The sequence below is a fragment of the Brevibacillus centrosporus genome, assembly GCF_003710815.1.
GTDB classification, from domain to species: Bacteria; Bacillota; Bacilli; order Brevibacillales; family Brevibacillaceae; genus Brevibacillus; species Brevibacillus centrosporus.
This window is the reverse complement of sequence record NZ_RHHP01000001.1, coordinates 286133-516818: the sequence shown is the minus strand read 5'-3', so window position 1 is coordinate 516818 and position 230686 is coordinate 286133. Positions and strand designations below refer to the sequence as shown.

General features: G+C 49.8%; 240 protein-coding genes, 1 other RNA gene, 5 pseudogenes and 1 riboswitch (2 of these 247 cut by a window edge). Of the genes and pseudogenes, 205 read left to right on the top strand and 41 right to left on the bottom strand.

The features are described from left to right. From EDM55_RS02635 to EDM55_RS02625, 3 genes are all read left to right on the top strand, one after another. On the top strand, nucleotides 1–67 hold the 3' end of the coding sequence (locus EDM55_RS02635) for a YfcC family protein (protein ID WP_092267845.1). It extends 1340 nt beyond the left edge of the window; the window shows 67 of its 1407 coding nt (coding positions 1341–1407); its start codon lies beyond the left edge, outside the window; its stop codon occupies nucleotides 65–67. Nucleotides 68–82: 15 nt separating this feature from the next. Continuing rightward, nucleotides 83–1237 carry a M20 metallopeptidase family protein gene (locus EDM55_RS02630; RefSeq protein WP_122959529.1) on the top strand — a complete coding sequence of 385 codons (1155 nt, stop codon included), beginning with the start codon at nucleotides 83–85 and terminating at the stop codon, nucleotides 1235–1237. A gap of 74 nt (nucleotides 1238–1311) precedes the next feature. Then, nucleotides 1312–2277 carry a threonine ammonia-lyase gene (locus EDM55_RS02625; RefSeq protein WP_122959528.1) on the top strand — a complete coding sequence of 322 codons (966 nt, stop codon included), beginning with the start codon at nucleotides 1312–1314 and terminating at the stop codon, nucleotides 2275–2277. Nucleotides 2278–2285: 8 nt separating this feature from the next. On the opposite strand, the gene EDM55_RS30705 is transcribed toward EDM55_RS02625, so the two are convergent. Both EDM55_RS30705 and EDM55_RS02620 read right to left on the bottom strand, forming a co-directional pair. Then, entirely contained in the window at nucleotides 2286–2417 is a 132-nt protein-coding gene (locus EDM55_RS30705) for a hypothetical protein (RefSeq protein ID WP_258957656.1), read from the bottom strand. 57 nt (nucleotides 2418–2474) lie between these two features. After that, nucleotides 2475–3623 carry a CapA family protein gene (locus tag EDM55_RS02620; RefSeq protein WP_122959589.1) on the bottom strand — a complete coding sequence of 383 codons (1149 nt, stop codon included), beginning with the start codon at nucleotides 3621–3623 and terminating at the stop codon, nucleotides 2475–2477. A 137-nt stretch (nucleotides 3624–3760) separates the two neighbouring features. Between EDM55_RS02620 and EDM55_RS02615 the strand changes: the two genes are divergently transcribed. The 3 genes and pseudogenes from EDM55_RS02615 to EDM55_RS02605 form a co-directional block, all read left to right on the top strand. Next, nucleotides 3761–4573 carry a VOC family protein gene (locus EDM55_RS02615; RefSeq protein ID WP_122959527.1) on the top strand — a complete coding sequence of 271 codons (813 nt, stop codon included), beginning with the start codon at nucleotides 3761–3763 and terminating at the stop codon, nucleotides 4571–4573. Between the two features lie 67 nt (nucleotides 4574–4640). Then, a pseudogene (locus tag EDM55_RS02610) lies at nucleotides 4641–4805 on the top strand (iron chelate uptake ABC transporter family permease subunit); the annotation flags it as partial. A 30-nt stretch (nucleotides 4806–4835) separates the two neighbouring features. Then, nucleotides 4836–5108, top strand: a pseudogene (locus EDM55_RS02605) (iron chelate uptake ABC transporter family permease subunit); the annotation flags it as partial. Between the two features lie 60 nt (nucleotides 5109–5168). On the opposite strand, the gene EDM55_RS02600 reads toward EDM55_RS02605, so the two are convergent. Further along, a complete protein-coding gene (locus EDM55_RS02600) occupies nucleotides 5169–5648 on the bottom strand; it encodes a CcdC family protein (protein ID WP_092267849.1) in 480 nt (159 codons plus the stop codon). A gap of 100 nt (nucleotides 5649–5748) precedes the next feature. Next, nucleotides 5749–6948 (bottom strand): MFS transporter, encoded by a 1200-nt coding sequence (locus tag EDM55_RS02595; protein ID WP_092267850.1) that lies wholly within the window; start codon nucleotides 6946–6948, stop codon nucleotides 5749–5751. 193 nt (nucleotides 6949–7141) lie between these two features. Between EDM55_RS02595 and EDM55_RS02590 the strand changes: the two genes are divergently transcribed. Further along, on the top strand, nucleotides 7142–7822 hold the full coding sequence (locus tag EDM55_RS02590) for a CPBP family intramembrane glutamic endopeptidase (protein WP_092267851.1): 681 nt from the start codon (nucleotides 7142–7144) through the stop codon (nucleotides 7820–7822). A gap of 23 nt (nucleotides 7823–7845) precedes the next feature. Further along, complete coding sequence (locus EDM55_RS02585; RefSeq protein ID WP_092267852.1) at nucleotides 7846–8409, top strand: RNA 2'-phosphotransferase; 564 nt, start codon at nucleotides 7846–7848, stop codon at nucleotides 8407–8409. Between the two features lie 4 nt (nucleotides 8410–8413). Here the strand turns inward: EDM55_RS02585 and EDM55_RS02580 are convergent, their stop codons facing one another. Continuing rightward, nucleotides 8414–8950, bottom strand: a complete 537-nt coding sequence (locus tag EDM55_RS02580; protein ID WP_122959526.1) for a DUF309 domain-containing protein — start codon at nucleotides 8948–8950, stop codon at nucleotides 8414–8416. 88 nt (nucleotides 8951–9038) lie between these two features. Between EDM55_RS02580 and EDM55_RS02575 the strand changes: the two genes are divergently transcribed. Beyond that, complete coding sequence (locus EDM55_RS02575) at nucleotides 9039–9287, top strand: hypothetical protein (RefSeq protein WP_092267854.1); 249 nt, start codon at nucleotides 9039–9041, stop codon at nucleotides 9285–9287. A gap of 55 nt (nucleotides 9288–9342) precedes the next feature. Here EDM55_RS02575 and EDM55_RS02570 read toward each other — a convergent pair whose 3' ends face one another. Next, on the bottom strand, nucleotides 9343–9513 hold the full coding sequence (locus EDM55_RS02570; RefSeq protein ID WP_092267855.1) for a YjzC family protein: 171 nt from the start codon (nucleotides 9511–9513) through the stop codon (nucleotides 9343–9345). Between the two features lie 141 nt (nucleotides 9514–9654). Between EDM55_RS02570 and EDM55_RS02565 the strand changes: the two genes are divergently transcribed. The 7 genes from EDM55_RS02565 to ssrS all read left to right on the top strand — a co-directional run bounded on the left by EDM55_RS02565 (nucleotide 9655) and on the right by ssrS (nucleotide 14700). Next, nucleotides 9655–10602 (top strand): GntR family transcriptional regulator, encoded by a 948-nt coding sequence (locus tag EDM55_RS02565; protein WP_092267856.1) that lies wholly within the window; start codon nucleotides 9655–9657, stop codon nucleotides 10600–10602. Nucleotides 10603–10669: 67 nt separating this feature from the next. Then, entirely contained in the window at nucleotides 10670–11566 is an 897-nt protein-coding gene (locus EDM55_RS02560; protein WP_122959588.1) for a DMT family transporter, read from the top strand. Nucleotides 11567–11813: 247 nt separating this feature from the next. Then, nucleotides 11814–11972 carry a hypothetical protein gene (locus tag EDM55_RS30120; RefSeq protein ID WP_170184354.1) on the top strand — a complete coding sequence of 53 codons (159 nt, stop codon included), beginning with the start codon at nucleotides 11814–11816 and terminating at the stop codon, nucleotides 11970–11972. Nucleotides 11973–11995: 23 nt separating this feature from the next. Then, nucleotides 11996–12349: a DUF4870 domain-containing protein gene (locus EDM55_RS02555; protein WP_259676064.1), complete on the top strand. Its 354-nt coding sequence runs from the start codon at nucleotides 11996–11998 to the stop codon at nucleotides 12347–12349. Nucleotides 12350–12488: 139 nt separating this feature from the next. Then, the gene (locus EDM55_RS02550) at nucleotides 12489–13637 is read left to right on the top strand and encodes a CaiB/BaiF CoA transferase family protein (RefSeq protein ID WP_122959525.1); all 1149 of its coding nucleotides are present in this window, start codon (nucleotides 12489–12491) and stop codon (nucleotides 13635–13637) included. Between the two features lie 20 nt (nucleotides 13638–13657). Then, entirely contained in the window at nucleotides 13658–14425 is a 768-nt protein-coding gene (locus tag EDM55_RS02545) for an enoyl-CoA hydratase/isomerase family protein (RefSeq protein ID WP_122959524.1), read from the top strand. Nucleotides 14426–14508: 83 nt separating this feature from the next. After that, a non-coding RNA gene (gene ssrS / locus EDM55_RS02540) (6S RNA) lies at nucleotides 14509–14700 on the top strand. Nucleotides 14701–14825: 125 nt separating this feature from the next. Here ssrS and EDM55_RS02535 read toward each other — a convergent pair. The 3 genes from EDM55_RS02535 to EDM55_RS02525 are packed head-to-tail and all read right to left on the bottom strand — an operon-like array spanning nucleotide 14826 to nucleotide 17488. Beyond that, nucleotides 14826–15332, bottom strand: a complete 507-nt coding sequence (locus EDM55_RS02535) for a hypothetical protein (RefSeq protein WP_092267860.1) — start codon at nucleotides 15330–15332, stop codon at nucleotides 14826–14828. Between the two features lie 32 nt (nucleotides 15333–15364). Beyond that, nucleotides 15365–15709: a DUF2512 family protein gene (locus tag EDM55_RS02530; RefSeq protein WP_122959523.1), complete on the bottom strand. Its 345-nt coding sequence runs from the start codon at nucleotides 15707–15709 to the stop codon at nucleotides 15365–15367. 48 nt (nucleotides 15710–15757) lie between these two features. After that, nucleotides 15758–17488: an Rqc2 family fibronectin-binding protein gene (locus EDM55_RS02525; RefSeq protein WP_092267862.1), complete on the bottom strand. Its 1731-nt coding sequence runs from the start codon at nucleotides 17486–17488 to the stop codon at nucleotides 15758–15760. Nucleotides 17489–17689: 201 nt separating this feature from the next. Between EDM55_RS02525 and EDM55_RS02520 the strand changes: the two genes are divergently transcribed. The 14 genes from EDM55_RS02520 to rpe all read left to right on the top strand — a co-directional run bounded on the left by EDM55_RS02520 (nucleotide 17690) and on the right by rpe (nucleotide 31827). Continuing rightward, a complete protein-coding gene (locus EDM55_RS02520) occupies nucleotides 17690–18577 on the top strand; it encodes a YicC/YloC family endoribonuclease (RefSeq protein WP_092267863.1) in 888 nt (295 codons plus the stop codon). Between the two features lie 24 nt (nucleotides 18578–18601). After that, nucleotides 18602–18862, top strand: a complete 261-nt coding sequence (remA, locus tag EDM55_RS02515) for an extracellular matrix/biofilm regulator RemA (protein ID WP_015891999.1) — start codon at nucleotides 18602–18604, stop codon at nucleotides 18860–18862. A gap of 16 nt (nucleotides 18863–18878) precedes the next feature. Beyond that, nucleotides 18879–19499, top strand: a complete 621-nt coding sequence (gene gmk, locus EDM55_RS02510; protein WP_122959522.1) for a guanylate kinase — start codon at nucleotides 18879–18881, stop codon at nucleotides 19497–19499. Between the two features lie 3 nt (nucleotides 19500–19502). Then, nucleotides 19503–19709, top strand: coding sequence for a DNA-directed RNA polymerase subunit omega (rpoZ, locus tag EDM55_RS02505; protein ID WP_092267865.1), 207 nt, complete (start codon nucleotides 19503–19505; stop codon nucleotides 19707–19709). A gap of 68 nt (nucleotides 19710–19777) precedes the next feature. Next, a complete protein-coding gene (gene coaBC / locus EDM55_RS02500; protein WP_092267866.1) occupies nucleotides 19778–21016 on the top strand; it encodes a bifunctional phosphopantothenoylcysteine decarboxylase/phosphopantothenate--cysteine ligase CoaBC in 1239 nt (412 codons plus the stop codon). Then, nucleotides 21013–23448 (top strand): primosomal protein N', encoded by a 2436-nt coding sequence (gene priA, locus EDM55_RS02495; RefSeq protein ID WP_092267867.1) that lies wholly within the window; start codon nucleotides 21013–21015, stop codon nucleotides 23446–23448. The genes coaBC and priA overlap by 4 nt, the downstream gene beginning before the upstream one ends. A gap of 16 nt (nucleotides 23449–23464) precedes the next feature. Beyond that, entirely contained in the window at nucleotides 23465–23941 is a 477-nt protein-coding gene (def, locus tag EDM55_RS02490) for a peptide deformylase (protein WP_092267868.1), read from the top strand. Between the two features lie 6 nt (nucleotides 23942–23947). Further along, nucleotides 23948–24898 carry a methionyl-tRNA formyltransferase gene (gene fmt, locus EDM55_RS02485; protein ID WP_092267869.1) on the top strand — a complete coding sequence of 317 codons (951 nt, stop codon included), beginning with the start codon at nucleotides 23948–23950 and terminating at the stop codon, nucleotides 24896–24898. Between the two features lie 3 nt (nucleotides 24899–24901). Next, nucleotides 24902–26248, top strand: coding sequence for a 16S rRNA (cytosine(967)-C(5))-methyltransferase RsmB (rsmB, locus tag EDM55_RS02480; protein WP_092267870.1), 1347 nt, complete (start codon nucleotides 24902–24904; stop codon nucleotides 26246–26248). Between the two features lie 201 nt (nucleotides 26249–26449). Next, nucleotides 26450–27520 (top strand): dual-specificity RNA methyltransferase RlmN, encoded by a 1071-nt coding sequence (gene rlmN, locus EDM55_RS02475; protein WP_122922138.1) that lies wholly within the window; start codon nucleotides 26450–26452, stop codon nucleotides 27518–27520. Between the two features lie 4 nt (nucleotides 27521–27524). Beyond that, nucleotides 27525–28280 (top strand): Stp1/IreP family PP2C-type Ser/Thr phosphatase, encoded by a 756-nt coding sequence (locus tag EDM55_RS02470; RefSeq protein WP_092267872.1) that lies wholly within the window; start codon nucleotides 27525–27527, stop codon nucleotides 28278–28280. 5 nt (nucleotides 28281–28285) lie between these two features. Then, on the top strand, nucleotides 28286–30274 hold the full coding sequence (pknB, locus tag EDM55_RS02465) for a Stk1 family PASTA domain-containing Ser/Thr kinase (protein WP_092267873.1): 1989 nt from the start codon (nucleotides 28286–28288) through the stop codon (nucleotides 30272–30274). 18 nt (nucleotides 30275–30292) lie between these two features. Continuing rightward, on the top strand, nucleotides 30293–31186 hold the full coding sequence (gene rsgA / locus EDM55_RS02460) for a ribosome small subunit-dependent GTPase A (RefSeq protein WP_092267874.1): 894 nt from the start codon (nucleotides 30293–30295) through the stop codon (nucleotides 31184–31186). Next, on the top strand, nucleotides 31180–31827 hold the full coding sequence (rpe, locus tag EDM55_RS02455; RefSeq protein WP_092267875.1) for a ribulose-phosphate 3-epimerase: 648 nt from the start codon (nucleotides 31180–31182) through the stop codon (nucleotides 31825–31827). Before rsgA ends, rpe begins: the two co-directional genes overlap by 7 nt. Nucleotides 31828–31889: 62 nt before the next feature. Here rpe and EDM55_RS02450 read toward each other — a convergent pair. Then, nucleotides 31890–32319 (bottom strand): annotated as a pseudogene (locus EDM55_RS02450) (RDD family protein). Nucleotides 32320–32427: 108 nt separating this feature from the next. Next, complete coding sequence (locus EDM55_RS02445) at nucleotides 32428–33558, bottom strand: M20 family metallopeptidase (protein WP_122959521.1); 1131 nt, start codon at nucleotides 33556–33558, stop codon at nucleotides 32428–32430. A gap of 327 nt (nucleotides 33559–33885) precedes the next feature. Here EDM55_RS02445 and EDM55_RS02440 point away from each other — a divergent pair, with 327 nt between their 5' ends. The 5 genes from EDM55_RS02440 to spoVM all read left to right on the top strand — a co-directional run bounded on the left by EDM55_RS02440 (nucleotide 33886) and on the right by spoVM (nucleotide 36818). After that, nucleotides 33886–34704 carry a transporter substrate-binding domain-containing protein gene (locus EDM55_RS02440; protein ID WP_122959520.1) on the top strand — a complete coding sequence of 273 codons (819 nt, stop codon included), beginning with the start codon at nucleotides 33886–33888 and terminating at the stop codon, nucleotides 34702–34704. Between the two features lie 64 nt (nucleotides 34705–34768). Then, a complete protein-coding gene (locus EDM55_RS02435; RefSeq protein WP_092267878.1) occupies nucleotides 34769–35428 on the top strand; it encodes an amino acid ABC transporter permease in 660 nt (219 codons plus the stop codon). Next, nucleotides 35421–36143: an amino acid ABC transporter ATP-binding protein gene (locus EDM55_RS02430; protein ID WP_092267879.1), complete on the top strand. Its 723-nt coding sequence runs from the start codon at nucleotides 35421–35423 to the stop codon at nucleotides 36141–36143. The genes EDM55_RS02435 and EDM55_RS02430 overlap by 8 nt, the downstream gene beginning before the upstream one ends. A gap of 394 nt (nucleotides 36144–36537) precedes the next feature. Then, a complete protein-coding gene (locus tag EDM55_RS30115; RefSeq protein WP_170184276.1) occupies nucleotides 36538–36714 on the top strand; it encodes a hypothetical protein in 177 nt (58 codons plus the stop codon). A gap of 20 nt (nucleotides 36715–36734) precedes the next feature. Beyond that, complete coding sequence (gene spoVM / locus EDM55_RS02425; RefSeq protein WP_055746831.1) at nucleotides 36735–36818, top strand: stage V sporulation protein SpoVM; 84 nt, start codon at nucleotides 36735–36737, stop codon at nucleotides 36816–36818. A gap of 144 nt (nucleotides 36819–36962) precedes the next feature. On the opposite strand, the gene rpmB is transcribed toward spoVM, so the two are convergent. After that, on the bottom strand, nucleotides 36963–37151 hold the full coding sequence (gene rpmB / locus EDM55_RS02420; RefSeq protein WP_005831020.1) for a 50S ribosomal protein L28: 189 nt from the start codon (nucleotides 37149–37151) through the stop codon (nucleotides 36963–36965). Nucleotides 37152–37395: 244 nt separating this feature from the next. Between rpmB and EDM55_RS02415 the strand changes: the two genes are divergently transcribed. The 8 genes from EDM55_RS02415 (at nucleotide 37396) to EDM55_RS02380 (ending at nucleotide 46216) form a co-directional block, all read left to right on the top strand. Continuing rightward, the gene (locus tag EDM55_RS02415) at nucleotides 37396–37761 is read left to right on the top strand and encodes an Asp23/Gls24 family envelope stress response protein (protein WP_092267880.1); all 366 of its coding nucleotides are present in this window, start codon (nucleotides 37396–37398) and stop codon (nucleotides 37759–37761) included. Nucleotides 37762–37778: 17 nt separating this feature from the next. Further along, nucleotides 37779–39476, top strand: a complete 1698-nt coding sequence (gene fakA, locus EDM55_RS02410) for a fatty acid kinase ATP-binding subunit FakA (RefSeq protein WP_122959519.1) — start codon at nucleotides 37779–37781, stop codon at nucleotides 39474–39476. A gap of 21 nt (nucleotides 39477–39497) precedes the next feature. Continuing rightward, the gene (gene fakB, locus EDM55_RS02405; protein WP_092267882.1) at nucleotides 39498–40352 is read left to right on the top strand and encodes a fatty acid kinase binding subunit FakB; all 855 of its coding nucleotides are present in this window, start codon (nucleotides 39498–39500) and stop codon (nucleotides 40350–40352) included. A gap of 31 nt (nucleotides 40353–40383) precedes the next feature. Next, nucleotides 40384–40686, top strand: coding sequence for a DUF3238 domain-containing protein (locus EDM55_RS30110; protein WP_122959518.1), 303 nt, complete (start codon nucleotides 40384–40386; stop codon nucleotides 40684–40686). A gap of 132 nt (nucleotides 40687–40818) precedes the next feature. Next, complete coding sequence (gene sdaAB, locus EDM55_RS02395; protein WP_122922150.1) at nucleotides 40819–41484, top strand: L-serine ammonia-lyase, iron-sulfur-dependent subunit beta; 666 nt, start codon at nucleotides 40819–40821, stop codon at nucleotides 41482–41484. 53 nt (nucleotides 41485–41537) lie between these two features. Beyond that, nucleotides 41538–42422 carry an L-serine ammonia-lyase, iron-sulfur-dependent, subunit alpha gene (gene sdaAA, locus EDM55_RS02390; protein WP_092267885.1) on the top strand — a complete coding sequence of 295 codons (885 nt, stop codon included), beginning with the start codon at nucleotides 41538–41540 and terminating at the stop codon, nucleotides 42420–42422. Continuing rightward, nucleotides 42422–44476 carry an ATP-dependent DNA helicase RecG gene (gene recG, locus EDM55_RS02385; RefSeq protein WP_092267886.1) on the top strand — a complete coding sequence of 685 codons (2055 nt, stop codon included), beginning with the start codon at nucleotides 42422–42424 and terminating at the stop codon, nucleotides 44474–44476. Before sdaAA ends, recG begins: the two co-directional genes overlap by 1 nt. A gap of 183 nt (nucleotides 44477–44659) precedes the next feature. Next, a complete protein-coding gene (locus EDM55_RS02380; RefSeq protein ID WP_122959517.1) occupies nucleotides 44660–46216 on the top strand; it encodes a hypothetical protein in 1557 nt (518 codons plus the stop codon). Between the two features lie 171 nt (nucleotides 46217–46387). Here EDM55_RS02380 and EDM55_RS02375 read toward each other — a convergent pair whose 3' ends face one another. Beyond that, complete coding sequence (locus tag EDM55_RS02375; protein ID WP_092267888.1) at nucleotides 46388–46747, bottom strand: VOC family protein; 360 nt, start codon at nucleotides 46745–46747, stop codon at nucleotides 46388–46390. 203 nt (nucleotides 46748–46950) lie between these two features. Between EDM55_RS02375 and EDM55_RS02370 the strand changes: the two genes are divergently transcribed. The 8 genes and pseudogenes from EDM55_RS02370 to EDM55_RS02330 all read left to right on the top strand — a co-directional run. Next, nucleotides 46951–48192 carry a DNA polymerase IV gene (locus tag EDM55_RS02370; protein ID WP_092267889.1) on the top strand — a complete coding sequence of 414 codons (1242 nt, stop codon included), beginning with the start codon at nucleotides 46951–46953 and terminating at the stop codon, nucleotides 48190–48192. Continuing rightward, nucleotides 48189–48581 carry a YhjD family protein gene (locus EDM55_RS02365; protein WP_307723905.1) on the top strand — a complete coding sequence of 131 codons (393 nt, stop codon included), beginning with the start codon at nucleotides 48189–48191 and terminating at the stop codon, nucleotides 48579–48581. The genes EDM55_RS02370 and EDM55_RS02365 overlap by 4 nt, the downstream gene beginning before the upstream one ends. Continuing rightward, nucleotides 48578–48928, top strand: coding sequence for a YolD-like family protein (locus EDM55_RS02360; protein WP_092267890.1), 351 nt, complete (start codon nucleotides 48578–48580; stop codon nucleotides 48926–48928). The genes EDM55_RS02365 and EDM55_RS02360 overlap by 4 nt, the downstream gene beginning before the upstream one ends. Nucleotides 48929–49177: 249 nt before the next feature. Then, a complete protein-coding gene (locus tag EDM55_RS02355; protein ID WP_092267891.1) occupies nucleotides 49178–49462 on the top strand; it encodes a hypothetical protein in 285 nt (94 codons plus the stop codon). Between the two features lie 195 nt (nucleotides 49463–49657). Continuing rightward, nucleotides 49658–49909 (top strand): spore coat protein CotJB, encoded by a 252-nt coding sequence (locus tag EDM55_RS02350; RefSeq protein WP_092267892.1) that lies wholly within the window; start codon nucleotides 49658–49660, stop codon nucleotides 49907–49909. Between the two features lie 18 nt (nucleotides 49910–49927). Next, nucleotides 49928–50518 carry a manganese catalase family protein gene (locus EDM55_RS02345; RefSeq protein WP_092267893.1) on the top strand — a complete coding sequence of 197 codons (591 nt, stop codon included), beginning with the start codon at nucleotides 49928–49930 and terminating at the stop codon, nucleotides 50516–50518. Next, nucleotides 50515–50853: a hypothetical protein gene (locus EDM55_RS02340; RefSeq protein ID WP_122959516.1), complete on the top strand. Its 339-nt coding sequence runs from the start codon at nucleotides 50515–50517 to the stop codon at nucleotides 50851–50853. Before EDM55_RS02345 ends, EDM55_RS02340 begins: the two co-directional genes overlap by 4 nt. 211 nt (nucleotides 50854–51064) lie before the next feature. Beyond that, nucleotides 51065–51439 (top strand): annotated as a pseudogene (locus tag EDM55_RS02330) (TetR/AcrR family transcriptional regulator); the annotation flags it as partial. A gap of 57 nt (nucleotides 51440–51496) precedes the next feature. Here the strand turns inward: EDM55_RS02330 and lgt (EDM55_RS02325) are convergent. The 4 genes from lgt (EDM55_RS02325) to EDM55_RS02310 form a co-directional block, all read right to left on the bottom strand. After that, nucleotides 51497–52288: a prolipoprotein diacylglyceryl transferase gene (lgt, locus tag EDM55_RS02325; protein ID WP_092266547.1), complete on the bottom strand. Its 792-nt coding sequence runs from the start codon at nucleotides 52286–52288 to the stop codon at nucleotides 51497–51499. 29 nt (nucleotides 52289–52317) lie between these two features. Continuing rightward, nucleotides 52318–53721 carry an MDR family MFS transporter gene (locus tag EDM55_RS02320; protein ID WP_122959514.1) on the bottom strand — a complete coding sequence of 468 codons (1404 nt, stop codon included), beginning with the start codon at nucleotides 53719–53721 and terminating at the stop codon, nucleotides 52318–52320. Between the two features lie 6 nt (nucleotides 53722–53727). Continuing rightward, nucleotides 53728–54171: a MarR family winged helix-turn-helix transcriptional regulator gene (locus EDM55_RS02315; protein ID WP_122959513.1), complete on the bottom strand. Its 444-nt coding sequence runs from the start codon at nucleotides 54169–54171 to the stop codon at nucleotides 53728–53730. A 147-nt stretch (nucleotides 54172–54318) separates the two neighbouring features. Next, nucleotides 54319–55038, bottom strand: coding sequence for a 3-ketoacyl-ACP reductase (locus EDM55_RS02310; RefSeq protein WP_122959512.1), 720 nt, complete (start codon nucleotides 55036–55038; stop codon nucleotides 54319–54321). Nucleotides 55039–55498: 460 nt separating this feature from the next. On the opposite strand from EDM55_RS02310, the gene EDM55_RS02300 reads away from it, so the two are divergent. After that, a complete protein-coding gene (locus tag EDM55_RS02300) occupies nucleotides 55499–56110 on the top strand; it encodes a TetR/AcrR family transcriptional regulator (protein WP_170184278.1) in 612 nt (203 codons plus the stop codon). 93 nt (nucleotides 56111–56203) lie between these two features. On the opposite strand, the gene EDM55_RS02295 is transcribed toward EDM55_RS02300, so the two are convergent. Beyond that, complete coding sequence (locus EDM55_RS02295; protein WP_092266552.1) at nucleotides 56204–56629, bottom strand: NucA/NucB deoxyribonuclease domain-containing protein; 426 nt, start codon at nucleotides 56627–56629, stop codon at nucleotides 56204–56206. 337 nt (nucleotides 56630–56966) lie between these two features. Between EDM55_RS02295 and EDM55_RS02290 the strand changes: the two genes are divergently transcribed. The 4 genes from EDM55_RS02290 to EDM55_RS02275 all read left to right on the top strand — a co-directional run bounded on the left by EDM55_RS02290 (nucleotide 56967) and on the right by EDM55_RS02275 (nucleotide 59135). After that, a complete protein-coding gene (locus tag EDM55_RS02290) occupies nucleotides 56967–57359 on the top strand; it encodes a hypothetical protein (RefSeq protein WP_148040073.1) in 393 nt (130 codons plus the stop codon). A gap of 18 nt (nucleotides 57360–57377) precedes the next feature. Further along, nucleotides 57378–58076 carry a M48 family metalloprotease gene (locus tag EDM55_RS02285; RefSeq protein WP_170184279.1) on the top strand — a complete coding sequence of 233 codons (699 nt, stop codon included), beginning with the start codon at nucleotides 57378–57380 and terminating at the stop codon, nucleotides 58074–58076. Between the two features lie 119 nt (nucleotides 58077–58195). Then, nucleotides 58196–58717: an NUDIX hydrolase gene (locus EDM55_RS02280; RefSeq protein ID WP_122959509.1), complete on the top strand. Its 522-nt coding sequence runs from the start codon at nucleotides 58196–58198 to the stop codon at nucleotides 58715–58717. Continuing rightward, complete coding sequence (locus tag EDM55_RS02275) at nucleotides 58704–59135, top strand: nucleoside/nucleotide kinase family protein (RefSeq protein WP_246070788.1); 432 nt, start codon at nucleotides 58704–58706, stop codon at nucleotides 59133–59135. Before EDM55_RS02280 ends, EDM55_RS02275 begins: the two co-directional genes overlap by 14 nt. A 412-nt stretch (nucleotides 59136–59547) precedes the next feature. Here EDM55_RS02275 and EDM55_RS02270 read toward each other — a convergent pair whose 3' ends face one another. Further along, complete coding sequence (locus tag EDM55_RS02270) at nucleotides 59548–60855, bottom strand: MFS transporter (RefSeq protein ID WP_092266556.1); 1308 nt, start codon at nucleotides 60853–60855, stop codon at nucleotides 59548–59550. 214 nt (nucleotides 60856–61069) lie between these two features. On the opposite strand from EDM55_RS02270, the gene EDM55_RS02265 reads away from it, so the two are divergent. Then, nucleotides 61070–62668: an amidohydrolase gene (locus EDM55_RS02265; protein ID WP_122959508.1), complete on the top strand. Its 1599-nt coding sequence runs from the start codon at nucleotides 61070–61072 to the stop codon at nucleotides 62666–62668. A gap of 127 nt (nucleotides 62669–62795) precedes the next feature. Here the strand turns inward: EDM55_RS02265 and EDM55_RS02260 are convergent, their stop codons facing one another. Beyond that, nucleotides 62796–65507, bottom strand: coding sequence for a phosphoenolpyruvate synthase (locus tag EDM55_RS02260; protein WP_122959507.1), 2712 nt, complete (start codon nucleotides 65505–65507; stop codon nucleotides 62796–62798). Between the two features lie 125 nt (nucleotides 65508–65632). Continuing rightward, on the bottom strand, nucleotides 65633–66532 hold the full coding sequence (locus EDM55_RS02255; RefSeq protein ID WP_122959506.1) for a DMT family transporter: 900 nt from the start codon (nucleotides 66530–66532) through the stop codon (nucleotides 65633–65635). Nucleotides 66533–66680: 148 nt separating this feature from the next. Here EDM55_RS02255 and EDM55_RS02250 point away from each other — a divergent pair, with 148 nt between their 5' ends. Then, complete coding sequence (locus EDM55_RS02250) at nucleotides 66681–67562, top strand: LysR family transcriptional regulator (RefSeq protein ID WP_122959505.1); 882 nt, start codon at nucleotides 66681–66683, stop codon at nucleotides 67560–67562. Nucleotides 67563–67714: 152 nt separating this feature from the next. Here EDM55_RS02250 and EDM55_RS02245 read toward each other — a convergent pair. Together EDM55_RS02245 and EDM55_RS02240 are read right to left on the bottom strand one after the other, a co-directional pair. Further along, a pseudogene (locus EDM55_RS02245) lies at nucleotides 67715–67951 on the bottom strand (NAD(P)-dependent oxidoreductase); the annotation flags it as partial. 67 nt (nucleotides 67952–68018) lie between these two features. Then, a complete protein-coding gene (locus EDM55_RS02240; protein WP_122959504.1) occupies nucleotides 68019–68759 on the bottom strand; it encodes a YwaF family protein in 741 nt (246 codons plus the stop codon). Nucleotides 68760–68882: 123 nt separating this feature from the next. On the opposite strand from EDM55_RS02240, the gene EDM55_RS30700 reads away from it, so the two are divergent. Together EDM55_RS30700 and EDM55_RS02235 are read left to right on the top strand one after the other, a co-directional pair. Continuing rightward, the gene (locus tag EDM55_RS30700) at nucleotides 68883–69008 is read left to right on the top strand and encodes a hypothetical protein (protein WP_258957551.1); all 126 of its coding nucleotides are present in this window, start codon (nucleotides 68883–68885) and stop codon (nucleotides 69006–69008) included. A 269-nt stretch (nucleotides 69009–69277) separates the two neighbouring features. Further along, complete coding sequence (locus EDM55_RS02235) at nucleotides 69278–70861, top strand: PTS sugar transporter (protein ID WP_092266562.1); 1584 nt, start codon at nucleotides 69278–69280, stop codon at nucleotides 70859–70861. 58 nt (nucleotides 70862–70919) lie between these two features. On the opposite strand, the gene EDM55_RS02230 is transcribed toward EDM55_RS02235, so the two are convergent. Continuing rightward, nucleotides 70920–71435: a Gmad2 immunoglobulin-like domain-containing protein gene (locus EDM55_RS02230; RefSeq protein WP_122959503.1), complete on the bottom strand. Its 516-nt coding sequence runs from the start codon at nucleotides 71433–71435 to the stop codon at nucleotides 70920–70922. Between the two features lie 159 nt (nucleotides 71436–71594). Between EDM55_RS02230 and aspA the strand changes: the two genes are divergently transcribed. Next, entirely contained in the window at nucleotides 71595–73019 is a 1425-nt protein-coding gene (aspA, locus tag EDM55_RS02225) for an aspartate ammonia-lyase (RefSeq protein ID WP_092266564.1), read from the top strand. Between the two features lie 66 nt (nucleotides 73020–73085). Here aspA and pdaA read toward each other — a convergent pair whose 3' ends face one another. Further along, on the bottom strand, nucleotides 73086–73820 hold the full coding sequence (gene pdaA, locus EDM55_RS02220; RefSeq protein WP_122959587.1) for a delta-lactam-biosynthetic de-N-acetylase: 735 nt from the start codon (nucleotides 73818–73820) through the stop codon (nucleotides 73086–73088). Between the two features lie 323 nt (nucleotides 73821–74143). Between pdaA and EDM55_RS02215 the strand changes: the two genes are divergently transcribed. The 4 genes from EDM55_RS02215 (at nucleotide 74144) to EDM55_RS02200 (ending at nucleotide 81095) form a co-directional block, all read left to right on the top strand. Then, the gene (locus tag EDM55_RS02215) at nucleotides 74144–74350 is read left to right on the top strand and encodes a hypothetical protein (protein WP_092266565.1); all 207 of its coding nucleotides are present in this window, start codon (nucleotides 74144–74146) and stop codon (nucleotides 74348–74350) included. A 143-nt stretch (nucleotides 74351–74493) separates the two neighbouring features. Next, a complete protein-coding gene (locus EDM55_RS02210) occupies nucleotides 74494–77775 on the top strand; it encodes a DEAD/DEAH box helicase (protein ID WP_122959502.1) in 3282 nt (1093 codons plus the stop codon). A 214-nt stretch (nucleotides 77776–77989) separates the two neighbouring features. Then, the gene (locus EDM55_RS02205; RefSeq protein WP_122959501.1) at nucleotides 77990–79918 is read left to right on the top strand and encodes a CotS family spore coat protein; all 1929 of its coding nucleotides are present in this window, start codon (nucleotides 77990–77992) and stop codon (nucleotides 79916–79918) included. A gap of 25 nt (nucleotides 79919–79943) precedes the next feature. Continuing rightward, nucleotides 79944–81095 (top strand): glycosyltransferase family 4 protein, encoded by a 1152-nt coding sequence (locus EDM55_RS02200; RefSeq protein ID WP_122959500.1) that lies wholly within the window; start codon nucleotides 79944–79946, stop codon nucleotides 81093–81095. Nucleotides 81096–81361: 266 nt separating this feature from the next. On the opposite strand, the gene EDM55_RS02195 is transcribed toward EDM55_RS02200, so the two are convergent. Next, complete coding sequence (locus EDM55_RS02195) at nucleotides 81362–81946, bottom strand: hypothetical protein (RefSeq protein WP_122959499.1); 585 nt, start codon at nucleotides 81944–81946, stop codon at nucleotides 81362–81364. A 226-nt stretch (nucleotides 81947–82172) separates the two neighbouring features. Between EDM55_RS02195 and EDM55_RS02190 the strand changes: the two genes are divergently transcribed. The 6 genes from EDM55_RS02190 to EDM55_RS02165 all read left to right on the top strand — a co-directional run bounded on the left by EDM55_RS02190 (nucleotide 82173) and on the right by EDM55_RS02165 (nucleotide 89031). Further along, entirely contained in the window at nucleotides 82173–83273 is a 1101-nt protein-coding gene (locus tag EDM55_RS02190) for a threonine aldolase family protein (RefSeq protein WP_092266570.1), read from the top strand. A gap of 182 nt (nucleotides 83274–83455) precedes the next feature. Further along, nucleotides 83456–83974, top strand: coding sequence for a hypothetical protein (locus tag EDM55_RS02185; RefSeq protein ID WP_122959498.1), 519 nt, complete (start codon nucleotides 83456–83458; stop codon nucleotides 83972–83974). Beyond that, entirely contained in the window at nucleotides 83964–85034 is a 1071-nt protein-coding gene (locus EDM55_RS02180; protein ID WP_122959497.1) for a phosphodiester glycosidase family protein, read from the top strand. Before EDM55_RS02185 ends, EDM55_RS02180 begins: the two co-directional genes overlap by 11 nt. 155 nt (nucleotides 85035–85189) lie before the next feature. After that, complete coding sequence (ggt, locus tag EDM55_RS02175) at nucleotides 85190–87220, top strand: gamma-glutamyltransferase (RefSeq protein ID WP_122959496.1); 2031 nt, start codon at nucleotides 85190–85192, stop codon at nucleotides 87218–87220. Between the two features lie 18 nt (nucleotides 87221–87238). Further along, on the top strand, nucleotides 87239–88129 hold the full coding sequence (locus EDM55_RS02170) for a Rossmann-fold NAD(P)-binding domain-containing protein (RefSeq protein ID WP_092266574.1): 891 nt from the start codon (nucleotides 87239–87241) through the stop codon (nucleotides 88127–88129). Between the two features lie 80 nt (nucleotides 88130–88209). Then, on the top strand, nucleotides 88210–89031 hold the full coding sequence (locus tag EDM55_RS02165; protein ID WP_092266575.1) for a M15 family metallopeptidase: 822 nt from the start codon (nucleotides 88210–88212) through the stop codon (nucleotides 89029–89031). A 63-nt stretch (nucleotides 89032–89094) separates the two neighbouring features. Here the strand turns inward: EDM55_RS02165 and lepB (EDM55_RS02160) are convergent, their stop codons facing one another. Continuing rightward, complete coding sequence (gene lepB / locus EDM55_RS02160; protein WP_092266576.1) at nucleotides 89095–89655, bottom strand: signal peptidase I; 561 nt, start codon at nucleotides 89653–89655, stop codon at nucleotides 89095–89097. 402 nt (nucleotides 89656–90057) lie between these two features. Between lepB (EDM55_RS02160) and EDM55_RS02150 the strand changes: the two genes are divergently transcribed. The 4 genes from EDM55_RS02150 to EDM55_RS02135 all read left to right on the top strand — a co-directional run bounded on the left by EDM55_RS02150 (nucleotide 90058) and on the right by EDM55_RS02135 (nucleotide 92616). After that, nucleotides 90058–90486, top strand: a complete 429-nt coding sequence (locus EDM55_RS02150; protein WP_092266578.1) for a MarR family winged helix-turn-helix transcriptional regulator — start codon at nucleotides 90058–90060, stop codon at nucleotides 90484–90486. Between the two features lie 77 nt (nucleotides 90487–90563). Beyond that, nucleotides 90564–91052 (top strand): hypothetical protein, encoded by a 489-nt coding sequence (locus tag EDM55_RS02145; RefSeq protein WP_122959494.1) that lies wholly within the window; start codon nucleotides 90564–90566, stop codon nucleotides 91050–91052. A 133-nt stretch (nucleotides 91053–91185) separates the two neighbouring features. After that, complete coding sequence (locus tag EDM55_RS02140) at nucleotides 91186–91341, top strand: DUF4025 domain-containing protein (RefSeq protein WP_122959493.1); 156 nt, start codon at nucleotides 91186–91188, stop codon at nucleotides 91339–91341. Between the two features lie 159 nt (nucleotides 91342–91500). Continuing rightward, on the top strand, nucleotides 91501–92616 hold the full coding sequence (locus tag EDM55_RS02135) for an aminopeptidase (RefSeq protein ID WP_122922203.1): 1116 nt from the start codon (nucleotides 91501–91503) through the stop codon (nucleotides 92614–92616). Between the two features lie 18 nt (nucleotides 92617–92634). On the opposite strand, the gene EDM55_RS02130 is transcribed toward EDM55_RS02135, so the two are convergent. From EDM55_RS02130 to EDM55_RS02120, 3 genes are all read right to left on the bottom strand, one after another. Beyond that, the gene (locus tag EDM55_RS02130; RefSeq protein ID WP_246070789.1) at nucleotides 92635–92916 is read right to left on the bottom strand and encodes a hypothetical protein; all 282 of its coding nucleotides are present in this window, start codon (nucleotides 92914–92916) and stop codon (nucleotides 92635–92637) included. 273 nt (nucleotides 92917–93189) lie between these two features. Then, the gene (locus EDM55_RS02125) at nucleotides 93190–93708 is read right to left on the bottom strand and encodes an isoprenylcysteine carboxyl methyltransferase family protein (RefSeq protein WP_122959492.1); all 519 of its coding nucleotides are present in this window, start codon (nucleotides 93706–93708) and stop codon (nucleotides 93190–93192) included. Nucleotides 93709–93712: 4 nt separating this feature from the next. Beyond that, the gene (locus EDM55_RS02120) at nucleotides 93713–94780 is read right to left on the bottom strand and encodes a type III polyketide synthase (protein WP_122959491.1); all 1068 of its coding nucleotides are present in this window, start codon (nucleotides 94778–94780) and stop codon (nucleotides 93713–93715) included. Between the two features lie 328 nt (nucleotides 94781–95108). Here EDM55_RS02120 and EDM55_RS02115 point away from each other — a divergent pair, with 328 nt between their 5' ends. From EDM55_RS02115 to EDM55_RS02105, 3 genes are all read left to right on the top strand, one after another. Continuing rightward, a complete protein-coding gene (locus EDM55_RS02115; protein ID WP_092266583.1) occupies nucleotides 95109–95753 on the top strand; it encodes a GGDEF domain-containing protein in 645 nt (214 codons plus the stop codon). A gap of 209 nt (nucleotides 95754–95962) precedes the next feature. Then, on the top strand, nucleotides 95963–96580 hold the full coding sequence (locus EDM55_RS02110; protein WP_092266584.1) for a DUF47 domain-containing protein: 618 nt from the start codon (nucleotides 95963–95965) through the stop codon (nucleotides 96578–96580). Further along, the gene (locus tag EDM55_RS02105; protein WP_092266585.1) at nucleotides 96573–97592 is read left to right on the top strand and encodes an inorganic phosphate transporter; all 1020 of its coding nucleotides are present in this window, start codon (nucleotides 96573–96575) and stop codon (nucleotides 97590–97592) included. Before EDM55_RS02110 ends, EDM55_RS02105 begins: the two co-directional genes overlap by 8 nt. 109 nt (nucleotides 97593–97701) lie before the next feature. Here the strand turns inward: EDM55_RS02105 and EDM55_RS02100 are convergent, their stop codons facing one another. The 3 genes from EDM55_RS02100 to ligD form a co-directional block, all read right to left on the bottom strand. Continuing rightward, entirely contained in the window at nucleotides 97702–97941 is a 240-nt protein-coding gene (locus tag EDM55_RS02100) for a hypothetical protein (protein ID WP_122922208.1), read from the bottom strand. Nucleotides 97942–98058: 117 nt separating this feature from the next. Further along, nucleotides 98059–98856, bottom strand: coding sequence for a prolipoprotein diacylglyceryl transferase (gene lgt, locus EDM55_RS02095; protein WP_122959490.1), 798 nt, complete (start codon nucleotides 98854–98856; stop codon nucleotides 98059–98061). A 74-nt stretch (nucleotides 98857–98930) separates the two neighbouring features. Next, a complete protein-coding gene (gene ligD / locus EDM55_RS02090) occupies nucleotides 98931–99833 on the bottom strand; it encodes a non-homologous end-joining DNA ligase (protein WP_122959489.1) in 903 nt (300 codons plus the stop codon). Nucleotides 99834–99973: 140 nt separating this feature from the next. On the opposite strand from ligD, the gene EDM55_RS02085 reads away from it, so the two are divergent. The 6 genes from EDM55_RS02085 (at nucleotide 99974) to EDM55_RS02060 (ending at nucleotide 106236) form a co-directional block, all read left to right on the top strand. Next, entirely contained in the window at nucleotides 99974–101584 is a 1611-nt protein-coding gene (locus EDM55_RS02085) for a spore germination protein (protein ID WP_092266589.1), read from the top strand. Between the two features lie 5 nt (nucleotides 101585–101589). Next, a complete protein-coding gene (locus EDM55_RS02080) occupies nucleotides 101590–102738 on the top strand; it encodes a Ger(x)C family spore germination protein (RefSeq protein WP_092266960.1) in 1149 nt (382 codons plus the stop codon). Continuing rightward, entirely contained in the window at nucleotides 102738–102974 is a 237-nt protein-coding gene (locus tag EDM55_RS02075; RefSeq protein ID WP_092266590.1) for a hypothetical protein, read from the top strand. Before EDM55_RS02080 ends, EDM55_RS02075 begins: the two co-directional genes overlap by 1 nt. 13 nt (nucleotides 102975–102987) lie before the next feature. Continuing rightward, complete coding sequence (locus EDM55_RS02070) at nucleotides 102988–104346, top strand: GerAB/ArcD/ProY family transporter (protein ID WP_092266591.1); 1359 nt, start codon at nucleotides 102988–102990, stop codon at nucleotides 104344–104346. A 179-nt stretch (nucleotides 104347–104525) separates the two neighbouring features. Beyond that, a complete protein-coding gene (locus tag EDM55_RS02065; protein ID WP_122959488.1) occupies nucleotides 104526–105371 on the top strand; it encodes a lipase family protein in 846 nt (281 codons plus the stop codon). A 46-nt stretch (nucleotides 105372–105417) separates the two neighbouring features. Continuing rightward, on the top strand, nucleotides 105418–106236 hold the full coding sequence (locus EDM55_RS02060) for a lipase family protein (RefSeq protein ID WP_122959586.1): 819 nt from the start codon (nucleotides 105418–105420) through the stop codon (nucleotides 106234–106236). Between the two features lie 17 nt (nucleotides 106237–106253). Here EDM55_RS02060 and EDM55_RS02055 read toward each other — a convergent pair whose 3' ends face one another. Then, the gene (locus tag EDM55_RS02055; protein ID WP_092266593.1) at nucleotides 106254–107201 is read right to left on the bottom strand and encodes an ATP-dependent DNA ligase; all 948 of its coding nucleotides are present in this window, start codon (nucleotides 107199–107201) and stop codon (nucleotides 106254–106256) included. Nucleotides 107202–107373: 172 nt separating this feature from the next. Here EDM55_RS02055 and spoIIP point away from each other — a divergent pair, with 172 nt between their 5' ends. From spoIIP to EDM55_RS02020, 8 genes are all read left to right on the top strand, one after another. Further along, on the top strand, nucleotides 107374–108516 hold the full coding sequence (gene spoIIP / locus EDM55_RS02050) for a stage II sporulation protein P (RefSeq protein ID WP_122959487.1): 1143 nt from the start codon (nucleotides 107374–107376) through the stop codon (nucleotides 108514–108516). Between the two features lie 53 nt (nucleotides 108517–108569). Then, on the top strand, nucleotides 108570–108728 hold the full coding sequence (locus tag EDM55_RS30105) for a hypothetical protein (protein ID WP_170184280.1): 159 nt from the start codon (nucleotides 108570–108572) through the stop codon (nucleotides 108726–108728). Between the two features lie 299 nt (nucleotides 108729–109027). Further along, nucleotides 109028–109357, top strand: a complete 330-nt coding sequence (locus EDM55_RS02045) for a DUF1904 family protein (RefSeq protein ID WP_092266595.1) — start codon at nucleotides 109028–109030, stop codon at nucleotides 109355–109357. Between the two features lie 298 nt (nucleotides 109358–109655). Next, nucleotides 109656–111104 carry a polysaccharide deacetylase family protein gene (locus EDM55_RS02040; protein ID WP_122959486.1) on the top strand — a complete coding sequence of 483 codons (1449 nt, stop codon included), beginning with the start codon at nucleotides 109656–109658 and terminating at the stop codon, nucleotides 111102–111104. 28 nt (nucleotides 111105–111132) lie between these two features. After that, entirely contained in the window at nucleotides 111133–112446 is a 1314-nt protein-coding gene (locus tag EDM55_RS02035; protein WP_122959485.1) for a nucleotide sugar dehydrogenase, read from the top strand. Between the two features lie 21 nt (nucleotides 112447–112467). Then, entirely contained in the window at nucleotides 112468–114342 is a 1875-nt protein-coding gene (locus EDM55_RS02030) for a glycosyltransferase (protein WP_170184281.1), read from the top strand. Nucleotides 114343–114384: 42 nt separating this feature from the next. After that, the gene (locus EDM55_RS02025; RefSeq protein WP_122959484.1) at nucleotides 114385–116151 is read left to right on the top strand and encodes a polysaccharide deacetylase family protein; all 1767 of its coding nucleotides are present in this window, start codon (nucleotides 114385–114387) and stop codon (nucleotides 116149–116151) included. Between the two features lie 26 nt (nucleotides 116152–116177). Then, nucleotides 116178–117245: a glycosyl hydrolase family 18 protein gene (locus tag EDM55_RS02020; protein ID WP_122959483.1), complete on the top strand. Its 1068-nt coding sequence runs from the start codon at nucleotides 116178–116180 to the stop codon at nucleotides 117243–117245. A 73-nt stretch (nucleotides 117246–117318) separates the two neighbouring features. Here EDM55_RS02020 and EDM55_RS30100 read toward each other — a convergent pair whose 3' ends face one another. Both EDM55_RS30100 and thiC read right to left on the bottom strand, forming a co-directional pair. Then, nucleotides 117319–117489 carry a hypothetical protein gene (locus tag EDM55_RS30100; RefSeq protein ID WP_170184282.1) on the bottom strand — a complete coding sequence of 57 codons (171 nt, stop codon included), beginning with the start codon at nucleotides 117487–117489 and terminating at the stop codon, nucleotides 117319–117321. Between the two features lie 23 nt (nucleotides 117490–117512). Then, on the bottom strand, nucleotides 117513–119273 hold the full coding sequence (gene thiC, locus EDM55_RS02015) for a phosphomethylpyrimidine synthase ThiC (protein WP_174769236.1): 1761 nt from the start codon (nucleotides 119271–119273) through the stop codon (nucleotides 117513–117515). A 151-nt stretch (nucleotides 119274–119424) separates the two neighbouring features. Beyond that, nucleotides 119425–119536: riboswitch (TPP riboswitch) on the bottom strand. Between the two features lie 254 nt (nucleotides 119537–119790). On the opposite strand from thiC, the gene EDM55_RS02010 reads away from it, so the two are divergent. Next, nucleotides 119791–120678, top strand: coding sequence for a cation diffusion facilitator family transporter (locus EDM55_RS02010; RefSeq protein WP_092266602.1), 888 nt, complete (start codon nucleotides 119791–119793; stop codon nucleotides 120676–120678). A gap of 47 nt (nucleotides 120679–120725) precedes the next feature. Here the strand turns inward: EDM55_RS02010 and ku are convergent, their stop codons facing one another. Then, nucleotides 120726–121682, bottom strand: a complete 957-nt coding sequence (ku, locus tag EDM55_RS02005; RefSeq protein ID WP_092266603.1) for a non-homologous end joining protein Ku — start codon at nucleotides 121680–121682, stop codon at nucleotides 120726–120728. 131 nt (nucleotides 121683–121813) lie between these two features. Continuing rightward, the gene (locus EDM55_RS30095; RefSeq protein ID WP_170184283.1) at nucleotides 121814–121957 is read right to left on the bottom strand and encodes a hypothetical protein; all 144 of its coding nucleotides are present in this window, start codon (nucleotides 121955–121957) and stop codon (nucleotides 121814–121816) included. 436 nt (nucleotides 121958–122393) lie between these two features. Between EDM55_RS30095 and rsmD the strand changes: the two genes are divergently transcribed. Next, entirely contained in the window at nucleotides 122394–123002 is a 609-nt protein-coding gene (rsmD, locus tag EDM55_RS02000) for a 16S rRNA (guanine(966)-N(2))-methyltransferase RsmD (protein ID WP_092266604.1), read from the top strand. Between the two features lie 6 nt (nucleotides 123003–123008). Then, entirely contained in the window at nucleotides 123009–123488 is a 480-nt protein-coding gene (gene coaD, locus EDM55_RS01995) for a pantetheine-phosphate adenylyltransferase (RefSeq protein ID WP_092266605.1), read from the top strand. A gap of 3 nt (nucleotides 123489–123491) precedes the next feature. On the opposite strand, the gene spoVV is transcribed toward coaD, so the two are convergent. After that, nucleotides 123492–124721, bottom strand: a complete 1230-nt coding sequence (gene spoVV, locus EDM55_RS01990; RefSeq protein WP_092266606.1) for a dipicolinic acid transporter SpoVV — start codon at nucleotides 124719–124721, stop codon at nucleotides 123492–123494. Nucleotides 124722–124856: 135 nt separating this feature from the next. On the opposite strand from spoVV, the gene EDM55_RS01985 reads away from it, so the two are divergent. The 29 genes from EDM55_RS01985 to EDM55_RS01845 all read left to right on the top strand — a co-directional run bounded on the left by EDM55_RS01985 (nucleotide 124857) and on the right by EDM55_RS01845 (nucleotide 150546). Beyond that, the gene (locus EDM55_RS01985; protein ID WP_092266607.1) at nucleotides 124857–125651 is read left to right on the top strand and encodes a patatin-like phospholipase family protein; all 795 of its coding nucleotides are present in this window, start codon (nucleotides 124857–124859) and stop codon (nucleotides 125649–125651) included. Further along, a complete protein-coding gene (locus EDM55_RS01980; protein WP_092266608.1) occupies nucleotides 125648–126715 on the top strand; it encodes a SepM family pheromone-processing serine protease in 1068 nt (355 codons plus the stop codon). Before EDM55_RS01985 ends, EDM55_RS01980 begins: the two co-directional genes overlap by 4 nt. A gap of 83 nt (nucleotides 126716–126798) precedes the next feature. After that, nucleotides 126799–127320, top strand: a complete 522-nt coding sequence (locus tag EDM55_RS01975) for a YceD family protein (protein ID WP_092266609.1) — start codon at nucleotides 126799–126801, stop codon at nucleotides 127318–127320. A 143-nt stretch (nucleotides 127321–127463) separates the two neighbouring features. Next, nucleotides 127464–127634, top strand: a complete 171-nt coding sequence (gene rpmF, locus EDM55_RS01970) for a 50S ribosomal protein L32 (protein ID WP_005834357.1) — start codon at nucleotides 127464–127466, stop codon at nucleotides 127632–127634. A 184-nt stretch (nucleotides 127635–127818) separates the two neighbouring features. Next, complete coding sequence (locus EDM55_RS01965) at nucleotides 127819–128589, top strand: DeoR/GlpR family DNA-binding transcription regulator (RefSeq protein ID WP_122959482.1); 771 nt, start codon at nucleotides 127819–127821, stop codon at nucleotides 128587–128589. 256 nt (nucleotides 128590–128845) lie between these two features. After that, nucleotides 128846–129418 (top strand): transcription factor FapR, encoded by a 573-nt coding sequence (gene fapR, locus EDM55_RS01960; protein WP_122959585.1) that lies wholly within the window; start codon nucleotides 128846–128848, stop codon nucleotides 129416–129418. Between the two features lie 33 nt (nucleotides 129419–129451). Continuing rightward, nucleotides 129452–130459 (top strand): phosphate acyltransferase PlsX, encoded by a 1008-nt coding sequence (gene plsX / locus EDM55_RS01955; protein WP_122959481.1) that lies wholly within the window; start codon nucleotides 129452–129454, stop codon nucleotides 130457–130459. Between the two features lie 5 nt (nucleotides 130460–130464). Further along, nucleotides 130465–131484 (top strand): beta-ketoacyl-ACP synthase III, encoded by a 1020-nt coding sequence (locus EDM55_RS01950; RefSeq protein ID WP_092266963.1) that lies wholly within the window; start codon nucleotides 130465–130467, stop codon nucleotides 131482–131484. Continuing rightward, nucleotides 131484–132428 (top strand): ACP S-malonyltransferase, encoded by a 945-nt coding sequence (gene fabD, locus EDM55_RS01945; protein WP_122959480.1) that lies wholly within the window; start codon nucleotides 131484–131486, stop codon nucleotides 132426–132428. Before EDM55_RS01950 ends, fabD begins: the two co-directional genes overlap by 1 nt. Beyond that, nucleotides 132428–133168 (top strand): 3-oxoacyl-[acyl-carrier-protein] reductase, encoded by a 741-nt coding sequence (fabG, locus tag EDM55_RS01940; protein WP_122959479.1) that lies wholly within the window; start codon nucleotides 132428–132430, stop codon nucleotides 133166–133168. The genes fabD and fabG overlap by 1 nt, the downstream gene beginning before the upstream one ends. Nucleotides 133169–133283: 115 nt before the next feature. Then, nucleotides 133284–133517: an acyl carrier protein gene (gene acpP, locus EDM55_RS01935; RefSeq protein ID WP_005834336.1), complete on the top strand. Its 234-nt coding sequence runs from the start codon at nucleotides 133284–133286 to the stop codon at nucleotides 133515–133517. Nucleotides 133518–133664: 147 nt separating this feature from the next. Then, complete coding sequence (gene fabF / locus EDM55_RS01930; RefSeq protein ID WP_122959478.1) at nucleotides 133665–134906, top strand: beta-ketoacyl-ACP synthase II; 1242 nt, start codon at nucleotides 133665–133667, stop codon at nucleotides 134904–134906. Between the two features lie 54 nt (nucleotides 134907–134960). Next, nucleotides 134961–135647, top strand: a complete 687-nt coding sequence (gene rnc, locus EDM55_RS01925; protein ID WP_281285141.1) for a ribonuclease III — start codon at nucleotides 134961–134963, stop codon at nucleotides 135645–135647. Between the two features lie 258 nt (nucleotides 135648–135905). Further along, nucleotides 135906–139478, top strand: coding sequence for a chromosome segregation protein SMC (smc, locus tag EDM55_RS01920; RefSeq protein ID WP_122959476.1), 3573 nt, complete (start codon nucleotides 135906–135908; stop codon nucleotides 139476–139478). Between the two features lie 42 nt (nucleotides 139479–139520). Continuing rightward, complete coding sequence (ftsY, locus tag EDM55_RS01915) at nucleotides 139521–140528, top strand: signal recognition particle-docking protein FtsY (protein ID WP_092266617.1); 1008 nt, start codon at nucleotides 139521–139523, stop codon at nucleotides 140526–140528. A 143-nt stretch (nucleotides 140529–140671) separates the two neighbouring features. Then, the gene (locus tag EDM55_RS01910; protein ID WP_092266618.1) at nucleotides 140672–141010 is read left to right on the top strand and encodes a putative DNA-binding protein; all 339 of its coding nucleotides are present in this window, start codon (nucleotides 140672–140674) and stop codon (nucleotides 141008–141010) included. Between the two features lie 10 nt (nucleotides 141011–141020). Next, on the top strand, nucleotides 141021–142436 hold the full coding sequence (ffh, locus tag EDM55_RS01905) for a signal recognition particle protein (protein WP_092266619.1): 1416 nt from the start codon (nucleotides 141021–141023) through the stop codon (nucleotides 142434–142436). A 112-nt stretch (nucleotides 142437–142548) separates the two neighbouring features. Then, nucleotides 142549–142821 (top strand): 30S ribosomal protein S16, encoded by a 273-nt coding sequence (rpsP, locus tag EDM55_RS01900; RefSeq protein ID WP_092266620.1) that lies wholly within the window; start codon nucleotides 142549–142551, stop codon nucleotides 142819–142821. A 23-nt stretch (nucleotides 142822–142844) separates the two neighbouring features. Then, nucleotides 142845–143072, top strand: a complete 228-nt coding sequence (locus EDM55_RS01895; protein ID WP_055746934.1) for a KH domain-containing protein — start codon at nucleotides 142845–142847, stop codon at nucleotides 143070–143072. Between the two features lie 83 nt (nucleotides 143073–143155). Then, nucleotides 143156–143578, top strand: a complete 423-nt coding sequence (locus EDM55_RS01890; RefSeq protein WP_092266621.1) for a YlqD family protein — start codon at nucleotides 143156–143158, stop codon at nucleotides 143576–143578. A 24-nt stretch (nucleotides 143579–143602) separates the two neighbouring features. Continuing rightward, nucleotides 143603–144118, top strand: a complete 516-nt coding sequence (gene rimM, locus EDM55_RS01885) for a ribosome maturation factor RimM (protein ID WP_092266622.1) — start codon at nucleotides 143603–143605, stop codon at nucleotides 144116–144118. A gap of 17 nt (nucleotides 144119–144135) precedes the next feature. Next, nucleotides 144136–144882 carry a tRNA (guanosine(37)-N1)-methyltransferase TrmD gene (gene trmD / locus EDM55_RS01880; RefSeq protein WP_092266623.1) on the top strand — a complete coding sequence of 249 codons (747 nt, stop codon included), beginning with the start codon at nucleotides 144136–144138 and terminating at the stop codon, nucleotides 144880–144882. Nucleotides 144883–145039: 157 nt separating this feature from the next. After that, entirely contained in the window at nucleotides 145040–145387 is a 348-nt protein-coding gene (gene rplS, locus EDM55_RS01875; RefSeq protein WP_055746938.1) for a 50S ribosomal protein L19, read from the top strand. 138 nt (nucleotides 145388–145525) lie between these two features. Further along, a complete protein-coding gene (lepB, locus tag EDM55_RS01870) occupies nucleotides 145526–146089 on the top strand; it encodes a signal peptidase I (RefSeq protein ID WP_122959475.1) in 564 nt (187 codons plus the stop codon). Between the two features lie 43 nt (nucleotides 146090–146132). Further along, nucleotides 146133–147026, top strand: a complete 894-nt coding sequence (gene ylqF, locus EDM55_RS01865) for a ribosome biogenesis GTPase YlqF (RefSeq protein ID WP_092266625.1) — start codon at nucleotides 146133–146135, stop codon at nucleotides 147024–147026. Nucleotides 147027–147169: 143 nt separating this feature from the next. Then, nucleotides 147170–147946: a ribonuclease HII gene (gene rnhB / locus EDM55_RS01860; protein ID WP_092266626.1), complete on the top strand. Its 777-nt coding sequence runs from the start codon at nucleotides 147170–147172 to the stop codon at nucleotides 147944–147946. 40 nt (nucleotides 147947–147986) lie between these two features. After that, complete coding sequence (locus EDM55_RS01855; protein ID WP_122959474.1) at nucleotides 147987–149888, top strand: TP0910 N-terminal domain-containing protein; 1902 nt, start codon at nucleotides 147987–147989, stop codon at nucleotides 149886–149888. Beyond that, entirely contained in the window at nucleotides 149885–150178 is a 294-nt protein-coding gene (locus EDM55_RS01850) for an EscU/YscU/HrcU family type III secretion system export apparatus switch protein (protein WP_092266628.1), read from the top strand. The genes EDM55_RS01855 and EDM55_RS01850 overlap by 4 nt, the downstream gene beginning before the upstream one ends. After that, nucleotides 150175–150546: a YraN family protein gene (locus tag EDM55_RS01845; protein ID WP_092266629.1), complete on the top strand. Its 372-nt coding sequence runs from the start codon at nucleotides 150175–150177 to the stop codon at nucleotides 150544–150546. The genes EDM55_RS01850 and EDM55_RS01845 overlap by 4 nt, the downstream gene beginning before the upstream one ends. A 205-nt stretch (nucleotides 150547–150751) precedes the next feature. Here EDM55_RS01845 and EDM55_RS01840 read toward each other — a convergent pair whose 3' ends face one another. Beyond that, on the bottom strand, nucleotides 150752–151570 hold the full coding sequence (locus tag EDM55_RS01840) for a methyl-accepting chemotaxis protein (RefSeq protein WP_170184284.1): 819 nt from the start codon (nucleotides 151568–151570) through the stop codon (nucleotides 150752–150754). A 224-nt stretch (nucleotides 151571–151794) separates the two neighbouring features. On the opposite strand from EDM55_RS01840, the gene EDM55_RS01835 reads away from it, so the two are divergent. The 6 genes from EDM55_RS01835 (at nucleotide 151795) to EDM55_RS01810 (ending at nucleotide 158130) form a co-directional block, all read left to right on the top strand. Then, nucleotides 151795–153108, top strand: a complete 1314-nt coding sequence (locus EDM55_RS01835) for an Ig-like domain-containing protein (protein WP_122959472.1) — start codon at nucleotides 151795–151797, stop codon at nucleotides 153106–153108. A gap of 148 nt (nucleotides 153109–153256) precedes the next feature. Beyond that, nucleotides 153257–153958, top strand: coding sequence for a hypothetical protein (locus EDM55_RS01830; protein ID WP_092266632.1), 702 nt, complete (start codon nucleotides 153257–153259; stop codon nucleotides 153956–153958). A 92-nt stretch (nucleotides 153959–154050) separates the two neighbouring features. Then, on the top strand, nucleotides 154051–154524 hold the full coding sequence (gene lspA / locus EDM55_RS01825; RefSeq protein WP_092266633.1) for a signal peptidase II: 474 nt from the start codon (nucleotides 154051–154053) through the stop codon (nucleotides 154522–154524). 104 nt (nucleotides 154525–154628) lie between these two features. Next, nucleotides 154629–154784 carry a hypothetical protein gene (locus tag EDM55_RS30090; RefSeq protein WP_175530479.1) on the top strand — a complete coding sequence of 52 codons (156 nt, stop codon included), beginning with the start codon at nucleotides 154629–154631 and terminating at the stop codon, nucleotides 154782–154784. A 334-nt stretch (nucleotides 154785–155118) separates the two neighbouring features. Next, nucleotides 155119–156516 (top strand): aldehyde dehydrogenase, encoded by a 1398-nt coding sequence (locus EDM55_RS01815; RefSeq protein WP_092266635.1) that lies wholly within the window; start codon nucleotides 155119–155121, stop codon nucleotides 156514–156516. Nucleotides 156517–156582: 66 nt separating this feature from the next. Then, a complete protein-coding gene (locus tag EDM55_RS01810; protein WP_122959471.1) occupies nucleotides 156583–158130 on the top strand; it encodes a YifB family Mg chelatase-like AAA ATPase in 1548 nt (515 codons plus the stop codon). 15 nt (nucleotides 158131–158145) lie between these two features. Here EDM55_RS01810 and EDM55_RS01805 read toward each other — a convergent pair whose 3' ends face one another. Then, complete coding sequence (locus EDM55_RS01805; RefSeq protein WP_122959470.1) at nucleotides 158146–158457, bottom strand: protease inhibitor I42 family protein; 312 nt, start codon at nucleotides 158455–158457, stop codon at nucleotides 158146–158148. A gap of 553 nt (nucleotides 158458–159010) precedes the next feature. Between EDM55_RS01805 and EDM55_RS01800 the strand changes: the two genes are divergently transcribed. From EDM55_RS01800 to pnp, 75 genes are all read left to right on the top strand, one after another. Further along, nucleotides 159011–159733 (top strand): EAL domain-containing protein, encoded by a 723-nt coding sequence (locus EDM55_RS01800; RefSeq protein ID WP_122959469.1) that lies wholly within the window; start codon nucleotides 159011–159013, stop codon nucleotides 159731–159733. A 30-nt stretch (nucleotides 159734–159763) separates the two neighbouring features. Further along, entirely contained in the window at nucleotides 159764–160120 is a 357-nt protein-coding gene (locus EDM55_RS01795; RefSeq protein ID WP_092266639.1) for a hypothetical protein, read from the top strand. After that, the gene (locus EDM55_RS01790; protein WP_092266640.1) at nucleotides 160117–160923 is read left to right on the top strand and encodes a GGDEF domain-containing protein; all 807 of its coding nucleotides are present in this window, start codon (nucleotides 160117–160119) and stop codon (nucleotides 160921–160923) included. Before EDM55_RS01795 ends, EDM55_RS01790 begins: the two co-directional genes overlap by 4 nt. A 146-nt stretch (nucleotides 160924–161069) precedes the next feature. After that, nucleotides 161070–161384: a YbjQ family protein gene (locus tag EDM55_RS01785; RefSeq protein ID WP_092266641.1), complete on the top strand. Its 315-nt coding sequence runs from the start codon at nucleotides 161070–161072 to the stop codon at nucleotides 161382–161384. Nucleotides 161385–161479: 95 nt separating this feature from the next. Continuing rightward, nucleotides 161480–161812: an SCP2 sterol-binding domain-containing protein gene (locus tag EDM55_RS01780; RefSeq protein ID WP_092266642.1), complete on the top strand. Its 333-nt coding sequence runs from the start codon at nucleotides 161480–161482 to the stop codon at nucleotides 161810–161812. Nucleotides 161813–161896: 84 nt separating this feature from the next. Beyond that, nucleotides 161897–162790 (top strand): AlbA family DNA-binding domain-containing protein, encoded by an 894-nt coding sequence (locus tag EDM55_RS01775; protein ID WP_092266643.1) that lies wholly within the window; start codon nucleotides 161897–161899, stop codon nucleotides 162788–162790. 39 nt (nucleotides 162791–162829) lie between these two features. Continuing rightward, nucleotides 162830–163888, top strand: a complete 1059-nt coding sequence (locus tag EDM55_RS01770; protein WP_092266644.1) for a hypothetical protein — start codon at nucleotides 162830–162832, stop codon at nucleotides 163886–163888. Between the two features lie 186 nt (nucleotides 163889–164074). Beyond that, a complete protein-coding gene (gene sucC / locus EDM55_RS01765; RefSeq protein ID WP_092266645.1) occupies nucleotides 164075–165235 on the top strand; it encodes an ADP-forming succinate--CoA ligase subunit beta in 1161 nt (386 codons plus the stop codon). A gap of 48 nt (nucleotides 165236–165283) precedes the next feature. Next, nucleotides 165284–166186: a succinate--CoA ligase subunit alpha gene (gene sucD, locus EDM55_RS01760; protein ID WP_092266646.1), complete on the top strand. Its 903-nt coding sequence runs from the start codon at nucleotides 165284–165286 to the stop codon at nucleotides 166184–166186. A gap of 236 nt (nucleotides 166187–166422) precedes the next feature. Beyond that, nucleotides 166423–167415 (top strand): DNA-processing protein DprA, encoded by a 993-nt coding sequence (gene dprA, locus EDM55_RS01755; protein WP_259676063.1) that lies wholly within the window; start codon nucleotides 166423–166425, stop codon nucleotides 167413–167415. A gap of 108 nt (nucleotides 167416–167523) precedes the next feature. Further along, nucleotides 167524–169602, top strand: a complete 2079-nt coding sequence (gene topA, locus EDM55_RS01750; protein WP_092266647.1) for a type I DNA topoisomerase — start codon at nucleotides 167524–167526, stop codon at nucleotides 169600–169602. Nucleotides 169603–169632: 30 nt separating this feature from the next. Continuing rightward, complete coding sequence (gene trmFO, locus EDM55_RS01745; protein WP_122959468.1) at nucleotides 169633–170946, top strand: FADH(2)-oxidizing methylenetetrahydrofolate--tRNA-(uracil(54)-C(5))-methyltransferase TrmFO; 1314 nt, start codon at nucleotides 169633–169635, stop codon at nucleotides 170944–170946. Nucleotides 170947–171007: 61 nt separating this feature from the next. Beyond that, the gene (gene xerC / locus EDM55_RS01740; RefSeq protein WP_122959467.1) at nucleotides 171008–171949 is read left to right on the top strand and encodes a tyrosine recombinase XerC; all 942 of its coding nucleotides are present in this window, start codon (nucleotides 171008–171010) and stop codon (nucleotides 171947–171949) included. A 17-nt stretch (nucleotides 171950–171966) separates the two neighbouring features. Further along, nucleotides 171967–172509 carry an ATP-dependent protease subunit HslV gene (gene hslV, locus EDM55_RS01735; protein ID WP_092266650.1) on the top strand — a complete coding sequence of 181 codons (543 nt, stop codon included), beginning with the start codon at nucleotides 171967–171969 and terminating at the stop codon, nucleotides 172507–172509. 20 nt (nucleotides 172510–172529) lie between these two features. Further along, nucleotides 172530–173927, top strand: coding sequence for an ATP-dependent protease ATPase subunit HslU (gene hslU, locus EDM55_RS01730; RefSeq protein ID WP_281285142.1), 1398 nt, complete (start codon nucleotides 172530–172532; stop codon nucleotides 173925–173927). Between the two features lie 40 nt (nucleotides 173928–173967). Further along, on the top strand, nucleotides 173968–174747 hold the full coding sequence (codY, locus tag EDM55_RS01725) for a GTP-sensing pleiotropic transcriptional regulator CodY (RefSeq protein ID WP_092266652.1): 780 nt from the start codon (nucleotides 173968–173970) through the stop codon (nucleotides 174745–174747). A gap of 374 nt (nucleotides 174748–175121) precedes the next feature. Further along, nucleotides 175122–175535 (top strand): flagellar basal body rod protein FlgB, encoded by a 414-nt coding sequence (gene flgB / locus EDM55_RS01720; protein ID WP_092266653.1) that lies wholly within the window; start codon nucleotides 175122–175124, stop codon nucleotides 175533–175535. A gap of 3 nt (nucleotides 175536–175538) precedes the next feature. Further along, nucleotides 175539–175997 carry a flagellar basal body rod protein FlgC gene (gene flgC, locus EDM55_RS01715; RefSeq protein WP_092266654.1) on the top strand — a complete coding sequence of 153 codons (459 nt, stop codon included), beginning with the start codon at nucleotides 175539–175541 and terminating at the stop codon, nucleotides 175995–175997. Nucleotides 175998–176015: 18 nt separating this feature from the next. Continuing rightward, nucleotides 176016–176315 (top strand): flagellar hook-basal body complex protein FliE, encoded by a 300-nt coding sequence (gene fliE / locus EDM55_RS01710; protein WP_092266655.1) that lies wholly within the window; start codon nucleotides 176016–176018, stop codon nucleotides 176313–176315. A gap of 31 nt (nucleotides 176316–176346) precedes the next feature. Continuing rightward, nucleotides 176347–177930, top strand: coding sequence for a flagellar basal-body MS-ring/collar protein FliF (gene fliF, locus EDM55_RS01705; RefSeq protein ID WP_092266656.1), 1584 nt, complete (start codon nucleotides 176347–176349; stop codon nucleotides 177928–177930). A 12-nt stretch (nucleotides 177931–177942) separates the two neighbouring features. Next, nucleotides 177943–178956: a flagellar motor switch protein FliG gene (gene fliG / locus EDM55_RS01700; protein ID WP_092266657.1), complete on the top strand. Its 1014-nt coding sequence runs from the start codon at nucleotides 177943–177945 to the stop codon at nucleotides 178954–178956. After that, nucleotides 178940–179758, top strand: coding sequence for a FliH/SctL family protein (locus EDM55_RS01695; RefSeq protein WP_092266658.1), 819 nt, complete (start codon nucleotides 178940–178942; stop codon nucleotides 179756–179758). Before fliG ends, EDM55_RS01695 begins: the two co-directional genes overlap by 17 nt. Beyond that, on the top strand, nucleotides 179755–181074 hold the full coding sequence (gene fliI, locus EDM55_RS01690) for a flagellar protein export ATPase FliI (RefSeq protein ID WP_122959465.1): 1320 nt from the start codon (nucleotides 179755–179757) through the stop codon (nucleotides 181072–181074). The genes EDM55_RS01695 and fliI overlap by 4 nt, the downstream gene beginning before the upstream one ends. Nucleotide 181075: 1 nt before the next feature. Then, the gene (gene fliJ / locus EDM55_RS01685; protein ID WP_092266660.1) at nucleotides 181076–181522 is read left to right on the top strand and encodes a flagellar export protein FliJ; all 447 of its coding nucleotides are present in this window, start codon (nucleotides 181076–181078) and stop codon (nucleotides 181520–181522) included. Between the two features lie 12 nt (nucleotides 181523–181534). Beyond that, nucleotides 181535–182446, top strand: a complete 912-nt coding sequence (locus tag EDM55_RS01680; protein WP_092266661.1) for a MotE family protein — start codon at nucleotides 181535–181537, stop codon at nucleotides 182444–182446. A gap of 66 nt (nucleotides 182447–182512) precedes the next feature. Next, nucleotides 182513–183733, top strand: coding sequence for a flagellar hook-length control protein FliK (locus EDM55_RS01675; protein WP_122959464.1), 1221 nt, complete (start codon nucleotides 182513–182515; stop codon nucleotides 183731–183733). A gap of 24 nt (nucleotides 183734–183757) precedes the next feature. Beyond that, nucleotides 183758–184153 carry a TIGR02530 family flagellar biosynthesis protein gene (locus EDM55_RS01670; RefSeq protein ID WP_092266663.1) on the top strand — a complete coding sequence of 132 codons (396 nt, stop codon included), beginning with the start codon at nucleotides 183758–183760 and terminating at the stop codon, nucleotides 184151–184153. Between the two features lie 93 nt (nucleotides 184154–184246). After that, nucleotides 184247–185065: a flagellar basal body rod protein FlgG gene (flgG, locus tag EDM55_RS01665; protein ID WP_092266664.1), complete on the top strand. Its 819-nt coding sequence runs from the start codon at nucleotides 184247–184249 to the stop codon at nucleotides 185063–185065. A 68-nt stretch (nucleotides 185066–185133) separates the two neighbouring features. Continuing rightward, complete coding sequence (locus tag EDM55_RS01660) at nucleotides 185134–185355, top strand: flagellar FlbD family protein (protein WP_092266665.1); 222 nt, start codon at nucleotides 185134–185136, stop codon at nucleotides 185353–185355. A 14-nt stretch (nucleotides 185356–185369) separates the two neighbouring features. Beyond that, nucleotides 185370–185825 carry a flagellar basal body-associated FliL family protein gene (locus tag EDM55_RS01655; RefSeq protein ID WP_092266666.1) on the top strand — a complete coding sequence of 152 codons (456 nt, stop codon included), beginning with the start codon at nucleotides 185370–185372 and terminating at the stop codon, nucleotides 185823–185825. A 40-nt stretch (nucleotides 185826–185865) separates the two neighbouring features. Then, complete coding sequence (gene fliM, locus EDM55_RS01650) at nucleotides 185866–186861, top strand: flagellar motor switch protein FliM (RefSeq protein ID WP_092266667.1); 996 nt, start codon at nucleotides 185866–185868, stop codon at nucleotides 186859–186861. Beyond that, complete coding sequence (gene fliY, locus EDM55_RS01645) at nucleotides 186854–188215, top strand: flagellar motor switch phosphatase FliY (RefSeq protein ID WP_122959463.1); 1362 nt, start codon at nucleotides 186854–186856, stop codon at nucleotides 188213–188215. The genes fliM and fliY overlap by 8 nt, the downstream gene beginning before the upstream one ends. A gap of 35 nt (nucleotides 188216–188250) precedes the next feature. After that, complete coding sequence (locus EDM55_RS01640) at nucleotides 188251–188613, top strand: response regulator (protein WP_055746983.1); 363 nt, start codon at nucleotides 188251–188253, stop codon at nucleotides 188611–188613. Nucleotides 188614–188666: 53 nt separating this feature from the next. Then, nucleotides 188667–189290, top strand: a complete 624-nt coding sequence (locus tag EDM55_RS01635; RefSeq protein WP_246070790.1) for a flagellar biosynthetic protein FliO — start codon at nucleotides 188667–188669, stop codon at nucleotides 189288–189290. Next, the gene (gene fliP / locus EDM55_RS01630; RefSeq protein ID WP_122959462.1) at nucleotides 189287–190048 is read left to right on the top strand and encodes a flagellar type III secretion system pore protein FliP; all 762 of its coding nucleotides are present in this window, start codon (nucleotides 189287–189289) and stop codon (nucleotides 190046–190048) included. The genes EDM55_RS01635 and fliP overlap by 4 nt, the downstream gene beginning before the upstream one ends. A gap of 30 nt (nucleotides 190049–190078) precedes the next feature. Then, nucleotides 190079–190348, top strand: a complete 270-nt coding sequence (gene fliQ, locus EDM55_RS01625; RefSeq protein ID WP_092266671.1) for a flagellar biosynthesis protein FliQ — start codon at nucleotides 190079–190081, stop codon at nucleotides 190346–190348. A 3-nt stretch (nucleotides 190349–190351) separates the two neighbouring features. Continuing rightward, a complete protein-coding gene (gene fliR, locus EDM55_RS01620) occupies nucleotides 190352–191137 on the top strand; it encodes a flagellar biosynthetic protein FliR (RefSeq protein WP_092266672.1) in 786 nt (261 codons plus the stop codon). Continuing rightward, nucleotides 191134–192231 (top strand): flagellar biosynthesis protein FlhB, encoded by a 1098-nt coding sequence (gene flhB / locus EDM55_RS01615; RefSeq protein ID WP_092266673.1) that lies wholly within the window; start codon nucleotides 191134–191136, stop codon nucleotides 192229–192231. The genes fliR and flhB overlap by 4 nt, the downstream gene beginning before the upstream one ends. 18 nt (nucleotides 192232–192249) lie before the next feature. Further along, the gene (gene flhA, locus EDM55_RS01610) at nucleotides 192250–194292 is read left to right on the top strand and encodes a flagellar biosynthesis protein FlhA (RefSeq protein WP_092266674.1); all 2043 of its coding nucleotides are present in this window, start codon (nucleotides 192250–192252) and stop codon (nucleotides 194290–194292) included. Continuing rightward, nucleotides 194289–195626 (top strand): flagellar biosynthesis GTPase FlhF, encoded by a 1338-nt coding sequence (gene flhF, locus EDM55_RS01605; protein WP_122959461.1) that lies wholly within the window; start codon nucleotides 194289–194291, stop codon nucleotides 195624–195626. Before flhA ends, flhF begins: the two co-directional genes overlap by 4 nt. A 4-nt stretch (nucleotides 195627–195630) precedes the next feature. Beyond that, nucleotides 195631–196494: a MinD/ParA family protein gene (locus tag EDM55_RS01600; protein ID WP_092266676.1), complete on the top strand. Its 864-nt coding sequence runs from the start codon at nucleotides 195631–195633 to the stop codon at nucleotides 196492–196494. A gap of 33 nt (nucleotides 196495–196527) precedes the next feature. Beyond that, nucleotides 196528–197670: a protein-glutamate methylesterase/protein-glutamine glutaminase gene (locus EDM55_RS01595; RefSeq protein ID WP_122959460.1), complete on the top strand. Its 1143-nt coding sequence runs from the start codon at nucleotides 196528–196530 to the stop codon at nucleotides 197668–197670. A 21-nt stretch (nucleotides 197671–197691) separates the two neighbouring features. Then, nucleotides 197692–199734 carry a chemotaxis protein CheA gene (locus EDM55_RS01590; RefSeq protein ID WP_122959459.1) on the top strand — a complete coding sequence of 681 codons (2043 nt, stop codon included), beginning with the start codon at nucleotides 197692–197694 and terminating at the stop codon, nucleotides 199732–199734. A 39-nt stretch (nucleotides 199735–199773) separates the two neighbouring features. Continuing rightward, a complete protein-coding gene (locus tag EDM55_RS01585) occupies nucleotides 199774–200250 on the top strand; it encodes a chemotaxis protein CheW (RefSeq protein ID WP_092266679.1) in 477 nt (158 codons plus the stop codon). A 5-nt stretch (nucleotides 200251–200255) separates the two neighbouring features. Then, nucleotides 200256–200882 (top strand): chemotaxis protein CheC, encoded by a 627-nt coding sequence (locus EDM55_RS01580; protein WP_092266680.1) that lies wholly within the window; start codon nucleotides 200256–200258, stop codon nucleotides 200880–200882. Beyond that, on the top strand, nucleotides 200869–201354 hold the full coding sequence (locus EDM55_RS01575) for a chemotaxis protein CheD (protein ID WP_092266681.1): 486 nt from the start codon (nucleotides 200869–200871) through the stop codon (nucleotides 201352–201354). Before EDM55_RS01580 ends, EDM55_RS01575 begins: the two co-directional genes overlap by 14 nt. Nucleotides 201355–201356: 2 nt before the next feature. After that, nucleotides 201357–201734, top strand: a complete 378-nt coding sequence (locus EDM55_RS01570) for a hypothetical protein (RefSeq protein WP_092266682.1) — start codon at nucleotides 201357–201359, stop codon at nucleotides 201732–201734. A gap of 17 nt (nucleotides 201735–201751) precedes the next feature. Then, the gene (locus EDM55_RS01565) at nucleotides 201752–202540 is read left to right on the top strand and encodes a FliA/WhiG family RNA polymerase sigma factor (RefSeq protein ID WP_122959458.1); all 789 of its coding nucleotides are present in this window, start codon (nucleotides 201752–201754) and stop codon (nucleotides 202538–202540) included. A 37-nt stretch (nucleotides 202541–202577) separates the two neighbouring features. Then, complete coding sequence (locus tag EDM55_RS01560; protein WP_092266684.1) at nucleotides 202578–203993, top strand: flagellar assembly protein A; 1416 nt, start codon at nucleotides 202578–202580, stop codon at nucleotides 203991–203993. Between the two features lie 45 nt (nucleotides 203994–204038). Next, complete coding sequence (locus EDM55_RS01555) at nucleotides 204039–204377, top strand: hypothetical protein (protein ID WP_092266685.1); 339 nt, start codon at nucleotides 204039–204041, stop codon at nucleotides 204375–204377. Between the two features lie 39 nt (nucleotides 204378–204416). Further along, nucleotides 204417–204941, top strand: a complete 525-nt coding sequence (locus EDM55_RS01550) for an RNA polymerase sigma factor (protein ID WP_122959457.1) — start codon at nucleotides 204417–204419, stop codon at nucleotides 204939–204941. Next, nucleotides 204934–205578 carry a DNA polymerase III subunit gamma/tau gene (locus EDM55_RS01545; protein ID WP_092266687.1) on the top strand — a complete coding sequence of 215 codons (645 nt, stop codon included), beginning with the start codon at nucleotides 204934–204936 and terminating at the stop codon, nucleotides 205576–205578. Before EDM55_RS01550 ends, EDM55_RS01545 begins: the two co-directional genes overlap by 8 nt. 278 nt (nucleotides 205579–205856) lie before the next feature. After that, nucleotides 205857–206564, top strand: a complete 708-nt coding sequence (gene rpsB / locus EDM55_RS01540) for a 30S ribosomal protein S2 (protein WP_092266688.1) — start codon at nucleotides 205857–205859, stop codon at nucleotides 206562–206564. A gap of 116 nt (nucleotides 206565–206680) precedes the next feature. Further along, entirely contained in the window at nucleotides 206681–207568 is an 888-nt protein-coding gene (gene tsf, locus EDM55_RS01535; protein WP_092266689.1) for a translation elongation factor Ts, read from the top strand. 158 nt (nucleotides 207569–207726) lie between these two features. Further along, nucleotides 207727–208449: a UMP kinase gene (gene pyrH, locus EDM55_RS01530; protein WP_092266690.1), complete on the top strand. Its 723-nt coding sequence runs from the start codon at nucleotides 207727–207729 to the stop codon at nucleotides 208447–208449. A gap of 2 nt (nucleotides 208450–208451) precedes the next feature. Beyond that, nucleotides 208452–209009 carry a ribosome recycling factor gene (frr, locus tag EDM55_RS01525; RefSeq protein ID WP_092266691.1) on the top strand — a complete coding sequence of 186 codons (558 nt, stop codon included), beginning with the start codon at nucleotides 208452–208454 and terminating at the stop codon, nucleotides 209007–209009. A 68-nt stretch (nucleotides 209010–209077) separates the two neighbouring features. Next, nucleotides 209078–209848 carry an undecaprenyl pyrophosphate synthase gene (uppS, locus tag EDM55_RS01520; protein ID WP_092266692.1) on the top strand — a complete coding sequence of 257 codons (771 nt, stop codon included), beginning with the start codon at nucleotides 209078–209080 and terminating at the stop codon, nucleotides 209846–209848. Between the two features lie 17 nt (nucleotides 209849–209865). Next, on the top strand, nucleotides 209866–210651 hold the full coding sequence (locus EDM55_RS01515; RefSeq protein WP_092266693.1) for a phosphatidate cytidylyltransferase: 786 nt from the start codon (nucleotides 209866–209868) through the stop codon (nucleotides 210649–210651). Between the two features lie 37 nt (nucleotides 210652–210688). Next, nucleotides 210689–211849 carry a 1-deoxy-D-xylulose-5-phosphate reductoisomerase gene (locus EDM55_RS01510; RefSeq protein WP_092266694.1) on the top strand — a complete coding sequence of 387 codons (1161 nt, stop codon included), beginning with the start codon at nucleotides 210689–210691 and terminating at the stop codon, nucleotides 211847–211849. Nucleotides 211850–211875: 26 nt separating this feature from the next. Beyond that, nucleotides 211876–213147 (top strand): RIP metalloprotease RseP, encoded by a 1272-nt coding sequence (gene rseP / locus EDM55_RS01505; RefSeq protein ID WP_092266695.1) that lies wholly within the window; start codon nucleotides 211876–211878, stop codon nucleotides 213145–213147. A gap of 49 nt (nucleotides 213148–213196) precedes the next feature. Next, a complete protein-coding gene (gene ispG, locus EDM55_RS01500) occupies nucleotides 213197–214279 on the top strand; it encodes a flavodoxin-dependent (E)-4-hydroxy-3-methylbut-2-enyl-diphosphate synthase (protein WP_092266696.1) in 1083 nt (360 codons plus the stop codon). Nucleotides 214280–214389: 110 nt separating this feature from the next. Continuing rightward, on the top strand, nucleotides 214390–216135 hold the full coding sequence (locus EDM55_RS01495) for a proline--tRNA ligase (protein ID WP_170184291.1): 1746 nt from the start codon (nucleotides 214390–214392) through the stop codon (nucleotides 216133–216135). A 100-nt stretch (nucleotides 216136–216235) separates the two neighbouring features. Beyond that, nucleotides 216236–220540 carry a PolC-type DNA polymerase III gene (locus tag EDM55_RS01490; protein ID WP_122959455.1) on the top strand — a complete coding sequence of 1435 codons (4305 nt, stop codon included), beginning with the start codon at nucleotides 216236–216238 and terminating at the stop codon, nucleotides 220538–220540. Between the two features lie 167 nt (nucleotides 220541–220707). Beyond that, the gene (rimP, locus tag EDM55_RS01485) at nucleotides 220708–221166 is read left to right on the top strand and encodes a ribosome maturation factor RimP (RefSeq protein ID WP_092266699.1); all 459 of its coding nucleotides are present in this window, start codon (nucleotides 220708–220710) and stop codon (nucleotides 221164–221166) included. 42 nt (nucleotides 221167–221208) lie between these two features. Then, on the top strand, nucleotides 221209–222300 hold the full coding sequence (nusA, locus tag EDM55_RS01480) for a transcription termination factor NusA (RefSeq protein ID WP_092266700.1): 1092 nt from the start codon (nucleotides 221209–221211) through the stop codon (nucleotides 222298–222300). A 2-nt stretch (nucleotides 222301–222302) separates the two neighbouring features. Next, nucleotides 222303–222593, top strand: coding sequence for an RNase P modulator RnpM (rnpM, locus tag EDM55_RS01475; RefSeq protein WP_055747015.1), 291 nt, complete (start codon nucleotides 222303–222305; stop codon nucleotides 222591–222593). Beyond that, entirely contained in the window at nucleotides 222590–222889 is a 300-nt protein-coding gene (locus tag EDM55_RS01470; protein ID WP_092266701.1) for a YlxQ family RNA-binding protein, read from the top strand. Before rnpM ends, EDM55_RS01470 begins: the two co-directional genes overlap by 4 nt. Nucleotides 222890–222911: 22 nt before the next feature. Beyond that, entirely contained in the window at nucleotides 222912–225455 is a 2544-nt protein-coding gene (infB, locus tag EDM55_RS01465; protein WP_122959454.1) for a translation initiation factor IF-2, read from the top strand. Next, nucleotides 225455–225736: a DUF503 domain-containing protein gene (locus tag EDM55_RS01460; protein WP_092266703.1), complete on the top strand. Its 282-nt coding sequence runs from the start codon at nucleotides 225455–225457 to the stop codon at nucleotides 225734–225736. The genes infB and EDM55_RS01460 overlap by 1 nt, the downstream gene beginning before the upstream one ends. 23 nt (nucleotides 225737–225759) lie before the next feature. Continuing rightward, complete coding sequence (rbfA, locus tag EDM55_RS01455; RefSeq protein ID WP_092266704.1) at nucleotides 225760–226131, top strand: 30S ribosome-binding factor RbfA; 372 nt, start codon at nucleotides 225760–225762, stop codon at nucleotides 226129–226131. Beyond that, entirely contained in the window at nucleotides 226115–227110 is a 996-nt protein-coding gene (locus EDM55_RS01450) for a DHH family phosphoesterase (protein WP_092266705.1), read from the top strand. The genes rbfA and EDM55_RS01450 overlap by 17 nt, the downstream gene beginning before the upstream one ends. After that, nucleotides 227103–228029: a tRNA pseudouridine(55) synthase TruB gene (gene truB, locus EDM55_RS01445; RefSeq protein WP_122959453.1), complete on the top strand. Its 927-nt coding sequence runs from the start codon at nucleotides 227103–227105 to the stop codon at nucleotides 228027–228029. Before EDM55_RS01450 ends, truB begins: the two co-directional genes overlap by 8 nt. A 2-nt stretch (nucleotides 228030–228031) precedes the next feature. Further along, on the top strand, nucleotides 228032–228976 hold the full coding sequence (locus EDM55_RS01440; RefSeq protein ID WP_092266707.1) for a bifunctional riboflavin kinase/FAD synthetase: 945 nt from the start codon (nucleotides 228032–228034) through the stop codon (nucleotides 228974–228976). Nucleotides 228977–229109: 133 nt separating this feature from the next. Next, nucleotides 229110–229379, top strand: coding sequence for a 30S ribosomal protein S15 (gene rpsO, locus EDM55_RS01435; RefSeq protein ID WP_092266965.1), 270 nt, complete (start codon nucleotides 229110–229112; stop codon nucleotides 229377–229379). 311 nt (nucleotides 229380–229690) lie between these two features. Next, nucleotides 229691–230686: the 5' end (the start) of a polyribonucleotide nucleotidyltransferase gene (gene pnp, locus EDM55_RS01430; protein ID WP_122959452.1), read on the top strand. The gene runs 1152 nt beyond the window's last position; 996 of the gene's 2148 nt are visible here — the first part of the coding sequence; it begins with the start codon at nucleotides 229691–229693; the stop codon falls past the right edge of the window.

Below are 230686 nucleotides of genomic sequence, written 5' to 3'. Positions count from 1 at the left end.
GACGCAGTACGCCATCGGTTTGGTAGCCGTTATCGTCGCACAGCTCATTGGCTACGGACCGTTTTAAAGGAGGGCACCGTTCATGCAAGCATTGGTTTCTACGGCACTTGGCGAATGGGCCGTACAGCATCGTCGACATTTGCATCAGTATCCAGAGCTGTCAGGGGAAGAGCATCTGACCCATGCCTATATCAAGAGACAGCTGGAAGAGCTGAGTATTCCCATTTTGGACTTTGCCGCACCGAGTGTCGTAGGGCTGGTGCGAGGGACGGAAGGAAGCAAAACCATTGCACTGCGTGCCGACATTGATGCACTGCCTGTGATGGAGGAAGGACAGAAAGTCTATCAATCGAAAGTTCCAGGGGTGTCACACGCCTGCGGACATGATGGACATACAGCTGTCTTGCTGGCAGTCGCGAAATGGCTCGCGGAAAACAGGAGTGACCTGAAAGCGAACGTCCTGTTGATTTTTCAATCCTCGGAAGAGCGCGATCCAAGCGGGGCGACCGCTTTAATCAATCAAGGCGTACTCGATGGCGTCGATGCGATTTTCGGGATTCACCTCTGGCAGCCGTTGGAAAAGGGGAAGATCGGTGTCTGCCACGGCTCGATGATGGGGGCTTGCGATGAGTTCACGATCACGATAGAAGGAAAAGGGGGACATGGTGCCATGCCACATGATGCCGTCGACCCCATCTTCATCGCGGGTCAAATCGTCAGTGGACTGCAATCCGTCGTCAGCAGAGCGATCAGCCCTTTGCAGCCAGCTGTCCTGACAGTCGGCAAGGTTGAAGCTGGCAGTACGTACAACATCATTCCCAACGAGGCTGTCATGCTGGGTACGACGCGCAGCCTAACCCAAGAGACCAGACAGCGAATCTTTACGCAAATGCAAAGCATCGTGGAAGGTGTCTCTGCGAGCTTTGGCGCGGTGGGCACAATCGAGTACAGCTGGGGACCGCCTCCCTTGGTCAATGACCGGGTGCAAAGTCGCTATGTAGAGCGAGTCGTCGTTGAGGCATTCGGTGAATCCTTCTACGCGGCTGACATGGAGCCGACTATGGCTGCCGAAGACTTTGCCTATTATTTGGAGCATTGTCCAGGAGCGTTTGTCTTTGTGGGCATGGGCGGGGAGAGAAGTGCATATCCTCACCATCATCCGCGCTTTGATATCGACGAAGATGCGATTCCGACCGCGATCGAGCTGTTTATCCAGCTCATCCGTCGCTTTTCCTGAAAAATGGGTCAGGGATCGGCACGGTGCACAGCTTCACAGACAGAATAGAAAAAAGCTTCAGGAGGTACGAAAGAATGCTGAATGTTTCCATGCTAAGTGTATTGCAAGCAAAAAAACGTATCGAGCACGAAATCGTAAAGACGCCTTTGATGAAATCAGATGCGCTTTCCTTGCATGTGGGTTCTGAAGTATGGCTCAAGCTGGAGAACCTGCAGAAGACGGGTTCGTTCAAGCTGCGCGGCGCTTTGAACAAAATCTCTTCTTTATCCAAAGAGGAACTGGGACGAGGGGTCATTACGGCATCGGCAGGAAATCACGCACAGGGCGTGGCGTACGCGGCATCGCTCACAGGGGTATCAGCCTTGATCGTCGTACCAAAGACGGCTCCGGAAACGAAGCGGGCTGGCATTCAGCGGTATGGGGCTGAACTGGTGGTGCACGGTGACAATTACGATGAAGCAGAGGCGTACGCGTATCGGCTAGCAGAAGAAACTGGGCGGACCTTCGTCCATGCGTTCGAGGATAACGAGATCATCGCAGGACAAGGGACAGTCGCACTGGAAGCGCTGCTCGAGCAGCCTGACTTTGATGCGATTGTGGTTCCAGCAGGTGGCGGAGGACTTATTTGCGGAATCGCCGTCGCTGCCAAGGCGCTCAATCCAGCCATCGAAGTGATCGGGATTCAGACGCACGCGTCGCCACCTTGGTACTATTCGTTCAAGGAGCGCAGACTGGCTGATGTGACGTACAGCGACTCGCTTGCTGACGGCTTGCATGGAGGGATTTCCCAAGGCAATCTTGATCTGGCGCTTACCATTGTCGACAAATTTGTGCTGGTCGAGGAAGAGCAAGTTGCCCATGCGATGTACTGGCTGGCGAAAGAGCATCACTACATGGTGGAAGGCTCCGGTGCAGTCGGCGTTGCCGCTTTGTTGCACGGGCATTTGCCCCATTTGAAAGGCAAAAAAGTATTGAACATCGTCAGCGGCAGCAATGTAGATGCAGCCAAGCTGGGTAAGATTATCAACAGCTATACCTAAGCGCAAGTTTATTTCTGATTGGGCTTTGACTCTCCGTTTTGCTGGTTGCCTGGGAAGACGACCTTTTCCCACTTCGTCAGGAAATACCCGGAGACAGCAAAGATCCCAAATGCGCCCAGGGCGATGAGCAATCCTGTCATAGCAGACCCTCCTTTCGCATGCTTCTCTAGGTATTACGTGACGCGGAAGAAAATGTTTCATTCCAAACGACCATTTGGGTGAATGGTAACGGAATTGGACAGCGATTGGATCCGCTCCAGCAAAAGCCTGCCGTCTGCCTCATTCATCGGGACAGCCTGACCTAGCTTTGCGTGGTAGGGAAGCATCGTCAGTTCACAGCTGCCTTGCTTGGTACACTCGGCTTGAAGCACCATGCTCTCCCATGTCTTGGGCTCGGAAGCTCGTGTGAAAATAAAGTTGCCCAAGCTGTATGCAATCCATTTGTCCTGGTATTTTTCAAAGCCTTGCAAAACATGTGGATGTCCTCCGATCACCAGATCTGCCCCTGCATCGATGAATGTGCGGGCAAGAGTCGTTTGGTGCTCGATCGGGTCATCCACTTTTTCTTTTCCCCAATGGGCGATAACTATGACCACATCTGCCCCAGCTTGTGCCTCCTGGATCGCTTGGACGGCGAGGGCAGGGTTGTAGGTGGCGGCTAACCCCGGCTTGTTTTTTCCGGCGTACCAGCTGTATTCGGGAATGACTCGACTAAAGCCGAGCAGGGCCACGCGAATCCCGTTTTTTTCGATGTACACAGGAGCATAGGCCCGGGCATCATCTTTTCCTGCACCTACGTAATCAATCTGATGGTTTTCGAGTGCAGCCAGCGTGTCGAGCAACCCTTCTGTTCCTTGATCGAGAGTATGATTGTTTGCCAGATTGACGGCATCAATCCCCGCCTGCTTCATGGCTGGCACCGCGAGCGGAGAGGATTTGTACACGAAGGCTTTATTGTCAGAGGGAGTCCCTCGTTCGGTGATCGGCGTCTCCAGATTGACGATCGTGTAGTCATCCGCGAGAAAGAGAGGGGACACGTGCGAAAAAGCATAGTCATACCCTTTTTCCTGCAAAGTTTTCTCGACGTTCCCTGACATCATGACATCGCCAGCAAAGCTAAGTGAAATCGTGGGCTCTTTTTCAGGAGCTGCTTCGCTCTCTTGGTGGGATGGAGGAGTTGGTTGTGCAGATCCTTCCTGTCCCGTGCTTGAAATCCGCTCATACAAGACGTAACCACCGACCGCGAGAATGGCGAACAAACTGAAAAGCAGTGTTCGTTGCCCGGCCTGGCGCCACTTGGTGATCGTTTTTCTGCGTCTTGTTACGGTTCGACTCGTTCGGCTCATGATTCCTCCTGTCGAATAAGACATCGTTTGTCGAAACATTCGTCCATTATACCATGCTTCCTCCTGTCTTTCCTTTTCATGGGAGAAGAAGTACAATGAACAAAATGTTTTTCAGGAGAGGACAGAGGTGAGAGCGCGTGGATTTAGCTTTGGATCACATTGTTCATTTTGTGCATCGCGCCCCTGCGGAGGCAACAGAACAATTTCGGACAAAAGGGTACCATGCCGTAGCGGGAGGCAGGCATGCAATGTGGGGCACCTGGAATAGCTTGAGCTACTTTGGGCTGACGTATGTGGAGTTTTTAGCTGTCGAGCGGCAAGCCTTGGCGAAGGAGTCCGAGAATCCGCTGATTCGGCAGCTGGTAGCTGATCAGAAGCGGGGAGAGGGGCTTGGGCAGATTGCGCTTCGCACACGGCAAATGGATGAATGGGCGAACCGGCTGCGTCAAACAGGATTGAAAGTCACTGGACCAGTGGCAGGAAGCCGAATGCGGGAAGATGGTTCTACGATTCGCTGGAGAATGCTGTTCCTCGACGATCCCGATAGCGCTCTGCAGCCGCCGTTTCTCATCGAGTGGGAAGAGTCGGATGAGGAACGGGTGAAAGACTTGACGAGTCGAGGGGTCATAGCCCCGCATGCCAACGGAGCCAAGTCGATCCAGTCCGTTTGCTATGCCGTATCTGATCTGGAGGAAGCTGTGGGCAGGTGGCAGCTTTGGTTTGGCTGGGAGAGCAGCGAGGTTTTTACAGATGAACAACTGGGAGCAAAATGCCGGCAGCTGGAGATACTCGGAAGCTCGATTACGCTATGTCAGCCGGTCGGTTCAGGGCAGGCGAGCAACGCTCTGCAAGCTAGAGGGGAGCGGCCATTTGCCGTGAAGGTATGCACAGAGAGCAAGGAAGCCCAAGATGTCGTACTTGGCGGAATGTACACGCTTCTTCCATGCTAGGCAAGTAGTCAAGGCGAGTATGGACCAGGTCCGTCTATTTGGGACGAGCTGGGCCATACCCGCCTTGGTCATTCCGTGCTCGGCTGTATTGGGCAGCTTGCTGGTCGTTTTTGCTGACTTGGCGGCACGGATGGTAAATCCGCCGTTCGAAACTCCGATGGGGGCGCTGATTGCGCTGATCGGGGTTCCGTTTTTCCTCTGCCTTGCGCGCAAACAGGGAAGGGGGTTGTAAGCGATGCAGCAAACGACAGCATGAATTCCGGCTGCCGCTGTAGGCTTGGCGGCTTCGTGCGTGGCTGTCAGCGGAGGCATCGGGTTTGTAGGTCTGATTGGGCCGCATTTGGCACGTCGTTTGGTTGGCCCTCGTCACGAGGTTTTGTTGCCGGCAGCAGCCCTTTGTGGAGCCTTGCTGGAGATTACGGCAGATACGCTTGGGCGCTGGATTTTACAGCCTTCCGAGATTCCTACGGGGATCGTCGTCGCGATTATCGGTGCTCCGTATTTCTTGTATTTGCTGGCCAAGGCCAAAGATTAATAGAAAAAAGCGAGAGTTCCCAGATGTGGAGACCTCGCTTTTTGTCTTCTCGTTCAGTTGTTACGTACCATATGTTTTCTTCGTCAATTGGCGGTACATGTACAGCATCGCGATTCGCCACGGCACCAGCATTCCAAAAGCGAGCAGGAAGAACAGGCCGCCTGTTTGGATGGGAGTAAACGAATCGTTAATCACCAGCTTGATGATCAGGCGGATGATCAGAAGCCCCATCAAGATAATAAAAAACGCTTTAGAGCGCTTCAGATAAACATCCTGCCCGACGATCTCGAAGCGGGAGGTCATGATCAGGGGAACGGAAAATACTACACCCACGAGAAAGGCGGTAAAGTCGTACATCGGGGGAGTTGCCGCTTCTGGAAAGAAAAACATTGCAAAGCCAGTAGCCATAAAAAAGGGCGGCAAGATGATGCTTTTTGCGGACACGGGCTTTTTCTGCCGGCGCATGCGCAAAAAGATGACCACCGTGGCCATGATGAGAGGCACCAGGATACCCAGTGCCGTCGATGACAGTATTTGCATGGAAGAATCCCTCCAACAATTTTCGAGCTGATACTCATATCATACACTATTGTCGGAATGTAGGTAAAGGATCTTACATGCTTTCCCTTTTTCTAGGTTTTCAAGCTGCGGCTTCATCATGTGCGCGTACATCCAGCTTGTGCTTTTTGCTGTACCAATACGTACCTACTCCGAAGAGAATGGTCAGTGTGCCGATGCAAAGCAAGTAGCCAGATATGCCCATGAGGTCGAGGCCAACGCCGGTGACGCCGAGGGCGATCAGGAAAAAGCTGCGGTCGAGCATGCTTTTAAAGGAAAAGAATCGACCCTGCTGATGCTCGGGCAGCCGCTTTTGAAAGATCGTAGCGGTAACAGGGAAAAAGAATGCGACGATGAAGCCGAATACGGCGAACGAAGCGAGGATCATGACTTTTTGTGAAGCAAAAGACATACCGTACTGCGAGATTCCGAAAAAGATGAGCATCAAAGTCGAGGATGCCATCAGATTTTTGTTGCCGATCCAACGCTTGGCGAGCAAGCCGCCGACAAAAATGCTAAACCCTTCTGCCATGTAGATCCATCCCATGAGCTGTGGTTCATTCTGAAGGGTACTTAGATTCAGAATCATCAGGTTGACTCCACCAAGGAACAGAGTGACAAGTCCATTATTGATCAGCCCGACGAAGAGAGCGGGATCTTGCCGGGAGATGGTCAGAACCTCGCGAAATTCCACCTTTTCTTTCATACGGCGGGAAGTGATCGGAGGAATGCGCAAAAACAGGGTCACCACAGCCAGGACAGCATACGCGATGATCGAACAGACATAGAGCATGGACAGATCCATCGAAACGACCAGAACACCCCCGATTGCGGTACCTCCGATCCGGGACAGGGTAGAGATGTTCAGATAGATACTGTTTGCTTTCAGAAGCTCGTCTTTAGACAGGATGGCGGGCAGTGACGCTTGCACGGTGGGAAAATAAAAGGCAGCGGAGCACTGCATGACGATGAGGGAGACGATCATCCAGACGAGCGAATCATTCGCGAGCGCTGGAAACATAAAGACCGGGCTGAGACAGCGAATCAGACTGGCCAGCATCATGATCTTGCCTTTGTCGTACATGTCGATGATCACGCCAGCTTTTGGTGAGAGCAAGATGCTGACGACCAATCCACACATCAGAACCAGGGCCTTTACCGTCTCGGAAGGGATCAAGCTCTGCATGAACTGCAGATTGGCGATGATGGAAATCCACATACCTGCGCCAGCGACTACCTCACCTGTCATTAGCAATAGGAAAGTTCGGTTTCGCCACAACATGAGGGCCTCCATTTTAAAAAAATTTTGCCAAACGGGCATCCCACAGTATAGCATTTACGGAATCATTTGTATATTCACGGTGATGAGTGGTATGCAGGCAGCGGGTGAGGGGAAAACTAAACCGATTACAGACGGCAGGTGTGATGAACCCGGCATGCGTTTTCTTCCACTCGGGATAAGGGGGCTAGGCTTTTTGGCGTATAAACGGTCGTTACTGCTACTGATCGGTTACGGATTTACTGCCACCTTGACGATTTTTTACGGCTTAGTGGAAAAACAAAGCTTGTTTGTTACTTTTGTCTGCTTTCATTTGGTCGTGTGCATGTGCATTCCAGTCCTGCATGGCTGGTGGGAGGGCAGTTTGCAAGAAAGCTGGCAATTTGCCTGGGGGCAGATGGAACACAGAGGCGTTCTTTTCGGAGTGACCAGCGGGATCGTACTGTTTCTGGGAGCTTCTATAGGCATCTGGGTGCTGCTGCGAACCGAGGGGCGAACGGAAACAGTACGCCAGGTATTGGAGCTATGGGGCCTCAACAGCCGCTGGATCTGGTGGTTTTCACTGTATCTTGTGGTCGTGAATTCTTTATTGGAGGAACTCTTTTGGCGTGGATTTGTCCTGCAGCGCTTCCTGGTCGTCATGTCGAGGGTCGTAGGGATCCTGCTGTCGAGCTTTTTTTATTGTCTGTACCATCTCGTGGTTTTGACGGTCCTGTTCGGTTTCCGGTGGGGATGCTTGATGACTCTGCTGGTTTTTGGGGTTGGGTGCTTTTGGGGGTGGATGAAGGGGAGGTTTCCCTCTGCCTATCCAACTTGGTTCAGCCATTTACTGGCAGATCTGGGACTTGTCATTCCGGTATTGTGGTGGATATTTTGAGAGGCTTGCGAGGGGGACCGGATATGCTTACGAGTCACGAACATACGCGTCTTCGGAAACGGCTGCTGAGTATACTGCGGCAGAACAGCGATTATCACCAGCTTTATTATGATACATACGGGTATACTCCGGTCGGGGCATTGCTTGGTTACTTGCAAACGCTGAAAGGAATGGAGACGGTGACACGAGCAGATATCAGAGAGGTCGTGGAAAACGACCCTGCTCGTCAATTGGAGTGGGATCAAGGAGTGCTGATCCGGGCTACACATGGATTTATGCCAACGAAGACGAAAGGCAGGCTGGCGGAAGTAGCCCCACCAAAGATCCTCTACTACGGTACCCATCGCAGGCTGATTCATCAAGTAAAGGCCAGCGGGCTTTTGCCGATCGCCAGTGAATACGTCCAACTGGCAGACACAGGGGAGGCGATCGGAGCACCGGGTGATACTTTGTCACTTTTCGAAGTGCAAGCCGAAGCGGCGTATCGAGCAGGCGTTCACTTCTTCCGACTTTGCGTGCCGTATTCTCATTCCGATCCCTTTTACTTTTCCGAAGCCATACCGCCTGATTATCTTCAGCTTCTGTAGCCAGTTAGCTGCCAGGCTCGCTACGCTGACGTTCACGCAGCTGAAGCTGGCGCGCTCTCTCAGCAAATACTTCGCTGCGATCGCGAAGAGTGTGTTTGTTTAACAGATAGTGATCGTTCAAATCGCTTTCTCGGGTCACAGGAACATCTCGAAGCGCGCAGGCACGCTCATAGGCTTCACGCAGGTCAGCTGCAAGAATGGGCAGAGACATACTGTGGTAAGAAAGCCCGTTGTTCAATTCTTCCAGGCGCTTTTCCAGCAGAAGCATGAGCGCAGCATGATCTAGGCCTAGTCGCAGGACGTCTTCTGGATGATGCTCTAGAATAGAGTGCGCACTCGTGAGCATTTTCTTCGCTCCGTTCAGGTTGCCGCGGCGTTGATGGTAGAGGCCTACTGCAATCTGAATGAGGCCGACCCAGACGATTTGCCGCTGCTCCTGTGGCACGCTTTTCCAATATTCTTCAAGGATTTCATGGCATTCAAAATAGTCACGCTCGACGTGAAATTGAACCAGGTAATCCAGATAAGGTTGGGGGTACATCGGTGAACCACCTCGCTGCTTGGTTTTCAACTGTTTGGTTATGTACTATTATATAGGAAAGTGAGTAGAAAACGAGGTGCGAACATATATGACAGCAGAAGAATTGATGGCAGTCTTGGAAAAAAAGAAGATGACGGACATTATAGAGTTGATTGAAGATGCGCAAACAGGTGATCTGGAGGAGCTGGAGCTGGTAGAAAGCCTCGGCTTGCTCATGGATCAGGAGCTGAATCGGGAAGTCTTGCAGCTTTTAGAAAGTCTGGGTGTCGCTATTATTTACGTGAGTGCCGAGGATGACGAAGAAGAGGAAGACGACGAGGAAGACGAACAAGTGTGAAACACAAGAACCAACCGATCCTTGGGGAAAGGTTGGTTCTTTCCATTTCACTAGTTTATTTCTGTGTCCATACCCGGTTTTTGTTGCGCGTAGCCGGGAACTTTTCGCCACGGCTTAATTCGATAATCATCGGGTCCTGAACACTGGAACCAGATTCACCGATTTCCATGTAAACGGCATTTTTGGGTGATTTTTCACCTTCACGAAAACGACTGTGTTCTCCCATGAGGTCACCTTCCTTATGGTGTAGTTATATCTTCACGTGCCTTAGTATTTCCGCAGTCAGTGCCTTCATCCTGCGGGATCTATTGACGTTACAATCTGAATTCATATACGATTATTTCAGTAGCTAAGGAGAGGTGAATTCATGATCAAATTGATACTCCAAAAGGATTCCAATGTTTCGTACCACGAACAATTGTTTCAACAGATTGCTGCTTTGATTCGGAGTGGCGAATTGCCGCCGAACGAACAGCTCCCGACCGTACGAGAACTGGCTGCGCAGCTGAAAATCAACTACAATACCGTACGGAGTGTGTACCTGCGTCTCCAGCAGGAAGGCATGGTCGATTCCAGGCAAGGTCGGGGAACGATTGTGAGCAATGTGGTAAATGATCCTCTCCTGACCCGGAATCCTGCCCACTTGGCGCTTTTAGCCAAAGAAACGTTGCACAAAGTAAAGGCCATGGGTTATTCCATGGACGAGTTTACCCGTGTGCTGTCTTCCGTCATGCAAGAGATCAATCAGTTTCCCGTTCTCTTTCTCCGGTTTACCGAGCTGGAGCTGGCAGAATACCTGCGTCTCGTGCAATACCATCTGCCAAGCGCGATGGTGGAAGGACGTACATTTGAAGACTTTATCGAAAGGCTGGAGCGGGATCCGAGCTTCCTGCAGCAGTATAAAGCGATTGTGACGCACCCTTCTGTAAACCTGCGCATGATGAAGCAGACGCTGCCAAAAGAGTCGCCTCCTCTCGTCAGTCTCGATTTTATCCCGGATCCAACGACGGTGATTCCAGCGATGGAAGCTTATCCGCGGCATACGAAAGTCGGCTTGATCTGTGCCACAATCCGAGGTGCAGCAGGAATGATCAATGATTTGTATAACGCGGGTATTACCCATTTGGATTTGCGGACAATCGAAGCGAATCACCCAGATGTGTTTGAGTTGATCTCGAATTGTGATGTCGTATATATTTCCAAGCCAGGCTATATGACCAGACCGCATTTGCTGACACTTCCAAAGGTAAAAGAGTATCAGGAAATCCCCGATCATCATGGGATTAACGAGCTGCGCAAGATTGTCACACAGTAAGACGAGTCCTTATTTTTTCTTTTAACCGGTTATTAGGAGAAGGATTATTTTGAATCGAGCTTACCTGATGCTGATCAGTGCTGTCTTTTTATGGGGCCTCACTGTTGTTCCGATGAAATGGACCTTAGATACGGTTCAGCCCTTTACCTTGATGTTTTTTCGGCTTTTACTCGCGGGTCTGCTGCTTTTACCGCTGGTCTGGTTGCGCAGAGGCAGAGTGTCAGGAAAGGCTGTGGCGATCCCGTGGATGCGCCTTGCGATGCTTTCCTTTACCGGTGTTGCCGGTTATTTTTTGATGAATACATATGGCATTTCGCTGACCAGTGGAGTCAATGCCAGCATTATATCAGCTACACTGCCGTTGTTTACTCTCTTGCTGGCTGCTTTGTACTTAAAAGAACAGATCCTGCTCACGCAATGGGTCGGTCTGGTGCTCGGGATCGGCGGTGTCTTGATGGTGACGATTCAGCCGCAATCTTTGCAGCAGGCGCATTCCTTGTGGGGAGATTTCTTGGTACTGGCTTCGCAATTTATTTGGACGGTGTACGTCGTCCAGCTGAAGCGCCCCAAAGGGGAAGAAAAGCTTTCCAGTGAGCTGTTCACCGCGTTGACCTTCTTGCTCGGCAGTGCGATGCTCCTGCCTTTTGCCGCATGGGAGACATGGCATTTCGGGCTGCCTTCTGCATCAGGGAAATCCGTGATGAGCTTTTTGTTCTTGGTTCTCTGCTGCACGATGCTCGCTTACCTGATGTGGAATAAGGCTTTAGAGCGTATACCTGCCGCCAAAGCGGGCATTTATTTAAACGCCATACCACTACTGAATGTGCTGACATCCATCCTGCTCTTAAGCGAGCAAATGAGCTGGAGAACCATCGTGGGAGGGCTCCTGGTACTCGTGGGAGTGGCGTGGGCGGAAAGGCGTAAACATGCCCGAGGCTTAGTCAGGGCTAAGCTGGATGCGTAGTTTGCCTGCTGCTGCCAAGACGGGACAAAAGCTGATTTTCTAAACGCACTAGACAGGTGTCCATGCCAATGCCTCATTACCTACATACCTTGTAGATGTACCGATTAAGAGGGGGTGAAGGTAATGGGTTGCGGATGCAGAAGGTCTTCTCATTGTAAATGTCACGTTCGGAAATGCTGCAAGAAGAAATACTACAAGAAACACTGCTACTATAAGCCTGTTTACAAAACGGAGTGCAGAAGTAGCTATGGTAGCTGTGGCCACCATGGTGGAAGCTGCGGGCACGACGGTTATGGTTCCTCTTCGGGTTATGGCCACGGCGGCAAATATTAATCAAAAACGAAAAGCGCCTTTTGGGCGCTTTTTCGTTTTTTCGCAAGTTTGGGCGGAATCCATCGTAGACTAAACTATCCGAAAATAGGAGGAGTCATGATGAATCAGCAGTATGGCAAAGATGAACGGATGTGGGCCATGATTGTCCACCTATCCGCACTGGTCGGGTTTATCATTCCGCTCGGAAACGTTCTAGGGCCCCTGATTATCTGGTTAATTAAAAAAGACACCAGTCCGTTCATTAACACGCATGGAAAGGAAGCACTTAATTTCAGCATCACCGTTACGATCTACGCGGCTATTTCTTATTTATTGCTCATTGTCTTTATCGGTGCACTGCTCTTAATCGCACTGTTTTTGTTCTGGGCTATATTCCTGATCATGGCTGCAGTCAAAGCAAACGAGGGCAACGATTTCCGTTACCCGCTCACCTTTCGTTTTGTCAAATAGGGTGGCACGACGTGGGGCTGTTCCGAGAGGGAGCAGCCCTTTTGTTGAGGTGATTTTGAATTTTCTCAATAAAGAAGGAGGGGATATAACCTTTCGCGAAAAATTAAAGAGTGTATATCGCGGAAAGGGGTGTCCAGGTATGCTGACAGGGGTTACGGTTATCGATTTTTCACGCCATCTTCCCGGACCGGTCTGCACGATGCGGCTGGCTGATCTGGGTGCTGAGGTTATCGAGATCAATTCGTTTCCTGCCCATGATCCCGGACCCTCGACGCATGCTGTCAACTGGGAAGCCAGGGAGACGGGAGCATTTTACCTGCGTTCCCATCGCAATCACAAAAGTATTTCACTGAATCTGCGTACGGAAGACGGGAAGGCGCTCGCGTTTGCTCTGGCGAGTCAGGCAGACGTCGTAGTGGAGAGCTACCGCGCTGGGGTGCTCCGGCATCTGGGGCTCGATTACGACAGTCTGTGGGCAGTTCATTCCTCCCTCATCTATTGCTCGGTCACAGGCTACGGCCAGAGCGGGGAGATGAATCAGCTCGGCGGGAATGACCTGAATATTCAGGCGGTTAGCGGGTTTTTATCGGCGCTGCGCGATGGAGAAGGAAAGCCGGTCATTGCGGATATACCCATCGCTGACTATGCGGTGGGCTTGTATGCGAGCGAACAGATCTGCGCAGCGCTTGTCCAGCGTGCACGTACGGGACGAGGAGCCTATTTGGACGTGGCGTCCGGAGATCTTCTTTCCTCCTGGATGGGGCTGCATGCGATCCTCGGGAGATGCCGATCGTCACAGGAGTACAGCTCAGCGCGCCATGAGCGCCTCGCCTATCAGGTGTATGAGACCTCAGATGGTCAGTATGTTGCTCTTGCCGCAGTAGAGGAGAAGTTCTGGCTGAATTTTTGCCGCGCGGTTGGCCGCGACGATTGGGAGAGCGCATACCAGGCCACTGTTTCAGAACAGCCCGAGGTTTACGAGGACTTGAAAGCGCTCTTCTCTTCCCGAACACAGGCGGAATGGAGCGAGCTCGGCATGGAAGTGGACTGCTGCCTGACCGCTGTCGAAGATATGGAAAACTGGGCAAACAGCTTGTATGTTACGAGCAGGGAGATCGCGTATACGCTGCCTTATCTAGAAAAGAGAACATCATCCGCCGGTGGCAGCAAGTGGGCTGCCTGGTACACCGATCATACACACGAGCTGCTGAGAAAAAAGCTGCGCTTAGCTGAAAGCGAACTTGGCCGGCTGCAAAAGCTCGGAGTCATCCCCGCTATCCCCACCTAAGAGAGGAGAATCACTCAAGCATGGAACAAGGACAAAAGCCGGATGTTTGGTCAGCATGCGAAAATGGCGTGTGGACGATCACTCTCAACCGTCCACAGGTATTGAACGCTTTGACCATCGAGATGTTTTATCAGCTTCGCGAAGAGATCGAGCAAGCGGAAAGGGCTGAAAATGCAGATGTAGTCGTGCTGAGGGGGGCAGGGGGAAACTTTTGCTCGGGGGCTGACTTGAGTGTCCTTGCCGTTTTACGGGAAGATACGCAAGCAGACGAAGCCCTCAGCGTGATCAACGAGTTTTTAACCAGGCTGCACCGAATGCCAAAGCCAGTGATTTCCGTCATCGAAGGTGCTGCGGTAGGCGCAGGCCTGAACTTGGCTTTGCATGCGGACTTTGTCATCGCAACGAACAACGCTCTTTTACAGGAGCCGTTTGTCCATCTCGGTTTGACAACCGACTTCGGTGGAACGTACTTGCTGCCCAGGCTCGTAGGACTAGCACAGGCAAAACGATTGGCATTGCTGGGAGAGCGGCTATCAGGGCAAGAGGCAGAGCGGATTGGATTCATTTATAAAGCGGTGGACATAGAGAGGCTGGCTGAAGAAGTCGAGAAGCTGATCATGACCGTACGGCGAGTTCCGAATCAAGCGTATGCCGTCACCAAAGAAGGATTGGGGCGGGCGCAGGGGATGGAGCTGGAGCAGGCTCTGGAATGGGAAAAGGAGCAGCAGCCTCGTTTGATCGCTCATCCAGATTTCCTTTCGCTGATCGCAGCAAAGCGCAAGAAATAAAGAGGTTTGGGTTGCTGATTTGCCCGACTGAGGAAAGAATATCCGTTGAGCGTCAAAGGAATCTGTGGTAAAGTAAACGTATCAAGATCCTGCGATGTACGTAAGGCCGTAAATGTTTCTAACCTTATACGTGTTTTTCGGGAGACGGAATTTTGTAATGGAAGTCAGGCCCACCTCCTTTTTGGATGCATGGGAAGGCAGAAGTTCGAAGGGGTCACCCACCTGTGTGAGCGCAGGTTATAGAAACATGAGGTCAACGGCAGAGCGGGGACTTGGCCTGTTTATAAACAAGCTCTCGGGCAATTGATAGAGTGCAAAACAAAAAACCACTTGGAACATGATGTTCTAGGTGGTTTTTTGTCGTGAAGGAAGTCAGTTGTAAGGAGCGCTGAAGGATGCATCAATGGGTGGTTTTGTTTTGCTTGCCGGCCCCTTGACCCTTTTCCTGTCCGCCTCCGCTGTGGCGCTGCTGTCCTTGTCCTTGGCCGTCCTGCTGATCTCCTTGATTCACGATGGTCAATGTTTGCTGCAAGGATTGTGTGTCTTGCGCATCCTGCAGGATTTGGTACATTTGCAGGAAGTTCGCTTTTTGACCTTCGGGGATGCCCTTGATGCGAACGGTCATCTCCTGCGGGCCGTTTTGTTGCTGCTGTTGCTGCCCTCCGCCGCCGCCGTCGCCTCCGTTACCGTTACTGTTTCCTTCCTGACTGCTCGGCTGCTCGTCCAAGAAGCTCAGGAACATGGAATCATCAGAGTTGCTGTCCTGCTGATTTTGTTTTCCTTGCCCGCCGTCTTGTGATTGCTGCCCTTGATCCTGCCCTTGTCCACCTTGCCCGCCTCCCTGTGGTTGGTCGAACAAGACGCTGAATTCATTTAAGTCGGTTTGGATGATGCCAATGACGTTCATCCCGATCCCCCTTCCAATGATTGTAGTATGCCTCAGCCCGGATGTTTGGAGTGATGCACGCCATGATGCTGCAGGTAACTATGGAAAAAGTACTCAGCTACGGTAACCACGAAGGCTGTGAGCAAGATCCCCGGTAGATGATAGGGTTGGGCAAATACGTAACTGCTTATCCAAAACAAAGCAAAAACCATGATAAAATCAGCTGTGGTTGCAAAGGTATTATTGGTCTTGGGCAGGATGAGGGCATCCCCCAAAGCGTACGCAATCAAACTTACGACAATGCTGGTCAAGACCGCGAATGTCAGTGATGTTCCCGACCACCAAAGCCCTGGAACCGCAATGATACCGTTTACCAAGAGCTTGATTAAGATGTTCAAGAACGAACACCTCCTTTCATGCTCTTAGTATGAACGCTCCTCCCTTCGCTATGCGTTGCGGGAGGCGTTCGTTTTTAGCTGCCGAATCAGCGCGCTGTCTGGCGTTACGTACAAGGTGCGCTGCTGTTCGTAGATCACGTAGCCAGGTTTGGAACCGCTTGGTTTTTTTACATGTCTGATCAGGGTGTAGTCCACCGGTACCTGGCTTCCCTGCTGGGCGCGGCTGAAGTAGGCTGCCAGATTGGCGGCTTCCAGCAAAGTCTGATCGGAAAACTCTCGAGCGCGGATGACGACGTGAGAGCCAGGGATATCTTTAGTATGCAGCCACGTTTCATAAGGAGCAGCCAGCTTGTTGGTTAGATATTCGTTCTGCTTGTTATTTTTTCCAACGAGGATATCCGTGCCATCTGTTGATTGATAGGCTTCCAGTTCAGGGCGAACGTCTTTCTTTTTGCGTGGGCCACGCTTTTTACGATCGCGCATGTAGCCTTGCTCGACCAGCTCTTCCCGAATTTCCTCGGCATCCTTGAGGGTAGCATGAGCCAGCTGTACGAGAAGTCCATCCAAATAGCTGATTTCCGTTTGGGCTTGTTCGATTTGCTCCCCGACAACTTGCATGCTGTTTTTCGCCTTGTTGTAACGCTTGTAATACGACTGCAAATTTTCCGAAGGGGTCTTGAGCGGATCGAGTGGAATGGTGATCATGGCACCTGCTTCGTCGTACCAATTGACTGTGACGAGCTCGGTATCTCCTCGCTTCATTTGATGCATGTTGGCCGTGATCAGCTCACCGTACAGGCGGAACAGATCAGCGTCTTTTGCTTCCTGCAGCGTATTTTCAAGCTTCTCGATTTTTTTCTCGTTCTTGTTTTTCTCCCCTGTCACGAAGCGGATCAGATCATGCGCACGCTGCTTGACGGTATCACGCAGAGCTTTCCCTTCATAAAAGGCTTGCAGGCAGGCTTGAACAGAGGCAAAGCTCGTAGCGGACACACGATCTGTGAGATGTGTGAGAGCTACGACATGAAAGTTCGCTTTGTCTGCCGTTTCCACTATTTCTGGAGCGTACTTGTCCTGCAAAATATCCTGCATGATCTCGGAATACGCTTTCCAGAGAGAGTCTCGATTGGCTAGGCCTGCACGGAAAACGATCTCTTTTGCCAAAAGGGGGCTGATGCCCGTATAGGCCTCCACAATTTGCTTGTCGAGTCTGCCGCTGTTCCAATCGATCGAGGACAGAAACGACTGCTCCGTTGCTGCCAGGGGGTCCTCTTTGTCCTGGCTCGGTGGGGAGACGTAGTGTTTACCAGGTACGACTTGGCGGTATTGGCTGATCGCCATCGTGACATGCAGAGCACTGTCGAGGATCATGCCGGACTGCGGGTCCATGAGGATGATATTGCTGTGTTTCCCCATGATCTCCATGATAATGCGCCGTGAGACAGTATCGCCGAGCTCATCCCGTGTTCGAACGTCGATGTGGATGATGCGCTCCATGCCTACCTGCTGGACAGACTCGATTACGCCGCCTTCGCAATGCTTGCGCAAAAGCATGCAAAACATCGGAGCCTCCAAGGGGTTGATGAATTCCTCGGTCGTCAAATGAATGCGCGGATAAGTCGGGTTGGCGGAAAGGAGAAGCTTTACGTTTTCTCCTTGGCAGCGAATCTGCATAACAATATCCGTATGATGGGGCTGGTGCACCTTGGAAATGCGTCCGCCCACGAGTTTATGTAGCTCCCGTACGACAGCACGGGTTACAACGCCGTCAAATGCCACTATGCTCACCTCAATCAAAGAAAGTACATGAATAAATCGGGCATGGTGAAGAGCTGCCAGTCACAGTGTAGCACAAAGGCACGTGGGGAGGAACTTTGTTGTCGGCCCGTATTCGGGTCTTTGCTGCCAACAAAGTTGACACTGCCAAGAGTTGTCTCCTATAATTAATTAATTGATTTTACGTCTGTGGAAGTGAAAACAATGGTTCGAAGTATGACAGGGTATGGACGAAAAGACGACATGAAGGGCTCTTTGCGGTTGACGGTGGAGCTTCGTGCCGTCAATCACCGGTTCCAAGAGATACTGGTGCGGTTGCCCAAAAACATGAGCATGCTGGAGGATCAAGTCCGCAAGCTCGTTGCACAGTATGTACGACGAGGTCGTGTGGACGTGACGATTTCCTTGGAAGGAAGCGCGACGATCTCGCCCGAGGTTGCCATTGATTGGAGCATAGCCGAACAATTCCTGAAGCTGTCGCGCGAGATGGACCAGCGCTTTTCACTGGAGACGCCACTCACCGCCAAGGATTTATTGCTTTTTCCCGGCGTGATACATACCAAAGAAACTGAGGAAGCAGAGCGCGACGAATTGGCGAGCTGGCTGCTTTCCGAGGTCGACACTGCGGCAAGGGATCTGCTTTCCATGAAAATGGTCGAGGGAGAACGGCTCTATGCTGATCTGACCCAACGGCTGCTTTCAGTCAACAAGTGGTTAGAAGACATCATTCTGTTGGTTCCTTCCAGTACGCAGGAATACCACAATCGCCTGCACCAGCGCCTGAGCGAGTGGGCAGAGCAAGCGCCATTCGAATTGGATCAGCAACGCTTGGCACAGGAAGTCGTTTTCTTTACGGAGAAAAGTGATATCAGTGAAGAAATTACTCGCCTCAAGAGTCATTGCCACCAGTTCAAGCAACAGCTGGAAAAGGAAGAAGCGGTTGGGCGCAAGCTGGATTTTCTGCTGCAGGAGATGAACCGAGAGGCAAATACGATTGCCTCCAAAGCCAATCATTTGCAAATCCAGCATCTGGCGGTCGAGATCAAGACCGAGCTGGAGAAGATGAGAGAGCAAGTTCAGAATGTTGAGTAGGATGAAAGGATGGGCTGGGCCGTCATGGCAATCAAGCTAATCAATATTGGATTTGGTAATATTGTAAACGCGAATCGCATTATTTCGATCGTAAGTCCTGAGTCGGCTCCAATCAAAAGGATCATTCAGGAAGCGCGTGACCGCAATATGCTGGTAGACGCGACGTATGGCAGACGGACACGTGCGGTGATTATTACGGACAGCGATCACGTGATTTTGTCGGCCGTTCAGCCAGAGACAGTAGCACAACGGCTGACGACGAAAGATGACGAATCGGATGAATAAGTAGGAGTTGTAAATCATGACCATGGTTGATCGCGGTCTCCTTCTGATTCTTTCTGGACCTGCGGGAGTGGGAAAAGGAACGGTCTGCAAAGCTTTGCGCGAGCGTATGCCTGAGCTTGTGTATTCCGTTTCTGCTACCACTCGTTCTCCGCGTCCAGGAGAAGTGGATGGAGTCAATTACTTTTTTAAGTCCAAGGAAGAGTTTCAGCGCATGATTGAACAGGATGAACTGCTGGAGTGGGCTGAATACGTAGGAAATTTCTACGGAACTCCACGTAAGTTCGTGGATGAAATGCTTTCTCTTGGAAAAGATGTTATTCTGGAGATTGAAGTGCAGGGCGCTCTGCAGGTAAAAGACCGTTTTCCACAAGGAACGTTTTTGTTCCTGGCTCCTCCTGATCTGAATGAACTGGAGAACCGCATTGTGGGACGAGGCACCGAGACGGAAGATGTCATTCGCAAACGGATGGAAGTCGCCCGCGCGGAGATCGAGCTGATGGATCACTACGATTATGTGGTGGTCAATGACGTGATCGAGTCGGCATGTGATCGGATCCAAGCGATCATTACCGCTGAGCATCTGAAAAAAGAGCGTCAGGTTCACAAGTATCGTAAATGGTTAAAGGAGGTCGAATAATCCATGTTGTACCCATCTATTGATGAATTGACCGCAAAGGCAGAAAGCAAATACATCCTCGTAACGGTAGCGTCCAAACGCGCACGTCAGCTGAGAGAAAACAGCGAGCTGCAAGTTGTAAGACCAAAATCCAAAAAGTTTGTCGGGCAAGCTTTGGAAGAATTTATTTCCGACGAGCTGGTTCACGAATTTTTGGACGGACGCAAATAAGGTGACCCCACTAAAAACAACCTCATGCAGGTTGTTTTTTTCGGATAGGGACGAGAGGAGAGAGACGGATGCCCACGCTTGCAGGAAAACGAATTGTATTAGGCGTATCAGGCGGCATTGCTGCGTACAAGGCAGCGGCGCTTACGAGCAAGCTGACACAGGCTGGCGCGATTGTTCATGTCATTTTGACCGAGAATGCGCAGAAGTTCGTGCAGCCGGTGACATTTCAAGCTTTATCTCATCAGCCTGTTCATACGGATACATTTAACGAGCCGGATCCTCATGTGATTAGTCATATCGATTTGGCGGACAAGGCAGATTTGGTGCTGGTGGCACCTGCGACGGCAAATATCATCGGGAAAATAGCGAATGGAATCGCGGATGATATGCTCACGACCACACTGCTTGCGACAAAAGCGCCTGTCATGGTAGCGCCTGCGATGAACGTGAACATGTACGGTCATCCTGCCGTGCAAGCCAATATGGAGAAGCTGGTGCAGTACGGCTATCGCTTTGTGGAGCCTGGGGTAGGGCTTCTGGCATGTGGCTGGATTGGCAAAGGCCGCTTGGCTGAGCCGGAAGAAATCGTGGAGGCAGTCGCCGCTTTTTTTGCGGAGCAGAATCAGCCGCGGCCGCAGGATTTGCAGGACAAGCTCGTGCTGGTTACAGCCGGACCTACGCGCGAAAAGATTGACCCTGTCCGCTATATTACCAACCATGCCTCAGGAAAGATGGGCTATGCCATCGCAGAGGCGGCGCGGGATCGCGGAGCGCGGGTCGTACTCGTCAGTGGACCTACCGCTTTGCCAAAACCGACAGGCGTCCAGTTTGTAGCGGTTGAATCCGTACAGGAAATGTTCGATGCGGTTATGGAGTATTTGCCTGAGAGCGACATCGTGATCAAATCGGCTGCAGTTTCTGACTACCGGCCAAAAACGGTTCAAGAGCACAAGATGAAAAAAGGGGACGGACCTCTGGTGCTTGAGCTGGACAAGGCGCCTGATATTTTACGGACGGTCGGGGAGAGAAAGACGAAGCAGTTTGTCGTCGGATTTGCTGCGGAGACACAGGATGTGATCAAGTACGCTCAGGACAAGCTGGAGAAAAAGAACCTCGACATGATCGTTGCAAACAACGTACTGGCAGAAGGAGCGGGCATGGGAAGTGACACAAACATCGTCACTTTGCTCACACGGGCCGGAGAGATCGTGGAGTTGGACAAGCTGAGCAAGCGCGATGTAGCGGACAAGCTGCTCGATGCTGTAGTGCTGAAGCTCGCGAAACGTCCGCTGTCTGAGCTGTCATGATTGCCCAAATCATCGTGGACGTGCCGGTCAATCGGACTAACCGGCCATTCGATTACCGGATTCCTGCGTGGCTAAGTCCTCTCATTCGGGTAGGAAGCCGCGTTGTTGTTCCTTTTGGTCCACGTAAATTGCAAGGATATGTGACCGGCATCACAGACGAAGGTACTGACTTTACGGATCACGCCCGATTAAAAGAGGTGGAGCAAGTCCTGGACGATACCCCCCCTCTCACCAAAGAACTGCTCGATATGAGCGAGTGGATGTCGAAGCAATATTTGTGTCCTTGGGTTACGGCTGTTCAGGCGATGCTGCCAGCCGTTCTGAAAGGCAAATCGGAAAAATGGCTGACGGCTACAGACGATCTCGATGAGGATACATGCGGAAACTCAGGACTGCTTTGGGAGCTATCTCGCAAGCGGCAGCTTCCTTTGGCAGAGGTGGAAAAGCAGTTTCCCGAAGAGTATTTGCTCGTGCCAGGATGGATTCACAGCGGACTTTTAGCGACGGAATATCAGGTGAAGGATCGCATCACGCGCAAGCATCAGTCTTTTGTAAGGTGCTTGCTAGGTCCAGAGCAGCTGGCAGAAGCGATAGCTTCGCTGCCTGCAAGGGCTGAACAGATGCGGCGCGTACTTACGCTGTTCTCGCAGCATGCCGACCAGTCGTTTTCCATGCAAATGCTGCGAGACGAGTGGGGGATCACACGCTCTCCGCTTAAAAGCTTGGAGGCAAAAGGCTGGTTAGTGATAGAACAGGTCGAGGTTTATCGCGATCCGTACGCCAATCGGAAGTTTTCGGATAAAGCGAAGCCGGAATTTACCCCTCTACAAAAGCAAGTGCTGGCTCCGATCCTGTCGTCCATCCAAAATCAGGAGTACGCGGCCTATTTGCTTCACGGAGTGACGGGAAGCGGAAAGACCGAGGTCTATCTGGAAGCGATCGAAAAGACGCTGGAAAAAGGGCAGGAAGCGATCTTCCTCGTGCCTGAAATCTCGTTGACGCCGCAGATGGTAGAACGGTTCAAAGCGCGTTTTGGAGCCGATGTCGCCGTTTTGCACAGCGGCTTGTCGCAGGGAGAAAAGTTTGATGAATGGCGAAAAATTATCCGCAAGCAGGTAAAGGTGGTAGTCGGTGCGCGATCTGCCATTTTTGCTCCTTTTGAAAATGTCGGGCTGATCGTCATCGATGAAGAGCACGAGAGCTCGTACAAGCAGGAAGAAACGCCACGCTATCACGCGCGTGAGGTAGCTTTGTGGAGAGCGAAGCGCAACCATGCCGTGCTGTTGATGGGAAGTGCGACTCCTGCCTTGGAGACGTATGCACTGGCGACACGTGGGCGGTATACGCTCTTGGAAATGCCAGAGCGGGTAGGGAATCGTCCGATGCCGGCTGTTCATGTAGTCGACATGCGTGAAGAGCTGCAGGCAGAGAACCGTTCCATGTTTAGCCGCAAGCTGCATGAAATGATCGCGGATCGTTTGGAAAAGCAGGAGCAGATGGTGATCTTCCTGAACCGGAGGGGATTCTCCACGTTTGTCATGTGCCGCTCCTGTGGCTACACGATGCGCTGCATTCATTGCGATATTTCATTGACCTATCATAAAACGAATCATACAGCACGCTGCCACTACTGTGGCTATACGATTGCACAGCCTGCGCATTGTCCGGAATGCCAGAGCGAGCATATTCGCTTCTTCGGGACCGGTACGCAAAAAGTGGAGGCAGAGCTGGCCAAGCTGTTTCCGGGCATTCGCGTGATTCGCATGGACGTGGATACGACCTCCCGAAAAGGCGCACATGAGGAATTGCTGAGCAAGTTCCGGAAGGGCCAAGGGGATGTTCTCCTCGGGACGCAAATGATCGCAAAAGGGCTTGATTTTCCTCGGGTAACGCTCGCAGGAATCATCGCCGCAGACACCTCGCTGCATATACCGGATTTCCGCGCTGCCGAGAAGACCTTCCAGCTGCTGACGCAAGTGGGGGGACGTGCAGGCAGGCATGAGCTGGACGGCGACGTTGTCATTCAGACCTACACGCCTGAACATTACAGCATTCAGCATGCGACCCGGCATGATTACCGGTCCTTTTATGAGGATGAGATGCTTCAGCGCAGACGAACAGGCTATCCGCCCTATTTTCGACTGGTGCTGCTGACGTTCAGCCACGAGGATGTCCCCGTGGTGATTCGCAGCGCCCATACGATGGCGGATTATTTGCGGCAGCGACTGGCGGAGACGACGATATTATTAGGCCCGGTCGCTTCGCCTATTGCGAGAGTGAAGGATAGATTTCGTTTTCAGATCATGCTAAAATATCGTGATGAACCGCAATTGTCTGCCTTGCTCGCACAGGCGACAGCTGCGTTTGATGAGTGGAACAAACAGCAGAAGGTACTTATGACAATCGATGTTGATCCGTACGTACTGCTTTAGGGAGGATATCAACCAAATGGCTATTCGCACAATTGTAAAACATCCAGATCCGATCCTTCGTGAAAAAGCGATGGTGGTCACAAAATTCAATTCCAACCTGCACAAGCTGCTGGATGATATGGCTGATACGATGTACGACGCTGACGGGGTAGGACTGGCAGCTCCGCAAGTGGGTATTTCCAAACGCGTCATTGTCATGGATTGCGGTGAAGGTCTGATCGAGATCGTCAATCCAGAAATCGTGGATTTCAAAGGAGAGCAATTCGACTATCCGGAAGGCTGCCTGAGCATCCCGGGACTGCGCGGGGATGTGCGCCGCCACATGTGGATCAAGCTGCGCGGGCAAGACCGCAACGGAAATCCAATCGAGCTGGAAGCGGACGACCTTTTGTCCCGCTGCTCCCAGCATGAGATCGATCACTTGAACGGCGTACTGTTCATCGACGTGGCAGACAAGGTGTATCAGATCAGCCCGGATGAGGAAGGGGAATAATTCATTTTGAAAGAGGCTCGCGTATTATTCATGGGTACGCCTGACTTTGCAGTCGCAAGCTTGGAGGCGCTGCTCACGGAAGGGTACAACGTGGTCGGTGTGGTTACCCAGCCCGATCGCCCGGTAGGACGCAAGCAGGTCATGACGCCGCCGCCCGTCAAGGAGGCGGCTTTACGTCATGGTCTTCTGGTCCTGCAGCCGGAAAAAATCAAAGCGGAAGCAGCGCTTGATGAAGTGATTGCCCTTGCGCCGGACCTGATTGTAACGGCGGCCTATGGGCAAATCTTGCCGAAGCGACTGCTCGACGTACCACGCTTCGGGTGTATCAATGTCCATGCTTCCTTACTTCCCAAATACCGTGGCGGTGCTCCTATTCATAAATGCATCGTAAAAGGGGAAAAGGAGTCTGGGGTCACGATTATGTATATGGTGGAGGCCCTCGATGCAGGGGACATGCTTTCCAAAGTGGTGGTTCCAATCGAAGAGCGTGATACGGTCGGAACCTTGCACGACAAGCTGGCGGCTGCAGGCTCTTCGCTGTTGATCGAAACCGTGCCTCGTCTTTTGGCAGGGGAGCTGCAAGCAGAGGCTCAGGATCACGAGTCTGCTACGTTTGCTCCGAATATAAAACGCACCGATGAACGAATAGACTGGTCCCGCACCTCCGAGCAGATCTACAATCAGGTACGCGGTCTGAATCCGTGGCCCGTCGCTTTCACGACGCATGGAGGCAAGGTGTGGAAAATCTGGTGGGTTGAAAAGCATTCCGTGGACAGCAAGGGTCAGGAAGCAGGCACGATCATCGCCCGCGAAGAGGATGGCCTGGTCGTCGCTTGCGGAAGCGGTACTGTAAAAATCACCGAGCTGCAGCCAGAGGGGAAAAAACGCATGAGCGCTCTCGACTTTTTGCGTGGAGCGGGCAACAGCATTGAAATCGGCACAAAGGTAGGAGAATAGCCCGTGGCAAAAAAAGGTGCTCGTGACATCGCCCTCGATGTATTGAATCGGGTCGACGAACACAAGTCTTACAGCAATCTGGAGCTTCGAAATGTCCTGGATCGCTCGGAAATCAGCTCGGTAGATGCGGGGCTGGTGACAGAGCTTGTATATGGAACCATTCAGCGCAAGCTTACGCTGGAATTTGTACTGTCCCAATTTGTAGGGGGAAAAAAGGTACAGACATGGGTGCGCAATCTGTTGCTGCTCAGCCTGTATCAGATTCGTTTTCTGGACCGGATTCCCGAACGAGCTGCCGTGCATGAAGCCGTAGAGATTGCGAAACGTCGCGGACATCAGGGGATTGCCTCGATGGTCAACGGCGTGCTGCGAAACGTTTTGCGTCAGCCAGAGGTATGGGATCGACTGCCAAAAGGCGATGCCGTAAAGCAAATCGCGGTTACGCATTCTCATCCGGAATGGCTGATTCGCGAGTGGATCAAGCTCTACGGGGAGGAAGCTACAAAGGCGATCTGTGACGCAAACAATCGGGCTCCCCATACGTCCATCCGAGTGAATCCGTTGAAAACAACAAGAGACGAGCTGCTGACCAAGCTGAGAGAAGATGGCAGTGAGGCAGTGGCTTCGGTCTTGAGCGATCAGGGGATCATCCTGGACGGCGGGCACGCTGCAGGTACTCGCTGGTTTAAAGAAGGCTATTACACGCTGCAGGATGAAAGCTCTATGCTGGTAGCATCCGCAGTAGCTCCGCAGCCGGGCATGCGTGTGCTCGATGCCTGCGCAGCCCCTGGCGGCAAGACCTCTCATCTAGCGGAAAAAATGGACAATCGCGGTGAGATTATCGCCAACGACGTGCATCCACACAAGCGTGAGCTGATCGCAGGGACTGCGAAACGGTTGGGCATTTCCATCATGGAGACGATGGTCTGTGATGCGCTCGATCTTCCGGAAAAAGGTCTGGGCTTGTTCGACCGAGTCCTGCTCGATGCCCCGTGCACTGGCTTTGGCGTAATTCGGCGCAAACCTGACCTGAAATGGAACAAGTCGAAGGAAGATGTGCGCTCTATCGCTCAATTGCAGTATCAGCTGCTCGTGGGTCTGTCTACGATGGTAGCTCCCGGAGGTACGTTGGTGTACAGCACGTGTACAATGGAGCCGATGGAAAATCAGGATATTGTCCGCCGTTTTGTAGACAAGCAACCGGAGTTTGTATTGGACGAGACTTTGCGGGACGATTTACCTGCCGTTGTCCGCGACAAGATGGACGAATCCGGTGCTTTCGTACAAATTTTGCCGCATCATTTTGATAGTGATGGGTTCTTTATTGCCCGTTTGCGACGAAAAGATTAGAAAAAAGAGGAGTGGCGCGCCTTTTGAGATGGTGCCACTCCTTTCCCTTTGTTTGCAGCGGTGCGGATTGGTTTACACTAGGAAAAGTGACGCATTTCTAAACTGGATGCCAAAACCGTTTGAAGCGCAGACCAATGCGAGGTACAATGATAGAATGACTGAAAATTGTTTAGCAATGAATTTGAGGATGTGAAAACAGCAATGCCGATTACCACATTTACTAGCGCCAAGCCGCTTATTTACAGCCTGACTCAAGACGAGATGAAGCAATGGCTGGTAGACGCTGGAGATAAAGCGTTTCGTGCACAGCAAATTTTTGATTGGCTGTACGTGAAACGCGTGACCTCTTTTGAAGAGATGAGCAATCTGTCCAAGGACTTGCGCCAAAAGCTGGCGGATACGTTTCGGATGGATCCTCTAAAAGAAATCACGCATCAGGAATCGCAGGACGGGACTATCAAGTTTCTGTTCCAGTTAGTGGATGGACACGCGATCGAGACCGTTATCATGCGCCATAACTACGGAAACAGCATCTGTGTGACGACACAGGTAGGCTGTCGAATCGGATGTACATTTTGTGCCTCTACACTCGGCGGGCTAAAGCGTAACCTCGATGCGGGCGAAATCGTATCTCAAGTATTGATGGCCCAGCGCAAGCTCGATGCGGATGGCGAACGTGTCAGCCATGTCGTCGTGATGGGAATCGGGGAACCGTTTGAGAACTTCGAGAGCCTGATGGGCTTTTTGACCGTGATTAACGATAACCGTGGACTGAACATCGGCGCTCGTCACATCACAGTCTCCACCAGTGGGATCGTGCCGAAGATTTACGAGTTTGCGGAAAGAGGCGGACAAGTCAACCTGGCTATTTCCCTGCATGCTCCGAATACCGAGCTGAGAAGCCAGCTGATGCCGATTAACCGAGGCTTCCCTCTTGCACAGCTGATGGAAGCTTGCCGTCACTATATTAACAAGACAGGCCGCCGCATCAGCTTTGAATACGGTTTGTTCGGCGGGAAAAACGATCAGCCGCAGCACGCGGAAGAGCTGGCAGAGCTGATTGGCGATATGCTGTGTCACGTCAACCTGATTCCGGTCAACTACGTACCGGAGCGGGATTATGTACGCACACCGCGCAACGAGATTTTCCAATTCAAACGCATTTTAGAGGACAAAGGAATCAATGTGACCATCAGACGGGAGCACGGCAGTGACATCGCTGCTGCTTGCGGTCAGCTGAGAGCACAACACGCTAAAGAAACCGTGGGGTGATACCATGGAAATTGCAATGAAATCCCATGTGGGCCACGTCCGTTCCGTAAATGAGGACTACTTTGCCGCTGAGGCAGATGTGAACGGACGCGCCCTCGCTGTTCTGGCCGATGGTATGGGCGGACATGAGGCGGGCGAGATTGCCAGCCGCCTTGCTGTTGAGCGAATAGTAAAAGAACTGCGTCACCTTGCTGCTGATGTAGTGGGAGAGGATGCTCGTGAGCATCTGATGAACGCTGTGCTGCTCGCGAATAAGGAAGTGTACGAATACGCGCAGGAACACCCGGAGTGCAATGGGATGGGGACGACGACAATCGCGGCCTTGTTTGGGTCAAGCACGGTCATGACGGCGCATATCGGAGACAGCCGCCTTTACAAATACGGTTCCGACGGTTTGGTGATGAAGACGGAGGATCATTCGCTGGTCAATGAGCTGGTGAAAAATGGGCAGATTACCGCCGAAGAAGCGGCTGTCCATCCCCATCGCAATGTCATCATGCGATCATTGGGGACGGAGCCGGATGTCCTGATCGACCTGGACGAATTTGAATGGGAGCCTGGGGATGTCGTCTTGATTTGCTCAGACGGATTAAGCGATAAAGTGCCAGCTTCTACGATGGAAGAATGGCTACAGAAAGAGACTTCTCTGCAGGAGAAGGTAGACGGCCTGGTGCAGGAAGCGCTGGCCGCTGGTGGGCAGGACAATATTACGCTCGTTGCCGTGCGCAACATGCCCGTAGCCAGTGAGAAAGAGGGGTGAGAGAGATGGATGGTCAACGGCTTGGAGGGCGGTACCAGCTAGAAGCCCGCGTAGGTGGGGGTGGAATGGCGATCGTTTACAAGGCCAAGGATTTGATTTTAAATCGTCCCGTTGCGGTGAAGGTATTGCGTTCACAGTTCGGGGGAGACGAAGACTTCGTGAACCGGTTCAGACGGGAAGCGCAGGCAGTTGCAAGCCTGTCTCACCCCAATGTGGTCGGGGTTTACGATGTTGGGCAGGACGGCGACACCCATTACATGGTGATGGAATACATAGAAGGCTATACGCTGAAGGAAGTTATCATTCAGCGAGGCGCTCTTCCCGTGGAAGAAGCTGTGAGAATCGCGGAACAAATTTGTGACGCACTCGATCATGCCCATCAAAATCAGATCATTCACAGAGATATTAAGCCACACAACATCATGATCGGCAAAAATGGGCGAGTAAAGGTGACAGACTTCGGTATTGCCCGTGCAGTTACCTCAACAACCATTACCCATACGAATGCGATGCTGGGCTCCGTCCACTATTTCTCGCCTGAACAAGCGAGAGGCGGTATCACTGGGGAAAAATCGGATATTTACTCATTGGGGATTGTGCTCTACGAAATGGTGACTGGAGAGCTGCCGTTTTCCGGAGACTCGCCGATTTCTGTGGCGCTGAAGCATCTGCAGGAGCCGTTGCCAGAGCCGCGGCAAGTAAACCCGGCGATTCCGCAAAGCGTCGAGAACGTCATTCTCAAGGCTTTGGTGAAGGATCCGTTTCTGCGCTATTCGTCTGCGCGTGAAATGCTAGAAGATTTGGAGACCTGCCTGTTTCCCGAGCGCTTAAACGAGGAAAAGCTGACGTTCCCGATTGACGAGGAAATGACACGGGTGGTTCCGCTCATTACACAGGACATGCTCGATCAGCACGCAAACGGCCGGACAGGTGTTGGCCAAAGAAGCGGTAGGTACGAGCAGCAGCTCGAGGACGACGAGGAACAGAAGCCGCAGAAAAAATGGTGGGTCAAAACCTTGCTTTGGGTAGCGGGAATCGGTTTGTTCCTCGTGCTAGGCTTCTTCGGATTCAACTTCCTGCTCAATGTGTTCCCTTCCGTACCTGAGGCACCGGTTCCTTATGTAGAAGGGATCGAGGTAACTTTGGCGCAGAAGAAGATAGAGGAAGCCAATCTAGTGGCGAAAGTCGTGGAGGAAGCAAACGATACGATAGAGAAGGGCTTGGTCATCAGACAGGACCCGGCTCCGCCCATGCGGTTAAAAGAAAAAGCAATCGTCACGCTCTATGTGAGCAAAGGACAGCAGGCTGTTCCTATGCCAAATCTCGTCTCCTTATCCCGATCGGTTGCTGAGGATATGCTAAAGCAGCTGGGCTTCAAGACAAATGCCATCACGTTTGAGGAAGTCGAGGATGACAACGCAGAAGCAGGCATTGTGATTGGTCAGTCGCCGGATGCAAACGCGTCGGTTTACCCGACGAAGGACACGGTCCGCGTCACTGTCAGCAAGGGCAAATCGTTTGTGAAAATGCCAAATGTCGTCGGAAAATCGGTGGAGCAGGCTCAGGTAGAGCTGTTCAAGCTCGGACTCGAAGTCGGTGAAACGAAGGAAGAGCCGTCGTATACGACAGACAAGGCAGGCGTCGTCCTCTCCACTCACCCGTATGATGCAGGGATGCAGGTGCAAAAAGGAGTTAAGGTACCACTCACGGTAAGCAACGGTCAGTACCCGGCGGACGCCAAACTGGCAAACGCACCTGTGTATGTGGAAGTCGTACCGGGCGAAACTGCGGAGATCAAGATCGAAGTGAGTGACTCCCGCGGTGATGGGCAGCAAGTGTACAAGGAGACGATCACGGAGAGCAGGGAGTACGATGTTCCAGTCGTTCTGTCTCCACAAAAAGATGCCGTGATTAAAGTGTTCAAAAAAGATCCGACGAAAAATGAGTATGTGGAATACCAGACCATACCCATTTCGTACAGCAGCTTGCCATAAGCATGTGGAGGGACATGAATGCCAGAAGGACGCATTGTAAAAGCTTTGAGCGGATTTTACTACGTTGCCGATGGGGACCGTGTTTTTAGTTGTCGAGCACGTGGGCTATTCAAGAAAAAGGGTGCAAAGGTAAATCCGCTCGTGGGCGACTGGGTAGTCTACGATGCAATCAATGAAGAAGAAGGGTATGTGATGGAGGTGGGTGAGCGGACCAGTGAACTGGTTCGACCGCCCATTTCCAATGTGGATCAGGCCGTGCTGGTCTTTTCCATGTTCAAACCTGCCTTCAGCGCGTTATTACTGGACAAGTTTCTGGTCCATACCGAGCATGCTGGCATTGATTCCATCATTATCCTGTCAAAGGCAGATCAAGTGCCGGAAGAAGAGGTAAGAGCCATCACCGAGAAATACGAGGCAATCGGCTATACGGTCATTCCAACCTCGACAAAACAGGAGACACGTGGATTGCAGGAAGTGCGAGAAGTCCTGCATGATCGGATTTCCGTTTTTGCTGGTCAGTCAGGCGTAGGAAAATCGTCGCTGATCAACGCGTTGTTCCCGGGGGTAAGCCTGCAAACGGGAGATGTGAGTGAAAAGCTGGGGCGCGGGAAGCACACGACCCGTCATGTCGAGCTGATTCCTCTCGAGGGAGGCGGCTATGTCGCAGATACGCCGGGCTTCAGTTCCTTGGAATTTATGGATTTGGACGAGCTCGACTTGGCAGAGGCATTCCGGGATTTTGCAGAGCGTTCACCCGATTGCAAGTTTCGGGGCTGCCTGCATGTGACAGAGCCATCCTGCGCCGTCCAGGAAGGTGTAGCCTCAGGGGAACTGAGCAAAGAGCGCTACGAGAATTACCTGCAATTCCGCGAAGAGCTGAAAGAATATCAACGGAGGAATAAACCATGGTAAAAATAGCACCTTCTATCCTGTCTGCGGACTTTGCCAGATTGGGTGAGGAAATTCAGGACGTCGAACGGGGAGGCGCAGACTGGATTCACGTAGATGTCATGGATGGACATTTTGTTCCGAATATCACGATTGGACCTTTGATCGTGGATGCCATCCGCCCAGTTACAAAGCTTCCGCTCGATGTGCATCTCATGATCGAGGAACCAGATCGCTACATTCCTCAGTTCGCCAAGAGCGGTGCAGACTGGATTACCGTTCATCAGGAAGCATGCCGCCATTTGCACCGTACGCTCGCACTAATCAAAGAGCAAGGGGTGAAAGCAGGCGTCGTACTGAATCCCGCAACGCCAGTGTCTACGATCGAGCACGTGCTTACGGATCTGGACATGGTGCTCTTCATGACTGTCAACCCAGGCTTTGGCGGGCAAAAATTCATTCACAATGTGGTTCCGAAGATCAAACAGCTGCGTCAAATGCTGGATGAGCGCGGCCTTGGTCACGTTGAGATCGAGATCGACGGTGGCGTGAATACCGAGACAGCCCGTTTATGCGAAGCGGCAGGGGCGACCGTACTCGTTGCCGGAAGCGCCGTATTCAATCAAAAAGACCGTGCGCAAGCTATCGCAGCGATTCGCGGATAAAAGCGTACGTACAAACCGCAAAAAGCCATCTCTTTCACGTGGAAGGGATGGCTTTTTCGTTTTTATTCAGGGCGATCGGAAGTCACATACGTTCCCGCAATCAAATCGTGAATAGCACGTTTGTCTTCACGGACACCGACCATGATCGCGCTGATGATCGCACCTATGCCCAGTGTTACGGTATAGATCAGCCAGCAGCCTACTACGATGCGCAGGAGCATCGTTCCTATGCCAACAGGACTCCCATCCATTTTTACGATGCGAATGCCCACGATTCTTTTTCCGACCGTATAGCCGTACCAGAAAACCGGCAGCAAGAGACTGTAGAGAATGGACACCAGATTCGTGAACAGATTGCCTTTTGTCTCACCCGTGATCAAATTAAGAGAGAAGTGCCAGTGGTACCCCGATGATCAGGCCATCGAGCAAGCTTGCTCCAAACCGCCGCCAAAATCCAACCGCGTGGCTCTGCAAAGACTTTTCGTTTTCCACGATCCCAGCTCCTTTCCTTTCAATAGGAATGTATATGAGCTGGCAGCCGAAAGTAGAGCGAAAGAAAAACTCTGCCATTGAATCAGGCAAAGGGACAGACAGCTTTCTTTACAGGCTGGTAAACAGCCGAAGCAGGACAGCGATCCGGCCCGGAATAGCCTCGATGACTACGTGTTCATGGGAGGCATGTGCGCCATCGCCTACTGGACCCAAGCCGTCGAGCGTAGGCGTGCCTTCATCAGCAGTAAAGTTGCCATCGCTCGTACCACCTACCCCGCGCTCTGTAAGTGTGAAGCCTTCCAGGAGGGCTTGCTCCTGTGCGTGCAAAAACAGCTGCTCAGTGGCTGCGGTTCTTTCCATAGGAGGTTTGGTTATGCCGCCCTCCACAATAAGCTGCGCACCTGGCAGAACGGGCTTGAGCTGATGCATGAGGGTGGTAATACGGTCAGCTTCACTGCTGGCGCTGATACGCACGTCGATATCGGCCTCAGCGTAATCGGGAACGACGTTGGAGACGGTACCGCCGCGGATTGTTCCCACAGACAGGGTAGTGCCCGCGTCGTAGTCGGTGAAGCCTTGAATGGCGATGACATGGTGGGCGAGCTCCTCGATGGCATTTACGCCTAGGGCGTGATCATTTCCTGCGTGTGCGGCTCGCCCCTTGACCTTGAGAATGAAGTCTCCGCCGCCCTTTCGGCTGGTTTTAAGAGAGCCATCTCCTGCCGCTGGCTCAATAACGAGAGCGAATTTGCTTCGTTTCGCTTCCTCGCGTATCCATTTTTCAGAAGAGACGCTGCCGATTTCCTCATCCGTATTCCAGAAAAAAACGAGCTTGCTTTGAAGGGGAATCTGCTGCTCGATGATTGTTTTCAAGGCAAAATAGCTGAAGATGATCCCTGCTTTCATGTCGTAGGTTCCAGGACCATATACCCGACCATCCTCGATTTTCCAGGGCTCTTGCACAAGGGTCCCCAACTCTTTCACCGTGTCAAAATGACCGAGGACCATGATCTGCTCGGGGCCGTCTCCGTATTCGATGCGGAGCTGATCACCGTATGTAGGCTGGTAGAGCGTGTCTATTTTGCAGCCGAGCGCACGGAAGCGATCTGCGATCAAATGCCCTAATTGATCCACAGCTTGTTTGTTGTGAGTGGGTGTTTCTATTTCTACGTACGTACGCAATTCCTCGAGAATTTCGGGGAGCTGCTGCTGAAAATGGTCTGTCCATTTGCTGGTCATTTGTTATCCTCCTTACAGGTGATTTCATTAGCACTATAAGTCTTTGGCCGCATTTTCGCCAGTGAAAAGAACAAACGGGGCTTGGTCGCAAAAAAAGGGACATACTACAAACGCACCTGTCCAAAAGCCTCTCTATAAATTGTGAATAGTATTCTGTAAATTGGCTATTTAAATTATGGCTAAAAAAACATTGAATTTGTTCATCTAATGATTAAAATAGTCATTATCCTGTATAAATATAAGCCGTCAATTCATATCGCTTCCCTGAACCTGACAGCTATATTTCCAACTTGATTTCATACACAATCCTAATGGGGGTATACCATCATGAAAAAACAGATGTTTTCAATCGCTCTTACATCACTATTGGCAGCGGCTGTTATGGCAGGCTGCGGGACAGGCACAAGCCAGCCGCCGGCACAGCCGCAGAATGGACAAGAGCTAGCTGGACAGCCAAGCGGAGAGAAAAAGACTCTGACGATGGCTACATCAGCAGACTACAAGCCCTATGAATTCCACGACCTGACCAGCGGCAAAGACGAGATCGTGGGCTTCGATGTGGATATCGCCAAATACATTGGGGAACAGCTGGGTTACGAAGTGCAAGTAAATGACATGAACTTCGACGGTTTGGTTCCTGCGCTGCAAACCAACCGTGCCGATTTTGTTATGGCAGGGATGACACCAACCCCTGAACGCCAGAAGAACGTCGACTTCTCGGAAATTTACTACGACGCGAAAAACACAATTGTCTCAAAGAAAGAGAGCAATGTGATAAAACCTGACCAGCTGGCAGGGAAAAAAGTAGCGGTACAGCTTGGCTCCATTCAAGAATCTGCAGCAAAAGAGCTGGCGAAAACGGCAACTGGACTGCAAATCACTTCTTTGAACAAAACGGGTGAAATCATCGAGGAAGTAAAAACCGGCCGTGTGGATGCAGCGATCCTGGAAGATACCGTGGCGAAGGGCTTTGTGGAAAGCAACCCAGGCCTGCAGTACACCACGATTGAGACAGAAGAGGTAAATGGTTCAGCGATTGCTTTCCCGAAAGGCTCCAAGCATGTGGATGAATTTAATCAGGTCATCAAAAAAATGCAGGAAAACGGCGAGATGGACAAGCTGATCAAAAAGTGGTTCGGTCAATAATGCAAAGCGGGGCGGTTGTCCCCTTCGATTCATATCATGAAGATAGCAAGGAGTGGGAAAGGGCATGAATTTGGATTTTCCACAGATTGTGCCCTATATCCCTTTTATTTTACAAGGGATAAAGGTCACATTACTCGTCACACTCATTTCAGTCGTCCTCGGCTTCATTTGGGGCTCGATCCTGGCACTTATCAAAATTTCCAAATTCGGTCCGCTGAATTGGCTGGCAGTTGCCTATACGTCCATCTTTCGGGGAACACCTCTGATCCTGCAGCTGACGTTTGTCTACTTTGCTACGCCTCAGCTCACGGGGTATAACATCTCTCAGCTGGAAGCGGCTGTCTTGACGTTTACGCTGAATTCGGGTGCTTACATATCCGAGACGATCCGCGGTGGGATTCTCGCCGTGGACAAAGGCCAGTGGGAAGCTGCCAAGTCGCTCGGCGTTCCGTATCGCCGCATGATGATGGACATCATTTTACCGCAGGGGATTAAAAACATCCTGCCAGCGCTGGTGAATGAAACGATCGCCCTTTTGAAAGAATCCGCACTCGTCTCCACGATCGGACTCGCAGACATCCTGCAAAACGCAAACGTCGTGAAGGGAACCATCTTCCGGTACTTTGAGCCGTACATCATCGCCGGGGTCCTCTACTATGTCATGGTCATGATCTTGACCTGGTTTGCGGGCGTGCTGGAGAGGAGGATGAGACGCAGTGATTAAAATTGACAACATCACCAAGTCATTTGGGCAGCTTGAAGTCTTGAAGGGGATTTCGACGGAGATAAAAAAGGGAGAGGTCGTGGCGATCATCGGGCCTTCGGGGTCTGGGAAATCGACTCTCCTGCGCTGCATGAATTTGCTCGAGATACCGACGACAGGAAAGATCGTTATAGATGGACAGGACATTACTGCTCCAAAGGCAGACGTTCTGAAGGTCCGTCAAAAGATCGGAATGGTTTTTCAGCATTTTCACCTGTTCCCTCACATGACCGTGCTGGGCAACCTCACATATGCTCCCCTCAAGGTCAAAGGCATGTCCAAAGCAGAAGCAGAAGGAAAGGCTAGAGAGCTCTTGAAGCGCGTTGGTCTGTCGGACAAGGCTGACGTGTATCCGTCCCGTCTGTCTGGCGGTCAAAAACAACGTGTCGCGATCGCGCGTTCTCTCGTGATGGAGCCGGAGATTATGCTTTTCGACGAACCGACCTCTGCCTTGGACCCTGAGATGGTAAAAGAAGTGCTAGAGGTTATGAAGGGCCTGGCCCATACCGGCATGACGATGGCCATCGTGACACACGAAATGAGATTTGCTGAAGAGGTGTCGGATCGGATCCTGTTTATCGACCATGGACAATTGATCGAAGAAACGGCGCCTACAGAGTTTTTTGCGCGTCCGAAGAGCGAGCGCGCCCAGCAGTTTTTGGAGAAAGTACGTTAATATCTAGGCAGAGTCACAGCCCTCGTTGGTTGTGACTCTTTTTTGTACAGTAAGAATTTATAAGATTCTTAGCCAGTATAAGTGCAACTAAGGCTCCACCGCAAAGCTTGGCGGAGCCAAGTTTTCTAATATATCGGGCTTTTGCTGCCCATATATGTGTTTTCGCTGGGAGAAGGCAGAGGGACACGCATATTGCCCTTGGCTGATGCATAATGTATTCAGGCAGCCTGTGTATTTCCGACATTATTCTCATGATTATCGCGTTGCAATGGGTTTGCGAGCAGTCAACGGTACTCTTCTACTTTTTTCAGAAGGCAGGATACATGTTTATCCGACAGCAGAATATGATGTAATATGCACGTTTGGGAGAACACCTGAAGGAGGTGCAGTATAAATGGGATTGCGCTCCTATCGCCTGCGACAGGGGGGCGCCTTGCGACGTGTTCTCGGGGTAGCGTTGGCTGTCGGGGGTATCACCATTTTCCTGTACATCGCACCTCCGTGGGTTTGGTATAGCCTGTTGTCGTTGGCTCTCGTGGGGGCGGGCTGGTATTTGTATCACGTGAAGTAATTTCGGTGAGGAGGGGTAGCATGCGGTTTTACACCATCAAGTTGCCGAAGTTCCTGGGTGGCATGGTTCGCGGCATCATAGAGGCATTCAACAAGAAAAAATGACGGCGTGGCCTCGGCCTCCTGAGGGACCTCGGCCATCCGAGGGACCATGGCTTCCCGTGGGACCACGGCCTCCCGTGGGAATAAGTAAACGCCTGAAATGCAAAAAAGCACCTCGAGGGTGCTTTTTTTCGCGTAGTAGAAAGACTACACGCGAGTTACGAGTCCGGATTTCAGTGCTCGAGTACTTACATAAACGCGCTTTGGTTTACCATTTACCAGAATGCGCACTTTTTGTACGTTAACACCCCAAGTGCGGCGAGTTGCGCGCATGGAGTGGGAGCGAGCGTTTCCTGCTTTAGCAGATTTACCTGTTACAAAGCAACGACGTGCCATTACGATCCACCTCCTTGTTGCATCTAAACGGAATTCCCTCGAAAGGGAACACAAATACTCAACTATAGTAGCACACGAGCCCTGTCAATTGCAATACTTGACATGAGGAAAAGCCCTGTCTTCCTTGTTTCCCTCTCGATTCGACAAAACGCTTCATTTCTTCAATATGTTAGTGTAAAATTATATGAAGCATGTTTACGCTTACCAAAGCGATCAAGCTGTTGAAAAGAGGAGGAGTCCTTGCATGACAGTGGAAATGAGCACATCTATGGGAAAAATAGATGTTACGGAAGAAGTGATCGCTCGGATTGCTGGAGGCGCCGCTATGGAAGTTTTCGGGCTCGTGGGGATGTCGCCACGAAAAGCGCTGAAGGACGGTATTGCCGAGCTTCTGGGACGAGATAACCTGAGCAAAGGGGTTGTCGTTCACAACCAGAACAGCGAAGTAACTTTAGACATGCATATCATCGTCAGCTATGGCGTTAAAATTTCCGAGGTGGCCGGCAATGTACAGCGCCGCGTTCGCTATACCTTGGAGCAAACAGTTGGAATCGATGTCACTGCGGTAAATATTTTCGTTCAGGGTGTACGCACTGACAGGGATACATAATTAAGGAGGAACAACAGTTGGTACATACGCGTCTTGATGGCGTCCTTTTTAGCCGGATGGTTTACCTGGGGGCAAACCTTTTGTCTGAAAACGTCAAAGTGGTGGATGGATTGAACGTCTTTCCCGTACCGGATGGAGATACTGGGACGAATATGAATTTGACGCTTACCTCAGGTGTGGAGGAATTGTCCCGCAAGGAATCTCCTCTCATCACAGAAGCGGCTTCTGCACTTGCCAAAGGCTTGTTGATGGGAGCCCGTGGCAACTCTGGAGTCATTTTATCCCAATTGTTCCGTGGCTTTAGCAAAGCTGTGAACGGGAAAGAGGTCGTGAACACTCGCCAATTTGCGGAGGCACTTAAATCCGGAGTGGACTCAGCCTATCAAGCAGTCATGAAACCGGTCGAGGGGACCATTCTTACCGTTGCTCGCGAGGCAGCAGAAATGGCTGTACGTACAGCACGCACGTCTGACGATCTGGTCGTGGTCATGGAAAAAACGTATGAGCAGGCGCAGACAACACTGCTGCGCACACCTGAGATGCTGCCTGTGCTAAAAGAGGTTGGCGTCGTCGATTCAGGTGGACAAGGCCTGTTGTTTATTTACGAAGGATTTTTGCGTGTACTGCGCGGGGAAGCCGCCGAGGATGTACAGAAAAGATCTCAGCCTGTCATGAGCGACGCTGAGCTGAACAAGCTGGTAGACGCACAGCACGCGCAGATTCATATGAAAACGGAAGATATCGTTTACGGCTACTGCACGGAGTTTATGGTGCATATCGCAAACAGCACCGAGCCAGATAAAAAACCGTTCTCGGAAGGCCTGTTCCGCAGTCAACTGGACAAGATGGGGGATTCCCTCCTGGTTGTGTCCGACGATGAGGTCGTCAAGGTGCACATACACGCAGAGCATCCGGGCAGTGTCCTGCAATACGCGCAGCAATTTGGAAGTCTGCATCGACTAAAAATTGAGAACATGCGTGAGCAGCATGCCAACATCCTCAAAGCAGAAGAGAGCAAGGCTCCGGCAGCAGCCGTTGCCACGCGAGAATTGGAAGCCCTTTCCTATGGCCTGATCGCAGTTGCAGCAGGTGAGGGGATCGCCAAGATTTTGCGCAGCATGGGTGTACATGTTGTCGTGGAAGGCGGACAGACGATGAATCCGAGCACGGAGGATTTCATGAACGCTATTTCGGGTCTGCACGCCAATGAAATCATTATCCTGCCAAACAACAGCAATATCGTCATGGCGGCTCAGCAAGCGGCGGAGCTTTCCGAGACCCCGGTATCCGTGGTTCCGAGCAAGAGCATTCCTCAAGGCATGGCGGCACTGGTCGCATTCAACAGAGATGCAGGCATTGAAGCGAATACGGTTGCCATGAACAAAGCCATTGCTTCTGTGAAAACGGGAATGGTCACGCATGCCGTCCGGGATACGCGCATGGGCGATGTCGAGATCAAAGAAGGCGACTATATCGGAATTGCAGAAAAAGAAATCGTCACGGCTGGACCGGATTTGTTGCAAAGCGCACAGACTCTCCTGCTGGATTTAGTGGACGAGGATGCAGAAATCGTCACGATGTTCCTGGGAGAAGGAGCGACGCAAGAAATGGCAGAAGCGTTAGAGGCAGCATTGGCAGATGCCTATCCGGATGTCGAAGTGGAAATTCAGGATGGCGGACAACCATTGTATCCGTTTATCTTTTCTGTGGAGTAATTGGGAGAGGGGCTCTCGCGAATGCCAATCGTAATTCTTACTGACAGTGCTTCGGATATTGATGCGTCTGTTCGGGAATCGTTGGGGATTGTGGCTGTACCGTTGAAAGTGATGTTCGGACCGGAAACCTATCAGGACGGTGTCACGATCTCCTCCACTGCTTTTTTTGAAAAACTGAGCCAGTCGAGCGTTTTACCGACTACCTCTCAGCCTTCTCCTCTGGAGTTTGCAGAAGCGTACAAGGCGATTTACGAGAAGTACGGCAAGGATGTGCAGATTATTGCGATCATGCTGTCCGCTGCCTTGTCCGGGACGTATCAGTCTGCGATGATCGCCAAATCGATGCTGGAAGAGAGCATCGATATTACCGTCATCGATTCCCGCAAAGCTTCCTACGTGCACGGCATGATCTGTGTCGATGCAGCCAAGGCAGCACAGGAAGGCAAGAGCAAGCAGCAGATTCTCGATATGATCGACCGCTATCTGGATGAAGTGCAGGTCTATTTTATCGTGGATACGCTGGAGTTTTTGCAAAAAGGCGGGCGGATCGGTCGTGCGGCAGCTGTGATTGGCTCGCTTTTAAACATCAAGCCAATCTTGACCTTGGACCCTGTAGGCTACGTGTCGGCTTTCGACAAAGTGAGAGGTACCAAAAAGGCGCTGAACCGCGTGCTGGAAGCATTGCAGGAGTACTCGCAGGGAAAACCGGTGAAGGTTGCCGTCCTGCATAGCTCCGTACCGGATCAGGCAGCTGAAATATTGGAGCGGATCAAGCAAGAGTTTCAAGTGACTGACTCTCATTTGGAAGAGATCGGACCTGTGATTGGGACTCATACCGGGCCTGGCCTGCTAGGGATCGTCATGGTAAAAGCGTGATGGAAAAAAGACATTCTCGATTGTTTCGGGGGTGTCTTTTTTTGCCAAGAGGAGATTGTCCGTCTTTGCCGGCACAGGCGTAACGGTCCTCAAAATGACGGACGCAAATGGTAATGTGCAGTACAAAGAAGGGAAAGCTTCTACGGAAGGGATCGTCGTCGAGGACGAACGCTGGGGACAGTCGGAGGTAACCTTTGTGATGAAAGCCAGTGCAAATAATCCGCTGCGTAGACTATTTGCTGCAAGTGAAGGTGCAAGTGGACGGCAGCATCAAAGTGAAAGGCTCGCACGATGGCTGGAGAAATGGAATACCATTTTGAAAAAAAAGCGCTAGTGTCTGCGCTATCTTTCTGCTCTAACGGCGGACTGTAGCCTGCTCGTGAAACCTGTAGCGCTTTGGGAATCGGTAGGATACAATGAGAGTGAATCTTGTTGAACCCCTTGTGATATCAGGAGGAGAAGGCGGTTGAAGTACAAAAGCGTATTTGATATTATCGGTCCCATTATGGTAGGACCGTCGAGTTCCCATACAGCAGGTGCGGCGCGCATCGGCAGGGTGGCGCGTAAGCTGTTTGGCAAAGAGCCAAAGCGTGCTAAGATCACCTTCTACGGCTCGTTTGCAAAGACGTATCAAGGGCATGGCTCTGACGTGGCAACGGTCGCGGGGATTCTCGATTTTGACACATCAGACTTGCGCTTGAAAAATTCGCTTCTGATTGCTGAAAAAGCAGGGATGGAAGTGGATTTGACTACGTCGGAAGTCTTGACGGAGCATCCCAACACCGCTCGTATCAAGTTGTCAGACGACCAGGAGTCAATCGAGGTTGTCGGCGTTTCGATCGGTGGGGGGAAAATTGAAGTGCTGGAGATTAACGGCTTTACGCTGCAGCTGGGCTTTGACAGCCCGACGATGCTGGTATTGCATGAAGACCGCTTCGGGATGATTGCGGCTGTCGCCAAAATCCTGACGCAGCACAAAATCAATGTAGGGCTGATGGAGGTTTCTCGTCACGATCGCGGGGCGCGTGCTTTAATGGCAATCGAGACGGATGCTCCTGTTTCCGCAGAGGTGCTGGAGGAAATCCGGCAGATTCCTTACGTATTTGACGTTTCCTTGCTTTCGTTGAACTAGCGCAGATGATCATGGGCACAAGACAGCAGGGAATAGAGGAGTGAACAAACAAGATGTTTCGGAATGTGGCTGAGCTGGTTGAATTGGCGGAATCACAAGGAAAGAAAATCTCTGAAGTGATGATCGAAGCAGAGATGGAAGTATCCCAGCGTAGTCGGGATGCCATCATGCAGGATATGTACGCCAATCTGGACGTTATGGAAAAAGCAGTTCGTCGCGGCCTCACAGAGGACATCCGCTCGCATAGCGGGCTGACAGGCGGCGATGCCAAAAAGCTGCAAGAATATATGAAGAACAAGACCTTCTTATCGGGACCCACACTTTTGAATGCGGTTTCGATGTCTGTCGCGGTCAACGAAGTCAATGCGGCTATGGGAACCATCGTCGCGACTCCTACCGCTGGGGCTTGCGGCATTGTTCCAGGTACCCTGTTTGCAGTATCAGACAAGCTCCAGCCGACACGGGATGAGATGGTGAACTACTTGTTTACTGCTGGCGCAATCGGTTATTGTATCGCGAACAACGCGTTTATTTCCGGTGCAGCTGGAGGCTGCCAGGCAGAAGTCGGTTCGGCGACCGCGATGGCAGCTGCGGCAATCGTAGAGATCGCGGGCGGCACGCCGGAGGAATCGGCGCAAGCGGTAGCGATTGCTTTGAAAAACATGCTTGGTCTGGTCTGTGACCCCGTGGCTGGACTGGTGGAAGTACCTTGTGTCAAGCGCAATGCGATGGGGGCTGCGATCGCTACGGTGGCGGCAGACATGGCGATGGCGGGCATCAAGAGCGTCATTCCGACAGATGAAGTCATCGAAGCGATGTACCGGATCGGTTGCGCAATGCCGACAACGCTGAAAGAGACGGCCCAGGGCGGACTGGCCGCGACTCAGACAGGGCGCCAAATCGAAGCGAAGATTTTTGGCGTACGGATGGAGAAGTAATGACGACGGCTTATCAAGCTCCCGTCTCCCAGCTTCACGGGGTAGGGGAAGAGCGGGCAAAAGCTTTTGGCGGTTTGGGGATTCACAGCGTAGGAGATCTGCTGGAGTACTTCCCGACCCGTTATGAAGACTACCGTGTTCGCGATTTGACAGAGGTCAAAGACGGAGAGAGGGTCACGCTGGCAGGTACGGTATACGGCGAACCCTCTGTTCGTTTTTATGGCAAGGGCAAATCGCGCATTTCCGTCAAGGTAGTCATGGACCGGGTGGTGGTTACGGCTGTTTGGTTCAACCAGACGTTTGTGAAAAGCAGGCTGTCGCCGGGCAAAGAAATTCTCATCACGGGAAAATGGGACAAGCACAAGCTGCAGGTCACGGTAAATGAGATGACGGAGGCGGATTCCGACCGCGCTGCCAAGCGTGGAGAGCTGGCTCCCGTTTATCCGCTGGGCGGGGATGTCACGCATAACCTGCTGCGGAAAACGATCCAGCAGGCTTTGCGAGAGTACGGTCAGGAGATACCGGAAATTCTGCCGCCCTACATCGTCGAGCGCTATCGGCTGATGCCGCGGGTCGATGCCATTCATTCGATTCACTTTCCTGTCAATGCCGAAAATGGGCGCCAAGCGCGGCGGCGAATCATGTTCGAGGAGCTCTTTTTATTCCAGTTAAAAATTCAGGCGCTGCGCCGGGTGAATCGTCAGCAAACCGAAGGCATGGCGCTCACGATTCCGATGGATGAGGTTCGGCAGTTCATTTCTTCTCTGCCCTTCCCGCTGACGGATGCGCAAAAACGGGTCGTCAAAGAAATTTTGGATGACATGCGCTCTCCCCATTCGATGAATCGCTTGCTGCAAGGGGACGTAGGTTCCGGAAAGACGGTCGTAGCTGCCATCGCGCTGATCGCGGCTGTCAAGGCAGGTTTCCAAGGGGCGCTGATGGTGCCGACGGAAATTTTGGCGGAGCAGCACGTTCAGTCCCTCACGGCTTTACTTTCGCCATACGGGATCGAGGTCGCGCTGCTCTCCGGCTCGCTGACGGCCAAGCGCAGACGTGAAGTCATCGGCTCTCTGCAGATGGGGCTTATCGATGTCATCGTCGGTACACACGCCTTGATTCAGGAGGATGTGTTTTTTTCACGACTGGGCTTGGTCATTACGGATGAGCAGCATCGCTTTGGGGTTGAGCAGCGGCGGATTTTGCGCAACAAAGGCCTGACTCCCGATGTCCTGTTCATGACGGCGACACCGATTCCACGGACGCTGGCGATCACCGCATTTGGCGATATGGATGTCTCTACCATCGACCAGATGCCTGCCGGCCGCAAGCCGATTGAGACGACGTGGAAAAAGCACGATCAGTTCCCCGCGGTTTTGGAGCAAATGCGTGACGAGCTGCGCAAAGGAAGACAGGCCTATGTCATTTGTCCGTTGATCGAAGAATCGGAAAAGCTGGACGTGCAAAATGCGATTGATGTTCACGCGCAGCTGACGCATGTATTTCCTGAGTTTGGCGTAGGCTTGATGCACGGGCGCCTGCCTGCCAAAGAAAAGGATGCGGTGATGCAGGCTTTTCTCGCTGGAGAGCATGCGGTGCTCGTCTCCACAACGGTTGTTGAGGTAGGGGTAAATGTGCCGAATGCTACCTACATGATCATTTACGATGCCGAGCGCTTTGGTCTCGCACAGCTGCATCAGCTGCGGGGACGTGTCGGCCGTGGCTCGGAGCAGTCCTACTGCGTGCTGATTGCTGATCCCAAGTCGGAGATCGGAAAAGAGCGGATGCGCGTCATGTGTGAGACAACAGACGGGTTTGAGCTGTCGCAGCGAGACTTGGAGCTGCGCGGGCCGGGTGATTTTTTCGGAACCAAGCAGAGCGGCGTCCCAGAGTTTAAAGTGGCGGATCTCTTGAGTGATTACAAAGCACTGGAGGTCGCCAGACAGGAAACCGCCAGACTGGTAGCGGAGAGGTCGTTTTGGCATGACGCCCAGTACCATTGGCTGAGGGAGTACTTAAAGCGCGAGGGTGTACTGGACGGAATCGTGTTCGACTAAATGCAAAAGCAGGTATTGGTGGAGAGTCTTCTCTGTGAGAACAGGGGAGGCTCTTTTTGGTATGCGAACAGCGGGGGAGAACGAACAAAATTTACCCTGATCGTTTGAAACGATTCCAGCTTTCGTAGCGTCAATATCCATATTAAGGAAAATGACAAGGATCCATAGAGAGGCGGTTCTTTCATGCGTTTGCTTCGCTTCATACCTTGGGGATGGTTGTTTTTGGCCGTCATTTTGTCTGCTGCTGCATGCAGCCCTGGACCGGTGAGCACAGGACCCGGAGGAATCGAGTCACCCTCGGTCCCTCATGAGCCGCCGCCAGCAAATGCCGTGCCTCCTCTTTCCCAGCCTGCTGCTCCTGCAGAGTGGCACCCAGAGGAAGTCATTTTCGTCTACGATGAAATGAAAGAGGATGTGCGCATACAGCTGGACGAGGAGCCGCAGCTTCACTCTCCTATCCGTACGGTTGTCGGGAATACACCGCAGTCGTACAGCTTCTTTTTCCGTGAACCGATGGATCGTGGCAGTGTAGAAGCCGTTGTTCGCCAGCACGCCAAAGACACCTCCCAGATTCATTATGTGGAGCCGTCACTTGCGTTTCACTGGGTTCATGACAGGCAGCTGCGTTTGCTGGTGACCTTGGCCCAGCAGCCAGATTTGAATCAAGCCAGCCCTGAGTACTGGCTGAATGCTGCAGGTGCCAAAACGCAAAAAGGAAGAGTGATTGCAGACAATCTCGATTTTCGAGCGGTAGCTGTCGTCCCTAGTCAGATTTGGCAGGTCTCGCTGGATGGAGCACAGCTAAAAAAGGTCTCTGGCTTTCCTGCTCCTTATATGGCTTCGACCATTTTGGACAATGAACGGCGATATGTACTGATGTACCGTTACAAGCAATACTGCGAGTGCGACGCGCATCATATTCCTTTGTATGCGATCTATGACCTGGACAAAAACTCACTGACTCGCTACCCCTTTGAGCTGACCGTGAACTATCGAGGAGAAGGGACCTTTGTGGCAGATCGGCGCGGATTTTTCTACGCCCAGCCGCAAGAGGGTGTGTCCGTACCAGAAAACGAGTGGGCGATTCCTATCAAAGTAAATGGGTTCGTGCATGGGGCGAGCTTCAGCCATAACCGTCACTATGTTTTATTGGCGACAGGCCCCGCGCAGCAAAAACAGGATCTGGATCTCTTGCTGGTCAACCTAGAAACGGGTGCGCAGACGCGTCTGCCCGGTGCTGTGAAAGGCACGATCCCGACGAGCGAGGCGGACGGCTTGACGCTGCCAGTCACGTTTATGGACAATGGAAGGTATGCGACTTTTATCATGCGAAAGAGCGCAGACAGCCTGCTTGAAATCCGGCAGCGCTATGACTGGAAAACCGAGAAGGTCATCCCTTGGAATCCTCCTGTTGCCGAGGACTCGTGGGCGGGCTACGATCAGTCGGATGACGGGAAATATCAGATGTACTTTAATGGCGGACTGTACCAAGGGAAGGACAAAGTAGGGGAATTGGATCGTTCGGGGGTCTGGGTGCCCGGTACGCATCTTTTGGCGTATGTAAATTGGCAGGAGGGGAAAGCGGGCAGCCTAGCAACTCAATCGCTGCATATCTTTGATGCGGACCTGCGGCAGGAGAGTGTCATTTTGGAAGGGCTGTCTATTGGGTTTGGTGTGATAGGGGCAAGTCAGGACGGGAAGTGGCTGCTCGTGCATAGTGAGCGGGATCTTGCCAATTAGCTGTCCGCTGCTTTGAGGCATTTGCGCAGCCTTTGCTTTTTCTGCGATGGTGATGCGTGTGCGTTCCATCGAATCATGAGGTTGGGCCAACCCGGCGAGGATGACGGATCCGGCAGGTTGGCCTGTTTCTGTTTTTCCGCGATCAAATGCGCAAGATCTGGATGGGGCCATTTAGCATTTGCAGACCATCAGTACGTTGCGATCCGGGTCGCGAAAGGTAAACCAGTGCCCGTTTTCGATGCCGCTTACCAGTTCTACGTCAAGCTCCTGCATATGTTGGTAAGCCGCTTCGATATCCTGAGTGTTGAAGTGAAACAGAGGAGCATCGCTAGGCGTTTTTTTCGGGAAAATCTTGCTGTCTAAAATCAGGGTGACGCCCTTTTGCAGTGGGATGCAGTACAGATGCCCGAACAAGATGTCCTGATCGGCGTCAATTCCGAGGATACGGCAATACCAGTCGCGGGCTTCCTCTATGTGCTGTACCGGAACAAATACTGCGCCAACTTCAGAAAGCAGGGGAGAAGCTTTCATGGTGATCTCCTTCTTTCGTAGAGAATCGCTAAGCTATTTGCATACAGGAACTGGATTCGCCCAGGTGCCACTTTTCCCCTCTGTGCCCAGAAAAAATTACCAAAAAATTTCTTGTGGCGAAAAGGTATAAAAGCGAACGTTTGTTTGCTATACTAAGAACAAGAAGGTAACGAACACTTGTTCTTGTTTAAGGAGATGGCGATATGGCCAATGCGAACAAACGCATCGTTTTTTTGGTCGATATGCAGAGCTTTTATGCCAGTATCGAGAAGGCGGCCAATCCGCAGCTGCGAAACCAGCCGATCGTAGTCGCGGGAGATCCGGAGCGGCGAAGCGGGGTGGTTCTGGCAGCATGCCCGATTGCCAAATCGTACGGCGTCGTCACGGCAGAAGCTTTGTGGCAGGCGCAGCAAAAGTGCCGCAACCTCGTCGTTGTTCGCCCGCGGATGGAAATGTACATCCGCATCTCGATGCAGATTACCCAGATTTTCGAGTCCTTTACAGATAAGGTAGAGCCGTATTCCATTGACGAACAATTTCTCGATGTGACCGGGAGCGTGCACTTGTTTGGCGATGTGCTGCAGATGGCTGCGCAAATCCGGCAGCGCGTGTGGATGGAGACCGGGATTAACTGCCGTGTGGGAATCGGCGAGAATAAAGTGCTGGCGAAAATGGCTTGTGACAACTTCGCCAAGAAGCAGGAGCAGGGTGTTTTTTGGCTCAAGCGCGAGGAGCTGGCAGACACGCTTTGGAAGCTGCCGATTGAAAAGCTGTTCGGCGTAGGCTCGCGAATGAAGCGGCATTTTCATCGGATGGGGGTTTACCAGATCCGGCAGCTGGCGGACATGGCTCCGAACGTGCTCATGCGTCGTTTCGGGGTGAATGGCGAGGTGCTGTGGCGAACTGCCAGAGGTCTCGATGACTCGCCTGTCTCCCTGAATACGTACGATACGCAAAAAGGGATCGGCCATCATATGACGCTGCCACGGGACTATCATACGGGAGCGGAGATCAAGGTCGTGCTGCTGGAGCTGTGCGAGGAGGTGTGCCGACGGGCGCGGAGCAAAGAGCTGATGGGGTCTGTGCTGTCTGTCGGCTGCCGCGGCGCCGATCTCGATGCGCTGAACGGGTTTGGCAGGCAGATGAAGCTGGAGGAGCAGACCAACGACGTGATGACGCTGTATGAGGCGGCATGCTGTCTCTTTGACCGGCACTGGCAAAAGACTCCCGTGCGCAGCATCGGTGTGACGCTGAGCAAGCTGGTGCCAGACAACGTTCTGCAGCTCAATCTGTTTACGGATAATCACAAGCGCCGTTCGCTCGCCCATGCGATGGATGACATTCGCACCCGCTATGGTCAGGATGCGATCCTGCGGGCGGCGTCCCTTTTGGGAGCTGGTCAGGCCAAAGAGCGTGCCCGCAAGATCGGGGGCCACTACAAGTGACCGAGCAGCAGGCGGGAGTACCAGAGGGTGAGCAGGAGATGATGCGCTTGTACATTCTGTTTGGCATCCTGTTTCGTGTTGTCATGGTAGATTTGGGGAAGGTCCGGGTCGTGCCGCTGAAGCTGTCCTACCAGGCTGTTTATGACTGGCTGTTTCCAGAGATTTCCCGCTGGGCAGAGCGGCAGCATCATCAGCTGCGCCGTCTGCTGCGGCAGCAAGGATGTGTAGTGGTCAGCTACCAAAGACAGGGGCATGTCTACGTGGTGCACTACCGGCAGCGCGGATATTTGCGAGAAGCGATCTATTCGATCGAAATCCTGCGGGCGGAATGTCAGGAGCTCGTCGGCCAATGGATTGCCCACTATCAACGAGGAGAGAAGACGCCATGAGGGAGACACGTGTATCCAAAAAAGAGAATCTGTTTGCATCCAGCCGGTTCGTGCTGCCTGAGCATCGGGAGTGGTATGCGCGAATCAAGGAAGAGGAGCGCCGCTACGTGCCGCCACAGCTCGATCAGGAACAGCTGGGGGAGCTGAGCGAGCTGGTATGGCAGGCTTTTCAGATGGGAAGTCCGCTTACGGTGACCTACTATGACGGGCAGCAGCCTCGCCGGTTGTCGGCTCACGTCGCACACATTGATCAGGAAAAACGGCGCATCAAGCTGCGGGCAGAAAGCGACATTCACTGGATTCCGTTTGCCCGGCTGCTCCAGGTAGAGCTGGCTGCCAGTTTTTGAACAGAATCATTCAAGAAATTGACAAACTTAGGCCATTTGCAAAAACGCAAGCGGCAAAAAAACGAGTCTGAATGATCTAATGGCGTGCGCAGTGGCGAGGCGCGATTCCTGAAACGAAAAGCGGTCGAAAACAACCGTTTTTCGCGATTTTTTGGCCACTTTGGATTTTGCCAGAACAGGAGGTTTCCCTGTATTGTAAGGATATCTTGTAAATCAGATATCTGAGGGATCGAACAAAGGGGACTGGAAATGTTAGCACAGGAAATGGGTGTCATGTTCACCAAGCATGCGGATCAGATTACTTCCAAGCGTTGGGGTGAATTTATTCAACAGCTGGAGGAAAAAGGCCTGTACGTGCTCATCGAGACAGATACGATCGGAAGAGTGATGAGTCCATTAGGCGGTTTGATGCCAATGCCTTGTAAAAGTGAGACGCTCCATATTGTGACCGCCGCTGAGCTGGAACAACGGGGTTTGCCGCTTGGTCACCACATTGTTACCAAGAGCAGAGAAAAAGCAGCGACCCAGCAATAACAAAAAAAGAGAAGCAGAGCAGCCTTTCCTGTCGGGAACGATCCCGAACGGAAAGGTTTTTTTGTTAAGGAGTGGCCAAAAGGCTTGGTAGATCTAATAGGAAGTCAAAGTCACCCGTTCACGGGAAGGGACCGTCATCTGCCTACGTGCATACGGTGGTAACAAGAGGGAAGAGCGACAGGAGGAGAGCCTGCTATGGAATACGGCAGTACGCTGAGAAAATTGCAGGAAATCCAGTTTGCGCTTGTGGAGCTGCAGCTGTATTTGGATATGAACCCGGATGATCAGCGTGCCGTCAAGCAGTACAAAGAACTGACCGTGCAGCTTGTGCAGCAAAAGCAAGCGTATGAAAAGGAGCGAGGGCCGGTGATGCAGTACGGTCATTCCTCGACGCCGGATCGCTGGACGTGGCACAAGACTCCGTGGCCTTGGGAAATTGAGTATTGAGGAAAGGTGACCAGTGGTATGTGGATCTATGAAAAGACATTGGAAATTCCAGTACGAGTAAGCAAGCCGGATCTGCAGATGGCCAAATTCCTCTTGACACAGTACGGCGGGCCTGACGGAGAGCTGTCTTCCGCATTGCGTTATTTGAACCAGCGCTATACGATGCCGAATAAGCGCATCAAGGCGTTGTTGACCGATATTGGAACGGAAGAGCTCGGGCATATGGAAGTGATCGCAACCCTAGTCTACAAGCTGGTGAAGGACGCGACTCCGATGCAGATGAGAGAAGCAGGCTTGGGCGCCCACTACGCCGATCACGACAAGGCCCTTTTCTATGCGGATGCGAACGGTGTGCCATGGACAGCCGCTTATATCCAGACCAAAGGAGACCCGATCGCGGACCTTGCGGATAATATCGCAGCCGAGGAGAAGGCGCGGGCGACCTATCAGTGGCTGATCAATCTCACCGACGATCCAGACGTGAGCCAGGTGTTGAAATATTTGCGCGGAAGAGAAATTGTGCATTCCCAACGATTCCGTGAGGCGCTTTTTATGCTAGAGGAAGAAAATCGTGCGAGCAAAGCACAGAAAGAGGATGACGACTTGTGAACCGATGGCCGCATGCCTACTATGACCCACGGTACGGCTATCCGTGGGTCTATCCTCCGCAACCGCTTCAAAAGAACTCAAAAGTACGAGGGCGGCGCCCAACCAACCAAAGCACAGCAGATCTGCATCCGATTGCCCCGATCCATCCCTTCCCACCCGACCCCTATATCAATCAGTTCAGGCCATCCGAAGCGCTGCAGACGGGAACGCTGTTCATGTGGCTTCATGCATCAGAGAAGAATGGGCAAGAAAGCAGCGAAAAGGAAGACAGTGAAACAGAAGATCTCGAAACGAGTGCGGCAGAGGAAAGCTCTCCTAAAGGGGGCACAGAGTGAACAAACACAGAGCAGAGAGAAGCAATGCGTCCAAGCGTGTTGCTTCTTTTTTAGGGAATAGTGCCCTCACTGTCGATAATTGTCGCGTTATTCTTAGCAGCAATGGAGACGGGGTTTGTCTGTTTCACATTTACAATACGGAGGAACATACGTTACACTCAAAAGAAATTGATGAATCACTCAATACTCACACAGAAAAGGAGTGAGCGTCATGCCCAAAAAAGAGGCGACCTCAGTCAACCGCAGAACGGAGATCATTTCGGCAGCGATCGAAGTGTTTGCAGAAAACGGGTATTACCGGGCAACAACCGCTCACGTCGCAGAGCGCGCCAGCATTTCTCAGCCGTATGTTTTTCGTTTCTTTAAAACCAAGGAGGCTCTGCTGCTGAGCGCACTGGAAGTATCGTGGACGAGAATCACGGAAGCCTTCCGCCAAGTTGTGGCCGCCTCCTCATCCGAGCAGCTGGAATCCGATTTGATCCGGACCTACGAGAAAATTTTAGAGCAGCACAAAAATGAGACGCTGCTTCAGATGCAGGCACAAACCATTCAGGAGGAAGCCATCCAGGAAGCGATGCGCAACGGGGAGAAAATCAAAAGCCGGTAGCCTGATTCATACGAGGCTAGCCGGCTTTTCTTCTAGTTAAGAAGCACTATCTTTCAACTGCGGCGAACGAAAATGCAAGTAGACTCCAGCCGCCAAGGAAAGAAGAATCACAGTAACAGACGTCCACTGAGCGGCTGTCCAATGAAACAGGTAACGAGGAGAGTCACCGCGCAAGAGCTCTAGAAGAAAGCGCCCGAGGTTGTACAAAATGTTGTAGGCGAGAAAAAGATAGCCGCGCTTGAGCTGCTTGCGCATGAGGATCAGCAGCAGGGCAAAAATGATGATGTCCATCTGGCCTTCCCAAACTTCCGCGGGCCATAAAGGTTGATCTCCAAAGGTCGCGCGGGCATTTGTCCCTTCTGGATAGAGAATGCCAAAATTGCCGCCCGTAGGATCGCCGAAGGCATCACCGTTCATCAGGTTGGCATCTCGACCGATGCTTTGGCCCAGGATCAGCCCTGGCGTGCATAAATCCGCCAGCTCCCAAAAGGACAGCTTATGCTTGCGGACGTACCAGATGCCGACCAGGATCGCACCGACGATGCCGCCTTGGATCGATAGGCCGCCATGCCAGATGGCAATGATTTCTTCGGGATGCTTCGAGTAGAATTCCCAGTCGAAGAAAAAGACAGCCCAAAACCGCGAGCCAATAATCGCGCCAACCATCATAGGGACGAGCAGATTCATGAGATGATTGCCAAGCTCCTCTTTCTTTTGGAGCTTTGCCAAAGTGAGGGTCACTCCTACACCCAAGGCAATCGCCAGGACAAAAATCAAGCTATAGGATCGAATGGGGAACGACCCAATGTGTGCAAGGTATTGATGCAATTCAAATTCCCTCTTTCTCTAGCAAGTTACTACGACTCGGCAGGTTCAGGCTGCGGTTTCTTTTTGGGAAGCCAGAAAGTAATAGCGAGGCAGATGACTGCCAGGACGGCAACGATATTAAAGTTCTGGTGGATAGCCGCAGCGAGAACCTCGGGAGGAACTTGGGCGTTGCTGTCCGCATGGCTTCCGATCTGATGGTTTAAAAACGTTCCCAGCACGGCTACGCCCAAGGTTTGTCCCAACGTCCGCAAAAACGTGTTGGACGAGGTAGCCACTCCGCGCAGGCTCCAGTCGACAGCAGATTGGACAACAATGGTGAAAATAGTGATGGAGAAACCAAAACCAAGCCCGAGGATGAAGACCATTCCGAGAATCATCCACGGAGGAGTTGCCATCGTAATCAGCGTCAAGCAGAAGGTTCCGATGACAAGCAGGAAGATGCCGAGAAGCGAAATAGGCTTGGCACCGTATCGTACGAGTAAACGACTGCCAACCGTAGCCCCAATCGGCCAGCCAATCGACATAGGCATCAGGATCATTCCGGAAAAGATGGCGCCTTCTTTCAGAACACCTTGGATCCACAAAGGCAAGTAGGCCGTGACACCGATGAGGATTGCGCTGGCGAGAAACGAGATCAGATTGGGCACGGACACTTCCCGAATATGAAAGAGCTTGATCGGAATCATCGGCTCGGGATGGCGCTTTTGAATGGCAAAAAATGAAACCAGAAACACAACCGTCACGATCAAAAGAAGGTACATCGTGGCCGAATTCCAATCGTATTCGTTGCCGCCGGTCAACAGGGCATAGAGCAAGGCCGTCGTACCAATCGTAAACGTAATGGCGCCGCCGTAATCGATTTTGCGGGCGCGTTTTTCCAGCTTCTCATGCAGGTTTTTCGAGATCAGCCAAATTGAGAGAAGACCAAAAGGGATATTGATGTAAAAGATCCAGTGCCAGCTGACATAGTCAACAAAGAATCCACCGACGAGCGGACCGAAGATTCCTGCAACTCCCCAAATGGAGGCAAAAAGTCCTTGGACCCGCGCACGTTCCTCGAATGTAAAAATATCGCCGATGATCGTAAAGGTGATAGGAACGACGGCGCCAGCCCCAATTCCTTGAATCGCGCGGAACAGGATGAGCTGCTCCATGCTCTGGGAGAGACCGCAAAGCATCGACCCGATCAAAAAGAGGGAGCATCCGAACAGGAAAACCTTTTTCCTTCCGAACAAGTCGGCGATTTTTCCGAATATGGGAGTGGTAACGGCAGAGGTCAGCAGGTAGACAGCGTATACCCAGCTGATGAGCTCCAGCCCACCCAATTTGTTGACGATCGTGGGCATGGCCGTACTGACGATGGTCACCTCAATCGCCGAGAGAAACGTAGCGATCATGAGGGCAATCGTAATTTTGCGCTGATAGGCAGTCATGCTTTGTTACTCCTTTCCTTCTAGCTGAAGACGAAGAGATCGGGAAAGCCGCTCGAGCAACTCGTTCATCATCTCCAGCTCCTCTTCGTGAAAGTCCTGAAACGTCTCGGTATTGCTTGCATCCGCACGGGGCTGCATCATGGCGAATACTTCTCTGCCTTTCTCGGTGATCTTCACGCGGGTAATCCGCTTATCAGAAGGGTCACTCCAGGTCGAGACCCAACCGCCATTTTGCATACGCTCAATAAGACCCGTCATGTTTTGTTTGGTGACCAGGATCTCATGGCTTAGCTTGCCCAAGGTGATGCCTTCATTTCGAGCGATGATGCCCAGCAGCTGCCATTGCTGCACGCTCGAAAGCCCGGTTCCTTCAACGAGTCTTAGTCCCATACGGTTAATTTGGGCAGCCAGACGCAGGACATGCAGAATGATGCTTACTTTTCCATCCACGTAAAAGCCGTCTCCTTTTCAAATGGTCAACATATGGACTATCTTAAAGAAACCCTTGTATTCCGTCAATCGATACAGCTTTGGAAAGTGTACGTAAAAAAAACAAGACGACGCGCTGCCGAAAAATCGGAGAGCGCGCCAAAAAAGTCATTGTGGATTCGTTGTCCAGATGCCAGCGGTTTTGACAAACACACGATCCGGCAATTGCAGCGCAGCGAGTGCAAGCTCGGCCACATCCTCTGGCTGCAGCATGCGATGCTCCTCGCCGATCTTCAAGCCGGCATTGACAGCAAGCTCGGTGTTCACGGTACTGGGAGTCAGGGCGGTCACCCGAATGTTGTGCTTCCGAACCTCTTGCAGGACGGACTCGGTAAAGCCAAGTACCGCAAATTTGGATGCACAATAAGCAGAGCCGGTAGCAAAACCGCGTTCGCCTGCGGTAGAAGCGATGTTGATGATGGAGCCGTGATTTTGCTTAATCATGTCAGGCAGGGCGTAGTAGGTCATGTGGTAGGTCCCGAACAGATTGACCTGAATCATGCGCTCCCACTCGTCTGGCGGCATTTCCGTCACGGTGCCGAAGCTTGCAATTCCAGCGTTGTTAATCAAAATATCCAGCGGTCCCAGATCGTGCTTGATCTGATTGTACGCGGCCTCAGCTTCGTTTCGCTTCGATACGTCCGCTGTCGCGTAAATGGCCCGCGTATCGTATTGAGAGGAGATCGTCGAGGCAAGCTGCTCCAGATCACCAGAAGAGCGGGAGACGAGACCCACGCGAACGCCTGCCTTTGCGAGTCCGAGAGCAATGGCTCGTCCAATTCCTTTGCCTGCACCCGTAACCAGTGCATTTTTTCCTTTCAGATCCATCGATGTTCCTCCGTTCCTGATGGGGGTTTTCTGGTTTCTTTTGGTTCGTTACGTAGATAAGGTAACCAGTTGGAAAGAACGCCATTCAAATGGGAAGGGTAATGCTACGGAATAGCAGCTAAATAAATGGCAATTAAGTTTCTGAAGTCAGCAGACCGGGGGTATGTCCTGGAAAATGTAGAGATCAGCTTCCACGATACAGCAGAAAATTTACGGTCTCAGGACCGAATTAAAAAAGCTTACTTGGGTCATTAAAAAAGGCGTCAGAACAAGCTCTTCTCCAAGGAGGAGGGCTTTTTTGTGCGCGAAAAGCACGCTGGGCACGACACTTGGAATCGGCGGAATATTTCCTTTTTAGTAGCGCAACGGGATTACTTCCCGTATACTAAAAGACTGAAGAATCTATCGAGAGACTTTAGGGCAAAAATAGACTTCAGTTCGAACTGGATTGAGGTGGAAAGTGAGTGATCGATCAGTGGAAGTAGTGGGGAGACAAGAGCGAAAGAGACTGGCGACGCGAAAGAGCATTTTCGACTCAGCCATCCATCTGTTTCGAGAAAAAGGGTACCAGGCGACAACTGTCGAAGAAATTGCTGCAAAAGCAGATGTCGCTAAAGCGACTTTTTTTAAACATTTTCCCAAGAAGTACGAGCTGATCGAGGAAATGATCAAGCAGCGCAGAGACAAAATCGAGTTGGCAGCGGTAGATGAGCAGGTAGGACAATTGGCGATCCGCGACCAGGTCCGGTATTTGATGACCGTCCTCTGCCAATCTATTGAGACGGATCGGGCTTTGGCGATCATCGCGTTGAATGAATATCTGTGCTCAGGGGAAATGCTCAAGGATGAATCGCCAATGATTGAGCTCTTTCACCAGACGCTGGAGCGAGGAAAACGAGGCGGTGAGCTGCGGCCGGACGTATCCACCCGTGTTGTTGCACGGATGCTTTGGTCGTACTACCTGGAGTCGTACATTGCTTGGTCACGCGACGAACAAGGACAATCGCTGGAGTCGATGATTTTAGAGGGAGTAGAGGTCATATTCCGGGGGATCGAGGATGCCGGAACCTAAAATGAAACTCACTGTGGATCGACGTGAGGAACAGACATGTTCTTATTGCTTTTGACAAACCCGCCAAGGATCAATCCGAGGCGGGTTTGGTTTTTATTTGATGACAATTTTTACGCGAGTCCCATCGGGGTAGTCCTCTACCTGATTGGCAATCCAGGAGCCAGCCCCGCGATTGTCGGATGGAGAGATGTAGGCAATATCTGCACCACTGCCACCCTCTTGGCACATCGCCATCGGCCACTCATCTCGATCGTAACGAGGTTTGGTGGGAACGCCTTTGAGGGATTGCTCCCTGTTTTCATCTGCCCCTTTTCGGTCGATCGTACACACGGCGGAATGTCCTTTCGCGATGGCAGAACGGATATGCTCGGCCGTCTGCGGGTATTTGCTGCTCGGGAATTCCAGCACGTAGTCCGCTTCTGTGTTGCTCGTCGGCGTCTGCGGGCTCTTCTGCTCGAAGAAATAGGAGCCGATCGCAAACAAGACAGCAAGAAGGAACAGGATCATTTTTTTCTGCATGACGGTTTCTCCTTGGTATTTTCTCTGTGGTGTTTATTTCCTAGATAATTATACCAATAGGTGAGGGAGGTGCACCTGTCAAAATTCTTATTTGAAAGTCTAATAAATTCCAAATTATCCTCTTACAAACAAAAGCATCGTGTTAAAATACTTTCAGACAGCACCCTATCTTTCTAAGGGTGTGTAGGAGGGGAAATTTGTGAAGCCATGTCCTTCTTGTGGAACGGAAATTGTATTAAACGAGGGGTACCCGTTATGGTGTGAAAACTGTGACTGGAATCTACCTATGCCAAAGAACGAACGATCAAAAACGGTATGGGAGCGGATGGAGAGGCACATGCGTTTTTCGTATGGCCAGGCTCTGTTCAAAGAGCTTGAGGAGCATCCTGAAAATTTAACCAAAAAGGGGTTAAGCGAAAAAGCCGCATCCGTCTATTCACTTGTGATCATTGGCAGTTCAATAGCAGGTTTTCTTTTTTCCGTATATGGACTTATTTCTTGGTATCAGAGCCCCTTCATTCTTATTGGTTGTGTGCTTATTCTCCTAGTAACCTGGCTGTCGCGCCCTCGGCCAAATAGGTTGCCGAAAAAGGTAATGACTTTGAATTCTGCCCAGCATCCCAATACAATGAAGATGTTGGAAACGATCAAAGAAAAAATGGGAATTGAAAAAGATATTCAGTTTGCTCTTTCTCCTCACTATGAAGCGTATACAACCGAATACGGGTAGAATCGAAGACGAATCGTTGTGATTGGATATCCCCTGTTATTTGCCTATGCACCCGGTGAATTGACAGCTTTGATCGCTCATGAGCTTGCTCATTGCTGCAATAACGATGTGCGACGGAGTCTTCTGGTTGCGCATGCACATCGGATCCTTCTCAATTGGTGTGATTTGTTAGATCCAATACGAGATGATGATGAATATTATTTTTCATTCGTCGCGACGATTAGCAGAGGGATTATGCGTATTCTCTTTTGGATTCCCTACCGTTTATTATTTATTCTCACTCAGCTTTTTTGGAATCAGAGTCAACGGGCTGAATATGAGGCAGATCGTATGGCCGTTAAGCTTGCAGGTACCCAAAATCTCATTTCCATGCTGCAGATCGCACATATGGGGGATGTGGTTGATTCGTTAATTGGAAGACACGCCATACAGAAGCAAAGCATGACACTAGGGGAGCAGCTTCGGGAGATCTTTGCCAAGCTTCCTATGAAAGAGAAAGCCCGCGTTCAGAAAGTGCTGGAGAGAAGCCAAGGTAGCATGGACACGACACACCCAGCCACTCATCTGCGAATCGCGATGGTGCAGGGGAAAGAAGTTGCCCCAGCTTTCCAGATTTCAGAGGAGGAGTATAACAGAGTTCATCAGGAAATCCTTGAACAGGTACAAGAAAAAATGGAGCATCGTATTCTAGACGAATATCGAGCAAAGATATCCTAATTACTCAGGGGGGCTGAAAGTTTTTTTCGCAATCATGCCCTTTTCAAAATTTGACTACCCATGAGCTTTACATTTCCAAAATTTTGTAATAAAATCAGACTCCCAACAAATGTAAGGGAGTGATTCGTATCTCTCAAACGCAAAAATACAGAGCGTCTTCCCTCTGTATCATTTGGAAAGAGGATTCTATTTTGCTGGAACAATTTCCGGAAGAGGAGGGTGTCATTACCTTTCGCCCAGTAGGAGGAACTATCGAGTACGGGGAAGACAGCAAGTCAGCATTGATTCGCGAAGTAAAGGAAGAAATCAATCAGGATCTAACAGATGTAAAGCTATTGGGAATCATCGAGAACATTTACGACTATTACGGCGATGGTGGGCACGAATTCGATTTTATCTATGAAGCAAAGCTGTGCGCAAGCAATCTCTACAATCGGGAGTACATCGAAGGATACGAAGGAGAAAAGAAGTTTATAGCCGTTTGGATGCCCGTGACTGCTTTTCGGGATAATCCCGCGCGAATGCTGGTTCCAGATGGGCTTTTTGAGCTGTTGACGGGTCAAGGAGCTTCAGAATGTGTCCATACGATCAAACACGTAAATGCTAAAGACATCGTGGAGGGCGCAAATGGCGGTCATTAGCATAGAAGGTGCAAGTGCAGCCGGTAAGACAGCAACATCAAGTGAGTTGGCAGCGAAGTTTAATGGTTATCATATTCCTGAAGTGAATGCTTGGTGGGAGCCTCCGGACTCCGTATATCCAGAATGGTTTTTTGAACGTCAAGTTGATCGATGGCAGATCGCAGAGGAGAAAGGTAAGAATCATCCTTTTGTTGTAATCGATATCGATCTATTTCAACCATTATGGTACAATTGGGCATTTGATTTTCTTTGTTCGGAGGGCAGTCACTCGACTTTGTTGAGGAGTTCTACCGCAAACATTTGCTCGCAAAGAAGATCGGTTTTCCAGATAAGTATTATCTCCTTAGTACGAGAGAAACAGAGCTGCGAAGGAGAAAGGAAGGAGATCGATCTAGAAGGAGAAGGGGGTTTGAAATGAATCTAAGGTTCATTGAGCCTCAGAAACGCTACTTCCAGGCAATCCACTCGTTTAACCCAAATTTGGTTTGTTTTATTGAAGCCGTGACGATTGAAAATAATGTGAAGACAATTATAGAGACAATGCCTTCTACAGCAAAAGACCATACCTATTCCATTGAATTGCTCGAGTTCATGGTAAGCTGGCTTCGAAGGAATAAAGCATCTGATTTTTATTAAGCCGAAACGAATGAGATTGCTTGCGTTTGTAAAGATTTGTGACGCAAACAGAAGTCTTTTTTAATGAACGTGCTGACTATTCGCAACAAGAAAGGAACGAAGAACTACGTTTATGGAGTGTAGACGAGGAGGAGCGGAAAAAGCGGGACAGGTCGATAGTATTCAACTCTCAGACACGGTCCCGCTAGTTTGCTCTATTGCCCATCCCTTTTCCCGCCACCCGCATCCACGCTTACCCGCGCAAATACTTTCCTCATACAATACCAAGCAATCAAAGGACCCAAGCCAATCAAGAAAACCAACCAGTTTAACGCAATGGGCGAGGTGCTAAAGGACGTCACCATGAGAAAGACGAGAATCCCCACCATACGTCCGGCATCCAATCCAAATTCCCTCAGCACGACAAACTCGACGCGGTTCTTTGCGCTCTCTTCATTGGAGCCGATCAGATCAAAAACCGTGGAGATCATCGGAACCGAAAAAAGTGGATAGGCCAGGCCCACTGCCACCCCAAAAATGAGCAGCGTAGCATAGCTGACCTGCCAGAAAAACAGCGTGACGATGCCGCTCATCACGAGTGCTCCGCAAAGCATGACCCACTGACGGTTTTGCGGCTTGAACCATTTGCCCACCGCATAGTAGCTGACCAGACCAACTGCCGAGGTAATCAGCCAGTAATTGCCCAACGTCATTTCACTCTTGGTTGCGATGTAGACCATGAGACCGATGATAAAGCCAAAAACGCCTTCTCGCAGTCCTTGACCAGCCAAAGCGCCAAAAGCCCAGCGCCAGTTGGCATCCTGTCGCAGACTGTGATAAGCAAAGCTCCAGGAGTAATCTCCCTCGGACTGCCGCTTTTTCAGGAAAAAGCTGATGATGACGCCCACGACGAACAGAATCAACGAGAGGGTGAAGATCAGCGCATATCCTTTGGTGCTTGTCATACGCGAGATCAGATAGCCGGAGATCCAGGGGGCAATCATACCGCCGCCAGAAGCGAGCAGTCCAGCCCAGCCGTTGAAAAGGTCCCGATTGTCTGGGCCCGTAATCTCAAAATACACGACATTGAAAGCGAGCCAGAAAAAGCCGACCGCCATGCCTTGAACGAGTCCCAGGGCGGCCGCATACGATACGACGTTCGTTCCCAGTACAAGCACCAGCAGATAGAAGAGGGCGGACATCGCCATCCCCAGCCGGAGAGCATTCATTTTGTTATAACGCTTCACCCAAGCGCCAGCCAGCCAAAAGGTAAGGGATCCAGCCAGGTGTGTGCACAACGTAAACCACGCGATGGGAGCGAACTGGCTTTTCACTTTCCATAGGTAGACGTTGACGAACGTGCCGGATAAAGCGCCAGCGGTGATGAAGAGAACGTTGACGAATAGCAGGAGCTTGGATTGGTTGTCGAGCTGCCCGTTCCCATGGGCAGAAGATTCCTCCTGATTCGATTGCCACAGCTTTTGAAGGGTGGCGGGGAAGCCGGATTTCGTCTTTTGGTGCATTTGTCTGCCCCTCCCATCGGATGTAAGTGGAATGGTCTTCGTTCATAACCTGCCCGATTGAGACAGGGAATAGACGGTAAACCGGCATTTTCCATGTCCTTGGCGTTGTTTTCATTAAATAGAAAAAACAAAAATCTTTGACAACAGGAAGGAAAAGGGCAACCCGTTACCCAAATAAGGAGAAGGTGAAAAGCTAAAACAAAGGAGCAATGACATGGCCACCACAATTTTTACCAATGGACGCATTTATACGGGGGACCCGCAGCACCTGTTCGTAGAAGCGATTGTTGTCAAAGATGGGATTGTGCATGATCTGGGCACACATGCGGATATGACACTCCAATGGGGTCGAAGCGATGTACATATTGTCGATCTTCAGGGCAAAACCGCAACACCGGGGCTGATCGATAGCCATCTTCATCTCGGCTGGCTAGGGTTGACCTTTCAACAGCTCGATCTGAGCAAAGCGACGTCCAAGGACGAGATGCTTTTCCTGATTAAACAAAAAGCGGAGCAAACCGCTCCGGATGAATGGATACAAGGCTTTGGCTGGGATGAAAACCTGTTCGTCGGTGGCGGGGGAATTCCTACGATCGAGGAGCTGGATCTGGTAGCGCCACACTGTCCGCTTCTTTTGTCGCGCATTTGCGGGCATGCCAATCTCGTGAACAGCAAAGCGCTGGAGCTGAGCAACTACCATCCTGACATGGCTGTTCCGGCAGGTGGCGTGATTGTGCATGATCCGGCTACGGGGAAGCCGACAGGTATGCTGCTCGAAACAGCGTCCAACCTCATTACGCCGCACATCCCAAAACCGAGCTATGAAGCCTTGAAGAATGCTTTGCGTGGTTCGGTTCGTTATGCGCTTGCGCATGGATTGACAGGTGCACATACGGAAGACTGTCGGGATTTGGGTGGCCTCATCCAGACCTATCGTCTGTACGATGAGTTGATCAATGGGGAAAATCTCGCGCTGCGCTGCAACCTGCTCGTTTATTACACGAGTCTCCCTGAGCTCCGTGAAACGCAGATGCGGGCAGGCTACGGGAATCATCATGTGAATATTGGGGCTGTCAAAATCTTTGCAGATGGTGCACTGGGGCGTCGAACCGCGTATTTGTCGGCACCGTATGCGGATGATGCAACGACTAGCGGCTATCCGGTACATGAGCAGGAGGCTTTGACAGAGCTGGTACGTCAAGCCCGTAAGCTCGAAATGCCGATCGCTGTCCATACAATTGGAGACATGGCATTGGAAATGGTTTTAGACAGTCTGGATCAATTCTCTCCTGTCGCCTATCGGGATCGGCTCATCCATACACAGATCCTGCGGCCGGATTTGCTGGATCGTCTGGCACTCCCTCACCGCATTGCCGATATACAGCCACGCTTTTTAGCGGGTGACTTCCCTTGGGTCATTGATCGGGTAGGCGAGGAGCGCATTCAATATTCGTACATCTGGAAAACGATGATGGAAAAAGGAATCATTTGCGCGGCTGGATCCGACACCCCGGTAGAACCAATCGACCCGCTGCTTGGTATTCATGCAGCTGTCACACGAAAAGCGCCAGGGGATACTCATGGTGGCTATCTCCCGCATGAAAAGCTGACCATGCAGGAAGCCATCCATCTGTTTACACTCGGAAGCGCCACAGTCACGGGTGAAGACCACCTGAAAGGTACACTGACTCGCGGAAAGTTTGCAGATATGACGGTATACTCTCATGATCTGTTCTCGATGGACCCGGATGAGCTCTTGGAGACCAAAATTGAAATGACGGTTATTGGAGGACAGGTTTGCTATGCTCGATAGACGGGAATGGAAGGTTAGCAGCCCAGCCGAAGCCTATGACCGATTTTAGCTAGGTAGTATGAAAGAGAAAGCGGGTAACAGAACGCCAAGCGCTTTGGCATCGGTTACCCGCTCTTTTTCCTTTTTGTCATTGGGTGGGTGTGGAGGTTTCCTGCTGCTCTCCTTGGTCTTGCTGTTTCGGTTCTTCGGTTACAAGCACGTAGCCCTGCGTTCCATCTAAACGAATCCATTGTCCATCCTTGATCTCGCGAGTCGCACCATCGATTCCCGCGACCGCCGGGATTCCATATTCCCGGGCTACGACAGCACCATGTGTCATCATTCCGCCGACCTCCATCACGAGACCTTTTGCTTGATGGAACAATGGCGTCCAGCCCGGGTCTGTGAAGGGAGCGATCAGGATTTCGCCCGGCTGTAGAGAAGCGCTTTCCGGTTTCAAGACGATTTTCGCGTATCCCTCCACGACACCCGGCGATACAGGCGTACCGACGAGGGCACCTTCCGGGAACGAGGAAAGATCCCTCTTGCCGACGATGATTTCTCCCTCGCTGGTCATGACCCGAGGAGGCGTGAGCTTTTGATAATGCTCATAGGCCTGCTTGCGCGACTGAATCAAAGCAGACAGATCGCCTGAAAAGGTATGGTCCAACACCTCTTTCAGCTCGCCTAGGCTCAAGAAAAAGACATCCTTTTCATCCGCAAGCGTCTCAATCTCCACGAGGCCTTTTGCTTCTTCCAGTATGGCTTTTTTGTAGAGATCAAAATGGAGGACGACGACAAACTTGTGATTTTCCCGCAAGCCGCCAATGTTGCGAAACAGCGTAAGCAGCCGCTTGAAAAAGGAGTGCTTGAATTCGCCATCAGGTGTATCCTTGACACGTTCGAGAATACTCTTGATGGTTTCTTCGGCTTTGGCAGCTCCTTGCTTAAATCGTTCACGGTGCTCGCCGTGCTCGACGGTCCGCAAATGTCCCAAGATGGAAGACAGCAGCATGGAGGGATCTTCTCGCCAACGCGGTTTTGCCAGATCGATTTCTCCTGGGCAGCGGGCACCGAAGTTGTCCAGAAATTTATCAAGCTCCAAGCGAAAGACGTCTCCACCCTCGACCTGTTCCAGACCTTGGTAAAAATCCTGCTTCTTGTCCTGCTGCTGCAAATACGCAATCAGCTTGGGATAAGGTCGTGCAGCGTCAGCCAAATCCCCTAAGCGCAGTCCCATTTCCGCGGTAACGTTATGAGGCAGCGACTTTTGCAGAGGCTGCAAATCCTCCGGTGGATCCAGCCACCAGGCTGAAAACAGCTGAATCAACTGAAACGCCAGCATGCCTGTAACGAAGTAATGAATATCATGGGCAAACAGATCCATCATGAGATGACTTGCATTCTCTTCAAGCGCCTTGATTTTTTCAGCACCGTGAACGGAGGCTAGCTTTTCGCGAGTCCCGCGTAAACGTTTGCGCATGAACTCCAAAATATGGCTGTATACATGCTCGCTGTCTTCTCTCATGAAGTCTTTCAACAGAATCGTAACGAGGGGGCCAGCAGCCTGAAACAATTGCTGCTTCATCGGCTCCATGGAAACGGTCTTGTGAAAATGATCGCGCTTTAAAACGTCTGAAAGCGCCATGCTCATCAGTTCATCCATGGATCCCATCATCTTGGGGAAAAACTTTTGCGCGAAATCATATTGCAGCATCTCTGTCGGATCGATAAAGAGCCGGCCCCCTGCCTCCACAAACGTCCGGCGACGCTTTACTCCTCCAATGCCAGCGCCAGCAGGCATGAGCTGTTTCCATAGAGAGATCGCCATGGGAGACATCGCTTCTGTCATCATTTGCTGGTGGCCAAACGACAGAAAGACGTGAAACTGATTATCTGACGTATCGGGGATGGGAAAGAGGGAGGTAATCGGACGAGCTTGGAGAATATAGAGCTGTCCTTCAGCACATGCCCACTCGATGTCTTGTTCGGTTCCGTAGTGGCTCTCAATTTTTCTGCCCAGATCCGCCAGCTCCCCTATGCGATCATCAGGCAAAGCTTGCTTCATTTGCTCGGAAAAAGGGATGTCGGACTTGACCGTTCCGCCTTGAGCCAATCCGTAAATCGCCACTTTTTTCGCGGCAATGTGTCTATCGATGATCTCGTTATCTTTCAGCTGATAACGGTCTGGAGATACCAGGCCGGAGACGAGAGCTTCTCCCAAGCCAAGGCTTGCCTCGATGGTGATCACACCGCGATGCCCACTGACTGGATCAGCGGTAAACATAATGCCGGACACATCAGGGAAAACCATCTGCTGCACGATGATCGACAAGAGAACCTCGCGATGATCAAACCCATTGTTCATCCGATAAACAATGGCGCGATCCGAAAATAGAGAAGCCCAGCAGCCGCGAATGGCCGAGATAAGCTGGAGCTCACCTTTTACATTGAGATAGGTTTCCTGCTGTCCCGCGAAGGAGGCGGTAGGCAGGTCTTCTGCGGTCGCGCTGGAACGTACGGCGTAGGCATGCATGGTTCCTAGGCTGGTCCAATGCGCCAAAACAGCAGACAAAATTTCTTCAGGGATGACGAGGGATTCGATATGTAGACGAAGCTCTTTTCCAATTTTACGGACCCCCTCCAGATCAGCAGGCTCCAGCTCATCGAGAGAAGCTAGGTACGATTGCAGGTCATTGCTTGTTTCCATCAGCGTTTGAAAAGCTGCTGTCGTAATACAAAAGCCCCCGGGCACAGGAAAACCCGCTTTCGTCAGTTCACCAAGGTTGGCGCCTTTTCCACCGACGAGCGAGAGAGAGTCTTTATCGATAGCTTGAAAGGGAAGGACGTATGGGCTCAAAGGAATTACCTCCGTCATGCGCTAGAAATGAGCGTAGAAACCATAAAAAGTATGCCCTGAGCTTGTGAGTTTATGAGGGAGAAGAGAGGATCAAGTAGGAAACAGGAAAAAGGAAAGACCTCCCGTTACAGCGGGAGGTCTTGCTTGGACAGCGAGCTTCTTTTTCCAGTCAGCCATCGCATGAAGTCGATTTCCGCAATGAGCACGCTTATAAGAACAAGGGCTGCGCCGATATAGCCTCTGACCGTGAGCGTTTCACCCGATATCAGGAAGGCGAAGAGAGCCGCGAAGACGGGTTCTAACGAAAAAATCAGTCCGGTATGCGTCGGGGACGTGTATTTTTGCGCGACGGTCTGCACGACGAATCCGATGGCACTGCACAGGATGCTGAGGGCTAGAACGGCGAGCCAAGCCTTCGGGGTAGAGGGAAGCTTCGGTGTTTCCACGAGGTAAGACAGGAGAAATCCAAAAAGTCCGGCAAACCCTAGCTGATAAATGCCAAGCAGGATCGCATCCGTTTGAGGAGCCAATCTGCCTGTAAGGATGATATGTGTCGCGTAGAAAACGGCGGTCGCCATGCACAAGGCATCTCCTTGGGTAATGTTCAGCTCCTTGGTTAGTGTCAAAAGGCCGATCCCGATCACGGCAATACCCGCACCGAAAAATACACGGGTCTCTGGCCTGTTCTTCAGCAAGATGGAGAGCAACGGAACGAGAATGACCGTGAGACTGACTAGGAAGCCTGCTTGCGAAGCCGTCGTCGTTTTCACTCCCTCGGTTACGGTTGCAAAGACACCGAACAGGATCGCACCCATAATGAAGGCGTGGAAAATGGTTTTTCGCGTCGTTTTTAGCAGCCGTTTATGAAAAAACAGTGCGGCGATCACAAAGGCGATCCCAAACCGCAGGCCAATCAGGTTAAATGTCTGCAGGTCGGTCAGGCCCATTTGCATAAACAAGTAAGAGGAACCCCAAAAAAGAGTAACGAGCAGCATGGCGAGATCAGCCTTTACTTGAGGCTTCATGGTGAAACGTCCCCCTAGAACCCCGGACAGCGATTGTGTCTGAACCGGATATGGTATGGATTCAAGTATACTTGTATCGTATAAATAAATAAAATGAATGTTTATCATCGTTTGCATGAGAAGAATTGATAGAAAGGGGGCCACGAGAATGAGCCTCAGCAAGTTTGAAGTCGTTGTCACCGTGATGGAGTCCGGAAGTCTGACGAAAGCAGGGGAAGTACTAGGGCTGACACAGTCTGCGATCAGCCACGCAATCGCCAGTCTGGAAAGGGAGTACGGTTTCTCTATTTTGACGCGAGGAAGAACAGGAGTCAACTTGACGAGCAACGGGGAGCGGCTGCTCAAATACATGAGAGAAATCCTGAAGTGGAACGATCAGATGATGCAGGAGGTTTCTGCGATCAATGGCATCGAAGTGGGAACCGTGCGCATAGGCACCTTTACCAGTGTCTCCACGCAGTGGCTGCCGGGAATCCTTAAGCAGTTTCAGGATCAATACCCGGAGATTGAAATCAAGCTTCATGAAGGCTACTACGATGACATCGAACATTGGGCTTTGACAGGGGCTATCGATTTTGGATTCGTTTCGGTTCCTGCTTTAGAAGGACTGGAAACGATCCCCCTACATCGGGATCGCATGTATGTTCTCCTGCACGAGGACCACCCGCTGGCCAGGCAAGAGACTCTCTCCCTAAACGATTTGCAGCAGGAAATCTTCATCATGCCGAAACCAGGCTGTGACAACGATATCCAGCGTATTTTCAAACAGTATGCGTTTACGCCGCAAGTAAAGTACGAGCTAGGCGACGACCACGCCATTATCGCGATGGTGCAAAACGGCCTCGGCATCAGTATTCTCCCGGAGATGATTCTGTTTCGGCTGCCCTCCAGTATTCGGGCGATTCCGCTACAAGGGGAGCACTTTCGGACGCTTGGAATGGCAGTTCTTTCCTTGGAACAGATGTCACCGGCGTCACGACGGTTCTTGACAGCCGTAACGGAGTGGATAAAGGAGCATGTGGCAGTATGAATGAAACCAAGCAAGGCCACTTACCGTATAGAAGGTAAGGAGCTAGTCGCTTCGGTGAAATTGGGTGGACAGCAGCACCAGGAATCATCTTTAAGTTTCTGTCATGATGTTGGTGCGAAACGTATCCTCCAGCTGCTGCTTACTGATCCCCAACCTTCTTTTGCAAAGGCCACTGCCACAGCACGCCCGATCACACTGTCTCTGCCGGTGATGATGGCCACTTTGTTCTTTAGCTTACCGCTCCCCATGTAAGCAGGATTATCAAAAATGGGTCGGGGCACCATCAAATATTCCATTCCCGGCTGGCGGTCCTGATGCTGGGCTGGAAATGAAATAGGCTGCTCCGCGTACGAAGTCTTATAGCTGTAATACGGGTACATCGGATACAAATCAGATCCCTCCAAAGATCGATGGATATGGGAATGATATTCGCCCAGATGAGGGAAGGATCCGATGCTAGGCACCCAGTGACTGTCGCGCAGCCCGGCGTTTTTGAATCCAAAATGGCAGATACAGCAAGCAGAACAAACCGAGTGCGACTCCTTCTAGCGATAGGATATACCAAGGATAAGGACCGAGATAATCCATTAGTGTTGGCTGAAAAGGCTTATGAGTGACGAACAAATAGTTTCCACCTGTAAACCGATTCACGATAAGAGAAATCAAGAGCAATGAATTCAGCATGACCATGCTTTTCCCTATGGACGCAACCGTAGGACGGCATTCCTTTACCCAGGTCATGTACAAGCACGCGAGCACGATGCAGGCGTGTGCGAGGAAAAAGTGAAAGAAGCGAAAATGGGGAAATGGGTAAAAAAGCTCTGGGGTGATCAGCGCCTGACCTGCGCCAATCAAGCCGGCAAAAAACGTGATTTCGTACAGGCGGTAGCTGTTGTAAACAAGCATGAATGCGGAAAAGACTAACATGACGCTGCACAGCTGCAAGGGAAGAGCTTCTGATTGTGTCCACGAATGGGTCCAAACATGCCAAAGCTGAAACCCAACTTCGGTTAAGACGAGCAAGCTGGCGAGAGCGAGCCGGCAAAAAGCATCTGTATGTGGGGGCTGAAAACGGCGGCGGAACCGATAAAGAAGAGCAGCAGCGGCGAAGACGAGCAGGACACAGCTCACGTGACTGGCCGAAGATAACTGAAAAGGCTCCGTGGTGATCTCGGCTGAAAGAAAAGATGAGGTCATGGCTACCTCCGTATGGAATAAAAAGTTAATTGAAAGAATTCACGAAATTTTAACACAAAACCATATAAAGCATCGGTTATAATAAAAATGAACCAACGTACATCAATGAGAGGAGATATAATTGTGAACTTGGTATTAACGGAAAAACAATGCAAATCTTGCCAGGCTCGCTTGACAGAGTATGAAATCGAGAACAATGGCGCTCTGTGCATGGAATGCTTCAAAGAAGAACAAGACGAGCAAAAGTAACAACATGATTTCGGGCACCTAAGCGTCCCACACCATATAACTTACTTGCCTGTCATAACCCTCTTCCTTTGCGAAGAGGGTTATGACTTTTCAGACAATAAACAAGGAAACAACGGCCTTCATTATACCATGTATTCTCAGTTCGGTACTTTCCCTCGATAAAAAGACAGAAAGTATTGAAATTCTCTTTTCGCTTCACTAAAGTAAAGCTATAATTATCTACCAGAGCAACGCTTTACCAAAGTGAAAATGAGGGGACTAAAAACAAGATGAAACGAATTGCAATCATTGGGAGCAGTGGAGGGAATCTTTACAATCTGGGAGGAGCAGATCCACAAAAACTTCTGTCCGAGATACGTATACAGGCAGACTCAGCGGGAGTGGAGATAGCGGCTATACAGTTTATTGCAGCCCAGTCTTCCATGGACGGAGCGGGCAAGGATACACCTGCAGCTGTTTATAGCTGGGATGCCTCATCGAGTACGCCAGTTGTCCGCTTTACCGGAACATTGGAAGAATGCAACCAGTACGCGAAGGAGTCAGACGAATCTATCGCGGATGCCTTACGCAGCGGCCAAGTGGATGGGATTGTCAGCATGAGCGCGGATCCGAATGGAGCAAATCAGCTGACCGTTCAGGCTGCGGTAGAGAAGCATATTCCTATTGTGGGGACGGGTGGGACATCCATGGCGCTGATCAGTGCAAAAGGCGCCAAGGTAATCCTCACCTCCGGCACGACAGGAACGACGAACCGGACGCGCGCGATCAGCTTCCTTACCGCTTTTTCCAAGCATTGGGGAATATCGTATCGCCCGTTGATCGGAGATACCGGCTCGGGAAGCATTTCGAACAGCCCATGGAAACGAATCAACATACGCGGGATCATGATGTCATCTCTCCCAGGGTTTATCGCGCTGGCTTTGGTCTTGGCTGTAAGTAAAATACCCGGACTGGACATGCTCAGCGGCGTTTTCGATGTCCTGATCAAGGCTTTGCCTGTCGTCATTGCGGCGGTAGCTGCCAAACAAGTGTCGGACATGGAGGAGGTATCCGTCGTAGCCGGTGTACTGGCAGGGATCCTGTCGATGGATGGCGGCATTATCGGTGGTATGATCGGCGGGATTGGCGCAGGGCTTCTCGTGAATGTGCTGTTCCGCAAATGCGTAGAATGGAAATTTCCGACCACGACGGTCAACATTATCGCGGGTGGCGTATCCGGTTTGATCGCAGGGTTGATTGTGTATTACTTGCTGGCTCCTATCGCCCTGCAGGCAGGGGAGTGGGTCAAAGTATTGATCGAGGGAGCTGTCGCGTACAGCCCGATTCTGGCAGGGCTTATTGCAGGCTTGCTGATCTGGCCTGCCATCATCGGGGGAGTGTACCACGCTGCGATTCTCCCCATCGTACTCTTGGAGATGGAGAAGACCGGGAACAGCTTTCTGGGCGCAGTCGACATGGTGGGTCTGGTCATGGTTTCGGCTGGAATTACACTAGCCAACATTCTTTTGCCCCGAGACAAGAGTGAGGCGACCGTCGCAACCCCTGGCTTCCTGATTAACATGGGCTTTGGTACGTTCGTAGAAGCGGCATATCCGTTTATGTTCTCGAACAAGCTGGTCTTCGCGGGAGCCATCGTGTCTTCCGGGATCGCCGGAATGATGGTGGGTGTGTTTGATGTACGTGGGACGGCGTATGTACCGTCCGTGATGGCGCCGTTACTCTCCAACAACATGATGGGCTTTATCGTAGCGATGGCGAGTGGACTTGCTTGCTCCTTGATCATTACCTTGATCGCAAACCAGATCGCCAAAAAGAAAAGCATGCAAGCGATCGATGAAAAGATGAGCGCATAAACCAACCCCCTGACGATCTCTTACTGAGAAGGAGTCAGGGGGTTTTTGCTATCGGATTCTATTTTTCCGGGAGTGGAAGAATCAGCTCCATGCGCCGGCTTCCGTCCTTCATGCTTGTTTCAAACAGGATAAGCGTAAGGGTTGTGTTCGGCTCTGCTTTTTTCACCTGAATCGTGTGGGAAAACTCTCCCCATTCAGGAGCCCCCGCAGATGTCTGAATAGAGCCTTCGGTAAGCTCATTGTGTCCATCCTCTACTACATAGCTGACGACACCCTCAAAGACGCGGGCTTTCCCTTTGACTTCATACGTATCGGTTCCGGTTTCTTTGACCGTGACTTCTTGGAATATCTCGTTGGCATAAGCAGAAGGTGTCGGCTCTGTTTTCGGCTCCTCTTCCTTTGGTGCAGGTGGATTCTCAGGCTGCGGGGATGCGGGAGGCTGCGCAGGCGTTTCAGACGGTACGGTCACTGGCGGCTTTTCAGGAGCAGGCGGAGTCGCAGGTTCTCCCTGTCCTTCACTCGTGCACCCCTGCAGGAGAAAGAAGGTCAACAGGAGGATCCAAACCATTTTCATGAAATCCCTCTCTTCTGTCGAGATTATAGTGAGACTTCTCACATACTAAGACGTGAAAACAAGCGTGAGTGTTCCAAGGAAAACGTCCACAACGGGATTTCTATGTTAGAATGGTGAGGAAGCAATATCCACTATCCGCAGAAAGCTGGTCGAAAAAGAATGGCTGAACAAACGCATCGAATCGAGAAAGATTTTCTCGGAGAAAAAGAAATCCCTGTACATGCCTATTATGGTGTACAAACTATGCGTGCAACGGAAAACTTCCCGATCACCGGTTACCGCCTGCACTCTTCCTTGATTAACGCGATGGCTATGGTAAAAAAAGCAGCAGCGATTGCCAACATGGAAGTATCTCGTTTGAACCCAAAATTGGGAAATGCGATCGTGGCAGCTGCGCAGGAAATCATCGAAGGAAAATGGCATGACCAGTTCATCGTAGACCCGATTCAGGGTGGAGCGGGAACTTCCATTAACATGAATGCCAATGAAGTCATCGCAAACAGAGGGTTGGAAATTCTGGGAGAGAAAAAGGGAGATTACTTCCATCTCAGTCCGAACACTCATGTAAATATGTCCCAGTCCACCAATGACGCATTCCCAACCGCGATCCACATCGCAACGCTGGATCTTTTGGAAAAGCTCTTGGTGACAATGGAAGAAATGCACGATGTTTTTGGTCAAAAAGCAACGGAATTTGATGACGTCATCAAAATGGGACGCACACATTTGCAGGATGCCGTACCGATCCGTTTGGGACAAGAATTCGAAGCCTACCGTCGTGTGCTGGAGCGCGATATGAAACGCATCAAGCAATCCCGTCAGCACCTGTACGAAGTAAACATGGGGGCAACGGCAGTAGGAACAGGGCTGAATGCAGATCCAAAATACATCACGACTGTTGTGAAGCAGCTGGCTGAAATCACAGGCTTCCCGCTGACGGGTGCCGAGCATCTCGTAGATGCAACCCAAAACACGGATGCGTACACAGAAGTTTCGGCTGCGTTGAAAGTATGCATGATGAACATGTCCAAAATGGCGAACGATCTTCGTCTGATGGCATCTGGTCCTCGTGCAGGTCTCGGAGAAATTTCCTTGCCAGCACGTCAGCCGGGTTCCTCCATCATGCCAGGTAAAGTCAATCCGGTAATGGCAGAAGTGATCAACCAAGTGGCATTCCAAGTCATCGGGAACGACCATACCATTTGTCTGGCTTCCGAAGCGGGTCAGCTGGAGCTAAACGTAATGGAACCGGTATTGGTGTTCAATCTGCTGCAATCAATCAGCATCATGGACAATGCGTTCCGTGTGTTTACACAGCACTGCCTGTCTGGCATCGAAGCAAACCGCGAGCGGATGAAAGAATACGTAGAGAAAAGCGTAGGCGTCATCACGGCAGTTAACCCGCATCTGGGCTATGAAACGGCTGCCCGCATCGCGCGTGAAGCGATTTTGACAGGAAAATCCGTCCGTGATCTGTGCCTCCAGCACAATGTGTTGACCGAAGAAGAACTGGATCTGATCCTCGATCCGTTCGAAATGACTCACCCTGGAATCGCAGGTGCATCTTTGCTCGATCGAGACTAGGAACGATAAAAAAACAAGAACTCCCGCGATCAGCCGAGTGCTGGTTGGCGGGAGTTTTTCTTTTGTTCAGCGAGGGGGAAGTTGATCCAGGGATTTGAATTCATATCCTTGCTTTCGAGCCTCGTCGATGATTGCCCCCAAGGCATCGGCATTGTCCTTGGAGACCGAGTGCAGAAGGATGACCGCCCCGGGATGGAGCTGTGCCATTACGTTGTCGTAGGCGAATTTCCATCCGCGAATCACCTTGGTTTCCCAATCGCGATAGGCAACCGACCAGAATACATTGGTATAGCCAAGCTCTTTGGATACGGCCAGCGTCCGGTCACTGAAAATGCCTCGTGGGGGACGCAGATAGCGCATCTCCTTTTGGCCTGCAACTTGGGCAACAGCATCTTTTACTTTTGTGAGCTCTTCCTTTACTTTCGCGTTCGGGATCGTCGTCATATCCGGATGACTCCACGAATGGTTCCCGATGAGATGGCCTTCTGCAGCCATCCGTTTTAACAATTCCGGCTGGTCTTTCACGTAGTGTCCGGTCACAAAGAAGATCGCAGGGACCTTACGAGCAAGGAGGGTATCCAAGATGGATGCGGTGTACCCATTCTCATACCCGTTGTCGAAGGTCAGATACAATTCCTTTTTGCTCGTATCTCCTAAAAAGACAGCCCCGTGACGATCGACTATTCCCTTAAAACCTTCTTCGTTGATCGATGGCAGCTGCCCATTTTTACTCTTCTTGAACCCAAAATGATACGGATGATCCGAGCTGGCAAGAGCCGTTTGAATGGGCATGATCAACATTAGAAGGCTCAAGCAAATGAAGGTCCATGGAGTTATCCACTTCCTTCGCTCAGGTCGCGTTGCGTCCAGCATGTCCATAACCGTGATCCACATCCTTCCTTGGGCGAACGTATTGACAGGCTTCCATGAAAGTTTGTCCACTCTCCTATCAATTATGTAAAGGCCACAGACGGCAATCCGCTGAGGAAATGGGTGCAAAACAGATAGAAAAGAGGGACAACTGCTCATACAAGATGGGATCTTGCTTCATATAGTATCTAAGTCAACGTGTAATTCGCTGACGAGTCAAATGTGAAATCATCCAGAACCAGGAGGTGTCAGTCATGGGGCTGAAGTGGTTGAAGTATTTGAAGGATGAAGTAGTCGGCGCAGAAGATGGGATTGAAGAAGTGGAAGTAAAGATCGAATACAGAGATGGTACCAAACGGAAATGGACTTTTGTTGGCGATAACGAGCCTATTATTGAAGATGGCGAAGATGAAGAAGACGACGAAGACGACGAAGATGGTTCGGAAGACGAGGATCAATAAGAGCCGCAAGCTCAAACTGATTGGAAATGAGGTGCGTCATAGGCGCATCTTTTTTCTTTTTCCATGGGGCAAGGACAATCTGGTATCATGAGTACGACAGAAAGATGGCGAAACGATTCACTGGGGAAGAGAGGATATTGGCAATGAGCTTTCAGCTGACCCATCGATTTATACAGTCTCAATGCGGCAATCTTTCCTACGAAAAAGGAAAAGCCTACCACCGGACAGGAAAGGTGACATTTACTGCCTACTACCCCGAAAAACCAAGCTACGAGGCAATCGTAAAAGGAAATGGGGTGGAAAAGGTAACCGTTGCCTTTGAAAAGGATACGATTGAGGCGACCTGTACATGTCCTTCTCTGGATTCGTACGATCTGGATTGTCAGCACGTTGCCGCCGTTTTACTGGAGATACTGGAGATGCAGCTGGACGGCAGAACCCCGGTCATCGAACAGTCGGGCGATTACCGATCCGGACGAACGGACACTATGGAGCCGGCACCTTATTCGGCAGTGGAAAAGCAATTAACCTCGCAGGTGCTCGGCTTGTTTACGGACACGTCCGTCAAGCCAAGCCGAATGCGTTTTGATGTCAGGCAGCCGCTCGAGGTTGAGTTTGTCTGCCGCGTGGTGCCCTTTGGTTATCAAAAGTACATGTTTGGTATCGAACTTCGGGTAGGTGTAAAACGAAGATACATCGTAAAGAAAATAAAGGAGTTCCTGGAGCGTGTCGAGCAGGGCATGCCGTATGAATTCTCTTCGCATTTTACCTATGAACCCAGTCAGCATTGCTTTCAAAAAGAAGATGCGGCCGTTCTCCAACAGCTGAACCAGATTTATCGGAACGAACAGCTGTATCGGGAAACGTCTTATCGCTCTTCTGGGTCTTCACGTGAGCAGGAGACGCGGGTGCTCCTGGTGCCTCCTTTGATGTGGGAGCAGCTTCAGAAGGCGCTTACGATGGTTCCCCTCGCTGTATTGGATTGGAACAACAAGACGTACGAGGGGATCGTCAGTGCTGCCGAGGGGCTTCCACTGCGCTTTGCATTTGCAGAGGGGCAGTCGGCTCATTATCAGATGGAGATAGAAGGATTGGAGCAGGTAACCATCATGGATTCCTACGGCTTGGCCATTGCCGAAGGGAAGCTGTACAGCCTCTCGAGCGACATGTGTCATCGCCTGTTTCAATTGAAGAAACTGCTCATCTCCTCGCGTAAGGGCACGATCCAAATTGGCCAGGAGCATATGGAGGCATTCATAGTGCAAGTCGTCCCCGAGCTGAAAAAAGTGGGGAACGTCATGATCGCACCTACCGTTTCCTCTCGATTGGTCCGCACACAGCTGCAGGCCAAGCTGTATCTGGATCGGATCAGAGATCGGCTTCTGGCAGGTCTGGAGTTCCAGTACGGAGACATTGTGTTGAATCCTTTGGAAGAGACGGGAAACAGCCGCGGGTCGGATCTGATCGTCGTCCGAGATATGGAGCGGGAACGACAGATCATCGAGCTGATGGATCAAAGTGGTTTTACCAAAACGGAGTCGGGCTACTATTTGGAGGATGAAGAAGCAGAGTTTGATTTCCTGTACCAAATGGTTCCTCAGCTAGAAAAGCTGCTCAAGGTGTATGCGACTTCAGCGGTCAAAATCAGGCTCCACACAGGCTCTACACCACCAAAGGTCAGGGTGGGCGTAGACGAGAGGACAAATTGGCTGGAATGCAAGTTTGATATCGCCGGAATCCCGGAGGCTGAGATACGGGGGCTGCTGCATGCGTTGGAAGACAAGCGGAAGTATTACCGACTGCCGGGTGGTTCTCTTGTGCCGCTTGCCAGTAGCGAGTTTCAGGATATTCGTGGATTTATGGAGGAAATGGGCATTAAGGGTGAAGACATACATCAAATGCAGCTGCGTCTGCCTATCGTGCGCGGTCTGACACTGCTCGATCCGGACAGCAAAAGCAGGTCAGCGATCCATATGGAAAAAGCATTCCGAAGGCTTTTGGAGAATATGCGCAATCCCGATAATCTGGACTATCCGGTGCCGAGCAGCCTAGCAGCTATCCTGCGGGACTATCAGATTTACGGGTATCAGTGGCTCAAGACGCTTGCCCACTATCAGTTTGGGGGAATCTTGGCAGATGATATGGGGCTTGGGAAAACGATTCAGAGCATTGCTTTTCTGGTGTCCGTACTCTCGGAAATCAGAGAACAGAAGCAGCCTGCGCTGATTGTCTCGCCGGCATCGCTGATCTACAACTGGCGCAATGAGTTGAAGAAGTTTGCCCCCGAAATCCGAGTGGTGCTTGCGGACGGAACCAAAAGCGAGCGCAATCAAATCCTGCGTGAATACGAGGAGGCAGACGTGGTAATTACCTCGTATCCTCTATTGCGCAGGGACTTCGCCAGCTATGCGGAAAAATCGTTCCATACACTCATTCTGGATGAAGCACAGGCATTCAAGAACCATACCACGCAGACGGCCCGCGCTGTGAAAGGGATCCAGGCACGTCATCGTTTCGCACTTACGGGTACTCCAATCGAAAATGGTTTGGACGAATTGTGGTCGATCAGCGAAGCCGTATTCCCCGGACTGTTCCCTGCTAGAAAAGGGTTCAACGAGCTATCCAGGCAGCAGATCGCGAAACGAATTCGACCATTCCTGCTGCGCCGTGTGAAAACAGATGTTTTGCAGGAGCTGCCTGAAAAGATAGAGACCCTGCAAAGCACAGAGCTGCACCCAGAGCAGAAAAAGCTGTACGTTGCCTACCTGGCAAAGCTGCGCGAAGAAACGTTGAAGCATCTGGACAAAGAGACCTTCGACAAAAACAAGATCAAGATTTTGGCAGGCTTGACGAGGCTACGACAGCTGTGCTGCCATCCCGCATTGTTTGTGGAAGACTACGCGGGAAGCTCGGCCAAGTTTGAACAGCTGCTGGATATTCTGGAGGAGTGTCGCCAAGCAGGAAGGCGTGTCCTTGTCTTCTCGCAATTTACCCAAATGCTTGGCTTGATTGGAAGAGAGCTCGGATACGCGGGAGTACCTTTTTCCTACCTGGATGGAAATACACCAGCTGCGGAGAGAGTCGAGCTGTGCAACCGTTTCAATGAAGGAGAGGGAAATCTCTTCCTGCTGTCGCTCAAGGCTGGCGGAACGGGGCTGAATCTGACAGGGGCCGATACAGTGATCCTGTACGATCTGTGGTGGAATCCGGCAGTCGAGGAGCAAGCAGCAGACCGCGCCCATCGTATCGGACAAAAAAACGTCGTTCAAGTGATCCGGTTGGTAGCCGAAGATACGGTCGAAGAAAAAATGTACGAGCTTCAGCAGAAAAAGAAAAATCTGATCGAAGAAGTGATTCAGCCTGAGCAGGAGTCATTGTCTAGGCTGACGGAAGAAGATATAAAAGAAATTCTAATGCTTGGCTGATCCGAAAATGGAAGTCTTGTCCCGCTATTTCTGCAGGACAAGGCTTTTTTGCTTGGATTCGCGAGAGCCGGATGATATCCCCACGAACACTGGGATACGAGTCTTCTTAATTGGCTTTCTTCCATGGATATTTGTCCGTTTCCGGTTTAAAGACGAGCGAATAGTTTATTAAGAATTCGTGTGGATTTCCAAATGGATTGCGGGGGGGAATGGAATGGAACAGTATCTGATTGTACCGTGGGATACCCGGTCTGGTTCAGAACCGACTCCTGTGGACTGGGATATGCAAGTGCCTCCGGAGATAGATGCGATAGCGGAGCTGGTCATGAAACAATACGATATGACCGTCAGTTCCAGAACCCTGATCACTTCAAAACCAGACAAAGGTGGGGCCATCTGGCGCATAGAGACCAATAAGGGACCGCGTAGCTTAAAGCTTTTACATCGCACCCCCGAGCGCAGCTTGTTTAGTGTGGGCTTGCAGGAGTACGTTGTTCAGCAGGGGGCGAGGGTCCCCGCTTTAATCCCGGCAAAGGACAGAAAACTTTTCGTGGAAATGGGCGGGAAGCTTTGGATCGTCACGGATTGGATCGCGCTGACGCCCGCGACGAAAGTAGACCTAGTAGGTGCGCAGGAGCTGTGCTACGGATTAGGGGAATTTCATCGGCATTCGAAAGCGTATGTCCCTCCGTTTGGCGCGAAAAACTCCTCACGTTTGTATCGGTGGCCAAATTACTATCAAAAGATCGCAAAAAAAATTGGCTGGATGAGGGAAATGGCCAAAGCGTATCGGGATACCGTGGCTAGCGCGTCCATCCTGGCTGTGGTCGATCAGTACGAAAAGCAAGCGATTGAGTCACTGGAAAGGCTAAAGACGTCCGCGTATCCAAGAATGGCATCGATGGGTGAGCCGTACTGGGGGTTGGTTCACCAGGACTACGGCTGGTCAAACGGGCAGAATGGTCCGGGCGGTCTGTGGGTTATCGACTTGGATGGCGTGTCGTATGATTTGCCATTTCGTGACTTGCGAAAGCTGATCACGAGCACGATGGATGATATGGGCGTCTGGGATACGACCTGGATGCGGGGGATGATCGAAGCGTACCATCAGGCAAACCCTCTGGATGCGGAGTCCTTTGAGGTGCTGCTGATCGATATGGCGGTACCGAATGAATTTTACAAGCATTTGAAAGAGATGTTCTTCGACCCCATTACCTTCCTGAATACCGAAGCGGAAGCGATCCTGCAGCGGGTCGTGGCTACAGATCAATCCAAAGCGCAGGCGTTGGCAGATCTTGCGAAAGACATGTCCAAATACAAGCCAGGAAGCTACGAACCCAAGCCAGTGGCAGTGGAAGCAACAAGAGTTCCATCTGAGACCAAGACCTGGGATCAAAAGAGTTGGGGATTGCAGCCACAGCAAAAGCAAAGCAGTGAAAGTGTTGCTTCTGCCGTTTCCGAAGAAAATACGGAAAGCATGGCTGGGGCGGTTTCCAAAGAGAAAAAGGCAGAAAGCTTCAAGGTAGTAAAGAAAAAGGCAAAGGAAGAAACAAAGCAAGAAGCAAAGCAAGAGGCCAAGGCTGCGGACAAAAAGGGCAAAAAGGAAAAGCAGGAACAGCAGGAACAGGAAGCCCAATCTGTCGTGAAGCCAGCTAAGCGCGTGGCGGTTGAAGTCTCCGACAAGAAGAAAGAGGAGAAGGAGAAAGCGCCGAGTCCCCAAAAAGCAGGCCGTCGGATAGGGACAGCTTCGAATGTCATACAGCTCCAGCCTTCTGGTAATGCTCCGTCAAACAAAGCGAAACGAATGGTTGCACCCGCCAAGAAAAGAGCTGCCACTGTGGCGAAGGCGAAACCAAATGCAGGGAAGAAGAGCGGAGCTGGAGCTAGTAAAGCAGTCGCGAAACCGGCAGCTTTACCCAAAACGAAAGGAAAAGCAGTCAAACCCGCTGTGAAAAAACCAGTCAAGCAAACACCAAGAGTGGCACTAGGTGTGTCGTCAGCAGGAAATAAGACAAAGAGAGCGGCTCAATCGAAAAGTAAACATTCCTTCAAGAAGGTTGCAGCACCTAGCAAGAAAATGAACAAAGCGGTCAGCAGCAAGCCGAATGCGAAAAAAGGGGTAAAAACCAAAGGAGTGCGATGAGCCGTACGAGGAAAGGAGAATTCGGATGAAGGTAGTCATGATCTGTACAGAAAAATTGCCCGTCCCTCCAGTCCGCGGCGGCGCTATACAAACGTATATAGCAGGTATCGTCGATTTTCTCAGTCAACATCATGATGTCACGGTGTTGGGAACGACAGACCCTTCCCTTCCGCTGGACGAGAGGGTACGCAACGTTCGATACGTGAGGGTGGACGGCCAGGGTATATTTGAGACGTACGCAGAGCAGGTCATAGAGTATTTGCGTACGCAATCCTATGACATCATCCATGTGTTCAATCGCCCCAGACTGGTTCCGCTGATCCGGGAAGTATGCCCGAATGCGCGAATCATGCTCAGCATGCACAATGACATGTTTGACCCTGGAAAAATTGAACCGCAGGATGCTGTCAAAACGATCGCAGAGACAGAGACGATCGTCACCATCAGTGATTACGTGGGACGCGTGATTCACTCGCTTTATCCGGAGGCCGAAGGGAAACTCCGTACGATCTATTCAGGCGTCAGCCTGCAGACGTTTGTTCCATGGGAAAAATCGCAGCAAGCGCGTCAGGTTAGGCAGGAGCTCAGGGCGATGCACAATCTGGGCAACCGGCAGGTGATCCTGTTTGTAGGGAGACTGACCCCGAAAAAGGGTGCAGACATTTTGGTAAGAGCGATGAACGAACTTCATTCGCAGCACTCCAACATTGCGCTCGTGCTGGTAGGGGGATCGTGGTACGGTGTGGATAAAATCAGTGACTATGTCGCTTATGTTCGTTCATTGGCCGATCGATCGCCGATTCCCGTAATTACAACTGGTTTTGTCAACGCGGAACAGATCCATCACTGGTTTTGGGCGGGAGACATTTTTGTTTGCCCATCGCAATGGGAGGAGCCGCTTGCCCGAGTTCATTACGAAGCGATGGCAGCAGGATTGCCTTTTGTGACAACCAAGCGTGGAGGGAACGCCGAAGTGATCATCGGTGGCAATGGACTCTTGGTTGAGGAGCCGGAAAATCCCCAATCCTTTAGCACTCAGCTCAGCAAGCTCCTCTCTAGCAGAGAGCTTCAGCGGAGAATGGGGAGCGTAGGAAGGCAGCTCGCAGAGGAAAGATTTACATGGGATCGGGTAGCCAGAGAAGTACTCGATGTGTGGAATGGCTCGTCCCGTATATAGGGAGGCTCCAGAGTCAATGACCCGCTTTCTCAACCATCCATTGGGAAAGTGGGCAATTGACTTGGTTCTGTATAGCAGTCGTATTCAAAAGCCCTCATCAACGTAAAAAAGCGGACAAGCTGAATGAATGAAGAGCAGACAGCTTGTCCACACATGCAAAAACAAGAGGCGATGGTAGGGGGACATTCACCAGAAATGGCAGCGAATCCCCCTTGCCTGGGTCATTAGCCAGATGCGAGCTGCTGGTCATCCTCTTCTCTTGCAATCTAATTCCATTCCAAAGAGATGGGTTCGCTTTCCTCTGCGAATCCCTCTTCCTCAGAAGTCTCCATTTCCTCTGCGATCACTAGGTCGGGAATGAGCGCCGCAATTCGATTGAGTGGGATCAGAATTCTTGCTGCCTTTGGGTGAAGAGAAGGGATCGTTTGGAGCTCCAGGATTCCTTCGTCGACGCGTACGAGGTTCCCTACTCGATAGGGCCGGTTTTCGGGTCCCCAGTCTGAAGTCAACAGCAGCTCGATGGTTTGGTTTTTCTTCATGCACTTGGTCAGTTCCTTGCGAATCCCTTGCAGACTGATTTCGTCGGCCGACTCTTCTGGTTCGACTTCTACATGAACGATGGGTGCAGGAATGACGATTGGCTTGGGAGCTTGAATATTCACAGCGGGTGCTTCTACTTGAACGGTAGGTGCTGCGGGTGTCACCGTAACCAGAGGTGCTGGCGTAGTGACATGAACCTTTGGAGCACGTACGTGGACGCTAAGGGGGCGACGTGCGCTTACAACCGAGCGACGAGCAGCAGGAGTGTTGCGGGCTCGGGCCCCTTTTTTGGCAGTCTTCCCTTTTCTCATGACAGGTCACCTCCCTCTAACATGCTTTATCATATTCCGAATAGGAAGCTCTGTAATGGACAAATACCCCGCTCCGGAAAAATGGGGCATGGAACACGGGCAGTTCAGAAGGTTTGTACTAGGTAGGATTGTCTGAAAAGGTGTATAGTCAATGATAGGGCTGATCCACGAAAGGCGATCTCGACGTGGAGGCGGAGATTGGCAAAAAGGAATGGGGAAGATAAGGGTGAGTGCAACAAAGCAATTGGCAGAGGCATTCAAAAAGAGCCGCTATCAGATTCCAGGGCATGGGCCGCGAAATATTCAAGTGCTGAAGCATGCATTGGCAGAGCTCGACGGAAGTCTGGAGAGTGACATTTATGGGAAGGGAGCGGTCATCGAGGAGTTTGAGAAAAAAATAGCGGCTGTCTTGGGCAAGGAAAGTGCGGTATTTTTCCCGAGCGGGACGATGGCACAGCAAATCGCTCTGCGCATCTGGTGTGATCAAAAGTCTTTGAGCAAAGTGGCGTATCATCCGCTCTCACACCTTGAAATACACGAAGAGGATGGGCTGAAGAAGCTGCATCTCATCGAATCGGTATTGCTCGCGGATAAAACCAGAGTGATTCGACTGGAAGACGTCCAAAACATGGATACAGAGGTCGCGTGCTTACTGCTGGAGCTGCCCCAACGCGAGATTGGAGGACAACTGCCAGAATTCGATGAGCTGGTTGCGATCTCCGCCTATTGCAGAGAAAAAGGAATCAAATTGCAGCTGGATGGTGCTCGTCTGTTTGAGATTCTCCCTTATTACCAAAAGACGGCAGCGGAAGTCTGCTCTCTTTTTGATAGCGTATATGTCTCTTTTTATAAAGGAATCGGAGGACTTGCGGGCTCGATCCTTGCCGGAGACGAAGCCTTTACTCAGGAGTCAAAGATTTGGAAGCGGCGCCACGGCGGAGACCTGATCAGTCTGTATCCGTACATCCTCAGTGCGGATTACTACTTCGAGAAAAGAAAAGATCGCTTCCCATCGTATTACGAACAGGCAAAGGAGCTGGCGTCTTTCTACAACAGCTGCCACGGTATCAAGACCGTACCAGCTGAGCCGGTTTCCAACATGTTTCACGTTCATTTTCCGTTGCCAAAGGAACAGATGGAGCCGGTATTTCTTTCTGCTTGCGAAGAAACAGGGATCGGGTTCGCTGCATCGATTCTGGTCGTCGACGAAGCAAACAGCTACATAGAAGTGAGCGTCGGCGATAATTACGCAGGCATTCCCGCTGAAGCTTTGCAACAGGCTTTCCGCGTGCTCGATCAAAAATTGCAGGACGTCTTGCGTGGATGATCTCGATGAACGAGTAAAATATGCATATCCGACAAGCTCCCTAGGGAAGTCCCCGAGGGAGTTGTTTTTGTATTCGGATCACAGTGTTTTTAATTTTTCTAATATTTCGCCTAAGGCTGGGTGAAAAATGTTCTATGGTATAATGGGGCTTACTTTTCGTCAAAGAAAGGAGGGAGTAGCCGATGAGCGATAAATATTTGAATGCTCAATCGACAACGTCATCCACACTGCAGCTCCCCACAAACGGAGGGCAGGAGGGGAAAAGGAAACGGCCAGGAGCTTTTCGGAGCTTGTTTCGGACGATGGTCCCTTCACAGACAGAGGCCAATCGATCCCCGTGGCCGTTCATTTTGACCATCGTGGTCTGGGTAGGGCTCGCTTACGCAGGATACGCCTTTGCTGTCCATACTTTGGACAAGCAGCAACAATATGTGAACGAACGTTTCGAACAAGTACAAGAAGAAAACGAGAAGCAAATGGTCGCGCTTGGAGAACAGCTGACACAAGTACAGGATGAGATGAAGACTGTTCAGGACGGATTGTCAAATCTCGAGGAAGATCTGCAGCTGACTGGCGAAACGATTGGCGGAACGAACAAAACCAAAGAGGCGCTCCAGGATCGGATTGATCAGCTGAACAAGCAGCTCATTGATCTGAAGGCTTCGTTGAAAAAACTGGAGGACGCAGCACGTGCTTGGTAAAGTAAATAAGTTTTTCGCGTTCTTGCTGGCGCCGGCGCTCGGTTTTTTGGTTGCTTTTTCCTGGGCCAATCCGGTGGACAAGCTCCAGATGGAAGCATTGAAACTGCCAGTTGAGCAGTCAAATGAGCAGGCGACAGCCCTGCGCGAAAAGCTGGACCAGACCAAAGACCAAGTCAGCCATGCAGAAGAGTTGATCGACGATATTCGTGATCGAACCGAGAAGGAACAGAAGGATCTCGAGAAACAGAATGAGCATATCGACAACCTGCTTGCTGCAAGTAAATCGCAAACCCAAAAGTCTGCGGATGTACTGGATACGATTTTATCGAATATGCTGGGAAATCCGATTGGACAATCTTTCGGCAAAAATTCGACCGTCAAAGTATATTCGCTCGAGGAAGCGGGATACCGGGGCTATATGGCAAAGGTGCGGCTGAACAATCCCCAAGCCCTGAAAATGGTGCTGGCAAACAACTCCGTAAAAAGCAAAGGGGAAACAACCAGTCATGCAGGAAAGCGGACAGGTGCGATCCTCGCTGTCAACGCGGGGGGCTTCATGGCCGATAAGAGCGGATACTTGACTCCGCTGGGGATTACCGTTGTGAATGGAAAGATTCGGACGTTCTCGAATAATTCCAATCTGAGCTTCGTCGGGTTTAACAACAAAGGCCATCTCGTCGGAACCAAAATTACGACCCAGCAGCAAATTTCGCAGCAGGGGATTTTGCAAGGGGCGAGCTTCCTGCCGCGGCTCCTTCAGGATGGCAAACGCCTGGCGATTCCTCGCGACTGGGCAAATGCGCGCCAGCCACGTACTCTGATTGGTCACTTTGACAACGGGGATTTGCTGGTCATCGTGATCGACGGTAGAAGAGAAGGCTGGAGCAATGGCGTCACGCTCGAGGAAGCACAAAGAAAGCTGCAGGAGTTCCATGTCGTCGATGCCTACAATCTGGATGGCGGCGGATCCAGCGCTTTCTATTACAAAGGCAAACTGATGAACAAGCCATCAGGAGGCAAAGAACGCGCTGTGGTCAGCAATCTGGTCATCATGCCGTAAATATCGTTACAGGTACACCCGATTAGGTGAATCCGAGACATGGATACACTTGAATCGGGTGTTTTTTTCAGAAAGGACCATAGACATGTTGACCGATAAAAATGCAGAAAATTATAATATTAATAGAAGAAGAAAAAATTGTCAGGGGGGATCACATGAAGAAGGCGAAGTTGACAGCCCTATCGCTTCTGACGGTGGTAGCGTTTACATTGCCGGCCCAGGCAAAAGTGCCAGGTGTGCCTGAAGGGGTAGACGGTGCTACGAAAGGAATTGTAGCCGTATCTCACCCAGTGGCAGCTCAGGTGGGCAAAGACATTTTGGCTCAGGGCGGCAATGCGGTGGACGCAGCGGCAGCGATCCAGCTGGCGTTAAACGTAGCAGAGCCGTACATGTCAGGACTTGGCGGCGGCGGCTTCATGATGATTTACCTCAAGGAGCAAAACAAGGTAACAGTTATTGACAGTCGAGAGGTTGCTCCAGCAAAAGTCAGACCCGACATGTTCCTGCAAGTAGACGGAAAGCCTGTCCCCTTTGAAGAGAGGCACACGAACGGACTTGCGGTAGGAATCCCGGGAACGCTGCTCGGGGTGGAAAAAGCATTGGAAAGCTACGGGACAATGGAACTTGCGGATGTGATCGAACCCGCGATCGAGCTCGCTTCAGAAGGTGTACCTGTCAACTGGGTGACTGCTGACAGCATCGAGAATTCGCTAGATAAATTGAAAAAGCACGAGACTGCAGCAAAGGTATTTGCGCCGGGTGGAGAGCCGCTAAAAGAAGGGGATCTCCTGGTGCAGCCAGATTTGGCGAAGACGCTCCAGCTGATTCATGACAAAGGTACGAGCGTGTTTTACAGAGGGGAAATTGCCCAGGCACTTGTCAAGGAGGTGGAGGAGACAGGAGGAGTCATGACTGCGCAGGATTTGCAAGCTTATCGCGTCAAGGAAAGAGAGCCGGTTCGCGGCACGTTCCGTGGATACGAGGTCGTCACGATGGGGCCGCCCAGCTCTGGGGGCTTGACGATGCTGCAAATCCTGAAGCTGATGGAAGGCTACGACAATCAAAAGGATGGGTTCGGCTCTGTCGCTTATTTGCATCACTTGATCGAGGCTAATCATCTCGCCTATGCCGACCGCGCAGCATACATGGCTGATGAGGATGTCTATCCCGTTCCCAAGCAGGGGCTGATCGACGAGCGATACATCGAAGAGCGGAGAAAGGCGATTCGCGAGGACAAGGCGAATACGGACGTACAGGCCGGAGACGCTTGGAAGTACGATCCTGGCAAAAAGCCTGTCGTGGCCATGAATCTAAACGATGCCTCTTTGGTGAAGCAAACCACTCATTTTTCCGTAATGGATCAGTGGGGCAATCTCGTTTCCTATACGACGACGATCGAGGATGTATTCGGGAGCGGGATCATGGTTCCTGGCTACGGCTTTATGCTGAACAATGAGCTTACCGATTTTGATGCTGTTCCCGGTGGAGTCAATCAGGTCGAGCCCGGTAAGCGTCCTCGGTCAAGCATGACTCCCACCATCGTGCTGAAGGATGGCAAGCCGTTTTTGGCGCTGGGTTCGCCAGGCGGATCTACCATTATCGCTTCCGTTTCCCAAACGCTCTTGAATGTGATCGACCACGGAATGTCCATACAGGATGCGATTTTGGCTCCGCGGATCTTCACAAGCAGCTACCCATCCGTAACCTGGGAGGCAGGCTTGGATCAGGACGTCATTCTCCAGCTGATGGCGATGGGACACGCATTTGAACCACATTCGTCCAACATCGGAAATGTTCAGGCCATCCTGTACGACCTGGAGACGGGAAAAATGTACGGTGGCGCAGATGATACCCGTGAAGGGACTGTCTTAGGTGTGGACGCAGTTGCCTTTAAAACAGCGGAGCAGGAAGCTCCTCAGGAGGAGCCTGCGGGTGCCTTTGTCCTTCAAATAAACGGCATCGTGTATCCGTTCAAAGCAGATCAGAAACGGATGGTGGACGGTGTGGCCTATATTCAGGCGGATAAGCTGCTGCTTGGATTGAATGCAGAGTTCGCTGAATTTAGGCAAAAGGCAGTTGCCATTGATGGAAAAGGATTTTTGCCGGTGAAAAAGGTCGCGAAAGCTTTGGGGTATCAGGTGGAATGGAATGCGGAAGAAAGAACGCTCCATTTGCTGAAACAATAGACTAGGGAGGAATTTGACATGACAAAAGTTCTCGTACTGGGTGGAACACGCTTTTTCGGCAAAAGACTCGTTCAATTGCTTGTGGCAGCAGGAGCTGATGTAACCGTTGCAACAAGAGGGCTTACGGAAGTCGACCTCCCCCCGCAGGTCAAACGTCTGACGCTCGATCGCGATGAGAAGGACTCACTGGCTATAGCAGGCGAGCAGGAATGGGATATCGTTTACGACAACATTTGTTACTCCTCCCAAAACGCCAAGGATGCGTGCGACGTTTTTGCAGGCAAAGTAGGCAAATACGTGCTCACCTCGACCTTATCCGTCTACGATTTTTCCGAGGATTTTCTGAAAGAAGAGGCATTTGATCCCGACAGTTACGAGATCCGGCTGTTACCGCGAGACAAGGTTACCTATCAGGAAGGGAAGCGTCAAGCGGAGGCAGTCTTTTTCCAAGAGGCATCGTTTCCGGTTGCAGCAGTCCGGTTCCCCATCGTTTTGGCGGAGGATGACTACACCAGACGACTCCATTTTCACGTCGAGCACATTTTAGAGGAGCGCCCGATTGGTATCGCAAATCCCGAGGCCGTCATGTGTTTCATCCATGCAGGGGAGGCAGCCCAGTTTTTACAGTGGCTTGGCAGCTCCAGCATGACTGGACCAGTAAATGCTTGCTCACATGGGACGATTCGTCAGCAAAGCTTGATGGAAAATATATCTGATATTGTCGGGAAACCCGTTCAACTTGTAAAAGAAAAGGATGCCGCTGATTATTCGCCGTTCGCCTTTCCAGCTTCCTTCTTTATGGATAATCAAAAGGCGGAGCAGGCTGGCTTTGCCTTCTGGCAGCTAAACGACTGGCTTCCTGATTTGATTCAGACTCTTTCCACAACGATTTTGAAACAAAAAGTGTGACGATCTGCGCTTTTTTTCTGTCTAACTCCGTGGTAAGGTAGAGCAGAACGTATGTGTCTGTACAATCGGGAGGACAGGTCATGAACAGAAATCGCACTACTGGTCTTGCTATCGTCGCAGCATTATCAGCCGCACTTCTAGGTGGGTGTGAAGCACCATCACTTGGTCAATTGTTTTCAGGAGAAAAAACACAAGCTTCTACGGAAGTATCTGGGAAAAAGCCACAGCAAGAAGAAGGAACAAACGTGGTCAAAAAGAAACAGCCTTCTTTGGAAGAGACCATTCAAATGGTGGATGGCGTACCTACGGTGACCAATCCGGCTGAGCTTACAGTGGTGGTAAACAAAAAGCGGGCATTGCCAGCTGACTATATTCCATCTGATCTCGTAGAACCGAATGTCCCTTTTCCTTTCGATGAAAAAGTCGAAAAACGTATGATGCGTGCAGAAGCTGCAGGTGCTCTGGAAAAGCTGTTTGCCATGGCGAAAGAGCAGGGGATTGAGCTCTACGCAGTTTCGGGCTACCGTTCGTATCGAACACAGAAGTCGCTTTTTGATACGTATGTCCAAACACAGGGAGCAGAGCATGCAGCTGCATACAGTGCTGTTCCAGGAAAAAGCGAGCATCAGACGGGTCTTGCTATGGACGTATCGGGAGCTGACGCTCAGACCAGGCTGGAGGAGTCTTTTGCTTCCACGCCTGAAGGGCAGTGGCTTGCAGCGAACTGCGCAAAGGCAGGGTTTATTATCCGCTACGTGCAAGGAAAAGAAGACATCACGGGATATGCTTACGAGCCTTGGCACCTGCGCTACGTAGGGACAGATATCGCCGAAGAAATTATGAGCAAGGGCATTACGCTGGAGGATTATTTTCAGCAAGCAAAGACAGCTCAAAAACAGTAGTATCACAGGATAGGAAAAGGCCGCTCACGAGGAGCGGCCTTTGTCTTTGTCGTATTCGATTGGTTAACGAGGAAGGCGAACGTCTGCGAGCGGCCAGTAAACCACTTCAGCTCGTCCAACGACATGGTCCAGTTTGACAGGACCGATGACGCGGCTGTCCATACTGTTGTTGCGATTGTCTCCCATCACGAACACGCTGCCGTCTGGGATCTTGATCGGCCCAAAGTCTTCTGTCAGTGTAACACCACTAGCTGAGGCTTTCAGCTTGTTGTTGGTCAAGTACTCTTCGCTGAGGGGCTGGCCATTTACGTACAATTGATCATCCTTTGCTTCCACAGTATCCCCTGCGACTGCCACAACGCGCTTGATCCAGTTATCACCGCTCGCATCCGGGTGAATAATCACAATATCACCGGGCTGAGGGTCTTTCAGATAATAGACAGCTTTGTTGACGATGACTCGCTCGCGGTCATGCAAGGTACTTTCCATGGAGCGCCCTTGAACCACGTATGGCGCCATGATGAACACGTAAATAAATACGGTCAAACCACCAATCAACAAGAATGATTTTAGCCAATCAAACAATTCCACTTTCCATTTTGTCGCACTATTCGTTTGTTCCATAGATCTGATCTCCTATGTAAGTGGTTTTCGGGTTGATGTGTGCAGATAGCCAATCATGCCCTTTCATTATACATGCTTTACGTTTGAAAGCGGAAGAAGATTCAAGGAAAAGCTTGGAAGGAAAAAGTGCAGGAGGTGCTGTCACGATTTTGCCATTTTCCTGTATTGTCAGATTTTCCTGTTTGAGGTAAGATAATGTTGTAATCAGTTTTACAGTAAAAATATTGTTTTGTAAACACATTAAGCTGTAAACCATTTAAGTCGTAAACACATTGTTGCGGTTCGCATCCATTCCTATTCAGAAAAAATTTATTTGAAGAGTAGCCCTTGCTCTTCGCTTACTTACACTATATAGTTTTATAGTAAAAGTATCGTTATAAATTTCTGAAAATAGGTGATGATGTGAGCGAAATGTCCCGCGCCAGTAGAATTGAAGAATTGGATCGAGTATTTGTCGAGATGGCTCGCTATTTTCTCAGCCAATGGCTAGAGGAAGAAGAGCAGATCAGCCCCAAGCAATTCATTTTGCTGCGGGTGCTTCATCAACGGGGACGAAGCACGGTATCCGAGCTGGCGAGTATACTTAAGCAGTCCAATAGCGCTACAACGATTGCGCTCAATAGACTGGTGAAGGCCGGTTATGTTGATCGAATCAGGGACGAACAGGACCGACGAGTAGTATGGGTGGCTCTATCAGATACGGCTATGCCTTTGATGGAAAAACTCTTGGCTCGTCGTCGTGTGCTACTAGGTAAGCTGTTGGAAAACCTGAGCGACGAAGAAATTAAACAGTTTACACATTTTCTGGTGAAAATGAAACAGTGTTTGTAGCAAGCCGTCAGGTTAGCGGGTGGGGGACATTTCAGTGGACGATGTTGTGTACGACACCAACGGGGAGTGTACACAAGATGAGAAAAAGCAGCACAGTAATGATGGGTACCATGGTTTTGGGAGCAGCATTGTTCGCACAGGCAGCCTGTGCGCAGGAGCCTGCCGAGGCTCCAGTAGCAGCTACGGCTGCGGTACAAGCTCCAAGCGCTACTCAAGTTCCACAAGGCGGCTGGGAAGTAAGACCGGTTGAAGGTCAATCCGTGATGCCTGTACAAGGTCAAGTCACATCAAGCTCTGCAGGCTGGGTGGCGATGCCGAAAGAGGACGAGTATGTGATCGTAAACGGCTCGCAGGGGAATGGAGTAGGAACGAGTTGGGTCGTTTCCCCTGTAGAAGACGAATACGTTATTCAAGGCAAACAGGCGCCTGTTGACGCACCAGCTGCTGGCTGGGTAGTAGCTCCTGCCGAGGATCAAAGCATCATTATCAACGCCGGTTCTTTCCAAAATACAGGCAGTGGCAGTGGTTGGAGTCTGACTGCACCTGAGTCTGACAACGATAAATAAAGAAAATCGTTTGTGAATCGGACGCTTTGCTTGTTAATCGAGCAAGGCGTCTTTGCGTTGTACACTGCGTCGGGTAATCAGGGAGACTCCGGTACACACTAAGTCGGAATCGAACGATGAGGAGGAGCGGCGAATGGACAAACAACAATCGAGCACCACGAATGCATGGAATCAGAATGAGGCAGCCAATCACGAGAACCAGAATCACGAGGGAATGGCCGAGACGCAAGAACAAGTAAGCGATATGTATAAGATGGGCACGATCGAAGACAGAGGAAGTACGAGGTAGTAAAAAAAGAATAGGCCAGCTTGGGTGTGACGAGCTGGCCATCTTTTCTTCCCAGAGGCTTACGTAACAGCTGCTAATAAAATATATTTTATTGACTTATCTGCATTAATCGTTAAAAATACAAGTGGAATCAGAAAATTGGGAAAGGGTGTTTGATTTATGAGAGACCCACGTCTTGAGCAGCTGGCTTATAACCTCGTCAATTATTCTGTTCGTGTACAGCCAGGAGAAAACATTCTCATCAACTCCAAAGGCGAAACACCAGATTTGGTCGCAGCACTCGTGCGGGAAATCTACAAGGCAAAAGGAAATCCATACGTTCAATTGATCAACCCAGCTGTGAGCCGTGAGCTGGCGATGCACTGCAACGAAGAGCAGCTAGCTGTCATGGCTGAACATGAAGTGAAGCTGATGGAAAAAATGGACGGATACATAGGAATTCGCGCGGGCAGCAATATCAACGAAATGGCGGATGTTCCGGGCGACAAGCTGGGCTTGTATTCCCGTTTGTATGAATTGCCGGTTATGAACGTCCGAGTCCCACACACAAAATGGGTAGTTCTTCGCTATCCGAACCCATCGATGGCGCAGCTGGCCAATATGTCGACTGCTGCTTTTGAAGACTTCTACTTCCAGGTGTGCAATCTGGACTACGGAAAAATGGACAAAGCCATGGACAGCTTGGTCGAACTGATGAATCGCACCGATCAAGTGCGTCTGGTAGGACCAGGCACCGATCTGACTTTCTCCATCAAAGATATTCCTGCTGTGAAATGTGCGGGTCTGCGGAACATTCCGGATGGAGAAGTGTACACGGCTCCAGTGAAGGACTCCGTAAACGGTACGATTACACACAATGCGCCAACACCTTATCATGGCTTTGTGTTTGAAAATGTAAAGCTAACTTTTGAAAACGGCAAAATTGTGGAAGCTACGGCGAACGATACCAAGCGGATTAACGAGATTCTCGATACCGACGAAGGAGCACGTTTCATTGGTGAATTTGCTATTGGGGTAAACCCATTTATCCGCAATCCGATGAAAGACATCCTGTTCGACGAGAAAATCGACGGAAGCTTCCACTTCACTCCAGGCCAATGCTACGACGAGGCCTACAACGGCAACAAATCCTCGGTACACTGGGACATGGTATCTATCCAACGCCCCGAGTGGGGGGGAGGAGAAATCTGGTTTGACGGAGTGCTGATCCGGAAAGACGGCATTTTTGTCATTCCTGAACTTGAGTGCTTGAATCCAGAGAATCTAAAGGCGTAAAGATTTCGGCGCAGGGAATCATCGCTGCGTATATTTACGGATACGCTCGTTCGCCAGCTCCAGATCCATATCTACCTGAAAGAGCATGTAGAGATTGCTGGATGTAAGGACGCTCCTTCTGGCGGCATGATACAGGATGGGCTTGCACGCTTTGACGATGGTCATGATTTCTACGGCCGGCGGCACCACCTGTTTAATCCGTAGAACCCCTTGCAGATACCGAAGAAATTTTTGGATGGTCTCCGAATCATCCCGGTTGGGTATGGTATCGATCAAGTCAAAAAATTCTCGAACGATCATGCGTTTCGTCTCCAGAGGTTCAAATATGCTTGTTCGGTTCACGAGTGTCACCTCACGGGGAAAAGTAGAGTACTCTATCTTCTACCTCCAGACGTGCAAAGGTAAACCTATCTGAAAGAAAAAAGTCTCCGTCATTTCGTATGACGGAGACCTTTTTTGAACGTATAAGAATTTATAAGCGTAATGCTTATGAATTCTGGAACGCATGAAAACTTTCCGCTAAAACGTGGTCGCTCCTCCATGAATAAGCCTCGGTAAAGGTTTTCTTAGCGATCAATCCTCAGTACGGTGGACAGCCTTCTCTTCCATAGGAATTCGGATGCGCAGAAGCAGCCAGGCGTTCAGGAGCGAAAAAGTAAAAGCGGTGAAGTAGGCACCGAAGCTGATTGGCAGGCTGACAAGCTCGATCGCGACGACGAGGTAGTTGGGATGGCGGAGATGCCGATAAGGTCCACGACGCACAGGAGGCGTGTCGGGCAAAATCAAAATGCGGGTATTCCACCGGCTTCCCAGGCTCCACATGCACCAGTAGCGAAGAACCTGCGCTGCCAAAAAAACAGCAAACGTCATGGGCCACCAGCTGGGAAGCGTAAACGGTGCGGGTGAAAGCTGGACCTCGCAAATGAGACTTGTGATAAAGAGAACATGCAGAGTCACGAGATAGCGGTAATGCTCCGCACCGACTTCATATCCCCCGAGAGAACGAATGATTCGTGCGTTTCTCGCTGCGAAAAAAAGTTCGCACGTACGCTGCAGCACCAAAATAGTCAGAGTGAGCCAGAAAAATAGCATACGTTCACCTCGCTTCCAGCAAGAGCATCTCGGAGCTGAATCCCGGACCAAGGGCAGCCAACAGACCTAGATCCCCTGCCTCCCACGTTTGCTCCATACTTTTTTCCAAGACGAAAAGGACGGTGGGAGAGGACATGTTCCCAAAGTCGGAGAGGACCTCTGCAGACAAACGAGTGGCCTCTGGTGGGATTCCCAGCGAGCGCTGGTAGGCTGTAAGCACCTTGGCACCACCAGGGTGGAAAATAAAATGACGTAGACGATCAACAGAAGTGCCATGAGGCGAGAGAAAGCTGTCCACGTTTTCCTTCATCGTTTGGCGGATGATACTCGGAATGTCTCGGGAAAAAACAACCTTCAAGCCAGGCTCGGTCAGCTCCCAGCCCATCACATCTAGGGTATCAGGCCAAGTAGTCGTCCGCGCGCCACAAAAACGAAGGCGTGGAGAGCCAGAGTCTGCAAGCTGTACCTCATCGCCTTCGACCAGAGCTGCGGCAGCCCCATCTCCAAACAGGCAAGTTGCAACCAGATTGCTTTTGGACATATCTTGCCTGATGAAGGTCAGACCGCACAATTCAACGCTTATGAGCAGCACACGGCGCTGCGGGTAGGCACGGGCGTATTCAAAGGCACGAGAAAGACCCATGGCACCACCTGCGCAGCCTAAGCCCCATAGAGGCACTCTGGTGACATCTGAGCGCAGCCCCAGTCTGTTCACCAAGCGTGAATCGAGACTCGGAGTAGCGATGCCAGTACTGGAGACGAACATCAGGCAGTCGATAGAGGCAGGGGAGAGATTGGCTTTCTCCAAACATTTGTGAGCGGCAATAGTGGCGAGTGATTCGGCATTTTCTACATAGAGCTTGTTTTTCTCGGCAAAATGGCGATCGTCTTCATACCAATCTACAGGCATGCAAAGGTGGCGTTTTTTAATTTGGCTGTTTCCGAAAACCCCAAGAAGCCTGTCGATGTCCGGGAAGGCATCGTGAAAGAAACGGCGAGCCAAATTCATCGAATCTTCCTGTGTGATCTCGTAGGGGGGAACGGCTGTAGCGACGGATTCAATACGGGGCATCGAATGGTTCACTCCCGTCTAATAGTAGGTACCTATCAGTTTCCCCTTTCCAGTTCGTTCCAATTCATACGTTATAGCAGGTATGAATAGAAAAAAACATGGTGGAATACAAGTGAATAGGGAAATCGCGCGCCAGATCAGAGTTTTCAGCTGTCCGATCAAGAAAAAATGGGTCCAGTAAGTGGGACTTTTTTCTTGAACTACACAAAAAACATAGGTAAAATATTCCTAACAATATGAATTAAGTCCTATGTTTTATTTGGTAAGTAGGTCTTATGCATCATGTGGGTCGTGTTTTTTTGCTGCATGGACCGGAGGGGGATTGTTTTTGGATTTTCGCTGGGTCGGCTTAGGAGTATCCTGTCTGATGATTGGAGTTTGGCTGGTGGCGTTTGGATTGCCTATTGAGGAGAAAAGTATCGTGAGTGTAGCAAGTGCATCTATCGTTCAGCTAGCAATCGGCTATCAAATAGGACGATATATCCAGATGCTGCGGCAAATGGCCTATCATGACTCGTTGACGGGTGTTCTAGTCAATCGGCGATTTGTTACGAGATTGAAACAAGAGATCGATACGGCGAGGCGAGTACATTCCCCAGTAACTTTATTGTTTATCGATTTGGACAATTTTAAAAAATACAATGATCGCTATGGCCACTTGGAAGGCGACAAGCTTTTGTGCAGCTTTGCCTCGATGCTGAAGTCATGTGTACGCAGCGAGGATGCCGTCGGACGTTGGGGAGGAGAGGAGTTTGTCGTGCTTCTTCCTCATACCGATACAAAAAGGGGGATGGCTATCGGGGAGCGCATTCAAAAAGCGGCCCGTGAAGAGCTGGGCGGGGTAACTGTCAGCATCGGCGTAGCGTCATTCCCTTTGCATGCCGCTGATGCCATGCAGCTGACCGAAAAAGCGGACACGTTAATGTATGAGGCGAAGAAACAGAAAGACTGTATGCTGGCCGCAACGAATTAAACTAGATAGCGTATGGCTACACTAACACTCGTACCTGTTTCTTGCGGAGCGAGTGGTTTTCTTTTGAAATGTAAAGGAGATTTACAAAAACTTAATATTTATTTAAAGAAAAAAACACACACTTTCCCTTGTTTTTAAATTTACGTCCACAATAATGTTCGATATAATCGTCTAGGTGTGATTTTTCCAAAGGAGTGACTACAGAAAGTATGTTTAAATCAAACAAGTATGTCTTCTTCGACCTGTTCGAACAGCAGATTGCCACGGTCCACAAAGGAACTCATCTCTTCTACGAGATGATAGGCAACTATCAAGATCTAGAAGCGAAAGTAAAGGCAATCAAAGCTGTTGAAAAAGAAGGGGATGAAATCGTTCGCCGCATCATGAACGAGCTGAACTCCACTTTTATCACTCCGCTTGAGCGCGAAGATATCCATCAATTGGCACACACAATGGACTCGATGATTGATTATATCGATGGTGTGGCAGATCGTATGTATCTCTATCAGGTTCGTCAACCAGACCCACGCGTTCTTGCCCAAGCTAATATTCTCGTAAAATGCTCTGCAAAACTGATTGAACTGATTCGCACGCTTCGCAAGCTGGACCATCAGGTGGTAAGTAAAATCGCACGGGAAATCAAAGACCTGGAGCATGAGTCTGACTCCAACTACCGCAAAATGGTTTCCGATCTTCTGAATGCCCCTGATGCCAATCCGATTGAAGCGATCAAGCTGAAAGAGATCTATGACAAGCTGGAAGACTGTGCGGACTTTGCAGAGGATGTATCCAACCTGGTAGAAGGGATCGTGTTAAAGAATGCCTGATCTTTCGCCAGAGGTGATTATTCTCGTTCTCGTCGTCATCATGGCGCTAAGCTTTGACTTTATTAATGGCTTTCATGACACAGCCAACGCGATTGCTACTTCCGTATCCACAAGAGCCTTGAGTCCACGGACTGCCATCATTATTGCCTCTATTTTCAACCTGGTGGGTGCGCTTACCTATACTGGGGTCGCGAAAACGATTGGTGGTAAGATTACAGACCCATTCAAGCTCGAAAACGGATTGGTCGTCGTGCTTGCAGCACTTACCGCCGCCATTCTGTGGAATTTGATCACGTGGTGGTTCGGAATTCCGAGTTCTTCCTCTCATGCAATTATCGGCGGAGTCGCCGGTGCTGCGGTAGGTGCTGCAGGATTCGGTTCCATCAACATGGAAGGCTTCCTGGATATCGTCAAAGCGCTGATCATTTCTCCGATCGTCGCTTTTGTCATCGGTTTCATTGTCATCAAGATCGTATCCAGACTGGTAGCGAATACTGCCTACCATAAAACGAATCGTTCTTTCCGCTTTTTGCAGGTGCTTTCGGCTTCCTGGCAGTCTTTCAGCCATGGCGCGAACGACGCTCAGAAAACGATGGGGGTTATCACGCTCGCGCTGCTTTCCGGAGGATTTTTGCATCAAGCGCCAGGGGAGTTCATCATTCCGCTGTGGGTAAAGCTGTCTGCAGCGCTGGCGATGGCGCTCGGAACTTCTGTTGGTGGGTGGCGGATCATTAAGACGATGGGCGGCAAGATTATGAAAATCAAGCCAATCAGCGGTTTCTCAGCTGACCTGTCTTCTGCTTTGATTATCACCATTTTTACCATGCTCAAGCTTCCTGTAAGTACCACACATGTGATTACCTCCTCGATCCTCGGGGTAGGTGCCTCCCAGAAACTGAACGCAGTGAAGTGGGGATTGGCAGGACGAATCCTGGTAACATGGGTGATCACGCTGCCTGTTACTGCATTGCTCGCAGCAGCCTGTTATGTCGTTTTTGACGTCTTTCTGTAAATAAAGACTAGATACATAAAAAAGACACCTGACATCGGACAAGCCGAAAATAGGGTGTCTTTTTTTTCGATCAGCTGCTACGTACACACCTGCCACCACACGTACAAGCTTAGGCGGAGCCGGTCAACCGCGCCCAGAGCCCTGGCTTTGGACGAATTTGCACGAGTCGTATCGATGAAAAAGGGATGTAGTCCAGCGAACCATCACTTTCTTCCAGTAGGATGCCAGACGGATTGTAGTCGTACAGCTTTCCGTCTACGTAGGGAGAAAGTCCGGCGCCTATCATTCCCGGAGCAAAGTGGATGCGAACCGCGCGATCCAGATAATCTTCCAGCATCTCATCATCCATTGCACATCCTCCTGTGTTCGTTTCTTTCCTCTCTCTTAGTTTATCCAGCATTATGAGTATTCAGACAAACCCCTATGAAAAAAGCCCCTACCACAGAGGATAGGGACTCTCCATTCATTATTCTGCCGTGTTGTGCGATTCCCGGGATTGCTTGCCTTTGCGTGCAAACACGAGGAAGAGTATCAAGCCGATGGCAATCAGACTCAGGCTGACAAGCTGAGCGACACGCAGTGTGTCAGCAATGAGCAAACTGTCCGTACGCATGCCTTCAATAAAGAAACGCCCGATCGAATACAGAATCATGTAGCTGAACAGAATCTGCCCGTCGAATTTTTTGAAACGGTACAGCATGAGCAAAAGGATACCGAAGACGACCAAATTCCACAACGATTCGTATAAGAATGTCGGGTGATAGTACTGTCCTCCGATATACATCTGATCACGGATAAACGCGGGGAACTTCGCCATAAACTCGGCTGTGGCAGGACCGCCATGCGCTTCCTGGTTAATAAAGTTTCCCCACCGCCCAATTGCTTGACCTAAAATCACACTGGGCATCATCACATCAGCGAGCTTGAGGAAAGGAAGGTTGTGTTTACGGATATACCAGCTGCCGGCCAAAACTCCGCCGATCAGACCTCCGTGAATGGCGAGACCACCTTTCCAGACGGCGATGATGTCCATCAGGTTGCCCTTATATTGATCCCATTCAAAGATTACATAGTAGAGGCGGGCACAGATAATCGCTGCCGGGATGATCCATACGACCATATTCAAAACGTGATCGGGATCGATTCCTGAACGTTTTGAATTGCGCCGAGCGAGGTAAGTGCCTAGAAAAAAAGCAAGTCCCATAATGATGCCGTACCAGTGAATCTTTAAGGGCCCGATGGCAATTGCTATCGGATCAATCATGAATGTTCCTCCTTGCCTCTAAATGTCTCTGCACAGTATAGCATAAACCGAAGCAAGGATTCAAAAATTCACCATCACCTCGACTGCAAAAAGGAGAGGATTGGGTCAAGGCTTGCTCGTCGGGGAGGAGACGACACGGCAGCAAACAAATCGCCCTTGGTTTGAAGCCGCTGCGGGACGTTGTGGACGGTAAAATCCGTTGGGTGAATATGGGCAACTTCCTCCCACAAAAGAGGCGTCGAGACTGTTGCACCTGCTCTTGCTCGTGTTGAATACGGAGCCGGGAGAGTTTTGCCTCGCCAATGCTGCAAGTAATCGATGTATAGCTTGCTCCCTCGATTTTTCACCAATCTCTCTACGGTAACCAAATTTGGATGCTTGCTGACCAAATAAGAGGCAAGAAACTGTCCTACCTCCCGCGTTTGCTCAAACGAATACCGAAGCTCGATCGGCACATAGATTTGCAGGCCGCTCGCACCAGAGGTTTTCGGTGTAGAGGGGAGGTGCAGTTCATCGAGCAGCTCCTTTAACAGCAGGGCGGACTCGATGACGACCGAAAAATCTTCTGTGGAAGGATCCAGGTCAAAGACCAGCTCGGTCGGGATCTCATCCTGCGCTCGATGAAAGGAGACATGCCACTCGAGTGCTGCTTGGTTCGCCATCCAAATCAAGGTAGCTTGATTGTTGCAAAGGACATATCGCGTATTTTCCCACAGACTGGTGGAGATCCAATCAGGAGAGTAGTCAGGGGCGTTTTTTTGATAAAAGTGCTTGTCGCCGATTCCATGCGGATAACGGATGACAGTCAGCAGACGATCTTTGGCATAGGCGAGAAGAGGCTGTGAAACTTGCAGCAAATAACGAATGTAGTCCAGCTTGGTCACATTGGCGTCTGGCCACAACGGTTTGTAAGGGTTGGTGATCATCATGGAGTGACCATCCAGTGTCAGCTCGTATTCTTTGGCAGCAACCGCCATTTGGATCCCTTCTTCCCAGTTACGTTGCCCCTACTTTCTCCAGTTGATCGAGCAATATTCGAGGAAATACCTGCCTCCATACATACAAACTAGCAAAGGTAACCATAATACGGTTATCTTGGCATTGGTTGGTGAAAGTGATGAAGTTTCCTCGTAAAGAAAAAGACCGGATACAAGAACTCATTGACACGATCGATGCCTGCAGTTTGACCGAGCTGGAAGGCATTCCGCTTTTTCCTGAATTAGAAGATAACGTAACCTTTCTCAAGCATTTGTTCTCGGATTGCTCTGATTTCGTCATCCGGGAATTTAAACAAAAAAACAGCGTGCACGCCATTGCCATATTCGTGGATGGTTTGATTGATACAAAAGAAGTAAACCAGGCGTTGAAAGCTTTAATGATCCTCGAGGATGGCGATGACAGTATAGAAGTCATCGAGGAAGACCTGCTCCCTGTCTCACAAATCGCCAAGGTGGACGATTACAAGAAGCTGCTGCAGGCAGTTCTTAGCGGCGACACAGGAATATTGGTGGATGGAAACACGGAGGCGCTTACGCTAGGGATTCGGGGTGCTGAAAAACGGTCCGTAAACGAACCGGAAGGCGAAGCTGTCATTCGTGGACCGCGGGAAGGCTTCATCGAAAACATTCGTACCAATACATCGATGCTGAGGCGAAAACTCAAAACGCCACGGCTGAAAATGAAGTCCATTGTCGTTGGCCGAGAATCCAATACGAATGTCGTTGTAGCTTTTTTAGAAGGGATCACGGATCCGCAGCTTGTGGAAGAGGTCTCCTCGCGTATTGCGAAGATTGACATCGATGCTGTCTTGGAAAGTGGATATATTGAAGAATTGATTCAGGACAGTATGTACTCGCCATTTCCGCAGGTCAAATACTCCGAGCGGCCGGACACAGTTGCCGGGGCCTTGCTGGAAGGGCGAGTGGCTATTTTCGTAGACGGAACCCCGATGGTACTGCTGGCACCTGCGACGTTCTGGATGATGATGCAGGCGAACGAAGACTACTACGAGCGGTTTCAAATGTCGACGCTGGTTCGCTGGCTGAGGTACCTATTCGTGTTCATCTCGCTGCTCACGCCAGGAGTTTACGTAGCGATTACTACCTTTCATCAGCAAATGATACCGACAACCTTGCTGCTCAGCATTGCGGCAGCTCGGGAATCCATTCCCTTTCCAGCGATCGTGGAAGCGCTGCTGATGGAGATTGCCTTTGAAGCGCTGCGCGAAGCAGGTATTCGCTTGCCGAAGACCGTGGGCCAGGCAGTAAGCATTTTAGGCGCTCTTGTTGTGGGCCAAGCAGCCGTGCAGGCGGGTATTGTTTCCGCCCCGATGGTCATTGTCGTTTCCATCACAGGGATCGCTTCTTTTACGATCCCTCATTTCAATGCAGCAATCGCCTTGCGCATGTTACGCTTTCCGATCATGATCGCTGCTTCCATCCTCGGTATATACGGTATTTTGGTGGTGTTGCTCATTATCATCGGGCATATGGCGAACCTGCGATCGTTTGGAGTACCGTATCTATCTCCTCTTGCTCCGTTGTCTGTCGGTGATCTAAAAGACGTTCTGATACGATCTCCGTGGGCCGAACTCCAAAAACGGCCGAGCTTTATGGGAATCCAAAACGCACGCAGGATGGATGCTGGCTTTGCTGGTGGAATCGAGAGAGACAAAGGACAAGAGGGGGTTCAAGGAAACAAGCATTCAAACGAGGAGGGGAGCTCGTGAAACGTATGGCGCTCGTTTTCACAGTGGTACTCTCCATGCTGACTGTTGTAGGTTGCTGGGATCGTCGGGAAGTGAACGACATCGCGCTCGTTATCGCTATGGCGATCGATAAAGAACCGAACGGCTTGTATCGGTTGTCGGTTCAGGTTCCTTTGGTCAGCAGTCTGGGAGGAGCTTCAGGTGGCGGGGGTGGCACTAGCGGAGACAAATCCTATTACGTAGACTCGGCGGTAGGAGAGACGATCCGTGTCGCCAACAACAAGATCCAGGCGAGAATGTCGAGGCATTTGTACTACGCACACCATCGGGTTGTGATCATCGGAGAGCAATTGGCGAAAGAGGGCTTCAGCGAGCCTTTGGACATCATCTCCCGTTTTCCCGAAAACCGTTTGACTGCCTACATCGTGATGACAAAGGGAAAGGCGATTAGCCTGCTGGAAGCCCAGCCGCAGTTCGAACGTTTTTCTGGTGAGGCCATTCGCGAAATGGTAAAGGCCATCACCATTCCCGTGACAATCAAAGATATCTCGCAAATGCTGAATACGCCGGGAGTCGATGCCTTTTTGCCGATCTTTGAGGCTATCGATTCTCAGCCAAAAGGTAAAAGCAAAGAGATCGGAGCTACAGGAATCGGTATTTTCAGAGGGGATAAGCTCGTTGGAAAATACACCTCTCAAGAGGTTGGCGGCTTGCATTGGTTTCAGCGTACCTTTGATTCCTTTTCCACCCTGCTGGATTTGGGGAGTGGGCAGCGTTTCAGCGTCTACTTTCAAAAAGGGAGGGCAAATATTGAGCCCGCCATCAAAAATGGCAGAATCCATTATAACATCAGGATCTATACAACAGTTGGTGTCGTGGAAAATATGAGTACCTATGACTTGTCAGAGCGAAAAGTGAACCTGATGATCGAGAAAAAGCTGGAAAAGGATATTACCGAAAGCATCCAAAAGATCATCAATAAAACGAAGGAGACACGCTCTGATACGATCGGATTGGGAATTATCCTGGCGAGGAACTACCCGATTGAATGGAAAAGAAAGTACCGGGATCATTGGAATGATGTGCTGCCGCATATCACCAGCTCAATCGAAAGTCATGTACAGGTCTCCAATGTAGGACAGACCACCACCAATATCACGAAGGAAGATCCGTAATGAACCGACTCTTTCTGTTGTTTTTTTGCACTGTCTTTATCGTCAAGCTGATCAGTTTTCTGTGGACTCGAAAACGAATGCCCGGAAAACAGCAAGCTGTTCTGTTTACGCTGTACGGACTAACCATTTTTCTATTTGCCATCTTGCAGTTTCAACAAACGCAGCTGCTTCCTGTAGGGCATTTGTTGAACATCCTGTCTCCGCACATCAAGATGTGGGTGGATCAACTGCTGTAGAGGAGGGACCCCAATGATTCATAAACAAGTGATAAATCATAGGCAAACAGCATGGCTGGTCGGGAATGTACTTCTGACTGGCATGCTGATTTCTTTTTTTCACTCACTGGCCGGAGTGGCGAAGATGGATGCGTGGTTTTCGCAAGTCGTTCCTGTTGGCTATGCGATACTGGTTGCCTTTGTCCTCGCTGAGATGACACGGGCATATCCAGGGAAAAACATGTTCGAAATTGTGTTTATCATTTTTGGCAAGTGGTTTGGCGGAATCGTAAATATCGTGATCCTGCTTTATATTTGGCTGATCATCTGCCTCGATATAAAGGGAGCAAGCAAATTTTTTCACGCAACCCTGCTGCCGCAGACTCCGATCGAAATAACGCTGATCGTTCTTGTTTTGCTGATTATGTACTATGGCAAAACGAGCTTGGAGATTGCGGCGCGGGTCAATGAGATGTATTTCCCTGTCTTCTTTCTTTTATCGATGTGCATGTATGTGCTGCTGGGAAATGAGTACAGCTTCGAACGGCTCGAGCCGATCCTTAGCACCAGCATGAATCGTCTGCTTGTCAGCAATATACTACCGGTCGGCATTTACGGAGACATCTTTTTGTTTGGTGCCTTCTTGCATGCATCGACACATCCGCGCTTGTTTTTCTCTGCCATGAAGCATGGAATACTCATTGTGGGCTTCACGGCTACGATGCTGTTGCTGATTCTACTCGGTGTGATGGGGTACACGATTGCAAGCCGGTTGAATTTCCCCATGTTTATCCTCGTTCAGCAAATCCATGTGACTGACTTTTTGGACCGCGTTGAAATCGTGATGTTCAGTCTGTGGTTTCCGGCCTTTGCCATTAAGGTCGTCGTGGCTTATTTGGCTTTTCTGGTCGGAATCGGTTCCTTTGGGGGACAAGCGCACTATCCCATCTATAACTTTCCAGCGGGCTGGATGATTGCGGTCACGTCCATCCTGCTTTTTCAAAGAATACCTGATCTCGATATGTTCCTGAGCTACAGCTTGCCTTTGGTCGTTTTGATCCTGCAGCTTCCCCTGATCACGATCTTTTACATAAAGTCACGGATGAATCGGAAAATGGATGAGCAGGTGAGCATGCCAGAGGGAACGAAGCTGTACCGCTTCTTTCGCTACAGTGTTTGGGTAGGAGCGATCGCCATGCTAGGCTGCGTCCTAACGATTTTAGCGGGGCAATTTTTCCTCGATAAGTCCGAGCTGGGGGGGATCGTCACGGGAATTAGCTTCACCGTGCTGTTTTTTATCGCACTGCTGGCCAGCTACGCGGAGATGCAGGCGCTGAATCACGGCAAACAAAAGACAGCGAGAAAAAAAGCTTCGGGAGCTTTTAGGCAGTAAATTCTTAACGAGATGGTGGAGATACAACCTGTCCCCTCGTGTTTTAAATCCATGGAGGAGGTCTGATCAGACTTCCTCTTTTTGCTAATAAAGCGCCGTGGGAAAAGCACGCAGTAGTCCTTCTGGGCATAGGCTCATTAAGGAGAGACTTTGACCTTGCTCCGAAAGGATTCGTGTTCATGGATTACGTAAATAAAATGAATTTGTTTAACAGGAAAGACGCCATCTTGCTCGCAGGCATGTGCTATCAAGCGTATCCGTTGTTTTATGAAGGAAAGCTAACCTTGCCCCAAGGCTATAAACTGAGATTGATCATTCGCGCGCTTGCAGACGTGGAAAATCCTACGGAAGTCGTGATCGGGTTTGTAGCGGAGTCAAAAGAACAAATCGTGGTTGCCTTTCGGGGGTACGCTGCGTATCCTGCTGATCTTTTAGCAGCGTATGACATCATCCAAATTCCCTTTCCGTTTGTTCGAGATGCTGGCAAAACATCTCGTGGGTTTACATGCCTTTACCGTTCCACAAGGGATGAACTGATCAGAAAAATAAATCATTTCTCTGGAGCGAAAAGGCTGCTTGTTGCGGGACACAATTATGGGGGGGCTATAGCGGTGATGGCTGCTTTGGATATTGCCGTGAACACAAAGTTCGAGCAACCCTTTGTGTATACGTATGGAAGTCCGCGTATTGGAGACCCTGCATTTGCGCACCGATTCAATCAAACGATTGAAAATAGCTTTCGGATTGTCAATATCCACGATCCGTATTCGACTTTCCCTGATCCCAAATATCCGCCACCTTTCACTACCGAGGGGATTGTTTATCAGCATGTGAGCACCAAATTTCCGATTGCTTTTCAATTAGAGAATACACCTCGAAATGATGCGATTGCTTGTTATTTCAAAGGTCTTCGCCAACTGAATCCGATATTCTCCCAATCATTATGCACGCAAAACCCAGGCTTTTGTCCTGATACGGAAATGTGTATGCCATTTGAAGGAGTATGCAAGCCTGAGAAACCATAGATCGTTGGGAGGAGAAGTCGAGTTGGATAGCACGGGAAAGAGTAAAATGACGTACGAGGAAGAGTCGATCTTTCTTGCAGCGATGATCCATCAGGCGTACCAGCTTTTTGAAAGGGACACCATTGTAATGCCAAAGGGGTTCAGCCTTCGCTATATCGTGAAAGCCTTGGCGGGCGTAGAGGAACCGAAATCGGAGATATTTGGTTTCATCGCAGAATCAAAAGAGCATATCGTTGTAACCTTTCGGGGAACGCGCACATTTAACGACAACGAGTCTGACCAGGATTTATATCAAGTCCCTTATCCGTTCGTCAAGAAGGCGGGAAAAACGCATCGGGGGTTTACTTGTATCTATCAATCGGCCAGAAATGAATTCATCAGAGAAGTAAGCAAGCTCTCAAAATCAAAGCGGCTTTTCGTTGCGGGACACAGTCTTGGAGGAGGTGTCGCCGTCCTTGCAGGGCTGGATATAGCGGTCAACACCAAGTTTAAAAACCCGTTTGTCTATACGTATGGCAGCCCGCGCGTGGCCGACCCAGTTTTTGCGACTCGCTTCAACCAAACGGTGAAGAATAGTTTTCGGATTGCCAATGTTCATGATATTATTCCAACCTTACCGGCAAAAGCTTATCCACCCCCGTTTACAAAGAGTGGATTATTTTACCGGCATGTCAATACGAAACACCTTTTGTCATTCCAGCTGAACAGTTTAGCTGCCCGCAATCACGAGATCGTCTGCTACTTCAAATTTCTCAGTGAGGGGAACTCTGCTTATGCGAGCACTTTATGTGAGCAGAATCCAGGCTTTTGTCCGGATACGGCAGGATGTGTTCCCTATACTGGCGTATGCAGCGAGGTACCATAGAGCTTGGTTTTGCCGAATCATCCATTTTGAGAAAACGTGCAATCAAGCAATGATGCATTCACAATCGCTTGAATCGTAGGGTGCCGCATAGTGAGCCCAGTGGTCCACTCCATAAACTGAACTTTCATGACGAGCTTTGGCTTGATCCATATCGCATCCTTTCCCCGTTCTGGTTGATTATGAAATGGCCTATTGGTAGTTACGAGTGGTTTTATGGTTTCCGTCAAAGCTCGCCAATCTTGGTTCGTTAATTTTCCCCCTCCAGCATGGCCGATATAGATGAAGTTTCCCGATTCATCATAGAGCCCGAGGAGTACAGCATTTACGATGCCATGCCGAAGTGTTACGCCGCCTACGACTGCCAGAAGATCATGGAAGATCTTCTTTTTTTGCCAGCGCTTATCCTTCCCTTTCATAAGATAGGAACTGCTTAGATCTTTACATACGATGCCTTCCATCTGATGCTGCTTCATCACTTCATACAATCCATAAGCATCTTGAAAATTTTGGACAACCTGCACATTCGAAAGGGGCGTAATGATCTGCTCCAGGAGCTCTTGTCTTTCGCGCAGCGGCTTTTCTGTCACCCAGCTGCCGTTGAGAAAGAGGACGTCGAAGAACATATAGGTCACAGGGGTTTGATTCACGGCGAGGGGGATGCTTTGCTTCTTACGTATACGGTCCCGTTTCATAATCTCGTGAAAAGAGGGCTTGTTGCTGTCAAAAGCAATGATTTCCCCGTCAAGGATGACCGATGTTGCATCACAATAGCGGGACAGATCCAGAAATTCCGGGTATTGCAGCGTGCGATCGTTCAATTTTCGGTTGACGAGACGTACTTCTTTTCCGTCGAAATAAGTCAGCATGCGCACTCCGTCCCACTTGATTTGTGCGACCCAGTTGTCCCCAGTCGGAAGGGATTCGGTAAGGATTGGTTCAAAAGGAGTGATGGGTTCAATTTTCATGGGACCTCCGCATTTTGAGCTTGAAAGAAATCAAGCCGTGTTATTCATGCCTTCATTATCTCACCGGTGCAGAACGCATAAACCTGTGACACAAGCATACCCGGGTGCTAGCTCGTACATTTGCAGCATACCTTAGGGAGAGACGGCTTATCCGCAAGAAGGGGGAGCAAAGATGGTTGGGCATCTGCACCGTCTGTTTGTCATCCTTGCACTGATTACGGCCCTGTTGTTTAATTTGACAGGGTTGCTTTCTTATAACCTTTTTCCGAAAACCGCTCAAGTACCGGTGCTTCAGCTCGTGGCATCGAAGCTATCTGGCGATGTGCTTCTAGAAGGCATGGGGACCGTGATTCCGTATTTGACACATACCGTACAAGCCAGCAGCAAGCAGCCAAAGCCGCCGCTTACCGACCGTTTGATTCAGTCCGTGACGGGTTTGATGCCGGGGGACCCTCTGAGCCTCTTTGGCAAAGAGCTGCCCGGAATACTCGCCTATGAACAGGAAGCACAAAAAAAGGAATGGGACGACCACGACCTCGCACTGAGAATGGAATCAGCGGCACCTGTGCAAAGCGTCGCAGCTTCTGTCCCCCCAGCTGTACCGAAGCAGCCTGAGAATACGGCACCGACGGATCACAAAGAGCAAGCAGCATCGACGAAAGAAACCAAGGAACAGGTAAGGGAGGTCCTCGTATATAACACGCACAACCGTGAGTCATGGCTGAACGTGACGAGTCCACTTCCAGGCACTCTTTCGGTAGACCATAAGACGGAAAACATTTCATTAGTAAGCAAGCGTTTGGCCGAGCTTCTGAATGATCGCGGAATTAAAGCAGAGTTTCTGGACAGAGACATTTATCAGGAGCTGCTTGACCAAAACAAAAGCTACCCGTACTCGTACGCGCAATCTTTGAAGGCCATTACGGCTGCAGCAGAAAAGAACCGGAAGCTGCATTACTTCTTCGACCTGCATCGCGACGACTCTCCACGGGAAAGAACTACGGCAACGATCAAAGGAAAAACCTATGCGCGGATGATGATTGTGATCGGAAAAGGAAATCCGAACTACAAGGAAAATCTCAAGATAGCCAATGAGCTGACAGAGCTGCTAAACAAGAAATACCCTGGCATCACACGAGGGGTAGACGACAAAGGGGAAAATGAAGGAAACGGAGAGTACAACCAGCATGTATCTTCTGGCAGCTTGTTGATCGAAGTGGGCGGTACGGGAAATACATTGGAAGAATGCTATCAGACGGTAGAGGCTTTTGCAGACATATTTGCTGAATATTTCTGGCAGGCAGAGCGTGCCTAATCGAAAGAATATCCTGTGAGGATGCGAGAATCATGAAAAAGGGATGTTAGCATATGGGGAAATACGTAGAGGCATACAACTGGTTACTGATTACGATTTCATCCACACTGCTTTCGTTTGTATGGCTGAGCCTTGCTTGGACGCTATCCTTTTTTATCTCAGGGATGGTAATGACGACGATGGCGCTGGTCAAAGCGTCTCTAAAAGAGTGAGGAAATGGCTTGAAAAGATTGGAATTTTACGAAACTTTTTAATTGATTAAGTATTAATTCTCGGGTTATACTAACAGTAATCCTTGGGCTATATCTGGCTGAATCACTCCCGTCTTTGTGGTACGTCCACCACACCATTTGACGTCGGATCCGATTCTCTGATATAGCCCTCCTTAGTGCCCGGTTGGCTGTATTCACAGATTTTTATTTGATCCGTAAAGAGAATGATGTTTATAATTACTATAGAAATTATTTTATGGACATGCTTGCGATCATGTTCAGGGAAAGAAGGAATTGTCTTGCCGTTTCTTCGATTTAAAGGGTTTGAAAAGGAGTGGCTGCAAGGGGTTTCTCCTGAGATTGTCGAGGAGTTTGCCCGCATTGCAGAAATCGCGAAGGAAAAAGTAAAAATCGAGTTGCTTCAGGTGGAGCAAATTACGAACAGTCCGCTTTCGGTAGAAATTCTTATGTTTGAGCGGGAACAGAAAAAACATGATGCGATCGCCAGAATGATCCATGACGTTCTCAGGCCACATGGCTTTGAGAATACCCATATCTTTTTTATGCTGTTGTCTCCTTCTCTCTATTATAAAGAAGGCATGCCGCTGCAGACAAAATCTATTCGGTAGGAAAAAGAGGCGAAGAGTCCGGTTTGGGTTCTCGCCTTTTTTATTGGAAGATAATGTCGAAAAATATTTAATTATCGGTACTAAAGACCTAATATAATTGCGTTTTCTAGAAAAATTTGTCGAAACAAGTCTGTACATGTAGGTGTTTTCTCCTATACAATATTTGCAAATAGATAAGGGATCTCGGCAGCAGCAGGCTTGTATGGATTTGTCAGTAGTACAACACATGCAACAGCGAGTAGTATGGGGAAGGTAAGTTCGGAAATGATCGGATAACGGTTTCGAAGAGGGGAAAAAAATGATAGAACGAACCGGGAAAATCAGGAGAAAGCTCTTGCTCTGGGTCGTATGGACGATGTGTTTGTCGGTGATCCCGGCAGGCTGTACGTCAGATGCACAAACGATTGGGTATAACGCTCCAAAAGCCAGAGTTGCACAAAAGGCGATTCGGTTCACTGGTGAAGAGAGTAAAGCCATCCCTTATGTGTATACAACCCAGAGAGAACTCTCGCTGACTTTCAATGGCATGGCGGACAGTGCAACGATGAAGCAGCTTCTGGATGAATTGGAAAAGTATCATCTGAAGGCGACCTTCTTTTTGCCAGGGATGAGAGTGGCGGAAGAACCCGAGCTGGCGAGAGAGATCGCTTCACGTGGCCATGAAATCGAAAACAACACATTAAATCAGCTGGATCTGACCAAGCTTCCCTATGAGGAGATCGATTCTGAAATCAAGCTTGGCAAAGAGGTTATTCAAAAAAAGCTGGGAATCACAACACGCTATGTCCGGACCAAATCGGGAGAGTTTACGGATGACATCCGATTGGCAGCCTCGGAAAACGGGCAGAGTGCCGTGATCTCATACAGTCTTTTCCTGCACAACTGGCAATCCGAATCGGAGTCGCAAAAAAGTCATTACCTACGCAAGTACATCAATCGCGGTGGGATTATTGCGATGGATACGGAAGAAAATAAACAGCTTCTGGGAAATATTGCTCTCCTCGCTCGATTGGCGGAAGATGTCGGGTACCAGTTCGTTCCGTTGCAGAAGCTGATCGAGAATGGAGACGAGCGTAAACCACTGCAAGAGATTGCTGGCTTTGATGCAGCGAAAGTAAACACGGACTATCGCCACGCCACATATAGGGTATTTACCAAGCAAGAGACGAATAAAAAGCAAGTGGCGCTGTCCTTTGACGATTGGGGAACCGATCAGACGATAACAAAAATCCTGGACATTCTGGACAAGTATCATGTGCAGGCGACTTTTTTCCTGTGGGCGGACGGAGTAGAGAAAAACCCCAATTTGGCTAGGGCCATCGCGGAAGCCGGACATGATGTAGCGAATCACAGCTATTCGCATCCGGTCGTTACACAAGTTTCCCCTGAGCAGCTGCAGCAAGAGATCGTCAAAGCTCATCAAATTATTACGGAAGCTATTCAAGAGAAGCCCACGATGTATTTTCGTCCCCCAACCGGGGTGTTTGATGCAAATACACTGCAGGTGATCGGTGCTACGGGATATCATACCGTGACCGATTTTGACGTTGATCCTTCCGATTATTTGAAGACCACGACGCCAGATGAGATCGTCCGAGCGATTTTGGAGCAAACGCAAAACGGAAGTGTCATATTGCTGCATTTGTTAGATGACATTCACACGATCGAAGCTCTGCCCATCGTGATCGATAAGCTGAGAAGCAGAGGCTACACCTTCGTGAAAATGAGCGAAATGTTTGGTCCATAATCGAACAGGCAAGAAAGAAGGGTTCGGGATGAAGCTGTATGAAGCAATTGTAGACCGCCAAGAGAAAATTGCGGTATTGGGTCTCGGGTACGTGGGATTGCCGGTGGCAGTAGCACTGGCGCAAAAAGTGGATGTCATCGGCTTTGATGTGAATCAGCAGAAGATCCAAGCTTTAGAGCAGGGAATCTGTACCGATGGGAGTATAGAGGACGAGCGTCTGGGTGCGAGTACGATTGACTTTACGTATGACGAGACGAAGCTTGCACATGCACGGTTTTTCATTGTCGCTGTTCCTACCCCCATCAAAAGCGGCAACATTCCCGATCTGTACTACGTGCAGGAAGCGACCCGTACCGTGGCAAGACAAATGCCTAAGGGGTCTGTCGTCGTTTTTGAATCGACAGTCTATCCAGGTGTGACGGAAGAAGTATGCATCCCTATTCTGGAGAGCATCTCCGGTATGAAATGCGGAAGCGACTTCAAAGTAGGCTATTCCCCGGAACGAATCAATCCGGGCGATCAGGTGCACCGCTTCGAAAACATCATGAAAATCGTTTCCGGAATCGATGAAGAGACGACAGATACGGTTGCAAAAGTTTACAGTCTCGCAGTAGAAGCAGGAGTGTATCGTGCGGAGAGCATTAAAGTGGCGGAAGCGGCCAAGGTCATTGAAAATGCCCAGCGGGATATCAATATCGCCTTTATGAATGAACTTGCGATGCTGTTTCATCAGATGGGAATCAACACCAAGGCAGTTTTGGAAGCAGCTGGCACGAAGTGGAACTTCCTCAAGTTCACACCTGGGCTGGTTGGCGGTCATTGCATCGGTATCGATCCCTATTACTTGACCTACAAGGCAGAGGACAGCGGGTACCGCTCGAAAATCATCCTCGCCGGCAGGCATATCAACGACGGGATGGGTAAATACATTGCGGAGCAGATCATCAAGACGGTCGTCCGTTTGAAGCTGGACTTTGAAAATGTGAAGATCGGCATTTTAGGATTGGCATATAAGGAAAACTGTGCAGACATTCGCAACACGAAAGTGACCGACATTATTGATGAGCTGCAGGAATACGGGATGGCAACGCTTGTCGTCGATCCGTTAGTCGATCCAGCGCTCGCATACAAAGAATATGGGATTGAGCTGTCTGCTCTGGATGCCCTTTGCGATATGGATGTCGTAGTAGTAGCTGTCCCGCACACGATATTCGAAAACTTGCAAATCGAGGATTACGAACGAATCTTTGGAAGCAAGAAGAAAAAAGTGATGATAGATGTCAAAGGCATCTATTCCAGAGACGCTTTCGAGAACAGAGGATATCATTACTGGAGCTTGTAAGAGGGATTGGAGAGGGCGACAGTGATAGGGAAGAAGAAAAAGAAGAAGGTGGAAGAGGTTTTAACGGTTTCACGTTCGGACCGAAGACTTCTATCCAATGTTCCTGACCCGGAAAAAATACGAAGTATATCGGACCGAAGAGGAGTCAAAGAAAGCACGGCAGCCAGTGTGAACGAAGCAGATCCTGAATACTTGGACAAGCTGCGTCTTCTCAGCTTGCGATACGTGGCAAACTTTCCTGTGTTGGTCTACACGCGCCGCAGTCAAAAAAAGGATGCGATCAAAGGCAAAGCCATTGATATTTCTTCCACGGGGATACTCGTGGAATTTGGTCCCGCTTCAGAGGAGCGGCTTCGCTTGGGACAAGTGGTGAGTATTCACTGCAGCATTCCTCCTGGTACGATGCCGGAAGGATTTGAATCATCCGTACAGATGGATGGAAGAGTCGTCCGCGCTTTTTCCGACGAAGAAGACGGTCAAGTAAAGTGGCTGGTGGCTTTTGAGTTTGCCAAGCCGCTTACCGAATACTTTCAAAAAAAGCGCTGGGGCTATGCCATTTATACCTCGAGTGCGTTGCTGCTGGTAGCGTCACTCTTTATCATGCTGATGAGAGCAGAGAGCATTATTTATTTTAAGTACAATATTTTGCTGTATTTGTATAGCTTGATTGCTGCGGCCTTTTTGCTGACGCGCTATTTTTTCGGCGCCTTATATCGGGATGTCCCTGTTAATCACGACTTTACGCCAGGCGTATCCATTATCATTCCATGTTTTAATGAAGAGCAGTGGATTCATCGTACGATATTAAGCTGTGTAAATCAGAACTATCCCATCGACAAAGTGGAAGTGATCGTAGTCGATGACCGTTCCACGGATCGATCCGTCGAGCAGATCGAAAAGGTCATTTCGCTGATCCATAGTGAGGCAGAGCGCTTTATGACCAAAGAACGTGTGCGCATGTTTGTGCTCCCTGAAAATGGCGGGAAGCGGGTAGCTCTCGTCAAAGGAGTGGAAATGGCGAAGCATGATTTAGTCGTGTTCGTTGATTCAGATAGTTTCTTGGAGCCAACTGCCATTCGTCATCTGGTACAGCCTTTTCAGGATCCGAAAATGGGAGGGGTGGCTGGCCGCACAGACGTGGAGAACAAATTCACGAATGCCATCACCAAGCTGCAAACTGTGCGTTACTACATAGCCTTTCGCATTATGAAGGCAGCAGAAGCGTGGTTTGACAGTGTAACCTGCTTGTCTGGTCCGCTTTCGTGCTATCGAAAGGATTTGGTGATGCAGCATTCCGAGGCATGGCTTACACAAAAGTTTCTCGGGCAGCCAGCCACTTTCGGGGATGACCGCAGTATGACCAATTTTATATTAAAGACCCATCGGACCTCGTACCAGGATGCAGCGATTTGTTCGACGATTGTTCCTTCTGACATGAGCGTGTTTTTAAAGCAGCAAATGCGCTGGAAGCGGTCCTGGCTGCGGGAATCCCTGCGCGCGAGTATGTTTATTTGGAAGAAGGAGCCCTTTATGGCCTTGTTCTTCTATATTGGTCTGATCGTGCCGATTGCCGCACCGGTCATTGTCTTGTACAACCTCGTCTACGTGCCGATCGTACATCGCGTATTTCCCGGAACGTTTCTCATGGGGCTGTTTCTCATGGCTTTGCTGATGAGTCTGGCGCACCTGCTGTATCGCCGAAGCAAGCTGTGGGTATTCGGGTTGGTCTTTTGCATCTTCTATGAATTTGTATTGCTGTGGCAGATGCCAGTCGCATGGGTGACCTTTTGGAAGTCGACCTGGGGGACGCGGGAGACACCACAAGATATCGAGGCACGGCAAAGAAAAGAAGCGCGCAAGCAAAGAAAGAAAAAGGGAATGGGATTGCCCTTTTAGCCGTCGCACGGTTAGATTCAAGGAATGAGGGTGCCAGAGAAGATGAGAAGAAAACGGGAATCCGCCCTTGACTATCACCAGAAAAATCGCAGAAAGGTGAAACGTACGATTGTCCAATTCGTGATTTTGCTGGCCGTGGGCATTTTGCTTTATCAGGCTGTGTTTGATACAAAAAGCTATGCGGAAGCAGATCATCGCACATGGCAGAATGACAAAGGCTTTATCGCTATTTCCTATTTCGGTGTCGGTCGATCAGGAACGCCAAAGCTCATTGCCAAAGCCCATCTGGATGAACAGCTGCAAGCGCTGCGAAACCAAGGATACGTGACGATATCACAGCAGGATATCCTTGATTTTTACAATGAGAAAAAGCCGCTTCCTGAAAAGGCATTGTTCCTGTCTTTTGAAGATGGGCGCAACGACTCGCATCTGTTTGCACAGCCTCTTTTGGAGAAGTACAATTTCAAAGCGACAGCCCTGTCGTATGCCAACAAGATGGGCAACAGCGACAACAAGTTTCTGCAACCCAAGGACTTGCTGAACATGCAGGAAGGTGGCTTCTGGGAGCTGGGTACGAATGGCTATCGTTTGACGTATATCAATATTTTTGATCGACAAGGTAACTTCATTGGTGTACGAGATGAAAACGAATTGCCGACCAAACATCATGTGGAGTACTACAACCACTATCTCATGGACTTCATTCGTGACAGTAATATGATTCCGATTGAGGATCGTTCGATGATGGAGGCCCGGATCACACAGGATTACGATCAAATGAGGGAGATCTATACGGATACATTGGGATTTGTCCCGAAAGTGTATATGATCATGCACGCCAATACCCTGTATGGTGGGATGAACCGGCTTGTTTCCGACGTCAATGATGCCAATATTCGCAAGACCTTTGCGATGCACTTCAACCGGGAAGGGACTGCGTACAATTCCAACAAGGACAGCCTTTACGATCTGACAAGGCTCCAGCCTGATCCGTACTGGTACACGAACCACCTTCTGATGAAAATCCAAAGTGATACCCAGCAGAAAATGAAGTTCGTTCATGGTGACGAGCAGTTGGCACAGCAGTGGAGATTGGAGAGCGGCGCGGAGGAATTCCAGGGAAACAAGATTGTGCTGACTTCCCCGCCAGCGGAAGAAGGCAGACTGTTCCTGGATAATTCTTCTGGCAGCCAAGATCTGCGTATTTCTGCAAAGCTGGAAGGGAATGTCGTCGGGAAGCAGTCTATCTACCTTCGTGATGACCGAGAAAAAGGCTCGTTTGTCCGTGTGACTTTGCATGATAATACATTGATTGTCGAGCAGAAAAAAGCGGGCCAGGAGCCAGTAGGGCTTTATTCCACGAAACTGAGTGAAGTGCTGTGGCAGCCAGAGGATTTGGCGTACGACAAAGCGACGGTTTATACAAAATCACAAACAGAAGCAGGAGCTCCGGATGAAGACGAAGGATATCCCGTCAACATTCAAAATACACGACAGATGGATATTGTGATTCAAGGGGACAAGCTGAGCGTTTCGGTGGACAATGCGCTCAAAGTCAATCAACAAGCGATTGACAGCGCGATTGCCAGCGGAGGAGTAGCATTGGGGTCCGCATACAGTGAAAAGAACAAACAAGACGATATTTACGATGGGGTCTTTACAGATGTGAAGATATCCTCGATACAAAATGGCGCAAGTGACCAAGAGCAAATTTTGTTCCGCAATTCTTACACAGGGATGGAAAAAGCGGTTAACAGGATGAAAGACGCCTTTACCACCACAGTGGACTGGGTGATGGAAACGTTCTAATCGGGTGGAGAAGGAGGCGCAGGCAGTTGAGAAGATTGGCTAGAAAGAAGCTTTGGATCGTTCGCTTCCTTTATATGAGCCTATTCACAGTGGTTGTGACTGGCTGTGGGATCGGTGGCGTATCCGATGCAGAGAAATCGGTGTCTGCGGCAGAGGTGCCATTGAAGAAAAGTGCCTGGGTCGTGGATTGGCAGTGGGAATCTGGTGCGGATGATCTGCAGGGCATGACAAATGGACTGACGAATGTACAAATGTTTGCTGCTTACTTTGATGAGGCGGACAACCTGTTTTTCACGGAATCCTTTCAAAAAGGACTCCCAAAAGTCCAAGAGATCTCGCGAAGAAGCAGTCTCGTGCATGTCGATTTGACGATCGTCAATGACCAGAAGCGCAAGGATGGTACCGATATTCAAAAAGACCCAGCGCTTATCACAAGGCTGATGGCGACCGAGGAAAGTCGGAGCAAGCACATCGACCAGATCATGAAAGCCGTGGAAGCGTATCAGTTTCATGGGGTAGAAATCGACTACGAGCGCATCGAGGAAAAGGATTGGGGAAATCTGCTAGCGTTCTTCAAGGAGCTTTATCTGCGGCTGCAGGAGCAGGATAAAACGCTGCGGATCGTGCTGGAACCACGAACGCCGATTGAAACTCTTTCGCTGCCAGAGGGGCCGGTCTATGTCATGATGGCCTACAATCTGCACGGCTTGCAAAGTGATCCTGGACCAAAGGCTGACCGCTCCTTTATTACGGAGCTTACGACTCGGATGAAGGTGGTTCCGGGCGATAAAGTGATTGCTTTATCAGCGGGTGGCTTCGACTGGGCTGAAAATGGAGAGGCTGCTGCTGTAACGGAAAAGCAGGCTGCCGAGCTCGCGAAGTCCAGTTTGGAAATGCCGCGAAGAGATAACGCCAGCGGCAGTATCCACTTTCAGTATGTCGACCAGCACAAACAAAAGCATACGGTCTGGTACGCAGATGAAACCACTCTCCAGGCATGGGCAGAGATCGTATCCGGTGAAGGCTATCGCAGCATCGCGTTGTGGCGGCTAGGTGACCTGGGAAGCAAAAGCGTTCGGTTTATGAACGAGTGATGGACAAAGCAAGGTAATGATTAGACCGAAGAGAGCTGCTCTTCGGTCTTTTTACTGTCTATTTTATTCCCTATTAATAGTAGAGGCTCTCCGTCAAAAGACACTTCACGCAGGTGCGGGACAGTGCTGTCTCCTGAAACTGGTGGGCACAATTTTTTTGCAAAGCAAGGAGCTTACGCTGGTGCTCACGGGTGAGCTCCTGCAAACGCTGGATTTCATCGCGTAGCTGGATAGCCTGATCCATAGAAACGTACCTCCTTTTTGGTGCTAGGTGTACAGCCGATTTCCTTGGGAGCGAAACTGCTCGGCTTTTTCCTTCATCCCGATTTCCAGTGCGTTTTCATCCTTCAGTTGCTTTTCTTGCGCATAGGCCCGGATGTCCTGCGTAATTTTCATGCTGCAAAATTTGGGACCGCACATAGAGCAAAAATGCGCAGATTTCGCCCCCTCAAAGGGAAGCGTTTCATCATGGTACTCCCTGGCACGCTCAGGGTCGAGAGAGAGGTTGAACTGATCGACCCAGCGAAATTCAAAGCGGGCCTTGGACAAGGCGTCATCTCGCTCTTTGGCTCGCGGATGGCCCTTCGCCAGATCAGCAGCGTGGGCGGCGATTTTGTACGCGATCAGCCCGTTTCGCACGTCCTCCTTGTTTGGCAGCCCCAGATGTTCTTTCGGGGTGACGTAGCACAGCATGGCTGTACCAAACCAACCGATCATGGCAGCGCCGATAGCCGATGTGATGTGGTCATAGCCAGGTGCGATATCTGTCGTCAAAGGCCCTAATGTGTAGAAGGGAGCTTCGTGGCATAGCGTCAGCTGCTTTTCCATGTTCTCCTTGATTTGATGCATAGGGACGTGGCCGGGGCCTTCAATCATCACCTGAACATCGTATTTCCATGCGATTCGAGTCAGCTCTCCTAAGGTTTCCAGCTCTGCAAACTGCGCTTCGTCATTAGCGTCGGCGATGGAGCCTGGGCGCAGCCCGTCTCCTAACGAAACAGCGATATCGTATGCCTGCAGGATCTCGCAAATTTCTTCAAAGTGCGTATAGAGAAAATTCTCTTCGTGGTGAGCGAGGCACCAGGCAGCGAGGATGGAGCCCCCTCGAGAAACGATGCCGGTTACACGCTTGGCAGTAAGCGGGATATAGCGCAGCAGCACCCCGGCGTGGATCGTAAAGTAGTCCACCCCTTGCTCAGCCTGTTCGATCAAGGTATCCCGATAGATCTCCCAGGTAAGATCCTCCGCTTTTCCCTTTACCTTCTCCAGAGCCTGATAGATCGGAACCGTGCCGACTGGTACCGGGCAGTTGCGGATGATCCATTCACGGGTCGTATGAATGTGAGAGCCGGTTGACAGATCCATGATCGTATCAGCGCCCCAGCGTACCGACCAAATCATTTTTTCCACTTCCTCTCCGATGGAAGAAGTGACTGCGGAGGTGCCGATGTTTGCATTCACCTTCACATGGAAGCTGCGGCCAATGATCATGGGTTCACTTTCAGGGTGATTGATGTTGACGGGAAGAATGGCACGTCCACGGGCAATCTCTTCACGCACAAACTCGGGATCGACTCCTTCGCGAAGGGCCACGAACTCCATTTCGGGTGTTACAATCCCATCCCTCGCATATCGAAGCTGCGTGACGATACGACCCGGACGAGCGCGCAGTGGCAGCTGTTTCTCTCGGGGGAAGCTGTCGTGCTTGTAGTTGTCGTCCGATGGCTGCAGAGGACGTCCCTGATAAGCTTCTGTATCCTGGCGGGATTGAACCCAAGCGGCACGGATACGCGGGAGTCCTTTTTGGATATCCGGACTATAACCATCAGCTGTGTAAGGACCACTGGTGTCATAGACAGGGACGGGTGGATTGAGAGTTTCTGTGTGGACGCCTTTCGTAGGATGCTGGGAAATCTCCCTCATGGGAACGAGAATGTCAGGGGTGCTGCCTTGTAAATAAATTTTGCGGCTTCCAGGTAAAGCTGGTACGGGGGAGATGGAGAAGGGTGATTTGCTGGTTCTGGACATAATAAAACCTCCTTGTCGTGGTTGCATCCAGCGCGAACCCGGGAGGCGGAAAGAATCTCTGCTCCACGAAAAAGCGCCGCATGAGTGCATGCGACGCCAGACGCGAGAGAAGAAAAGATACGGGTATCCTAAAGATACTCGATATCTAATCGTGTCGTTTATGACAATTCCTCCGCTGGCATTACCCAGTTCAGGTTCAACGGTCGATGGCACAATAGCCATCCTCTCAGCCTGGTAACTCCCAAGCTCCCGTGCTGTTATTCATTTTGGTTTTTGGTTGCAAGGACAGCATACCTGTTTTTGGATGCTTGTGCAAGTGTGAACAGGGAAAAAAAGATTGCGGCTGCGCAACACATTTTCCCCCTCCCTATAGTCGTGCCTCGGACTAAAACTGTTTCTGTAGACCCACACGAAGTGCGTCTGATACGATGAAGTTCGGAAAAAGCTAGCAAGTGTACTTGTTCTTCTTATTCCTATCCGATGTAGTCGACAACAGAGATTTTAGAGGTGATGGCGTGTGGATGTGTATTCGAATATTAAACAAGGGGAACGCGGGGCGTGGGTCAGTATTTTTGCCTATATTTTTTGCTCCGTTTTAAAGATAGCGATTGCTGTCATGGCTGGCTCCGAAGCTCTGATGGCTGACGGGTTGAACAACTCAACTGATGTCGTGGCATCTATTGCGGTACTGATTGGCTTGAAAATTGCCCGCAAACCACCTGACCAGGATCATCCCTATGGCCATTTCCGGGCAGAGACGATTTCCGCACTTGTCGCATCATTTATTATGCTATTCGTTGGGATTCAGGTGGTTACGGACGCGGTTCCCACCTTCCTCGACCCGAATCACTCCGCTCCTAGCATGCTGGCGGGCTGGACAGCTCTTTTCACAGCGGTCATTATGTTTGGAGTTTATCGTTACAACCGGTCATTGGCTGAGAGAACGAACAGCCAGGCGCTGATGGCGGCCTCCGCCGATAATCGCTCGGACGCGTTGGTCAGCATCGGGACGTTCGTCGGTGTAGCAGGTGCCCAATTTCATCTGAACTGGCTGGATCCTTTGGCGGCGTTTGTTGTTGGGCTGATCATCCTGAAAACGGCTTGGGACATCTTCCGTGATTGTACACATCGGTTGACGGATGGCTTCGATCAGGATTTGCTGGAACAACTGCGCGAGACAATCTCCGGGATTACCGGGGTTGAAGATATCGGGGACATCAAAGCCCGTTACTTGGGAAGCAGTGTACTTGTCGATGTCGTGATCCACGTCGATCCGGACTTGAATGTCGTAGAGAGCCATTCCATTACGGAGAAGATCGAGGAGCGTATGAAAAAGGTCCACAAGATCAATACCGTCCACATCCACATTGAGCCGATCATGCAGCAAAAGCTCGTACAGAGATAGCCAAAAAACCTGTCCGTAGGAGGACAGGTTTTTTTGTCAGATGGCAGTCATACAGTCGTTTTCTTCCGACGCAGCGTCTTCGTAGTCGAGCCAGAGGCTGGGCTTTCTCCAGCTGCCTGTTTGATTGGGGTGGAGGCTTCCTTGGTGTTCGTCGCGGTTCGTTTCCGCCCGGTTTTTTGCTGCGCTTTTTCCGGTGTGGGCTCTGCTTCCAGTTTGATTGGGGCTCCACCATTGCTGGCGGTAACCTCGAGGCTTTCCTTTAGAGCCTGCATCAAGTCGATAACATTCGTGCGAGGAACGGCAGGTGAGGTCGCGATCTCCTGTCCCTCGAGCTTTTTCTCGATCATGGCTTGCAGCTCGGATCGATATTCATCGGTGTACTTGCTCGGATCAAAGGGAACGCTCATATTGTTAATCAGTTCAGTTGCCATTTTTAATTCATTCTCAGCTAGAGCGATACCCGTATCGGGAAGGGCAGGGACTTGATGGACAGGTCGAACCTCATCGGGGTAATATATCGTCTCCAGCATGATGCAATGCTCGTACAACCGGACGACCGCCAGACTTTGACGGTTGCGCATGGTGACTTGCGCGATGGCGATCTTGCCGGTTTGCTCCATAGCAGCACGGAGTAGGGCGTAAGCTTTGTCACCCGTCTCTTGCGGAGACAGGAAGTAGCTTTTATCAAAGTAAATGGGGTCGATCTCCGTTAAGTCGACGAAATCGAGAATTTCAATGGCACGGCGTGTTTCGGGCGTGATGGCTTCCAGGTCAGCGTCATCGATAATGACAAAGTGGCCCTTTTCGTATTCATAGCCCCGAACAATCTCGCTCGGTTCGATTTCCCGTTCGCAGTGGGGACACATCTTGGCGTATTTGATGGGGGTGTTGCAATCCTTATGCAGCTGCCGAAAGCGGATATCACGCTCTTCGGTTGCCGTGAACATGCGGACAGGTATGTTTACCAAGCCAAAGCTGATGGATCCTTTCCAAACCGTATGCATAGCATTCCTCCAGTCTGCGCCATAAGAATAGTATTTGCTAACGCGCAGCAGTGAGCAGAGGGAAATGCAGTCATTCGCGCATACGAAAAGCCAGCCGTCAGGAGAGCAGCTGGCTTATGCCAATTACGGGACTATTGTCCATGCTTGATAATATCCGATTGATCAGCAGCGGATTGCATCTGCCTCGCTTGTTCCACGCCTTCCCCAGTACGATCTGCCATGGATTGGACCTCGGATGCTTTCAGCTTTTGCTTGGATGGTTGCTTTTCTGCCAAGATAGCTCACTCCCTTACGCGGAAAGGTTCGTTGGATGGCGGTACATCCTAAGGAGTATTTTGTCCGAAAGCAAAAAAAATACCCCATCACCACGAGGCGACGAGGCAGCTGTTCAACTCCTCCCGCGTAGGGAGAGATGGCACGGAATGCTCCTATCAGACACGCCGTGCGCCAAAGTGAACCGCCTTTCAATTATGGGAGAGGAGAAACCGGAGGAAGAGCTTATGGGGAAACGTAAGTCTTCTCCGCGGTTGTCAGCGACAACGTTGCGTCGCTATCCATAAGCTTTTCCCAAATGTTTGCAGGGTATACATCCGGGTAAGCATAAATTTACCACTTGCAATTTTACGCGTTCTTTGAGTTGTGTTAGTATGAAATCATTCTTGAGAAAAGCACAAGTAATCTACATCATTCATGGACTGACAGGTGAAAAAAATGCGCGTCATTGCGGGTGAACACAAAGGACGTAGGCTCGCGGCAGTCCCCGGAAAAGGGACCCGCCCTACAACGGACAAAGTAAAAGAATCGATTTTTAACATGATTGGCCCTTATTTTGATGGAGGCTGGGCATTGGACCTTTACGCAGGAACGGGCGGACTAGGGATTGAAGCATTGAGCAGGGGCATTGAGCGTGCCGTTTTTGTGGAGAGGGATGCCAAAGCTTTTGCTGTTGTGAAACAGAACCTCGCAACGTGCAGGCTGGAAGGACAAGCCGAGCTTTATCGTATCGATGCAGACAGAGCCATCCGTACGCTGGCAGCACGCAAGCAAGCGTTCGATTTGGTGTTTCTTGACCCTCCGTACGCTCACCAGAAAATCGCAGAGGAAATTCGCTTGTTTCAAGAGCTTGGACTTTTGGCTGACGGAGCCTGGATTGTCGCTGAGCATGACATCGGAGTCGAGCTTCCGGAAGAGATTGGCGCATGTGTTTTGGATCGTGCCTCTACCTATGGAGATACGGCTGTCACCTTGTATTATTACGAGCGTGATCGCAGCGAAACAGATGATCTCGTAGAGGAAGCAACGAAGTTTGAGGAAGGATGATGAACTGTGAACATTGCCGTTTGTTCCGGAAGTTTTGATCCTGTTACCTATGGTCATCTCGATATTATTACACGTGGGGCAAAAATCTTTGACAAGGTGATTGTGGCGGTACTGATCAACGCAAAGAAAAAGTCCTTGTTCAGTGTGGAGGAACGGGTGGATTTATTGCGCCAAGTGACGGCAGAGATGGACAATGTCGAAGTGGACTCGTTCGACGGGCTGTTGATCGATTACATGAAAAAGCGCAACGCCCAGGTGATCATCCGGGGATTGCGCGCTGTCTCTGATTTTGAATACGAAATGCAGGTCGCCTCCATGAATAAAAAGCTGAACGAAAATGTGGAGACGTTTTTCATGATGACCAGCCATCAATATTCGTATCTAAGCTCCAGTATTGTAAAAGAGGTAGCGAGCTATAAAGCGAGCGTGAAAGACTTGGTTCCCCCAGCTGTCGAGCAGGCTTTGCTGGCCAAAATGAACGGCTAAAGCTTACCGAACTCGACCACTTCGCAGCTGGCGAACCAACCCGCTGACCAAGAGCAAGAAAGCGCCGACTCCTAAAGCGAGCAGGCCGGAGTGCCAGAATGTCTCCCACCAGCTAAATACCGGGATTCCGGATGAAGTGGGAAGAAAGACGGGAAGGCTCTTATCTGCAAACCAGGCGCTGGTGCGCAGTGGCTCCCAGACGATAAAGGTCAGGATAGCAGCCAGCAGGGCATGGAGCGAGCGTGCAAGTAAATAAGGCGCAACTCGAATATCCGTTTCACTTAAAATGCTGGCTACCTGCGCATGTACACTCAGGCCGCCCCAGGACAGAACAGCGCTTGCGATCGCTGCCTTCCAGACCATGGAGACGCCTTCGGGGACGACGCTGGCTGCTTGGGCGCCCAATGTCACCTCGAACAATCCTGCTACGATCGCATGCGAGAAGGCAGGGGGAAAGCCGAATGGCCCGAGAAAGACAGAGAGTAGTGTGCTGATCACATGTGTCAGGTGGATGGCTGAAAATAGCTGGATCAAAACCGAAAAGACAATGATGAAACCGCCGATCATAAACAGCGTGTTTAGCGCAGATTGGACGGCGTCACCCATCAGCTTTCCGAATGGACGCGCATCTCGTACGCGGGCCCGATGCATGGCTTGCAGGGCGCGAAGCGGGAGAGGCAGATTGGTCTTTTCCAGAGGATTGCTGACTGTGGCAAAGGGTGCGTGAAAGCGGTAGAACAGCCCCATGATAAGTGCGGAAACGTAATGGGTGAAGGCGAGAATCAGCCCCATTTGCTCACTGTGAAAGAACCCGATGGCTACAGCTCCCATGACAAAGAGGGGGTCGCCAGTGGTGGTAAAGGATACAAGCCTTTCTCCTTCCGCTTGGGTCAAGCTCCCTTGCTGACGTAAGCGAGTGGTTAGTTTGGCCGCGACGGGATAGCCTGAGGAGAACCCCATGGCAAGCACGAATCCACCAGTGCCGGGTACGTTAAACAGTGGGCGCATCAAAGGCTCCAGCAAGACCCCGACGAAATGTACGACACCGAGACCCATTAAAATCTCCGAGAGGACAATGAATGGCAGGGTAGAGGGGAAGACCACTTCCCACCATATCTTCAAGCCGCGAACAGCAGCCTCAAAAGAGATTTGCGAATAGGCAACCAGCATGAGCACGAGGGCAATCGTCGATAGGGCGAACAACAGGGTGAGAATCGGAGAGTGGCGTGACATGGATTCCTCCTGAGCCGAATACAAGAATAGTACATGTCTACGTCACGAACTGACAAACTATGCTCGGACATCCGACTTCGAGTGTGATTGGACCTGTGACTCCCCACATACGCTTTCTACAGGGGGAATGTGATCATGGCAGCGAAACGTAAACCGGTAATCGGTGTAGCTTTGGGGTCAGGAGGAGCGCGCGGGTTTGCCCATATCGGTGTGCTCAAAGCATTGGAGAGTCATGGAATCCATGTCGATATGCTTGCGGGGAGCAGCATGGGAAGCTTGATCGCAGCCGTGTATGCGAATGGGATCGAGCCTCATATGATGGGAAAGCTGGCTTTGAATTTAAAGCGCAAGCATTGGCTTGACTTAACCGTTCCGAGTCTCGGCTTTGTATCTGGAGAGAAGATCAAACAGCTGATTCGCTTGCTCACCCATGGAAAGCGAATCGAGGAATTGAACAAGCCGCTTGCCATTGTGGCCACGGATATTGAATCGGGGGAGCGCGTCGTTTTCCGCGAGGGACCTATAGATCAGGCAGTTCGAGCAAGCATTTCCATACCGGGTATTTTTGTTCCGGAGAGAGTAGGAAATCGGCTGCTCGTGGATGGTGGGGTGATCGACCGCGTGCCAGTTACCGTTATCAAGGAGATGGGGGCGGATATCGTCATTGCTGTGGACGTAGCGCAAGTGGACACCCCGATGAAAGTTTCTACGATTTTCGATGTAATTGCACAGACGATCGACGTCATGGAGCGGGAAATCCTCCGGCACAGGATTCTGGCAGCTGATCTCGTAATCCGACCGGATGTTGGACACTATAGCAGTATTGCCTATACCGGCGTAGAAGAAATTATTGAGCTGGGTGAACAAGCTGGACGCGAACATGTTCAGCGCATTTCGGAAATGATCGAGAATTGGGAGGCAGTAGAATGAGTGAGGATCGGCTTATCTCCAATCAGAGAAGGGCAAAGAGTACTAAGGGCTTCAGCTGGGTACTTGCTCTGGCTTCAGTTGCGCTGGGCCTCTCTTTTTTTGTCCCAACAAATTATTACATCACGCGTCCTGGATCAGCTATTGATCTGGCCCCGATGATTGAGGTGGAAGGCGGCAAGAAAGATGAAACGGGCACGTTCATGTTAACCACCGTACGCATGGGAGAAGCCAATCTCGCTTGGTACGTATATGCACAGGTTTCTCCGGATGCGGAGCTGATGCAAAAGGAGCTCGTGGTCAGTCAGGGAGAGAGCAACGAAGACTTCGTCAAACGCGAGCAGGCCGTCATGGATAATTCGCAAAAGCTGGCGGAAGCCGTTGCATTCAAATTGGCGGGCTATGATGTCAAAGTGGAAAAGCAGGGCGTCTGGGTTATGGGCACCATCGATGGATATCCAGCGAAAAAGGAACTGAAAATCGGCGATGTGATCACCTCCGTAGATGGTGTACCGACTCCAGAGGCCAAAGACCTGCTCCAGATCCTTTCTAAAAAGAAAGCCGGAGATACGGTCTTACTTGCTTATGTAAGAGATGGACAAGAAGCCAAAACGATGTTAACCTTGGTAACACTGCCTGAATCAAAATCGGTGGGAATCGGCGTTCGTCCGGACAATAAACAAAATATCGTGATCCCGAAAAAGGTCAACATTGCGTCTCAAGGTATCGGTGGTCCATCTGCTGGATTGATGATGACGCTGGAGATTTACGACCAGCTGAAGACCGATGCTGACATGACGAAAGGCTACAGGATTGCCGGAACGGGTACGATTGCTTTGGACGGCACCGTAGGCAGGATAGGCGGGATCAATCACAAGGTTGTCGCGGCGGACAAGGCAGGTGCAGACATCTTTTTCGCCCCACAGGACACGCCAGGCGCCGATTCGAATTACGAAGAGGCTTTGGCAACAGCCAAGCGCATCGGGACCAAAATGCGAATCGTGCCGGTTAAGACTGTAAATGACGCGGTTGCTTACCTAAATGAGCAGCCGAAGAAACCTTCCTGACGAACTAAGCTGTCAAGGGAAAATGGTTGACAAAGCTTTGGGCAGGGTCTATAATCATCCTTGTTGTGCATGAGGTGAAAGCTATGAATATTAAGTTGACAGAGTTAGAGCATCGAAAAGGAGAGCCGTTGCCGTTTCAGTTGACGCTGGATGCGACAGAGCTGAAAAATCGCCATGACGAAATCAGAGGAATCTCTCCGGTAGAAGCGAAGGGCGAAGCAGTTCAGCTAGGCAATCTCTATTACGTAAAAGGTGATTTGAAAGCAGATGTGGATTTTGTTTGTGCCCGCTGTCTCACTCCTTTTACACACCATGCGAAAGTGGCATTTTCCGAAACCTTTGCACCTGAAGATGATCCCATTCTTCAGGAGGATGAGGATAGTGACATTCTTCCCTTGGAAGGCGATGAAATCGAGTTGGACGCGCTCCTCCAAGAGGATTTTTTACTCGCCATGCCGACCTTCCCACTTTGTGAGGAAGATTGCAAAGGGCTTTGCCCGTCATGCGGTGTCAATCGCAACGAGGTAGCCTGCAGCTGCAAGAACGAACGGATTGACCCGCGACTCGCTGGGCTCGCTGATTTGTTCAAGGACAGCAACAAGTAGTCGTTCCTATTGTTTTCAAGATGGGACGCCAATCCACCCGATTGGAACGTCTCATTTTTGAAGGATAGCATAAGCATCTTGCCTATACTGTCCACCCAAATAGAGCTTCTTAGCATTTGTCAGTTGAAGGAGGTGTAAGGAAGATGGCAGTACCTCAACGGAGAACTTCCAAAACCCGTAAAAGAATGCGTCGTACGCACTTCAAATTAGAGATTCCAGGCATGATCAAATGCGATAATTGCAGCGAATACAAGCTTGCGCATCGCGTTTGCCCAAGCTGCGGTCACTACAAAGGTGTGAAAGTAGCGAAGTAAGATCCGCTGCTCAAAGGCAAGGTGAGAAATCACCTTGCTTTTTTTATGCGCAAAAACGAAGACTACTTTTCGATCTAATACTTATATTTACTTATAAATACTTAAAATAACTTGCGTATCTACCCGGAATCACTTAAAATGAAGTCGAAGGAAGACCGTCGCACATGGATGGAGTGAAATGTGGATGTATCAAGAGGAGCGGCTGGCAGCCATCCTGCAGTATTTACAAGACCATCAGCGGATCAGCGTCCAGGATGTTGTGGAGCAGTTCGGAGTATCCCGGGATACAGCGAGGCGAGATATCGTGAAGCTCGAGGAGCAAGGGGAAATTCTTCGTACGCGAGGCGGAGCCATTTTGCCAACGCTCAGCAAGAAAAGCTACTCGTATCAAGAGCGCATGCAGCTGGATCTGACCGGCAAGCGGCGAATTGCGGAACGTGCAGCAGAGCTGATCAAGGACGGTGACTTCTTGATGCTGGATGCGTCTACGACTGTTTTGCTGACGATGGATTACTGGAAGACCACTGATCATGTCGTCATTACGAGCTCACTCGCAGCTGCTGCTGGCTTCGCAGGTAAAGCCGGTATACAGGTAAAGCTGCTTGGGGGCGATGTCCATCCAGAAGACCAGTATGCGTATGGATCGCGGACGATTGAAAATTTAGCTGATTACCATGTAGATAAGCTCCTGATTGGCGCATGCGGAATTTCTCCGAATGGTCTGGTTTCCCCTTCAGAAGAGTCCGGGCATTTGATCAGGGAAATGATGAAACGGGCAGACCAGATTATCCTGCTAGCCGATCATTCGAAGTTTGGCAAATCCATGCTTTACAGGGTAGCAGGGCTTCAACAGCTGGACATCATCGTGACGGACCAAAAGCCGAGTGCGGAGATGGCGGAAGCGTTGGCTCAGCATGAAGTAGAGCTGCTCCTAGCAGAGGACACACAAGAATAAGCGGGTAAACTTCACTCGACTGGCGTGATGGGTTGGTCAGCGTGACAGCGAGTGGATTTATCAGGAAAGCCCTTCGAAAAAGAAGGGCTTTCTCTACTTTTCTGGAATGGTTAAGGTACTTGCAGCTTACGACCATGTGGCCATTTTCGTCATCTTTGCTTGTAATTCGGGGAAACCTCCCGTATACTTTGTTTGGTACCAGGTATTAAAAACTGATCGCAATTATATGTCGGTGGATTTGAAAATTGCTGGGGGGGTGTCGAGCATCGCCCGCTTGCCGAAAAAAGATCGCCAGACTCGTTTGGTGCAGTCCTTACAAGATAATCCTTTTGCGACAGATGAGGATCTGGCAGAGTTATTTCACGTCAGTATTCAAACAATACGCTTAGATCGTTTGGAGCTAGGCATACCCGAGCTGCGAGAACGCATCAAATCAGTGGCTGAAAAAAGCTTGGACCCGGTGAAGTCACTTGGGATCGAGGAAGTCATCGGAGAAATTATCGACTTGCAGCTTGATTCCCAGGCTATTTCTGTTTTGGAGATCAAGGAAGAGCATGTTTTTTCACGGACGCAAATAGCCCGTGGACACTACATATTTGCCCAAGCCAACTCATTGGCAGTGGCAGTCATCAATGCGGATGTGGCGCTGACAGCAACGGCGAGGATTCGCTTCGTACGTCCTGTGCGGGCGGGGGAGAAGCTGGTTGCCAAGGCACAAGTGCGCAGTCGCAACGGCGATGAGTGCAAAGTGCGTGTGGAGACGAAAGTTCAAGGAGAGCTGGTCTTCACGGCAACGTTTCGCGTAGTTGGAATGTCAGCGGTCATGTAAACGTTATGGTTGAGAACTAAGGAGGAGTCACGGTTGCGAATTGCAGTGGATGCGATGGGCGGCGACAACGCACCGCGCAGTACGGTGCAGGGAGCATTGGCTGCCGTCAAGGAAAACCCATCTCTAACGATTGTATTGGTGGGGGATGAACAAGGCATTCGGAGCCAGCTGTCGGGAGAAATACCGGCAAACATAGAGATTGTACCTACTACGGAAGTGATCGATCCAGATGATGAGCCGGTAAAGGCCGTACGCAGGAAGAAAAACTCTTCCCTTGTCGTGGCTGTGCAGATGGCTCGTGAGAATCTGGTCGACGCTGCAATCTCAGCAGGTAATACGGGCGCACTTATGACGGCCGGACTTTTGTATGCAGGTCGCATGGAAGGAATCGAGCGTCCAGCTCTTGCTACTTTTATTCCGAATATCAAAGGCCGTGTCACTCTTACGCTGGACGTAGGGGCCAACATGGACGCAAAACCTCATCACTTGCTGCAATACGCAGTTATGGGGAGCTTGTACGCGGAGCGCGTTCTGGGATTTGAAAAACCGACCGTTGGCTTGCTCAACGTAGGAACTGAAGAAGGCAAAGGCAATGAACTGACAAAAGCCGTCTTCCCTCTGCTGACCAATGCCGACTTAAACTTTGTAGGGAACGTAGAGGCTCGCGATGTCCTGGAAGGGGCATGCGATGTCCTTGTATGCGACGGATTTGTAGGGAACGTTTTGCTGAAAGCTGTCGAAGGAGCTGCTGCTACAATCTTTTCACAGCTCAAGCAGGAGTTTACTTCCAGCCTGATTAATAAGGTAGGAGCGGCAATTCTGAAGCCAGGGTTGATGCGCTTTCGGAAACGGATGGATTATGCGGAATACGGGGGAGCACCGTTGCTCGGTTTGCGCAGCCCTGTGATCAAGGCTCATGGTTCCTCGGATGCCAAAGCAGTGAAGAATGCAATCGCTAGTGCAGCTACCTTCGTCCAGCAAGATGTAAACGAAATTATTCAGAAGGAACTACAGAAAAATATGACGGGAGAAAGCGAGTGAGGCAGATGAATGGCAAACGTTCAGTAGGTATTTTGGCAACAGGTTCATACACCCCTGATCGGGTGTTGTCCAACTTTGATCTGGAAAAAATGGTGGATACGTCGGACGAATGGATCGTCTCTCGCACCGGTATTCGCGAACGCCGCATCAGCTCTGCAGATCAAGCTTCTTCCGACCTTGCCTATGAAGCAGCGAAGAAGGCATTGGAAAGTGCGAAGCTAAGCCCGGAACAGCTGGATCTGATTATCGTGGCAACGGTGACCCCTGACACGATGTTCCCTTCTACTGCGTGCATTTTGCAAGAGAAACTGGGTGCGAAACGTGCGGCAGCGATGGATTTGTCCGCGGCTTGCACAGGCTTTTTGTACGGAGTTACGACAGCGACCCAGTTTATCTCCAATGGACTTTATAAATACGTTCTCGTTGTTGGTGTCGAGAGCCTTTCCAAAATTACGAATTACAAAGACCGCAATACCTGCGTGCTCTTCGGAGACGGGGCGGGCGCAGCTGTAATCGGGGAAGTACAAGACGGCTATGGCTTCCAATCCTTTGAGCTCGGCGCTGATGGATCGGGCGGCCCACTGCTTTGCCAGCCAGCTGGCGGATCGCGTATTCCTGCCTCCAGCGAATCCGTTGAAAACAACCTGCACTACTTGTCGATGGCGGGTGGAGAAGTATTCAAATTTGCTGTGCGCGTCATGAATTCTGCGACAGAGGCGGTCTTGACGAAAGCAGGCTTGACGAAGGACGACATCGATCTGTTGGTCCCGCATCAAGCCAACAAACGCATCATTGACTCTGCCGTACAGCGCTTCGGTTTGAGCGAGGATAAAGTAGTCATCAACCTGGACCGTTTCGGAAACATGTCTTCGGCTTCTATTCCAGTTGCGCTGGATGAGGCAGTTCAAACAGGTCGTGTAAAAGAAGGAGACCACTTGGTGCTGGTTGGCTTTGGTGGCGGTCTGACATGGGGAGCAACCCTGTTGAAATGGTCCACAACCCCTGCTGAAGGGAGCGAGAAGTAATGGGTAAGGTAGCATTTGTTTTTCCGGGGCAAGGCTCGCAGTTCGTAGGCATGGGCCAGGCACTGTCTGAACAATCGGAAGCAGCTCGCAACGTCTTTCAGCAAGCAGATGAGGCACTTGGTTTTTCCTTGTCTGGGCTTTGCTTTGAAGGTCCGGAAGAGGAGCTGCGTCTGACCGCAAATACACAGCCGGCGATTTTGACGACGAGCGTTGCCGTTTTGGCAGCCTTCCAGGAAAAGCAGCCGGATTTTCAGCCTGACTTTGTGGCAGGTCACAGCTTGGGTGAATACTCCGCGCTGGTGGCGGCAAATGCGCTTCGCTTTTTCGATGCAGTCAAAACCGTTCGCGCTCGCGGTCAATTCATGGAGGAAGCGGTTCCTGCTGGTCAGGGAGCGATGTCTGCTGTACTGAACATGGATCGTGCTGCTCTTTCTGCCGTATGTGAAGAAGTGACGGCATCGGGTCATCCCGTACAGCTGGCTAATATGAACTGCGCGGGACAGATCGTCATCTCCGGTTCGGCAGAGGGTGTCAAGCTGGCTGGCGAGAAAGCAAAAGAAGCGGGAGCAAAACGCGTTCTTCCGCTCAATGTGAGTGGTCCTTTTCACTCCAGCCTGATGCAGCCGGCTGCTGACAAACTGCACGCGGTACTAGCAGAGGTTTCTGTGGCCGATGCGAAAATTCCTGTGGTTGCCAATGTATCTGCCCGTCCAGTTACAGAAGCTGCGGCGATCGTAGACAGTCTCGTGAAGCAGGTTTCTGCTCCTGTCCTGTGGGAAGACTCCGTGCAATGGATGGTAGAGCAAGGCGTGACGACTTTCGTGGAAATTGGACCGGGTAAAGTTTTGGCAGGCTTGGTGAAAAAGATTGCTCCAGCCGATACGAAAATTATCTCCGTGCAGGATATGGAATCGTTGACGGAGCTTTTGAACGGAGGGTTATGATGCTAGCAGGAAAAACAGCTTTGGTTACAGGAGCATCTCGCGGGATTGGCCGTGCCATCGCGTTGAAGCTGGCTGAAGCAGGTGCCAATGTGGTAGTAAACTACGCAGGCAGCGAGGCAGCTGCAGCAGAAACGGTTGCTTTGATCAAAGAAAAAGGCCGCGATGCCATTATGGTACGCGCGAACGTTTCGCAGACAGAAGAAGTCAATGAAATGTTCAAAGCCGCTCTGGATCATTTCGGAGCGATTGATATTCTCGTGAACAACGCGGGGATTACTCGCGACAATCTCCTGATGCGCATGAAGGAAGACGAGTGGGACGACGTGATTGCCACCAACCTGAAGGGTGTGTTCAATTGTCTGAAAGCGGCTACCCGTCCCATGATGAAGCAGCGCTCCGGAAAAATTATCAACATCACCTCAGTGGTGGGCGTTCTCGGCAACCCTGGTCAGGCAAACTACGTAGCCGCAAAAGCAGGCGTGATCGGTTTGACGAAGACAGCTGCACGTGAGCTGGCTACCCGCGGCATCACTGTGAATGCGGTAGCACCCGGTTTTATCGATACAGAAATGACTTCTGTCCTCTCTGAAGACGTGAAAGCTTCCATGATGGGGCAGATTCCTTTGGGCAGATTGGGGCATACAGACGACATCGCTTCCGTCGTCCTGTTCCTGGCATCGGATGCAGCCAACTATATGACGGGCCAAACCCTTCATGTAGACGGCGGTATGTACATGTAGCCATAAGCATTTGGGGTGGCTTTCAGACGAGGTTTATCGCAGATGGCAGCTGTTATCTCTAAACTGGTTTTTTGGAAGCTCATCCACTATAATACGGGAGAGGGGGTGAAGCAAGATGGCAGATACATTGGAACGTGTGAAGAAAATCATCGTCGATCGTCTGGGTGTAGATGAGTCCAAGATTACTTTGGAAGCTTCTTTCAAAGAAGACCTGGGCGCTGACTCCCTGGATGTGGTAGAACTCGTAATGGAACTCGAAGATGAGTTTGATTTAGAGATTTCTGACGAAGATGCTGAAAAGATCACTTCTGTAGGTGAGGTTGTTAAATACATAGAATCTCACAAGTAGATCCATCAGTTGGAAGTCCCGTAAGCGTACGGGACTTCTCCTTCATTACCAACTGTACATAACTGCAACGGTTTTGTGGAAAGAACAAACTATCACTTGAAGTAAAATAGTAGCAGAATGCTGACTTTCATATAGAGGTGATCGTTAATGAAACGAAGAGTGGTGATTACTGGCGTCGGAGTCATCTCCCCAGTGGGGAACGATGCGCAGACCTTCTGGAACAGCTTGTTGGAAGGGAAATCAGGGATTGATCGCCTGACTGCATTTGACGCCTCTGACTATCCAACGCAAATCGCGGGGGAAGTGAAAGATTTTAACCCTGAGCTTTACATGGATAAAAAAGAAGTTCGACGTACAGACCGATTCGTTCAATTCGGATTAGCTGCTGCAAAAATGGCGATTGAAGATGCCAAGCTGGAGATCACAGCTGAAAATGCAGAGCGAGTGGGTGTATACATCGGATCCGGCATTGGGGGTCTGTCCACGTGGGAGGAGCAGCATACCGTACTGCTGGAAAAGGGTCCACGTCGCGTAAGTCCTTTCTTCATTCCTATGTTGATTGCGAACATGGCATCGGGTGCCGTTTCCATCCAATATGGTGCGAAGGGCCCGACCTCTAGCGCGATTACCGCGTGTGCGACCGGTACGAATGCGATTGGCGACGCACTTCGCTTGATCCAGTTTAATCATGCCGATGTGATGATTGCAGGCGGAGCAGAAGCAACCGTGCGTCCGATGGCGTTTGCTGGTTTTTGCTCGGCGAAAGCCATGTCGACCCGCAACGACGAGCCGCAAAAAGCAAGTCGTCCGTTTGACGTAGACCGTGATGGTTTTGTCATGGGCGAGGGCGCAGGTGTTGTGATCCTCGAAGAGCTGGAGCACGCGAAAAAACGCGGAGCTACGATCCTCGCAGAAGTCATCGGGTATGGCATGAGTGCAGACGCGCATCATATCACATCCCCATCTCCTGGTGGTGAGGGCGCAGCCCGTTGCATGAGGAATGCGTTGAAGGACGCAGGCATCGATCCGACAGAAGTCGATTACATCAATGCGCATGGTACGTCCACGGACCAAGGCGACATCGCGGAGACGCAAGCGATCAAAGCAGTATTTGGAGAGCATGCCTACAAGCTGGCTGTCAGCTCGACCAAATCGATGACTGGTCACTTGCTCGGTGCAACTGGCGGGATCGAAGCGATCGCGTCTGCGTTTGCTCTGCGCGATCAGATTTTGCCGCCTACCATCAACCTGGAAAATCAGGATCCGGAATGTGATCTGGATTACGTGCCAAATCACGCGCGAAAAGCAAATGTCAATGTGGCTGTTTCCAACACCTTTGGGTTCGGTGGCCACAACGCGACAGTGGTCTTGAAACGATACGAAGCATAAATGAGTCCTACTGATAGAATGAGTAGGAAGTCTCCTGGAATGGTGGTGAGGGTGATGAGTTTCGCAGAGCTGCAAGAGAGAATAGGCGTACGCTTTCACGATGAGAGCGTGCTGCGGCAGGCATTCACCCATTCTTCCTACGTGAACGAGCAACGCGGAAAGCGGATACAAGACAATGAACGGCTGGAGTTTTTGGGGGATGCAGTTCTCGAGCTGACCGTTTCCCAGTTTTTATACAAGACGTTCCCCAAGATGAGTGAAGGGGAAATGACAAAGCTTCGTGCTGCCATTGTCTGTGAACCGTCTCTGGTGAAGTTTGCTGAACTGCTGAATTTCGGCGATCTCGTTTTGCTGGGAAAAGGGGAAGAGCTGACGGGAGGACGTCAGCGACCTGCCTTGCTAGCGGACGTATTTGAAGCATTTGTTGGCGCCCTTTATTTGGATCAAGGCGTGGATGCAGTATTTACCTTTATGGAGAAATACGTCTATCCTCGGGTAGATAAGGGAGAGTTTGCCCAGGTAACCGACTTCAAGAGCCAGTTGCAGGAATTTGTTCAACAAGACAATCTGGGAGACATCCAGTATCGCATCGTAGAAGAAAGAGGACCGGCTCATAACAGAGAGTTTGTATCAGAAGTGCTGTTAAACAATCGTTCGTTGGGAGTTGGCTCGGGACGCTCCAAGAAGGAAGCGGAACAGCAAGCTGCTGCACGTGCATTGGTTAAGCTGGGAGATAAATAATACGCTGTGAACAGAAGGCTGCACCAACTCGATTCGGGTGGTGCGGCTTTCTCTTTTCCCCCTGTAAACATTGGGAAATTACTGCGAGAGGAACTCTTCTATGGTACACTTATGTCGATATGACGAAGTAGCTGATTGTAGGTAAGCTCCTGTCTGTTTTGCAGGAGCTTCTTTTCGAGCAAGTCGCTTGCCTTCATGAAAGGGAGGGACTTGTTTCATGCCTTCATTCGAAAGAGGCTGTGAAGGAGGACCGTCAGTATGTATTTAAAACGCCTGGAACTGGCAGGGTTTAAGTCCTTTGCCGACCGGACGGAGCTGGAATTTGTACCTGGAGTAACGGCGGTAGTCGGCCCAAATGGAAGCGGAAAAAGCAATGTCTCCGATTCCATCCGTTGGGTGTTGGGTGAGCAGAGCGCCAAGTCGCTTCGCGGAGCAAAAATGGAGGATATCATTTTTGCCGGCAGTGACACGCGAAAGCCCGTCAATTTTGCCGAAGTGACCCTTACGTTGGACAATACGGACCGTTCCCTCGATGTAGAGTACTCCGAGGTGTCGGTGACCCGCAGAGTATATCGCTCCGGCGACAGTGAGTATTACATAAACAACAGATCCTGCCGTCTGAAGGACATTATGGAGCTGTTCATGGATACCGGCTTGGGAAAAGAAGCGTATTCGATTATCGGGCAAGGGAAGATCGAGGAAATCCTCAGTACAAAATCCGAAGATCGACGCGGTATTTTTGAAGAAGCGGCCGGGATCGTGAAGTATAAAACGAGAAAACGTGAAGCGGAAAAGAAGCTGGATGAAACCGAGCAAAACCTCGTCCGTATTCATGACATAGTCAGTGAAATTTCCGAGCAAATTGGACCTTTGAAGGAACAAGCCGATACAGCCCGTACTTACAAAGAGCTTCATCGCAAACTGGTGGAGCACGAGGTAGCCCTCTACGTGCAGCAAATCGAAGCGGCCCATGCCAAATGGGAAGCCGCTACCCAGCGTGTGCAGGAGCTGCAGGAGCAGCTGGTCGGTCAATCTACAGCGGCATCGCAGCAAGAAGCAGAGCTTGAGCAAGCGCGCTTTCACGTGACGCAAATTGACCAGTCTATCGAAGAACTGCAGCAAGTGCTTTTGACAGTAAGCGAAGAAGCGGAGAAGGTAGAAGGCCAACGTGAAGTATTGCGGGAGCGGATGCGCAACCTGAATGCCAACCGGCAGCAGACGATGGAGCAAATGCACCGGATCACGGAAAAGCAGCACGCCGTGGAAGCGGAGCTGGCGGAGGAGCAGGAACGCGCACAGGAAGCCAGTCGCCGCATGACAGAAGCCAATACCTCTCTGCAAGAGGCAGAGGGACAGTTTTTCTCGATGGTCCAATCGCTGACTGACGATGTAGAGCGCTTGAAAGGCGATTATTTTGAAAAGCTGAATGAAATGGCCAATCTTCGCAATGAAATGCGCCATCAGCAGCAGCTGGTGCAAACGAGCCAAGCGCGCCTCGACCGTCAGCTTGCAGGAAAAGAGCAGCTGGATCAGGAAGAGCAGCAGCGTTTGTCCAAGCTCTCCGCTTTTAAAGAACAGCTGGAGACAATCGATCAAACGATTCAAGAGACTGTCGCAGGGTATAAGTCGTTGATGGACAAAGTTCGCGAGGGACAAGCTCGTTTGGAGACGGCACGTCGCGAGCTGCGCGGCTGGGAGCAAAAGAAGGAAGCAGTCAAATCGCGTCTGGATCTATTGAAAGAAATGCAATCGGAGTTCGCCGGGTTTCAACAAGGGGTAAAAGAAATCTTGAAGGCCCGCGAACGCGGCTTTGCAGGGATTCACGGTGCAGTAGCTGAGCTGGTCGTCGTACCACAGCAGTACGAAACAGCATTGGAAGTCGCACTGGGTGGTGCCCTGCAAAACGTTGTCGTGGACAATGAAAGCGCCGGACGTGCTGCTATTGCCCACTTGAAAAAGCACAATGCAGGTCGAGCGACGTTTTTGCCGTTGGATGTCATTCGGCCCCGTCAGCTCTCGGCTGAGGACAAACGACAGCTGGCAAAAGAGTCCGGCGTCGTAGGGATCGCAAGTGAACTTGTTTCGTTTGAAGAGACGTATCGCCCGATTCTGGAGTCGATGCTCGGCAATGTAATCGTCACAGAAACGCTTGAGCAGGCCAACCGGGTTGCCCGCACGTTAAGCTATCGCTATCGCGTGGTCACACTCGAAGGGGATATTGTCAATGCAGGCGGCTCCATGACAGGGGGCGCTCTGAAAAAGAACAGCTCCAACCTGCTCGGCCGAAACCGTCAAGCGGAAGAGCTGGAAGGTCAAATGGTCGAGATCGATCAGGCAATTTCTGGGCATACTACGCATATGGATCAACTGGTGAAAGAGCTTTGCCAGATGGAGCAGGAACAGGAAGCGCTACGCAGTCAGGGAGAAGCTCTGCGTTTGAAGGAGCAGGAGGTCAAAGGCCTGTACCAGCAAACCGAAGCAGAAGGAAGGTCCTTGGGCGAGCGGACGAAGCTGGTTGAACAAGACATCGCTGGCTACCGCAACGAGATGGAAGACGCTCTTCGCAAGCAGGAGGAGCTGCAAGCGTCTCTGGCTGCGATGGATGCACAGGAAAAAGAGCTGGCTGCCCAGATTGCAGCAGCAGAAGCCAAGCGCCAGGAGCAGCTGGAATCCAAGGAAGAGATGAATCAGAAAATCACCAGTCTCAAAGTGCTAAATGCGCAGGTTATGCAGGAGCATCAGTCTCGCTTGGAGCAGACAGAGCGTTTGCTGGAGCAAAAAAGCACGCTGCAAAAAGAATGGGAAGAGCAAAACGAGGCGCTTGCCTCTCTCGATGAGCTGGAGAGAACCAACGAGTCCTCTGGATCTGAGCTGGATGAAAAAATTGCGGAGCTGCGCCTGGACAAAGACCGGGTAGCCGGTTTAATCCAGGAGCGCCGCAGTGAGAGAGCTACGCTGTTCTACAAGCAAGAGCAGGTTGAGCAGCAAGTGAAAGAGCTTCGCAGGGAGGTCAAATCCCTCGAAGATAAGCTGCATCAAGAAGAGGTTAAGGTGAACCGCAACGAGGTCGAACTGGATCACCTGTTGAATAAACTCTCCGAAGAATACGAAATGAGCTACGATCTGGCGAAGCAAAAGTACCCGGCTCGCGGTGAGATCACAGAAGAAATACAAATTGTAAGCCGCCTCAAAAAGCAGATTGGCGCTTTAGGCACCGTGAATCTGGGCGCGATTGAGGAATACGAGCGTCTGTCTGAACGCCAGCAGTTTTTAAGCACACAGGAAGCCGACCTGAATGAAGCGAAAGATATGCTCTATCAGGTCATTCAGGAAATGGACACGGAGATGTCGCGCAGGTTCAAAGAGACGTTTGATGCCATTTCCGAGCAGTTCCGCGACGTGTTTGTCAAACTGTTCGGTGGAGGACGTGCGGACCTGCTCCTCTCCAATCCGGACAATCTGCTGGAAACAGGGATCGATATCGTTGCACAGCCTCCGGGCAAGAAGCTGCAAAATTTGGCTCTGCTCTCCGGTGGGGAGCGTGCTTTGACAGCGATGGCGCTGCTGTTTGCGATCCTGCGTGTGAAGCCGGTACCGTTTTGTGTCCTCGATGAGGTCGAGGCCGCGCTTGATGAGGCAAACGTCAACCGCTTTGCCGAGTACATGCACCATTTCAGCAACCAAACCCAGTTTATATGTGTCACTCACCGCAAAGGGACGATGGAGAGCGCGGATGTGCTCTACGGGATCACGATGCAGGAGGGCGGCGTTTCCAAGCTGGTTTCTGTGAAGCTGGAGGACAGCGACAAATTTATCGAATCCGCTTCGTAATCTCAGCGGCTGAATCATTATTACCCGCAAAGGAAGATGAAAATGAGCTTTTTCAAGCGCCTTCGTGACGCGATCGTACAAAAATCGGAAGAGGTCACCCAGAAGTTTACGGATGGACTCGCGAAAACGCGTGATCTCCTTGTGGAAAAGGTAGAGGATCTCGTCCGCCGCTACAAAAAAATCGACGATGATTTCTTCGATGAGCTCGAAGAAATTTTGATTACCTCCGACGTCGGCGTCAATACCGTCATGGAGCTGATTGACGATCTGCGGGGCGAAGTACGTAAGCAAAAAATCGAGAATGCCATCGACTTGCAGCCGATTCTCTCAGAGAAGCTGGTTGCTCTCCTGAAAAATGACGAAGTGGCAGATACAGAGCTGAACGTCCAGGACGGTCGCCTGAACGTGATCTTGTTCGTAGGGGTTAACGGCGTAGGAAAGACCACGACGATCGGGAAAATGGCTCACATGTTCAAGCAGCAGGGCAAAAAGGTTTTGCTTGCAGCAGGAGATACGTTCCGTGCCGCGGCGATTGAGCAGCTGGAAGTGTGGGGTGAGCGCGTAGGCGTAGACGTCATCAAGCAGCAGCAAGGCTCCGATCCTGCAGCTGTCATCTACGATGCGATCCAGGCAGCGAAATCCCGTCAGGTAGATGTGCTCTTGTGCGATACGGCTGGACGCCTGCAAAACAAGGTCAATCTGATGGAGGAGCTGGCAAAGGTTCACCGCGTCCTGCAGCGTGAGCTTCCAGGGGCACCTCATGAAGTATTACTCGTACTGGATGCTACGACAGGGCAAAATGCTCTTTCCCAAGCAAAGACATTCGGGCAGTCAGCGGGCGTAAGTGGTCTTGTTCTGACCAAGCTCGACGGTACCGCAAAGGGAGGGATCGTCATCGCGATCCGCAACGAATTGAACATCCCTGTGAAGTACGTAGGACTGGGTGAGAAAATGGACGACTTGCAACGTTTCGATCCAGAGCAGTTCGTTCATGCGCTGTTCGCTGGCCTGATCCAACAGGAAGTAAATGAGGAACAAAAAGAGGCGTAAAATCGGTCTACCAAATCAATAAAAAATGATGTCAATAAAAAACCTTGACACTGGGTGTGGAATTGGGTACTATAATCTACGTGCTGTAAAGAAAAAGTCTTTACAGTTTGCACCGAGTACCTCATAGCAAAGGATTGGTTGTCATGTTGGAAAAAACCAATCAAGTCAATCTCTTGTTTGATTTCTACGCCCCGCTACTCAAGGGCAAGCAGCGTGAATATCTGGAGTTGTACTATCTGGATGATTTGTCGCTTTCAGAGATCGCCGAGATGCATGAGGTCAGTCGCCAAGCTGTTTATGATCACATCAAGCGGGCCGAAAAGCAGCTGTTCGAATACGATCAGAAGCTTCATCTCGCGGACAGGCATGAACAACGAATGGATGCACTGAACCGAATGAAAGAGCTTGTGAATGAGCTTGCGGATAGCGATACAAGAGACGAACTGAACACTTTGCTCCACCAACTGTCAGAGATGGATTAGGAGGGCTCGCATGGCGTTTGAGAGCTTAGCCAATCGGCTGCAGAACGCGTTTGACAAACTGCGAGGCAGAGGCAAAATCGATGAAACCGTCGTGAACGAAGCGATGCGTGAAGTACGACTTGCCCTGTTGGAAGCAGATGTTAACTTTAAAGTAGTAAAAGACTTCGTTGCTCGCGTTAAGGAGCGCGCAGTCGGTCAGGATGTCATGAAAAGCCTGACACCTGGCCAGATGGTTATCAAGATCGTGAACGAAGAGCTGGTCGAGCTGATGGGTGGCAGTGTCGCTCAATTGACGATGGCTCACCGCCCGCCGACTGTCATCATGATGGCAGGTTTGCAGGGGGCAGGGAAAACGACCACGACTGGTAAGCTGGCCAAGCATTTGCAAAAACAAAACCGCAAGCCGCTTCTCGTAGCAGGCGACATTTACCGCCCAGCAGCGATCAAGCAGCTTCAAGTTTTGGGTGAGCAGCTCGGAGTACCCGTCTTTACTCTCGGAGATCAAGTCAGTCCGGTAGACATTGCACGACAAGCGATTGAGCATGCCAAAGCAAATCATCTCGATGTGGTTATCATCGATACGGCAGGTCGACTGCACATCGATGAAGCACTGATGGATGAGCTGAAGCAGATTCGCGAGGTTGCGAGTCCCGATGAAATCCTGCTCGTCGTCGATGCGATGACTGGACAAGATGCCGTCAATGTAGCAGAGAGCTTTAACAGTCAGCTGGAGCTGACCGGTGTGGTTCTCACCAAGCTCGATGGCGACACCCGAGGCGGTGCAGCGTTATCTGTCAAAGCAGTCACCGGCAAGCCGATCAAGTTCGCGGCGATGGGTGAGAAGCTCGACGCACTGGAGCCGTTTCATCCGGACCGTATGGCATCCCGTATCTTGGGTATGGGTGACGTGCTCAGCCTGATTGAAAAGGCGCAGGCAAACGTTGACGAAGAAAAGGCGCGGGACATGGAACGCCAAATGCGTCAAGGTGAGTTTACCTTCGACATGTTCCTTGACTCTATGCAGCAGCTGCGCAACATGGGTCCTTTTGAAGACATTCTCGGCATGCTGCCAGGAATGAACAAGATGAAGGGCAAAATGAACGTCGATGAGAAGCAGATTGCCCGTGTGGAAGCAATCGCCAAGTCCATGACGAAAGCGGAGCGAGCCAATCCTGATTTGCTCAATGCCAACCGCCGCAAGCGTATCGCAAACGGCAGTGGAACCAGCATTCAGGAAGTGAACCGATTCATCAAGCAATTCGATGAAATGAAGAAGATGATGAAGCAGTTCTCAGGCGCCGCCGACAAGATGATGAAGAAGTCCAAGAAAAAGGGCGGACTCGGACTCCCGTTTATGGGGAAGGGCGGAGGCAAAAACCAGGGTGGCATGAACTTCCCGTTTAATTTCAAACCGCCGTTCAAATGATGGAGCATGAACTCTCTTCGCGGCACTGACTTGTCAGCTGACGCGATGGTTCAGATATAGTAGCACCAACGCGAAGGAATATCGCGTTGATTTATACAGGAGGTGACACAACATGGCAGTTAAAATCCGTCTGAAGCGTATGGGTTCCAAGAAAGCTCCTTTCTACCGTGTAGTAGTAGCTGACTCTCGTTCCCCTCGTGATGGCCGTTTCATTGAAGAAATCGGTTACTACAATCCGGTTGCACAACCGGCAGTGGTGAAAATTGATACCGAAAAAGCGGTACAATGGATCCTGAATGGTGCAGCTCCAACTGATACCGTTCGTAACCTTCTCTCCAAAGAAGGCGTTATGGCTAAAGTACACGAAACCAAATACGGCAAATAAGCCGTTCATCTGGAGGTCTGATGATGAAAGCGCTGGTCGAAACGATCGCAAAAGCTCTCGTCGATCATCCGAATGAGGTTCGTGTGAATGCAGTGGAAAAAGAGCGTACTCTCGTCTTTGAATTGTCGGTCCACCCTGATGATATGGGGAAGATCATTGGCAAGCAGGGACGGATCGCGAAAGCACTGCGCACGGTCGTGATGGCGGCATCCGTGGAAACGGACAAGCGTGTCACGGTTGAAATTGTTTGAGTGAAAAGGCTGGGAGCATTCCCAGTCTTTTTCTTCATGTTTTCGAATGAGCGATTCTGGGCGAGTCGAGGGGAGTGGCACAAATGCTCACTATTTTTCGTTCGGTACAGGTCAAGATCATCATGACGGAAGCCTCCCGCGCTGCACTGGTTGAACAATATGCAAGACAGATCCGCCAGCAACGCGACTCATGGGAGCAGTGGCAGTTTCAAACGAAAAAGATACTCGCTGACGCAAAGAAAAAGTCAGCGGATACATACGCACTCGCACAAGAGAAAGTGGCACGGGAAGAAAAGCAGCGCAAAGAGAAAATGGAGATTCTTCAGTTTCAGCTGAGGCAGGCAGAGAATTTGCCTGAGGGCAGCGAAATGGACTATCAAACGGTACAAAGCCCCGTAACGGTGCAAATCGGTGATGTTTGGGATGAAATCATAGCGGGAACGGAAATCCTGATAAAAGATGGTCAGGTACATGAGATTCGCGGGCGAGCATCAGAACAAAGGTAAGCGTTCATAGGAGGATGGGATCGATTGGAAAAGCGTTACTATGGAGTGGGGAAGCTGGTCAATACACACGGCTTGCGTGGAGAAGTGCGAATCATTCCGACGACTGATTTCCCTGATCAGCGTTTTCGGAAAGGGAACGAGCTGTTATTGTTCCACCCTACACTGACAGAGCCATTGAAACTAAAAATTGCAACTCGCCGGCCACACAAAGGGTTCGAGATATTGAGCTTTCATGGCTATTCGAATATTAACGATATCGAGAAGTACAAGGGCGGAGAGCTGAAAATACCAGAAGAGTCCCTGATGGAGCTGGAAGAAGACGAGTTTTACATCCATCAGTTGATCGGGTGTGAAGTGGTTACGGACCAAGGGGAAGAGTTGGGGAAAATCGTCGATGTGATGCAGCCAGGGGCAAACGATGTTTGGGTCGTAAAAGGCAAACGTGGCGAAATCCTGCTGCCCTACATCGACGATTGCATCAAAGAAGTGGATGTCAAAGGCAAACGCGTGGTCTGCCATCTGATGGAAGGCTTGCTGTAGGGAGGATTCGTATTCACATGCGCATTGATATACTCACCCTGTTTCCCGAGATGTTTGCGGGGGTTTTATCTAGCAGCATTTTAGGAAAAGCGCGTGAAAAAGAGATCGTGGACTTTCACGTAACGAACTTTCGCGACTTCTCAGAGAGCAAGCATGGCACTGTAGACGATACCCCGTATGGCGGCGGAGGAGGCATGGTGCTCAAGCCGGAGCCGTTGTTTCGGGCGGTCGAATCCATGGCAGGCGAGAAGAAGCCTCGCGTGATCCTCATGTGTCCACAGGGAGTCCCCTACAATCAGAAGCTTGCAGAGGAGCTGGCAAAGGAAGAGCATCTCGTATTTGTTTGCGGTCACTACGAAGGCTATGATGAGCGTATCCGCGAGCATTTGGTCACGGATGAGATTTCTATCGGCGATTACGTTTTGACGGGCGGAGAGCTGGCAGCGATGGTCGTGATCGACAGTGTTGTTCGGCTTCAGCCTGGAGCACTGGGCAATCAGACGTCCGCTGTAGAGGATTCCTTTTCAACGGGTCTCCTGGAGTACCCCCACTATACGAGACCGGCTGAATTTCGCGGCTGGAGGGTACCTGACGTCCTTCTTTCCGGACATCATGCCAACATCGTGAAATGGCGCCTGAAAGAGTCCCTGAGACGTACCAGTGAGCGCAGGCCGGATCTGCTGAAGAGACTCGAGTTGACGGCTGAAATGAAGAAGCTCCTAGCAGAACTGGAAGCAGAGAAAAAAATTACAGACAAACCGTAAAAACATCCTTGTAGTCTCTCGCCCAGTGTGCTAATATATTTCTTGTGGCAATTTTGCCCGCTGACTAAGGCGGTCCGCTACTCGTATCTCAGGCATATGCGCTGAGCCAGCTATTGGTAGACGAGTAAGAACGTCTGATCGGAAGGAGGGAATTCAAATGAACCAAGTAATCCGTGAATTGGAAAAAGAGCAATTGAAACAGGACATTCCTGCGTTCCGACCTGGTGACACCGTTCGTGTACACGTTAAGGTAATCGAGGGTCAGCGTGAGCGTATTCAGCTCTTCGAAGGCGTTTGCATCCGCCGTCGTGGTACTGGTATCAGCGAAACTTTCACTGCTCGTAAGATTTCTTACGGTGTAGGTGTTGAGCGTACCTTCCCATTGCACACGCCTAAGATCGACAAGATCGAGATCGTGCGTCATGGTAAAGTACGTCGTGCGAAACTGTACTATCTGCGTGATCGCGTAGGTAAAGCAGCTCGTATTAAAGAAATCCGTCGATAAGCGTTTGCTAACGCATAGGAAAGAGGACTGGTCTGCTAGCCAGGCCTCTTTTTTCCATTTAGGGCAAGAATGGCAAGTAGACATGGCTGCACCAAGGATCAAAACAAAGCACAAGCCAACTGTTCGGAGGGTCGGATCATGAACGAAGAAGTTACTTCCACCCACGCCAAGAAAAACGAACTATGGGAATGGACCCGCGCGCTGGTTATTGCGATTATCCTAGCGTTTCTCATCCGGACCTTCCTATTCGCCCCTTTTATCGTAGAGGGCGAGTCCATGGAAACCACCTTACATAACAATGAAAAATTGGTTGTAAACAAAGCCATTTACTATATGGAGGACCCGAAGCCGGGAGATATTATCGTGTTTCATGCAGAAAAAACACGAGATTATATCAAGCGGGTGATCGCGGTCGCGGGAGATACGGTGGAAGTCAAAAACGATCAGCTTTTTATAAATGGGAAGCTGGTAGAAGAGCCATATCTTGCACAACATAAAGAAGAGGCAAAAAAACAGGGAGAACTCGTTTTCACACATGATTTCCCTTTGGTAAAAATCCCTGCCAATCACATCTTCGTCATGGGAGACAACCGTTTAAACAGCACGGATAGCCGGATTATCGGACCTGTGGCTGTCAGTACGGTTGTTGGTCGCGCTGAATTTACGTTTTGGCCGATCGGCGATATCCGTATGACAAGATAAGGTGGGAATATGTAAGAACAGCAGCAAGGTAGGTGAGACATACATGACCATTCAATGGTTTCCGGGGCACATGGCGAAAGCGCGCCGGCAAGTGACGGAGAAGCTCAAGCTGATTGATGTGGTCATCGAGTTGCTGGATGCACGGCTTCCTTTATCCAGCCGCAACCCGATGATTGATGAAATTGTCGGCGATATGCCCAGACTGATTTTATTGAACAAGGCTGATTTAGCGGACGAAAAAGTAACCGATCAATGGATGTCCTATTTCCGCGGGCTAGGGATCCGCACGCTTCCGATTGACGCATTAAGTGGTAAGGGTGTGGGTAAGCTGCCTGAGCTATGCAAAGAGCTAGCTGGCGATATGCTGGCGAAGCGAGCAGAAAAGGGTATGCAAGGACGTGCGATCCGCATTATGATTTTGGGAATCCCAAACGTCGGCAAGTCGTCTCTGATCAATCGACTGTCCAAGCGCTCTGTTGCCCAGACCGGTGATCGCCCAGCTGTGACAAAAGCGCAGCAGTGGGTGAAGATGGGGGATACACTCGAGCTTTTAGATACACCAGGTATTTTGTGGCCGAAGTTCGAGGACCAAATGGTTGGCTTGCGGCTAGCAGCAAGTGGCGCGATCAAGGACGAGCTCATTGACTTTACAGAAGTTGCTCTGTTTGTGATCAGCTACATGATGCACTACTACCCAGAGAGATTGGTAGAGCGCTTCAAGCTGAAGGAATTGCCCGACGATCGAGTGAAAATGCTTGAGGAGATCGGGAAAAAGCGAGGCTGTCTCGTTTCAGGGGGAAACATTGACTACGACAAGGCGGCAGAAATCTTCTTGCGAGAGCTGCGATCCGGTAAGCTGGGTCAAGTATCTGTAGAGCGCCCGATCGATTGGGAAATGGACGAACCGATTGGCAAACCACTCTCGTTATCTGAATAAATGAATGAATGAGCGTTGAAAAACCTGTCTATCCCTCATGGTAGGCGGTTTTTTTATTCGGATCGGGATGGAAAAAGCTTGGAGTAGCCAGGTATTCTAAATGAAGAGAAGTTATTTATCCGTACATAAGGAGAAAGCAGTCAATGAATATGGCAGAACTGTCGATAAAGGAAATAAGAGAATGGGTCGAAAAATTGGACGAGGTACCCAAAGATTTTTTACAATTATTAAAGGATGACAAGCGGGCAGGGGTTCAAGAAATTGCCCGCAAAGCTGAGGCAGCAATAGCACGTAGAGAGAAGCTGGCGGCACAGTGGACAGAAATGACGCAGTACGAGCGTTCTTTACGCGAGAGTGGGCACGTGCATTTGTTTGGGATCGATGAAGTGGGACGGGGTCCTTTGGCAGGGCCAGTAGTTGCTGCGGCAGTTTGTTTGCCAGCAGACTTCTATTTGCCGGGCTTGAATGATTCGAAGAAAGTGCCAATTGCTACTCGTGAGGCTTTTTATGAGATCATCATGCGTGATGCGACGGCTGTTGGCATCGGAATCGTAGACGCCTTTCGTATCGACGCTATCAATATTTTGAATGCAACGAAAGAAGCGATGCTCCTCGCTATTCAAAATGCTTCCATCGCACCTGATGCGTGTCTGATCGATGCTGTTCAGCTTGCAGGGCTCAGCTGCAAACAGGTCCCGATCATTGGTGGAGATGGCAAAAGTGTATCCATTGCAGCCGCATCGATCGTGGCAAAAGTCACACGAGACCGCATGATGGTTGACTACGGACGTGAATTTCCTGAGTACGGATTTGAAAAACATGCAGGTTACGGAACAGCAGAGCATTTGTCTGCGATTGAGCGCTTTGGGGCGACTCCGATTCATCGGAAGACGTTTACCGGAGTAAAAGAGCAAGCATAATGAAGCTACTGTTTTGGGCCTAGCAGGAGGTGTGAGTACCATGTTTTCTCCATCACAGCTGATTCAATCGCTGGTGCAGCGCGCACCTGCTTCTACGCCCAAACCAGTCGAACTGACGCCAGGGCAAGTGTTTAAAGGAACCGTGATCAAGCAATACCCGGATAATATGGCTCTCGTTCAAATAGGCGGGATGCAAGTGCAGGCAAAGCTGGAGACCAAGCTAGAACAAGGACAAAAGGCATGGCTCCAAGTCCAGCCATCCTCTGATGTCGTTACCTTGAAGGTGTTGGATACGCAACCAGCGGGCGGAGGGAAAGAAGCCTCCCTGGAGGGACTGATCAAATCACTCGGGCTGCCTGAAACTAAGGAAAGCAGAGCGATCGTAACTGCTCTGATGAATGCCAACCTACCCGTCTCGAAAGAAACCGTTCAGGCTTTCACGGCAGTCGCTGCTCGTCTCGGAACGAGTGACGCCACAGTGGAGGCATTCATGATGGCAGTAAAGAGAAACCTGCCGCTTACTCCAGATACCGTATCGGGATTAAAAGCGTTTCTTTCCGAAAAGCCTGTCAGTGTCGGCATACAGAACTTTCTGCTGCAAGCGACAAAGTTTCTGGAGGATGCGACAGCTGCATCCGCAGCGAATGGGGGAAATACCCCGAAAACAGAAGGTCATACGACGCTAGCTGACACAGGGCTGCGGCAAGTGGTCGCCATGCTCAAAGAAAAAGTGGGAGCTCTGCCATTAGCCCTTTCCAACCAGGCTGAGATAGAGCCACAGAATGCGATCCCAGCAAGTTCAACTACTGCCCAAGGCCGCACACAAACAGACGCTCAGATAGCCCAGAGCTCAGTCAAGGCATCGATCACTGCAGCAGGCTCAGAGGTTCTCGTCCAGAGCACAGACAGGAAGAGCGGAGAAGCAGGAGGCATTCAGCTGGCAAGAGAGCAGGGGAATCATCCAAAAGAAGCGGCAACGCCTCCGCCTGTCCGCCTCGCTCAAGCTCAAGGAGAGAGTCAACCTGGACAGAACCTTCTCCCGCCGAAAGCAAGCGGTCAGGCTCTGGCTGCAGGGGTAGCTGTTAGCTCAGTAGAGAACCCTCAGCTCGATTCGACGCAACAACCAAAGGGAACGGGAAGCGGACCTGTCCAGCCAGCTGCGCCGCAAACAACGGAAGAGAGTCTTGTTGCAGTTAACCCACGGACACCTGGAGAGGCAGCCTCTGCGATCCGCGGCCATGCGGATACTCCCGTGCAGCAGCTAACGGGTAAGAATACGGATGCAGCTGGAAAGAACCCCATTCAGGAATTGTTCCGCCAGATGGGGATGACCCACGAGCGGGAATTAATGGGTCAGATGTTATCGGGAGCAGCGTCCGATGGGGCGCTTCACAAGCAGCTAGAGTCGGTCAAATCCTTGCTCTTGCAAATTACGCAGTCACCCAATCATATCGTGCCGGCTGGATTGCGGGATGCAGCCGATCAGCTGCTGCAGCAAGTCACCGGACAGCAATTGATGATGCTTCAGCCAACGAATCAAGCCTTATCCCAGATCGTGCTGCAAATTCCGATCCGCTCGGCACAAGGCGAAGACACGGCCTATGTGCAGATCGAATCCAAGAAAAAAGACGGCGGGCAGCTCGATGCTGATAATTGTCGGCTCTTTTTCCACCTTGACCTGAAAGAGATGGGAACGACGATGATCGATGTAGGCATCGTAAATCGAATCATTAATCTGCAAATTTTTAATAATGCGCCTTGGGTCGACGAGCTCGTACAGGGCATGAAAGAAGGCTTTGCCCAGCAGCTGCAGGAAGTTGGATTTCAGCTATCAGCCGTACGTGTGCAGGACATACCGAAGCAAAAAAATAGCACCTCAATGACAACGGGAGCAAAGGGCGCGATCCTCTCTGATTACAAAGGAGTGGACCTGCGGATATGAGTCAGTCCCAATCTTCCGATAGCAAACGGATACAAGCCGTCGCCTTAAAATATCAGGCGGGTTCGATGGAAGCTCCAAAGGTCGTGGCAAAAGGAAAGGGATACGTTGCGGAGAACATGCTGAAAACGGCAAAGGAACACGATATCCCCGTGCAGGAGGATCCATCGCTGGTGGAAGTGCTAGGGAAGCTCGATTTAGATCAGCAGATCCCACCGGAGCTGTACCAGGTGGTTGCAGAAATCCTGGCCTTTGTCTACCGATTGGATAAGGGAGGAGCCGAGAAGCGATGAGTCAGCAGCGGAGGGCTTTGGGGCAAGCAGGGGAGCAGGCTGCAGAGATCTTCCTGCGGCAAAAAGGTTACAAAATTCTCGGACGTAATGTGAGAACCCGGCGAGGGGAGATCGATTTGATCGCGTCCATCGGAGAAACGCTTGTTTTCGTTGAAGTGCGCACGAGGAGCAGCGGGCGACATGGTACTGCTGCCGAATCAATCACATGGAGAAAACAGCAGAAGCTAAGAGAGCTGGCCATGGACTACCTGCAAAGCAGCGCTGGCTTTGTCCCTGCCTTTCGTTTTGATGTGATTGCCATACAAGGACAAGGCATGAGTGGGATAGACATGGAGGCAAGCATCGAGCACATTGAGCATGCCTTTTAAAATCGGGCACAGAAAAGCGCTGCGATTGGGGATATGTCTACATCAACCGCCTGTGAATCAGCGTACTATGTACTGTACTCGACGCGATGAAACTCCTCCAAGCATCAACATGAGCTTTCCAGCGTATCAGCTGGGAAGCATTTTTTTGTGAGAAAACAAAAACCCTGCCTGATCGGACAAGCAGGGTACATGAGAAAAAGGTGAATTACTTTCGAATCTGATCGTTTAATTCGGTTGCCGTGCCGGCTATGTGATCGAAGGCTGCCCGGAGCTCTTGAATGCTGGCAGCATGGTTTTGTGATTCTGAGCTGACGGATTGAATAGAGACGTTCATTTTTTGAATAGAGCTTTCAATGAATTTCAGCTGCTTTTGAATTTCTTCCGAAGCGTCCTTGCTTTGGGTAGCCATTTTGCGGATCTCGTTCGCCACAATGCTAAACCCACGTCCATGCTCTCCAGCTCGAGCTGCCTCAATCGCTGCATTCAACCCGAGCATGTGGGATTGCGATGCCATATCGTTTACGAAGGAAAGGACTTTAAAAATCTTTTCAATTTCCGCAGTTACGAACTGAGATTCACTTGAGACTGTGAGAATTTGTTCATTGACATGTATAGAGGCAGCAGCAACCTGATCTGCTGTTGCCGTCATTTCCTCTACAGTAGCTGCGAGCGAAGAGGAGACGGTGCGGATGTTTTCAATCTTGGTATTGGCAGTCAATATCGTGAGGCACCCGACGAGCTTTCCATCTTCAAAAATGGGGGTAGCAGAAGAGATGTAGGGGACCCCGCAAACCTCTGGTCCCTGCTCCTGCGTCATTTTCTTTCCACTGCGTAGTGCCTTCTCCGTTATGGTACCATTGATCTCGCCGATTAAGGTTCCAGGCTTCGTTTCCATCGGTAGTGTATTACTTTTTAAAAAGGCTAAGTATTTTTCCTTATCCGTCAAGGCAACACATGCATCTTCTGCTTGACTCGCCTTGATTTCCTCCAGACATGCTAGCAATGCTTCTAATTTTGGCGACATGAAGTGAATTCCCCCTATATATTCTCTCATCTAAAACGGAATCAAAAGATGAATCATGGTGAGTGGATTTCTGTTCTTAGTTAAATCGGCAAAAACGATGAAAAGCGTGAATGAACAAAAGTAATAGAAATTAACAAATGTTTTTCAAAAAAAGTGCCGCGTTAATGTGACATTTTTCCACATCCTACGTCAAATGATATAGGAAAACAATTAGGAGGTAAATCATGAATCAAATGAAGAGAAAGATTTTTCAAACACTGACGCTAGCTTTGGCTACGACGTGTGCAGTCCATTTCGGGTTACCAACGAGTACATATGCCCAAACAACAGTACAGGCGCAAGCCGAGGGATTAAAAGCGAATGTCAATGTAGTCAATTTGAAGACAGGAAAAACGGCTACAGTGAAGTTGACGTATAATGGGCAGGCGCTAGATGCATCTCGAGCGACTTGGAGTGTAAACAACACAGGCATCGCTACTGTAAACAAGGGTGTTGTAACTGCGAAGAGCCCCGGAATGACCTATCTATATGCAAAGTACAATGGTAAAACTGTGAGTATCAAAGTGAGTGTATCGGATCCAGACAAATTAACGTCCAGTGAGACCAAAGTAACGATGAAAAAGGGAAAAGAACAAACCATTACTTTACGATACAATGGGAAGGCTTTGGAATCAAAAAAAGGAACGTGGACCACTTCCAATAGCTCAGTAGCCACTGTGTCTAAGGGAGTTATCACTGCCAAATCAAATGGTACTGCAATCATTCGTGCTACGTATGCCGGCTTGACAGTATCAATCGAAGTAACTGTGGATGGCACCTCTTCCGGGAAGCTAGAGGCAAATGAGTCCGAATTAAACCTGGATAAAGGCGATAAGAAAACTATCAAGCTGCGCTATGATGACGAAAGTCTTGCAGGTTCCAAAGCAACTTGGTCCACCTCCAAGTCCTCTGTAGCTACCGTGGATGACGGTGTCGTAACGGCAAAAGGAAAAGGTACAGCGATCATCACAGCAAAATACAAAGGCTACGAGGTCGAAATTGAAGTAAATGTCGACGGAAGCAGCTCCGGAAAACTGGAAGTGAAAGATGACGAAATTTCCTTGAAAAAGGGAGAAAAAGAAACCATCAAATTGACGTATGACGGAAAAAGTGTTCCCGCATCTAGTGCAACCTGGTCGACATCCAAATCTTCCGTAGCTACTGTGAGTAAAGGTGTAGTTACCGCGAAGGGAAAAGGTAGTGCCATCATCACGGCAAAGTACAAAGGGTACGAGGTTGAAGTTGAGGTTACTGTCAAAGATTCCAATCAATTGGAAGTAGATGACACTTCGATCACCATCAAAAAAGGCAAGAAAGAAACGATCGATCTGTACTACGACGATAAATTCTTGACGGCTAGCAAAGCAACATGGAGCACCTCCAATTCTTCCGTAGCAACAGTAAATAAGGGTGTGGTTACTGCCAAGAAAAAAGGAACGGCGACGATCACTGCAAAATATAAAGATGAATCGGTTAAAATCAAAGTAACTGTAAATTAATCTAAGAACATCTCAGAAGCCCACGAAATCCTAGAGTCTAGGAACGTGGGTTTTTTCAAAAGGAAGACATGTAAATATTGGAAAATAAAAAGAATAATGGTAATATAGATAAATGGGAAAATTTGCGAAAGATAGTGAGGAGGTTCACATGAAATCATTTTTCAAAATCATGCTTGCGCTGGTGATGGCTTTTGGTTTTTCCGTAGCTAGTGTAGCTGCTGCAGATGAGACAAATTCTACTGATCTAACGGCAGAATCACCATCCAAGGTCAAACCAGTATTTCAAGGTTTACCAAGCTCGTTGGAGGTAGGCAAGAAGTACAAATTAACAGTCGACACAGAATACGTGGGGGAATTAGTTGATCAAGGTAAGTTTTTCTTTCTAATTTCCAATGGAGAAAAAGTAGAAAGTGTAAAAACCACAGCAGATCGTTCCAAGAAAAAATATACGACGACAGGCTATTTTACTCCAAAGTCTGAAGGAACCTACATATTACTTTTTGGGATCAAGCAAAAAAGTGCTTCTGGAGAAATCATTGAAGGAAATGCCGAAACAAGCTTCAAACCGATTGACAAAAACAAAATAAACTTGACCGTGTCTCCTAACCAAATTACAGCAAAGCTTGGTGAAGAGATCCCTGTCCTGGTGACGTATAACAGCAACGTGACTACCAAACTGGAGTTTAACCAAAAAGTGACGGAACTCGGTTCCAGCAGAAAAAGTGGGGTTTACCGTAAAGTATTTCTGTGGAAACCAGAGAAAAAAGGCGAATACACGCTGAAAGTGAAAGCGAGTCAAACCAGATACGACCGCATAGAAACAAAAGAGATCAAGATTGTGGTAGAATAATGGGTATCGCCAGACCCTCTCCTTGTGTCACGATAGGAAGAGGGTCTTTTCATACCCACTTCCACGCGGAACATGAGAAAGAAGGTAGTCCTATGGCATTCTATTCGGCTGCGCTGTTCACATTGGTGGCGGATCAGCTGTCCAAATACATCGTACGACTCACCATGTCTGTTGGAGAAACGATCTATATCGGCTCCATTCAACTCACCCATTATGAAAATGCAGGAATGGCCTTTAGCCTGTTTCAAGGGTATGCGCGCTTGTTTGCTGTGGCGGCGATCTTGTTTGTCATTGGAGTACTCTACTACCGCAAGCATGAAGCGCCGAAAGGAACCATGATCAATGCCGGATTAGGTTTTCTGGTGGGTGGCGCTGCTGGGAACGGAATCGATCGAATCCTCTTCGGGAAAGTAACTGATTTCTTAGTGTCGCGTTCTGGAGATGGTATCCTCAACTTAGCCGATCATGCGATTAACGTGGGCATACTATTGCTCCTGATTCAAGGCATTTATACATTTGTAGTCGACAAATGGGTGAAGTACGCAAGAAGGAAGAATGTACGGTGATGACGACACAGGCACGAAATAAGGATGCTGGGCAGCTTGCACGTCTAAAAACGTCTGTCCCCCATACATTAATGGAAAGGGAGAATAGCGGGGAGGACGAGTCTATGACGATGAGAAGGGCATTTGGCATGCTGTCAATCGCTGCTGGCGCGATCTGCCTGATTCAAACAAGTGGGAAAATGCCGATCAGTTTTAATATCATCCTGATTGTACTCACGGTAGCCTTGGTTATACTCGGGATGCATTTGTTAGAACGTTGACCAGCGGATAGCTGGTTTTTCTTTTGACTTGATAGGGGTATATAGTAAGCCCTTACAAATTGACAGGAAAAATATAAAGAGAGTACATTGTGTTTAAGTGTTTAAACGCTTAAGTTTTTAAACTCTTTTATCAAGCGCGATTCGATGGCCGTTTCGCATCATCTTAAATTATTACGTCAGCAAGGCTTGATTCAAGTTCAGCAAAAAGGGACGCAGCGATTTTATTCTCCTTCTTTACAAGATGCCATTCATTTACTAAAAGAGCTGACGAATCATTTAGAAGAAGATGTAGTAAATAGTCCTTCAAATATGAAGTAAGAGGATGATTTATCCTATGAAGCGTAAGGAAATAACACCAGAATATGTTACAGATATTTTAAAAGAGCATGGTCGTTTCTTTCATACCAACCAAACAAAAGACTTACATTTTCGTTTGCAGCAATTACAAATATTAAAAGAAACAATCAGTAAGTACGAATCGAAAATTACGGAAGCCCTTCAAGCGGATTTAGGAAAGCATCCTTTTGAATCCTACACTTCAGAAATTGGATTCGTGCTAAATAGTATTACGCATACAATGAAGCGCTTAAAAAAATGGGCAAAGCCAAAAAAAGTAAAAACACCACTAACCTTGTTTCCGTCAAAAAGCATGATTAGATACGAACCATATGGCACAGTATTGATTATCGGTCCATTCAATTATCCGTTTCAGCTTCTGATCGAACCGCTTATTGGGGCTATCGCAGCGGGAAACTGCGTAGTTCTCAAACCATCTGAATTGGTTCCTAATGTCTCAGCTGTCATTACAGAAATGATGGAAGCTACTTTTGACCGTTCATATATTCGTTCGGTCGAAGGCGGAATGGAAACGAACACGTCCCTTATTCATGCACCTTTTGATTATTTTTTCTTCACGGGAAGTGTTTCGGTGGGGAAAATTGTGATGGAGGCGGCAGCCAAGAATCTTGTGCCCGTTACACTGGAGCTAGGTGGAAAAAGCCCTGTTCTTGTAGATAAAAGTGCGGATGTAAAAGCCGCAGCAAAACGTATCCTCTGGGGCAAAACGTTAAACTCGGGACAAACTTGTGTTGCCCCAGATTACCTTTTGGTACACGAAGATATTAAAAACGATCTGATTGATGAAATGAAGCAAAACCTTTTCACCTTCTATGGACCAAAAATTGAAGATAGCAAGGATTATGGCCGCATTGTAAATGATCGACATTTTACTCGATTAAACACCATTCTTGAAAAAGAGAAAGATCAAATCATTTTCGGAGGAGCAGCGAATCCGAATACTCGTTTTATGGAGCCCACGCTGATCGAAGCGACGTGGACATCTCCTTCCATGGAAGACGAGATCTTTGGCCCGCTTCTCCCAATATTAACGTACAGTGATTTAGATGAGGCGATCAAATCGATTAACAAACTTTCGAAACCGCTCGCACTATATCTGTTTACCTCTGACAAACAAGTGGAAGAAAAAGTGCTAACAGAAATTTCCTCAGGTGGGGTATGCATCAATAATACCGTAACGCATTTGGCAAACCCTGATCTGCCCTTTGGCGGAGTTGGTAGCTCTGGCATGGGAGCTTATCATGGTGAGAATAGCTTTATTACTTTTTCGCACAAAAAAAGCGTTCTTAAAACCAGCACGAAAATAAATATGCCGCTGCTGTTCCCGCCATACAATGAGAAAAACTTCAAATGGGTTCGTCGTTTTTTGAAATAGAATCAACATAATTATTTGCCCACCCCCACAGACTTTTTCTACCCTACCAATAGGGGGGATTGCACGATGTATGCATGCAGTTATTCAGGCACGGTTTTTGGTATCGATGGGATGGTTGTGACGGTAGAGACGGATATCGCAAATGGACTGCCGCAGTTTGATCTGGTCGGTCTTGGTGGTTCAGCGGTGAAAGAGGCCCGGGACCGTGTCCGGGCAGCACTCCGCAATGCTGGCTACGATTACCCGATGCAGCGTATTACCGTCAATCTCGCGCCTGCCGACCACCGAAAGGAAGGCTCAGGATTTGATCTCGCCATTGCCTTTGGGATTTTGCTTGCGTCGAAACAAATAACCTCCCGTCCCGAACGCATCCTCATTTTAGGTGAGCTTGCACTGGACGGGACCCTGCGTCCTGTCACAGGGGTTTTACCCATCCTCCTAGAAGCCAAACGCACCGGCTTTACTCACGTTATTCTACCTGTACAAAATGCCCCAGAGGCTAGGCTCGTCGATCTTGTCGTACTCCCTGCATCCGATTTGACTGCAGCTGTTCACTATTGGAAGCATGATTTACAGCCAGATCAGACGAGCCTCAATGGTCGTATGACTACCACACACCCGCCCTCCAAAAATGACTGCGAGACCCCTGATTTCGCCAATGTATATGGCCAGCAATTCGTCAAACGCGGCCTGGAAATAGCAGCAGCAGGCTTTCACAACGTTTTGCTGGTTGGTCCTCCTGGATCCGGAAAAACGCTATTGGCAACGTGCTTGCCCGGCATCATGCCGCAAATGACCATGGATGAATCCTATGAAGTGACAAAAATATACAGCATTGCAGGACAGCTAACTCGGACAAGCGGATTGATTCAGAAGCGGCCATTCCGCTCGCCGCACCATACGATTACGGCTACAGCGCTAATTGGAGGGGGCGCCCAAATTCCACGGCCAGGAGAGTGCAGCTTGTCGCATGGCGGGATTCTCTTTCTCGACGAAATGCCCGAATTTTCCAGGCATGTACTGGAAGTTCTTCGACAGCCGCTAGAAGCTGGCATCGTGACAATTGGAAGAGCGAAGCAAGTATTTACGTTCCCAGCTCGCTTCCTGTTGATTGGTTCGTGCAATCCTTGTCCATGCGGCTTCTATGGCAGTCGTGACCAGCAAGCATGTACGTGTACACATCAGCAAATCCAAAAATATCGGTCTAAGCTGTCGGGACCTCTATTAGATCGGATTGACCTGCATCTCGAAGTACCCCGAGTACCTGTCCAATACTTGAATAAGCGAACGAGAGAAGAATCGTCCGCTGACATTTTGTATCGAGTGGAGCAAGCACGAGTGATTCAGGGAGAGAGGTACATCAAAAGGCAGAGCACCCCTTTTAACAGTGCGATGAGTGGGAGTGAGCTTCGGAAATTTGCTTCTTTAGATAAAGAAAGCCAGGAGTTGTTGCAGGTTGCCTTTGAAACGCTTGGCTTGAGTGCACGAGCCTATGACCGCATCGTGAAAGTCGCACGAACGATTGCTGACCTGGAAGGAAAAGTACAGATAGAGTCTACACATGTTGCGGAAGCCATTCGTTATCGTGCTCTAGATCGGGGAATCTCATTTTGATCAGAGTGTATATAGCTACCCGGAAATTTGGACGATTGTGAATGAAAAGTGGGCACAATCACCGTCATCCCAGGGACGGCAGTATTTTAACGCGATAGAGGTCATTCCAGGACGCAATGGCTGAAAGGTTAACTGTTGATGGCCGCCTTGCCCGATAAGCCCTGAAGTTGCAGGTGGGATATACTCATTTGAAAGCAAGGTTAAGAAGCGGCCGTCCAAAGGGTTCGACAGCATCCATTGATAACCGGTAGTCGGGTTGGCATCGAGAGTCAGGACAAAGGCATGACCAGCTAATACACGAAGCGTACGGGTAGTGGAGTCTACCACACGAACTCATCCTTTCTTTTTGCGATCCATCTCTTTTATTAGGATATGATTGATCCGCAAATAGGTGAGTGGCCTGTAATAGCCATAAACCAATCCACCATACCCTCTTTACAATTTCGTGACGAAAAAGAATTGTCCCGAATTTTTGCGGGTATTTTGAGTGAATTGGAAAGGATTATGAAAAATATTGACGAATAAATAGGAATAAAGACATAAAATGTCGAATAAATCACTGGTTTCTCTGATCTATATTTCCTAGAGTCGTGATTGGGAAGCAGACATCACGAGCATCTCCAGCTAATTATTATTGTCAAAGCAATGATATGTCTTTCCTTCTTAGATCGCTTCCCGAACTTCCAAAAGAATGAGTTGACCGATTTTGCTCCTCTCAATTGGGAGAAGCTTTTTCTTTGTACTTTCGTAATAGCTTAATTTCAGTAGCGATAAAGGATGACAGCATAAAGGAAATCAAGGCTCCGTCAGCACGTTATGACGTAGCCTCATTTTCTGATAATCATCTTTTGCTAGAAATGGGAAAGGGAAAGGAAAACTGATGAAAAGCATTGAGAAGTTATTTAAAGAGAAGGAATACTACCACGCATTTCAACCGATTTGCAGTATTCCAGGGAAAGAGCGAATTGCGTACGAGGCCTTACTGCGAAGCAAAGAAAATGGGAATCCCGAAGTATTGTTTCAATTAGTAAAAGAAACAAATGCCTTGTTAGAGCTGGATACACAGTCTCTTTATTATGCGATCCTCACTTTCTTTCGATCCTCTGATCGTGAGGGAGGAGAGCTATTATTTGTGAATATTTTCCCTTCCACAATCGTTGAAGCTACATTTCCGGCCTTTATTCAAGAGGTCGTGCGTGATTTTGAACCTTACTTAAACCAGATCGTACTTGAAATCAACGAATCGATTATGGAAGGGAAAATATGGAATGAGCCGATCTTCTTGCAAAGAATCATGGATTTGCGAGATATCGGTTTTCTAATCGCTTTGGACGATGTAGGGGAAGGGACGACAACCTTCCGAAAAATTATTGAGATTGCACCGGACTTTATTAAAATGGATCGCTTTTTCTCCCAGGATCTGTCTGTATCCCATGATAAACAAAAAGTAGTAAGGCTGTTTGTAGAGTATTGCCGTGATGCGTCCCAGTTGATTCTGGAGGGAGTAGAAGAAGAAGAGGATCTGGCCTGCGCTGCCTCTATAGGGGTAACGATCGGTCAAGGGTATTTGTTCGGAAAGCCTGGTGCACTGCTGGGCAAGTAAGCAATACCCGGATGGAATGGAGGAATACATATGATTGGCGAAAGCAATGCGATTACGCGGAAAGCTACCTTGACGCTGAATATATCTGAATTTGACGTACCCCCGATGCAGGATATGCTCATTGTGGGCAGAAAAGCGCCTATTGGACCGGAAGCTGTAAGGAGAATGGCAGAAGCATTGTCTCCTGAACAGTTCACCCTCATAAAAATGGAGCACCCCAAAATAGAAGCAGTGTTGCTGCGCAGCTCTCTTCTGCAAATGATAGATGAGAAGCTGCTGATGTCGATCATTTTGGAAGAGGCTGAACGCATGATAAGCGAATCGATGGTGCTGCGTTCCGAATTGAAAATAGCGATGTCGGTGAAACGAGAGGTGGATCTGCTATGAATATCTCCGAAATCATGACAACGACAGTCAGCACCATTACCTCTGACAAAAGCGTTTCTTTCGCGGCAGAGAAAATGAATGCGTACAGTACTGATGCTCTTGTTGTCGTGGACCACGGAGAGTTGATGGGAGTCGTGACTTCTCGGCAATTGCGCTCTACTCATCCCAATCGCATTGTAGCGGATGCTATGAACGTACTGCCGATCCGCATTTCACCGGAAGATGATGTTTGGGAGACACACGCTCTCTTGCAGGAACACGACGATGAGCTGCTCCTGGTCATGAACGAAGAAGAACTGGTTGGGGTCGTAACGAGAGAGGATGTCCAATTAAAGGTAGCTGAATTTATCGATCCGCTGACCGGCTTGTACCGGGCACCGTATATTCAATATATGGGGGAAAAGCTTCTTCGCAAAGGGAAGCCTTTTCATATGCTTTTCATTGACGTGAACGATTTTGGAAAGATCAATAAACGGTATGGCCACCCCTTTGGAGATGATGTCATTCGCATGTTCTCTGCAGCTCTATCTGAATGGCAGTCCAATGGTGACACTTACTTGTGCCGTTATGCCGGAGATGAATTCGTCCTGATCACGACCGCCTCTGACGAATGGGTAAAAGAATGCATGGAGACCATAGACAAACCTACTCCTATCAATGATGTCATGGTTTCGGCAGCGGTAGGACATCTCGATGGATTTCGAGAGCCCGATTTCTTCGACAAGCCCCTTCGTGAGCACATTGCGCGTGCCAGTTTACTCTCGACGAAAGCCAAGATGAATAAGGAGTCCATGCAGCTGTAAGAGAAATCTGGGAATAGCTGCTGTGCTTCGGGCATACACTGTTTGATGACGATAAAGGAGCATTCGATAGAAAAAATGTAACTTCGCTGTGTTTTCTTCGTATAACGAAGAGAAGCAAATGACTGAGTAAACAGGAGGCATTTTACATGATCGTTTCTACGACGAGTACATTACAAGGAAAAGAAATCGAAGCCTATCTGGACATCGTTTCCGGTGAAGTTATTATGGGTGCAAACGTGGTACGTGACTTTTTGGCAGGAATCACGGACATTATCGGGGGAAGAAGCGGGTCGTATGAAAGTAAGCTGGCAGAAGGACGTGAGCTTGCAATTCGTGAGATGAAGGACAAAGCAAAATCGCTCGGTGCGAATGCAGTGATAGGGGTAGACCTCGATTTTGAGACTCTGCGCGAAGGCATGATGATGGTCATTGCTACTGGAACTGCTGTTCGTGTAAAGTAAGCCGGGAAACCCGGCTTTTCTTTTTTTCGTAGACGAAAAAGGACGAAACGATTGTGAAAAAGGAAAAGTAGTTAGTAGAAAGAGGAGAGGGAAGCATGTCGGTAGAACAAACCTTAAGGAACCTGGAAGAAAAGATAAATGCCAATCCCCATGCTGTAAATGGTTTTCACGCAGTGTACCATTTTTTGATAAGCGGAGCGGAAAGTGGCAATTATCAAGTGACATTCGCAGGCAATCAGGCCTCTTATGTCAAAGGAACGCCAGACGAAGCAAAATGTACGCTGGAGCTCTCTGACGAAAATTTCATTAAACTGGTGGAAGGAACTCTGAATCCAACGGTTGCATTTATGATGGGCAAAGTAAAAATAAAAGGCGAACTCGGTTACTCTTTAAAGCTGCAAACGATTCTGAGTGCATACCAATCGTAGAAAAAACTAGGCAATGAGCAAAGGATTCCTGTAAAATATGACCAACGAACTACGGTTTGCTAAATCAAAAGAACGAGGGAAAATATGCGCCATAATTGTTCATTTGTAGCGGTCGTAACTCACTTTGATGAAGAATTCGTTCAATTTGACTTCTACCAGGAAACGAAGCGAGAACAAGTAGAGCGCGGCTTGCTCAAGCAGGAAGCTAAACTGCCTCAACATTATTTCGACTATCTGCTTCATTCAGGCGTGCTGGAGGTAGAGAGTGATCCACCCTACTGTTCAGCTGACGTAAAGCCTGCTGCAATTGGAATGAACATACGTTCACTAGGAACAACCGTATTATTTGACATGTGTTTCGCTCCGCAAACGTATAAATTGTGGCAGAATACTGACGCGGTTCTGGAAGAACTGTCATTGCCAGCTGATATTTTTGAAGAGTATGTATATCGATTGGGGGCGATCAGCAGATTCCGTTATTTGGGCAGAGTAGATGATCCCGTCGTGGCTACCCAGTTAGGGGAAAATGACATGATTGAATTCAAACGCGACTTTCTGTTGTCAAAAAATGGGATCATAAAGACGATTGTGGCGTTTGCAAATTCAAACAATGGAAACCTGTTTCTCGGTATCACCGATGAAGGGATTATAACAGGGATCAATCATGAGATCGAACAATATGGAGACCCTGATAAGTACCTGCTGGCGATAACGCAATACATCCAGGATAAGACATCACCGTTGTTGTCTCCATTTCCCAAAATCTCGTTGAAGAAGGTTCAAGACCAGTATGTTGTTGCCATTTTTGTGGAGGTAGCTTCGGAATTAATCTGCGGCTTGGACAAAAACGGCGAGAAGTACGTTGTGATACGCACAAATAACCGTTCCGTCATGGTGAAAGATCCTCATCAGATCGGAGAAATCTACGTAAAAAGAAAGCTTGGCAGTGAAATCAGCCGTCGATTAGGACTTCTGTAGCACGATCTGACAGATGTATACATGAAGGAGGATTGCTGCATGAAATCGTCTATACGTGCCTATTTGCTATCATTCGTGGTGGCATGCACAGTAATGACTGGTTGTGCGCAGGATACCCGCGTAATGGATGCCGACATGAGGGATCGAATTGAAACAGAGCTGGGGACGGTAGAACGAGTAACGGTGATGTCCACCGATGGTCAAGAAGTGATGTTAGACTTGCCTGCTTTTCTGAACGAGCTACAAACACAAGGAAAAGATTTGCAGTTGTCCAATGATCCCCTGAAGCAAGAAGAAGTTCTCTTTACCCTAGTTCTGTACCGCAAGCAGCTTGCGCCGTTGGTTGTCACGGTAGGGGAGCGGGCAAGTCAGTTTGGAGAGAGCACGTATCGTGGATCTGGGGCGGTTACCTTTTATGAGTGGGTGCATCGCTTAACAGGAAATGGGCTTTTGAAGCAAGGGAAAAACAACATGGTATTGAGCGCAGAGGATCTGTCACAGTCCTTGGCATTGGCAGAGAAAGACACAGTGTACATACAAAAGGTACTGAGCGAAGCGGTTCCAGAAAATGAAAAAAACTTGCAGAAGTATCCACTTTATCCAAACTACCGACTGCGCATTGATTCAGAAGAACGACCGCTGGATGTAACCGTACTGACACCGACACTCATTTCCATCCCGTTTGGCAGGGACACTCATTTCTACCATGTAGATGGAAAGCTGTTTTCACAACTGACCGAATATTTAGTCCCAAGAGAAATGGCCATTCAGCCGTTTGATAAGCTGTTTAAAGCAACCGCTGTAAGATTTGAAAAAACGGGTCAAATGGCTGTGGATAATCTGGATCTGGACGTTACGCAGAGCACGGTCGAGCAAGGCTTGGCACAGCAAGCGGTCCGCATGCTCAAGACAGCGGCCCCGATAGAAAAGCAGCCGGATCACGTCGGGGCAGAAGAGTATCGTGTTCATTTTAAGGTCAACGGAGAAGAGCATTCGGTGATCTTTTATTCTCTGCATTTTCAAATCGATGACAAGTGGTATTTGCATAATCAATTACAAAAAGCGATTTGGGATTTATTGAAACCTTCGAGAAAATAAGGAACACGACATGAATCCAAACAATTATGGTCACGATAAAGAGAACAATTTGACTACCACTTTTGCAATTTTTGTCGTAGAATAGTTACTGTTGCACTGATAGTGGCGGTTAGGACTGGAACAGAACTTTGTTTATGTATCAGTTATTTAACCAGCCGATCTTTATCTGCCATAGGAGGATGGAGAATGAACATTCATGAGTATCAAGGTAAAGAGATACTTAAGCAGTACGGTGTGAAAGTTCCGGAAGGTCGCGTTGCTTTCACAGTTGAAGAAGCAGTAGAAGCTGCAAAAGAGCTCGGCACACAAGTAGTTGTAGTAAAAGCACAAATTCACGCAGGTGGCCGCGGTAAAGCGGGTGGCGTGAAAGTAGCAAAAAATCTGGATGAAGCTCGTACATATGCTCAGGAAATTCTTGGCAAAGTACTGGTTACTCACCAAACTGGTCCAGAAGGAAAAGAAGTAAAACGCCTTCTGATCGAACAAGGCTGCGACATCAAGAAAGAATACTACGTGGGTGTAGTTGTAGACCGTGCTACAGGCAGCGTAGTTATGATGGCATCTGAAGAGGGCGGTACTGAGATCGAAGAAGTAGCTGCTCACTCTCCAGAAAAAATCTTCAAAGAAATTATCGATCCAGTTACTGGCTTGAACGCTTTCCAAGCTCGCCGACTGGCTTATGCAATCAATATCCCGAAAGAGCTGATCAACAAAGCGGCGAAGTTCATGATGAGCTTGTACCAAGCGTTTGTTGACAAAGACGCTTCTATCGCTGAAATTAACCCACTCGTTGTTACTGGCGACGGTGAAGTAATGGCACTGGATGCGAAACTGAACTTCGACAGCAACGCTCTCTATCGTCACCCTGACATCGTGGCTCTGCGCGATCTGGATGAAGAAGACGAGAAAGAAATCGAAGCTTCCAAATTTGACCTGTCCTACATCGCTCTCGATGGTAACATCGGTTGCATGGTAAACGGTGCTGGTCTGGCGATGGCTACTATGGACATCGTGAAATTCTACGGTGGAGATCCTGCTAACTTCCTCGACGTTGGGGGCGGAGCTACTGAAGAGAAAGTAACCGAAGCGTTCAAAATCATTCTGCGCGACGAAAAAGTTAAAGGGATCTTCGTTAACATTTTCGGCGGTATCATGAAGTGCGACGTTATTGCAAATGGCGTTGTGAACGCAGCGAAACAAATCAAATTGGACAAACCATTGGTTGTTCGCCTTGAAGGTACGAACGTAGACCTTGGTAAGAAAATCCTCAACGAGTCCGGTTTGAACATCGTTGCTGCTGAATCCATGGCAGATGGCGCTGAAAAAATAGTAGCTTTGGTGAAGTAATCTTTTTAGGCAGTTAGATACGTCAAAAAAAGGTGGGAATAATACGCGATGAGTATTCTCGTTAATAAAAATACAAAAGTTATTACACAAGGGATTACGGGTGCAACTGGTCTGTTCCACACTCGCGGAGCCGTTGAGTACGGTACACAGATGGTGGGCGGTGTAACACCTGGTAAAGGTGGCACAGAAGTTGACGGTATTCCAATTTTCAACACAGTAGCAGAAGCAGTAGAAAAAACTGGTGCAAATGCATCCGTTATCTACGTTGCTCCTCCATTTGCTGCTGACGCGATCATGGAAGCGGTAGACGCTGAGCTGGACCTGGTTATCTGCATCACAGAAGGTATCCCAGTTCTGGACATGGTAAAAGTAAAACGCTACATGGAAGGTAAGAAAACCCTCCTCGTAGGCCCAAACTGCCCTGGCGTTATCACACCAGGCGAGTGCAAAATCGGTATCATGCCTGGTTACATCCATACTCCAGGTAAAGTAGGTATCGTTTCCCGCTCCGGTACCTTGACGTATGAAGCAGTACACCAAACTTCCACTCGCGGCATTGGTCAATCGACTGCTGTTGGTATCGGTGGAGACCCTGTAAAAGGGATGGAATTCATCGATGTACTGAAAATGTTCAACGAAGATCCAGACACAGAAGCGGTTATCATGATTGGTGAAATCGGTGGTACTGCAGAAGAAGAAGCAGCTGAATGGATCGCTGCGAACATGAAAAAACCAGTAGTTGGCTTCATCGGCGGCCAAACTGCACCTCCTGGAAAACGCATGGGCCATGCTGGTGCGATCATTTCCGGTGGTAAAGGTACAGCAGCTGAAAAAATCGCGAAACTTGAAGAATGCGGCGTTCGCGTAGCAAAAACTCCAGCTGTGATCGGTGAAACACTTGTTGAGCTGCTGACTGAAAAAGGCATGCTCGATAAAGTATTGAACAAATAAGCTTGTTGAGACAAAAAGGCGGACAAGTTACGACTTGTCTGTCTTTTTCTTTTTTGAACCGCCTTCTGTCTTTGGATACAATAGCTCTCGAAGCGACTGATCCGTACGTGGGGAGCGTGTTGATGATGGGAGAGATTCAAGAAAGAGATTGGCTGTACGCGTTGTTGCTGGTCACAGGACTTGGCAGAAAGCGAATACGTGTCCTTTACGACGTTTATGGATCGGTGTCGGAAGCGGTGAAAAACTGGGAGGCGGCCGATTCATTTCTGAAGCTGCCGGTAAAGGTATCACAGGCAGTGCGTGAACATATAAAGGAAGAAAAAGTTTTATCCTTGCTGCAGGCTAGAGGGAAGGGAAATGTCCAATATCTTTGTTTTTTGGATCAAGATTTTCCGGAGCAATTACGGCATATCCCTGATTCACCTCTTGCTCTTTTCTGCAAAGGAGACACCTCTTTGCTATATCAGCCGTCGATTGGTGTTGTCGGATCGCGTAGACCGACCCCCTATGGCAAAGCGTGCTGCTCGACTCTGGTAAAGGAGCTGTCAGAGCAAGGCTTAGTGATTGTGTCAGGGCTTGCGTATGGCATTGATGGAGAAGCGCATTTGGCAACGCTTCAGTCTGCTGGGAAAACGATAGGTGTTCTTGGGTGTGGAATCGATCAAATCTATCCGTCCAGACACCGCGAATTATACAGAAAGATTGAGTCTTTCGGCCTGTTGATTTCTGAATATCCTCCGGGAACGCCACCTTTACCAGGTCTTTTTCCAGAGAGAAATCGTATCATTAGCGGACTGTGTCTGGGGATATTAGTGGTAGAGGGTGCCGAAAAAAGTGGCTCGTTGGTAACGGCTGACTGTGCTCTCGAGCAGGGAAGGGATGTTTTTGCGGTTCCTGGATCAATTTTTTCATTAGTAAGCGCCGGACCGCATAACTTGATCAAACAAGGAGCAAAGCTAGTAACATCAAGTGCAGATGTGCTGGAGGAATGGAGTCATATTTTTTCGCCATTACAGTCAACAAACAGGCAGCAGGAGGGAGCAATTCCGCCTCTCGACGAGCATGAAAAGGCGGTCCTGCGCTTCTTGTCATATGAGGGGACTCATGTGGACGAATTGATTTCTCAGCTCACGCCCGAAGCAAAACAAAAAGTTCATCGAAGTCTCCTGCAATTGGAAACCAAAGGAAAGATTGTCAGCCTTCCAGGAGGGTTTTTCGCGAGGCGATAAAGTGATTTCTTGTTTCCTCCTTCTCCCCTATGCCTTGCAAGTGTTTGACAAATCGGATAAGCATATTTAATAATAGGGAAGATTCCTTACTAAAAGGGGAGGAAAAAAATGGCTGACACGCTCGTAATCGTAGAATCCCCTGCGAAAGCGAAAACCATTGGAAAATATCTGGGTAGCAAATATATCGTAAAAGCTTCTATGGGCCATGTACGCGATCTCCCAAAGAGTCAAACGGGTGTCGACGTTTCAAATGGCTTTGAACCCAAATACATAACCATTCGCGGTAAAGGCGACGTATTGAAGGCTCTGAAGGATGCTGCCAAAAAAGTAAAGAAAGTCTATCTGGCGGCTGACCCGGATCGCGAAGGGGAAGCAATTGCGTGGCATCTGGCACAATACTTGGGACTGGATTTGACCCAGCCGCTCCGTGTTGTATTTAATGAAATTACGAAGGATGCCATCAAGGAAGCTTTTAAACACCCTCGTCACATCAATATGGATTTGGTGAACGCCCAGCAGGCACGCCGCATTTTGGACAGATTGGTCGGTTATAATATCAGTCCGATTTTGTGGAAAAAAGTACGCAAAGGCCTGAGTGCAGGTCGTGTACAATCCGTAACCGTAAAACTAATCATGGATCGGGAACGGGAGATTCAACAGTTCATACCGGAAGAGTATTGGACCATTGCAAGTAAGCTAATTAGCAATGGCAAAGAGTTTGAAGCCAAATTTTATGGCTATGGCGATGAAAAGGTTGAGTTGCAGACAGAAGCTGATGTACAGGAAGTTTACAAGCGGATGGCTGATCAGCCGTATGTCGTACAGAAGGTAACGAAACGGGAGCGCAAACGCAATCCAGCACCTCCGTTCATCACAAGTTCCTTGCAGCAGGAGGCAGCACGAAAGCTCAATTTCCGCACGGCAAAGACTATGCGGATTGCGCAAGAGCTGTATGAAGGGATTGACGTGGGAAACAAAGAAGGCGCTGTCGGTTTAATTACATACATGCGTACGGATTCCACTCGTATTTCTGTAACAGCGCAAGAGGAAGCAAAAGAATACATACTGGAAAAGTTCGGCGCCGAGTACGTTTTGGCTGAACAGCGCACCCAAGCCAAGAACGAGAATGCTCAGGATGCCCATGAAGCGATTCGTCCAACAGCCGTTATGCGTACGCCTGATGAGATCAAAGAGTTTTTATCGCGTGATCAGCTTCGCCTCTACAGGCTGATCTGGGAGCGTTTCCTCGCGAGTCAGATGTCTTCTGCCGTTTTGGATACGATGAGTGTGGACATTGCTGCAGGCGATGTGACTTTCCGTGCGACTGGCTCCAAAGTTAAGTTTCCTGGCTTTATGAAGGTATATATTGAAGGAAACGATGATGGCACAGAAGAGGAGAGCTTCCTGCCTCCGATTGAAGAAGGACAAACGCTCGAGCAAAAAGAGATCGAACCTAGCCAGCACTTTACACAGCCGCCTCCGCGTTACTCGGAAGCACGTCTGGTAAAGACGCTCGAGGAGAGAGGGATCGGTCGTCCATCTACATACGCCCCGACACTGGAAACGGTTCAAAAGCGCGGCTATGTCGCCCTCGAGGAAAAGCGCTTCATTCCTACCGAATTGGGAGAAATCGTCATCACGCTGATGGAAGAGTTCTTCCCGGAGATTCTCGATGTGGAATTTACCGCTCATATGGAGAACGGTTTGGATAGTATCGAAGAAGGCATCGCCAATTGGGTGGAGGTACTGGATGCGTTCTACGGAGACTTCGCCAAACGTGTATCCTTTGCCGAAGAGGAAATGAAGGAAGTCGAATTAAAAGATGAAGAATCCGATGAAACATGTGAGCTTTGCGGTCGCGTCATGGTTTACAAGCTAGGACGCTTCGGTAAGTTTCTGGCATGCTCGGGCTTCCCGGATTGCCGCAATACGAAGCCGATCGTAAAAGAAATCGGGGTAAAATGCCCGCAATGTGAAACCGGAGAGATCATCGAACGTAAATCCAAGAAGAGCCGCATTTTTTACGGCTGCAATCAATACCCGGAATGCGATTTTGTCTCATGGGACAAACCGATCTCGCGTCCTTGCCCGAAGTGTGCAAGCATGCTGGTTGAAAAGAAACGCAAAAAGCAGGGTGTGAGTGTCGCTTGCACCAAATGCGATTATCAAGAAGAAGCTGATTCCTAAAGAGATATATAAGCTTGGAGGATTATCATCATGACACAACCGACTATCACCGTCGTGGGTGCAGGCCTGGCAGGAAGTGAGGCTGCTTGGCAGATCGCCCAGGCTGGTGTGCCAGTGAAACTATATGAAATGAGACCGAAAACGCAAACGCCAGCTCACCATACTGACAAGTTTGCTGAGCTGGTTTGCAGCAACTCTCTACGGGCGAACTCGCTCACGAATGCAGTAGGTGTATTAAAGGAAGAAATGCGTCGTCTCGGCTCTGTCATCATTCGTGCGGCAGATCGCTGCGCGGTGCCAGCTGGTGGAGCGCTCGCCGTGGACCGACATGAATTTGCAGAGTACGTAACGGATGCTGTTCGCAACCACCCACTCGTGGAGGTTATTTCGGAAGAGATCACAGAAATTCCAGAAGGGGTGGTCGTGATTGCGACTGGCCCATTGACTTCGCCAGCTCTGTCCGAGCAGCTCAGAGGGCTGACAGGAGAAGATTATCTCTACTTTTACGACGCGGCAGCGCCTATTTTAGAAAAAGACTCCATTGATATGGAGAAGGTCTTTGTCGCTTCCCGTTACGACAAAGGTGAGGCTGCCTACCTGAATTGTCCGATGTCCGAGGAAGAGTTTAATCGATTTTACGACGAATTGATTGCAGCCGAGGCCGTACCGCTTAAAGAATTCGAGAAAGAAGTTTTCTTTGAAGGCTGCATGCCCATTGAAGTAATGGCAAAGCGTGGACGTCAAACGATGTTGTTTGGCCCGTTAAAGCCTGTAGGACTGACTGATCCGCGAACAGGCAAAAAGCCCTATGCCGTTGTGCAGCTTCGCCAGGACAATGGGGCTGCAACCTTATATAACATCGTAGGCTTTCAGACACATTTGAAATGGCCGGAACAAAAACGAGTATTTTCCATGATTCCTGGTCTCGAAAACTGCGAGATTGTACGCTACGGTGTTATGCATCGAAATACTTTTATTAACTCGCCTAAACTGCTGAAACCAACGTATCAATATAAAGAGCGCGATACCTTGTTCTTTGCTGGCCAAATGACGGGGGTGGAAGGATATGTCGAATCGGCAGCTTCCGGACTGCTCGCGGGGCTTAATGCAGCTCGTCTAGTAAAAGGCGAAGAACTGATTGTCCTTCCACCTGAGACAGTAATGGGAAGTATGGCACGGTATATTACAACCGCAGATTCGAAGCATTTTCAGCCAATGAATGCGAATTTCGGACTTGTTCCGGAGTTACCTGAAAGGATTCGAAATAAGCGAGAAAAGAACGAAAAGCTTGCTGAGCGGGCGCTAGATACAATTCAGAATTTTACACAAGAACGACACAATTAAAGTTGTAATCCGAATTTCGACTGTGGTACTATATAGATGCTTTGAGGAGGGTGCATCCCACATGGACATTTCGCAACAAAACTCTGCGGACATTGCGATGTTTACCCGATATTTGCAAGTTGAAAAGAACGCCTCTCCTCACACGGTGAAGCAGTATGTGGCAGATATCTGCGAATTTGTCGCCTTTATGGAACAGCACCAAATCACCGTATTTGCTGCTGTTTCTTATTTGCACGGACGCTCCTTTCTCGCGCATCTAGCGAAAAGAGGCCTCTCCAGGCGAAGCATGGCTCGTAAGCTGTCAAGCTTGCGAAGCTTGTATCGTTTTTTGCTGCGTGAAGGTCAACTAGAACAGAATCCATTCCAACTCGTTTCGACTCCGAAAATGGAGAAAAAACTTCCTACTTTTATGTATCCACAAGAAGTTCAAACTTTCTTTGATCTACCTGACATGACGACTCCTCTAGGAATGAGAGATCGACTGATTTTTGAACTGCTGTACGCAAGCGGCATTCGAGTAACGGAGCTGGTTACGCTGTCTCTTGAGGCGATTAATCCGAGCATCGGTGTCGCGCTCGTTTTTGGAAAAGGGGCAAAAGAGCGTTATGTGCCAGTAGGAAGTTATGCGTGCGACGTTCTTCGGCAATACCTAGATGAGGGCAGGCCGAAATTGCTAGCTGGTCATAATGAGCATGGATATCTTCTAGTCAACTACCGTGGTGAGCCGTTATCGGATCGTAGCGTTCGCCGCGTGATAGACAAATACGTTGAGACGTACGCTCTCCATCTACGCGTGTCCCCACATACGTTTCGTCATACATTTGCTACCCATATGCTGAATGGCGGTGCGGATCTTCGTACCGTTCAGGAATTGCTGGGGCATGTGAACGTTTCGACGACGCAAGTGTACACGCATGTAACCAAGGAGAGACTTCGCCATGTATATGACACCGCACATCCGCGTGCCAATACGCGCGATACCGGTTCCGCCAATCGTACCTAAAACGGGAGGAATCTGACATGGGACAGTTTCATGCCACTACGATTTTTGCCATACAACATAATGGATCCGTAGCGATGGCCGGAGATGGTCAAGTCACCTTTGGCAACAGCATGGTCATGAAGCACGGTGCAAAAAAAGTGAGACGGCTCTACCACGGAGAAGTCTTGGCTGGCTTCGCTGGGTCCGTCGCAGACGCCATTACATTATTCGAGAAATTTGAAGGCAAGCTGGAGGAGTATCACGGCAATCTTCAGAGAGCTGCCGTTGAAATGGCAAAAGAATGGCGAATGGACAAAGTTCTACAACGCCTCGAAGCAATGATGATTGTTCTCAACAAAGACAGCTTGCTGCTGATCTCTGGTAACGGTGAGATTATTGAACCGGATGATGGCATCTTGGCAATCGGCTCTGGTGGCAGCTTTGCACTGGCTGCTGGACGGGCACTGAAAAAGTATGCACCTCATCTGAGTGCTCGAGAAATAGCAGAAGCTTCTCTTCTTACGGCTGCGGAAATATGCGTATTCACAAATACCAACCTAGTTGTCGATGAATTGAATTGAACATAAGGGAGGACGATTACGTGTTGAATCTTGAGCAATTAACCCCGCGTAAGATTGTAGAGCATTTGGACAAATACATCGTTGGGCAAGCACAAGCCAAGAAAGCCATAGCCGTGGCCTTGCGCAACCGTTATCGCCGCAGTCGCTTGCCGGAACAAATCATTGAGGAAGTCGTGCCGAAAAATATTTTGATGATTGGACCGACTGGTGTTGGTAAGACGGAAATCGCTCGTCGTATTGCCAAATTGACGGGGGCTCCCTTTATTAAGGCAGAAGCAACAAAATTTACAGAAGTGGGCTGCGTAGGCAGAGACGTTGAGTCCATGGTTCGGGATTTAGTTGAAGCGTCCATTCGCACCGTAAAACAGGAAAAGATGGAATCCGTAAAAGAAAAAGCGGAAAATCTGGCGAATGAAGCGATCGTAAACGTGCTTGTTCCTAGTCGCAAGCCTCAAAATTCGTTTAAAAATCCCCTGGAGATGTTCTTTGGCGGACAACAGCAACAACAAACATCCAATCATGACGCAGAAGACGCATCGATCGAGCATCAGCGCAGACAGGTGGCTTGGCAGCTGGCCAATGGACAGCTAGAAGAGCAGATGATCGAGATCGATGTGGAAGATCAGTCGCCTAACATGTTTGATATGTTCCAGGTTCCGGGTACAGAACAAATGGGGATGCAAATGCAGGATATGTTAGGTAGCCTGATGCCGAAACGAACGAAGAAACGAAAATTGCGAATAAAAGAAGCGCGAAAGGTATTAATTCAGCAAGAAGCGCAAAAACTGGTGGATATGGATGAAGTCACGCAGGAGTCCATTCGTCGAGCTGAGAATCATGGGATCATCTTCATTGACGAAATTGACAAGATCGCGGGAAAGGATGGACGTGGTCCAGACGTATCTCGTGAAGGCGTTCAGCGCGATATACTGCCAATCGTAGAAGGTTCGACCGTTATGACCAAATACGGTCCGGTCAAGACTGACTACGTGCTGTTTATTGCAGCGGGTGCCTTTCACATGGCGAAACCATCTGATCTGATTCCGGAACTACAAGGACGCTTCCCCATCCGGGTTGAGCTGACCAGTCTGCGTGTAGAAGATTTTGTGCGAATTTTGACGGAGCCGAAAAATGCACTGTTGAAACAGTACGTCGCACTCTTGGAAACGGAAGGTGTACGAGTAGAATTTACACCGGAAGCGATTCAAGAACTGGCACGTCTTGCAGCAGAAGTCAACCAAAGCACTGATAACATTGGTGCGAGACGTCTACACACGATTTTGGAGAAGCTATTAGAGGATCTATCCTTTGAAGCGCCTGACATCCACCTGGAAGTTGTTCAAATCACGCCTGAGTACGTCCAGCAAAAGCTGGGTACCATCGCGGGTAACAAGGATCTTAGCCGATATATCCTGTAATGAATCGAATAGCATCACCATACATTGGGAGGAAATAGAGATGGATCTACTGTCAAAAACTAGAAGAATTAACCGCATGCTGCAGAAGTCTGCTGGTCATGCCGTCAACTTCAACGAGATGGCGCAAGTATTGAGCGATGTGATTGAAGCAAATACGTTCGTAGTTAGCCGCAAAGGTAAACTGCTCGGTTTTGCTATCCATCAAGAAATGGACAATGCACGTATTCGTAAAATGTTGGAAGATCGTCGTTTTCCAGAAGACTACAGCCAAGGTTTGCTGAAAGTAGAAGAAACCTCTGCTAACCTGGATGTGGAGAGTCCGTATACCATTTTCCCAGTAGAAATGAAAGAAGTATTCCGCGCTGGTTGGACGACACTGGTTCCAATCATGGGCGGAGGCGATCGTTTGGGAACTCTGATTCTGGGCCGCATTAACGATCAATTCGTAGATGATGACCTGATTTTGGCTGAAGTAGGGGCAACAGTGGTAGGGATGGAAATCTTGCGCGAGCGTTCTGAAGCGATTGAAGAAGAAGCACGCAGCAAAGCTGTCGTACAAATGGCTATTGGTTCCCTCTCTTACAGTGAACTGGAAGCGGTTGAACATATTTTTGAAGAGCTCGAAGGTAAAGAAGGCTTGCTGGTTGCCTCCAAAATTGCAGACCGTGTGGGAATCACTCGCTCCGTGATTGTAAACGCGCTTCGTAAACTGGAAAGTGCGGGTGTCATCGAATCTCGCTCTCTCGGTATGAAGGGTACATTCATTAAAGTGTTGAATGAAAAGCTCTTGCCAGAGTTGGAGAAGTTGAAAACCTCTTAAACACATATGGCTCAAAAGTTATAGTCTATTGAACAAAAGGTGTAGCTCAACATGGTGCTACACCTTTTTTCATGGGTAATTATACCTAATCCCAACAATTTCCGACAGAATCTTTAGAATCTAAAATACGAAAATATGAACATATTACCTTTCAAATATATGGGATTTTCCCATTTACATTTGTCAAAAGTAGTAAAAAATCAGGAATTATCAGGGATTTAGTGCCATTGAATCATTTTGAAAATCGTCATGAAAAGGGGCTTTTTTCAGTATTACAGTTTTGCTATGATTGTTACGTATCTCAGATGTCGAATCTGGAAGAAATATAGCGTATCAGAGAAATGAAATGGAAACAGATGGGGGAGTAAGAAACGATGCTGGGAAGTTATCACCTGCAGGTCCTGGAGCGATCGATGGATGCTGCCAACTTACGACACAGAACGATCGCGAACAATCTAGCGAACATAGATACCCCACAATTTAAGAGCCAGCAAGTCGTTTTCGAAAATTACCTGCAGCAGGAATTAAGTGGCACTCTTGGTGGTCAAAACCTGGAAGCCTATCGGACCAGCTCAAAGCACATTCCTTTTGCAAATGCGGGGAGCTTTGCTCGACCGCAAATCGTTTCTAACCCGAACAACAACGTGCAAAACAACGGGAACGATGTCGATATGGAATCCGAACAGACCGAGCTGGCGAAAAACTACATTTGGTATAGCGGTCTAACTCAATTAACAACAGGTTCACTGCAAAAAATACGAAGCGTAATTGACGGCGGAGGGAAATAGGTTATGAATCTCTTTCAGGGAATCAACACGAGTGCTTCAGCGCTAACAGCCAATCGGCTGCGCCTGGACACAGTGGCTTCCAACGTTGCAAACGCAGAGACAACAAGAGCAAACTTCGTGAATGGCGTATGGCAACCTTACAAGCGTAAAATGGTAGAGCTTTCCCCCAAGTCCAGTGAGTCGTTCGACAATTTGCTGCAAGCGGCTGTTGGGAACATCGCCGGGAAAAATGGGGATAACGGTGTCAGAGTAACAGCGATCAAGGAAGACGAAACACCGTTTAAACGTGTGTTCGATCCCGAGCATCCGGATGCCGACCAAGATGGGTACGTACTCATGCCGAATGTGGACATGATGAAGGAAATGGTAGATATGATTTCTGCTTCCCGATCGTACGAGGCGAATCTCACGGTATTGAATGTATCGAAAAGCATGATGATGAAAGCCTTGGAAATCAGGTAGAAGGGGAGCATGTAATCGATGGATATTCAGTCACTTTCTCAAGTTAGTCCGATTCAGACGGCAAGCGTGAACAAGCTGCAAACGCCAGCTCAGGTAACCAAAGATTTCGGATCCTTCTTATCGGATGCGTTGAATCAAGTCAATCAAGCACAAGTAGATTCCGCCATTTTGGGTGACAAGTTTGCGGCTGGAGAAATCGAAAGTATTGATCAGGTTACGGTAGCGGGTTTAAAAGCTACGAACATGTTGCAGATGACCTTACAGGTACGTAACAAGGTGATCGAGTCCTATCAAGAAATCATGCGCATGTCGATATGATTTGTTGTTGGTATCCTGTGAGAGGTGAATCATGAACGAACGTATGGCAGTACTCAGAGAACAGCTTACGTCAAAATGGACGCAGTTTTCCAAAAAGCAAAAATGGATGATCGCAGGAATCTCGCTGTTTCTGCTCATCTCACTTGGTCTATACATATACATAGCTTCACAGCCGGTGTACACACCACTATACAACCAGCGACTGAGTGAACAAGAAATAGGAACAATCAAACAGGAATTAGAAAGCCAAAAAATTCCTTACCGAATTACGGGAAATGGAACAGGCATTGAGGTTCCAGAGAAAATGGCGCAGGATGTCATCGTGGATCTGGCCGCTCAGGGAATCCCGAGCGAAGCGGGGATCAATTCGGAGATCTTCTCCAATACGTTGGGGGTTACTGATCGACAGTTCGATGTCATGAAAAAAGAAGCCTTGCAACAAGAGCTGCGCAAGATGCTGGAACGGGTGAAAGGTGTACGAGCTGCACAAGTCATGATTACTCTACCGCAAGAGAGTGTCTGGGTGACGGAAACACCTGAAACAGCAACGGCTTCTGTCATCGTAGATGTAGAACCTGGTACGACACTCGATCAAAAGCAAATTAACTCGCTGTATCTGCTTGTTTCGCGAAGTGTTCCCAAGCTCCCGATGGATGCAATCGCCATTACGGACCAATATTCCAATCCTTTAGAACGAGCGGAAGCAAATGAAAACGAAGGAACGCTCAGTGGTTTTAAACAGCAGGAACAGATTAAAGCTGAAGTAGAAAAAACCATGCAGCAAAACTTGTACAACCTGCTCGGCACGATCATGGGTAGAGACAAGGTGATTGTCCACACGTTTATCAAAATGAATTTTGACAAGGAAAATCGTGTAGAGAATCTGGTAGAAGCACCTGATAAAGAAAACAACGAAGGACTTATTATTTCCTCGCAAAAATTATCCAAAACATTTTCCGGACAAGGCGCACCTCCGGGGGGAGTTGCAGGAACGGGAGCAAGTGCTGTTCCAAGCTATCCTGCTAGTACGCCAACAGGCAGCAATAGTGATTACGAAGAATTGAATGATACCATTAACCGGGAAGTCAACCGGATTACTCGAAATGTAACGATGAGTCCTTACAAAATCGAGGACGTAACGATTAACGTAGGTGTTGAGCCGCCAGCAGGTGGCACGTTGGATGATGCAACGATCGAGAGCATCAAACAGGTTTTGCGAAATGTCGTTCGTGTGACCTTGAGCAATCAAGGTGTTGAATTGACAGAAGAAGAGTTGGACAAGCATATTTCAGTCCTGCCACGTCAATTCTCTGGAAAAGTAGCTGTTGAAGACTCCAATTCTCTGAGCCCAGCTGTCCTTTGGACTGTCGGCGGTATTGCTGTATTGGCACTCGCAGCTGTTGCATTCCTCGTACTGCGCAGACGCAAACAAGCTAGACAGCAAGAAGAAGAAGTCTCAGATCTCTTATCGCCTTCCCAACCTTCGGAAATCCCGGATCTGATTTACCAAGAAGATGGAGATCAAGTCGTCGTCAGGAAGCAGTTGGAAAAATTGGCGCGAAGCAAACCGGATGAGTTTGTTGTCCTGCTTCGTACATGGCTAGCAGAAGATTAAGGAGTGAAAGGTATGGCTCGCGGCGCAAAAGAGTTGACTGGACGACAGAAGGCGGCTATCCTTCTCATCTCACTCGGGCCGGAAATCTCCGCCCAGGTGTTTAAGCACTTGCGTGAAGATGAGATCGAGCAGCTGACATTGGAAATTGCCAATGTACGAAAAGTAGATACGGACGAAAAAGATAAAATCTTATCTGAATTTCATCAAATAGCAGTTGCAAAAGAAGTCATCGCACAAGGCGGGATCACGTACGCCAAAGAAATTTTGCAAAAAGCACTTGGCGAGACGAAAGCGATGGATATTATCAATCGCCTTACAGCCAACCTGCAAGTCAGACCGTTCGATTTTGCCAGAAAAGCAGACCCTGGTCAAATTCTAAATTTCATCCAGAATGAACATCCGCAGACTATTGCTTTAGTACTGTCATACTTGGAAGCTCAACAGGCTGCCATGATCTTGTCAGCATTACCACAAGAACGTCAGGCAGAGGTGGCAAAACGTATTGCCATGATGGACAGTACATCTCCGGAAGTAATCGCACAAGTGGAGCAAGTACTGGAGCAAAAGCTATCTGCTACCGTTACTCAAGATTACACGCAGGCCGGCGGTATCGAAGCAATTGTTGCAGTTCTCAATGGTGTAGACCGAGGTACCGAGCGCACGATCCTGGATTCCTTGGAGATTCAAGATCCCGAGTTGGCAGAAGAAATCAAGAAGCGTATGTTCGTGTTCGAGGACATTGCTACTTTGGACAACCGTTCCATCCAACGGGTTATCCGGGATGTGGAAAACGCCGATCTCCAGCTTTCGCTCAAAGTGGCGAGCGAGGAAGTGCGGGAAGTCATTTTCCGGAACATGTCCAAACGGATGGCAGATACGTTCAAAGAAGAAATGGAATTCATGGGGCCCGTTCGACTTCGCGACGTCGAAGAAGCACAATCTCGTATCGTGGCCATTATCCGTCGCTTAGAGGAGGCTGGTGAGATCATCATCGCTCGCGGTGGAGGAGATGATATCATTGTCTAGAATCATCAAGGCCTCTTTTTATCAGCCTTCTGACGATTCTGTCCTCCTTGCGGTAACGCCTGCACCCCTAAAGACGGAATCAGATCCAGAAAGGTTGCAAGAAAATCAAAAAATTTTAAATCATGCTGAGGCAGAAGCGCAAATCATCATACAGGACGCGGAAGAAACCGCTCAAAAAATATTGCAGCAAGCAGCAGAACAAGCCGAACAAACGAAGCAGCAGGCCCTGACTGAGATTGAGCAATGGTGGGAGCAAAAAAGGATGGAGGCAGCAGCCTTATTCCAGGAAGTTCACGAGCAGGCGTCTCGTGAAGGGCATGACAGCGGATATGAAACGGGAAAGCAGATCGCACGCGAAGAAGAGACAGAAGCTGTCGGACAAGCTCGCAAGGTGCTAGAGCAAGCATTCTCCCAAAAGCAGCAGATTATCGCGGAGGCGGAACCGTTTTTAGTAGAGCTGAGCATGGAAGTTGCCAAGAAAGTCATTACGACCGAGCTGCAGCAGTCGCCTGATCATGTGCTGGAGATAGCAAAAAAAGTTCTTCGCCGCTCTCGGGTTCACGGACACATTACCGTTTGTGTAAACCACAAACACTTCGATTATTTGCAGGAGCATCGTGCGCAAATGCTCGAGCTGCTGGATGGTCAAGCGGAATTGTCCGTCTATCCCGATTACACCGTTCAGGATGGTGGATGCGTGATTCGAACGCCACTCGGAAGTGTAGATGCACGAATCGATACCCAACTGACAGAGATCAAGCAGGCGTTGCTTGAAATTGCTCGAGGAAGTGAAGCGCCATGAGTATTCTCGACTTATCGAAATACAGGCAAGCGCTTGTCGGAATCGATCCGATGCGAGTGAACGGAAAAGTGACACAAGTAGTCGGGCTCACCATCGAGTCGCAAGGGCCAGAGGTAAAGCTCGGCGAAATCTGTCATTTGTATCCTAGCAATAGTCAAGAGCCCATTATCGCGGAGGTTGTAGGTTTTCGAGAAAACAAGGTACTGCTGATGCCGTTAGGGGAACTTACTGCGATTGGTCCTGGCTGCGATGTTGTTGCCACGGGTCGCTCTTTGGAAGTGAAGGTAGGGCCGGAGATTTTGGGGTCGATCCTAGATGGCCTCGGACGTCCGTTTCAAGGCTCGCTCCCCTTTGGACTTTCCACGTACCCGACAAACAACATGCCGCCCAATCCCATTCTGCGTCCACGTATTAAGGAAGCACTCAGTGTAGGGGTCAGAGCGATCGACGGACTACTCACGATCGGGAAAGGTCAGCGTGTGGGGATCTTCGCAGGATCCGGTGTCGGGAAAAGTACCCTGATGGGAATGATTGCGAGGAACACAACAGCTGATATCAATGTCATCGGGCTGATTGGGGAACGTGGACGCGAGGTTATGGAGTTTATCGAACGAGACCTCGGGGAAGAAGGACTAAAGAAGTCGGTAGTGGTGGTAGCAACTTCTGATCAGCCTGCCATGATCCGGATCAAGGGAGCGATGATCGCAACGTCGATTGCAGAATACTTCCGGGATCGGGGCTTGAACGTCATGCTGATGATGGACTCCGTTACTCGATTTGCCATGGCGCAGCGTGAGGTCGGGCTTGCGATCGGCGAGCCGCCTGCAACGCGGGGTTACACTCCTTCCGTTTTTGCCATGCTGCCCAAGCTGATGGAGCGGGCAGGAACAGCAGATCGCGGAAGCATTACCGCATTTTACACCGTTCTCGTAGATTCAGATGATATGAATGATCCGATAGCAGATGCTGCGCGCGGTATTTTGGATGGACACATCGTACTGGATCGTAAAATCGCACAAAAAGGACATTTCCCTGCGATTGATGTACTCGCCAGCGTAAGTCGGGTCATGACAGAGATCGTCAGTGACGACCATATGGAAGCTGCCAGACAGCTAAAAAGACATTTGGCCACCTACAGTGATGCGGAAGACTTGATCAATATCGGTGCGTACAAACCAGGAACCAATCGAGAAATCGATGCTGCGATACGCTACCGGGATATTATCCGCGATTTTACGGCACAGGGGACTCACGAGCCATCCACGATTCAGAGTGCCATCAAAGCATTGACCGCACATTTCGGAGGAGTGAACTAGCGTGAAAGTGTTTCAGTTTCATCTCCAAAAAGTTCTGGATCTGAAGGAAAAGGAGAAGGAGCAGGCGGAGTGGGCATTCGGGAAATCGGTTCAGCGGAAAAACGAAGAAGAAGGGAAGCTGTACCGATTGCATGAGCACCACGATGAAATGTCACTGCTTCTTCAGGAAGCACAGACGCAAACCTGCAGCGCTGCGCAGCTCATCGAGATTACGCATTACAAGCAAGCCGTTGAGCGCTCCATCACCAATCAGCAACGGACCTTGCATGGATGTGAGCAGGATGTAGAGCGCTGCCAGTCACGATTAACAGAGAGAATGAAAGAAACGCAGCTGTGGCAGCGTCTGCGAGAAAAATCCCTCATTCAATATATGGATGCGGAAAAGATGAGGGAGCAAAAAGAGTTGGATGAGATCGGCACCCAGCTCTATCTGCGGCGAAGCAACTGAGGGAGGTACCAGATGGAAGAAATCCAAGAAGAACGGGAGTACGGCAAGTGGGAATGGTTTTTTTACATGATTGTCATTCCTGCGCTGTTTGCTAGCCTCCTTGGCGGTGTGCTTCTCAGCTTGCTGGGGGTCAACGTGCTGGGGAATGTTCTCCATTGGGCCAAATCCGTACCGTACGTGGAAAAGCTAGTCCCGGACGAATATGCAGCGGCTCCCGGCTCTGATCCCAAAGAAGAGTTAACCAAGCAGGTTTCCACTCTGCAAACGGATCAGGTGAAAAGTCAGCAAGCTGTTTCTTCATTAAAGGAAGAAACAGCGAAGAAAGATTCGACAATCCAAGCATTGGAAAAGCAAGTCGATGATCTGAAAAAGATGATGGAAAGCAAACGAGCCACAGAAGAGGAACGTCAGCAGCAGTTTGCAGACTTGGCAAAAGTGTATACGACGATGTCTGCGAAAAATGCAGCAGCCATTATCGAAAACCTTAGCGTAGAGGAAGCAGTCACTGTGATGACCAAAATGAAGCCTGCACAGCGGGCCGATATTTTGGCGAAGATGGAACCAAAGAAAGCGGCGGACATTTCCATCATGCTCAAAGATTCTGTAGTCAACAAGGACGCGGATATCGCAGCACTGCAAGAGAGAGTGCAAGTCCTGACACAAGCATTGAGCGCTACCAAAAATGAGTCTTCGAATAACGCGGGGACAAAAGAATCATTGATCAATTCATTTGCTCAAATGCCTCCGGCTGATTCAGCTGCTGTGATTCGCTCGCTCATGCAGACGAATAAATCGAGAGCCATTTCGATTTTGTCCGAGATGCCTGAGGATAAACGGGCACAAACACTTGCGGCGATTGCCCAGGAAGACAAGAAAAAAGATGACAACCTAGCAGCCCGCATTACTGAGGAGTTGCTTCGATAATAGACAGGTAACACTGCTCGATTATCGTTTCTATAGCAACAAACCAAAATAGGGGAGGTGAATGAGATGAATGTAGCAAGTGTGACGACTCCAGTAGGAGCTTCCGGTACAGTGACTGCGACGACAGGAGCAGCTACAGGAAGTGCAGGGATCGGTGAGCTGTTCTCCATGCAAATGGTACAGGCCCTGCAAAATATGCCGGCAGCAGAGGAGCTTGCATTGGCGCCTGAGGGCCTTAGTGAGGAAGACATGGATGCGCTGCAAGAATTAATGGCACTGCTCGCCCAAATGCTAGCTTCCGGTCAGCATTCCCAAGAAGAGCTTGAGCCGAAGCTGGAAGAAAAAGCAGGAGCGATTGATCAGCTTTTGCAAAAAGCACAAGGCCAACTGCCGCAAATTCCTGAGAACTGGAAGCAGCTGCTCGCGAAGCTGACTGAAGGCGAACCAGCATCTGCTGAACTGGAGAAATTAACTGCTCTGCTGGCAGACCTGAAAGCTCAAAAAAGCGATCAGGATTCAGGGAAAAAAAGTCCGTTGCTCACTCGCTCTGATGTAGTTACGAGCAGTAGCAACGCACAGCAGGATGTAAATAAAAGCATCCAGCCATTGCGCTTCCATCAAGGTCTTTCTGCTTATAAAGCAGAAGCCGGCATTCAGTCTCAAACCGTACAGTCTGCAGCGCAAGGCTCGAACCTGACGAATCAGGACGGAAATGAGGATGGCGGACTGCCGTTTACAACAGCACAAGGTCCGGTGACAACTGCAAACCAATTGCAATCGAACCAGACCATTGGGCAACCATCTGTACCTACGCATCATGTTCATGCCAATCAGTTAACCCAGCAAGTAACGCAAATTTTTGTAAAGCAAATGCAGCTGACACAAATGAATGGCGTTCATGAAGCGAAGCTGATCTTGAATCCGCAGTCTTTGGGACAAGTTGATGTAACGATTACCTCCCATAACGGGGTCATCACTGCTCACTTCTCTGCTGAGACCCAGGCAGGCAAAGATATGCTCGACAACCAGCTGTCACAGCTGCGTGCAGCTTTGACTCAACAGGGATTGCAAGTAGACCGCTTGGAAGTGAACCAACAGCAGGAAACAGCCTTTAGCTTCCAGCAACAACGAGAGCAGGCAAGACAACAGCAGAATAACAGCAACCAGCAGGATCAGCAGGAAGAGCAGGAATTCGCCTTAGATGCTCTGGTAGACAACAATGAATCGACAGAATCGTTATGGAATCGCCTCCGTGAATCCGCACGAGGCATCGACGATATCGTCTAGGAATGGAATAAAGGAGGAAGCGCGATGAATCCCTTTCATGTATCGCAGACCTATTTCCCTCCGAAAACGAATCACGTCACCAAACCCACTGCCCAGATCGCTCAGGGAAGCGGCAAATCGTTTCAGCAGTTTTTGACGGAGTCGCTGGGGTCGCAAGCCAAAACGCAGCCCCTAGGCATTAGCCAGCACGCTGTTAATCGACTGAAGGAACGGGGGATAACGCTCGATGCCCCTCAAATGGAACGTCTGGAAACAGCCGTACAAAAGGCGGCTTCCAAAGGAGCCAAAGAATCTCTCATTCTGATGGATAATGTGGCCTACGTCGTGAGCATCGTAAATCGGAAGATCATTACCGCTGTCGACGATGGAAGCATGAAGGACAATGTGTTTACCAATATCGATAGTGCTATCTTCGTGTAGTGATGGCAGCAATGGGCTGGACCTCACGCGAGGAAGCCCAAAGGTTACTGACCGACTGAGGTAACCGAACTTATGTAGAGGAGGAAACAGATTATGCTTCGTTCCATGTACTCGGGTATTTCTGGCTTGCGTGGCTTCCAAACAAAAATGGACGTAATCGGAAATAACATCGCAAACGTGAATACCGTCGGCTTTAAAAAAGGCCGTGTTATGTTTCAAGATATTTTGAGCCAAAACATCCAGGGTGCGGGTGCACCAACGGATGACGGAAAAGGCGGAACCAACCCGACGCAAATTGGTCTGGGTGCTTCCATTGGCTCGATTGACACTGTATTTTCCGCTGGTAGCCCAATGACGACCAACCTCCCAACGGATTTGTCCATTGAGGGTGACGCGTTCTTCATGGTAAGCCCTGATGACGGTGCAACCATGTACTACACGCGTGCGGGTAACTTCACGCGCGATGCGCAAGGGTTCCTGGTGAACTCCCAAGGCATGAAGCTGATGAACTCCGATGGGGCGGCTATCCAGATCAGCCAAGCGGACGGAATCGTTTCCTATTCGATCGGGAAAGACGGCGTAATTACCACGGTGGACGATACAGGTGCTCTTGCTTCTGATAACACTGTCGGCCTGATGACGTTCAACAACCCAGGCGGTCTGAAGAAGGTTGGAAACTCGCTGTATGAAAACACCGTAAACGCAGGTGCCCGTGATGACGATCCACTGACTCCTACTACGGCTACAGATGCAAGAGTGAGTGTGATCGCAGGTCAGCTGGAAATGTCCAATGTGGATTTGTCTGAAGAGTTCACCGAGATGATCGTGGCACAGCGTGGCTTCCAAGCAAACTCGCGGATCATCACGACTTCTGACACGCTGTTGGAAGAACTGGTTAACCTGAAACGATAATTGGTTCTAAAGGATGAGTGAGGGAAGGAATCGTTCTTTCCCTCCTCCCTACCCGAAAGGAGCAGCCAATGATCAAATTAACTCGTTTTAACGGGAACACTTTTTATCTCAATATCACTCATATCGAGACGGTAGAGGCTACTCCCGATACGGTGATTACTCTGTTCAACGACAGGAAGTACATCGTCAAAGATTCGGCAGAGTCAATCGCTGAACGTGTCCAAGCCTTTTATCAAAACGTTCATCCGGTAAGCAGTGCACCTAAAATGCCGGACGATGTAAATGAATAGCGGGAGGCTTTGCGATGTTTCAAAATCGGTTGTTTAACATGGCTCTAATTATTATCATCGCGATATCGCTTCTGGGAGTTATCTCTTTCGTGCTCTGGCAGACGTATCTCTCCCCAGCGGCACAAACGACTAGCGGAACAGAGAAGCAATTAGAACCGTTGTCAGCAAAGGAAATGCAGGAATACTCGGTGGATACAGGTGAAATTACCACGAACCTGCTGACGAATAATTACATGATTGTTCGCTTCACAATTACCGCAGACAATTCCGATGCCAAAGAGGAACTGGAACAGCGCATGCCGCAGATCAATCAGGTCATCATTAAAACATTGGCAGGTTTAAGTCCAGAAGATATCAAAGGCACTGAAGGCGTCAACAAGCTGGAAGCCAAAATTATGAATGAAATCAGCTCCCTGATGCAAGAAGGTAAAATCGTCCAAGTCGTGACGACCAAACGCGTCTTGTCCTAAGGAAGCGATGCAGGTATACATAGCAAGGAGGTGACGATATATGGCCGAGGTTCTCTCACAAAGTGAGATTGATGCCTTGTTGGCGGCACTCTCATCAGGAGAAATGGATGCCAACGAGCTGAAAAAAGAAGAGACTGAGCGCAAAGTAAAAGTATATGACTTTAAACGAGCTCTGCGTTTTTCCAAAGATCAAATCCGTGGCTTGACCCGGATTCATGAAAACTACGCGCGGTTGTTGACGACGTATTTTTCCGCTCAGCTCCGTACCTTCGTGCAAATTACGGTTGCCTCCGTCGATCAATTGCCGTACGACGAGTTTATTCGTTCCATTCCCAAAATGACCATTCTCAACATCTTTGAAGCACCGCCGCTGGAAGGTCGTATGGTCCTGGAAGTGAACCCAAACATCGCTTATACCATGCTCGATCGTCTCCTTGGGGGGCAGGGCGCGATCCCGGAAAAAATGGGGGCTCTTACGGAAATTGAAACAACGGTGATGGAGCGTGTGTTTGGCAAAGCGCTAGATACATTCCACGAGGCATGGAAACAGATTATTGAGCTGGATCCGTATCAGGAAGGGCTTGAGATGAACCCGCAGTTCATGCAGATCGTCTCACCAAACGAGATTGTGGTGGTCATTTCGTTCAGTACCAAAATCGGCGATACCACGGGCATGATCAACCTTTGCTTGCCACACGTGGTACTCGAACCAATCATGACCAAGCTGTCTGGACAGTACTGGTTCTCGAAGCAGAAAAAGACACGTGATGAGGAAGAACGGTTGCGTGTTGAGGAACGTGTGAAGACTGCAAAGCTGCCGATTATCGCAGAGATGGGAACGGCTTCGATTTCGGTACACGATTTCCTGCAGCTGCAGACAGGCGATGTGATTCAGTTGGATCAATCCTTGGATAGCAAGCTGAAGATCAAGATCGGCAATACGCTGAAATTCCTCGGACAGCCAGGAACCATGAAAGGGAAAGTGGCTGTTCAGATTGATGAAGTCATAGAGGAGGGGGAGGAACACAATGAGTAGAGACATGCTTTCTCAGGACGAGATTGACGCGCTGCTTCGCGCGAACAACTTGGTTGAGGATGAAGAGGAAGCGATTTCGGCTGTAACACAGGATGTTGCCGAATATCTTTCCCCATTTGAACAGGACGCGCTCGGGGAGATCGGAAATATTTCCTTCGGTAGTGCAGCCACGGCACTCTCCACTTTGCTGAGCCAGAAAGTGGATATCACAACCCCAACCGTTTCGGTCGTCAACGTGAACGAGCTGGAAGGCGAATTTCCAATTCCACATGTAGCTGTGCATGTGGAATATACAGACGGCTTTAAAGGAATAAACCTGTTGGTCATTCGCATGGAGGATGCAGCCGTTATCGCCGATTTGATGATGGGTGGAGAAGGACGACCTGAAAATACGGATCTTTCCGAGCTCCACATCAGTGCGGTGCAAGAGGCAATGAACCAAATGATGGGCTCGGCAGCGACCTCGATGTCGACGATCTTTAACCAGTTCATCAATATTACTCCTCCTGGCATTGACGTGATGGATCTGGCGCAAGGAAAAGGTGGCGACAGCTTCAGCGAAGATGACAGCCCGCTTGTGAAAGTCTCTTTCCGCTTGAAAGTGGGCGAGCATGGAGAACTCATCGATTCAAACATTATGCAGCTCTTGCCACTGTCTTTTGCGAAAAAGATGATAGACAAACTAGTTGGCGGAACAGATGAAGAGGTAGCAGCGGCTGCGGCTGCGATCGAGATGCCAAGCGCACAGACGATCACACATGCTGCAGCAGCTGCGTCGATAGCAGCCGCTCCTACCCAACCAGAACCGGCCTATGTGCCTCCAGCAGCGCCACAGCAGCCTATGTATGAGCAGCCGCCAATGGGCTATGCACCACCACCCATGTACGCGCAACCAATGGGGTATCCAGGACAACCGCCCGTATACCCGGATCCGTACGCACATCACGCAGGATACGCGGCGTACCCGCCTGCTTATCCACCAACGCCAGTAGCGCCGACACCTCAGCATTTTGGTAGCCCTGCTGCCAACCATACAAACGTGAAACCAGCGCAGTTTGCGCCACTTGGAGGTGCCCCAATGGCATCGGGTGAAGAGCAAAATCTGAACCTGCTGCTCGATATTCCTCTGCAAGTGACAGTCGAACTCGGACGCACCAAGAAATTAATCAGAGAAATCCTTGACTTGTCCGCTGGATCAATTATACAGTTGGACAAGCTGGCAGGTGAGCATGTCGACATTTTGGTAAACAACAAGTTGATTGCCAAAGGGGAAGTTGTCGTTATTGACGAAAACTTCGGTGTTCGTGTCACAGATATCATCAGTCAGTTCGATCGTGTACAAAAATTACAATAACGAAATCAACAGTGAAGCATTGGGAGGAGCCTATCATGTCAAACAAAGTATTAATCGTGGATGATGCAGCGTTCATGCGTATGATGATCAAGGAGATTCTGTCGAAAAATGGCTACAGCGTAGTTGGGGAAGCAAGTGACGGCGCTCAAGCAATTGAAAAATACAAAGAGCTCGGTCCTGACCTGGTTACAATGGACATCACGATGCCTGAAATGGATGGAATCGCTGCGTTGAAGGAAATCAAGAAGCTCGATCCGAACGCGCGTGTCATCATGTGCTCCGCAATGGGTCAGCAAGCCATGGTTATTGATGCGATTCAGGCGGGGGCAAAAGACTTTATCGTGAAGCCATTCCAGGCAGATCGCGTGCTGGAAGCGATCAAAAAGACCTTGAGCTAATGAGGACCATCCGGAATGCAGGGACAAGGCTTATATGGGTTTGTTGTCTCATCATGCTGCTTGTCGCCTCGCTTCCTGTTGTAGCATCGGCTGAAGGTACTGTAGCGGATTCCTACAATCAGGGGAATGCACCAAAGAGCAATGCGTCCGCCGGCGGCGAACAGCCGGCGGCCATTCCGGGCAGTGGAAATACGAGTATGTGGGGATATTTGATTCAGGTCATATTCTCGCTTGGATTTATCGCTGTGCTCATTTACTTCTTGCTCCGCTTTTTGGGCAAAAGACAAATCGGACAAAACCATGGGCCAATCAAGGTCATATCTGCAGCTGCATTGGGAAATGGGAAGACGATGCAAGTCGTGATGATTGGCGAGTCTTTGTACATCGTCGGAGTTGGCGATAATGTGCAATTGCTCCGAATGATTGAACCAGGCGAAGAAGTAGATCTTATCCTGTCAGACGCAGAGATTAAGCCGCTTGCAACTTCCTTTTCTCTCCCATGGCTGAGATTCGGGAAAAAGAAGCCGGTGGACGAAGAAATTCTTTATACATCAGAAGTGGACGGTCAAACATTTCAAGACCTGCTGAATGGTCAGTGGAACCAGGTGAATAAACGGCCGGTCCAATCAGATGTATGGACCAAAGAGGACGCTCAGGACAGAGGGGACCTAAAATGAAACATGTATGGCAGGTGCTCGTGATTGCCTCAGTGCTGCTCGCTTTACCGCAAATCGTGCTGGCAGCTCCCGCGGGAACACCGCTTGTTCCGAGCATTGATCTGAAGATTGGCGGCGGAACGGGAACGCCTCAAGAAACATCCTCGGCGATTCAACTCTTGCTGATTTTGACGGTATTATCGGTAGCACCCGCAATCTTGCTGCTGATGACAAGCTTTACTCGGATTGTCATTGTGTTGTCCTTTGTTCGCAATGCGCTAGCAACGCAGCAAATGCCCCCCAATCAGGTGCTGATAGCTCTGGCTCTGTTTATGACCTTCTTTATCATGGCGCCTACGCTGGGGAAAGTGAACGAGACGGCTGTACAGCCTTTCATGCAGGGGAAACTCACCCAGCAGCAAGCGTTTGATACAGCGGTCGTGCCTTTTAAGGAGTTCATGGCAAAGCAGACGAGGGAAAAGGACTTGGCGCTCTTTATGGAATATACCAAGACTGAACGCCCCAAGACGATCCAAGACATACCGCTGAGCGCACTGGTGCCAGCATACGCGATCAGTGAGCTGAAGACAGCCTTTCAAATTGGATTTATGATCTTTATTCCGTTTCTTGTGATTGACATGGTTATCTCCAGTATTTTGATGGGGATGGGGATGATGATGCTTCCGCCAGTCATGATTTCCTTGCCATTTAAAATCTTGCTCTTCATTATGGTGGATGGCTGGTATCTGGTTGTGAAATCACTTTTGATCAGTTTTTAGGAAATCCCAAAGGGTTCGAGGAGGTAGAGCATGACACAAGAATTATTGATGCAGGTTGCCCAAAGCTCGGTATATACCATCCTGCTGCTTGCTGCGCCCGCCCTGGGGGTTGCCTTGCTGGTCGGCTTGCTCGTCAGCGTCTTTCAGGCAACGACGCAAATTCAGGAACAGACGCTAGCCTTTATCCCCAAAATCTTGGCAGTGTTCATTACACTGCTGGCTGTAGGGCCATGGATGCTTCGGGTCATGCTGGATTTCACAACAGGGATCTTTGGAAACCTCCATCGATTTGTCGGGTAGCCCATGAATCTTTTTTTCACGTACCTTCCCATCTTTTTATTGGTTTTTGTAAGAATGAGCGCCTTTTTCGTAGCGGCTCCCTTCTTTTCCATCAAAGGAGTACCGAATCAGTTCAAGATCGCTCTAGCCTTTCTCATGGCTGTCATCAGCTTTCAGTTCATTCCCGTACAGGGGCAGCAGGTTGCAATGGATCTTACCTTCCTCCTACATGTTTGTAAAGAAGCGCTGGTAGGAGTGATCCTCGGATACATTTGCGAAATGATGTTTGTCGCGATTCAAGTGGCTGGTGGACTTATGGATATGCAGATGGGATTGGCGATGGCAAACGTCATTGATCCAAAAACAGGTGCCTACATACCTATCACAGGTAATTTCAAGAACATACTGGCTGTACTATACTTTTTCAGCATCAATGGTCACCACATGCTGATCCGCGGAATCATCAAAAGCTACGAAGCCATCCCGATAGAAGCGACCTGGGCGGCATTTGGCAGCGAGCAGGTAATGATGACCGCCGTAAAAGTCTTTTCCAACATGTTTCTGAGTGCGTTTATGATGGCAGCACCTATTGTCGTCGCCTTGTTTCTCGTAGACGTCTCTCTTGGAATTATCGCCAAATCGGTACCACAATTTAATATTTTTGTCGTTGGTTTGCCACTTAAATTGCTTGCAGGATTTTTGTTGTTGATCGTGGTGATGCCCGCCTTTTTGCTGACATTAAACGGATTATTTGAGAGTATGTTCCGGGCACTCGCAGAAATGATGAAATTGCTCGGAGGCACACCATGAAAAGGATCAGCTTTCGTTATTCGGTAGACTTGCAGTTTTTTAACGGGGAAAAAACGGAAAAAGCGACCCCGAAGAAAAAGGATGATGCTCGGAAAAAAGGACAAGTGGCAAAGAGCCAGGATTTGTCCCCGGCCATCGCTTTGACAGCTTTTTTCTTTCTCTTAATCATGCTGGGCTCGAGCATGTTGACGATCTTTCAAAACATCATGAAAGAGTCACTGATCACGTACACGGGCTGGCAGTTAAATGAAGAGAATCTGAAAATCATGGTTTCCCAGCTAGCCTTTGAAGCCATCAAGATCGTAGGTCCTGTCCTGGGTGTATCGATGCTGGTCGCTTTTACAGTGAACTTTATGCAGGTGGGCTGGTTAATCTCTACGGAACCACTTCAGATGAAACTGGAAAAGCTGAATCCCATTGAGGGTGCAAAACGGATTTTTTCATTGCGATCAATCGTAGAGCTGTTGAAATCATTATTAAAAATCGGTGCCGGTATCTATGTAGCATACTCGATTTTATGGAGCACCAAAGAGCAGGTGGTGCAGCTTTCTCTGAAGTCTTTGGGCACGGTACTGTCCTTTACGGCAGGAGAGGTCGCCAAGCTCGGAATCTACCTAGGGCTCTTGTTGTTCGTTTTAGCAATTTTGGACTATGCCTATCAACGCTATGAGTACGAAAAGAATCTGCGGATGTCCAAGCAAGACTTAAAAGACGAACATAAGCAGGCTGAAGGGGACCCGCTGATTAAAGGAAAGATTCGTGAGCGTCAACGCAGCATGGCCATCCGGCGCATGATGCAAGAGCTGCCGAAAGCGGATGTCATTATTACCAACCCGACGCACTTTGCCGTTGCCATCCGTTATGATGCGAGTGCGATGAGTGCTCCTACGGTGGTAGCCAAAGGGCAAGACTACCTTGCTTTAAAAATCAGAGAAGTGGCAAAAAAACACCGGATCGTTACGATGGAAAACAAGCCCTTGGCCAGGGCTCTCTATAGTCAGGTTGAAATCGGACAACAAATTCCCGAAGATTTGTTTAAAGCGGTAGCGGAGGTTCTCGCGTACGTGTACAAGCTGCAGGGGAAATTGAAATAAGAGAAAGGAGGATGAACCGTGGGATTCAAATTCAAAGAGATAGGTACGATTCTTTTCGTCATAAGCATTGTAGTCATGATGGTGATCCCACTCCCTTCTGGACTGCTTGACTTGCTCTTGATTCTAAATATCTCCCTTGCGTTGACCATTTTGCTCGTGTCCATGTACACCAAGGAAACGCTGGAGTTTTCCATTTTCCCCACAGTCCTGCTCATTACTACGCTGTTTCGTTTGGCACTGAATGTCTCCACAACGAGGAACATTCTCTCTCATGGAGAAGGCGGCAAGGTGATTGAAACCTTTGGGGATTTTGTCGTTGGTGGTAATCAAGTCGTAGGTTTCGTCGTGTTCCTGATCCTCATCATTATCCAGTTCATCGTTATTACCAAAGGTTCCGAACGTGTGGCAGAGGTTGCGGCGCGCTTTACGTTGGATGCCATGCCCGGTAAGCAAATGAGTATTGACGCGGATTTGAATGCAGGGATGATTACTGAAGCAGATGCACGAGCTAGAAGGAAAAAAATTGAAAATGAAGCAGACTTTTACGGAGCGATGGATGGTGCCAGCAAATTCGTAAAAGGGGACGCCATTGCGGGAATCATCATCTTTATCGTTAATATTATCGGCGGCTTCATCATCGGGATGCTCGTTCATGATATGGACTTTGCCGAATCTGCTTCCAAATTTACGCAGATGTCGGTCGGGGATGCGCTTGTAAGCCAGATTCCGGCTCTGCTGATTTCGACTGCTGCAGGTATCATCGTGACCCGTTCTACTTCCGGAGAGGGCTTGGGCGATGACATCGTCAAGCAGATGTTCAGCTTCCCACGATTGCTGTACGTCGTTTCCGGCTGCATATTCCTTTTGGGATTGTTTACGCCAATCGGTTTGCTGCCAGTCCTGCCCGTTGCAGGGATTATGGCATTCGCAGGATGGAAATTGAACAAAAAACAAAAGATGGACCTGCTCGAAACGCAAGACAAAGTGGAAGAGCAGCAGATCGAGGAAGTACGCAGTCCAGAAAGCGTTGTCAACCTGCTGCAGGTGGACCCGATCGAATTCGAATTTGGTTACGGACTCATCCCATTGGCAGATGTGAAACAGGGCGGTGACCTGCTCGATCGCGTCATCATGATTCGAAGGCAGATTGCCTTGGAAATGGGAATCGTGGTTCCGGTCATCCGCATTCGCGACAACATCCAGTTGAGACCGAACGAATACATGATCAAAATCAAAGGCAATCAAGTAGCGAAAGGGGAAATCATGCTGGATCACTACCTGGCAATGAGCCCCGGCTTTGAAGATGATTCCGTCGTGGGGATTGAAACCGTGGAACCTGCGTTTGGATTGCCTGCATTATGGGTAACAGAAGAGAATAAGGAGATTGCCGAGCTCTCTGGATACACGGTAGTCGACCCGCCTTCTGTAGTGGCTACTCACTTGACCGAAATCATCAAACGTCATGCACACGAACTGCTGGGCCGTCAGGAAACGCGTGCGTTGATCGACAATGTGAGGGAAACCGCTCCCGTATTGGTGGACGAGCTGGTCCCAGGATCGCTTTCGATTGGGGATATACAAAAGGTATTGCAAAAGCTGTTGCGGGAAAAAGTATCCGTGCGCAACCTGAATATTATCCTCGAAGCTTTGGCAGACCACGCTCTTTATACCAAAGACACAGATATTTTGACCGAATACGTCAGACAAGCGATGTCGAGACAAATTACGCTTCAGTATACGGAGCCTGGACAGCCTTTGCGTGTACTGACTGCCGGAGCCGGTTTGGAAAAAGTCATCTCGGAGCGTGTCGAACAATCAGAGCAAGGCAGCTATCTGGCGATGGATCCAGAGACATCGCAAAGAATCTACCAAACGATGTCGGCAGAGGTAGGAAAGATGATCAACTCCGGACAACAGCCGATCCTCCTTTCTTCTCCAGCTACACGTATGTACTTGCGTCAATTGCTCGATCGGATGATGCCGGATGTTCCCGTTTTGTCATACAGCGAGCTGGAGCCACATGTTGAAGTGCAAAGCGTAGGGATGGTGAATATTTCGTGAGAGTGAAACGTTACATAGTCGATTCAATGCCGGAAGCTCTAGAAAAAATCAGAGTGGACTTGGGCAAGGATGCTGTCATTTTAAATTCCAAGTCTGTGAAAACAGGCGGCCTGTTTGGAATGTTTGGCAAGATGAAAATAGAAGTGATTGCCGCAGTAGATGAAAAAGCCTCTTCTAATGAAGCAAGTCAGGGGCCGGCTATGAATCGACAAATGGACGCTGCACCTCGCGCGCAATTCGGTACAGGCGCATATACCGCCAAGCAAGCGTATCGAAAAGCTTTACCGAAAGCAGAAAGTGCTGTTGCCGTACAAGAACGCGAGCCGTCTCCATCAGAGTCTCCAGAGGTGCTGGTGCAGCGAGAGACAAAGCCAGCCGCCGCCGTCATGGATGCGATCAAGCAGCAGCCGGAACCGAGCTTGCCAGTCACCCAGCCAATGGAAACGGTATCGGCAAGTACGGCTGGTGCAGATGCCCTTGCGAGTGAAGTGCGTGATATGCGCCAAATGTTTCAGAAGCTGCTCGTGAATGATTTGAGTCAGCAGCTTCCTATGGCCATCCAAAATATACGGAGCAGGCTGCTGGAACAAGGGGTAACAGAAGATGTCACCGCCACCATACTTGCTAAGCTGATGGAGGGTGTGCCAACTGCCGGTGAATGGCAAGAGGCAGATGCACGCATCGCAGCCCGTGAGATCGTGTCTGGTATAGTGGCAGCGAATCAGCAGCCACCATTGAAGCTGGAGAGAACGGTGAAGTACGCATTTTTCTTTGGTCCAACGGGTGTCGGTAAAACGACGACCATCGCAAAGCTCGCCGCCGATAGCATGCTTAAAGAAAAGCGAAAGATTGGGTTTATCACAGCGGATACGTATCGTATGGCTGCTGTAGAGCAGCTCAAAACATACGCAAATATTTTGAACGTACCACTGGAAGTCGTGTTTCAGCCAAAAGAAATGGCTGCGGCGATGGAGCGTTTGAGTGATTGCGACCTAATTTTTGTAGATACGGCTGGACGCAACTTCCGCAACGATGAATATGTACAGGGCATTAGGCAGCTTGTCGATCATGGAACGAACAGCGTTAATTACCTGGTGCTCAGCCTGACGTCAAAGTATCAGGACATGAAAGCAATTGTTCAAAATTTCGTGGATGTGCCGAACAAGCAAGTGATCTTTACGAAAGCAGACGAAACGCAAAGCTTTGGTAACATGTTGAATGTGTCTCAGGAGATGAAGCTCCCATTCTCCTACATCACGACAGGACAAAATGTGCCAGATGATATTGTAGTGGCGACTCCTTCGCTCGTTTCATCCATGGTAGTAGGAGATTGAGTCGATGCGCGATCAAGCCGAACAACTTCGACAACGAATACAGCAGAGCACACAGAAGCGCCCGACGAAGCTGGTTACGGTCACGAGCGGTAAAGGCGGAGTAGGGAAGTCGAATTTCAGTCTCAATTTTGGTCTCGGATTGATTGAGAGAGGACATAAGGCCGTTTTATTCGATGTCGATCTAGGTCTGGCCAATTTGGATGTATTGATGGGTATTTCGCCTAAAAAGCATCTGTTCCATCTGCTCGAACCGGATACGACCGTGTGGGACATTATGGAAATGGGCCCGGGCCATTTGGAATTTATTGCAGGCGGATCAGGTTTTACGCAGATCATGCAGCTGGATGATGAAAAGCTGGACTTGCTCTTCAACCGCCTTGAACCTCTTCAAGGGTATGCCGATACCATCATTTTCGATACAGGAGCGGGTTTATCCAAAGAGTCCTTGCATTTTATGCTCTCTTCGGATGAAGTCATTGTCGTTACCACACCAGAGCCTCCCGCGATTACGGATGCCTACGCGGTGATTAAGATGCTGCATTCCCGAAATCCTGCTGTCAGGATCCGCTTGGTCATCAATCGAGTGGTCAATGAGCGAGAAGGGAAAATGACTGCTGACAAGTTAGCGATGGTAGCCAAGCGTTTTCTAAATCTGGAGATTCAAGCGCTAGGATTTGTATCGGATGATTCGCATGTTACCAAAGCAGTAAAGCAGCAGCGTCCTTTTCTACTTACATATCCGCAATCGCATGCCTCGCGGAGCATTCGGAGCTTGGTTGGGCAGTATCTGCAAAGCTCAACACAATCAGATACCCCGGCGAATGGTCTAAAAGGATTTTTTGCGAAGCTGAAACACTTCATACGATAGAGCAACAGGGTGTAGGAAAGGAGCGTTCTTGCATTGAGTAAAATTCGAGTTCTTGTCACAGATGATTCTGCATTCATGAGAAAAGTTATAACAGATATTTTGTCTTCAGACCCTGAAATTGAAGTCATTGATCGAGCAAGGAATGGACTCGAGTGTATTGAAAAATGCAAACAGCTGAATCCAGATGTGCTTACGCTGGACATCGAAATGCCTGTGATGAACGGTCTGGACGCTTTGAAGTCATTGATGAGTGATCATCCTTTGCCGATTGTAATGCTGAGCAGTTTGACGCGTGAGGGCGCAGAGGCTACGATCGAGGCTTTGGAACTGGGCGCATTCGATTTTGTGACCAAACCGTCAGGGCCTATCTCACTCGACATACATAAGGTTGGAGATCGTTTGATTGAGCGGGTTAAAGCGGCAAGTATGGCAAAAGCCAGATGGAAGCGTGCTGTTCCAAGGCCAAGCATCTTTAAGAAATTGGAAACGAAGCCAGCCTCTGTCCAAACGCCACCACCGCTTTCAACAGCAACCGTGCCGATCGTGACACCGAGTACGCCAAACGAAATAATAAAGCCGCCCATCAGAAAGAATCTTGGGACAAGGCCAAGATTGGTAGCGCTGGGTACATCGACGGGGGGACCGAAAGCTCTGCAAGTGGTCTTGACGGCGATACCGGCAGATTTTCCCGCTCCTATCGCGATTGTTCAGCATATGCCAGCCGGTTTTACGAAATCGCTGGCGCAGCGGTTGAATACGTTGTCCCAGATACGGGTGACGGAAGTGGTGGATGGAGAGATTTTGGAGCCAGGAACAGCCTACATTGCGCCTGGCGGATACCATTTTGAAGTCCGTCATGTCAATGGAAGACTGCAGGCCCATTTACATCAGGAAGAGCCTCGAGGCGGTCATCGACCATCTGTGGACACATTATTTGAATCAGTCAGTCGATTGACAAATGTAGACAAATGGGCAATTATCATGACAGGCATGGGAAATGATGGGACAAAAGGTCTAAAAATGATGAAGGAGCTCGATTCTGTTACGAGTATTGTCGAAGATGAGTCGACATGTGTCGTTTATGGAATGCCTCGTTCAGCAGCATTAGCGGGGTTGGCTGATCATGTAGCACCCGTTGATAAAATACCTGAGCTGTTGTGCAAGCTCGTGCACTGATTTTTGGGAGGTGGATCACCGATGGATATGAATCAGTATTTGGACATGTTTATCGAAGAATCGAAAGAACATCTGCAAGCAATCAATGCCAATCTGCTCTTGCTGGAGAATGATCCAGGGAACATTACACACGTAAAGGAAATCTTTCGCTCTGCTCATACCTTGAAAGGGATGTCGGCGACCATGGGCTTTGAGGACATGGCAAATTTGACGCATGAGGCAGAAAATGTACTGGATCTCATCCGCAACCAGAAGCTGATGATCACAAGCGACATTATGGATGTAATTTTCCAGAGTGTGGATTTGATCGAGGGCATGGTGATCGACATTACGGAAGGCGGAGATGGCTCCGCAGATGTATCCGGACCCGTGAAAAAGCTGAGGGCGATCGTGGCAGGTGAATTCACAGCGGAAAGTGAAGTTGCTGCCGCATCAGCTGTTGCCATTGAGGAAGAGGCTCCAGCCGAAGAGCAAATCGTGGCAGGTGAGCAGGACCTGGACGACTACGCTTTGATGGTGTTGAAACAGTCAAAAGAATTGGGCAACAACCTCATGTGGATCACAGTAACTTTGAACGACAACTGCCTGCTGAAAGCAGCCCGTTCCTATATGGTCTTCGATCAGCTGGAGTCCCTCGGTGAAGTCATTAAGACGAAGCCGACTGTGGAAGACATAGAAAACGAACGGTTCGAGACTTCTTTTGAGATTGCTTATGTCACGATGCACCCTGCCGATAAAATTCGCAGTGCGATCCTAAACATCTCAGAAATCCAAGACGTCAAAATTGACCCGATCGGACTGAAGGAAGCACAGTCGCCTGTACCTGCGGTTGTGGAGAAGGTAGAAACAGCTGCTCCTGTGAAAAAAGAGCCAGATGCACAACAAGCACCTGTGCGCAAACAAGCGGCTGGTGGAAAAACCATCCGCGTTGATATCGATCGACTGGATATTCTCATGAATCTGTTCAGCGAGCTGGTCATTGACCGCGGAAGGCTGGAACAGCTGGCGCGCGAGATCGGGAAAAGCGAGCTCCAAGAGACGGTAGAGCACATGAGCCGAATCAGCGGTGATTTGCAGAACATCATACTAACGATGCGCATGGTACCGGTGGAGCAAGTATTCAATCGTTTCCCGCGTATGATTCGCGATTTGCAGAAAGATTTGAACAAGAAGGTCAATCTGGAGATTATCGGAGCGGAAACAGAGCTGGACCGAACCGTAATCGACGAAATCGGCGATCCGCTGAATCACTTGCTGAGAAACTCGCTGGACCATGGAATCGAGTCGCCAGCCGACCGTAAAAATGCAGGGAAGCCCGAAGAAGGAACGATCGTTCTGCGTGCATTCCATAGCGGTAATCACGTATTTATCGAAGTAAAAGATGACGGCGCTGGGATCAACAAGGATCGAGTGCTGAAGAAAGCGATCGAGCGCGGTATTGTGAATCCTGCGGCAGCAGATAGTTTAACAGACAAGCAAATTCACGAGCTGCTGTTCGCTGCCGGATTCAGTACTGCAGAGGTGATCTCGGATATTTCGGGTAGGGGTGTAGGACTCGACGTTGTAAAATCCAAGATCGAATCTCTTGGCGGCAGTGTTGGCGTAGAGTCTGTTCGCGGACAAGGCACGACATTCCTGATCCAGTTGCCGCTCACTCTCTCCATTATTTCTGCGATGCTCGTTCAAGTGCAGGATGAGAAATATGCGGTTCCGCTCAGCTCGATCATCGAGACAGCAGTATTTAGAAAAGATCAGATCATGATGGCGCATCGCCAGAAGGTGATCGATTTCCGTGGACGCGTCGTTCCGCTGGTATCTCTGCAGGATATTTTCCAAGTACCTGTGAGCGACTCGGTTCAAGATGATGAAGAAGTAGCCGTAATCATCGTGCGCAAAGGCGAAAAGATGGCGGGACTTGTGGTCGATTCCTTTATCGGACAACAAGAAATCGTACTGAAATCTTTGGGCAAGTACCTGGTGAATGTTTTTGCCATTTCAGGTGCAACGATCTTAGGAGATGGACAAGTAGCTCTCATTATTGATTGCAACGCACTGATCAAGTAGGAGCGTAAATTCTTACACGTAAAAGGGAGGGGAAGCCACATGCTCGAGCACAAAGAAATCGTTGGCGAAGTGAAAGTGATTGTCTTCCGCTTGAAAGATGAAGAGTACGGGGTAGAAGTGGGCCAAGTCAAATCCATTGAAAAATTGGAGCACATCACACGAGTGCCTCGGACACCGAAGTTTGTTAAAGGGGTCATCAATCTCCGCGGGGTCGTAACGCCTATCATCGATTTGCGCAACCGTTTTGAGCTGGAGGAAAGTGTCTACTCGGAATCTACTCGCATCATTATCGTAGCGGTAGGAGAGCTGGAGGTTGGACTGATTGTCGATGCTGCAAATGATGTTATTGACATCGCAGTGGATGCAATCGAGCCTCCACCAGAAGTTGTCGGTGGTGTCGAAGCGGCGTATCTGCGAGGTGTCGCCAAGTTGGATAAGCGTCTCTTGATCCTGCTGAACCTCGACAAAGTGTTGAGCACAGAGGAAATCAAGCAGCTGGACGCTATTGAGGGGTAAGGAAAATGGCGTATTTTACGAAGTTTGGAGATTTCCAGTTTGACGTCCTGCGGGAAATTGGAAATATCGGTGCAGGGCATGCAGCTACTGCCCTCTCTAAGCTGATGAGCAAAGAAATCGATATGAAAGTACCTCAAGTGAGTATCATTCCTTTTGATGAGGTCGCTGATTGCGTAGGAGGAGCCGAGAACGTCGTCGTGACGGTCTTCCTCCGCGTAGAAGGTGACTGTCCAGGAAACATGTTCTTCATTCTTGATCTGGACTCGGCCAAACATTTGCTGCAGCAGATCACGGGGATTGAAAAGGATGTGTATGAGTGGGAAGAGTTCGAGATTTCAGCTTTGCATGAAATCGGCAACATCCTGACAGGCTCCTATCTATCGTCATTGGCTGATTTTACGCACCTGAATCTTCAGCCATCTGTTCCTGCACTTGCTGTGGACATGGCAGGGGCGATTCTGAGCTACGGATTGATTGAGCTTGGACAAGCAGGAGACTTTGCATTGACGATTGACACCGCCTTTTTTGAGGGGAACGAATTGGTGAAAGGGAACTTCTTTTTAATCCCTGACCCTGACTCCCTTCCCATTTTATTTCGTTCACTAGGAGTTCCTTTCGATGGAGATTATTAAGATCGGTATGGCCGACCTCGGTGTGGCAAAGCCACCGAGTCGCTTACGTACTACTGGACTCGGCTCGTGCGTAGGAGTTGTCCTCTACGACAGCAACCACAAAATTGCGGGAATGGCACATGTCATGCTACCAGAATCATCTCTAGCAAAAAATGGGGAGCTGACAGTAGGAAAGTACGCGGATACGGCAATCCCTTATTTGATCAAACAGATGGAGCGAGCGGGTGCATCAACCCGGAATATGGTGGCGAAATTGGCGGGTGGCGCACAAATGTTCGCGTTTCTCGGCAAGAATGATACGATGCGAATCGGACCGAGAAACGTGGAAGCATGCAAACAGGCTTTGAAGGACGCACAGATAAAGATCGTGGCAGAAGACACAGGGGGTAACTGCGGTCGGACGATAGAATTAGATGCCACAAACGGCGTGCTTCAAATCCGAACAGTAAATCAAGGTGTGAAGGAAGTATAGGAATGAAGGGAACTTTGTGGATTAATTCTGGCTTGGGAATACTCGCGTTTGTCGTCACGCTGGCGACGGCTTGGGCAAGTAACGTCTGGCTCGTTTCACTAGAGCGGGCAGGCGTCGCATTTATCCTATTTTTCCTCGTCGCTTTTCCTGTCCGTTGGATAATCAGCAAGGTGACACAACCCCTGGCTCTCTCGACGATGGAAGAAGAGGATGCGCTGCAGAATGGTGCAGCTTCTCCCGTGAGAGAGACAGAGGATCAACAGTCAGAAGCGAGCGAGGAGTCATTTGCTCCTCTCGCTGTTTCCCAGATGGAGAGAATTCGTCCCATTGAGGATCCCACTACTGTCGCAGAGGTCGTTAGGCGCTTAACAGATGAGTAAAGGCTGGTGAGTAATTCGTGGCACGGCTAACCATACAAGAGAAGGCAAAAGAATTCGATAAATGGGTCATGTGGAAACAAGAGGGCAGTCGCGAAGCAGAAATCGATTTGATCACACGCTTTTTGCCGCTCGTAGACAAAGTAGCCAACCGTTTGGCGATCAACTTGCCAGCTAACGTGGACAAAGATGATCTGGTCAGCTACGGTCGCTTTGGGCTGTTGGACGCATTGGCCAAATTCGATCACACACGCGGTTTGCAGTTCGAAACGTATGCGATGTGGCGTATTCGTGGGGCGATGATTGACGGTTTGCGCGAAAATGACTGGATCCCTCGTACTGTTCGCGACAAGGCCAAAAAAATCGAAGAAGCGTATACAACTTTGGAACAGCAAATGCTGCGAATGCCTACAGACCTGGAAGTAGCGGAATACTTGGGGATTAGTGAAAAGGACCTTCAGCAAGTGTTTTTTGAAACTTCTCTCGCGACAATGGTCTCCATCGACGAAGCAGTCGGCGAGGAAGACGAGCAGAAAACGGCAAGACACTCCTACATCGTGGATGATATGACGCCACGGCCTGAAAATGTGGCAGAAGCCACGAGTCTGAAGGAAGTTCTTGTCACCGTAATTGACAAGCTGCCTGAGAAAGAAAGACTGGTCGTTTCCTTGTTCTATTTTGAAGAAATGACACTGTCTGAAATTGCTGAGATCATGAGCTTATCTCCTTCACGTATCTCTCAGCTTCATTCCAAGGCGCTGTTCCGTCTTCGTTCTGCGTTGTCCCGATGGAAGTCTCAGTTAATGTAGATAGAAAGTACCCAAAGGCTTGAGGGGGTTGGAAGTGATGGAAGGGATCGCGAAGTATCGATTAGAGGTAAATATTTCGCCGGATAAATTGGAGGCGGGGATCCTACTTCGAGTAGATGAGGAGGATCTCGATACCCTTTTGTTGTCAGAAGGCGATATTTACAAAGAGCTCGAAAAGAAAAAAATCAAGGTCGGTATTTTAGACAATGTAGTTCTGGATTTGTGTGCACTTCCGAGAAAGTACGCAAATTCCCAGGTTACCATCGCTCGGGGCGTCGCTCCTGTTCAGGGAGTGGATGGATCCGTGGAGTATCCATACTTGGATTCCGTGGTCGAGGGGAACGGCCCAAAGGAATTGGAAGACGGACGAGTAGACTACTACAATGTAACATCGATTCCAAACGTCGCCAAAGGCCAGCTATTAGCACGAAAGATTCCAGCTGGTCAAGGAACGGCAGGTACAACCGTTACCGGAGAGACCATCGCTCCCAAAGCTGGCAAAGATGTAGTGATCAAGCCAGGTAAAAACGTGGTGCAAAATCAGGAAAGAACGATGATTTACGCCGCGATTGATGGACAAGTATCGTTTACCGACAACGACAAAATGAACGTCTTTCCGGTATTTGAAGTAAACGGAGATGTGGACTTCGGAGTCGGTAACATCGATTTCGTGGGAACGGTGGTCATTCGCGGGAACGTCTTAAATGGTTTTCGTGTAAAAGCATCGGGGGATATTCGGGTGCTGGGAAGCGTCGAAGGTGCTGAATTGCACGCTGAAGGATCTATCGAAATTAAAAGCGGGATTGTCGCACAGGATAAGGGTCATATCATAGCAGGTCAAAACATTCGGACTTCATTTATACAAAATGCTAATGTAACAGCAGGAAACCAAGTGATTGTCTCCCAGAGCATCATGTTTTCAACCGTGCGCGCAGGCAAAGAGATCATTTGCAAGGGCGCAAAAGGAATCATCATTGGTGGTGTCTTGCAGGCGGGCGAGAAGATCGCTGCGCGGGTATTTGGAAATACGAGTGCAACCCCGACGATTTTGGAGGTGGGGGTAAAGCCTGAGCTGCGTCAGGAACTGGTACAAATTCAAAAGGAACTGCAGGTGGTATACGAAAACCTGCGTAAAACGGATCAAGGTTTGAGTGTGATGAATCAGATCCTGCAAGTCAGCGGGGAGCTTCCACCAGATAAACGCATGCTGCAAATTAAACTCACCAACACCAGACTCGTCCTGGAAAAGGAATGCAAATCGCTGGAAGCTCGGAAAAAAGATGTTGAAACCGAGTTGAAAGGCGAAGGGCCTGCTGCGATCGAGGCGTATCATGTGATGTATCCTGGTATTAAGATGACGTTTGGCAAGCTGGTGCATTTTATCAAACATGAATACGCGCGAACTCGGTTTGTCGTATTGGATGGCGAGATCAGCACAGCTACGCTCATTTGACTTCCGTTTGGTGTACCATAGGCAGTGTAAGGGAGCTGTGTCTCGATGAGCTTGAAGAATGTGGAACTGCAAGTTGCCTTGCCACGTACGCTCGAAGTCACACGTATTCAGGATCAGCTGCTTCAACGGGGCGTCCACGAGCAGCAATCCCTCATGGAGGAGCGTAGCCAGCTCGACCAACAGATGAGACAGCGCCCGACAGATGTTGCGCATACCGAAAAAAACAGGATTCGTGAGCGCGAGCAAAAGTCAAAGAATAAGCAGCAAGACCCCAATATGTCTTCCGCAAGTCCAGAGGGAGAAGGAGCGGACGACGACGTAAAAAGGAAGCAAGTATCCATGCGTGACCCATTGCGCGGTCGCTTTATCGATATATCATTATAAGGATAGAAGTATAAAAAGCCAGAAACAAAGGTGGCCATCATGGACGTAGTGTATCTCATCTTGATCGGAGTCGGGTTTGTCTGTATTCTCATTTCCTTCTTTTTAAAAGGAAAACAAACGATTGAATCCGATTCTTTTGAACTGACACATCGCACCGCGGACAAGGCAGAGGTCGATAAAAAATGGCAGTTGCTTGGAAAGCAGATCAAACAGGACAAGGACTACCTGTTTTCTCAGATTGAGATCGTGCAGGGAGAGCTGCTTGGAGAAATTCATGTGTTGCGGAAGCGAATCGAACAATTGGAAAGCCAGGAAGTGTCAGCAAAGGCACTCCAAGCTCCAACGATAGACGTGTTGGACTCTCCTCTCATGAATAATGAAACGCAACAAATGAACGAAGTAGACATGCTGGCTTTGCGAGAGAGATATCGCAGAGTCTTTGAGCTGCACAGGGAAGGGCTGTCTTTGGATGAGATTGCCAAACGCATGGGAGCAGGAAGAGGAGAAATCGACCTGATCTTTGCCTTGGCTGCGCGTAAAGAAAGAGGGACAGCCGATGCGTAAACGAGAGCTGTTACTTGGCTTTGGTGCCGGCATGATTGTGGCTGCAGCGGTGACAGGCTGGTTTCAGACCAAGCAGATGCCTTCCGCGCAGAATGCACTTTCGTCTGTGCAGATCAAAAAGGCTGCCGAAGAATTGAAAATGGTCGTTTTGAGCAAGGAAGAGTACGAGCAGTGGCAGCAAGAGAAAAAAGTCAATGTGAAGCCTGCTCCCGAAGCACCGAAAGCTCCTGTGACACCTCAAGCGGGCCAGACGGTCAAGCCGCAAAGTCCAACTTCTACACAGCCGGTATCACCTAATCCGCCTGCTTCTGGTGTGCAGAAGACGATTCCACAAACAACGAGTCCGACTAATGTGTCGACCAGCCCGGCTGAGCAGATGAAAAAACCGGTTCAGCCGAATGTGGAAACGCCTGTGGTTAAAAAGCAGATTTCCTTTACGGTTCCATACAAAGCGACGGCAGAGGGTGTGGCCAAAAAGCTCGTAGCGGAAGGCATCCTGCCGCCTGACAATACGCTGGTGGAAGAGCTCCGAAGCCAGGACAAGCTGAATCGGATCCGTGTGGGAACCTATCAGATTACTACCCCTGCGACGGCAGCAGATATCGTCAAACTTATTACGACTCCGCCCCAGAAATGAGGCGGTATTTTTTTACAGATAGGAAGTATAAGATTCCTATCCAGTACAAGTGCAACTAAGGCTCCGCCAAAAGATATGGCGCAGCCAAGTTTTCTAGTGCGAAAATAATGGAATCTGTTTGTTGCAATTGAAAGTCTCATGTGATATATTCATTTACGGTGTTGAAATCGCACGTCCACCAATTCCAGCAACGGTGCTGCCTCAGGCAGTTTTGCTTGGAAGATGCGGTGTGGCGGAGGTAGCATCACAAAAAAACCACTTTTAAGGAGGTGTGAAATATGGCAGTAATTTCGATGAAACAACTCCTCGAGGCTGGTGTTCACTTTGGTCACCAAACTCGTCGTTGGAACCCGAAAATGGCTCGCTATATCTTCACCGAACGTAACGGAATCTACATTATCGACCTGCAAAAAACCGTAAAAAAAGTTGAGGAAGCGTACAACTTTGTACGTGAAGTCGCTCAAAACGGTGGTAAAGTGCTCTTCGTAGGTACGAAGAAACAAGCGCAAGAATCCGTTAAAGAAGAAGCAGAACGTACAGGTCACTACTTCATCAACCAACGTTGGTTGGGTGGTACCTTGACTAACTTCACTACCATCAAAAAACGTACAGCTCGCCTTGCTGAGCTGAAGCGTATGGAACAAGATGGTACGTTCGAAGTATTGCCGAAGAAAGAAGTTATCGTTCTTCGCAAAGAAATGGATCGCCTGGAGAAATTCCTCGGCGGTATCGCTCACATGGATCAACTGCCGGACGCACTGTTCGTCATCGACCCACGTAAAGAGCGCATCGCTGTTGCAGAAGCTCGCAAACTGGGTATCCCAATCGTTGCAATCGTAGATACTAACTGCGATCCAGACGAGATCGACTACGTAATCCCAGGTAACGACGACGCAATTCGCGCTGTTAAACTGCTGACTGCGAAAATGGCAGATGCCCTGCAAGAAGGCAACCAAGGCGGAGAACAAGCCACAACAACTGCGTAAGCAAGTGTATGAGGGTGGACTGAGGGTGTCAGAACCCCGTCCATCCTTTTTTAACAAATGAGCATAATGTAACCAACCCTATACTTAGAACGTAACAATCCAAGGAGGTTAACTCAATGGCAATTAGTGCACAAACAGTTAAAGAACTTCGTGAGCGTACAGGTGCAGGTATGATGGATTGCAAACGCGCGCTGGAAGAAACTAACGGCGACATGGAAAAAGCAATTGACTTGCTCCGTGAACGCGGTATCGCGAAAGCAGCGAAAAAATCCGGCCGTATTGCTGCAGAAGGTTTGACTGCAACTGCAGTTGAGGGTAACGTAGCAGCTGTTGTCGAAGTAAACTGCGAAACAGACTTCGTAGCGAAAAACCCTGAGTTCCAAACACTCGTAAAAGACATCGCTGAGCACGTTGTATCCCAGCGTCCTGCAACGGTTGAAGAAGCTTTGGAGCAACCTTTCAAGGGCGCAGGCGAAACACTGGCTCACGTAATCAATGAGAAAATCTCCACAATCGGAGAAAACATCTCCTTCCGTCGTTTCTTCCTTTCCGAGAAATCCGACAACGGCGTCTTCGGTGCTTACCTGCACATGGGCGGTCGTATCGGCGTTCTGGTTACATTGGAAGGCACGCAAAACGAAACACTGGCAAAAGACCTTGGCATGCATGCTGCAGCGTCTAACCCACGCTTTGCAAACCGCGATGAAGTTTCCCAAGACGAGATCGATCGCGAGCGCGAGGTTCTGAAAAACCAAGCATTGGCTGAAGGCAAGCCAGCGAATATCGTTGAAAAAATGGTTGAAGGTCGTCTCTCCAAGTACTTCGAAGAGTACGTACTGGTCGAACAGCCATTCGTTAAAGACCCAGACAAGAAAGTATCTGCTCTGCTGAAAGAAGCAGGTGCTACCTTGAAAGAATTCGCTCGTTTCCAAGTGGGCGAAGGTATCGAGAAAAAACAAGAAGACTTCGCTGCTGAAGTAATGGCGCAAGTAAATAAGCAATAATAAGGATATAGGGAACACCTCCGTGTTCCCTATTTTCAAAACGAGAGTTTCACTAAAAGTGAAACTCTCATGCACGTAAAAAGCAATGTGCAGATATAGTGTCAGAAGGAATGCTGACGATGCACAGAGAATGATTCATGAATGGAGGCCGTTTTCACATGCCACTTCCTGCCTATAAACGGGTTGTGTTAAAGTTGAGTGGGGAAGCACTGGCGGGAGACTTAGGATATGGGATTGATCCGAAGGTCATTTTTTCCGTAGCGAACCAGATCAAGGAAATCGTAGAATTGGGAGTACAAGTTGCAGTAGTCGTCGGTGGAGGCAATATCTGGCGCGGACTTTCCGGTAGCTCCAAAGGGATGGATCGTGCAACTGCCGATTACATGGGCATGCTGGCCACGATCATGAACTCACTCGCCTTGCAGGATGGGTTGGAGCAAGTGAACGTCCCGACTCGTGTACAAACATCGATTGAGATGAGACAAGTGGCAGAGCCATACATACGCCGCCGCGCGATTCGCCATTTGGAAAAAATGCGTGTCGTTATCTTCGCTGCTGGTACTGGAAACCCTTATTTCTCTACGGATACAACTGCTGCCTTGCGCGCAGCCGAGATTGAAGCTGAAGTTATCCTGATGGCAAAAAATAAAGTGGACGGCGTTTATTCTGCAGACCCGAGCTTGGATCCGAATGCGGAGAAATACGATCGTTTGACTTTCCTGGAAGTCCTGAACAAAGGACTGGGTGTCATGGATTCCACAGCATCGAGTCTGTGCATGGACAACAATATTCCGCTGATCGTCTTTAACATTTCCGAAGAAGGCAATATTCGCCGGGCAGTGATGGGCGATAAGATCGGTACTCTGGTGAAGGGGGAATAATTATGGCACAATCCGTGATCAAAGACATGGAAGATCGCATGAACAAAGCGATTTCGAATCTGAAAAGAGACCTGTCCACTCTGCGTGCAGGACGTGCAAACCCTGCGATGCTGGATCGTGTGATGGTTGACTATTATGGTACGCCGACGCCGATTAGCCAGTTGGCTAACGTGAGTGTCCCTGAACCTCGCATGCTCACCATTCAGCCTTGGGACAAAACGGCTTTGAAAGAAATTGATCGAGCTCTGCAGCAATCGGACTTGGGTATTTCACCAAGTAACGACGGTGTGATCATTCGTTTGATCATCCCGCCACTGACAGAAGAACGTCGCAAAGACTTGGTGAAATTGGCTGGCAAGAGCGGTGAGGAAACCAAAGTAGCGATTCGCAATATTCGCCGCGACGCTAACGATGAGATCAAGAAGCTTGAAAAAGCAGCAACCATTTCCGAAGATGAATCTCGTCGCCATCAAGAAACGGTACAAAAAACGACGGATAAATTTATTGCAGAAGTCGACAAAGTCGTTAAGGATAAAGAGAAAGACATCTTGGAAGTGTAATTCAAGGGAATCCCCCTCTCACTTGAGGGGGATGTACGTCTATATCTCTCATTACGGGGGAACACTTTATGTTAGAACATCTAGCGCGCAAATGGACCCGCAAGGAAAAACAAACTGTGCAGGAAGAACTGGACCTCTCCGGCAAAATCCCGGAGCATGTCGCAGTGATCATGGACGGGAATGGAAGATGGGCCAACATGCGCAGTTTACCCCGGGTCGCCGGGCATCGAGCAGGAATGAAAACGGTAAAGGAAGTCGTCAAAGCGGCTGACGAGATCGGTGTACGCTATATGACGATGTACGCTTTTTCTACCGAGAACTGGAAGCGACCGCGGGACGAAGTGGATTTTCTCATGAAGCTTCCGCAGGAATTTTTGTCGACAGAATTGGATGAATTGATTGAACGAGATGTTCGCATTCGCATGTTGGGAAGCAAGGATGAACTGCCTTCTCACACATTAAAGGCATTGCTTGAAGCGGAAGAGAAAACACGTGACAACCGTGGACTACAGCTGAATTTTGCTTTGAACTACGGTGGACGTGATGAGATTGTCAAAGCATTTTCGGTGATTGCAGCACAAGTGAAAGCGGGGGAACTTGACCCGCAGGAATTGGATGAGGAAGTCATTTCCCGTTACCTGTATACAAGCGAAATCCCCGATCCAGACCTCTTGATTCGCACAAGTGGAGAGATTCGTTTGAGCAACTTTATGCTCTGGCAATTGGCGTACACTGAAATGTGGTTTACGGATGTGCTTTGGCCGGATTTTTCCCGTGAACACTTTTATCAAGCGATAGTGGAGTACCAAGGTCGAGCTCGTCGCTACGGGGCGGTATAGCCGAGAGGTGGAATCTGTTGAAGCAACGTATAATAACAGGCTTGATTGGTGGGGCCGCTTTTCTCCTTTTGATCTATTTGGGAGGAAGCTGGTACTCATTATTGGTATTGCTTTTGGCCGTGATTGGCCATTTTGAATTTATGAGGATGGCGGGCCTCCAGCCATGGAACGTCGCAAGCATACTCGGATACATTTTGATGATCAGCATTCTTTGGCCGTCCCTTTCTTTTTCCACCTGGCTTACCATCAGCACGCCGGATCTGATGATAGCAGTTCTTCTGCTTTTATTGATTTACTCCGTTTTGCGGAAAAATCAGTTTCATATCGAACACATCGCCCTTACATTGGTGGGGGCGTTATACATAGGCTTTGGTTTTACTTATATGGCAGCTACCCGCAATCTTCCGGACGGATTGATGCTAACGGTACTCGTCATTCTCGGAATTTGGTCGACGGATTCCGGGGCTTATTTTGTAGGAAAAGCGATCGGGAAACGAAAGCTGTGGCCAGAAATTAGCCCAAACAAAACGATCGAGGGCTCCTTGGGGGGACTTTTGGCTTCCATTGTCGTGGTACTTGCAGTGAACGCCATCTTTGGCGGCTTGGATATGCTTCAAGCATTTCTGATTGCAGTGGTAGCAGGGATCATCGGACAGCTGGGAGACTTGGTGGAATCCGGCCTGAAGCGTCATTTTGGTGTGAAGGATTCCGGTCAGCTGATCCCTGGGCACGGCGGTGTGCTTGATCGGTTTGACAGCTTCCTGCTCGTCTTTCCGGTTTTGCATCTACTAGGAATCGTCTGAGACCTGACGCATAAAGAATTATAGAGGGTGAATTAAAGTGAAACAAATAGCACTCTTGGGGTCCACTGGTTCTGTCGGCACGAGCACCCTGGATGTTGTCGAACAGCATCCAGGGAAATTCTCAGTGGTAGCGATGGCGGCAGGAACGAATGTGGACTTGCTGGCTCGGCAGGTGAAAAGATTCCAGCCAGAGCTGGTCTCTGTGGCCCATGCTGAAGCTGCTGCAGCGCTAGCGGAACGTCTCGGAGGATCAGCTATGCCTGAGATCGTTTATGGAGCAGAAGGGCTCGAGCAGGTGGCTCGGCATGAGTCGGCAAACTTCGTGATGACGGCTGTTGTCGGTAGTGTCGGAGTTTCCCCTACCTTAGCTGCGATTGAAGCGGGAAAAACGATTGGCCTCGCGAACAAGGAGACACTGGTTAGCGCAGGTCCCGTCGTGATGAAGGCAGCGAAGGAAAAAGGGGTGACCATTATTCCTGTCGACAGCGAGCATTCAGCCGTTTATCAATGCTTGCAGGGAGAGCGCAGGGAAGATGTTTCCCGCATCATCTTGACCGCTTCAGGAGGGTCTTTTCGTCATGTCAGCCGCCAGGAATTGGAGAATGTGACTGTCGCTGAGGCGCTCGCGCATCCAAACTGGAGCATGGGGGCGAAAATTACCATCGATTCGGCTACCATGATGAACAAAGGTTTTGAAGTAATCGAAGCGCATTGGTTGTTTGATTTGCCGTATGAACAGATCGACACCATCCTGCACTATGAAAGCATCATTCACTCTATGGTAGAATACAAGGACAGGGCAGTCATGGCCCAGCTGGGAACGCCTGATATGAGAGTTCCCATTCAGTACGCGCTCAGCTATCCGGAGAGAATGAATTTGGATTCGGAGCCACTCGATCTCGTAAAGCTTGGCACTCTTCACTTTGCTGCCATGGATTTTGAGCGCTATCCTCTGCTACAATTGGCATATGACTGTGGAAAAGCTGGCGGCACACATCCGGCTGTCTTGAATGCAGCCAACGAAGTAGCCGTTGACCTGTTTTTGAAAGGCGCAATCCGGTTTCTCGAGATTGAAACCATTGTCAGAAAAACCTGCGAAGCTCACCAGGGAGTTAACCATCCGACATTGGAAGAGATTTTTGCAGCAGATCGTTGGGCGCGCTCTTTCGCGTCGGATTTGTATACGGTAGGGCTTTAGATACTGAATGAAAGGTGGCTGTTCAATTGCCTCTTCCCAATCTGGATTCCGTTGGATCAATTCTCGCGATAGTAATCGTTTTTGGGGTACTCGTCTTTGTGCATGAACTTGGACATTTCCTGCTCGCAAAAAGAGCGGGAATACTTTGCCGTGAATTTGCACTCGGCATGGGGCCCAAAATTTTCCGTGTTAAGCGGGGAGAAACGGAATACACGCTTCGCCTTTTGCCAATCGGTGGACTCGTCCGTATGGCAGGTGAAGACCCTGAGATGGATATGTTGAAACCGCATATGGAAATCGGTGTGGAGCGAGATGCGGTGGGAAAGGTAACACATATCCTCCTGGATGGGCCAGGCACCGGCTCAGCACGAGCGATTTCCGGTACAGTTGTAAGCTTTGATCTGGAACACGCACTGAACCTGACGCTTGATATTGGCGGGGAGCAGCGTACGTTTTCCGTGCATCCACAAGCTCAACTGGTGAAGGATGGACAAGAGGTTCAGATTGCCCCACTGAACAGACAGTTTAAAGGAAAGACGGTATCTCAGCGCTTTTGGGCCATTTTCGCAGGTCCAGCTGCCAACTTTATTCTGGCCTTTCTGTTATTTGTCGCCATTGGACTAATTTACGGAGTTCCGAAAGACGTTCCTTATCTCGGCGAAGTGAGAGCGGGCGGTCCTGCTGCCCAAGCTGGTTTGCTTCAAGGCGACAAAGTGATCTCTATTGAAGGAAAGCCAGTTGCTTCCTGGAAAGAGATCGTGGAGATCGTCAGTCAATCTCCCGGGAAGGAATTGACCTTCGAATACGAGCGTAGTGGCCAGCGCCATTCAGTTCCGGTGAAGGTAGGGAAAGATGAGAATAACGTTGGGAAAATCATGGTGACAAACTCGTTGACATACGCTCCAGGGGAAGTCTTGAAGTACGGAGCTTCATCTACCTATGACTTTACGATGATGATCCTGAAAAGCCTGGGAATGCTCTTTACGGGTTCGGTAGGAATTAATGATTTGAGTGGACCTGTCGGCATCTTTAAGATGACGGGTGAGTTTGCGCAGCAAGGTATCGCGATTTTGATGAAATGGGCGGCTGTCCTCAGCATCAACCTGGGATTGTTCAACCTGCTCCCGCTTCCTGCATTGGATGGTGGACGTCTGGCGTTCCTGGCTGTGGAAGCTCTGCGTGGTCGTCCGATCGATCCGCATAAGGAAGGGATGGTACACTTCCTTGGATTTGCGTTCTTGATGCTCTTGATTTTGGTGGTAACATGGAATGACCTGCAACGGTTTTTCTTTCAATAACGTACTCACTTACTAGAACGAATACAGACAAAATGAAGGATGGTGCAAAATGTACAAGCGCGAGGAGACGAAACCGGTATTTGTCGGAGGCGTACAAATCGGGGGTCAGAAGAGCGTAGTCATTCAATCCATGACCACTGCGGATACGCGGGATGTGGAGAAAACGTTGGCCGAGATCCAGAGATTGCACGATGTAGGGTGCCAGATCGTTCGTCTGGCCGTCATTAACGAGGACGCTGCACGTGCGATTAAAAAGATCAAGGAGCGGTCTCCGCTGCCGCTCGTTGCGGATATTCACTTTGACCATAAGCTCGCACTGATTGCACTTGAGAGCGGAATCGACAAGATCCGGATCAATCCGGGGAACATCGGTTCCAAGGAAAAGACGAAACGAGTAGTGGAAGCATGCCGCGAGCGCAATGTACCGATCCGAATTGGTGTCAACTCGGGTTCTGTAGAAAAGCGACTGCTTGAAAAATACGGCTATCCTTCGCCTGAAGCGATTGTAGAGAGCGCGATGGACCACGTGGAAATTCTCGAAGACTTGAACTACGACAACATCGTCATTTCGCTGAAGTCTTCCGATGTCCCAACAATGATCCAAACGTATTCCCTGATGGCACAAAAACGCAACTACCCATTGCATGTCGGTGTTACCGAGGCGGGAACGCAATTCTCTGGCAGTATCAAATCGGCTGTGGGTATTGGTACCGTCCTGTCGATGGGAATTGGCGATACGATCCGTGTATCCTTGACGGCTGACCCTGTAGAAGAAATCAAAGTGGCGAAACAAATCCTGCGCAGCTTGGACATCGTGAACAACGATCCCGTAGTCATTGCTTGCCCTTCCTGCGGACGCTGCGCGATTGACCTGATCGGGCTGGCTACCAAAGTAGAGGATGCGATTTCTACCTTGAAGGTTCCTTTGAAGGTAGCTGTGATGGGCTGCGCCGTAAACGGACCAGGAGAAGCACGCGAGGCTGATGTAGGCGTTGCGGGTGGTAATGGAGAAGGATTGATCTTCCGCAATGGCGAAATTGTTCGGAAAGTGAAAGAAACCGAACTGTTTGAAGAGTTGATGAAAGAAATCAACGAAATGGTCGGCGAACAAAAGCCTACACATGTAGGGTAAGTAGATCGCTTCTAATCTACACGAGTATGAGCGAAGTGAAACTTTCCGCTACTGATGGTCACAGGCCGCGGTAGAGGGTTTTTATAAGCATTAAGGAGGACACGCACGTGTTGAAGCAAAGCCAAATGTTGATTCCTACCCTGCGGGAAGTGCCTGCTGATGCGGAGATTGCCAGCCACAAGCTGCTGCTCCGTGCCGGTATGGCCCGCCAGCTGGCATCCGGTATTTATACCTACCTGCCGCTCGCACTCCGCACCCTGCACAAAATCCAAGCCATCGTGCGTGAAGAGATGAACAACGCTGGCGGTCAGGAGCTTTTAATGCCAGCTATGCAGCCAGCAGAGCTGTGGCATCAAACCGGTCGTTGGGATGTGTATGGACCAGAGCTGGTTCGTCTGCGCGATCGTCATGACCGTTCCTTTGCGTTGGGGCCGACCCACGAGGAAGTCATCACCAGCCTTGTGCGTGATGAAATCAACTCGTACAAAAAGCTGCCAATCAACCTTTACCAGATCCAAACCAAGTTCCGTGATGAGGTTCGCCCTCGCTTCGGGTTGATCCGCTGCCGTGAGTTTATCATGAAGGATGCGTATTCCTTTGATACGACTCAGGAAGGCTTGGATCGCAACTTCCGAGCGATGTACGATGCCTATACCAACATCTTCACTCGCGTTGGGTTAAACTTCCGCGCAGTTGAAGCAGATGCCGGTGCCATCGGCGGTAAGGGCACGTATGAATTCATGGCTCTGTGTGATATCGGCGAAGACACTATTGCCTACTCCGAAGAAGGCGATTTTGCCGCGAACCTGGAGAAAGCAGAAGTCGTTTACCAGCCAGCAGCGAAGCCTGCGACTGAAACTCCGGTGCCTGAAAAACTGCATACCCCTGGTGTCAAAACGATCGAGCAATTGACAAAAGCGCTTCAGATCGAAGCGAAGCAAATTGTCAAAAGCCTGCTCTATCGGGTAGACGACAAACTGGTCATGGTACTCGTTCGTGGAGATCACGAGCTCAACGAAGTAAAGCTGAAAAATCTGTACGATGCAACCATCGTTGGATTGGCGACAGAAGCGGATATCTTGTCCGTAACAGGTGCTCCAGCAGGCTTTGTTGGACCCGTTGGCCTTGACAACGAAAAAGTGGAAATCATCGCGGACAACAACGTTCAAGACGTTTTCGATGGTGTAGTAGGGGCTAACGAAACAGACTACCATATTCAACATGTTAAACCAGGTCGTGATTACACGGTATCCCGCTATGCTGACCTTCGCAATATTACGGAAGAAGACGTTTGCCCACGTACTGGCGGAGCGATCAAGTTTGCCCGCGGTGTAGAAGTCGGCCATGTCTTTAAGCTCGGAACGAAATACTCGACAGCGCTGGGGGCTACCTTCCTCGATGAAAATGGAAGAAGCCAGCCAATGATCATGGGCTGCTACGGCATCGGGGTATCCCGTACGATTGCAGCAGTCATCGAGCAAAACAACGATGAAAATGGGATCATTTGGCCAGTAGCTGTAGCACCTTTCCACGTGCATGTCATTCCGGTCAATGTTAAAGTAGAAGAGCAACGTCAGACCAGTGAACAAATCACAGAAGCATTGCGCAAAGCAGGCGTGGAAGTATTGTTTGACGACCGCCCTGAGCGCGCAGGTGTGAAGTTCAAGGATGCTGACCTGATCGGATTGCCGCTGCGCATTACGGTTTCCGACAAGGCTGCAGAGGAAGGCACTGTAGAAATTCGCGTACGGAAAACCGGAGAGACCGTTCATGTCAAGCTGGACGAAATCGCGAGCGAAGTCAAAGCTTTGCTGGCCCGCGTTGACCGCACGGGAGCCGAACTGTTCGGAGTGTAATTGACAGCAGGAATAAAGAGGGATTTTGTCGAAATTTACGGGGTACTCCCCTGATGCAACGGGAGTGCCTCTTTTTCTTGTTTTAGGGGGTGGGAAAGCCGTGGACCGTACACAAGAGCAAAAGCAACGGTTCGCCCTGCTGGTGAAGCAAATGGAGCTTCCCGCAGAATGGGTGGAACGTTTTTTTCAGGACGGACAGATTGATAAGCTGGAGCTGTACAAGCAAAATCGTGAGTGGGTATTTCGTTTTACGCTTCCCAGGATGCTGCCTGCGGAGGTCTTTCATGCGTTCACACAGAGGCTGACGCAGACCTTTTCCCATCTGGCGAAAGTAGATGCCAGTTTTCGATATGGGCAGAAACCACCTTTGGAGCAAATCGTAAATGAGTACTGGGATGTTGTGCTTGCACGTGTCGAGCCGGCCTTGAATTCACTGGCTGTCACGATGCGTACAGCGAAAAAAGAGGTCGCGCAGCAAGAAGTAAAAATCTACTTGCCTACCGATATGACGGTAGAAGTGGCCAAAAGAAAAAAAGCGGACAGCGAACTGCTCGCCGTTTTTCAGAAGACGACCGACACTTCTCCGCGTTTTACGTTCCATCAGGAAGAGAGTGATGAAGCGTACAAGGCTTTCGTTGAACAGCGCAGCGAGGAAGAGAGAGCGCTGGTCGAGGTCGTCATGACTGCCGCTGCGCAGGAGGCCAAGTCTGCTGATAAGACAGAGGCCATTACGACTCTGATGATGGGGTATGAAATTAAGGATGCCCCTATTCCGATCTGTGAGATTCAGGATGAGGAGCGCCGGATAGTCATCCAAGGTGCCGTGTTCAACGTGGAAGTAAAAGAGCTGCGAAGCGGTCGCCATTTGCTTACCTTTAACATCTCTGACTACACAGATTCGCTTACCGTCAAAATGTTTTCCCGCGATAAGGAAGACGTCAAGATGCTGGAGGCTCTGAAGGATGGTATGTGGGTCAGGGTGCGAGGAAGCGTACAGCATGATACGTTCATTCGCGATCTGGTGATGAATGCGAACGATCTCAATCAGATCGAGCAAGTCGTACGCCGAGATACGGCAGAAGAAAAACGTGTTGAGCTGCATTGCCATACACCTATGAGTGCTCTGGATGCGGTAGCGTCCGTAAAATCGCTCGTTTCTACAGCGGCGAAATGGGGACACCCGGCGATTGCCATTACTGACCACGGAGTCGTACAGGCATTTCCGGAGGCTTATTCAGTTGCCAAGAAAAATAACATCAAGTGCATTTTGGGGATGGAAGCGTACGTCATCGAGGACGGGATTGATATCGTCTACAATTTGACGGCAGATAACAACATTCCGATTGATGAGAATACGGAATACGTCGTCTTTGACACGGAGACGACCGGCTTGAACGCAGCCGAGCATACCATTATCGAAATCGCTGCGGTGAAGATGAAAGGGAGCGAGATTGTCGCAGAGTGGACGGAACTGATCGACCCTCAGCTGGAGATTGGACCGAAAACAACCGAGATCACGGGGATTACCAATGAGATGCTGCGCGGCAAAGACACCTTGGATGTCGTGCTTCGCCAGTTTAAGGAATTCACCGGAAATGCGATTCTGGTCGCTCACAACGCCGAGTTCGATAAGGCGTTTATCAATGCCTGCGCGAAACGGATCGGCATGGAGCCTTGGAACAATGCCTTCCTGGATACGCTGCCCCTTGCGCGGATGATGTACAAAGGTATGCGCAACTATCGGCTGGGCAGTCTCGCAAAAAAATTCAATGTAGAACTGATCAATGCTCACCGCGCGTTGGACGATACGGTTGCGCTGGCGCATGTCTTCCAGCAGATGCTCAAAGACATCAAGGAAGCGCAGATCAAGACGTTGGCGCAGTTAAATGAACAGAGCAATGCAGAAGCGGACTATAAAAGCGGTCGTCCATTCCATGCGACGATCCTCGTGAAAAACAAAGAGGGATTGAAAAACCTCTACAAGCTGGTGAGTCGCTCTCACGTCGAAACCTTCTATAGATGGCCACGGATCCAGCGCAGTCAGCTGACGAAGTATAGGGACGGTCTACTGATCGGTACGGCGTGCAAGGACGGCGAGCTGATGCAGGCCATTTTGCGCGGGAAATCGCCGGAGGAGCTGAAGGAAGTAGCTTCGTTCTACGATTACCTGGAGCTGCAGCCGATCGCCCATTACTCGCCATTGCTGCGCAACGAGGAAATCCCAAGCCTCGAGACGATGAAAGGGTACCACCGAAACATCGTCCAGATGGGAAAGGAGCTCGGCAAGCTCGTAGTCGCGACGGGGGATGTGCATTTCCTCAACCCGCAGGATGAAATCTTCCGAGATGTCTTTTTGCTTTCCAAAGGGGACCCAACTGCAGGAAACCAGCCACCACTTTATTTGCATACGACAGATGAGATGCTGGAGGCGTTCTCTTTCCTCGGGGAAGAGACTGCACACGAAGTCGTTATAAAAAATACGAATGCGATCGCAGATATGATCGAGGATGTAAGTCCGATTCCAGACAAGCTCTACACACCCGTCATCGAGGGAGCCGATGATGAGCTGCGGCAAATGTGCTATGACAAAGCAAAAAGGCTCTATGGCGATCCGCTGCCTGAGTTGGTAGAACATCGACTGGAAAAAGAGTTAACCAGTATCATCAAGCACGGGTTCGGTGTTATCTATTTGATTTCCCAGCGCTTGGTGACAAAGTCGTTGCGAGACGGCTATCTGGTAGGTTCACGGGGATCGGTAGGTTCCTCCTTTGTCGCGACCATGTCCGACATTACCGAGGTAAATCCTCTGCCACCGCATTACCGTTGTCCGAACTGCAAGCATAGTGAATTTATCACGGATGGATCGATTGCTTCCGGATTCGACTTGCCAGACAAAGAATGTCCGTCTTGTAGCACAAGCTACGAAAAAGATGGGCAGGACATTCCGTTTGAAACGTTCCTGGGCTTTAAAGGAGACAAGGTACCGGATATTGACTTGAACTTCTCTGGTGACTACCAGCCGCGAGCGCATAAGTACACGCAGGAGCTTTTCGGAGCCGATTATGTCTATCGTGCAGGAACGATTGGTACGGTCGCAGAGAAGACCGCTTACGGCTATGTGCGAAAGTACGCCGATGAGCGCAAGATGACACTGCGAAATGCAGAGGTCTCAAGGATCGTGAACGGCTGCACAGGTGTAAAAAGAACGACAGGTCAGCACCCGGGCGGGATCATTGTAGTGCCTGACTATATGGAAATTGAAGATTTCTGTCCGATCCAGTTTCCGGCTGATGACAATGAATCGGAATGGCGCACGACGCATTTCGACTTCCACTCCATTCATGACAACTTGCTCAAACTCGATATTCTGGGACACGACGATCCGACAGTCATCCGAATGCTGCAAGACTTGACGGGCATGGATCCAAAAACGATCCCGCTCGATGACAAGAAGACGATGTCGATCTTTAGTTCCACGGAAGCATTGGGTGTGGCACCTGAGCAAATCGGTACGAATATGGGGACTTTGGGAATTCCAGAGTTCGGTACCAAATTCGTACGTCAGATGCTTGAGGATACGAAGCCGACCACGTTCGCCGAGCTGGTTCAGATTTCGGGTCTGTCACACGGAACGGACGTTTGGCTGAACAATGCACAGGATTTGATTCGCAATGGAACATGTAAGCTTCCTGATGTAATTGGTTGTCGTGACGACATCATGGTGTATTTGATCTACAAAGGTCTGGAGCCTTCCCGTGCCTTCAAGATCATGGAGTCGGTGCGGAAAGGAAAAGGCGTGCCGGAGGAAGATCAGGAAGAGATGCGCAATAACAACGTTCCTGAATGGTACATCCAGTCTTGCCAACGGATTAAATACATGTTCCCGAAAGCCCACGCGACTGCCTACGTCATGATGGCGGTACGGATCGCGTACTTTAAGGTGCATCGCCCGCTGGAGTTTTACGCGACCTACTTCACGGTACGGGCGGATGACTTCGATATCCCGTTGATGGTTAAAGGCTCTGCGGCTATTCGCCAGAAGATCGAAGAGATCGAGGGCAAAGGACACGACGCTCTGCCGAAAGAGAAGGCGCTGCTGACCGTATTGGAGATGGCCCTGGAGATGGTCGAGCGCGGCTTCCGTTTTGCCAATGTGGATCTGTACGCCTCTGACGCGACACGCTTCCTGATCGACGGAGATTCGCTCATTGCTCCGTTTAATGCGTTGCCAGGTCTGGGTACCAACGCTGCGCTCAGTATCGTGGAAGCACGGCAGCAAGGAGAGTTCCTCTCCAAGGAGGATTTGCTGTCTCGTTCCAAGATCTCCAAGACTATTTTGGAGTATTTGGAGGAGCAAGGAGCTCTCAAAGGATTGCCTGAATCCAACCAGCTATCCTTGTTCTAATCAGGTGTCAAGAGGGGTGCCCTCATCCAAAGGTTGTCAGGGAAGGGCGCTTATGCTATAATTTTTTTGGAAATACTGGTTTTATACGCATGACAGATCGAGAGTGGGGAAACCCACTCTTTCTTTCTGGTTACACCTCAGGGTTCATACGAGAAGGAGGTACTTGCTTGAGCAAGGTAACGGACATCGTCACCGAACTGGTCACGCCCATTGTTGACGAATTGGGTCTGGAACTAGTTGATATTGAGTACAAGAAGGAAGGCAGCAACTGGTTTCTGCGCGTGTTTATCGACAATGAAACTGGCAACATCGACATCGATGACTGCGCCCTTGTCAGCGAGAAGCTTAGCCAAATATTAGATGAAGTGGATCCGATCCCTACTGCATATTTCTTGGAAGTTTCTTCGCCTGGTGCAGAACGCCCGCTCCGAAAAGACAAAGATTTCGAGAAGGCTGTCGGTCGACACGTTCACATCACAACAAAAGAGCCAATAGAAGGAGCAAGCGTGTTCGAGGGCGAACTCATATCCTTTGAGGACGGTAAGTTGACAGTTAAGGAAGCGAAAAAGACGTACGTGATTACACAGGAGCAGATTGACACGGCCCGTATGGCAATCGTCTTTTAATAGTCTGGCCGGTGGTAAGTAAAGGAGGAGGCAACGAAAGTCATGAACGGCGATTTTATCGAGGCTCTAGAAGCCATTGAAAGAGAGAAAGGCATCACCAAAGACGTACTGATTGAGGCAATCGAAGCAGCACTGATCTCTGGATACAAAAGAAATTTTAATTCGGCCCAAAACGTACGGGTGGATGTAAATCGTCATTCGGGAACTGTGCGCGTGTATGCGCGGAAAAATGTAGTGGAAGAGGTACTGGATCCACGCCTCGAGATTTCTCAGGAAGCAGCACAAGAAATCGATCCGAATTTCCGTCTTGAGGATATTGTTGAAATTGAAGTAACTCCTCGTGATTTCGGGCGAATTGCTGCTCAAACGGCAAAGCAAGTCGTGACACAGCGCATTCGCGAAGCAGAGCGCGGATTGATTTATAGCGAGTTTATCGAGCGCGAAGACGATATCGTAACAGGTGTTGTTCAGCGTATGGATGCACGCAATTACTATATCGATCTGGGTAAAGCGGAAGCGGTTATGCCGATCACGGAAAAAATGCCATCCGAAGAGTTCAAGTCACAAGACCGCGTGAAGGCATATATCATCAAGGTAGAAAAAACAACCAAGGGACCGCAAATCGTCGTTTCTCGTACACATCCGGGTTTGCTGAAGCGACTGTTTGAGCTCGAGGTTCCTGAAATTTACGATGGTGTCGTGGAGATTAAATCTGTCGCTCGTGAAGCGGGAGACCGTTCCAAGATTGCCGTCCATTCCATCAATGCAGACGTTGACCCAGTCGGAGCGTGCGTAGGTCCAAAAGGTATGCGCGTACAGACGATCGTAACCGAGCTTAAAGGTGAGAAGATCGACATCGTTCGTTGGTCCGAGGATCCGGCTGAATATGTGGCAAACGCACTTAGCCCTGCAAAAGTTCTCCACGTAGAAGTGAACGCGGCTGAGAAAGTGACCCGTGTCATTGTACCTGATTACCAATTGTCCTTGGCGATTGGCAAGCGCGGTCAAAATGCACGTCTGGCAGCCAAGCTCACTGGATGGAAAATCGATATCAAGAGTGAGTCCCAGGCAGACCAAGAAGGCATCGCTTATCCAAAAGCAGTAGAGGGCGATGAAGGGGCGGACATCGAATAATCATGAAGCAAAAAAAAATCCCTTTACGCAAGTGCATCGTTTGCCAAGGAATGTTTCCGAAGAAGGAATTGATCCGAGTGGTTCGGACGCCTGAAGAGGAGATCGTGATTGATCTGACTGGAAAGGCCGCTGGACGCGGGACTTATGTCTGCCGTCAGGATAGCTGTCTGAAACCAGATGCGTTCGCCTCGGGGAAATGGAAAAAAGTGCTGGAGCGTGCACTGAATATGTCCATTACTCAGGAGAAATACGATGCATTTCGTGAAAAATGGCTGGAGATGATGGGGCAATGATTCCCAAAGCTGCGCAATTGCTCGGACTTGCCATGCGAGCAAGAAAAGTAATTACTGGTGAGGAGCAGGTACTAGCTGCCATACGCAGCGGTCAGGCCCATCTGGTATTGCTCGCGGCTGATGCATCTGACAATACTGCCAAAAAAATGAGAGATAAATGTTCCTATTACGGTGTTTCGTGTGTTACCACTGGGGACCGACATGAGTTGGGCCGTGCCATTGGGAAAGATGGACGGGTCACAGTGGCGGTAACTGATGGGAAGTTGGCTGAAAGCATTCAGCGTCTGCTCACCTAACTTAGGAAAGGGTGAAGTCCATTTGAAGACACGTGTGTATGAATATGCCAAACAACACAACATGAGCAGTAAGGAAATCCTCAATTTGCTAAAGCGCTTGAATATAGAAGTTGCAAATCATATGAGTATCATGGAAGAAGGCACGATCAAAAAGATCGAGGATCACATGGCAAAGCTGCGTGCTGGCGGTTCCAAGCCAGAACAACAACGCTCCGCGCCAAGTGAGGCAAGACCGAAACAAGCAGACGATCAACGTCGCCAGAATGAAGCCAGAGGACAATCCCGTCCCCAGTCGCAGCCAGGGCAGCAAGCACAAGCTGAACGCCCGGCCGACCGTGATCGCGGTGGTAACAGCCTGGGCAACAATCGTCCAGCTGGAAACAGGCCCGATCAGCAGAGTCCTCAAAATGGAAAAAATCAGGGGAAGAATCAGGAGAGAAGACCAAACAATATGAGAAGTCAACCCGCAAAGCCGAATGACCGTAAACCACAGCCGCAAAATCAACAGCAACGACCGCCAAGACCGCAACAAAATCAGCAACGTCCACAAAATCAGGCTGCAAATGCAGGTGCAAATACTGCAAATGCACAGCCTGAAGTTCGCGCCGGAGAAGACTTTGAAGATAAAGTGAAACTCCCAACCAACGTAGGTATTGAAAAACGCGAGAAGATCAAAAAAGGTCCACAAACGCAAAAAACGTTTGAAGACAACAAGAAGAATCAGCCTTTCCGCGGAGGAAACAATCGTAACCAGAACAACCGCAGAGGCAACAACCACCGTGCACCACAAAAACAACAGCGTCCAGTGCTGGAGCCACCAACAAAAATCACGTTCACAGATTCTTTGACAGTGAACGAGCTGGCGCTAAAACTGCGCAAGGAACCTGCGGAAATCATCAAAAAGTTGTTTAATTTGGGTATCATGGCTACGATTAACCAATACCTGGAGAAAGATGCCATCGAGCTCATTTGCGCTGAGTACAACATAGAAGTGGAAGAAAAAATCATCATCGACGAGACCAACTTCGAAACACTGGAAGAAGTAGATGCTCCTGAAACCTTGATGGAGCGCCCGCCAGTTGTTACGATCATGGGTCACGTTGACCACGGGAAAACAACGTTGCTGGATGCGATCCGCTCTACAAACGTAGTAGCCGGTGAAGCTGGCGGTATTACCCAGCATATTGGTGCTTACCAAGTTGAGATCAAAGGGAAGAAAATCACATTCTTGGACACTCCTGGTCACGCAGCCTTTACTACCATGCGTGCTCGCGGTGCCCAAATTACAGATATTACGATTCTCGTAGTGGCAGCTGACGACGGTGTGATGCCACAAACCATCGAGGCGATCAGCCACGCGAAAGCAGCGAATGTACCGATCATCGTTGCTGTGAATAAAGTGGATAAACCAGAGGCGAACATCGATCGCATCAAGCAAGAGCTGACGGAGTACGAACTGGTTGCCGAGGAATGGGGCGGCGACACGATCTTCTCCCCATTGTCTGCGAAACAGCGTACAGGTATCGAGGAACTGCTGGAGTACATCCTGCTGGTATCCGAAGTACAAGAGCTCAAAGCGAATCCAGACAAACGTGCCCGCGGTACGGTTGTGGAAGCTGAGCTGGATAAAGGCCGCGGACCAGTTGCGACCATCCTGGTTCAACAAGGGACGCTGCGTGTAGGGGATCCAATCGTAGTAGGTTCTGCGTATGGCCGTGTACGTGCCATGGTGAACGACAAAGGTCGTCGTCTGAAAGAAGCAGGCCCATCCACTCCAGTAGAAATCACTGGTTTGAACGATGTTCCTCAAGCAGGAGATCAATTCCGCGTCTTCGAAGACGAGAAAAAAGCTCGTGCAATCGGGGAAGCTCGTGCATCGAAGCAGCGTGAATCCGAGCGTCGTGAAAGTGCACGCGTATCTCTGGACGACCTGTTCCAACAAATTCAGGAAGGCGACATCAAAGAGCTGAACCTGATTGTGAAAGCAGACGTACAAGGTTCTGTTGAGGCTCTCCGTGGTGCTTTGGAAAAGATCGATGTAAACGGTACGCGTGTGAAAATCATTCACACAGGTGCAGGTGCCATTACCGAGTCCGACGTGACCTTGGCAAATGCATCCAACGCGATCATCATCGGCTTCAACGTTCGTCCTGAGCCAAATGCGCGCAACATGGCCGAACAAGAGAAGATCGACATTCGCTTGCACCGTGTCATCTATACCGTAATCGAAGAGATCGAGCAAGCTCTGAAAGGGATGCTGGATCCTGTTTACAAAGAGAACATCATCGGTCAAGCTGAGATTCGCGAAGTATTCAAAGTATCCAAAGTCGGTAACATCGCTGGTTGCTACGTTACAGAAGGCAAGCTGAGCCGCGATGCAGGTGCTCGCCTGATCCGTGAAGGCATCGTGATTTACGAAGGCAAGCTGGATACACTGAAACGCTTCAAGGATGATGCGAAGGATGTTGCCGCAGGTTACGAGTGCGGTCTGACACTGGAGCGCTTCCAGGATCTCAAAGTGGGCGACGTCGTCGAAGCCTTCGTGATGGTGGAAGTGAAACAATAATGATTGCGAGTGTGCAGATCGAACTGTTTCTGCCCGCTTGTCAAAATTTGAAAGAGAAAAGAGCCATCGTCAAGAGCTTGATTGGAAAGATGCGGAACCGCTTCAATGTCTCCGCATCTGAGATGGCTTACCCCGAGCAGTGGCAGCGTACCATTTTGGGTATCGCTGCCGTTGCTAATGAGATGTCCTTTTTGCAAAAAGAGGTTCAGACCGTGATCCGCTTCGTGGAAAACCATCCTGATGTGGAGTTGATTCAAGCGGATACGGAATACTACGATTAGTACAGCCAGCGGAGGTGAAGAACATGAACAAGACACGGATGAGCCGAGTAGGGGAAGAGATCAAGAAAGAGCTGAGCATGCTTTTGCAGCGAGGCCTCAAAGATCCGCGCATCGGTTTTGTTACCGTTACTGATGTAGAAGTGAGCAGCGACCTGCAGTTGGCGAAGGTATATGTCAGCATCTTTGGAAGTGAAGAGCAGCGCAAAGCATCTTTGGCCGGATTGCAAAAAGCAAAAGGCTACCTGCGAACCGAAATCGGCAAGCGCGTGAAGCTGCGCCACATTCCTGATTTTACATTTAAACTGGACGAGTCAATTGACTACGGCAGTAAAATAGAATCAATCCTGCGGGAAATCTCCACTGAAGAGGGAAAACAGGATGAAGCCAAATCTTAATACTGTGGAGGAAGCGGCACGATTCATGCAATCGCATGACCGCTTCCTGGTTCTTTCTCACGTCAATCCAGACGGGGACGCGACAGGCTCTGCACTTGGAGTTGTCATGATTCTCGAGCAGTTAGGTAAAGAATACGTGGTTGTAAACGAAGGGGAAACACCGGTGAAGTTTAACTTTTTACCGCGTTTTGAACAGCTGCGAAACCTTTCGACGCAGCCACTGGATGAAACATTTGAGGCCGTGATCGCCGTAGACTGTGCTGATGAGTCTCGGATGGGCGATGTACGGTCTTTATTTGGTTCAGGAGCTGCCTTGCTCAATATCGATCACCACCCGACGAATGATGGCTTTGGCAGCATTAACCTGATTCGTACGGATGCGGCAGCTACTGCAGAAATTTTGTATGATGTGGCTGTGGCAGCAGGTGTCAGCTTCAATGAAGAACTGGCTCTGTGCATTTACACGGGTCTTTTGACGGATACGGGTGGCTTTCGCTATTCCAATACGTCTCCTCATGTAATGGAAATTGCGTCGCAGCTGCTGCGTTACGGAGTCAAGCCGGGTGAGGTCGCGGAGCGCTGCTTGGAAGAAATCACGCTGGCTCACGTAAAAATGTTGAGACTTGCTCTGCAATCGCTGGAAATGTCTCACGAAAACCTGGTGGCTTCCATTACAGTGCATTTTGAAGACTTCGCACAGGCGGGGGCTGGTCGTGACGACACAGGAGGGCTGGTCAACTACTGCCGGAACATCGAAGGCGTAGAAGTAGGCGTCTCCTTTGTAGAGTCTGAGGTAGGCGCCGTGAAAGTGAGTCTGCGTGCACGTGATCGCGTGGATGTATCGGCGATCGCCAAGCAGCTGGGCGGCGGCGGTCATGCCAAAGCAGCAGGATGCACGATTCGGGGCTCTTTGCAGGACGCAAAAGGAAAAGTATGGCTTGCATTGGGAGAAGCATTAGGAGTGAACAGCAATGAGTAACGTAAACGGTGTGCTTGTGGTGGACAAGCCGGCCGGAATGACCTCGCACGATTGCGTTTCGCGAATCCGCCGACTCTACGGAACCAAGAAAGTAGGGCACACAGGGACTCTCGATCCGGATGTGACGGGAGTGCTACCGATCTGCCTGGGGCAGGCTACGCGGCTTGTCGAGTATTTGCAGGAGCTTCCCAAACGTTACGATGTGGTCATGCGCATTGGCTCCTCTACGACCACCGAAGATGCTTCCGGTGAAGTCATTGAGCAGAAAGAAGTCGATATCGCTTCGATTACAAAAGAACGAGTAGAAGAGCTCTTTCAATCCTTTCTGGGTGAGATCGATCAAGTGCCGCCGATGTACTCCGCAGTCAAAGTCAACGGGGTTCGACTGTATGATTTGGCGAGGGAAGGCACAGTAATTGAGCGTCAATCCCGAAAAGTGACCATCTATGAGCTGACTCTTCACGATATTTCGGCAGGCGATGGTGTTGTGGACGTTTCGTTTACCTGCACCTGCTCGAAAGGCACCTACATGCGTACCTTATGTGTTGACCTCGGGCGCGTACTGGGGTATCCTGCCCATATGAAGCTGCTGCGGCGAATAAAAAGCGGCCCGTTTACAGAAGGGGAAGCAATCCCTCTCCAGGTACTGGAGGAGCAGGCTGCAAATGGGGAAGACCTTTCCCGTCATTTAGTCTCGATCCCACAAGCCATGTCGTTCATGCCAGCTTTTCAGGTCAAGCCGGAGCGCGTTCGGGCAGTGCGAAATGGATTGGTTACGGCGCTGCCAGGTGTCAACGTTGAAGAAGGAAGCCTGATTTGCCTCTTTTCAGAGAATGAGCTGCTCGGGATTCACCGCGTCTGCCGTGGGGAAAAAGGCCTCTTTGCCAAAGCAGAAAAAGTCTTTCCTTCCGAGGTGTAACCGTGAAAACGATCTCCCTGACATATCCATTGTCGACAGAATTACAGTCACAGCCTTGCGCCATCGCCCTCGGGTACTTTGATGGTGTACATATTGGTCACAGGCGGGTCATTCAAAAAGCGATTGATACAGCAAAGGCAAATGGCTGGCAGAGTACGGTTCTGACATTTGATCCTCATCCGCGCGAGGTTTTGGGGCAAAGTGGCTATACCCGTTATTTGACTCCACTCGCTGACAAGCTGGAGCAATTCGAAAAAATGGGTGTGGACACCGCCTACGTGATGAGCTTCGATATCGGCTTTGCCGCAGTGTATCCGGAAGATTTCATTTCAGAGTGCCTGTTGCCCCTGAATTGTCGCCATGTTGTCGTTGGTTTTGACTATACATTCGGGCATCGCGGGATGGGAACAGCGCAAACTCTCCAGGAGATGAGCGAGGGTCGTTATGGGCTGGATATTGTCGGGCCTGTAAATCGTTTGGGTGAGAAGGTCAGCAGCACGATCATTCGAGAGTACCTGTACGATGGTGATGTGGATCAAGTCCATCTTCTGCTGGGTCGGCCCTATAAAGTGCGTGGAACGGTTGTTCATGGCGACAAGCGTGGGCGTACGATCGGCTTTCCGACGGCGAACGTCAAGGTAGCTGCCCCTTATCTGATCGGGAAAAACGGTGTCTACGGCGTACGTTTTACGGTCGATACGAAAAGCTACTACGGCGTGATGAATGTCGGGATCAAGCCGACCTTTGAGCTAGAAAAGAAAGAAAAATCGCTAGAAGTACACATTTTTGAGTTCTCGGGCGAAATCTATGGCAAAGATGTAGAAGTAGAGTTTCTTTTTTACATTCGCGAGGAGCAGAAATTTGCTGGTGTGGATGCCCTGATCGCGCAAATTCAGCGTGACGTGGATATGGCAAAGCAAAAAATAGAAGAGTACTCTCGTAATTGAGGAAACTCCTTTGCTTTTCGCAAAATGGTATGCTATAATTCAAAACGTTGTACAGATAACCGCAGCTTGGCTGACCGAGGCTCACCGACGGCAGACTCGGCTAACGGTATAAAAAATGAGGAGGTGAGTCATGATGGCATTGACTCAAGAACGTAAAACTCAACTGATCCAAGAGTTCCGTACTCATGAGAACGACACCGGTTCGCCGGAAGTGCAAATCGCTATCCTGACCGAAAACATTAACAACCTGAACGGACACTTGCGTACTCACAAGAAAGATCACCACAGCCGTCGTGGTCTTCTGAAAATGGTAGGTCAACGTCGTAACCTGCTGACATACCTGCGTGAATCCGACGTTCAACGTTACCGTTCCCTGGTAGACCGTCTGGGTCTGCGTCGCTAATTAGCGTCTTGTAAAAAGCGGGTTCTTCCCGCTTTTTCTAACGTGTAGGAGTGTGCAGAGCTGTTTGGGTCTGCACTCTCTGAAACGTTCAATAGGAGCTTTTTTTAACGAGTAGGAATGTAAAAGCCGATTGCTTTTATATTCTGTAGCGCAAAAGCGCCTCATGAATAAGCCTCGACAGAGGTTTTTTTATTATCCAGGAAGACTGCCAAGCGTAACCATTTAATTTTGTGTGTGGCAGGAAATAATACATATAGGTAGAAAACAAAGTGTAGATATGCACATTGTCGTGAAGGAGGACTGCTAGTAACATGGAGCAACAATTCCGTACATTTGATTTCGAACTGGCAGGCCGTAAGCTGACCCTGGAATTTGGTAAAATGGCCAAACAGGCAAATGGCTCGGTCCTGGTTCGGTACGGCGATACGGCAATCCTGTCTGCAGTGACGGTCTCGAAGGAACCAAAAGCTCTTGATTTCTTCCCGCTAACTGTCAACTACGAGGAACGTCTCTACGCAGTCGGGAAAATCCCCGGCGGCTTTATTAAAAGAGAAGGTCGTCCTAGTGAAAAGGCGATTCTGGCAAGTCGTTTGATTGACCGCCCGGTTCGTCCACTTTTCGCAGAAGGTTTCCGTAATGACGTACAAATCGTAAATACTGTTCTGTCTGTTGATCAAGATTGCTCGCCTGAGATTGCTGCCATGATCGGTACATCTGCAGCGCTTTGCGTTTCTGAAATTCCTTTCGAAGGACCAATCGCGGGTGTCATCGTAGGCCGCGTAGACGGACAATTCATCATTAACCCTACTGTAGCTCAGGCGGAAAAGAGCGATATCCACTTGGTCGTTGCGGGAACGCATAAAGCGATCAACATGGTGGAAGCTGGCGCAAACCAGGTGCCAGAGTCGGTCATGCTGGAAGCGATCATGACGGGTCATGATGAAATCAAGAAAATTATTGAGTTCCAAAACCAGATCGTTGCGGAGATCGGCAAGGAAAAAATGCAGGTGATCCTGCATGAAGTAGATTCCGAGATCGATCAAGCAGTGCGCGGCTTTGCCGAAGCGCGTTTGAAAGAAGCGGTACGCATTGAAGAAAAGCAAGCTCGCTACGATGCGATTGATAATGTTAAAGCGGAAACCAAGGAGCATTTTGCTGCCTTGAATCCGGAGACCTTTGAAGAGCAGGAAAAAATGATTGGCGAAGTGCTGGGCAACATCGTAAAAGATGAAGTTCGCCGCCTGATCACCGAGGAAAAAGTTCGCCCGGATGGACGAGCCCTCGATGAGATTCGTCCGCTTTCCAGT

Coding starts and splice junctions, on each gene's coding strand:
- EDM55_RS30115 (WP_170184276.1), top strand. CDS start 36,538: ATGGGATTGCGCTCCTATCGCCTGCGACAGGGGGGCGCCTTGCGACGT.
- EDM55_RS01580 (WP_092266680.1), top strand. CDS start 200,256: ATGGCGTATTTTACGAAGTTTGGAGATTTCCAGTTTGACGTCCTGCGG.
- EDM55_RS02380 (WP_122959517.1), top strand. CDS start 44,660: ATGCGTTTGCTTCGCTTCATACCTTGGGGATGGTTGTTTTTGGCCGTC.
- flgC (WP_092266654.1), top strand. CDS start 175,539: ATGAATCTCTTTCAGGGAATCAACACGAGTGCTTCAGCGCTAACAGCC.
- EDM55_RS02600 (WP_092267849.1), bottom strand. CDS start 5,648: ATGCAAATACTGTCATCGACGGCACTGGGTATCCTGGTGCCTCTCATC.
- EDM55_RS30105 (WP_170184280.1), top strand. CDS start 108,570: ATGGGGAAATACGTAGAGGCATACAACTGGTTACTGATTACGATTTCA.
- EDM55_RS02345 (WP_092267893.1), top strand. CDS start 49,928: ATGTGGATCTATGAAAAGACATTGGAAATTCCAGTACGAGTAAGCAAG.
- EDM55_RS02295 (WP_092266552.1), bottom strand. CDS start 56,629: ATGCAGAAAAAAATGATCCTGTTCCTTCTTGCTGTCTTGTTTGCGATC.
- uppS (WP_092266692.1), top strand. CDS start 209,078: ATGTTAGAACATCTAGCGCGCAAATGGACCCGCAAGGAAAAACAAACT.
- EDM55_RS01770 (WP_092266644.1), top strand. CDS start 162,830: ATGAAATCGTCTATACGTGCCTATTTGCTATCATTCGTGGTGGCATGC.
- trmD (WP_092266623.1), top strand. CDS start 144,136: ATGCGCATTGATATACTCACCCTGTTTCCCGAGATGTTTGCGGGGGTT.
- EDM55_RS01635 (WP_246070790.1), top strand. CDS start 188,667: ATGCTGCTTGTCGCCTCGCTTCCTGTTGTAGCATCGGCTGAAGGTACT.
- EDM55_RS01550 (WP_122959457.1), top strand. CDS start 204,417: ATGGACGTAGTGTATCTCATCTTGATCGGAGTCGGGTTTGTCTGTATT.
- EDM55_RS02100 (WP_122922208.1), bottom strand. CDS start 97,941: ATGGATGATGAGATGCTGGAAGATTATCTGGATCGCGCGGTTCGCATC.
- EDM55_RS02320 (WP_122959514.1), bottom strand. CDS start 53,721: ATGACTGCCTATCAGCGCAAAATTACGATTGCCCTCATGATCGCTACG.
- EDM55_RS01570 (WP_092266682.1), top strand. CDS start 201,357: ATGAAGGGAACTTTGTGGATTAATTCTGGCTTGGGAATACTCGCGTTT.
- EDM55_RS02265 (WP_122959508.1), top strand. CDS start 61,070: ATGGCCACCACAATTTTTACCAATGGACGCATTTATACGGGGGACCCG.
- rpsP (WP_092266620.1), top strand. CDS start 142,549: ATGGCAGTTAAAATCCGTCTGAAGCGTATGGGTTCCAAGAAAGCTCCT.
- EDM55_RS01600 (WP_092266676.1), top strand. CDS start 195,631: ATGCGCGATCAAGCCGAACAACTTCGACAACGAATACAGCAGAGCACA.
- gmk (WP_122959522.1), top strand. CDS start 18,879: ATGACCATGGTTGATCGCGGTCTCCTTCTGATTCTTTCTGGACCTGCG.
- EDM55_RS02270 (WP_092266556.1), bottom strand. CDS start 60,855: ATGCACCAAAAGACGAAATCCGGCTTCCCCGCCACCCTTCAAAAGCTG.
- fabD (WP_122959480.1), top strand. CDS start 131,484: ATGGGTAAGGTAGCATTTGTTTTTCCGGGGCAAGGCTCGCAGTTCGTA.
- lgt (WP_122959490.1), bottom strand. CDS start 98,856: ATGATTGATCCGATAGCAATTGCCATCGGGCCCTTAAAGATTCACTGG.
- smc (WP_122959476.1), top strand. CDS start 135,906: ATGTATTTAAAACGCCTGGAACTGGCAGGGTTTAAGTCCTTTGCCGAC.
- def (WP_092267868.1), top strand. CDS start 23,465: ATGGCTATTCGCACAATTGTAAAACATCCAGATCCGATCCTTCGTGAA.
- rlmN (WP_122922138.1), top strand. CDS start 26,450: ATGCCGATTACCACATTTACTAGCGCCAAGCCGCTTATTTACAGCCTG.
- EDM55_RS01845 (WP_092266629.1), top strand. CDS start 150,175: ATGAGTCAGCAGCGGAGGGCTTTGGGGCAAGCAGGGGAGCAGGCTGCA.
- EDM55_RS02595 (WP_092267850.1), bottom strand. CDS start 6,948: ATGTTGTGGCGAAACCGAACTTTCCTATTGCTAATGACAGGTGAGGTA.
- EDM55_RS30705 (WP_258957656.1), bottom strand. CDS start 2,417: ATGACAGGATTGCTCATCGCCCTGGGCGCATTTGGGATCTTTGCTGTC.
- EDM55_RS01965 (WP_122959482.1), top strand. CDS start 127,819: ATGTATCAAGAGGAGCGGCTGGCAGCCATCCTGCAGTATTTACAAGAC.
- EDM55_RS02110 (WP_092266584.1), top strand. CDS start 95,963: ATGTTTAAATCAAACAAGTATGTCTTCTTCGACCTGTTCGAACAGCAG.
- EDM55_RS02040 (WP_122959486.1), top strand. CDS start 109,656: ATGATAGAACGAACCGGGAAAATCAGGAGAAAGCTCTTGCTCTGGGTC.
- nusA (WP_092266700.1), top strand. CDS start 221,209: ATGAACGGCGATTTTATCGAGGCTCTAGAAGCCATTGAAAGAGAGAAA.
- EDM55_RS02230 (WP_122959503.1), bottom strand. CDS start 71,435: ATGAAAATGGTTTGGATCCTCCTGTTGACCTTCTTTCTCCTGCAGGGG.
- EDM55_RS02070 (WP_092266591.1), top strand. CDS start 102,988: ATGATTCATAAACAAGTGATAAATCATAGGCAAACAGCATGGCTGGTC.
- EDM55_RS02575 (WP_092267854.1), top strand. CDS start 9,039: ATGACAGCAGAAGAATTGATGGCAGTCTTGGAAAAAAAGAAGATGACG.
- EDM55_RS01675 (WP_122959464.1), top strand. CDS start 182,513: ATGAATGTAGCAAGTGTGACGACTCCAGTAGGAGCTTCCGGTACAGTG.
- ylqF (WP_092266625.1), top strand. CDS start 146,133: ATGACCATTCAATGGTTTCCGGGGCACATGGCGAAAGCGCGCCGGCAA.
- EDM55_RS02205 (WP_122959501.1), top strand. CDS start 77,990: ATGGAACAGTATCTGATTGTACCGTGGGATACCCGGTCTGGTTCAGAA.
- EDM55_RS01450 (WP_092266705.1), top strand. CDS start 226,115: ATGAAGCCAAATCTTAATACTGTGGAGGAAGCGGCACGATTCATGCAA.
- ggt (WP_122959496.1), top strand. CDS start 85,190: ATGAAGAAGGCGAAGTTGACAGCCCTATCGCTTCTGACGGTGGTAGCG.
- EDM55_RS01985 (WP_092266607.1), top strand. CDS start 124,857: ATGGCAGCGAAACGTAAACCGGTAATCGGTGTAGCTTTGGGGTCAGGA.
- EDM55_RS02350 (WP_092267892.1), top strand. CDS start 49,658: ATGGAATACGGCAGTACGCTGAGAAAATTGCAGGAAATCCAGTTTGCG.
- EDM55_RS01975 (WP_092266609.1), top strand. CDS start 126,799: ATGAATATTAAGTTGACAGAGTTAGAGCATCGAAAAGGAGAGCCGTTG.
- EDM55_RS02570 (WP_092267855.1), bottom strand. CDS start 9,513: ATGGGAGAACACAGTCGTTTTCGTGAAGGTGAAAAATCACCCAAAAAT.
- lepB (WP_092266576.1), bottom strand. CDS start 89,655: ATGGAACAAACGAATAGTGCGACAAAATGGAAAGTGGAATTGTTTGAT.
- EDM55_RS02535 (WP_092267860.1), bottom strand. CDS start 15,332: ATGAACGTCATTGGCATCATCCAAACCGACTTAAATGAATTCAGCGTC.
- xerC (WP_122959467.1), top strand. CDS start 171,008: ATGGACATTTCGCAACAAAACTCTGCGGACATTGCGATGTTTACCCGA.
- EDM55_RS02560 (WP_122959588.1), top strand. CDS start 10,670: ATGCTGATCAGTGCTGTCTTTTTATGGGGCCTCACTGTTGTTCCGATG.
- rpsO (WP_092266965.1), top strand. CDS start 229,110: ATGGCATTGACTCAAGAACGTAAAACTCAACTGATCCAAGAGTTCCGT.
- EDM55_RS02185 (WP_122959498.1), top strand. CDS start 83,456: ATGAGCGATAAATATTTGAATGCTCAATCGACAACGTCATCCACACTG.
- rpmB (WP_005831020.1), bottom strand. CDS start 37,151: ATGGCACGTCGTTGCTTTGTAACAGGTAAATCTGCTAAAGCAGGAAAC.
- spoVV (WP_092266606.1), bottom strand. CDS start 124,721: ATGTCACGCCACTCTCCGATTCTCACCCTGTTGTTCGCCCTATCGACG.
- EDM55_RS01780 (WP_092266642.1), top strand. CDS start 161,480: ATGTCGGTAGAACAAACCTTAAGGAACCTGGAAGAAAAGATAAATGCC.
- EDM55_RS01835 (WP_122959472.1), top strand. CDS start 151,795: ATGAATCAAATGAAGAGAAAGATTTTTCAAACACTGACGCTAGCTTTG.
- EDM55_RS02470 (WP_092267872.1), top strand. CDS start 27,525: ATGGAAATTGCAATGAAATCCCATGTGGGCCACGTCCGTTCCGTAAAT.
- EDM55_RS02630 (WP_122959529.1), top strand. CDS start 83: ATGCAAGCATTGGTTTCTACGGCACTTGGCGAATGGGCCGTACAGCAT.
- EDM55_RS02250 (WP_122959505.1), top strand. CDS start 66,681: ATGAGCCTCAGCAAGTTTGAAGTCGTTGTCACCGTGATGGAGTCCGGA.
- fliE (WP_092266655.1), top strand. CDS start 176,016: ATGGATATTCAGTCACTTTCTCAAGTTAGTCCGATTCAGACGGCAAGC.
- EDM55_RS02355 (WP_092267891.1), top strand. CDS start 49,178: ATGTTAGCACAGGAAATGGGTGTCATGTTCACCAAGCATGCGGATCAG.
- rpoZ (WP_092267865.1), top strand. CDS start 19,503: ATGTTGTACCCATCTATTGATGAATTGACCGCAAAGGCAGAAAGCAAA.
- rpmF (WP_005834357.1), top strand. CDS start 127,464: ATGGCAGTACCTCAACGGAGAACTTCCAAAACCCGTAAAAGAATGCGT.
- ku (WP_092266603.1), bottom strand. CDS start 121,682: ATGCATACGGTTTGGAAAGGATCCATCAGCTTTGGCTTGGTAAACATA.
- rnpM (WP_055747015.1), top strand. CDS start 222,303: ATGAAGCAAAAAAAAATCCCTTTACGCAAGTGCATCGTTTGCCAAGGA.
- EDM55_RS02310 (WP_122959512.1), bottom strand. CDS start 55,038: ATGGATCTGAAAGGAAAAAATGCACTGGTTACGGGTGCAGGCAAAGGA.
- EDM55_RS01640 (WP_055746983.1), top strand. CDS start 188,251: ATGTCAAACAAAGTATTAATCGTGGATGATGCAGCGTTCATGCGTATG.
- EDM55_RS02075 (WP_092266590.1), top strand. CDS start 102,738: ATGAACCGACTCTTTCTGTTGTTTTTTTGCACTGTCTTTATCGTCAAG.
- lspA (WP_092266633.1), top strand. CDS start 154,051: ATGGCATTCTATTCGGCTGCGCTGTTCACATTGGTGGCGGATCAGCTG.
- topA (WP_092266647.1), top strand. CDS start 167,524: ATGGCTGACACGCTCGTAATCGTAGAATCCCCTGCGAAAGCGAAAACC.
- EDM55_RS02440 (WP_122959520.1), top strand. CDS start 33,886: ATGAAAAAACAGATGTTTTCAATCGCTCTTACATCACTATTGGCAGCG.
- rbfA (WP_092266704.1), top strand. CDS start 225,760: ATGAACAAGACACGGATGAGCCGAGTAGGGGAAGAGATCAAGAAAGAG.
- fliR (WP_092266672.1), top strand. CDS start 190,352: ATGAATCTTTTTTTCACGTACCTTCCCATCTTTTTATTGGTTTTTGTA.
- hslV (WP_092266650.1), top strand. CDS start 171,967: ATGGGACAGTTTCATGCCACTACGATTTTTGCCATACAACATAATGGA.
- EDM55_RS01800 (WP_122959469.1), top strand. CDS start 159,011: ATGAAAAGCATTGAGAAGTTATTTAAAGAGAAGGAATACTACCACGCA.
- EDM55_RS02445 (WP_122959521.1), bottom strand. CDS start 33,558: ATGACCAGCAAATGGACAGACCATTTTCAGCAGCAGCTCCCCGAAATT.
- EDM55_RS01830 (WP_092266632.1), top strand. CDS start 153,257: ATGAAATCATTTTTCAAAATCATGCTTGCGCTGGTGATGGCTTTTGGT.
- EDM55_RS02085 (WP_092266589.1), top strand. CDS start 99,974: ATGAAGTTTCCTCGTAAAGAAAAAGACCGGATACAAGAACTCATTGAC.
- EDM55_RS02585 (WP_092267852.1), top strand. CDS start 7,846: ATGCTTACGAGTCACGAACATACGCGTCTTCGGAAACGGCTGCTGAGT.
- thiC (WP_174769236.1), bottom strand. CDS start 119,273: ATGTCCAGAACCAGCAAATCACCCTTCTCCATCTCCCCCGTACCAGCT.
- EDM55_RS02625 (WP_122959528.1), top strand. CDS start 1,312: ATGCTGAATGTTTCCATGCTAAGTGTATTGCAAGCAAAAAAACGTATC.
- EDM55_RS02140 (WP_122959493.1), top strand. CDS start 91,186: ATGGACAAACAACAATCGAGCACCACGAATGCATGGAATCAGAATGAG.
- EDM55_RS02240 (WP_122959504.1), bottom strand. CDS start 68,759: ATGACCTCATCTTTTCTTTCAGCCGAGATCACCACGGAGCCTTTTCAG.
- EDM55_RS02565 (WP_092267856.1), top strand. CDS start 9,655: ATGATCAAATTGATACTCCAAAAGGATTCCAATGTTTCGTACCACGAA.
- fliI (WP_122959465.1), top strand. CDS start 179,755: ATGAGTATTCTCGACTTATCGAAATACAGGCAAGCGCTTGTCGGAATC.
- EDM55_RS30100 (WP_170184282.1), bottom strand. CDS start 117,489: ATGGATCAGGCTATCCAGCTACGCGATGAAATCCAGCGTTTGCAGGAG.
- EDM55_RS01560 (WP_092266684.1), top strand. CDS start 202,578: ATGGAAGGGATCGCGAAGTATCGATTAGAGGTAAATATTTCGCCGGAT.
- EDM55_RS02255 (WP_122959506.1), bottom strand. CDS start 66,532: ATGAAGCCTCAAGTAAAGGCTGATCTCGCCATGCTGCTCGTTACTCTT.
- EDM55_RS02550 (WP_122959525.1), top strand. CDS start 12,489: ATGCTGACAGGGGTTACGGTTATCGATTTTTCACGCCATCTTCCCGGA.
- codY (WP_092266652.1), top strand. CDS start 173,968: ATGGATCTACTGTCAAAAACTAGAAGAATTAACCGCATGCTGCAGAAG.
- fliF (WP_092266656.1), top strand. CDS start 176,347: ATGAACGAACGTATGGCAGTACTCAGAGAACAGCTTACGTCAAAATGG.
- ftsY (WP_092266617.1), top strand. CDS start 139,521: ATGAGCTTTTTCAAGCGCCTTCGTGACGCGATCGTACAAAAATCGGAA.
- EDM55_RS02520 (WP_092267863.1), top strand. CDS start 17,690: ATGGTTCGAAGTATGACAGGGTATGGACGAAAAGACGACATGAAGGGC.
- EDM55_RS02290 (WP_148040073.1), top strand. CDS start 56,967: ATGCGTTTTTCGTATGGCCAGGCTCTGTTCAAAGAGCTTGAGGAGCAT.
- rsgA (WP_092267874.1), top strand. CDS start 30,293: ATGCCAGAAGGACGCATTGTAAAAGCTTTGAGCGGATTTTACTACGTT.
- EDM55_RS01460 (WP_092266703.1), top strand. CDS start 225,455: ATGATTGCGAGTGTGCAGATCGAACTGTTTCTGCCCGCTTGTCAAAAT.
- rpsB (WP_092266688.1), top strand. CDS start 205,857: ATGGCAGTAATTTCGATGAAACAACTCCTCGAGGCTGGTGTTCACTTT.
- EDM55_RS02620 (WP_122959589.1), bottom strand. CDS start 3,623: ATGAGCCGAACGAGTCGAACCGTAACAAGACGCAGAAAAACGATCACC.
- EDM55_RS01655 (WP_092266666.1), top strand. CDS start 185,370: ATGTTTCAAAATCGGTTGTTTAACATGGCTCTAATTATTATCATCGCG.
- EDM55_RS02275 (WP_246070788.1), top strand. CDS start 58,704: ATGGCGGTCATTAGCATAGAAGGTGCAAGTGCAGCCGGTAAGACAGCA.
- EDM55_RS02130 (WP_246070789.1), bottom strand. CDS start 92,916: ATGATCGTTCGAGAATTTTTTGACTTGATCGATACCATACCCAACCGG.
- aspA (WP_092266564.1), top strand. CDS start 71,595: ATGGCTGAACAAACGCATCGAATCGAGAAAGATTTTCTCGGAGAAAAA.
- EDM55_RS30120 (WP_170184354.1), top strand. CDS start 11,814: ATGGTAGCTGTGGCCACCATGGTGGAAGCTGCGGGCACGACGGTTATG.
- EDM55_RS01855 (WP_122959474.1), top strand. CDS start 147,987: ATGTTTTCTCCATCACAGCTGATTCAATCGCTGGTGCAGCGCGCACCT.
- sdaAA (WP_092267885.1), top strand. CDS start 41,538: ATGTTTCGGAATGTGGCTGAGCTGGTTGAATTGGCGGAATCACAAGGA.
- EDM55_RS02415 (WP_092267880.1), top strand. CDS start 37,396: ATGACAGTGGAAATGAGCACATCTATGGGAAAAATAGATGTTACGGAA.
- EDM55_RS02200 (WP_122959500.1), top strand. CDS start 79,944: ATGAAGGTAGTCATGATCTGTACAGAAAAATTGCCCGTCCCTCCAGTC.
- EDM55_RS01810 (WP_122959471.1), top strand. CDS start 156,583: ATGTATGCATGCAGTTATTCAGGCACGGTTTTTGGTATCGATGGGATG.
- spoIIP (WP_122959487.1), top strand. CDS start 107,374: ATGGTTGGGCATCTGCACCGTCTGTTTGTCATCCTTGCACTGATTACG.
- EDM55_RS01555 (WP_092266685.1), top strand. CDS start 204,039: ATGAGCTTGAAGAATGTGGAACTGCAAGTTGCCTTGCCACGTACGCTC.
- flgB (WP_092266653.1), top strand. CDS start 175,122: ATGCTGGGAAGTTATCACCTGCAGGTCCTGGAGCGATCGATGGATGCT.
- rplS (WP_055746938.1), top strand. CDS start 145,040: ATGAACCAAGTAATCCGTGAATTGGAAAAAGAGCAATTGAAACAGGAC.
- EDM55_RS01815 (WP_092266635.1), top strand. CDS start 155,119: ATGAAGCGTAAGGAAATAACACCAGAATATGTTACAGATATTTTAAAA.
- fliP (WP_122959462.1), top strand. CDS start 189,287: ATGAAACATGTATGGCAGGTGCTCGTGATTGCCTCAGTGCTGCTCGCT.
- truB (WP_122959453.1), top strand. CDS start 227,103: ATGAGTAACGTAAACGGTGTGCTTGTGGTGGACAAGCCGGCCGGAATG.
- rnhB (WP_092266626.1), top strand. CDS start 147,170: ATGAATATGGCAGAACTGTCGATAAAGGAAATAAGAGAATGGGTCGAA.
- EDM55_RS02195 (WP_122959499.1), bottom strand. CDS start 81,946: ATGAGAAAAGGGAAGACTGCCAAAAAAGGGGCCCGAGCCCGCAACACT.
- EDM55_RS02235 (WP_092266562.1), top strand. CDS start 69,278: ATGAAACGAATTGCAATCATTGGGAGCAGTGGAGGGAATCTTTACAAT.
- recG (WP_092267886.1), top strand. CDS start 42,422: ATGACGACGGCTTATCAAGCTCCCGTCTCCCAGCTTCACGGGGTAGGG.
- fliY (WP_122959463.1), top strand. CDS start 186,854: ATGAGTAGAGACATGCTTTCTCAGGACGAGATTGACGCGCTGCTTCGC.
- EDM55_RS02170 (WP_092266574.1), top strand. CDS start 87,239: ATGACAAAAGTTCTCGTACTGGGTGGAACACGCTTTTTCGGCAAAAGA.
- EDM55_RS01980 (WP_092266608.1), top strand. CDS start 125,648: ATGAGTGAGGATCGGCTTATCTCCAATCAGAGAAGGGCAAAGAGTACT.
- EDM55_RS02360 (WP_092267890.1), top strand. CDS start 48,578: ATGAGGGAGACACGTGTATCCAAAAAAGAGAATCTGTTTGCATCCAGC.
- ligD (WP_122959489.1), bottom strand. CDS start 99,833: ATGGCGGTTGCTGCCAAAGAATACGAGCTGACACTGGATGGTCACTCC.
- EDM55_RS01775 (WP_092266643.1), top strand. CDS start 161,897: ATGCGCCATAATTGTTCATTTGTAGCGGTCGTAACTCACTTTGATGAA.
- EDM55_RS02210 (WP_122959502.1), top strand. CDS start 74,494: ATGAGCTTTCAGCTGACCCATCGATTTATACAGTCTCAATGCGGCAAT.
- trmFO (WP_122959468.1), top strand. CDS start 169,633: ATGACACAACCGACTATCACCGTCGTGGGTGCAGGCCTGGCAGGAAGT.
- rpe (WP_092267875.1), top strand. CDS start 31,180: ATGGTAAAAATAGCACCTTCTATCCTGTCTGCGGACTTTGCCAGATTG.
- ffh (WP_092266619.1), top strand. CDS start 141,021: ATGGCGTTTGAGAGCTTAGCCAATCGGCTGCAGAACGCGTTTGACAAA.
- EDM55_RS02545 (WP_122959524.1), top strand. CDS start 13,658: ATGGAACAAGGACAAAAGCCGGATGTTTGGTCAGCATGCGAAAATGGC.
- EDM55_RS02025 (WP_122959484.1), top strand. CDS start 114,385: ATGAGAAGAAAACGGGAATCCGCCCTTGACTATCACCAGAAAAATCGC.
- lepB (WP_122959475.1), top strand. CDS start 145,526: ATGAACGAAGAAGTTACTTCCACCCACGCCAAGAAAAACGAACTATGG.
- EDM55_RS02120 (WP_122959491.1), bottom strand. CDS start 94,780: ATGCCCCGTATTGAATCCGTCGCTACAGCCGTTCCCCCCTACGAGATC.
- EDM55_RS02370 (WP_092267889.1), top strand. CDS start 46,951: ATGGCCAATGCGAACAAACGCATCGTTTTTTTGGTCGATATGCAGAGC.
- ispG (WP_092266696.1), top strand. CDS start 213,197: ATGTACAAGCGCGAGGAGACGAAACCGGTATTTGTCGGAGGCGTACAA.
- EDM55_RS01575 (WP_092266681.1), top strand. CDS start 200,869: ATGGAGATTATTAAGATCGGTATGGCCGACCTCGGTGTGGCAAAGCCA.
- EDM55_RS01950 (WP_092266963.1), top strand. CDS start 130,465: ATGAATGGCAAACGTTCAGTAGGTATTTTGGCAACAGGTTCATACACC.
- EDM55_RS30090 (WP_175530479.1), top strand. CDS start 154,629: ATGACGATGAGAAGGGCATTTGGCATGCTGTCAATCGCTGCTGGCGCG.
- EDM55_RS02055 (WP_092266593.1), bottom strand. CDS start 107,201: ATGAAAATTGAACCCATCACTCCTTTTGAACCAATCCTTACCGAATCC.
- EDM55_RS01670 (WP_092266663.1), top strand. CDS start 183,758: ATGAATCCCTTTCATGTATCGCAGACCTATTTCCCTCCGAAAACGAAT.
- EDM55_RS01660 (WP_092266665.1), top strand. CDS start 185,134: ATGATCAAATTAACTCGTTTTAACGGGAACACTTTTTATCTCAATATC.
- pknB (WP_092267873.1), top strand. CDS start 28,286: ATGGATGGTCAACGGCTTGGAGGGCGGTACCAGCTAGAAGCCCGCGTA.
- fakB (WP_092267882.1), top strand. CDS start 39,498: ATGCCAATCGTAATTCTTACTGACAGTGCTTCGGATATTGATGCGTCT.
- EDM55_RS02105 (WP_092266585.1), top strand. CDS start 96,573: ATGCCTGATCTTTCGCCAGAGGTGATTATTCTCGTTCTCGTCGTCATC.
- EDM55_RS02375 (WP_092267888.1), bottom strand. CDS start 46,747: ATGAAAGCTTCTCCCCTGCTTTCTGAAGTTGGCGCAGTATTTGTTCCG.
- EDM55_RS01585 (WP_092266679.1), top strand. CDS start 199,774: ATGCTCGAGCACAAAGAAATCGTTGGCGAAGTGAAAGTGATTGTCTTC.
- fabF (WP_122959478.1), top strand. CDS start 133,665: ATGAAACGAAGAGTGGTGATTACTGGCGTCGGAGTCATCTCCCCAGTG.
- sucC (WP_092266645.1), top strand. CDS start 164,075: ATGAACATTCATGAGTATCAAGGTAAAGAGATACTTAAGCAGTACGGT.
- coaBC (WP_092267866.1), top strand. CDS start 19,778: ATGCCCACGCTTGCAGGAAAACGAATTGTATTAGGCGTATCAGGCGGC.
- EDM55_RS01795 (WP_092266639.1), top strand. CDS start 159,764: ATGATTGGCGAAAGCAATGCGATTACGCGGAAAGCTACCTTGACGCTG.
- EDM55_RS02035 (WP_122959485.1), top strand. CDS start 111,133: ATGAAGCTGTATGAAGCAATTGTAGACCGCCAAGAGAAAATTGCGGTA.
- pyrH (WP_092266690.1), top strand. CDS start 207,727: ATGCCACTTCCTGCCTATAAACGGGTTGTGTTAAAGTTGAGTGGGGAA.
- EDM55_RS01840 (WP_170184284.1), bottom strand. CDS start 151,570: ATGTCGCCAAAATTAGAAGCATTGCTAGCATGTCTGGAGGAAATCAAG.
- tsf (WP_092266689.1), top strand. CDS start 206,681: ATGGCAATTAGTGCACAAACAGTTAAAGAACTTCGTGAGCGTACAGGT.
- EDM55_RS02555 (WP_259676064.1), top strand. CDS start 11,996: ATGATGAATCAGCAGTATGGCAAAGATGAACGGATGTGGGCCATGATT.
- frr (WP_092266691.1), top strand. CDS start 208,452: ATGGCACAATCCGTGATCAAAGACATGGAAGATCGCATGAACAAAGCG.
- spoVM (WP_055746831.1), top strand. CDS start 36,735: ATGCGGTTTTACACCATCAAGTTGCCGAAGTTCCTGGGTGGCATGGTT.
- flgG (WP_092266664.1), top strand. CDS start 184,247: ATGCTTCGTTCCATGTACTCGGGTATTTCTGGCTTGCGTGGCTTCCAA.
- EDM55_RS02215 (WP_092266565.1), top strand. CDS start 74,144: ATGGGGCTGAAGTGGTTGAAGTATTTGAAGGATGAAGTAGTCGGCGCA.
- EDM55_RS01890 (WP_092266621.1), top strand. CDS start 143,156: ATGCTCACTATTTTTCGTTCGGTACAGGTCAAGATCATCATGACGGAA.
- EDM55_RS02580 (WP_122959526.1), bottom strand. CDS start 8,950: ATGTACCCCCAACCTTATCTGGATTACCTGGTTCAATTTCACGTCGAG.
- EDM55_RS01470 (WP_092266701.1), top strand. CDS start 222,590: ATGATTCCCAAAGCTGCGCAATTGCTCGGACTTGCCATGCGAGCAAGA.
- EDM55_RS02060 (WP_122959586.1), top strand. CDS start 105,418: ATGACGTACGAGGAAGAGTCGATCTTTCTTGCAGCGATGATCCATCAG.
- fliG (WP_092266657.1), top strand. CDS start 177,943: ATGGCTCGCGGCGCAAAAGAGTTGACTGGACGACAGAAGGCGGCTATC.
- pdaA (WP_122959587.1), bottom strand. CDS start 73,820: ATGTTGATCATGCCCATTCAAACGGCTCTTGCCAGCTCGGATCATCCG.
- rnc (WP_281285141.1), top strand. CDS start 134,961: ATGAGTTTCGCAGAGCTGCAAGAGAGAATAGGCGTACGCTTTCACGAT.
- EDM55_RS02145 (WP_122959494.1), top strand. CDS start 90,564: ATGAGAAAAAGCAGCACAGTAATGATGGGTACCATGGTTTTGGGAGCA.
- EDM55_RS01695 (WP_092266658.1), top strand. CDS start 178,940: ATGATATCATTGTCTAGAATCATCAAGGCCTCTTTTTATCAGCCTTCT.
- fliQ (WP_092266671.1), top strand. CDS start 190,079: ATGACACAAGAATTATTGATGCAGGTTGCCCAAAGCTCGGTATATACC.
- EDM55_RS01910 (WP_092266618.1), top strand. CDS start 140,672: ATGTTGGAAAAAACCAATCAAGTCAATCTCTTGTTTGATTTCTACGCC.
- EDM55_RS02165 (WP_092266575.1), top strand. CDS start 88,210: ATGAACAGAAATCGCACTACTGGTCTTGCTATCGTCGCAGCATTATCA.
- EDM55_RS01790 (WP_092266640.1), top strand. CDS start 160,117: ATGAATATCTCCGAAATCATGACAACGACAGTCAGCACCATTACCTCT.
- EDM55_RS01590 (WP_122959459.1), top strand. CDS start 197,692: ATGGATATGAATCAGTATTTGGACATGTTTATCGAAGAATCGAAAGAA.
- rsmD (WP_092266604.1), top strand. CDS start 122,394: ATGCGCGTCATTGCGGGTGAACACAAAGGACGTAGGCTCGCGGCAGTC.
- EDM55_RS01545 (WP_092266687.1), top strand. CDS start 204,934: ATGCGTAAACGAGAGCTGTTACTTGGCTTTGGTGCCGGCATGATTGTG.
- fabG (WP_122959479.1), top strand. CDS start 132,428: ATGCTAGCAGGAAAAACAGCTTTGGTTACAGGAGCATCTCGCGGGATT.
- EDM55_RS02135 (WP_122922203.1), top strand. CDS start 91,501: ATGAGAGACCCACGTCTTGAGCAGCTGGCTTATAACCTCGTCAATTAT.
- fliM (WP_092266667.1), top strand. CDS start 185,866: ATGGCCGAGGTTCTCTCACAAAGTGAGATTGATGCCTTGTTGGCGGCA.
- EDM55_RS01785 (WP_092266641.1), top strand. CDS start 161,070: ATGATCGTTTCTACGACGAGTACATTACAAGGAAAAGAAATCGAAGCC.
- EDM55_RS01895 (WP_055746934.1), top strand. CDS start 142,845: ATGAAAGCGCTGGTCGAAACGATCGCAAAAGCTCTCGTCGATCATCCG.
- flhB (WP_092266673.1), top strand. CDS start 191,134: ATGAAAAGGATCAGCTTTCGTTATTCGGTAGACTTGCAGTTTTTTAAC.
- sucD (WP_092266646.1), top strand. CDS start 165,284: ATGAGTATTCTCGTTAATAAAAATACAAAAGTTATTACACAAGGGATT.
- EDM55_RS02065 (WP_122959488.1), top strand. CDS start 104,526: ATGGATTACGTAAATAAAATGAATTTGTTTAACAGGAAAGACGCCATC.
- remA (WP_015891999.1), top strand. CDS start 18,602: ATGGCAATCAAGCTAATCAATATTGGATTTGGTAATATTGTAAACGCG.
- priA (WP_092267867.1), top strand. CDS start 21,013: ATGATTGCCCAAATCATCGTGGACGTGCCGGTCAATCGGACTAACCGG.
- acpP (WP_005834336.1), top strand. CDS start 133,284: ATGGCAGATACATTGGAACGTGTGAAGAAAATCATCGTCGATCGTCTG.
- EDM55_RS01850 (WP_092266628.1), top strand. CDS start 149,885: ATGAGTCAGTCCCAATCTTCCGATAGCAAACGGATACAAGCCGTCGCC.
- EDM55_RS01680 (WP_092266661.1), top strand. CDS start 181,535: ATGGAAGAAATCCAAGAAGAACGGGAGTACGGCAAGTGGGAATGGTTT.
- EDM55_RS02125 (WP_122959492.1), bottom strand. CDS start 93,708: ATGCTATTTTTCTGGCTCACTCTGACTATTTTGGTGCTGCAGCGTACG.
- EDM55_RS02435 (WP_092267878.1), top strand. CDS start 34,769: ATGAATTTGGATTTTCCACAGATTGTGCCCTATATCCCTTTTATTTTA.
- EDM55_RS02080 (WP_092266960.1), top strand. CDS start 101,590: ATGGCGCTCGTTTTCACAGTGGTACTCTCCATGCTGACTGTTGTAGGT.